Source organism: Streptomyces hebeiensis (genome assembly GCF_052983195.1).
Genome location: NZ_CM129812.1, coordinates 1322311 through 1552025 on the forward strand (window position 1 = coordinate 1322311; position 229715 = coordinate 1552025).

Below are 229715 nucleotides of genomic sequence, written 5' to 3' on the forward strand. Positions count from 1 at the left end.
TAGACGGTGACGGTCGTGCACAGCTCGTACACCTCCTGGAGGTGGTGGGAGATGAACAGGAACGCCACCCCCTGCTCGCGCAGTTCGCGGAGCTTGTCGAACAGCCGCTGGATCCCGCGCGCGTCGAGCTGTGCCGTGGGCTCGTCCAGGACGATCAGCCGGGCACCGAAGGACAGCGCCCGCGCGATCTCCATGAACTGCCGGTGTTCGACGGGCAGGTCCTTCGCGCGGGTGTCCGGGTCGACCTCGACGCCGTACTCCGCGAGCAGGTCCCGCGCGCGCCGGCGCAGCCCCCGCCAGTTGATCAGGCGGCGGCCGCGGTCGAGCCCGTAGTCCCCCAGGAAGAGGTTCTCGGCGACGGTCAGGTCGGGGACCGCCATGGACTTCTGGTGGACGCAGGCGATCCGGGAGCGCCAGGCCCCGGTGTCACCGAAGGCGGGGGCGGGATCGCCGTCGAAGGTGACCTCACCCGCGTCCGGCCGGTGCAGTCCGGTGACCACTCCGACCAGGGTCGACTTGCCCGCGCCGTTGCGGCCCACGAGCGCGTGGGACTCGCCGGGCCGGACCGTGAGCCGTACCTCGTCGAGGGCCAGGGTGGGGCCGAAGCGTTTGACGATGCCCTCCGCCCGGAGCGCTGCCGGGGCCGACGCGTGCCGGTCCCGGTGCCCGGCCCGCCCGGCGGCTGCGTGCGCGGGCGGGTGTGCGGGTGCCTCGTCGTGCGCGTGCGCGTGCGCGTCGGCTCGTGCGGCATCCATGATCTGATCAGCTCTTCTTTTGCATCTGATTGGCCCAGAGCCCCGGATCGTCCACGTTGTCCTTGGTCACCAGGGGTGCGGGCAGCTGGTCCTCGAAGCCGCCCGGGATCTTGATGACGGTGGAGTCGTGGTCGGTCGGCCCGGTCTTCGGCGTCTCGCCCGCCAGCGCCCGCTTCGCGTAGTACAGCGCGTACTTGGCGTAGAGGTCGGCCGGCTGGGAGACGGTGGCGTCGATCTTGCCCGCCCGGATGGCGTCCAGTTCCTCGGGGATGCCGTCGTTGGAGACGATCGTGATGTGGCCCGGGGTGCCGGGTGCCTTGAGCAGTTTCTTCTGCTCCAGCAGTGCCAGGGTGGGCTGCAGGAAGACCCCGCCGGCCTGCATGTAGATCCCGCCCAGGTCGGGGTGGGCGGCGAGCGTCGACTGGAGCTTGGCCGAGGCGACGTCGCCCTTCCAGTCGGTGGCCAGCTCGAAGACCGTGATGCCGGGGAACTCGCGCCGCATGCAGGACGTGAACGCCTCGGAACGGTCCCGGCCGTTGATGGAGGACAGGTCGCCCTGGAACTCGGCGACCTTGCCCTTGCCCTTGAGCCGCTCGCCCAGGTACTCGCACGCCTTCTCGCCGTACGCGCGGTTGTCGGCCCGTACGACCATGTAGACATCGCCCTGGTCGGGGCGGGTGTCCACGGAGACGACCGGGATCTTCCGCTCCTTCAGCGTGCGGAGCGTCTCGGTGATGGCACCGGTGTCCTGCGGGGCCATGACGACGGCCTTGGCCCCCTGGTCGGTGAAGACCTGGACGTTGGAGACGAGCTTGCCGATGTCGTTCTGCGAGTTGGTCAGTGGAAGGGCCCCGACCTCGCCGTCCTCGACGCCCTTCTCGATGTAGTTCTGGTACGAGTTCCAGAAGTCGCTGTCGCTGCGGGGCAGGTCGATGCCGACCTTGCCGCCACCGGCCGCGCCGGCGCCCTGGTCCCGGTTACAGCCTGCCAGGGCCATGACAGCGAGGAGCGCCGCACACGCCGCGACGCTCGTCGTGCGGACCCTCGTCGTGCGGGCCCTCGTCGTGCGGACCCTCGTCGTGCGGGCCCTCGTCGTGCGGACCCTTCGCCGCCCGAAGTGGTGTGCCGTGGAGGTGCCGTGCATGGATGTCCCGTCCTTTGCGTCCCTGGGGAGTGAGTGCGGGCCGGGGTCCTGGCCCGGGGCCCGGGCGGCGGCCCGGGAGTGCGATCAGGTGGCGGGGCGCAGGCGCAGGCCCTGCATCCCGCCGTCGACGGCGAGCGACGTGCCCGTGACGGCGGCAGCGGCCGGGCCGGCGAGGTAGACGACGGCGGCGGCGACCTCGTCCGCGCCGACCAGCCGTCCGGTGGGCTGGCGCGCTTCGAGGGCGGCGCGTTCGGCCGCCGGGTCCTGGGCCTGGTCGAGCAGTCGTCCGACCCAGGGCGTGTCGGCGGTACCGGGGTTGACGCAGTTGACGCGGATCCCCTCCCGGACGTGGTCGGCGGCCATGGCCAGGGTCAGCGACAGGACCGCGCCCTTGCTGGCGCTGTAGAGCGCGCGCTGCGGCAGTCCGGCGGTGGCCGCGATGGAGCAGGTCTGGGTGATCGAGACGCGGCCGGGCCGCTCCGGGGCCGCGCGGCGCAGATGGGGCAGGGCGTGCCGGGCGGTGCGGGCCATGCCGAGGACGTTGATGTCGAGGACCCGCCGCCACTCGTCGTCGGGGTTGTCCTCGACCGTGCCGACGGCGCCGACACCGGCGTTGGAGACGACGGTGTGCAGCCCCCCGAACTCGGCCGCCGCCGCGTCCACCGCCTCCCGTACCGCCGCGTCGTCCGTCACGTCTGCCGTCAGGGCCAGCGTCCCGGCGGGCGCGCCCGCGGTGTCGCGGTCCAGCACGGCGACGCGGGCGCCCCGCCGGAGCAGCAGGGCGGCGACGGCCGCGCCGATGCCGGACGCGCCGCCGGTCACCAGGGCGCCGAGCCCCTCGAAGTCCCGTATGTCCGTCATCGGCTGCTCCTCTCCGCCGTCTCGTCGACGGTCATCCCGGCCGTCTCCCCGGCGGCCTTCTCTGCGGTCTTCCCGGTGGCTTTCCCGGTGGCTTTCCCGGTGCTCTCGTCCGCGGACCTCCCGGCCGCGCGGCGGGCCCGCCAGACGGGCCCCTCCGGGTAGCGGTGGGCGGCGATCGAAGCAGGGTGCATCCGGGCCGAGAAGCCCGGCGCGGTGGGCACCCGGTAGCGGCCGGAGGCGATCACCACGGGGTCGGCGAAGTGCTCGTGGAGGTGGTCGACGTACTCGATGACGCGTCCTTCCCGGCTGCCGGAGACGGCGATGTAGTCGAACATCGAGAGGTGCTGGACGAGTTCGCACAGTCCGACGCCGCCCGCGTGCGGGCAGACGGGCACACCGTACTTCGCCGCGAGCAGCAGGACGGCCAGATTCTCGTTGACGCCGGCGACCCGTGCCGCGTCGATCTGGAGGTAGTCCACGGCTCCGGCCTGGAGCAGTTGTTTGAAGACGACGCGGTTGGCGACGTGTTCCCCGGTGGCGACCTTGACGGGCTGCCCGGCCCGTACGGCGGCATGGCCGAGGATGTCGTCGGGGCTGGTCGGCTCCTCGATCCAGTGCGGGGCGTACGGGGCGAGGGCGGCCATCCAGCGCAGCGCGTCGGAGACGTCCCAGCGCTGGTTGGCGTCGACCGCGATCCGTACGTCGGGACCGACGGCGTCGCGCGCCAGCTTCATCCTGCGGATGTCGTCCGAGAGATCGCCACCGACCTTGAGCTTGATCTGGGTGAAGCCGTCCGCGACCGCCTGCCGGGCGAGCGTGACCAGCTTGGAGTCGGAGTAGCCGAGCCAGCCCGGCGAGGTGGTGTACGCGGGATACCCCTCGGCCCGCAGCCGCGCGGTCCGCTCGGCGCGCCCCGGCTCGGCCGCGCGCAGCAGGGCGAGCGCCTCGTCCGGTGTGAGGGCGTCCGTCAGGTAGCGGAAGTCGACCAGCGAGACGAGTTCCTCGGGCGTCATGGTGGCCAGGAACTCCCAGACGGGCTTGGACGCCCTCTTGGCCGCCAGGTCCCAGGCCGCGTTGATCACGGCGCCGGCGGCCATGTGCGTCACCCCCTTCTCGGGGCCGAGCCAGCGCAGCTGCGAGTCGTGGGTGAGCGCGAGGGAGAGCGCGGCCAGCCCGGCCGCGTCGCTCGGCGCGGGGGACCCCAGGACGTACGGCCGCAGGGCCTCGATGGCCGCGGCCGTCACGTCGTTGCCCCGGCCGATGGTGAAGCAGAACCCGTGCCCCTCGCGGCCGTCGGCGGTACGCAGGACGACGTACGCGGCCGAGTAGTCGGGGTCGGGATTCATGGCGTCGGAGCCGTCGAGCTGTTCCGAGGTGGGGAAGCGGATGTCATGGACCTCGAAGCCCGTGACGGTCTGGCTCATGGACGCCCCCTGGAGAAGTACATCGGACCTCTGTCGGTCATCCGATGTATAGCGTCGGACGACCTCGATCGTCCAGAGCGAGAACGATATTTACCCCCATTGCTCAGATGCCTCTGGAAACACAGCTCGGATGAATCGGTTGAGCAACGCACTAATTCCTCGGGCTTATACGCGACTACCGCGAAGTTCACCCGCGCGTGCACGGGGCTGCGGGCGGGCACTGTTCAAGCCGTAAGGTTGGTCCGTACGGCAGAAAACTTCGGAAGGAGGCACTGGGTGATCGAGCTCGACGGTGTTCCCGAGCTGATCGACCCGGTCATGGTGGCCGCGTTCGAGGGCTGGAACGACGCGGGCGACGCAGCCTCCAGCGCGGTCGCGCATCTGAACCGGGAGTGGAAGGGCGAGGTGTTCGCGGCGCTCGACGCCGAGGACTACTACGACTTCCAGGTCAACCGGCCCACGGTCTTCCTGGAGGGCGGTGTGCGGAAGATCACCTGGCCGACCACCCGGCTGTCCGTGGTGCGGGTCGGCGGGGAGACCCCGCGTGACCTGGTGCTGGTCCGCGGCATCGAGCCGTCCATGCGCTGGCGCTCGTTCTGCAACGAGCTGCTGGGCTTCGCCCATGAGCTGGGCGTGGAGATGGTGGTGATCCTGGGCGCGCTGCTCGGGGACACCCCGCACACCCGTCCGGTACCGGTCAGCGGGGTCACCTCGGACACGGACCTGGCCCGGACGATGGACCTGGAGGAGACCCGGTACGAGGGTCCGACCGGAATCGTCGGCATCCTCCAGGAGGCGTGCACGCACGCGGGCGTACCGGCAGTGAGCCTCTGGGCCGCCGTGCCGCACTACGTGTCCCAGCCGCCCAACCCCAAGGCGACGCTGGCGCTCCTGAACCGGCTGGAGGACCTGATCGGCCTGCGGATCCCGCTGGGCGAGCTGACGGAGGACGCGCGCGCCTGGCAACTGGGCGTGGACCAGTTGGCCGCCGAGGACAGCGAGGTCGCGGAGTACGTGCAGTCCCTGGAGGAGGCACGGGACACGGCGGAGCTGCCGGAGGCCTCCGGCGAGGCCATCGCCCGGGAGTTCGAGCGGTATTTGCGGCGCCGCGACGGCGGCCCCGGACCGACGGCGTCCGGCGGGCACGCGACGGAGACGGGTGACGGCACGTCATTCCTGCGCGACGCGCCGGGCGGCCGGGGCAGGCCGCGGGGGCCCGCTCGCGGCGGCCCGGACGCGGCGGGCGGCCCGGAGCCCGGGCCGGCACCGGGCGCGGGCCCCGGCTCCGGTACGGACATGGGCACGGGCACGGGGAAGGACGACGGGGCAGGCAAGGGCTCGGGGAAGGAATCCGGGCCGGACGGCGCGGACGGGCCTTCCCCTGACGGCCCCTCCCCGGACGGTCCTTCCTCTGACGGCCCCTCCCCGGACGGTCCGTCAAGACCTTCGGAGGACTGAGCGAGGGCGCCCCGGCCGCCCCGAGAGGCCGGCAGAAGGCGGCGGAGGGCGGCGCAGCAGCCGCACCGGGTTCGGGTTTGGCCGAATCGCACAGCACGGCACGGCCGGTAAGGGACGCTTCGGTCCCTTACCGGCCGTGCCGTCAGCGCAATGGGTGAGTGGGCGGACGAGGGACGACCCGCGCCGATCCCCCTTACATCGGCACCGCGTCCACGGGCACGGGCCTCCCGCTCGTCCGCGTCCGGTTCACTCGCCTTGGCGTCACAGTGCCACGCCCAGGAGCGCGTCGACCGTGCGCGACACCACGCCGGGCGCCCCCTCGTCCGTGCCGCCCGCCTCCTGCTGGAGCGCGGCCCAGCGGTCGACGGCCGCCAGCGCGGACGGCGCGTCCAGGTCGTCCGCCAGCGCCTCGCGGACCTCCTCGACGAGCGCCTCGGCCGGCGGGCCGTCCGGCCGGGAGACCGCCGCGCGCCAGCGCGCCAACCGGGCCTCGGCGTCCGGAAGCACCTGCTCCGTCCATTCCCAGTCGGCGCGGTAGTGGTGCGCGAGGAGGGCGAGCCGGATCGCCGCCGGGTCCACGCCCTGCCTGCGCAACGCGGAGACGAAGACGAGGTTTCCCTTGGACTTGGACATCTTCTCGCCGTCGAGGGCGACCATTCCGGCGTGCACGTACGCCCGCGCGAACGGATGCCGGCCGGTCAGCGCCTGCGCGTGCGAGGCGCCCATCTCGTGGTGCGGGAAGGCCAGGTCGCTGCCGCCGCCCTGGACGTCGAAGCCCATGCCCAGGTGGTCGAGGGCGATGGCCACGCACTCGATGTGCCAGCCGGGCCGGCCGCGGCCGAGGCTGCCGCCGTCCCAGCTCGGCTCGCCGGGACGCGCGGCCAGCCAGAGCAGCGGGTCGAGCGGGTTCTTCTTGCCGGGGCGCTCCGGGTCGCCGCCGCGCTCGGCGGACAGGACCCGCATCGCCTCGGCGTCCAGCCGGGAGACCTCCCCGAAGTGCGGGTCGGCCGCCACGGAGAAGTAGACGTCGCCCTCCAGTTCGTAGGCGGCGCCCGCCTCCAGCAGCCGTTCCACCAGCGGGACGATGCCCGGTATGGCCTCCACCGCCCCGATGTAGTGCTGGGGCGGCAGCATCCGCAGCGCCGTCATGTCCTCCCGGAAGAGGGCCGTCTCGCGCTCCGCGAGCCCGGTCCAGTCCTCGCCGTCGCGCTGCGCCCGCTCCAGCAGCGGATCGTCGACGTCGGTGACGTTCTGGACGTAGTGGACCTGCCGCTTCGTGTCGAGCCACACGCGCTGCACGAGGTCGAACGCGTTGTAGGTCGCCGCGTGTCCCATGTGGGTGGCGTCGTACGGCGTGATGCCGCAGACGTAGATACGGGCGACGGGACCGGGGTCGAGGGTCACTCGTCCGCCGGTCGACGTGTCGTGTATCCGGAGGTCGCGGCCCTTGCCAGGCAGGGCGGGGACCTCGGATGCGGGCCAGGCATGCATGTCATGAGCCTAACCGGACGGAACTTCCGGATACGAACCGGAGGTGCCGTCATGGCCGGTTGGGCCCTCTTGTGCACTCGGCTGGGACCTGCTTCGCGCGCGGGAGGGCGTCGGCCGATGCCACGCACGCCCGGCTCGACGGGGTCGCGCTCAGGGGTTCGGACGCCTCGGACCTGCCCGGGCCCGACCGGACCCGCCCGGCCGGTCGGCCGAGCGGGGTCTGGACACACGGCCGGGCGGGGCCCGGTCACCCGGGCGGGCGGGGCCAGGTCACACGGGCGGCCAGGGTATCGGCGGCCACTGACCGGAGGGTTCCGGATGCCGTCCGGTCCGGCGCAGCTCGCGGATCCGGGACCGTACGGCCTCGGTCTCGGCGGCCGTGAGCAGTTCCGCCAGCCGGGTGGCGAGGGCCCCCGCCCCGGCCAGGCGTTCCTCCAGCCTCGCCAGCACCTGGAGGGTCTCCTCGGTCAACGGCTCGCCCGCCCAGCCCCACAGCAGGGTGCGCAGCTTGTCGTCCACGTTGAAGGTCACACCGTGGTCGATGGCGTACAGCCGTCCTTCGGGCGCGGGCAGCAGGTGGCCGCCCTTGCGGTCGCCGTTGTTGATCACCGCGTCGAGCACGGCGAGGCGTCGCAGCCGCTCGTCGTCGGCGTGCACGAGCAGGGCCGTGCGGCCCTCCCCCACCTCGGCGAGGCCGATCGCCTTCCAGCCCTCGCCGGGCTCCTCGTCCTCGACCAGGGCCAGCAGCGGGTCCGTCGCGTCGTCGGTGCCCGGCTCGATCCACAGCTGGCACATGCCCTCGCCGTACGGGCCCTGCCTGAGCACGGTCGGCGGTACGAGGGACCAGCCGGTGGCCTCGGAGACCTCGTATGCCGCCACCTCCCGCCGGGCGAGCGTACCGTCGGGGAAATCCCACAGCGGCCGCTCACCGGCGACGGGCTTGTAGACGCAGTGGGCCTGCCTGCCCCGGTAGGTGACGGAGCAGTACAGCGCCGCGTTCGACGCCTCCTCGATCCGGCCGAGGACCGTCAGCTCGCCCTCGGCGAGCAGATCGAGGACGGTCACGCCCCCGGCCCCGGCGTCGGCCCCGCCTGCCGCCTCGGCCGCCACGACAGTCCCGGAGACCTCGGCGACCTCGGCGGTCCCGGCCGTCTCGGCCGTCTCGGCGATGTCGCTCGTACCGGCCGCGCCGCCGGGCGGCGCGGCGTCCCGCGACGACGCTCCGTCCACCTGGGACGGTACCCGCGTGTTCTCCGACGAGGTCATGCTCCCCGCCGGTATCCGTTCTGGCGCGGGCACACATGCCCTTCCGGGTCGAGCGGCAGACTGCACAGCGGGCACGGCGGGCGGCCCGCGTTGACCACGTCCAGCGCGCGCTTGGCGAACGCCCTGGCCTGCGCGCCGGTGAGCCGTACGCGGAGCATCGGCGGGCCGTTCTCCTCGTCCTGGAGCAACCGTTCCTCGGCCTCGGCCAAGTCCTCGTCGGTCTCGGCGTCCAGCTCGACCAGTGCCTGCGCCTCGACGATCATGCGCTGTTCGTCACCGTCCCACGCCAGCGCCATCGTGCCGACCCGGAACTCCTCCTCGACCGGGGAGTCCAGCGGCGCGGAGTCGGCGATCTCGGCGGGCGCCACGGCCGGTACGGGCGCGTTGCCGCCGGTCCGGCGCACGACCTCGTCCAGCAGTTCGTCGATCCGCTCGGCGAGCGCGGCCACCTGCGTCTTCTCCAGGGCGACGCTGGTCACGCGCCCCGCGGCGGAAGCCTGGAGGAAGAACGTACGGCGGCCAGGCAGCCCGACCGTACCGGCGACGAATCGGTCCGGTGGGTCGTAGAGGAACACCTGACGGGACACGTCCTGCTCCCTTGGAAGTCGTGGAAGTCGTGGAAACCGGTACGGAACGGCGCCGCCGGCGGGCCCGGCACTTCCCGGCCCGTACGGACGGCGCGTCCACCCTACTGCGCTGAGCGATCACGGTGCTCCCGCGCCGCCTCCTACGACACCGTCACCACTTCCCTGGCCGTTGCCGCTGTTCCCCCGGGGTGCGAGACCGCCGAGGTCGCCCGTTTCGCCGAGCCGCAGCAGAAAGGGCCGCAAGCGGGTGTAGCGGACGGCCGTCACGGAGCAGGGGTCCACGTGGATCCGCTGGAAGAGGTCGAGGTGCATGCCGAGGGCGTCCGCCACGAGCGCCTTGATGATGTCCCCGTGGGAGCACATCAGGAAGACGGCCTCCTCGCCGTGCTCCTCCTCGATCCGCGCGTTCCAGTCCCGCACCGCCTCCACGGCGCGTGCCTGCATCGCGCGCATCGACTCGCCGCCGGGGAAGGCCGCGGCGGACGGGTGCTGCTGCACGACCGTCATCAGCGGCTCGTCGGCGAGCTCGGCCAGCTTGCGGCCCGACCACTCGCCGTAGTGGCACTCGCCGATCCGTTCGTCGCTGTGGGACGGGAGGCCGGGGCGGGCGTCCAGCAGTGGCCGGACGGTCTCCTGACAGCGCTGGAGCGGGCTGGTGACGACGGCGGCGAGCGGCACGTCGGCGAGGCGCCCGGGCAGGGCGGCGGCCTGGGCGGCGCCGCGCTCGTCCAGGGCGACGCCCGGGGTCCAGCCGGCGAGCAGCCCGGCGGTGTTGGCGGTGGAGCGTCCATGACGTACGAGGAGCAAGGTGGCCATGCCCGCCAGCGTAAGAGGTCGCGCGGACAGGCGGGGCGGCGTCGCCCCCACCTGTGCACTCTGACCGCGCGACCTCCAAGCCGTGGATTGGCCGCCCCGGAAGCGGGCAGAATGCCCGCCGTGATCGTGGATTGCGCCATTTACCGCGACGGACACCGCACGGACGGTCCCGCCGATTTCTCCGACGCCCTGGACCAGGCGCGCGCGGTGGGGGACGCGTTCTTGTGGATCGGGCTCCATGAGCCGACCGAGCACGAGTTCTCCCTGGTGAGCAGCGAGTTCGGGCTGCATCCGCTGGCGGTGGAGGACGCCCTCACCGCGCACCAGCGGCCGAAGCTGGAGGTGTACGACGACTCGCTGTTCGTGGTGCTGAAGCCGGTGGAGTACGCGCCGGAGAGCGACGAGGTCACCACCGGCGAGCTGATGGTCTTCATCGGCGACTCCTTCGTGGTGACCGTGCGGCACGGCGAGGGCGCCCCGCTCGCCGCCGTACGGAGGCGGCTCGAGGCGGAGCCCGAGGTGCTGGCCCACGGCCCCACCGCCGTGCTGTACGCGGTCGGCGACGCGATCGTGGACCACTACATAGACGTCGCCGCCGAGCTCCAGGTCGACCTGGAGGAGCTGGAGGCGGAGGTCTTCGCGCCGGACGGGCCGGCACGGTCGTCCCCTTCGGGGACCCCGACCGCCGCGCGGATCTACGACTTCAAGCGGCAGGTGCTGGAGTTCCGCCGGGCGAGCGGGCCGCTGGCCGCGCCGATGACCCGGCTGGCCGGGGCGGGTGTGCCCTTCGTGCAGGAGCGCTCCCGGCCGTTCTTCCGGGACGTCAACGACCATCTGACGCACGCGAACGAGCAGGTGGAGTCGTTGGACCGGCTGCTCTCCGACATCCTCTCGGCCCACCTCGCGCAGATGGGGGTGCGGCAGAACGACGACATGCGCAAGATCTCGGCGTGGGCGGCCATGGCCGCCGTCCCCACGATGGTGGCGGGGATCTACGGGATGAATTTCCGGCACATGCCCGAGCTGGCCTACGTCTGGGCGTATCCGGCGGTGCTGGTCCTCATGGCGCTCGTCGTCTTCAGCCTGCACCGGATGTTCAAGCACCGCGGCTGGCTCTGAGGCGTCCGGGAACAGGGCGCCCAGGAGGCTCCGAGCGCGGTTCGTACGGCCCTGAGCGGCGTCCTCGGCTCACGACGCGGGGCTCACGACGCGGGGGCCGGGGTGGCCGGGCCGCCGAGCGCGTCGCGCCGTTCGGGCATCGTGAGGTTCACCATCCGGCGCCAGCCGATGAGCCGCTCGTAGGCGTACAGGGCGTTGATGCCCAGCGCCAGCACCATGGCCTTGGGCGTGGACCAGCCGAGGAGGCGCCCCATCCGGCTCATCACCGCGAGGCTCACCTGCCGGTAGACGCGGATCTCGACCCGGACGCACTGGCGCAGGACGCGATGGATCAGCCGGCCGTGGCCCGCCCGGGCCAGCCGCAGCAGTTCCTCGTGGCAGTAGGCGAGGTGGTTCTCCTCGTCGTTGCTGATCATCTTGATGGCCTTGCCGACCTCGGGGTGGTCGCCGAAGTACGTGACCAGCATCACCATCTGGTCGGCCGCCCGCTGCTCGGTGATCCGGCTGTGCGACAGGTAGACGACGATGTCCCGCTCGGTCAGCGGCTCGTCGCGGCGCAGCTTGCTGTGGGCGAGGCCGATGCCGCGGCGCTCCAACAGCATCGTGTAGTCGGTGTCGGCCGGGACGGGCACGGGCGTGAGACCGCGCTTCCTCAGGAGGGCGTTGAAGATCCGGCCGTGCTTGTCCTCGTCGGCGCCGTGCCGGGCGATCTTCGGGGCGAGGTCCCGCATGCTTTCGGGGACGAGGGCGGCGATCCGGCCGTTCTCCCAGCCGCCCTGGGCCTCGCCGCTGGCCGCGACGGAACAGAAGAGCCGGAAGGTCCGGTCGTCGTCCAGGATCTCCTGGAACAGGCTTCGGGCCGAGAACATCACTGTCACCTCCATACGCGGACATCCGCAGAAACCGAGTCAAATCGGATGCGGGATGTCGGGCAACAGGTGCGCCGCCGCACTGCGCCGAACGAAGGATCGCGGCGGGGCGCGGCGTGCGGCGCGTGAGCGGGCGCGGATGGGCATGTCGCGGTACCCGTTCGTGACGGGCCGGCACCGGGGCCTCCGCCACGGCCGCGGTGCCGGCACCGGACGCCTCGCCCTCCTGGGCGGCCGGGCCCGGAGTCCGGAGCCGCTGTCCGGCCCGGACGCACGCCCGTGGAACCGGGCGGGACGCCGCGTCCGCGTCGGGGGCCGGACGCCGCCCCGGACGCGGGCCTCGGACGGCGTTCCGGAGGTCCGGGCCTCGTTCCGCCAGGTCTGTCCCGGCCGCACCGTCGACGACCCGTCGGAGACAGGCCGGCCGGCCCACCGGCCCGGGGGCGCGGCAGGGGCCCGGGACCGCGGGCCGGGGCCCGGGGCACCGGTCAGGGACGGCGGCCGGTCATCACGCCAGTCCCGCGCGTTCCAGCGCCTCGCTGCCCGCGCGCAGCGCCGCGATCCGCTCGTCCAGCGTGAATCCGGACGGCGACAGGGTCAGCGTGGTCACCCCCGCGGCGGCGTACGCCGCCATCCGGTCGGCGATGCGCTCCACGGTGCCGAGCAGCGTGGTCGAGTCGATCAGCTGGTGCGGGACCGCCGCCGCGGCGCCGTCCTTGTCGCCGGAGAGGTAGGCGTCCTGGATCTCGGCGGCCTCCTTCTCGTACCCCATCCGCCGGGCGAGCTGGTTGTAGAAGTTCTGCTCGCGACTGCCCATACCGCCCACGTACAGCGCGGTGTACGGCCGGAAGGTGTCGGCCAGGGCGTGCACGTCGTCGCCGACCGCCAGCGGCACGGTGGGGCAGACGTCGAAGCCGTCCATGGTGAGCCCGGCCTTCTCCCGGCCCGCCCGCAGGTGGCTGATCGCCGTCTCCTCCAGGTGGTCGGCGGAGGGGAAGATCAGCAGGGCGCCGTCGGCGATCTCGCCGGTCTGCTCCAGGTTCCTGGGACCGATGGCGGCGATGTAGAGCGGGATGTGCTCGCGCTGCGGGTGGACGGTGAGCTTGATCGGCTTCCCGGGTCCTCCCGGCAGCGGCAGCGTCCAGTGCTCGCCCTCGTACGACAGGCGCTCCCGGGACATGGCCTTGCGGACGATCTCGACGTACTCCCGGGTGCGGGCCAGCGGCTTGTCGAACTTGACGCCGTACCAGCCCTCCGAGACCTGCGGGCCCGAGACCCCGAGGCCGAGCCGGAACCGGCCGCCGGAGAGGGAGTCGAGCGTGGCCGCGGTCATCGCGGTCATGGCGGGCTGCCGCGCCGGGATCTGGAGGATGGCGGACCCGACGTCGATGCGCTCGGTCTGCGCGGCGACCCAGCTGAGCACGGTCGGGACGTCGGAACCGTACGCCTCGGCCGCCCAGCAGACGTCGTAGCCGAGCCGGTCGGCCTCGCGCGCGACCTCGAGGTTGTCGCCGTCCATCCCCGCGCCCCAGTACCCGAGATTGATGCCGAGCCGCATAACCACTCCCTTACTGATCAGTAACGTCCGTGTGCCGGGACTCTAGCGCGCCGCACCGCCATCCGTCAGGGGCACGTTGTCCACAGCCTCTCCGCCCGCGCCGTCCCGGCCAGTAACCTCAGGCGGCATGGAGCAGAGGCATCTCGGCCGTACCGGCCTGCGTGTGTCCCGGATCGGGCTCGGCACCCTGACCTGGGGCCGGGACACCGACGAACACGATGCCGCGGACCAGTTGAAGACGTTCTGGGAAGCGGGCGGCACTCTGATCGACACGGCCGACGTGTACGGCGGCGGGGAGGCCGAATACCTGCTCGGGCAGCTCGTGGAGCGGCTGATCCCGCGCCGGGACCTGGTCATCGCCACGAAGGCCGGCAGCGTGCCGGATCCCTACCGGCGCTTCGACGGTTCCCGGGGCCATCTGCTCGCCGCGCTCGACGCCTCGCTGGAACGGCTCCGCACGGACCACGTGGACCTGTGGCAGATACACGCCTTCGACACCGGCACCCCGCTGGAGGAGACGCTCCACGCGCTGGACATCGCGGTCTCCAGCGGCCGGGTCCGGTACGCGGGGGTGTCGAACTACAGCGGCTGGCAGCTCGCCAAGGCCGCCACCTGGCAGCTGGCGGCGCCGGGCGTGCGGACCCGGCTGGCCAGCACCCAGATGGAGTACTCGCTGGTGCAGCGCGGGGTGGAGCGGGAGGTGCTGCCGGCCGCGCTCGACCTGGGCGTCGGGCTGCTGCCGTCGTCACCGCTGGGCCGGGGCGTGCTGACGGGCAAGTACCGCCACGGCACGCCGTCCGACTCACGGGGCGCCTCCGACCACATGGCGCCCTTCGTGGAGCCGTATCTGGACGATCCGACGCGCCGGATCGTGGACGCGGTCGCGACGGCGGCGGACGGGCTCGCCACGACACCGCTGGAGGTGGCGCTGGCGTGGGTCAGGGACCGCCCCGGGGTGGTGGCGCCGATCGTCGGCGCGCGCAACGCGCAGCAGCTCACCGCGGCACTGTCAGTGGAGAGCCTTAGTCTTCCTGACGAGATCTGCCGGGCGCTGGACGATGTGTCCGCGCCCGTGCACCGCTACCCCGACCAGGACTGGAGCACGCTGTGAGCACGGACCGCGAGGCCGCCAGGGAGGAGGCCGGGCCGGCCGCCGACACGGGCCGGGTCGCCGCGGACCCGGCGCCGGAGCCCGGGACGGCGGCGGCCCCGGAGACCGCCGGGGCCGCCGCCGCCACTTCCAGGGCCCCTTCCGAGGCCGCTCCGGAGGAGGGGCCGTCCGAGGCCGGCGACGGCTCCGGTGACGCGGACGGCAGCGGGGACACCGACAGTGCCGAGGAGGCCGCGGGCGCCGGGGAGCTGTCCGAGACCGAGGCCGAGCTGGCCGCGCAGCGGGCGGTGCGGGAGCGGATCGAGCAGCGGAAGGCGGAGAAGGCGGGGCCCATCGACGCCGGGGGAAAGCTGAGCGGCCGGGCCGCCGATCTGCTCGCGGCCGTACGGGCCGTGGAGAGCGGCGAGCGGGTCGAGCCGGGTCTGCTGGGCCCGTCACCGGCCGCGCGGCCGCCGGCCGCCGCCCCGGGCGGTGACGGGCGGCCGACGGAGGGACGGGCCCGCTCGCGCCCCCAGCGGCCGCCGGGTCCGGCCGGTCCCGCGGCCCCCCGGCGCCCGGAGCCCCGCCGGCTCCCGCGGGGGCGACCGGCGCCTCGCCGCACGTACCGCCGGAGGCGGTCGCCGCCGTCCGGGAGGTGCTGGCGCGGGGCGGTGCGCCGGACGCGCTGGCGGGGCGGGTCACGGCCGTGCTCGGGGAGCGGGCGGCCGACGCGCTGCGTGCGGACCCCTGGCGGCTGCTGGCCGTGGCGGGGATCCGGCCCGAGCAGGCCGACGGCTTCGCGCGGGCGCTGCTCGGCGCGGAGTGCGGGCCCGGAGACGCACGGCGGGCCGTCGCCCTGGTGGGATGGCTGCTGGAGCGGGCCGCGCTCCAGGGGCACACGGCGCTGGAGGCGTCGGCGGTACGGAAAGCGCTGGCAGGACACGCGGTTCCGGACCCGGACGAGGCGGTGCGGCACGCCGTCGCCGAGGGCGCGGTGCTGGTGTTCCGGGAGGGCGACGAGGACGGTCTCGAAGGCGGCGAAGAAGGCGGAGAGTTCGAGGAGGCCGCGGCCGGGGACGCCGAGAGCACGTCCGAGACGGTCGCCCCAGGAGCAGGAGCAGCCGACGGCGCCGGCGCCCCGGAGGTCCCGGTCCTGCTGGGTCTCGACCGGTACGCGCTGGCGGAGGAGAGCCTCGCCGACGGCCTCGCCCGGCTGGTCAGGACCGGTTCCGAGGCTCCCTGGCCGGAAGCGGTGGAGGCGGCGCCCCCGGTGGCCGCCGACCTGGCGCGTGCGGCCACCGGTCACGGGCTCGTGCTCCACACGGGCGGTGAGGCGGCGCGCGCGGAGCCGGTCGCGCTGGCGGAATCCGTCCGCACGCACGGGCTGCGCGCCATCGTCGCGGTCCACAGCGAGAACGGCCGGGACCGGCTGCGGACGGCCGGCGGGCCGGAGCCCGCCGAGGTGGTCACCGTGGCCGGGCTGCTCGCCGGGGCGGAGGGCCCGGGCCGGGACGCGGACGGGACGTTCGCGCTGGACCTCCTCGTCGTCCTGGACGCCCCGCAGCTGGACGTGGAGACGGCGGCCATGCTCGTGGAGTCGCTGCCCGACGGGGCCCGGCTGGTGCTCAGCGGCGACCCCGGTGTGCTGTGGTCGGCGGGCGCGGGCCGGGTCTTCGCCGATCTGCTGGCCGCCCGGGTGTGCCCGCGCGTCGCGTCCCGCACCCCCGATCCCGGTCCGATCGGCGAGCTGGTCTCCGGAATCGGGGCCGGCGAGCTGAACGAGGTGGCGGCGCCGGGCAAGGAGGTCGTGATCGTGCCCGTACGGGATGCGGGCGAGGCGGTGCACCGGACGGTGCAGTTGGTCGCCGACTCCGTCCCGCGCGCGTTCGGTACGGAGCCGGGGCGGACGCGGGTGATCACCGTCGGGCACGGCGGATCGGCGGGCACGCGCGCGCTGAACGCGGCGCTCAAGGAACGGCTCAACCCGGGGCCCGGCCGGTTCGGCGGTTTCGATCCGGGCGACCGGGTCGCGTACGTACCGGAACCGGGCCGGACGCTCGAGGGCTCGGTGGTCTCGGCGGACGCCGAGGGGCTGCGGCTCGACTGCGGGGGCGCGGCGGTCGTCGTGCCGAGGGGTCGTGTCGAGTCGGCCGTACGCCACGGGTGGGCGCTCACCGCGCACCAGGCGGCGGGGATGCGGTGGCCCGCGGCGGTCGTGGTCCTGCCGGGCGACGCGGCGAAGGGGCTGAGCCGGCCCTGGGTCTACACGGCGTTCGGCCGGGGTGAGCGCCATCTGTCCGTGGTGCACGGCGTCGACCGGGCTCTGCCGCGCGCGGTGGCCGAGATCCCGGCTCAGGAGCGCACGACGCGGCTGCTGCCGCTGGTGCGGGCCCTGCTGGCGCCGCCGGACCACACGGCGGAGCGGCAGGGCTGACGGCTCCCCCGGGGCCGGCCCGAGCCCGGCCCGGGGCCGCTCCGCCGTTCCCCCGCGCCCTCCCCGTCGCCCTCACCCGGCCCGGCGGCGGGGAGAACGGCCGCAGGGGTGCCGATGGACACACGGGGCGGGACACGCGGGAGCGAACGCGTGGGGAGGGGCACGGAACGGGACGGTTGAGGACGGCGCGTGAGGACGGGCCCCGCCTCCCGCGGTCGGCCGGGACCGATGACGGGGGGCGGGAGGGCCGGCCAGGAGTACGGCGCCGGGGCGCGCCGGGGTCAGGCGTCCTGCTCCTCCAAGTCGTCCAGGTCCTGGTCGAGGTCGTCCTCGTCGAAGACCGCGCTGACGTCGAAGCGGCAGACCACCTGCTGGGGGTCGGCCTGGTCGAAGGGGGCGCTGAGCCACTCCCCCGGTTCGGGAAGGTCGTCGGCCGCCGCCACCCACAGGGTGGAATCACCCTCTTCGAGGCCGAACTCCTTGTGCCGGGAGGCGATCTCGTCCGGTTCGTACTCGCCGAAGAGCACGCCGAGGGCGGCGTGCACACTGCTGCCCACGACCGCGCCCGAATCGTCGTCGTCCCCGTCCGCGTCGGCGATGCGCTGCGCCTGCGCGAGCAGCCGCTGCGGCTCCACCACCGCGTAGTCGCGCCGGATCAGCACGCTGAGGGCGTTCGGCTCCTCCGGGCCGTTGTAGGGCGGCAGGGAATCGTCGGGGTCCGGGATCTCGAAGGGGGTGACTTCGTCGTACCTGTTGTAGAGCCGCTCGTCGTAGACCTCGGCCGCGACGGCGAGGGCATTGAACGCTTCGGAGACGGCCGGGTCGTCCTCACCCGTGCGGTGTTCGACCGCCGCGAGATGGCGGTCCAGGGCTACCTTGACCGCCTCGGCGGCAGCACGTACCTCGGCAGCGGTGGGCTGCGCAGCATCAGACATAGTGCAGACGCTATCCGTACCGGGGCTCTGCCCGCACAATAGATGCGATGCCGGAATACGAATTTGTCGACGTGTACGTGCCGCGCGGGGTCTCCCGCAAGGAAGCGGCCCGTCTCCTGACCGACCACGCCGAGTACGGGCACTGGGAACTGGACCGCCTGAGCCTGCGCCGGGACGGCAGCCGTCGGGTACGGCTGCGGCGGCGCATCATCCGTCAGGTGCGCGCCACCTGGTGAGGGCGGCGGAGCGGGCCCCACTGCTGCGGGGCCCGCCCTCGGCCGTCCGGGTGCCCGGCTACGCTCCGGCGCGGGCGCGGCGGTAGAGGACGCTGCCCGCGAGCAGCATGCCGGCGCCCAGGGGGAGCGCCAGCGCGAGTGATCCCGCGCCCGTCCGGGCGAGTTCCCCGGTGCCCTCGGCCTGCCGGCCGGGGGCACGCTCGGACGAGACGCCGCGCGCACCCGGGGTGTGCGTGCCGGGGGCCGGCGGGGGTGTCACCGCGCGCTCGGGCGGGGTGTGGGGGGTGCCGGGCGCACCGGGGTGACCGGGGTTGCCCGGATGCCCCGGGGTGCCGGGCTGACCGGGATTGCCCGGCGTACCGGGATGACCGGGTTCCCCCGGAGTGCCGGGGTTACCGGGCTGACCCGGCGTACCCGGGTTACCGGGATTGCCGGGCTGCTGCGGCTTCCCCGGCGGCGTCGCCGGAGAGCCGTTCCCGCACTCGTTGCCGAAGGCCGGGTTGCCGAGGCCGCCGACACTGACGCTGTTGCCGCAGACGTTCACGGGAGCGTCGATCGGCACCTGGACCGTGTTGCCGGAGCCGACGCCCGGCGAGTGATGGGCGCCGCCGCCCGCGTGAGCGCCGCCGCGGCCCGCCCCCTGCCCGGTCTGCCCGGTCTTCTTCCCGTGCGACGCGTTGCCGCAGCGGTTGCCGAAGGCCGGGTTCAGCACCCCGACCACGTTGACGGTGTTGCCGCACGCGTTGACCGGCACGTGCACCGGAACCTGGACGCTGTTGCCGGACAGCACGCCCGGTGAATGCGTCGCGAGACTCCCTCCCGTCGCGTCCGCGTGCGCGGGAGCCCCGCCCAGCGCGAGTACGCCGCCCGCCGCCGCCACGGTGATCAAGCCCTTGCGGGTGACCTGCCTCATTGTTCGATCCCTGCCTTCCGACCGCCGGACTGCCCCTGGCGTCGGTGCCGGGGGCAGGGTGCCCGACGGCCCCGGAGTGCATGGCGCGCACTCCGGGGCCGCACAGGCTCGGCCCGCTCGCGGGCCGGGGTGACGACGTCACACGGTGACGCCGTACGACGTCACTTGTTGAGGCAGACGTTGCCGAACGCGGGGTTCAGCAGACCGACCACGGAGATCGTGTTGCCGCAGACGTTCACCGGCACGTGGACCGGAACCTGGACGACGTTGCCCGAGACCACGCCGGGGGAGTTCACAGCCGCACCCTGGGCCCCCGCGTCGGCGGCGGCCATACCCGCGCCCGCGAGCACCAGACCACCGGTGACAGCAGCGGTGGCGACGACCTTCTTGAGCATTTTTCCTCCTTGTAGTCACGTGCGGTCCCAGCCGCGGACCGCACCACGTGTAACGAGGAGGGAGTAATGGAGCTACGAGCCTATGGTCGGATTCACCCTTCTCAGTCGGATGCGCACGCCCTGTCGATTCCGGCCCCCCGTAAGGCCGTTGGGCCGTTTCCCGGAGGGCGTGCCGCGTCGCCGCGTCAGCTGTGGTCGATGAGCCGGTCCAGCACGCGAACGCCGAACTTCAGTCCGTCCACCGGCACCCGCTCGTCGACGCCGTGGAACATCCCCGCGAAGTCCAGCTCGGGGGGCAGCTTGAGCGGGGCGAACCCGAAGCCCCGGATGCCGAGGTCGTCGAAGGACTTGGCGTCCGTACCGCCGGAGAGCATGTACGGCACGGCCCGCGCGATCGGGTCCTCGGCCGCCAGCGCCGTCTGCATGGCGTCCACCAGCTTGCCGTCGAAGCTCGTCTCCAGCGCCTTGTCGCCGTGCACGTCCTCGCGCCTGACGCGCGGGCCGAGGATGCGGTCGAGGTCGGCCAGGAACTCCTCCTCGTACCCGGGCAGGAAACGGCCGTCGACATGCGCGGTCGCCTGGCCGGGGATCACGTTCACCTTGTAGCCGGCGCCGAGCATGGTGGGGGCGGCGGAGTTGCGCAGCGTGGCGCCGATCATCTTGGCGATGCCGCCGAGCTTGACGAGCGTGGCGTCCATGTCCTCGGGGTCGAGCGGGGTGCCGAGCGCGTCGGACAGCTCGTCCAGGAACGACCGTACGGTCTTGGTCACCCGCACCGGCCACTGGTGCCGGCCGAGCCGCCCGACGGCCTCGCACAGCTCCGTGATGGCGTTGTCGGTATTGGTCATCGAGCCGTGCCCGGCGGTGCCGTCGACGGTCAGGCGCATCCAGTGCATGCCCTTCTGTGCCGTCTCGACGAGGTACAGCCGCAGGTTCTCGTTGACGGTGAAGGAGAAGCCGCCCACCTCGCTGATCGCCTCCGTGACGCCTTCGAAGAGCTCGGGGTGGTGGTCGACCAGGTACCGCGCGCCGTACGTACCACCCGCCTCCTCGTCCGCCAGGAACGCCAGGACGATGTCGCGCGGGGGCTTGCGGCCGGTGCGCATCCGGTCCCGTACGACGGCGAGGGTCATCGCGTCCATGTCCTTCATGTCCACGGCGCCGCGACCCCATACACAGCCGTCCGCGATCTCCCCGGAGAACGGGTCGTGCCGCCAGTCCTCGGCGTTGGCCGGGACGACGTCGGTGTGGCCGTGGATGAGCAGGGCGGGCTTGGAGGGGTCCTCGCCCTCGATCCGCGCGACCGTCGAGGCCCGGCCCTTGTGGGATTCGAAGATCTTGGGCTCGAGGCCGACCTCGGCGAGCTTCTCCGCGACATACTCGGCCGCGAGGCGTTCGCCGGGGCCTGAGTGGTCGCCGTAGTTGCTGGTGTCGATCCGGATCAGGTCCCGGCAGAGGTCCACGACCTCGTCCTGGCCGGACAGGGCCCGGCCCTCGTTCGGTTCGCTCACGCTGCTCACTCCCAGGTCGTTGCTGCTGTTTCCGGTGTTTCCGCGCTGGTGGGTCCCCCATATCCTCGCGCGTTCCGCCCCCGCCGCCCAAGGGCGGGATCCGCACCTCGGACGCCTGTCATACGGCTGTCACACAGGACCGGCCGTGATCGGGCACCCCTGAATGTTTGCTATGGTTTTCCACGTCGGAACGGCCCAGGGCCCTACGGCGGACACCTTGTCCGGGTGGCGGAATGGCAGACGCGCTAGCTTGAGGTGCTAGTGCCCTTTATCGGGCGTGGGGGTTCAAGTCCCCCCTCGGACACCAGCAGAGACCCCACTTGACGTGGGGTTTTTCTGTTTCTTCGGCTGTGGCGTGACCAACCACGTGACCAACAGCCGAGTTGGAGGGGCTGGACACAGCGGCCCGCAAGGGCAACCACGGTGGACGCCCCTCCGTCGTGGACGACGACAAGCTAGTGCCAGGCACGCCAAGGGAGAGAGTGCCACGGCCATCGCCAAGGCTCTGGGGATCTCTCGGGCACCTTGTACCGGCACATCGGTGAGAGCGCCTGAGACAGGCGCACAGGGGCACGGTCAGGCGCTCACCTCGGAGTGCACAGGGACGGGCGGGCGAACTCCGGTGAGCGCCTCTGCGCGGGCCACGAGGCGGGGCGCAAGGTCGGGATACCAGCCACGAGCTACGGCTTGCAGCATCTCGGCCAGGGCCGCGAGCTCCCCGATTCGGCCGGCCGGGGTGTCGAGGATCGATGCGAACTCCTTGCGGATGCGGGCGGCAACGTCGGGCACGAGCAAGCTGTTCGCGTGGAGGAGCCCCGCGTCATAGCCGAAGGGCACGCGGCCCCACCGCTCCCAGTCCAGCAGGCACAGGGGCGCTGCCGTGAGGTTGCCCCAGTGCAGGTCACCGTGACCGGTTACCCGCTCCACCTTGGCAGGGGCAGGGATGCCGAGGAACTGAGGGAAGGCTCCTTCGATCCACCCGTCCCGCACGGTTGCCTTCACTCCCTCCGCTTCAGCGAGGAGGGCAAGGGCTTGGCGAAGGTCCGCCCACCACTCGTCAGGCAACCCCGGGTCGTGGTCGATGTCGGCCCGGTCGGGGGACACGATGGGTTGCGTGAGGTAGTCCAGGACTTCCGACTCGAAGGCCCACTCGCCGTCAGTCCAGTCATGCACCGCGTGCAGGCGGGGGCGGGGCACGCCGTCAGACACCAGCTCCGAGGCGCCGACGATGCCTTCCCCCGCCTTCCTGCCCGCGTTCCTCTTCGCCGTCCGGCTGACCCGTAGCCACCGGTCCCCTGCTCGGCGTCCGAGAGTGACACCGAGGAAGCCCCACGCCAGCGGCCCCGTGCAGGTGAGGCCCAGTGCCTTGGCCACCCGGTCGTGGGCGGCCTCCATCAGGGCCTGCACCTCCTCATTCACCGGCGAGTTCATCCGTCACCCTCCTGAGTTCCTTGGCCGTCAGCGGCGCAGCCAGAGCCTTGGCCGCATCGTCCCAGTGCTCGCGGGTGCTCGCGGAGGTGAGGACGACATCGAGGCTGGGGCACGAGCCAACGGCCAGCAGGGCAGCGGCTGCGGCCGACAGGCCGGGGCGGATGAGGTTCACCAGTTCGGGTGTCATGGCGTCGAGGAGTTCGCCCCCGTGCAGGGGAGCGGAGCCGAAGGTGATCAGCCCCGCGTCCTTCGCCTGTACCAGTGGTCCGGCGCCGTTCAGAGCCTGTGTGATGGGGGCATCCATGATCAGGCTGACGGGCATCTGCAAGCCCGTGAAGTGATGCTCGGCGGAACCGGCCCCCTGCCGGGCGAGCGTGAGCAACTCGGGCACGCTGAGCGCTCCGGAGGTCAGGCCCGACCAGGTGGCAACGCCGTACCCGCCGATCCTGCCCGCATGGGCGAACTCTTCCAGCGCCGTGAAGGCTTCCCGTACACTCCCGTGCAGAGCGGCACGGTCAAGGCGGTGCCCGTGATGCTCAGGGTTGTGCACGAACACAAGGTCCACGCGCCCGAGCGCGGCCAAGGACCGCTCCGTCTGCCAGCGGACGAAGCCCCGTTCAAGGCTGTGCCTACCGGCCGCCTCTTCCCGGGTGAGCGCGCCCTCAGCCAGGGCGGTACGCCCTTGTTCCGCCGTGAAGAACCCCGCCTTCGTGGCTACCCGCACGGTCGGGTACTCCCCGAGAACCGGGCGGAGTTCCTCATGCGCCAGACCACGGGCGTAGTTCGGGGCCGTGTCCACCCAGGGGCTACCGGCGGCCAGGGCGGTGCGTGCCGCCTGACTGACGGCACGCACGTGGTAGGTACCCAGGCAGAGCGCGGCGGTCACAGCGCTGTCCCCACTACTGCGACGGCGTGGCCGTCGATGAGGACGGAGACCAGTTCGGCCACCTCCTTGACCTCCAGTCCGGCGGAGTCGGCGAGTTCGCCCAGTGTGGTCGGCTGGTTGGTCAGCAGTGTGCCCAGCGCGGGCGCTGCGGCCTCGGCGAAGTCCCACGCGGTACCGGCCGCCGACAAGGTGACCGTGCCCTGTTCGCGGTTCGCCGTCAGACGCCCCCTCGGAGTGGTGAGCTTGACCGTGATCTCCCCTCGTGCGGGGAGTCCGTTTACGTAGGGCAGGGACGAAATCGCGTGGCCCAGGTCCGTCGTGTCGATCGACTCTGCCCACCGCTCCACGAGACGGGGGTCCGCCATCATGTCGGCCACCTCACGGCGCACGGCGTCGATGAAGTCCGACTGTTCCGCCAACGAGCCGAAGCGCGGGATGTCCCTGCGCAGCGCGAGGGATGCCCGGAGCTGATCGACGACCCACAGAATCAGGTCAGCGCCCGTGTGCGGGACCATCCCGAACGTGAGGTGAAGGGATTCTGTCCCTTGGTCAGCGGTGACCGAGTGCCACCAGCCGCGCGGCAGGTAGAGCACGTCACCCGGGGACAGAACGAGGTCCGCCACCGGGTCGCCCTCCGGCTCCTCCGGCGACTCCACGTCCCGGAAGGTGGGCGCCTCACGGGTCATCCCCCACAGGCGCCACCGCTTCGAGCCGTGCAGTCGGACCACCACCACATCGTGGTCATCCCAGTGCCGGCCGAAGCCCTCCCGCTCGGTCCACGAGGCGTACACGTTGGCCTGCACAGGAGTCCCGAGGAAGCGTTCCAGCCCCTCAGCAGCCGCCCCCACAGCGGGGTGGATCTTCTCCACCGCGTCCAGGACCAGCGACGCCCCGTCCCTGAGCTGGGCGTGGAAGTCGGACGGTTGGATACGGGACCAGGTGACCGCTCGGCGGTTCGTGGTCGGGATCGCGTAGCGGTGGAGCGGGACCATCTCGCCGTCGACCGACAGGCGCAGCCGGGGCGGCTCCAGCCGCTGAGTGGCAATGATCCGGTTCAGGTCGTCCCAGGAGAACATCCCCGCCGTGTCGGCGGCTCCGGGGAAGTGCGCGTAAGAGCGGTGGTACGTCCGGGCGAGGAACGTGTCCCCGCCCAGACGCCCCGCCCACGAGGCTGCATCAAGCACCGTGGGCGCTCCCGTCAGTCGTTGCCGTCGGAACGGCCACTGCTGACGTCAGACTCCTGCTCGGCACGGGTGCGTGCGGCAACGATCTTCCGCTTCGCGACGAGCAGGCCACCCCCCTCGGGGGTCACCGAAGTGGTGTTCTCTTCCACCATCGGGCTACCTCTCTTCTCGGGAACTCCCACCGGGAATTCGGCGGGAAGCATCAGGGACAGCGGCCCATGCGATTACCAAAGAGCCGCGGCGAGAACCAGGGCACAGCCGCCAAGGATCGCGGCCAGGTGGAGCGGCCCCGCGTACCGGCCAAAGTGGCGCAGCGCCCAGTGGCCCAAGCCACGCATCACGTCGCCTTCGGCTCCACCGCCACGGGGCGGAGAGCACTGGCAGGCAACGAACTGCGGCCCGTGCACCGAGGGCACCCGCACGGCGGGTACTTGGTCGGCGAACCCAGGATCACCGCATTGCGCGGCTCCACCTGCACCTCACGCACCGGGCCGTACGTCCGGCCGCCGTCGTACGACACCCGCAGAGAGTCATACGCCCGGCCACAAGCGCCCACCGCCATCGGGGCCGAACGCCCGCCGGTAATCCATCCCCCGACCTACGCCGTAACGCACTCGCTCTTCGTTTCGCTCGGTCGCTGTCATGGGGGAAATCATTGACCCAGAAAGCGACGACTGTGTAGTTCTTTCCCGTCATGGACTAAAGATCATGAACGGCAGACGGCAGCCCACTCCGTCAACAAGGCTCGGGCTTCAGCCCCGAATAGCGCGTACCCCTCCAGCGTCGAGAACAGTTCCAAATGCATTTCGATGTCGCGTGGATCTCTCAGGATCACGACTCCGGCGGTGTTCTCCACAGTGGCCAGGGTGCGGTCGTAGACAGTGAAGGTGTCCATCGGGGCCATGAGCTTGTATCCCGCGATTGGGATGACACCGATCTTCACATTCGGCAGGTGGGTCAATGAGGCCAGCCGGTCAATCTGCATGGCCATCGCGACCGGAGGCAGGAGCGGCCACCTCACGGCCTGTTCGGTGAGGATGAAGGTGAACCGCTTCTGAGTGTCGTAAAGAACCTCCTGCCGCTCCAGCTTCCTTGCGATCGTCTTAGCGACATCAGCCGGTGAATGGGCGAGGCTGGCCCGGATGTACTCAGGGGTGGACAGCAGCCCCGTAATCATCGAGAGCAGGAAGAAACGGAACTCGGTAGAGGAGGATTCGAGCGCGGCAAGTTCGGTCTGCTTCTTTTCCAGTCCTCTGCGGCGCAACGAACGAAGGTCTTGCCACTCGGTATTGGCCAGCCTCGCGAGGGTAATAACCTCCTCAATGACCTCGGGCGGGGCGACGACGGCCCGGAGGATTCTTTCCAGGTCGAGCAGGCTCGGTTGCGCTTTCCCGTTTTCGATCCGACTGATCTTAGATTGAGACATGTTGCAACGCCGAGCGAGCCGGTCCCCAGTGAGGCCGGCTCGCTTGCGTAGTTCTTTCAGCAGGGCGGCCAACTCTTGCTTCGGCTGCCCCAACTGTTCAGGGTCGAACGTCACCCGCTCACGTACTCCAGGAATGGAACCGACTCGGCAACAGCAATCTGCTTCCACTGACGATACGGCTCAGGATCACTCTCGTACAGTTCCCGGCTTATCTGCGTCCCGTCCGCCCGGTAGTTCATCAGGACCACCTTGGAATCATCGAACATCCAGAAATCCTGATCCGGAAGCCCCGGGTTCTCCCGCTCGGTGAGGTCGAGAATGCGGATATCCTCGCCCGCCTTCACGTGGTGCCGGTAATAATACTCGAACTCGAACCGAAGGTAGTCCGAGAGTGGGCGGGTCACTACGTGCACCCTGCCGACGCTCTTCCCTTCCGAGGTCCATTGCTGAACCTCGTCCATCCAGGCCGACGTGTAATCATCCGGCGATTTCTCCCCGGCGAGGAAGCGCTTCAACTTCTCCGCTTCCTGGGGCATGGTGTAGAAGGGCAGCGTCTCCAGCCGCCACGCCTCACGCTCCATGGAATCGAAGCAGTCATTCCACGCGTCACCATCCAAGTGCACGGAATGCCTCCCTGAGAACCGCCTCCGGGATTTCCACGAGCCCTTCACCAGCGGGCGGGGGGAAGGCGGCGGACACGTCGCCCTGCACCACGAACGATCCGGTCGCCGTGCGATACACGTTCGGGCAGTCCTTCTCTCCGCACTCGCCGTTGCCGTTGCCCGTGAGCCGGGTGAGTGCCGAACGTTCGGACATGCCAAACCCTCTTGCTCTGACCTCGTTTGGGCCGCCTGCCCACCGACAGTAGAGGGGGCGGCGCAACGCGTCTATGCGTGAACGCGACTATGCGTGTCCTTGCATAAACAGGTCCCCGACCGCCCCAGCCGCCCCCGGTACGTGGTCACGTACGCGCCCGTGCAGACTGGGCGTAGCCCCGTGGCGCGGTCCGGGAAGCCTGACCAGGGACGGACGCCCCGGAGGAGGGTTGGTCACGTGACCAACGCATGACCAACAGGGGCCCGAGAGGGCCTGAAACAGCAGGAAAGAACAGGAGAAGCATCCGCTGAAATGAAGGCTGTCGACGGGCGTTTTCCCAGGTAAGATCCGTTGTGGGCTGGTGCCCGAGAGGAGAGTTCAAGTCCCCCCTCGGACACCAATCAGCGAAAACCCCAGTTGATCTGGGGTTTTTCTGCTTCTCGGCAGCGCCCGGAGCGGCACTCCCGGAACGTGCCGCCGCTCTCTCGCCGACGTCCGCCGGTACGTGTGGCACATCGGGCGGAGACGACGACTCCGGTTCGCACGCACGAGTTCGACGCGGCGGCCCTACGCATGATGATGGACGTGGGCCTCGGCTTCGGCTCCGCCATCGTTCACTGGGCGGGACCGCGCCACCTCGGAGAGAACACGAACACCCGGAGCGGACCATGGTGATCGCCCACCCCGTCACGGTCGTCGGAGTCGGCAACGAATTCCGACGGGACGACGGTGCGGGGCCCTCGGTCGTCGCCCGGCTGCGCGAGCGCGTGGCCCACGGCGCCCTTCCGGTCGGAATCCGGCTGGTGTGCTGCGACGGGGAACCGGGACGGCTGATCGAGCTGTGGACGGATGTCGCGCTGGCAGTGGTCGTGGACGCCGCCCGCGCGCTGCCAGGCCATCCGGGCCGGATCCACCGGCTGGAGTCGTGCGCGTACACGGTCGGGCAGGGCGGCGCGGCGAGCAGCCACGGGCTCGGCGTGGGCGCGGCGGTCGAACTGGCACGCGCGCTCGACAGGATGCCCAGGCGTCTCATCGTCTACGCGGTCGAAGGAGCGGACGGTTCTCCGGGCACGGGCCTGACCCCTGTGGTCGCGGCGTCGGTCGGCCCGCTCGCGGAACGGATCGAGGAGGAGATCATCCAGTACATCGCCCGAACCCAGGGCGAGTCGTGATCGCGGGGCGGACAGAAGTGAACGCGCGACGGCGCTTCGTCCCCACCGCCCCCATGGCGCCGGACGCTCGGGTGCGACCCGAGCCTCGTCAGGCGCACGACCCGTATCCGCGGCGTCCGCGCTGAGCCGCGGCATCCGGACGGCTCGCCCTCCTCCCGCCGCGCTCGGAGTGCGGACCCACTGCGGTGTGGTCAGGCTGAGTAGGCAGCACCGCCCTCGAGCGAGAGCAGGAGAGGCCATGACCGCTGTGACAGTACTGCCGGACGCCGACAGCACCCCCTGCGTGCTGGACCGCGACGGCGTCGGGGCGCTCGTACGCGAGCTGCGCGCCCGGGGACGTACGGTGGTCGGCCCCACCGTACGCGACGGCGCCGTCGTACTGGCCGAACTCGAATCCGCCGACGAACTGCCCTACGGCTGGGGAGTGGAGCTGGAGGCGGGCCATTACCGGATCAGGCGGCGGTCCGACACCGCGGCCTTCGCCCATAGCGCCGGGCCGCAGTCCTGGAAGAACTTCCTGCACCCCGAGCGGGTACGGCAGTGGAGCGCGGACCGTGGACCGGACGGTGGGATGACGGTCCATGCCGAGCGCCCCGAGCCCACCTCGTTCGCCTTCCTGGGCGTACGGCCCTGCGACCTGAGGGCGATTCAGATCCAGGACCGGGTCATGACGGGTGGCCGGCACCGGGACGACGCCTACGAGGAGCGCCGCTCCGGTGCTTTCCTGGTGCTGGTCGAGTGCACCGAGCCGGGCGCCACCTGCTTCTGCGTCTCCATGGGCACCGGTCCCGCCGCCCAGCCCGGCTACGACCTGGCTCTGACCGAGGTCCTGGACGACGCCGGGCACCGCTTCCTGGCCCGGGCCGGCACCGCTCGAGGCGCGGAAGTCCTGCGGAGCCTGCCACGGCGGCCCGCCGACGACGTCACGCGCACGCGGGCCCGCGAGGACGTCGAGGCCGCCGCCGGAAGGATGGGGCGCACCATGCCACCGGTGGACCTGCGCGGCCTGATGGCGGACAGCCTGACGGCCGAACGCTGGGACGACGTCGCCGCCCGCTGCCTGACCTGCGGCAACTGCACCATGGCCTGCCCGACGTGCTTCTGCACCACCACCGAGGACGTCAGCGATCTGACCGGAGACCACGCCGAGCGCTGGCGGCGCTGGGAATCGTGCTACGACCTCGACTTCACCCACCTGCCCGGGGGCTCCGTCCGTACGTCCCCGCGCAGCCGCTACCGGCAGTGGCTCACCCACAAACTGGGCACCTGGTGGGACCAGTTCGACAGCTCCGGCTGCGTGGGATGCGGTCGCTGCCTCGTGTGGTGTCCGGTCGCGATCGACATCACCGAGGAGGCACACGCCCTGCACCAGGAAGCCCTCGACCGGCGGGCCGAGGGAAAGGACGGAGCGCCGTGAAGCGCGTCGGTCTCCTCGCCGCCATCCCCGAAGGGTCCCGCGAACGGCTCATGGAGCTGGGCCGTGAGGTCTCGTTCCCCGTCGGCGTGAGGATCTTCGAGGAGGGCAGCCGGGCCGACCGGTTCTGGTTGATCCGCACCGGCACCGTCAATCTCGACGTCCATGTCCCGGGGCGCCGGGCCGCCGTCGTCGAGACCCTCGGCGAAGGCCGGTTGCTCGGGTGGTCCTGGCTGTGCCCGCCACACCAGTGGCACCTGGGCGCGGAGGCGGCGAGTCCGGTACGCGCCTGGGAATTCAGCGCGGCCGAGGTCCTCGCCCTGTGCGACCGCGATCACGAACTCGACCACGCGCTGCTCAGCTATGTCGTGGGGGTCATCGGCCGCCGCCTGCGAGCCGCCCGCACCCGGCTGCTGGACCTCTACGGACCGTACGGAAGCGGGTCGGACCAGTGACCGCGGTCCCCCTCCCCTACCGAGTGGCCGACAACCGGGCCGAGACCGCCGACACCCGCACGGTCGAACTGCGGCCGGTCGGCGATGGAGCGCTGCCGGCCTTCCGCCCGGGGCAGTTCGCCATGCTGTACGCCTTCGGGGTCGGTGAGATCCCGGTGTCCGTCGCCGGCCTCCGGGACGGTGTCCTGACCCACACCATCCGCGGGGTGGGAGCGGTGTCGCGCGCTCTGTGCGCCGTCCGCCCGGGGGCGCACGTAGGGGTACGGGGCCCGTTCGGCGCCGGCTGGGACCTGGCGACCGCCGCCGGACGCGATCTGCTCGTGGTCGCGGGTGGCATCGGTCTCGCGCCGCTGAGGCCGCTCGTGCAGGCGGTGGTGTCGACGTCCCACCGTCACGGCCGGCTGAACGTCCTCATCGGCGCGCGCACACCCGAGGACCTGCTGTACCGGGAGGAACTGGACGGCTGGGCACGTCCGTACTGCGGTGTGACGGTGGACCGCGCGGGGGCGGAATGGCGCGGTCAGGTCGGGGTGGTGACCACCCTGCTGGATCAGGCGACGTTCACACCGCACGACACCACCGCCTTCGTCTGCGGCCCCGAAGTGATGATCCGTGCCACCGCCCGCGAGTTGCTGCACCGTGGTGTACCGGCGCGGCACATCCGTGTCTCTCTGGAACGCAACATGCACTGCGCCACCGGGCACTGCGGTCACTGCCAACTCGGCCCTCTGCTCCTGTGCCGGGACGGTCCCGTCGTCGGCTACGACCGCGCGGGGCCCCTGCTCGCGGTCCGGGAGCTGTGACATGAGCGGGACCCAGCGTCTCCGCCCGCGGCTCGGCGTGTTCAAGTTCGCCTCCTGCGACGGTTGCCAGCTGACCCTGCTGGACTGCGAGGACGAGTTGTTGCCACTGGCCGCCGAGATCGAGATCGCCCATTTCGTCGAGGCGTCGAGTGACATCGGGCCGGGCCCGTACGACCTGTCGCTCGTCGAGGGCTCGGTCTCCACCCCGGAACACCTCGAACGTGTCCGGCGCATCCGTGCCGAATCCCGTCATCTCGTCACCATCGGCGCCTGCGCGACGGCGGGCGGTGTCCAGGCCCTGCGCGACTTCGCCGACGTCGCCGAGTTCCGCGCGACCGTGTACGCGAGACCCGAATACATCGAGACTCTCGCCACCTCCACACCCATCTCGGCCCATGTCCCCGTCGACTTCGAGTTGCGTGGCTGTCCCATCGACCGTGGACAACTGCTCGAAGTCATCACCGCTTTCCTCGCCGGTCGCCGGCCCGACATCCCGAACCACAGTGTGTGCTTCGCCTGCAAACGCCGCGGCATCACCTGCCTCCCCGTCGCACGCGGCATTCCGTGCCTGGGACCGGTGACGCACGCGGGATGCGGAGCGCTGTGCCCGGCTTACGATCGGGGGTGCTACGGCTGCTTCGGCCCGTCGGCCTCGACGAACATGCCCGCCATGATTCCGCTGCTCCGCGGCGACGGCATGAGCGACGAGGACATTCTCCGTTTTCTGCACACCTTCAACACCCGCGACTTCGCGGCGATCGAGCCACCCGGCGAACTCGACGACGGAGAAGAGGGGGTGTCCACGTGACGCGCCGCGGCTCACGCGTCCTTCGCGTCGGCGCTCTCGCCCGAGTGGAGGGCGAGGCGGCACTACGGCTGATGATCAGCGACGGCACCGTCGGCGAAGCCAGGCTGAACATCTACGAGCCCCCACGCTTCTTCGAGGCGTTCCTGCGCGGCCGCCGGCACACGGAGCCGCCGGACCTGACTTCGCGTGTGTGCGGCATCTGCCCCGTCGCCTACCAGACCAGCGCCTGCCACGCGGTCGAGGACGCCTGCGGCGTCACCGTCGACGCGCGGCTGGCCGCGCTGAGGCGACTGCTGTACTGCGGCGAGTGGATCGAGAGCCACACCCTGCACATCTACCTGCTCCACGCGCCCGACTTCCTCGGCTGCGACGACGCGATCGCGCTCTCCCGCACCCACCGCACCGACGTCGAAAGGGGGCTGCGGCTCAAGCAGGCCGGCAACGCCGTCGTCGAGTTCCTCGGAGGCCGGGCCATCCACCCCGTCAACATGCGCGTCGGCGGCTTCCACCGCGTTCCCGCGCGTACCGAACTGCGACGATTGGTCGAACGCCTGCGGCAGGCGCTCGACGACGCCCTCGAGACCGTCGCCTGGGTGGCCGGCTTCGACTTCCCCGACGCCGAGTGCGACGCCGACCTGCTCGCCCTCAGCGAGCCGGGCACGTACGCCATCGAGAGGGGCACGCCCACCGTGCTGCCCCACGACGGCGGAGGCCGCACGTGGGCGTTCCCCCTCCCGGACTTCACCACCCACGTGATCGAGGAGCAGGTACGCCACTCCACCGCGCTCCAGGCCCGCCTGGACGGCCGACGGCACCTCACCGGCGCACTGGCCCGGTACGCCATCAGCGGCCACCAGCTCCCGCCCACCGTCCGGGAAGCGGCCCGAGCGGCCGGACTGGCCGACCCCTCCTCCGGAACGATCTGCCGCAATCCCTTCCGGAGCATCGTCGTCCGCGCCGTCGAAGTCCTCTACGCCGTGGAAGAGGCGCTGCGCCTGATCGACGCCTACGCCCCTCCGCCCCGGCCCGCCGAGGACGTACCCCCGCGAACCGGAGTCGGCCACGGCGCCACCGAGGCACCGCGCGGCACCCTCTATCACCGCTACACCCTGGACGCCGACGGGCTCGTCACCGAAGCCTGCCTCGTCCCGCCCACGTCCCAGAACCAGGGCGCCATCGAGGAAGACCTCCGCCGGGTGGTGCAGGACCGGCTGCGGCACGGCGACGCCACCGACGCCGAACTGACCCGCTTGTGCGAGCGGGCCATCCGCAATCACGACCCGTGCGTCTCCTGCTCCGCCCACTTCCTCGACCTGGATGTCGACCGGTCCCGAGGCGGGGGGCGCCGGTGAGGCACCTCGGGATTCGGCATGGACACCGGCGGTCCGCGATCCGCCCGCCGCCCCGGGACCGCTCCCCCGGCGTGCGGCGGCCGGACCGCTGCACCACCATGAGTGGCAGGTCCGGAAGTACGCGCGCCGGGATCACGGCTCGTCACGAGCGTTCCGGCCCAGGGCGATCGAGGTGAGGGCATGGCACCGGCGACTTCCCCGGATCCGGCGCACGCGTTCGCCCGGCCGCCCGATACGGGCGGCCGGGTCCCCTCGGAGGCGGAGGCCGCCCGCGCGGGGCTGGCTGAGACGCACACCGCGGTGGTGGTGTTCGTGGGGAACAGGGCCTACAAGGTCAAGAAACCCGTCGATCTCGGGTTTCTCGACTTCCGGACGGTCGAGGCCCGGCGTGCCGCGTGTGACCGTGAGATCGCCCTGAACCGGCGGTTCTCACCGGACGTGTACGAGGGGCTCGGGGAGTTCGGTCCTCCGCGTGGCGGGCCGCCGGAACCCGTCGTGGTCATGCGCCGCATGCCCACCGCCCGCCGGCTGGCCCATCTGGTGAGCGTGGGCGCGCCGGTGGGAGACGCCCTGCGCGGGGTGGCCAGGCTGCTGGCGGCCTGCCACGCCCGTTCACCGCGATCTGCCACGATCGACCGTGAGGGGACCCGTGACGCGTTGCTCGCCCGGTGGGAGGCGAGTTTCGAACAGGTGCGCGGACTGGGCGAGCGGCCGCTGAGCGGGTTCTCCGAGATCGAGCACCTCGTCCGGCGCTATCTACGAGGCAGGAAGGACGTGTTCGACGTCCGCATCCGGGAAGGCCGGGTGGTGGACGGGCACGGCGACCTGATGGCGCAGGACATCTTCTGTCTCGACGACGGTCCCCGTGTCCTGGACTGCCTGGAGTTCGACGATCGCCTGCGCTACGTCGACGGACTCGACGACGCCGCCTTCCTCACCATGGATCTGGAGCGGCTCGGGGCCCCCGACGCGGCCGCCGCCTTCCTCGCGGCCTACAGCGAGTACTCCGGTGATTTCGCACCCGTCTCGCTGCGCCACCACTACGTCGCCTACCGCGCGTTCGTCCGCGCCAAGGTCTCCCTCTTCCAGGCCCACCAAGGTCTGGACGTCCCACACTCCGACGCGGAACGGCTGGCCGACCTCACGACGCGTCACCTGCGCACGTCGGCGGTGCGACTCGTCCTGGTCGGCGGTCTTCCCGCCAGCGGCAAGTCCACCCTCGCCGGCGCGCTCGCCGACCGGTTCGGCTTCACCCTGCTGAGCAGCGACCGGCTGCGCAAGGAACTGGCCGGGATCCCGCCGGACCGGGCCGCGCCGGCCGCGTACGGAGAGGGCATCTACACAGCCGAGTGGACACGGCGCACCTACGACACGCTCGTCGGCCGTACCTCGGCGCTGCTGTCCGCCGGGGAGTCGGTGGTCCTCGACGCCACGTGGACGGACGGGGCGCACCGGGCCGCCGCCGCCCGGGCGGCCGAGCGATGCGGCGCCGATGTGATCGCGTTTCGCTGCGAGGTGCCGTCCGATCTGACGGCCCGACGGCTGAGGGAACGTCCGCCTGGACCGTCCGACGCCGGGCCCGCCGTCGTCGACGCCCTGGCGACGACAGCCGATCCGTGGCCGGAAGCGACCGTGGTGAACACCAGTGGTGCTCTGGAGGCCGCGGTCGCCCGGGCCTCCGGCCTGATCCGGCCCGACGGCCTCGACCACACCAGGATCTTCCGGCGTTCCTACATGGAACCCGGCTGAGTCCCGGGGCCCTGAGCGCCGGGCGCCGTTCACCGCGCCCTTCGGGTGACACCGGGGCCGTCTGCCCGGCGCGGTCCGGTCGGGACCAGTCGGAGGCCTCTACGGTGAGGACGGCCGTGGCCGGCGGCCGGGCGCCCGTCACCCGGGCGCCGGCCGCGAAACGGATGCCTTGTCGGGAGGAAGACGCCCGGTGGACGCGACCTACTCGGTTGTGCTGGCCCTCCTCTTCGGGTGGGGATTGTGCTCCCGGCGGGTGGCGAAGACCGAACTCACCGCGCCCGTGGTCTTCGTCCTCGTCGGATTCCTGATGCACCAGGGCTTCGGCGAGGTGGGCCTGGCCCCGTCCCGCGAGGCGGTCAAGGCGCTGGCGGAGACCACGCTCACCTGGGTGCTGTTCACCGATGCCGCACGCTTGTCCTTCCCGTCCCTGCGCCCGGACGCCGCTTTGTACCTGCGGCTCCTGGGAATCGGGCTGCCCCTGTGCATCGGGCTCGGCACGCTGGTCGCCGTCGGTCTCCTTCCGGGGGTGACGGGCTGGGCGGCGCTTTACGTGGGCGCCGCACTGGCGCCCACCGACGCCGCACTCGGAGCCTCGATGATGACCAATCCGGTGGTGCCCGCGAGAATCCGCCGGGCCGTCAATGTCGAGAGCGGCCTCAACGACGGAATCGCCACTCCTTTCGTCGCCCTCGCCCTGGCCGGAGTCGCCGCCGCGGAGGCGGGCACCGGCCATCACTCGGATTCGGGCGGTGCGCTCCTGGAACTGCTGATCGGGATCGGCTACGGCACCTCTCTCGGGCTGGCCGCCGGTCGGCTGCTGCGCCGCGCGCTGCGCCGCGGATGGGCGGCCGAGGAGTTCGCGGTCACGGCCGTGCTCGCGCTCGCGCTGCTGAGCTACACATCCAGCATCGCGCTCGGCGGCAACGGTTTCGTGGCCGCTTTCGTGGCCGGGCTGGGCTTCGGCACCGCGTACGGGGAAGGCGCCCCGGAATGGCAGCTGCGGTTCACCGAGCAGTCGGCGTCGGCGCTCTCCCTGCTCGTCTGGCTGGCGTTCGGAGCGGTTCTTCTCCCGGCGGCCATTCCCCATCTGACGTGGCAGGCCCTGGTCTACGCGGTACTGAGCCTGACGGTGCTGCGCATGGTGCCGGTGGCCCTGGCCCTGCTCGGCAGCGGCCTCGACCGGGGCACGGTGCTCTTCATCGGCTGGTTCGGCCCCCGCGGGCTGGCCTCCGTCATCTTCGGCCTGCTGGCCGTCGAGGAACTCGACGCCTCCGCGGCGCGCGCTGTCGTGCCGGTGGTGGTCTGCACGGTGCTGCTCAGCGTCCTGGCCCACGGGGCCACGTCCGGGCCCCTGGCCCGCCGCTACGGCGCGGCGGCGTCCGCGCACGCCCCGGACCGGCATCGGACCGTGGACGAACTGCCGGTACGGAGCCTGGCCGCCGGACACCACCGCCGGAAATGAGACGGACGAGACGAGGAGCCGATGAGTCAGGCGGAGGAACCGGGCGGGGAACGGGCACTGCACCAGGTGCTCCGTGACCCGGGATACGGGAAACTGCTGCTCCTCGCCGCCCTGCTCGGCGTGCCGGTCTCCCTGGTCGCCTTCGGTTTCCTCGCCCTGGAGCACGCCGTACAGCACTGGCTCTGGACCGATCTGCCGCGTCACTGGGGATGGTCCCGGACGCCGTGGTGGTGGCCGCTTCCCCTGCTGGCCGTTGCCGGTTCGGTGGTGGCCGGTGTCGTCGCCCGGCTCCCGGGGCGTGGCGGGCACGTCCCCGCCCACGGCACCGTCGGTGAACCCGCTTCCGCGGCGGCCCTGCCAGGGGTGGTACTGGCCGGACTGGTGAGCCTGTCCTTCGGAGCGGTGCTCGGGCCCGAGGCCCCGTTGCTGGCGATCGGTGGCGGGCTGGCCCTGCTGGCCGCCCGAGCCCGGCGACGGGACAGTGCCCCGGGCCTGGACGCCGTGGTGAGCGCGACCGGAGGAGCCGCCGCGATCTCCACGGTCTTCGGTAATCCGCTGATCGCGGTGGTGCTGATCCTCGAGGCCGCCGGGCTCGGCGGGCCGCGGCTCATCGCACTCGTCCTGCCCTGCCTGCTGGCGAGCGGGATCGGGGCCCTCGTCGTCACCGGCTTCCGCGACTGGTCCGGTCTCGACACCGGGACGCTGGCCCTCCCCTCGGTGCCACCGGCCGGGACGCTGGGAGCGGGTGACTTCCTGTGGGGAGTGCTCCTCTCCGCGGCCATCGCCTGCGGGGTGGTGGCGGCGACCCGGGGCGGTCGCGGGACGGCCGCCTGGACACTGCGACGCCCGGCCCCGCGGACCGTACTGTGCGCGCTCGCCGTGGGAGTACTCCTGGCGGCCTACGCCCTGTGCACCGGCCGTTCGCCGGAGGAGGCGGCGCTCTCGGGCCAGGCGGCGCTCGCGGACCTGGCTGCCCGCCCCGGGGCCTGGCCCGTTCCGGTACTGGCCTGGCTCCTGCTGTTCAAGGGCCTCGCCTGGACGGTCTCGCTCGGAGCCCTCCGCGGCGGAGCCGTCTTCCCGGCGCTGACGCTCGGCTCGGCGCTGACGACGATCTGTGCGGATCTGCCCGGTTTCGGGGTGACGTCGGGGCTGGCGGTGGGGCTGGCCGCCGCCGGCGCGGCGGTCACCCGGCTCCCCGTCACCGCGTCGATCCTGGCGACACTGTTGCTGGGGCCGGACGCACCGGGGCAGATGCCGCTCGTCATCGTCGCCTCCGTCGTGGCCTTCGTCGTGGGGGAACTCCTCCGCTCCCGACGGCGATCGCGGGGCACCTCCGCGGAGCCGCCCGCCGACGCCGCTCCCGCACGTGGTTCTCCGCCGGTCGGCTGACCCCGCCGGAAGCGGGCGGACCGGCAGGGCCTGTCGGGACCCCGGCCTGGGCCGTTCAGCCCTAGGGGTGCCGTATCGGCGGTGTTTGCATGGAAGGTGACCCGAAGAGCCGCGGACGTGGCGCGGCGGAGCGTGTCCAGGTCGGAGAACGGGATGCACCATGCACAACCACACACACAGTGACCGTGGCGGGGGCGTGGCCTCCCACGGAGGCAGCGATCTCGGGCGGCGCGTCAGTGCCCGCCGCGCCGAGCTGGGACTCTCCGTCGAAGAGGTCGCGCGGCGGGCCGGGTCGGCTCCCGGATACATCACCTACATGGAGGATCAGCAGGCGGTACCGGGAGTCGGGTTCCTGCTCAGACTGGCCGACGCGCTGGAGACCACCGTGCCCGAACTGGCCGGCGGCGGCATGGATCTTCCGCCTGGGCTGGGAGAGGCGTCGCCCCGTGCGGAACTGGTGGTGTTGAAGCCCCATGAGTGCCGTGCGCTGCTGTCCACCCACGGCGTCGGACGCGTGGCCGTCTCCACACACCGCGGGCCCGCTGTCATTCCCGTCAATTACGTCGTCATCGGCGGAGGGATCGCGTACCGGACGGCGCCGCGCACGGCGGCTGCCGCTGCCGCCGGGCAGAAGGTCGCCTTCGAGGTCGATCACTTCGACGAAGCGCTGAGCCGAGGATGGAGTGTCAACGTCGTCGGTATGGCTCACGCGGTGACGGGGGACGCGGCCGCACGGGGGTTTGACGAGCAGGCGTTCACCGAACCCTGGGCGGGTGGTGAACGGCATCTCTGGTTCGAGATCTTTCCCGACTACATCACCGGGCGCCGCATCGACGTGGCGCCGCAGGGCGACCGGCAGCCCTGACGGCCCTCGTCGGCGGCCTCGACGCAGGAGGCACCATGTCCCGCAGCCCGCATCGTGTGAGTGATGTGATGACGCACCGTGTCGTGGCCGTCGACCGGCAGGCCGGGTTCAAGGAAATCGTCGAGACGATGGACGGCTGGAGGGTGAGCGCCCTGCCGGTGCTGGAGGGAGACGGGCGCGTGGTCGGCGTGGTCTCGGAGGCGGATCTGCTGCCCAAGGAGGAGTACCGGGACGCGGATCCGAGCCGCCGTGAACAGATGAACCGTCTCGACGACCTGCGCAAGGCGGGTTCGGTGACGGCCGAGCAGCTCATGAGCGCCCCCGCCCTGACCGTGCGGACCGACGCGACGCTCGCCCAGGCCGCGCGGACCTTGGCGCGCGGGGCGGTGAAGCGGCTGCCCGTGGTCGACGGCGCGGGCCGACTGGAGGGGATCGTCAGCCGGTCCGACCTGCTGAAGGTCTTCCTGCGCACGGACGAGGACATCGCGGAGGAGGTCCGCGATGACGTCGTCGGCCGCCTGTTCCCGGTTTCCCGCGCGGGGATCACCGTGACGGTGACGGACGGAGTGGTCACCCTTCGCGGCGGAATTCCGGACACGGCGCTCGTTCCGGTGGTGGCACGGCTGACACGGGCCGTCGAGGGGGTCGTGGACGTCGAGTGCGAGCTGATCGGACCGCTCGCCCGGAAGGCGGACCGGCCCGCCGCGGGACCTCGGCTCTGAGCCGCAGGGGCGCCTCACGCTCGCGGTACGGGCGTGCGAGTTCAGTCCGGTCCCGTCGGAACGACGCCGGGAAAGCCCCGCGTCCACCAGGACCGGCCGTCAGGCAGCACGCCCATTCCCTCATGGCCCTCGAGGGTCTCCAGCCAGTTCCTCGCGGCCGGGCCCATGGCGAAGGCCGCGGTGGCGTACGCGTCGGCTGTCGTCAGCCACCGACCGGTGACCGTGACCGAGGCGAGGGCGACGGCCGGTGAGCCGGTGCGGGGGTCGAGGACGTGTGCGCCCCGTTCGGCGACGCCCGAGGTGGCGACGGCCAGATCCCGACCGGCGACGACCGCGCGCAGCGCGGCGGCACCCAGCGGATCGGCGATACCGAGGCGCCAGGGCACGCCCGGGGCCGCCTCCCCGCGCAGCTGGATGTCGCCCCCGCCGTTGACGCAGGTGTTGTGGGCACCGGCGTCGTACAGAATGTGCGAGGCACGCTCGACGGCCCATCCCTTGACCAGGCCCGAGGGGTCGAGGACGCCCCCGGCCGTGTGGCTGAACCAGCCGCCGGTGTCCCGCTCCGCCCGATCGCACAGCGACAGGACCGAACGGACCTCGGCCGGACACTGGCCGGTTCCGATCTCCCCCCGCGCGAGGCGGCTGATGACGCTCGCGGGCCGGTAGGTGGAATACACCTCGTCGACGTGGTGCAGCCATGCCACGGCCTCGCGCAGGGCCACCACCACCGCGCCGGTGGGCCTGTCACGGATGTCGAAGGAGAACACCGTGCCCATGACGTGTTCGACGTGTCGCAGAGCGGCTCCGGGCCGCGCACCGAGTTCAGGCACCGGCCCGGTCCAGCGCGCTCTGGAGGGACCGGATGTAGCCCTGGCTCGTGTAGCTGGCCCCCGAGACGGCGTCGATGTGCGCGTTGCCGGCGCTGAGCGCCTCCCGGGTCAACGCCGGCACGGCCGTGGCGGCGATCTGTTGGTCGCGCCCGCTCCCGGACGGCACCTGAAGCACTCGGACGCCGGTCAGTCGGCCGGCCCGGACGGTGGCCTCGACCTGCACCGGGCCGTACGGCGTCCCGATGGTGTCCCCGGTGTACGTGCCGCCCGTGGAACCGCCGGACGGGGCGGTGCCGCCGACCGGCGGAGGCGTGGCCGGAACGGGCCGGGGCGCGGCGCCGACCGGGCCGGAGTGGTGGGGTTTGAACGCGAGCAGCAGGACGATCAGGGCGCTGGTCGCTGTGGTGGTGAGAACGGCTCGGCGCACGGGGTGGGCTCCTCAGAACTCGAACGACTCGTGGTGGATACGGCGGCTCGGGACCCCGGCGCCCCGCAGGGCTCGCTTGGCGGCATCGGCCATACCGGGCGGGCCGCAGAGGTAGACCTCGTGAGCGGCGAGGTCGGGCACGAGCCCGCGCAACGCGCGTGGGGTCAGGGGCGAGGAGTAGGCGGCGGGTTCGCTGACGACGTAGTGGACGGTGGCTCCGCGGTCGGCCGCGATCGCGTCGATTTCGGCGCGCAGCGCCAGGTCCTCGGGCCGCCGGGCGCGGTAGACCAAGGTGACCTGGCCGGGCAGCGTCTCGAAGAGCGCCCGCAGCGGCGTGATACCTGCGCCCCCCGCGAGGAGCAGCACCTTGCGCGGGCCGTTCGTGGGCGCCGTGAAGGCGCCGTACGGCCCCTCCGCCCACACGCGCGTACCGGGCCGTAGCCGAGCCAGGGCCGCGCTGTGCCCGCCCGCCTCCTTCACGGTGATCCGCAGCAGGTTCGGCAGCGCCGGCGCGGACAGGGAATACGGGTTCGCCGTCCACCACAGGCCCGGCGCGAGGAAACGCCAGCGGAAGAACTGCCCCGGCCGGGCGCCGAGCTCGTCGAGCCGCTCCCCGGCGAGATGGACGGAGACCACACCGGGTCCCTCGTGGCGGATACCCGCGACCCGCAGGCGGTGCCTCAGGGCCCCGCGGACGGGGACGAGGAATCGGTACCAGCCGACCAGACCGGCGACGCCCAGGTACAGGGCGTACCACGCCGTCCGGGCCAAGGGCTCGGAAACGAAGTCGGCACCGTTCGACAGCTGGTGTCCGAAAGCGAGGAAGACGGCGAGATAGGTCGCGAAGTGCAGGTAGTGCCAGGTTTCGTAGCGCAGCCTGCGGCGCGCCGCCCGGGCCGAGACGATCCCCGTACCGGCCAGCAGGAGAGAAGCCGCGGTGGCCTTGAGCATGTCCGGGTACCGCAGGACGAGCGTGCCGGTCTGGTCCACCACCGGGGTGTGCGAGGCGAGCGCGTACCCCCAGATGGTCAGCAGCACGTGGGCCAGCACCAGACAGATCGTGTACCGGCCGCCCGCGGCGTGCCAGCGGGCCAGCCGGTCGGTCCCGACGGTGTGGTCCAGCAGCGGCAGGCGCGCCATCAGCGCCACCAGTACGGCACAGCCGTATCCGGCCAGCAGTCCGGTGATCCGGCCCGCGCCGGTCAGCAAGTCCCCGGCCCCGACGACCGAGGCCGTGTCGTGCCACCACAGACCGAGAACGCCCGCGGCACCCGCCCAGATCAGCGCCTGGGCGAGCGGGGGGACGAATGAGCGGGCCGCGTACGAACGCGGACCGGGAGGTGCGCCGTGGCGCGCGGGGGCTGCGGTGCTCATGTGTCCTCTTCCTCCGGTGGGGGCGCCCAGCGTGCCAGCGCCACCTCTGAGGAGCCTCTGAGGCCGCTTCCGCCATGTCCGCCAGGACGAGACTCAGAGGAACCTCAGAGGGAACGCGAGAGCCGTCCGCTCCCGCCACGAGGGATGCTGGAGGGACCATGGCCACACACACCACCCCGCCCCGCCCGCTCGACCACGACGGCGGCGCCGTGCGCGTACTCGTCGTCGACGACGAGCCCGATCTCACCGAGGTACTCGCCGGAGCCTTGTCGAGTGAGGGCTTCGAGGTCCGTACGGCGGGCGACGGCAGAGCCGCCCTCGCGACGGCCCGGGGCTTTTGCCCCGACGCTGTCGTGCTCGACTGGATGCTCCCCGACATGGACGGACCGCGCGTGCTGCGGGAGCTGCGCACCGAGCAGCGGAGTGTGTGCGTGCTCTTCCTCACCGCCCGCGACGCCGTCGAGGACCGCATCGCCGGGATCACCGCGGGCGGCGACGACTACGTGACGAAACCGTTCAGTCTGGAAGAGGTCCTGGCCCGGCTGCGCGGCCTGCTGCGCCGGGCGGGCATGGCCCGCGAGCCGGACGGCGACCGGCTGGTGGTCGGCGACCTGACGATGGACGAGGGCGCCCGGGAGGTCTTCCGGGGCGGCGACCCCGTCGAGCTGTCCCGGACGGAGTTCGAACTGCTGAGGTTCCTCATGCGCAATCCGCGGCGGGTGCTGTCCAAGGCCCAGATCCTGGACCGGGTCTGGTCGTACGACTTCGGCGGCCGCGCGCATGTCGTGGAGCTCTACATCAGTTACCTGCGCAAGAAGATCGACGCGGGGCGGCCCGCCATGATCCACACCGTGCGGGGCGTGGGATACGTCCTCAAGCCGGCGACCCCGTGAAACCGCGGCTGCCCCGCACGCTGAGCGGCCAGATCACGACCGGCGTGGTGCTGCTGCTCGGCGTCGCCTGCTTGACGGTCGCGTTGGTGACGGCGCTGGCCCTGCGGGGATTCCTGATCGAGCGGCTGGATCAGCAGCTGGTCAGCACCGAGGGACGGTTCGCGGCGAGCCTGGAACATGAGCGACGGCAGGACGCCGACAACGGGGATACACGGGGCCAGTCGGAGGGCACCTTCGGAGCCCGGCTCCTGGACGGCACACCCACGCGCACCGCCGTCGTCCGTGACCGGGGCGACACCCCGGTCACGCTCAGCGCCGCCGACCGCCGCGCGCTGGGCGGTCTGCCCGACAACGCGAGCGGGCACACCGTACGGCTGTCCGCGCTGGGCCCGTACCGTCTCACCGCGATCCCGGGGGACGACGGCGACGTGCTGGTCACCGGGCTCCCGCTGCGCCCCGTCGAACAGACGGTGCACCGGCTGGCGGCGGTGGAGGCCGTCGTCTTCGGTGGGGCCCTGGTCGTCACGGGTGTCCTGGGAGTGCTCTGGGTCCGCCTCTCGCTCCGTCCGCTGCACCGCGTCACCGCGACCGCCGCGCGCGTGGCCGAACTGCCGCTCGCCGGCGGTGAGGTCGCCATGCCCGCCCCGGTGCCGGTCACGGATCCGCGTTCAGAGGTCGGCCGGGTCGGTACCGCGCTCAACCGGATGCTCGGCCATGTGGGCCGGTCGCTGGAGCGCAGGCAGGCGAGCGAGGAACGTCTGCGCCACTTCGCCGCGGACGCCAGCCACGAGCTGCGCACACCCGTGGCGAATGTGCGGGGCCACGCCGAACTGGCACTCCGCCATCAGGGGCCCGTGCCGGCGGAGGTGCGCCGCGCGCTGGACCGCATCCAGTCGGAATCGGTCCGCATGAGCGGACTGGTCGACGATCTGCTGCTCCTCGCACGGATCGACGCCGGGCGCGCCCTGAGCCGCGACCCGGTCGACCTGACCCGCCTCGTCCTCGACGCGACGGACGACGCGCGGGCGGCCGGGCCCGGCCATGTGTGGCTGCTCGATCTGCCGGAGGAGTCCGTGACGGTGGCCGGGGACGAGCACCGTCTCCACCAGGTGGTGGGAAACCTCCTCGCCAACGCCCGCACGCACACCCCCGCCGGCACGCGGGTCGTTGTACGCCTCCGGCCCGGCGGGGGGGCCGCCCGGCTGACGGTGGCGGACGACGGTCCCGGCATTCCGGGGGACCTCGTGCCCGAGGTCTTCGGCCGTTTCGTACGGGCCGACCGGAGCCGGTCACGCGGCTCGGGCGGCACCGGGCTCGGACTGTCCATCGTGCTCGCCGTCGTCACGGCGCACGGGGGTACGGCCGAGGTGACGAGCCGCTCCGGGCACACGGCATTCACGCTGGACTTTCCCGTCCTACGGCCGGACGGTCCCGACGCCGACGGGTGAGCGGGCAGGGCCGCCCCCGCCGTTCACGGCCCGGGCAGATCGAGCCAACGGACGGTTCCGGGGGCGACGAGGGATTCCCGGCCCATGAGTACGATCCGCACCGGCCGCTCGTCCGAGGCGGGTACGGCGACCCGGATCCGCTGGGCCCTGATCCGCAGGTCCACATTCCGGTGGTTCCGGTAGCGCACACCGAGCCGGAACTTCGACAGTTGGGGCAGTGGCGCCGGATCGAGCCACAACGCGCCGTCCCGGGCCTCCAACCCGGTCAGACCTCGTTGCACGAGGTCCAGGGTCCCGGCCATGGCACCGAGATGGATGCCCTCCGCGGTGGTGCCGCCCTGCACGTCGGCCACGTCCCCGAGCAGGGCCTCCTCGGCGTACCGCCACGCGTCGGGACCCCGCGCACGGACCAGTACCCAGGCGTGGACCAGCGAACTGAGCGTCGACCCGTGGCTGGTACGGCGCAGGTAGTAGTCGACCGTCGCCCGCCAGCGGTCGTCGTCGAGCCGGTGGCCGAGTTGTCGGAAGAGGCCCGCGAGCTCCAGGGGGGAGAAGAGGTAGCCGAGCATCAGCACGTCGGCCTGCTTCGAGGCCCGGTAGGCGTTGACGGTGTCCCCCTCGGCCTCGAGGATCCGGTCCAGTCGGCGGATGTCACCGTAGCGCCTCCGATAGCCCTCCCAGTCGAGTTCGGCGAGGTCCTCGTATCCCGCGAACTGGCTCAGGACCCCGGAGTGGTACGGCACGTGGAGGCGGTGGGCGACGTCGTCCCAGCGTTCCGGTTCACCGGTGTCGATCCCCAGCCGTTCCAAGAGCCTGCCGATCCGGTCGCGGGGCAGCGAGCGGTACAGGTCGAGAGCCCTGCTCAGTACCCACGCGGCGGTGACGTTCGTGTAGGTGTTGTCGTCCAGACCCGGTTCACGGGCTCCGGGATAGGCGTCGTGGTACTCGTCCGGTCCGACGACCCCTCGGATGCGGTAGCGGGCCAGGCCGGGGTCCCAGACCGCGCGCCCCGACCAGAACCGGGCGATCAGCAGGAGCATCTCCGCGCCCTCGGCGTGCAGGAACGCCGTGTCGGCGGTGGCCTCGCAGTACCGCCAGACGTTGTAGGCGACCGCCGAGCCGACATGCTGCTGCAACCGGGAGTGGTCGGGCAGCCAACGGCCGGAGAGCGGGTTGAGGTGGAGTCGTTGCGTCTCCTCCCTCCCCCCGCTGCCGCTCTGCCACGGGTACAGAGCACCGCTCCGGCCGGTCTCCCGGGCGGCCTGGCAGGCGGCCGGCAGCCGCCGGTGGCGGTAGGCGAGCAGTCCCCGGGAGATCTCCGGGAAGTGCAGGTTCAAGAAGGGCAGGACGAACAGTTCGTCCCAGAAGACGTGTCCCCGGTACGCCTCACCGTGCAGCCCCCTGGCGGGCACCCCGACGTCCAGGCCGGCGGTGTGCGGGGACAGGGTCTGCAGGACGTGGAAGAGGTGGAGCCGCAGGATCCGGCCCGCCTCGCCCGGCACGTCGAGTTCGGCCTGACGCCACAGGTGGTCCCAGGCACGGTGGTGTGACGCCAGCAGTTCCGGGAAGCCCGGCGCACGGCCGACGCCGCCGACCGCCGCGTCCCGGGGGCCGGTGGGTACCGGATCGCGGGACGTGTACAGCGCGACCGTCTTGTCGACGGACACGGTTTCCCCTCGGCCGAGGGGAAACCTGAGGGTCTGGACGGCCTGCCGGGCGGTGAGCCGGGTGCGGACGACGGCCCGCGGGTGACGGTCCAGGCGCGTGCGCGCCGCCAGGGCGATCCGGATGCCGGAGCGCACGGTGCGGCAGCGCAGCCACACCGTGTCCTCACTCTCGGCGCCGGTGCGGTGACGGCACAGATGCCGGCTCGCGAGATCGCGGTAGCGCTCGACGCCGGCGTTGCGCACGTCCCCGTCGAGCCCGGACTCCACCTCCACTTCCCCTGCCCATCCCGTCGTGGTGAACGTGGTGCGCTGCGCGGCCAGATGAGGATCACCCATGTGGACGAGCCGGACCTGCGCGACACCGAGGCCCCGGCCGGCGGCGTCCTCGTACACGGAGCGGCGGGTGAGCGTCCCGCCTCGCAGGTCCAGTGTCTGCCGGTGCCGGACGAGCTGGGGACCGTCCGGGGACAGCCACGGACCCGGCTCCCCGTCCTCGGGGCGCATGCGGTAGCGCAGGGGCAGCCAGTTGGGCAGGTTGACGAGGTCCTCGTTCTCGACCTGCCGCCCGGCCACGGCGGACACCAGCCGGTTGTAACAGCCGGCCGCGTAGGTGCCCGGGTAGTGCGCCGGCCCGGGGGGCGCCTCGGAGGCGGCACCACGGGTGGCGAAGTAGCCGTTGCCCAGCGTGCACAGGGCTTCCCGCAACCGCTCCGACTCCGGGTCGTAGCCTTCGTACGTCCAGCTCCAGGCCGTCATCTCACTCGCTCCCCGAACCGAGCAACTCGCCCGGGTCGGCGACCACCAGATCGGCGCCGTGCCGGAGCAGGCCGGGCGCGCCGCTCCCGTCGGCCGTGCGGTCCACACCGATCACCAGCCCGAAGCCGCCCCGCCGCCCCGCTTCGGCACCGGCCCACGCGTCCTCCAGGACGGCCGTGTCCCCAACCGGGACGCCCAGCCGCCTGGCCGCCTCCGTGAAGAGCGCCGGGTCGGGCTTCCCCGGCAGCCGCAGCCGACGTGCCTCCTCGCCGTCCACGACGGCGTCGAAGAGATCCAGTACACCTGCGTTCGCCAGCAGTCCCCTGGCATGGCGGGAGGCGGACACCGCGGCCCGTGGCACGCGCTCGCGCCGGAGTGCGCGCAGCAGCCGCACGGTCCCGGGCCAGGCGTCGGCACCGTGTGCGCGCAGGGCCTCGGTGAACAGCTCCTCCTTCCGCGCGGCGACGGCCGCCACGGTCGTCGTGCCCGGCGCGTCGTCGGGTTCGCCCGGGGGAAGGGACAGGCCGCGGGCGGCCAGGAACGACGCGGCGCCGTCCAGGCGCGCTTTGCCGTCGACGTGGCGACGGTAGTCGGCGAGCGGGTCGAATCCACGGTCCTGCCCCGCGGCCGCCAGACACGCGTCGAAGGCTCCCCTCCACGCCTCCGCGTGCAGACCGGCCGAATCGATGACGACCCCGTCGGTGTCGAACACCACGGCCCGCACGGTACGCAGGCACGGCGCCAGGGGCGACGTGGTGGTCATGGCCGCTCCCTCCCGTGAGGGGTTCGCTTCCCCATGGCATCACAGTGGGCTGCCGACTGCGCGCCGTGCACCTCTCCGAGCCCGGTGAGACCCGCGCGTATCCTCCGCAGGCGACCCGACCCGCGTACCGGTGCCGTACGGGGCGCCCGGCCGGGACCTCCGGTCACGGGGCCGGGGCCGGTCGGCCCACGCGGTGGCACGCCTGGACGTTCGAAGCTGGGAGAGAGGGCCGGGGCGGCGTACCGGACGAGGTGCACGAGGATGACCCTGACGCGGAACCTGTTCGACGAGATGCCCCCTGACGGCCGCGAGCGGCTGCGGGAAATCGCCCGGGAGGTCACGTTCCCGGCCGGTGCCGGCATCTTCGAGGAGGGCGCGTGGGCGGACCACTTCTGGATTGTGCGCTCCGGACAGGTCGCGCTGCACGCGCGCGTCCCCGGACGGCGGACGACCGTGGTCGACTTCCTGGGCCCCGGGGCGCTTCTGGGCTGGTCCTGGCTCTTCCCTCCTTACACCTGGCACCTGGGTGCGGAGGCCGTCCGTCGGGTCGAGGCAGAGGAGTACGACGCGACCGTCGTCCGCGCGCTCACCGAGGCCGACCCCGTGTTCGGGCGTGCGATGTACCGGTGCGTCGGGGACGTGGTGACGCGTCGACTGCTCCTGAGCCGGATGCGCCTGCTCGACCTGTGAGCCCACCGGCGGAGCGGCTGCGCCCGTCCCGGGCTCGCCCGCCGGAAGGGGGTCACCGTCGTCCGGCACACCCACGTCCCCGTGCCGTCCCCGCCCCCGCTTCCCTCACCTTCGGCCGCCGCGGTGCAACGGCACCGTCCACACGACACGGGTCCCTCCGCCCTCGGGCACCTCGGTGGTCAGGGTGCCGCCGAGGCTCTCCGCCCGCCGCGCGAGGTTGTCCAGTCCGCTCCGGCGGCTGTCGGGCGGTATCCCGGTCCCGTTGTCCGAGACGGTCAGCGTGAGCCGGCCGGAACGGTCCGTGAGGGACACCCGCGCGGCCGACGCCCGGGCGTGCCGGGCCACGTTGCTCAGAGCCTCCTGGAGCACGGCCAGGACGTTTTCCGCGACATCCGGCGGTACGTCCGTGTCGATCAACCCCTCCATACGCAGGGCCGGGATGAAGCCGAGCGGGCTCGCCGCCTGTTCGACCGCCACGGTGGCCCGGGCACGCAGGCCCCGGTCCGTCCGGCTCGTCCGGAGGGTGCGCAGACCGAAGATCGCCGACCGGATGATCTTGATCGTCTCGTCCAGATCGTCCACCGCGCGCAGCAGCCGTTCGCGTGCGGCGGGGTGTTCGGTGAACCTCACGATGCTCTGCAGGGTCATCCCCGTGGCGAACAGTCGCTGGATGGCAAGGTCGTGGAGATCGCGGGCGATGCGCTCGTGGTCTTCCAGGAGGGTGAGCTTCTCCGTGGTGCGTCTGCGCTCGCCGAGCTCCAGGGCGAGCGCCACGTGCCCGGCGAACGACAGCAGTGGCGCCGTCTCGGCCTCGGTGAACGGATCCCCACCGTGGGCCCGGGCCAGCAACAGGACGCCTCGTACCTCGTTCTCGGCCGTCATCGGCATCGCGACGGCCGGCCCCAGCCCGGCCCACCGCGGAGGACCGACGGTGATCCTCGGATCATGCTCGACATCCAGGCTGATGAGCGGTTCGCCGACGCGGAGGGCCGCTCCGGCGAACGAACCGTCCCGGGGGATCACCAGCCCCTGGTGGCGCTCGGCGTCCACTCCGGTCGCCAGGGCGACCCGGAGGGTGCCGCACTCCTGGGGGAACGCCAGTGCGCCCAGATCCGCGGAGAGGATCTCCCGCGCGCTGTCGACGATCCGGCGCAGCACCGACGTACCGTCGGCGCCCGAGAGCAACAGGGCGACGATCTCCGCGTCGGCCTCCCGCCAGCGCCGGCCGTCCCGCGCCTCCTGATACAGCCGCGCGTGCTCGATCGCCGTACCGGCCGCCGCCGCGAGGGCGGACAGGACTGTCTCGTCCTGCTCGTCGAAGTCCTTCCCACCCCGCTTCCCGGTGAGACGGAGAGTGCCGAACGCCGTGCCGCGCACCGTGATCGGCACTTCGAGGAAGGAGTGCTCGGGCGTGCGCTCGGGCTGAAGGCGGCACGAGGCCGGGTGACCGGCCGGACGAGCCGACCGGGCGGCCGGCTCGTCCGGCCCGGTCGGCCGCAACGGCTCGGCAGGGCGGACCGGTCCGCCCGGGGTTGCGAGGCCGTCCGGGAGGCGTGCCACGGCATCCGTCCGCAACGTACCGCTGCGCAGGACGCGAGCGAGCCCGCCGTCCTCGCCGAGGATGCCGAGTACCCCGAACTCCGCGTCCACCAGCCGCACGGCGGCGTCCACGATCCGCCGCGGCACGTGGGACAGATCCAGGTCCCGCCCGATCACGAGAACGGATTCGAGCAATTGCCGGGCCGACTCCGGGGCGTCGCGCGCCACGACGTCCAGATGGCACCGCAACTCGTCCGACAGCACGGACGGGCGACGCGCGACGTCCTGGCGACGGTTCTTCCTGTCCTCGGCCACCGGTTCCTCCACCGGGACGAGCCCGGGCCTGGCGTTCGGCCCCGCCGTATCTCCACCGTAGCGTCCCGGGGCGTGAGCGCATGCCGAGTCCGCCGGAGGCCGGTCGGCCCCGGCCGGGGCATCATGGAAGAGGGCCTCAAGCACCTCTGCGCGGAGGAGCGCCATGAACGAGCGACCCGCTCCCCTTCCGTCCCTGTCCCGGATCCGGGTGTTCCTGCTCGACGACCACGAGATCGTCCGGCGCGGCGTGCGGGACCTGCTGGACGCCGAGCCCGACATCGAGGTCGTCGGCGAGGCGGGCACGATGGATCAGGCCCTGGCCCGGGGACCGGCGGTACGGCCGGACGTCGCCCTGCTCGACGTCCGCCTGCCCGACGGCGACGGGATCACCGTCTGCCGCGAGCTGCGCTCCCTGATGCCTGGTCTGGCGTGCCTGGTCCTCACCTCGTTCGACGACGACGACGCGCTGCTCGACGCGATCATGGCCGGCGCCGCGGGCTACGTCCTGAAGGATCTCAAAGGCGCGGATCTCGTCGCCGCCGTGCGCACCGTGGCGTCCGGCCGGTCCATACTCGACCCGGCGACCACGACGCGGCTGATGAGCAGTCTGCGCGGTGATGAGAACGCGGGTGCGGAGCCGGGCTCGCTCTTGGAGCTGTCGCCTAGGGAACACGAGATTCTCGGTCTGATCGGGGAAGGGCTGACGAACCGCGAGATCGGCGGACGTCTCTACCTCTCGGAGAAGACGGTCAAGAACCACATCTCCCGGCTGCTGGCCAAGCTCGGGGTCGAACGGCGGGTCCAGGCCGCCGTACTGGCCACGCAGGCGGCAGGCCCCGAGGCCGGTCACTTCCACGCGTCTCCCCCTGGGGCGTCTCCTCGTGGGCCGGGCCCACGCCGGTCGTGACAGACCGGAGGCCGGACGTCCCGGCGGATGTCGTCGTTCCCGGGCGCCCCGGCCGGCCGCGCACGTCAATCGTGGGGTACGACGGCGACGGGACAAGCGGCGTGGTGCATGGCCGCTTGGAGGACGTGCCCGACGGGAGGTGACAGCGCGGGACGGCGCCGTCGCCTTCCCAGGACGAGCAGCCCGGCGTCGGCGGCCGTACGGAGGACCGCGCGCGCCGGTCCATCAGCCGTGACGGCGGTGGTCATGGGAAGGTCGGGGAATCTCTCCCGCCAAGGACGCAGAAACGCGGTGAGCTCGGTCCGCGCGTCCTCGGCGACCGCTGCCGACATGGCGGGGTCGACACCGCCACGGGTGTACGCGGGGGCCGGCAGGCTCCTGCCGTGCACCACGCGAAGAGCCACTCGCCACCGCGTCGCGGTCCCGCAGGCGAACGAGACAAGGCCGTCGCACGGTCCGTGCAGGCTCAGGCCCAGCACCACGTCGCCCTGGTCATGGGCCGGCCGGCCACCGTCGTCGGGGCGCACGAGCACCAGCGGGGCCTGGACACGGGTGACGACTCGCAGGCCGATGTCACCGAGCAAGTAGCTCGCGACGGGAGCCATGTCCCGGGACCCGAGCACCAGCAGGTCCGATTCCCAGGCGGCGCGCAGCAGAGCGGCAGCGGGCTCCTCCGGGACCAGTTCCTCGCTGACCGACAGGTCCGGGTACCGGTCCAGGACCCTCTCGGACGCCCGGTCCACGATCCACCGGGCCCAGTAGTTCTGGTCCTCGGCACGGAGCGGGGCCCCTTCCGGCTCCGAGGCCAACAGAATCCAGGCGTGCATCAGGTGCAAGGTGGCGTTCCGCAGCTGCGCTTCCCTGGCCCCCCACAGGGCAGCGGCGAGGGCTTCCTCGGAGGCGTCCAGCCCCACCGTGATCACTTCGGACGTCATGACGGAGCACCGTGTGCCGTGCTCGCCGGCCCGACGGGAGCGGTCCGTGACGTCAGCCGCTCGGACACGGAGACGACACCGTCGACGCCGGTGCACAGCCGCACCAGCACGGGAATCAGGCGGCCGTCGTCCACGGTTCCGTGCAGCGACACCTCGCCGCCCTTGACGTCGGCGGTGACCGCGCCCGGTGCCAGACCCAACGTCCCGACGAGGATGTCGTGCGAGATCTCATCCTCAATGGCCTGGTCACGCCGCAGGAACACCCTCAGCAGATCGCTGCGGCTGACGATGCCCAGCAGCTCGTCCGTCTCGTTCACCACGGGAAGCTGCTTGACGTTCTGCACCTCCATGAGACGGGCGGCTTCCACCACGGTCCATTCCGGGTGCGCGCAGACGGCCGGCGCGGACATGATCTCCCCGGCGGTGCGCCCTTCGGACTTCGCGCGTTCCCACGCCTCCAGATGCGGCACGGGCGTCCGACCGGTCAGATCGGACCGGTTGGCCGCCTTGCGCAGCAGATCCCCCTCGGACACCACGCCGGCCGGCCGGCCCGCTCCGTCGACGACCGGTACGGCGCTGATGTCGTGGTCCGCCAGGAGTCTGGCGATGTCCTTGAACACCGTGTCGAGCGACACGCTCACGACATTGCGGGTCATCAGTTCCCCGATCGTGCGGTGCTTCATGGTCACGCTCCCTCCGTCCCGGCACCGTGCCGGCCCACCGGGTCACGGTCACCTCTCCAGGGTCTTCGCACAGCGGGACGGACGGCATGAGCCACATGGCCCCATCGCCCGGCGGACGGCCCAGGCGGACGGCCGACACGCCCCGCCGGAGGGACCGGTAGGACCAAGAGCCGGGGCCCGACCGGCACTGTCGTCGGGCCCCCGGCGTCACGAGGCTGGAGGGTGGACGCCGAACATGCGCCGTCCAAAGGCGAACGAGGAGGTCAGGCGGTGTCCGCACGCACGATCGGATGAGAAGGTGGTGAACCACATGGCATTTCCCGTGGTCGTAGGAGTGGACGGATCACGAGGCAGCCTCCAGGCCATCGACTGGGCGGCGGCCGAGGCGGAGCGTTCCGAGCTGCCCCTCCGGCTCGTCCACGCCTCCCTGTGGGAACACTACGAGGGGGTACGTCCGTCGATCGGCACGGACCGGCCCTCGCAGCAGGTGTACGCGGAGAACCTCGTCGCAACGGCGGAGCAGCGTGTGCGGCGGCTCGCCCCGGACGTGAAGGCCACCACCGCGGTCCAGCCGGAAGATCCCGTGACCGCGCTCCTGAGAGAGGCGGACGAGGCATCTTTGCTGGTGCTCGGGGTGCGAGGGCACGGGCCGGTCCTGAGCATGCTCCTCGGGTCGGTCAGCCTGGCCGTCGCCGGACGGGCCCGCTGCCCGGTGGTCGTCGTCCGCGGCGCGGAACCCAACCGCAGGGGCGCGTTCGACCGGGTCGTCCTCGGCGTGGGGGAGTCGACGGGCAGCACGGCGGCCGCTCGCTTCGCCCTGGCCCAGGCAGGCTCGCGCGAGTGCGAACTCCTCGCCGTACGGGCCTGGCGCTGCCCGGCTCACGAAAGCATGCCGTACCCCCTCCTCGGAGGTGAACAGGAACGCGCGTACCGGCAAGAGGCCGACGAGTGCGTGGACCGGGTCATCGCCGTGGTCCGGAACGACTACCCCCGGGTGGCGGTCAGGCGGAAGGCCGTGCAGGGCACGGCACACCAGACACTCATCGAGGAGTCGGACGGCGCCGATCTGCTGGTCGTCGGCGCACGGCGCCGGCACGGCGCCACCGGTCTGCAACTCGGCCGTGTCAACCACGCGGTACTGCACCACGCCGGCTGCCCCGTGGCGGTGGTGCCGGAGCGCTGACTCCGCGGTGGAATCCACCTCGGACCGGGCCATCGCGCGCGCCGCGGGCCGCGGGTAGCGGCCGGCGGCTCACGCCCTCCTACGCCTTCTCCTCAGGAGTGGCGGCCCGCAGGTCCGCCAGCAGTTCGGCCTGCCCCGCCAGCACCCCGGACAGGATGGTGCGAGCGACGCGCAGCAGCTCCGCGACGTGCGGGCTGGTCAGCGAGTAGATGACGGTCGAGCCCTCCTTGCGGGTCACGACCAGGTTCGCGCGGCGCAGCACGGCCAGTTGCTGGGACAGGTGCGAAGGCTCCACCCCCACCTGGGGCAGCATGTCGGCGACCGCGTGCTCGCGCTCGCTCAGCAGCTCCAGCACCCGGATGCGTACGGGGTGACCGAGCGTTTTGAAGAATTCCGCCTTGAGCTGGTACAGCGGCACGCTCACCGAACCGGTCCTCCGCCGTCCGTGCCCCTCGCCGGTCGTGAACACCGCGTCCGCGCGCATCGCGCCCATCCCGTCCTGTCCGCCATGCGGCCATCCTCACCCATGCCGTTCAGCGTAATGACCTCCACCCGTCGCGGACCGGGCGAGAGTCGGCCCGTGAGCAGTCGCATCGTACGGAACACCGCCCGGCCGTCACCGCTGGAGGGGAAGGCTGACGCAGATGCTCTTGCCCCCGCCGTCCCCGTCCCCGTGGACGACCACGGTGCCGTCCAGACTCCTGGTGAGTTCCATGACGGTGGCCAGACCGCCGTTCCCGTTCGCGGTCCCGGTCCCGACAGTGGGCCCCGCGTCGGTGCCGAGGCCGTCCAGGACGGGCTGGTAGGGGTGCCGGTCGTGCACCGCGAAGACGAACGTGCCGCGGCCGGCCGCGTACATGACGGTCAGGTTCGGGGAGACCGGGGCGGCGTGCCGGACGCTGTTGGTGACCAGCTCGCTCAGGATCAGCAGCGCCGGGTCCACGGCGGGGTGCCGCGGGCTGATGCCCCACTCGGCCAGCACCTGTTCCGTCGCCTCGCGCACCATCCGCACGGCCGAGGGCACGGTGGGCAGGGTCAGGACGTGCCGGTGCGGCAAGGGAGCGATACGGCTGGTCACCCGGGCTCCTCCCGGACGGGTGCGACGGGCCTGCGGACCCGGGCGGGCGGCCGGGACCGGACGCGCGACGACGGGTACATCAGGACGGGTACATCATGTGGGCAATTGCATAAGTTGGCAATTCCTCAACTCTGATGGGCCGCCGACGCGGACGTCGCCTCAAACCGCCTGTGCGGTCCGGCCCTTGGGGCCGCGTGCGCGTGCCGGCCCCGACGAGCGGCCTCCTCCCCGCGACTTCCGCAGGTCAGCGCACGCGTGGTGGCGGAGGTGCGGCGCCACCCGCCAGGGGCGAGCGGGCCAGTGTCACGCAGCCGACCGTGATCAACACCACGGCGATCAGCTCGGGCAGCAGCCACCAGCCGACGCGGACGCTCTCGCCGAAGAGGGTCACCCCGTAGGCGATGCTGATCAGCGCGTCCCCGAGGGTGAGCATGGGCTGCGAGGCGGCCAGCGAACCCGCCTGGAGAGCGTTCTGCAGCAGGAACAGCGCCCCCACCCCGGCGACGGCGGTGGCGTACAACTGCCAGGAGGTGAAGAGCGCCGCCGCGCCGCCGTCCTCCAGGCGTGCCATCGCGTCCTTCATCAGCGCGGCGGTCAGGGCGTAGCCCGTCGCGGCGGCGAGGCCGAGGGCGGCGGCCCGCGCGTTGCCGCGCAACCGGGTCGACCAGACGAGGAGCAGGCCCTCGAAGACGCCGGTCAGGAGGAGGGCGGAGATCCAGGCGGCGCCGGGCACGCTCTCGCCGCCGCCGCCCGGCGCCGCCGACGCCATCCCGAGAGCGAGCCCGCAGGTGACCGCCGCCACTCCGGCCCAGACCTCGCGCGGCAGCCGGGCCCGGAAGACGTAGCCGGCGATCAGCAGCGTCGCGGGCAGTTCGACGACGAAGATCGGCTGCACCACGGCGATGGGCCCGGTGGCCAGGGCGACCGCCTGGCAGACGGCCGCGACGATCACCAGGCCGATCCCCGCCAGCCAGACCTTCTGCCGCAGCAGGTGCCGGATCAGTTCGAGGCGCATGGCCTTGGTGTCCGGCACCGTGGCCGCGGCCCTGCGCTGGAGCACGGCACCGGAGCCGTTGCTGACCGCGGTCAGGATGGCGAACAGGACGCTGATCACCGCACCATCATGCGGTCCGCCGGCGCCGGATCCGTTCCCTAGTCAGGACCGGACCGCCGGGCCGGGACCGAATGGGGGACCCGGCGGCCCGGAGTTCAGGGGGAACCCGCCGTTGAGGAGGAACCCGCCGTTCAGCGGGAACCCGTCGGCCCCCCTCAGTACGTGCCGCCCGCGCTCGCGGGTGAGCCGTGGCGCGGCCCGTACGGCGCGCGCTCAAGCCACGCGCCGCACCGGGGAACCACGGGCGCCAGCGCCGCCGCCACCCGCTGCTTCGCCCGTACGGTCCGCCGCGGCCGCAGGTGTTCCAGGGCCTCGCCGGCCGCGGCGCTGTTGAACAGCGCCGCCTCCCGCCGGGTCACGGCGAACGCCTCGACCGCCTCCGGCGTCCCCGCCGCGACCGCCTCGGCGGCCGCGGCCGCGTCCGCGACGCCGCTGTTCATGCCCCTGGCGCCGAACGGCGGGAACAGGTGGGCCGCCTCGCCGACGAGCAGCACGCGGCGCGCGGGATCGGTGAAGGAGGCGGCCACCTTGCGCAGGAAGCGGTACGTCGACACCCACAGCACGCGGTCGGCATGGCCGTCGCCCACCAGACGGGGCAGCCAGTCCCGGACGGCCTCCTCCGTCCCGTACGACTCGGGCGCGTCGTCGTCCCGGCACTGGAGGTCGAGCTGGAAACCGCCCGTGAACGGCACCCGCATCACGCTGCGTCCGCCCACGCCGGGGTGCTCGTAGTGGAAGACCCGTTCGACCGGCAGTTCCGCCCCCGGGGTCTCGGCGACGTCCACGACGACGTGGAAACCCGGCGCGTGGCCGCCCTCCATGGGGATGCCCAGCTCGCGCCGGACCGCCGACCGCGCGCCGTCGGCCGCGACGACCCGGTCACCGCTCCAGTCGCGGCCGTCCTCGGCGGTCACGGCGACACCGGCCGCCGAGACCCGTACCCCGGCCACCCGCGCGCCCCATTCGATCCGTACGCCCGCGGCCTCGCAGGCGGCGAGCAGGAACCGTTCGGTGTCCACCTGCCGCAGGCTGGTGAACGGTGGCAGGCCGGGCCGGTCCCCCGCCTGCCGGACGGACGGCGGGAAGGTCCGCGCGTACACCTCGCGCCCCCGGTACAACGTGCGGCTGGTGCGCCAGGTCTGCCCGAACGAGCTGATCTCGGCGGCGAGGCCCGGCCGCATCCCGTCCAGCAACCGGAGTGTCTCCCGGTGTACGAACAGCGCGCGGCCGCCTTCTCGTCGTCGGCCCTCCGGAGCGGCCTCCAGCAGCGTCACGGGGAGACCGCGCGCCCGGAGTCCGAGGGCCGCCGTCAGGCCGACGGGCCCGGCGCCGACCACCAGGACGGGCGTCCGGCCGACGCCGGGGGCCCGGTCGCCGCCGGGTGAGCGGACCTCGGCGGGTGAGTGATCCCCTCCGGGTGAACGGTTCTCGGCGGGTGTCCGGTCCACGGCCGCCATCTCAGCCTCCGAACCGGACGGCCGGGAAGACACCCTCGGTGAGCATCCGTGTGATCTCGACGCGTTTGACCTTCCAGGTGGAGGTCCGGGGCAGGTCCTCGAACCGCCACTGCATCGGCGTCGACATCCGCGGCAGGTCCTCGGTCGCCTCTCGCCACCGCCTGCCGTCGAGCGGCCGGTCGCCCCGTACGCACACCACGGGCACCGGTTCGCGCTCCGCGCCCGGGACGATGACCACCTCGCGCAGTTCGTCGAGGCGGGACATCAGGACGTCCTCCACCTCCAGGTTGCTGTCCACCTCCTCGATCCGGTCGATCTCCCGGTCGATCAGGTACAGCCCGCCCCAGCGGTCCCGGTAGCCCATGTCCCCCATCTGCCACCAGCCGTGATCGAGCTGGCGGTTGTACTGCTCCTGGGCGCCGAGGTAGGTGAGGATGCGGCCCCGGGTGCGGGCCTCTATGCGGCCGGTCACCCCCGGCCGTGCGGCGGTTCCCCGGCCGTCGGCGACCCGGATCCGGGTGAAACCGGGAAACGCGGTCCCGACCCGCCGGCCGTCCGTACGACCCGCGCCCCGGCGCGTGTACCACTGGAACGCGACCGGGCCGGTCTCGCTCTGCCCGTACAGCTGCACGAGCCAGGGCGAGCGCCGGCGCGAGGCGCCCAGCAGCCGGCGCACGGTACGGGGGTGGATGGCGTCGAAGGTGCTGCCGTACGCGCGGACCCCGGCCAGCGGGCGGCCGGGCGCGTCGGCCAGCTCCTCCCACAGGACGAAGGTGTTGGGGTGGGTCTCCACGATGCCCGGCCGGTGGCGGGCGAGCAGCGGGCCCACGGCGGCCGGGTCCGGGTCGACCATGAGCACCAGGGGGCTGCCGTAGTGCAGCAGCACACCCAGCAGGTGGTAGAAGCGGGAGTGGACGAAGGACAGGTGCAGGGCCGCCGTCTCGCCGCGGGTCGGCCGGCCGAGCGCCTTCTGGGGGAGCAGCCGGTTCCACATCGTGTGGGCGCTGTGCACCGCCAGCTTCGGTATTCCGGTGGTGCCCGAGCTGTGGGTGATCAGCGCGGGCTCGCCGGGGTGCAGCCGCACCGGTCCGCGCGGCGGTGCGCCGGCGTACGTGTCGAGGGACACGGCGTCGGTTCCGGGTGGTGCCTCACCGACCGTGAGCACCCTCCGTACGAGACCGGCGAGGGCGGGGCCGCCGTCCTGCCCGTCGATCCCCCCGGCGGCCCGGTCGACGGCCCGACCGTCGGCCTGCCCGGTGTCCGACGTCGCCGCGACGCCCGGTGGGCCCTCCAGGGTGGCCCGGTCCGTGATCAGCCAGGGCTGTTCCAGCCGGCCGAGCAGCTCGCGGGCGACCGGCCCGTCCAGACCGGGCGAGAGCAGTGCCGGTACCGCGCCGATGCGGGAGATCGCGCAGGCCAGCAGCGCGATGTCGACGTTGTCCGCCTTGTGGACGGCCACCCGTTCGGTCGGCCGTACGCCGGCCTGCCAGAGCCGTGCGGACAGGTCGTCGACGAGGGCCGCCAGGTGCGGATAGCCGACCGAGAGCCCCGCCTGGGGACACACGTCCAAGGGCCGGTCCAGGGTGACCTCGACGGCGCCGTGCCGGGCCGCGGCCTGCTGGAACATCAGGCCGAGGTAGAACCCGCGCGCGGAGAACAGGGGCTGTCGCATGACGGCCGTTCCTTCCTGAGATCTTGGGTAGGGGTGGTCACCAGGAGCCCTGGCGCAGCAGGTGACGGCGGAGCTTGCCGGTGGCCGTGCGCGGGAGCGCCGTCACCACGCGTACGGTCCTGGGGACCTTGAAGGCGGCCAGGTGCCGGCGCGCCAGCGACAGAAGCGCCTCCTCCAGGCCGTCGGCCGTCGCCTCCGGCCGCCCGGGCTCGGCACGCTGCTCGCCGTGGTCCGTCCGCACGCCCTGGCCGGCCCGCGCGGCACGCTCGGTCGCGTCGACCGCCCCGGACGGATCGGCCGGCGCGGACGGATCGGCCGGCGCGGACGGATCGGCCGGCGCCGACGGTTCTGCCGACGCGGACATGACGACGTAGGCCCGCAGCCCGGTGACTCCCCGGTCGTCGGGGACCGCCGCCACCGCGACCTCGCGCACCGCGGGATGGGCCCCCAGGACCGTCTCGACCTCCTGCGGCGCGACGGTGATACCGCCGACCATCTCCATGTCGTCCGCCCGGCCCAGGTGACGGTACGTGCCGTCCGGCTCACGGCGGGCCCGGTCCCGGGTCGCCAGCCAGCCGCCGGACAGGGCGCGCGCGGTCTCCTCGGGCAGGTTCAGGTACCCGGGGGTCAGCGACGGCCCCCGCACCCACAACTCGCCCGTCCCGCCCGGCGCCACCGGCTGTCCGGCGTCGTCCCGCAGCTCCACCTCGTACCCGGGCACCGGACGCCCGACGGTGCCCGGGGTGTTGTGGGCGAGGCTGTTGGCGCAGAAGGCGTGGCCGACCTCGGTGGAGCCGATCTGTTCCAGTACGGGCGCGCCGAGCAGTTCGGTCACCCGTTCCCCGAGGCCGGCCGGCATCCTCTCGCCCGCCGACACGGCGGCGCGCACGGAGGCGAAGCAGGCCGCGTGGCCCACGGCCCGGTCGGCCAGCAGGGCGGCGTAGGCCGACGGCACCGAGTACAGCAGCGTCACCCGGTGCCGGGCGACCAGTTCGTCGACGGCGGCGGGGCCGGGGCGGCGGGCGGCGAGGACCGCGGCGGAGCCGGAGAAGAGCGGGAAGACGAACGCGTTGCCGAAGCCGTAGGCGAAGTAGAGCTTGGACACCGAGAGGGTGACGTCGTCGGGGCCGATCCGCAGCAGCCGGCGGCCGACGAATTCGTAGTACGCCTCGGGGTCGCCGTGGCAGTGGACCACGCCCTTGGGACGGCCGGTGGTACCGGAGGTGTACTGGATGTACAGCGGGGTGTCCGAGGCGGCCGGGCAGGGCTCGGCCGGGGCTGCGGTACGGGCGAGCGCCAGCAACTGGTCCGCGTACAGGCGGCGGTCCGTGCCGAACCGGTCCTCCGCTCCTGGGCCGGTGACACACACGGCGGCCTCGCTGTCGTCCGCCATGAAGGCGCGGTCGGCCGCCGGCAGCTCGGGGTTGACGAGCACCGCGACCGCTCCGAGCCGGGCGATGGCCAGGAAGGCCACCGCCCACGCCGGGGAGTCGGGGAGAGCGAGCAGCACCCGGTCGCCGGGCCGCACCCCGTGGTCGGCCAGGACGGTCGCGGCGCGCGCGGCGAGGTCGTGCACCTCACCGTGCGTCCACACCTGGTGGTCCTGGTAGAAGGCGGCGCGCGCGGTCCAGCCGTGCCGCTCGGCCAGTCCGGCGAGGTCGGCGGCCAGGTTGCCCGGGCGGTGCGCCGCGGTGGCGGCGTGCCCGCGCCGGGGTGCGGGGCGCGCGGCGGCCGTGCGGGGAAGGGGCGGTTCGCCCGGTGCGGGGAGGGACAGGGGCGGTTCGGCCGGTACGGGCCCGGGTACGAGGGCCTCGGCCGGTACGGGAGCGGGCGCGGGGAGTCCGACCCGCACGGGCGCGGGATGTTCCGTTCGTACGGGAGCGGGCCCGGGGGCCGGTTCGGGTACGGGCACGGGGCGCTCGGCGGATTCCGGGGCCGTACGAGCGGTCGCGGTGGCGGACCCGACCGGGTGGACCGGGTGGACCGGGTGGGTCAGGGTGGACCGGGGTGTCATAGGGTCGGCTCCTCCACCAGGCGGGCCGACCGGCCGGCGGACTCGGCCGCCATGGTCTCCCGGTACGCGCGCATCGGGGCCGCGGTCTTCAGCAGCATCTCGTCGTACTCGGCGGCCGGGTCGGAGCCGAGCACGATGGCTCCGCCCGCCCCCAGCCGCATCCGGCCGCCGCTGAAGACGGCCGTACGGATGACGATGTTGAGATCCGCGCCGCCGTTGCAGCCGAAGTAGCCGATGGCACCGGAGTAGACGCCGCGGGCCTCGGTCTCCAGCGAGTCGATGATCTCCAGGGTGCGCAGTTTGGGCGCCCCCGTCATCGAGCCGCCCGGGAAGCAGGCGCGTACGCAGTCGACCGCGTCCTTGTCCTCCCTCAGCCGGCCCTCGATGGTGGAGACCAGTTGGTGGACGGTCGCGTAGGTCTCGGTCGCCATGAGCCGGGGCACCCGTACCGTCCCCGTGGCGCAGACCCGGCCGAGATCGTTGCGGAGCAGATCGACGATCATCAGGTTCTCGGCCCGGGTCTTGTCGTCGGCCGCCAGCGAATCCCGCAGCAGGTCGTCCTCCTCGGGCCCGGCTCCCCGTGGCGCGGTCCCCTTGATGGGCCTGGCCTCGACCGTGCCGTCCGGAGTGATCCGCAGGAACCGTTCGGGGGACGAGCACGCGACGTCGACCTCGCCGAACTTGAGGTAGGCCGCGTACGGGGCCGGGTTGTGGCGGCGCAGCGACCGGTAGAAGCCGTACGGGTCCTCCGGCGCGGGGAGCCGGGCGGCGTCGGTGAGGCAGATCTCGTAGCTCACACCGGCGTTCAGCTCGCGCCGGCACGCCTCGATGTCGGCGAGGTATCCCTTGCGGTCGCGGGCCAGCCACGGTTCCGCGGCGGTGAGGTCGACCACGGCCGACGGCGGTGCGGCGGGCTCCGAGGACGCCCGCACCCGGCTCAGGCGGGCCGTCGTCGCGTCGAGCCAGTCGGTGGCGGACCGCAGTCCGGCCGGGGTGTCCTCGGCCAGGCAGACGGTGTAGGTGGTGCCTTCCTGGTGGTCCACGGCCACCAGCCGGTCGGCGAAGAGCCAGCAGGCGTCGGGGGTTTCGGCGCGGTGCCGGTTCGGGGAGCCGCAGTCGGCCTTCAGCTCGAAGCCGAAGTAGCCGACGTAGCCGCCTGCGAAGTCGAAGGGCAGCCCGGGGGCGTCCACGGCGCGCAGCGCCAACTGACCCTTCAGATAGTCGAAGACATTGCCGGGCACGCGGACCGGTGGCCGCCCGGGCCCCTCCACCTGGCAGGCGCCGGAGCCGACCTCGTACCGTACGAACTCGGCCAGCGGGCCCCTGCCGTCGCCGAAGAAGGAGAACCGGGAGCGTCCCGCCTCGACCTGGGCGCTGTCCAGCCAGAAGGCGCGGGGCGCGTCGGCGCACAGTTCGGTGAAGGCCGCTTCGGCGTCCACGGCGGTGCCGATCTTCCTGGTGTGCAGCCGGTAGCCGGCGGCCGGCGGCCCGGGGGGCGAGCCGACCAGGCTCTCCGCCGAGCTACGGGAGTTCGGGAAGACCCGGCGTTTCACCTCGCGGCGGCGGACCGGGGCGGGGGGACGGGCCGGTACGGACACGTGGACCGGGGCGGACGCCGAAGCCGGGACCGCGGCCGACGCCGGAGCCGGGACCGTGACCGCGACCGCGACCGACGACGGAATCGACGAGGGCCCGGAGAGCGACGCCGAGACCGGCACCGGGGCCGGCCACAGGGTGGGCACCGGGGCCGGGGCCGGGACATGGACCTTGACCGCCGCCGGGGCGGAGGCGGGGACGGCCTTGACCGCCGCGGGGGCCGAGGCGGGGAAGCGGACCGGGACCTTGGCGGTGACGGTCACCTTGGGCGGAGTCCGCGGCCCGACCGGTACCGGCGTCGCCGCCGACGTCGGGGTGCCGGCCGCGGCCGGCCCGCGGGTGGGCTCCGGTGTTCCCGACGGTGTGCGGTCCTGGTGGGAGAGCTCCTCCGTCAGGTCCCGGAAGTTCGCGAGCATGCGGTGGCCGAACTCGGTGAGGACCGACTCCGGGTGGAACTGCACGCCCCACAGCGGGCGCGTCCGGTGCCGCAGCCCCATCAGCACACCGTCCTCGGCCCACGCGGTGGCCTCCAGGGTCAGCGGCAGCGGCTCCCGTACGGACAGCGAGTGGTAGCGGACCGCGGCGAAGTTCTGCGGCAGCCCCCGGAACAGCCCCCGGCCGTTGTGCCGGATCGTCGACACGTGACCGTGCCGGGGCCGGGGCGCCGGGGCCAGGAGGGCCTGCTCACCGATCGCGATGCCCTGGTGCCCGAGGCAGACCCCGAGGACGGGGATACGGGCGCGGGCCAGCAGCGTCGTACCGATACCGAAGTCCCGGGGCTTTCCGGGATGACCGGGCCCCGGTGAGACGACGATGTTGTCGAAGGCTCCCAGGTCCAGCTCCGCGCCGTCCGGCGCGTCGTTGAGCACGACAACCGGCTCCTCGCCATTGACCTCGGCGATCAACTGGAACAGGTTGTACGTGTACGAGTCGTAGTTGTCGATGAGCAGGGTTTTCACCGGGCCCACCTCCTTTTCGTCTTTCTGCGCCTTGAACCGGGAACCGGTTCCACGGGGCTTTGAGCTGCACTACGCGGCCCGTCGCCGGTGCCGCCCGCGCAGCGCCTGGAGCGGCGGGTACAGCCATTTCTTGAGGAAACGCTGGAGGCGCGGCATGAGCACCCAGGTGACAATCGCCGTCACGGACAGGCAGAGGACCAGCGTCCGGACGAGTGCGTTGAGTCCGCCGAGATACGGAATCACCGTCACATTGAAGACGAGCACCGGCGGAAAGACCGCACCCATATTCACGAACCACAATTTCCATTTGGGCGGCGGTGTCGGGGGCGGCGGTGCCGGCGGCGCCTCCGGCCCGTTGAACCAGGCCCGCAGACCTCGTGTTCTACGGCACCCGGTCTCCCGGGCCACCCGCTCTCCGTGCGCCGACCACTGCCGGCCGGCGGCCGACTCCTCCCAGTCCCGTGCCGCATTCTCGCCCGCGAACCGGTGCACGACATGCCATTCCGAGCCGGGCTCCCCGGGAGAGAGAACACCGCCTCCCAGATAACCCCGGACACGGGACATCGCCGCCAGTCCTGCCATGGCCCATATACGAAAGTCGCTTTCTCGCCCCGGCGCTACGTGATACGCGACCGTGATAGTGATCGGTTCCTCATGCACTCCGGCTGCGCCTTCCTTACCGCGCCCTCCTCCAGGCATCGCGATACCCGGTGACTCCATTCCGGAAGCCGGACGTCGTTGAATACGTGAATACTGCCCCAGCCGTTCAACGCGCGCGGCCGAATCCTGTGAATCCGTCCCTCCGGTCTTCCCCACCGCGCCTCCCACCTGCGAAAGTCGCGGCGAAGAACTCTCCGCGCGGAGGCGGTCACGCCACCCCGGTCCCGACCCGCCCCGTGCCGACGGCGAATGCTGACGGCGAATGCCGGACGCAATTGCCGACCGGGCTCGCCGCCTCGCCGCGGGGCGGTCGTCGTAGGATCACGGACACCGGTACACCGGCCGGCGCACCGCGAAAGCGCGGCAACGCACGCGAGAAGCCCGCGGGAACGCAAGAAGACAGAAGCGCAGGAGCGCAGGAGCGCAGGAAACCGTGGCCCGCAGACACCGCCGCCCCCCGCCGCCGTCTCCCCTCCCCCAGCGGGACGGGATCGACCCGGTGCGCCTGCGGCTGCCCCTCGACGCCGAGGGGCGGTGGGCGACCGTACGGGACCATCTCGTCAGCCGGTTCGGCGGGGCGGTCGGGACAGGCCGCGTCGAGGAGATGCTGCGGGAGGGGCGGTTCGTCGGGACGGACGGGCCGCTGTCCGGCGGGGAGCCGTACGCCGTCGGCCGGTACGTGTGGTTCCACCGCGACTTCGCCGCCGAGGAACGGGTGCCGTTCGAGATCGGGATCGTCCACCGCGACGAGCGGATCGTCGTGGCGGACAAGCCGCACTTCCTGGCCACCACACCACGGGGGCGCCATGTCACCGAGACGGCGCTGGCACGCCTGCGGCGGGAGCTGGACGAGCCCGCCTTGCAGCCGGCGCACCGGCTCGACCGGCTGACGGCCGGGCTCACGCTGTTCGTCGTACGGCCGGAGGACCGTGGCGCCTACCAGACGCTCTTCCGCGACCGGCGGGTGCGCAAGGAGTACGAGGCGGTGGCGCGCCACGACCCGTCGGTGGAGCTGCCGGTGACGGTGCGCAGCCGGATCGAGAAGGAGCCGGGCGTGCCGGCCGCCCGGGAGGTGCCGGGCGAGCCGAACAGCGAGAGCCGGATCGAGCTGCTGGCGCACCGGGGCGGGTACGGCCGGTACCGGCTGCTGCCGGCCACCGGCCGCACCCACCAACTGCGGGTCCACATGGACGCGCTGGGACTGCCGATCCTCGGCGATCCCCTGTATCCGGTCGTCCTGCCGGACAGACCCGAGGGTTCGGATGCCTACGCGCGCCCCCTGCAACTGCTGGCCCGCCTGCTGGAGTTCACCGATCCGCTGACCGGGGAGCCGTACCGTTTCGAGAGCGGGCTGCGGCTCGCTCAGTGGCCCCGCTCTCCATGGCCCAGCTCTCAGTGGCCCCGCTGAATCCACTCCTCCAGGTGCGGCGCCTCCGCGCCGATGGTCGTCGGGTCGCCGTGGCCCGTCCGTACGACGGTCTCCGGCGGCAGGCCGAGCAGCCGGTCACGGATCGAGTCGATGATCGTCGGGAAGTGGGAGAAGGACCGGCCGGTGGCCCCCGGGCCGCCCTGGAAGAGCGTGTCACCGGTGAAGACGGTGGCCAGACCGGGCGCGTACAGGCAGACCGCGCCCGGCGCGTGTCCGGGGGTGTGCAGAACGGTCAGGGACGTGCCGGCGACGGTGAGCACGGCGTTGTCGGCCAGTTCGCCGTCGGGGAGCCGGTTCGGGTGGGTCAGCTTCCACAGCGGCAGGTCGTCGGGGTGCAGCAGGACGGGAGCGCCGGTCGCGGCGGCGAGGGCCGGGGCGGCGTCGATGTGGTCGTCGTGGGCGTGGGTGCAGATCACCGCGCGCAGCGCCCGGCCGCCCAGCGCGGCGAGGATGGCGTCGGCGTCGTGGGCGGCGTCGATGACGACCGCCTCGGTGTCGTCGCCGACGATCCAGACGTTGTTGTCGACGTCCCAGGTGCCGCCGTCGAGCGAGAACGTGCCGGAGGTGACGAGGTGGTCGATGCGGGCGGCCATCAGAACACCACCACCGAGCGAAGGACGTCGCCCTGATGCATCCGGTCGAACGCCGCCTCCACGTCGCCGAGGCCGATGGTCTCGGTGACGAAGGCGGCGAGGTCGATACGGCCCTGCTGGTGCAGGTCGACCAGCATGGGGAAGTCGCGGGACGGCAGGCAGTCGCCGTACCACGAGGACTTCAGGGCGCCGCCGCGGCCGAAAACGTCCAGCAGGGGCAGTTCGAGCTTCATCTCGGGCGTGGGCACACCGACCAGGACCACCGTGCCGGCCAGGTCCCGGGCGTAGAACGCCTGCCGGTAGGTCTCGGGCCTGCCGACCGCCTCGATGACGACGTCCGCGCCGAAGCCGCCGGTCAGTTCACGGATCGCCTCGACGGGGTCGGTGGTGCGGGAGTTGACGGTGTGGGTCGCGCCCATCGACTTCGCCGTCTCCAGCTTCCGGTCGTCGATGTCGACGGCGATGATCCGTGCCGCGCCCGCGAGGCGCGCGCCGACGACGGCCGCGTCGCCGACACCGCCGCAGCCGATGACCGCGACGGAGTCGCCGCGGCCCACCTGGCCGGTGTTGATCGCGGCGCCGATGCCCGCCATCACACCGCAGCCGAGGAGGCCCGCGACGGCGGGCGCGACGGCGGGGTCGACCTTGGTGCACTGTCCGGCGGCGACGAGGGTCTTCTCGGCGAAGGCACCGATGCCGAGGGCCGGGGAGAGTTCCGTGCCGTCCGTCAGGGTCATCTTCTGCCGGGCGTTGTGGGTGTCGAAGCAGTACTGGGGACGGCCCCGCAGACAGGCCCGACAGTTCCCGCACACCGCACGCCAGTTGAGGATGACGAAGTCACCGGGGGCGACCTCCGTGACGCCGTCGCCCACCGACTCCACCACGCCGGCGGCCTCGTGGCCGAGGAGGAAGGGGAACTCGTCGTTGATGCCGCCCTGCTTGTAGTGCAGGTCGGTGTGGCAGACACCGCACGCCTGGACCGTCACCACGGCCTCGCCGGGGCCGGGGTCCGGTACGACGATCGTCTCCACCCGTACCGGCTCGTTCTTGCCGGGGGCGATGACCCCTTGCACCTGCTGTGCCATGCCAGGACCTGCCTTTCCTCACACTCGGATCACACTGGATTCACCGTCAGTATGTTCAGTACGTTCGCACCCCGCCGGGGCGGGTGGCCGCGCGGACGCGGGGCCACCGGCGCCGCGCGCTCAGGGCGCCAGCACGTCCAGTTCCTGGAGCGCCCCGACCGCGATCTCCCGCGTCAGTTCCTCCGCCCGGGCCGCGTCGCCCTCCCGTACCGCCTCGGCCACCTGGACGTGCAGGGTCACGGCGGCCGGGTCGGGGTCGTCGAACATGACCTGGTGATGGGTCCGTCCGGCGAGTATCTCCGCGACCACGTCGCCGAGGCGCGCGAACATCTCGTTGCCCGACGCGTTCAGCACGACGCGGTGGAAGGCGATGTCGTGCACCAGGTACTCCTCCAGCCGGCCGCCCCGCGAGGTGGCGACCATCCCGAGGGCCTGTTCCGTAAGCGCGGCGCACTGCTCGGGGGTGGCGAGCCGGGCCGCGAGCCCGGCCGCGACGGGTTCGATCGCGGACCGCAGGACGGTCAGCGAACGCAGTTGGCGGGGCCGGTCGGCGCCGGCCAGGCGCCAGCGGATGACGCGCGGATCATAGACGTTCCACTCCTCGGTGGGGCGTACGGTCACCCCGACCCGGCGGCGCGAGACCACCAGGTGCATCGACTCCAGTACGCGGACCACCTCGCGCACGACGGTGCGTGAGACGTCGAAGCGCCGGGCCACCTCGTCGGTACGTACGACACCGCCCTCGGGGTACTCGCCCGCCGTGATCGCGAGGCCGAGGGCGTCCAGCACCCGGGTATGCAGGCCCTGGCCTTCTGTCGTCATGGCGTAAGCCTACGGCGCGCGACTCGGCGAGAAAAAGTACGACGTTTACATCACAACCTCTTGAATATGTCGTACCTAATGGGTTTCAGTTACGCGACGGATCCATGTCGACGAAGACAGCAGACAGCGAGGCACCACCCATGAGCACCCCCCACGTCGTCGTCGTGATGGGCGTGGCAGGCACCGGCAAGACGACGGTCGGTCCCCTGCTCGCCGGCACGCTGGGCGTCCCCTACGCCGAGGGCGACGAGTTCCACTCGCCGGAGAACGTCGCCAAGATGGCCTCCGGTGTCCCCCTGGAGGACGCGGACCGGTGGCCATGGCTGGACTCGATCGGGGAATGGGCGCACGGCCGGGCCGGGCGGGGCGGGGTGGTCAGCTGCTCCGCGCTCAAGCGTGCCTACCGGGACCGGCTGCGGGCCGCCGCACCTGACGTGCTCTTCCTCCACCTCACCGGCGACCGGGGGCTCATCGAGCGGCGGATGGCCGCGCGCAAGGGCCACTACATGCCGACCGCGCTGCTGGACTCGCAGTTCGCGACGCTCCAGGACCTGGGCGAGGACGAGGCCGGTGTCGCCGTCGACGTGTCCGGAACCCCCGAAGAAATAACCGAACGGGCCGTCGCCGCGCTGCGCCGGTTCGAGAACTGAAGGAACCCCCGTGAGCAGTCTCAGTGTCGAGACGCTGGCCGCGGACGCAGCGGAACCGATCACCTCTGCGGGCAACGCGCAGCTGGGGATAGCGGTCCTCGCCGGTATCGCCGTCATCGTCCTCCTCATCACCACGTTCAAACTGCACGCCTTCCTGGCGCTGACCATCGGCTCGCTGGCGCTCGGCGCCTTCGCGGGCGCCCCGCTGGACAAGGTGATAGCCAGCTTCACCACCGGGCTGGGCTCCACCGTCGCGGGCGTGGGCGTGCTGATCGCCCTGGGCGCGATACTCGGCAAGCTGCTCGCGGACTCCGGCGGCGCCGACCAGATCGTGGACACCATCCTGGCGAAGGCGGGCGGACGTGCCATGCCCTGGGCGATGGTCCTCATCGCCTCGGTTATCGGGCTGCCGCTCTTCTTCGAGGTCGGGATCGTGCTGCTGATCCCGGTCGTGCTGCTGGTCGCCAAGCGCGGCAACTACTCCCTGATGCGGATCGGCATCCCGGCGCTCGCCGGACTCTCCGTGATGCACGGTCTGATCCCGCCGCACCCCGGCCCGCTGGTCGCGATCGACGCGCTGGGCGCCGACCTGGGCGTCACCCTGGCGCTCGGGGTGGTCGTGGCCATTCCCACCGTGATCGTCGCCGGTCCCCTCTTCTCCCGGTACGCGGCCCGCTGGGTGGAGGCCCCGGACAAGATGATCCCGCAGCGTGCCTCCGAGGACCTGTCGAAGCGTCCGAGCTTCGGCGCCACCGTCACGACCGTGCTGCTGCCGGTCGTCATGATGCTGGCCAAGGCGCTCGTGGACATCGTCGTGGACGACCCCGAGAACAGCGTGCAGCGGGCGGCCGACGTCATCGGCTCACCGCTGATCGCGCTGCTGACCTCCGTGCTGGTGGGCCTGTTCACGCTGGGCCGGGCGGCCGGGTTCACCAAGGACCGGCTCTCCTCCACGGTCGAGAAGTCGCTGGCGCCGATCGCGGGCGTGCTGCTGATCGTCGGCGCGGGCGGTGGCTTCAAGCAGACGCTGGTGGACTCCGGCGTGGGCCAGATGATCCTGGACTTCTCCAAGGACTGGTCGATCCCCGCGCTGCTGCTGGGCTGGCTGATCGCCGTCGCGATCCGGCTGGCCACCGGCTCCGCGACGGTGGCGACGATCTCCGCGGCCGGTCTGGTGGCGCCGCTGGCGGCGGACATGTCCACGACGCACGCGGCGCTGATGGTGCTGGCGATCGGCGCGGGTTCGGTCTTCTTCAGCCATGTGAACGACGCCGGGTTCTGGCTGGTGAAGGAGTACTTCGGCATGAACGTCGGCCAGACGATCAAGACCTGGTCGGTGATGGAGACCATCATCTCGGTGGTCGGCATCGGGTGCGTGCTGCTCCTGTCACTGGTGTTGTGACGGAGGTGCTGTGACGGACGACCCGGCCGTGCGCCCGCTCGGCCGGGTCCCCGCGTGGGCGGGGCGGGTTCACTCCGGTTTCCACCGGGGGTGCTCCCGCTCCGCCCACGCGCGTTCCACCGAACCGGTGCGCATGCCGCGCCGCGCGCCGGGATCCCCGTACGCCTTCGCGACATGCCCGACGACCACCACGCCGACGGCGAGTGCCAGCCAGTCGTGGACGAAGGTGGCGCTCGTACGCCAGACGACCGGGCCGACCCCCGGGAACCACATCAGCAGTCCGGTGCCCAGCATCACGAGCACGGCGCCGGCGATCCAGGCCGCGTAGAGCTTCTGCCCCGCGTTGAACTTGCCCGCCGGCCGGGCGCCGGGCCGTACGTCGCGCCGCCGGGCCGCGCGCAGCCACTCCTTGTCGTACGGCGCGAAGCGGTTCAGCCGGCCCAGGTCGGCGCGCAGGGCGCGGGAGCCGAGACCGAGGAGCAGGGGCACCGGCAGGAGGACCCCGGACCACTCGTGGACGGCGACGACGAGGGCGCGGCGGCCCACGATCTCGGCGAGCGGCGGCAGATACAGACAGGCGGCGGTGGCCAGGCACACCAGCATCAGGGCGGCGGTGGCCCGGTGCACCTGGCGCTCGGCGCGGCTGAAGCGGGGTATCAGGTCCGGGCGTCCGTACTCGGGGTGGCGGATGCCCGCGTGCGGGGTGTCCGCGTGGGCGGTGCCACGGCCGATGGCGGGGAAGCCACCGCCCTCGGCCGCCTCCGGTTCAGACGGTGGGGGCGTCGTCCCGGCCGTTGGACCGGCCGACCCAGGCGTCGATGTCATAGCCGCGCTCCTCCCAGTATCCGGGCCGGACCTCGGAGGTGACGGTGATCCCGGAGAGCCATTTCGCCGACTTGTAGAAGTACATCGGCGCCACGTACAGCCGGGCCGGGCCGCCGTGCGCGTGCCCGATCGGCTCGTCGTTCATGCCCAGGGCGACCATCACATCCCCACGGCGGGCCTGTTCGAGCGTGAGGCTCTCGCTGTACTCCCCGTCGAAGCAGGTGAAGCGGACCGCCGCGGCCCCGGGCCGCACCCCGGCGGCGCTCAGCAGCCGCGAGAGCGTCACGCCCGTGAACGCCGTGTGCGGCACCCGCCATCCGGTGACGCACTGCACATCGCGCACGATCCGCGTCCGCGGCATGCGCCGGAGATCCGCGAGGGTGTACGAGCCGGGCCGGTCGACCAGGCCGTCCACGGTCAGCCGGTAGTCGTCCGGGCCCTTGCGCGGAACGGAGGCGGCCACCGAGTAGTACCGGAAACCGCCGCCGTTGGGCAGCAGTCCGGTGAGCCCGGTCGGATCCCGGTCGGCGGCCGCGCCCAGGAAGGATTCCGTGCCGCGCTGAAGGGCGGGCGCCGCGACCAGGCCGGCGGCGCCGAGGCCGAGCATGGAGAGCACGAGACGCCGCCCGACGGGCGTGCCCGCCGAATCGTCCGGCGACTCCGCCGGCTGGTCCTGCGGCGCGTCCGACGGCCCGTCCGGCAGCGCGTCCGCCGGTCCGGACGGGCCCGGCGGGCCCGCGGTCGGCTCCGGTTGGTGTGGTTGAAGAGTCACACACCGATTCGACCACCCGCGCCGCGTCGGTACCAGCCCCTGCCGGTAACAGGCGGGCTCCCGCCGGGGACGCGTGTCGGGGACGCGCGGGCCGGACCCCTGTCGGCCGGCCGACCGGGGGTCAGCAGGCCGCGAGCTTCGGCGAGTGCGGCCGATTCGGCGAGCTCGGCGGGTTCGGCCGGTTCAGCCGCATGGGCCGCATGGGCCGCATCAGCTCACCGCCCGCGCCGCCGCCCTGCCCGCCGTACGGCCCGAGAAGACGCAGCCGCCCAGGAACGTCCCCTCCAGGGAGCGGTAGCCGTGCACCCCGCCGCCCCCGAAGCCGGCCGCCTCGCCCGCCGCGTACACGCCGGACAGCGGCGTACCCGACGCGGTGAGGACGCGGGAGGACAGGTCGGTCTCCAGGCCGCCGAGCGACTTGCGCGTGAGGATGTGCAGCCGTACGGCGATCAGCGGGCCCGCCGCGGGGTCCAGGACGCGGTGCGGCGCGGCCGTACGGACGATCCTGTCGCCCAGGTAGCCACGCGCCCCGCGGATGGCGGTGATCTGGAGGTCCTTGGTGAAGGGGTTGGCGATCTCCCGGTCGCGGGCGACGATCTCCCGGCGCAGTTCGGCCTCGTCGATCAGCGGCTCGTCGGTGAGCGCGTTCATGCCCCGCACCAGCGAGCCGAGGTCCTTCTCCACGACGAAGTCCGCGCCGTTCTCCATGAACGCCCGCACCGGGCCCGGCACACCGGCGCGCGCACGGCCCAGTACGTCACGGATTGAACGGCCCGTCAGGTCGGGGTTCTGCTCGGACCCGGAGAGCGCGAACTCCTTGCCGATGACACGCTCGTTCAGGACGAACCAGGTGTGGTCGTGGCCGGAGCGCATGATGTGTTCGAGCGTGCCGAGCGTGTCGAAGCCGGGGAAGAGCGGCACGGGCAGCCGCCGGCCGCGCGCGTCCAGCCAGAGCGGGGACGGTCCCGGCAGGATGCGGATGCCGTGGGCGGGCCAGACGGGGTTCCAGTTGTCGATACCCTCGGTGTAGTGCCACATCCGGTCGCGGTTGATGTGGCGGGCGCCCGCCGCCTCCGCGATCCCGAGCATCAGCCCGTCGACGTGCGCGGGCACTCCGGAGAGCATCGAGCGGGGCGGCGTGCCGAGCCGCTCGGGCCACTGGGCGCGCACCAGCTCGTGGTTGCCGCCGATACCACCGGACGTGATGATCACGGCCTGCGCCCGCAGTTCGAACGCGCCCGCGACCTCGCGGCTGCTGGACGTGCCGCGCGCGGCGTCGCTCGGCTCCAGGATCTCCCCGGTCACCGTGTCGACCGCACCCGCCGAGGATCCCAGGCCCGTCACCCGGTGCCGGAACTTGAAGGTCACGAGTCCCCGCGCGACGCCTTCGCGCACCTGGCGCTCGAAGGGCGCCACGACGCCCGGCCCGGTGCCCCAGGTGATGTGGAAGCGCGGCACGGAGTTGCCGTGCCCCCGCGCGTCGTACCCGCCGCGCTCCGCCCAGCCCACCACGGGGAAGAACCGCACGCCGCGCCGTCGCAGCCAGGAGCGCTTCTCACCGGCCGCGAAATCCACGTACGCCTCGGCCCACCGGCGCGGCCAGTGGTCCTCGGGACGGTCGAAACCCGCCGTTCCGAGCCAGTCCTGGAGGGCCAGCTCATGGCTGTCCTTGATCCGCAGCCGGCGCTGCTCGGGGGAGTCCACGAGGAACAGGCCGCCGAAGGACCAGTGCGCCTGGCCGCCGAGCGACTGCTCGGGCTCCTGGTCGAGGAGGATCACGGACCGGCCCGCGTCGACCAGTTCCGCCGTGGCCACCAGGCCGGCGAGGCCCGCCCCGATCACGATCACGTCAGCGTCGTACGCCATGGGCTGCCATCCTTCGGGAACGGGGGATCTTCCGGCCGAACTTCGCATGTACGGACGTACGCCACGCATGACGGGCGCACACCGCGCAGGTACGCAACGCCCGTACCTCCGTGCGCTCCCCGTACGCATGAGATCTTCCGTACGCGTGAGTAACGAGTCAACCGGCAGACGTCCGGGGCGACGCTCCGGCACCCCGGCGGCCTGGTTGGATGGACGACATGAACGCACCGGCAGACGAGATCCTGGACATCGTCGACGAGAACGACCGTGTCGTCGGGCAGGCGCCGCGCGGTGAGGTCTACGCCAGGGGCCTGCGGCACCGCTGCGCCTTCGTGCTCGCCCGGGACGCGGAGGACCGGATCTTCGTCCACCGCAGGACGGCCACGAAGCTGGTCTTCCCGTCCCGGTACGACATGTTCGTGGGCGGTGTCCTCGGTACCGGCGAGAGCTATGACGCGGCGGCGCTGCGGGAGGCGGAGGAGGAACTGGGCGTGTCGGGGCTGCCGGCGCCCGTACCGCTGTTCTCGTTCCTGTACGAGCCCGAGGACGGCAAGGGCGGTTGGTGGTCGCGGGTGTACGAGGTCCGGTGCACGCTGCCGGTGCGTCCCCAGGTGGAGGAGGTCGCCTGGCACGGCTTCCTGACCGAGGAGGAGCTGGTACGGCGGCTGGACACCTGGGAGTGGGTGCCGGACGGGCTGGAGGCGTACGAGCGGCTGAAGGCGTTTCGCGCGTGAGCGGCCCGCACGGAGGCACCGGTGCGGGCGGCGGCCGGGACGGGGACCGGGACCGGTGGCCGCGCGGCCTGCGGCTGTGGTTCGCGCCCCAGCGCGTCGGCGAGGAGGGCGAGACCCCGGACTACCGCTTCTCGCTGGCCAACGAGCGGACGTTCCTGGCCTGGATCCGTACGGCGCTGGCACTGGTCGGCGGGGGCTTCGCCGTCGACCAGTTCCTGCCCGGCCTGCGGTGGGGCGTGCGGGTGGGGCTCGCGGTGGCCCTGCTGGCCGCCGGTGCGCTGTGCGCGCTGCGCGCGGTCAACCACTGGGTGCGCTGCGAGCGGGCCATGCGGCGCGGGGAGGACCTGCCGGTGACCCGGTTCCCGACGCTGCTCGGTCTGGCGGTGGGGCTGGTCGCCGTGGTGATGCTGGTGATCGTGGTGCTGGGGCGGGCGGGCTGATGGCCCCGGCGGGCGGCGGCCACGGCGACGACAGCGACGGCTGTCCAGAGGCACGGGCGGCGTCGGCGGGGCCGGGGCCCGGGCCGGAACCGGCTCCGCTCCGCGATCCGGGCCTCCAGCCGGAGCGTACGCGGCTGGCCTGGCGGCGCACGACCCTCGCGTGCACGGTGGCGACCGTACTCGCGGTCCGGCAGACGATCCACGACGGGGGGACGGCGACCGGACTGACCGCCGCCGCGCTGAGCGCCCTGATCTGGCTGGCCTTCCTGGGCGTGGCACACCGCAGGCTGCTGGCGCTGGGCACGCCACGGCCGGACCGGCTCCCCGTCCGGACGGCGGCCACCGCGACGGCGTGCGCCATCGTACTGGCGGCGGTCGCGGTGACCGTCATGTTCTGATCCGGAGCGTACGGAGCCGGCCCCGCCGCCCCGAGTCCGGCACCGCATGCGGCCCGGCCCCGCCCCCGGCTCCGTCGCCGCCCCGACCAACACCGACCCCAACACCAAGCGGCTCCGCTCTGGACGCCATACCGACCGGTCGGCATCATGGGCCGGACGGAACGGAAAGGACGGTGCCGAACCCCGGCACCCGGCACCCGGCCCCGGCGCCGGACGCGCCGCCGAACCCGCGACCGGCGCGGACGGACGGATCCCCGGACCGGGCGGATCGTACGCCCGGTCACGCCCGACGGCCCTCACGGAGGTATGAGGTATGCCCACGAGCCACGTCACCCCACCGGGCCTGGACCCCGACCGGCTGCGCGGCCATCTCGACCGCGCCCTCCCCGGGCTGGTCGGCGGGCCGCTCGACGCACGGCTTGTGGAGGGCGGCCGGTCCAACCTGACGTACACGGTGACGGACGGCACCGGCAGCTGGGTGGTCCGCAGGCCGCCGCTCGGCCATGTCCTGGCCACCGCCCATGACATGAGGCGCGAGTACCGGGTGATCAAGGCACTGCACCCGACGGCCGTCCCGGTGCCCGAACCGCTGCTGCTGTGCGAGGACGAGTCCGTGCTCGGCGCACCCTTCTACGTCATGGAGCGGGTGCCGGGCACCCCGTACCGCACGGCCGAACAGCTCGCCCCCATCGGTCCCGAGCGCACCCGCGCCGCCGTCCTCGGCCTGGTCGACACGCTGGTCGAACTGCACGCCGTCGACCCGGCGGCGGTCGGGCTCGGCGACTTCGGCCGCCCCGACGGCTTCCTCGAGCGGCAACTGCGCCGCTGGGGCAAGCAGCTCGACGCCTCCCGCACCCGCGACCTGGCGGGCATCGACGAACTGCACGCGGCCCTCGGCCGGACCCTGCCCGTCTCCCCCGCGCCCACCGTGGTCCACGGCGACTACCGGCTCGACAACGTCCTGCTCGGCGCCGACGACCGGATCAGGGCGGTCCTCGACTGGGAGATGTCCACGCTCGGCGATCCGCTGACCGACCTGGGACTGCTCGCCATGTACAGCGTGCCCCTGGAACTCGCGGACTCCCCCATCAGCACCACGGCGGGCGCGACCGGGCATCCGCGGCCGGCCGAACTGATCGAGCGGTACGCGGCGGGCTCGGGCCGGGACACCTCGTCGGTCTCCTGGTACACGGCGTTCGCCTGGTTCAAACTCGCCGTGATCCTGGAGGGCATCCACTTCCGCCACACCGCCGGACAGACCGTCGGGCCCGGTTTCGACCGGATCGGCGCCCTCGTCCCCGTCTTCATCGAGAACGGCCTCACCACGCTCCGGACCCGTCAGGAAGGCTGAGCGGACCCATGGACTTCGCATTCGACGCCCGCACCGAGGAACTGAGGACCCGGCTGCTCGCCTTCATGGACGAGTACGTCCACCCGGCCGAGGCGGTCGCGCACGAACAGCGCTCCCATCTGGCCGACCCCTGGGCCACCCCGGACATCGTCCACGAGCTGAAGGCGGAGGCGCGCCGACAGGGCCTGTGGAACCTCTTCCTGCCCGACGACGAGTACGGCGCCGGGCTGACCAACCTCCAGTACGCGCCGCTCGCCGAGATCACCGGCCACTCCCCGCAACTGGCCCCCACGGCACTCAACTGCGCGGCGCCGGACACCGGGAACATGGAGGTGCTCGCCCAGTTCGGCTCCGACGAGCAGCGCGAACGGTGGCTGGAGCCGCTGCTGACCGGGGAGATCCGGTCGGCGTTCGCGATGACCGAGCCCGATGTGGCGTCGTCGGACGCGACGAACATCCGGACGGTGATCCGGCGGGACGGCGACGACTACGTCATCGACGGCCGCAAGTGGTACATCTCCGGGGCCATGAACCCGGACTGCGCGGTCTTCATCGTGATGGGAAAGACCGACCCGGACGGCACGGACGTCCGCCGCCAGCAGTCCATGGTCCTGGTCCCCCGCGACACGCCCGGGGTCGAGGTGCGGCGCGCGATGCGGGTGTTCGGGTACGAGGACCACTACCACGGCGGACACGCGGAGATCGTCTTCGACGGGGTACGGGTGCCGGCGTCGAACCTGGTCGGCGAGGAGGGCGGCGGCTTCGCCATCGCCCAGGCGCGGCTGGGGCCCGGCCGCATCCACCACTGCATGCGGCTCATCGGCATGGCGGAGCGGGCGATCGAGCTGACGTGCCGGCGGGCCGTGTCCCGTACGGCGTTCGGGAAGCCGATCGCCGAGCAGGGTGTCGTACGGAACTGGATCGCCGACGCCCGGGTGACGGTGGAACAGCTGCGGCTGCTGGTGCTGAAGACCGCCTGGCTGATGGACACGGTCGGCAACCGCGGGGCGCACACGGAGATCCAGGCCATCAAGATCGCCACGCCTCGCGCGGTGGTCGACATCATCGACCGGGCCGTGCAGTCGCACGGCGCGGGCGGGGTGAGCCAGGACTTCCCGCTGGCCGAACTGTGGGCGGCGGCCCGGACCCTGCGCCTGGCGGACGGGCCGGACGAGGTGCACCAGCGGTCGCTGGCCCGGCGGGAGCTGAAGAAGTACCAGTGAGTACCCGAGTACCAGTGAGTACCCGAGCACCAGTGAGTGCCCGAGCACCGGGTGAGTACCAGCGAGCACCGGTGACTTGTACGAGCGGCGGCCGGGATATGCACGACGGCACCAGTTCGCCACTTATTTCATCCTTTACGGTGAGAATCACCCATCGGGCCATAACCGGGGCGGTTCCCTCGCTAGCTTCAGGAGTGCACTCCTGACCGCGCACTTCCAAGGGGACCTCCCATGCGCACACGCCCCACCGCCCTTCTCGCCGTGTCGGTCGCTTTCGCCGGCGTCATCGCCACGGCACCCGTCGCCGCCGCGGCGCCCGCACCGGAGCCCGCGCCGCCCGGCTGCGCGAAGGGCTACGTCTGCGCGTACTCCGGCGAGAGGCAGACCGGCCGGCTCCTGCTCATGGCCCGGGGAGACTGGTCGGGCGCCGTGTCCGGGGTGCGCTCGATCGTGAACAACGGCGACAAGCGCACGGGCGCCGGCCATGTCCAGCTCACCTGGAGGTACGACGGCGGAACGTGGACGGACTGCTTCACTCCGCGCCCGGGACCCGGCATGTACAAGGCGGACGTCGACAGCATCACCGTGACCAGGGCGGTCTGGCGCGGCACCTGCTGAGCCGGGCGGTACGCGGATGCCGGACGCCGGGCCGTTCACCGGACGATTCGCTGAGCCGATTCCCCCATGAGCCGTCCCCAGGGCCTGTACGGCGCGCAGGCCCTGGGGACGTCGGCGCCCATGACCGTGCGCCACCGGCCCGCGCCTCCACTGCCCGCACGCGTCTCCGTCGCCCGTTCCTCGCGCTTACGGGCGCTTACGGGCGCAGGGCTCGCAGCAGCAGGTCCGCGAGGTGGTCGGCCACCTGCTGCGGGGTGAGCGGGCCGTCCGGCCGGTACCAGGTCGACAGGTGGTGGACCGAGCCGAAGTGGTAGTCCACCACCAGGTCCGACGGCGTGGCCGTGGAGAACACCCCGCCGCGCTGGCCCTCCTCGATCAGCGCACGGAACCTCTCGTGGTAGCGCCGCCTCTCCGCCCGCACCTGCTTGTTCTTCTCCGGGCTCAGGTGGTGCATCGAACGGAAGAAGATCGCGGCGTCGTCCAGGTTGTCGATCGTCGTGACGACCACGTCCGCGGCGGCGTCCCGCAGCCGTCGCTCGACCGGCGCGTCCGCGTCCGCGAAGGCGTCGAGACGTTCCTGCTGGAGGCGGAGCACCCGCGCGTAGACCTCCTGGAGAAGGTCCTCCTTGGAGCCGAAGTAGTGGTAGAGCGCGCCCTTGGTGACACCCGCCGCCTCGACGATGTCCTGGACCGAGGTGCGGTCGTAGCCGTGCTCGGCGAACAGCCGGGTGGCGGCGGCGAGCAGCCGCTGGGGAACGGGCGCGCCGCCCCCGCCTGTCGTTCTGGCCATTGCCGCCACCCGCCTCTCGTTCCGTATCGCCCACATCGCCGGTACCGCTAGGTCCCGGCGATACCGGTTGCACCGGCCGTTTCGTCCATGCGGTCCACCAGACGCCTGAAGGGGTGAGCGCAGTTCCCGCCTCAGCATCTTCCCACTCGCGATTCCGTGCGGCTCGGCCAGGAGCCGCACGTCAGGTGGGTACGGGTACGCCGCCGAACGCTGTCGACCGGGCCACCCGGTCATCCGGTCACCCGGCGGTTCCCTCCCACGTGCGCTGGATGTGGTTCATGACCCCCAGCCAGTGGTCGGGGTCGCCCGCACGGGACTGGTAGAAGCCGGCCACCTCCGGGTGCGGCAACACGAGGAAGCGGTCCTCCGCCATGGCGGCGAAGAGCGCGTCCGCGACGGCGTCCGGCTCGATGGCCGTGGGGACGAGGACCAGTTCGCCGGCGGTCCCGGCGGCGGTGAGCATGTCCGTACGGACGCCCTGCGGACAGATCGCGTGGACCTTGAGACCGCGGTGACGGTAGGTCAGCGAGAGCCATTCCGCGTAGGCGAGGGCGCCGTGCTTGGTCACGCTGTATGGGGCCGCGCCGATCATGGTGAGCAGTCCCGCGGCGGACACGGTGGAGACGAACCGGCCGCTGCCGCGCTCCAGCCAGTCGGGCAGCAGGAGCCGGGTCGCCCGGACATGCGCCATGACGTTGACGTCCCAGGCCGCCGACCAGACGTCGTCCTCGCTCAGCGCGTCACCGGCCGCGCCGATCCCCGCGTTGGCGCAGTAGATGTCGACCGTACCGCCGAGCGCGTCACGGGCGTCGGCCACGATCAGGGAGGCGTCGCCGGGTACGGCCACGGCGCCGATCTCGGCGGCCACGGCCCCGGCCTTCTCGGCGTCGAGGTCGTTGACCACCACCCGGGCGCCCTCGGCGGCGAATCTGCGGGCGAGCGCGGCACCGATGCCGCCTCCCGCGCCGGTGACCACAACGGCCGCGTCCCGCACCGTACTCATCGGACCTGCCTTTCCGGGCATCCGGTCAGCTGTTGACGACTTCACAGACTAACCAGTCGGTATGTTGACGGGGAAGGGGACCTCCGATGTCCGACGCCCGACGTCCGGCCCGCGAGGAGGGCGGCGGCGGTCAGCGGGCCGCACGGGCTCGCCTCGTTCCACAGGACACCGTCCCGCGCTAACGTGCGTGAGCATGACAGTCGGACGGGGCGAGCGGGTCGGCCGAGGTGCGGAGGTAGCGCGATGAGCCTGTCCAGAAGGAATCTACTGGCCGTCGGCGGCGCGGTCGGCGCCGCGGGAGCGCTGGCCCCGGGCGCCGCTGCGAGCGCCGCGGTGCCGGGCGGCCCGGTGACGGACGGCCCGGTGACGGACGGCGCACCCCACGCGAGCCGCCCTCGCGTCCGCACCGGCTTCGACCGGCTGGCCGCCGACGGTTACGACCTGCTCGCCGGACGCACGGTGGGGGTCGTCACCAACCCGACCGGCATCACCTCGGACGCACGCCACATCGTGGACGTCATGCACGCCGACGACCGGGTGAACCTCACCGCCGTCTTCGGCCCCGAGCACGGCTTCCGCGGCACAGCTCAGGCGGGCGGCTCGGAGGGCCGCTACGACGACCCGGCCACCGGACTGCCCGTGTACGACACGTACCTGAAGAGCGGCAAGCCGCTCGCGGACATCTTCACCGCCTCCGGCGTCGACACGATCGTCTTCGACATCCAGGACGTCGGGGCCCGCTTCTACACGTACATCTGGACGCTGTACGACTGCATGGAGGCGGCGGCGCTCGCGGGCAAGCGACTGGTGGTGCTGGACCGGCCCAACCCGGTCACCGGCCGACAGGCCCACGGACCGGTCCTGGACCCCGCGTTCGCCAGCTTCGTGGGCCGGAAGCCGATCGCCCAGGCGCACGGCATGACGGTCGCGGAACTGGCGCGCCTGTTCAACGGCGAGTTCCTGAGGGCGAACCCGGTGGCGCTGGAGGTGGTCCCCATGTCGGGCTGGCGTCGCGGCGACTTCTTCGACGCGACGGGCCTGCCGTGGGTACCGCCGAGCCCCAACATGCCCACGGCGGACACCGCGTTGGTGTACTCGGGCACCTGCCTCTTCGAAGGCACGAACCTGTCCGAGGGCCGCGGCACGACCCGCCCCTTCGAACTGCTCGGCGCGGAGGGCATCACCGCGTCCTGGGCGGAGGCGGCCACCGCGCAGCGACTTCCGGGGGTGCGCTTCCGCGAGGCGTATTTCGCCCCGACGTTCTCGAAGTTCCAGGGGAGGACGATCGGCGGCGTCCAACTGCACGTCCACGACCGCGCGTCGTTCGACCCCGTACGCACCGGAATCGCGCTGCTGATCACGGCGAAGCGGGTGTGGAACGGCTTCGCCTGGCGCCCGGACAACGGGATCGACAGGCTGACGGGGTCGGCGACGGTCCGCACGATGATCGACGCGGGCGCGACCACGGACGAGGTGGTCGGCGCCTGGCGCGCCGGCCTGGCCGCCTTCCGATCCGTACGACGCCGGTACCTGCGCTACCGCTGAGGCGGAGCAGACGCCCACCACCCGGCCGATAACAACCGGTAGGACGTCAATAACGGCAAGCGATCAGCACCCGTCGTTTGACCGTCACATTCCGCGGTCGCGAGAGTGCCTGTCGTGATCGACGACACGCTCTCCTCCGCGGAGCCCGGCTCCCCCGGTCTCGAGAGTTCCGCGCCCCCGCACACTCCGCCGCACCCGCGCGACCCTGTCAGCCCCTCGGTCCAGGAGCGCCCGGGCGTCCCCGAGGCCTCCGGGCCGTCCGCCGCTGCCGTGAACCCACGGCGGGTGGCCCTCGCCAGCTTCATCGGCAACGCCGTCGAGCTCTACGACTTCTTCCTCTACGGCATGGCCGCCGCGCTCGTGTTCGGCGAGGTCTTCTTCCCCAACCTCTCCCCCCTCAACGCCACACTCGCGGCCTTCTCCACGCACGCCGTCGCCTTTCTGGCTCGCCCGATCGGCTCAATCCTCTTCGGCCATTTCGGCGACCGCGTCGGCCGCAAGTCCGTCCTCGTCGCCTCGCTCCTGCTGATGGGACTGTCCACGGCCGTGGTCGGGCTGCTGCCCGGGTACGCGACCCTCGGCGACTGGGCGCCCGTCCTGCTCGTGCTGCTCCGTCTCCTCCAGGGCCTCGGCATCGGCGGCGAGTGGGGCGGGGCGGTGCTGCTCGCCGTGGAACACGCGCCGCGCGGGCGCCGGGGGCTGTACGCCGCCTTCCCCCAACTCGGGCCGCCCGTCGGCTTCGCCGCCGCCACCGGCGTCTTCTGGCTGCTGTCCTCGTCGCTCGACGACGCGGCCTTCACGAGCTGGGGGTGGCGCGTTCCGTTCCTGCTGTCGTTCCTGCTGGTCGCCGTCGGACTGGCCGTACGGCTCAAGATCAGCGAGACGCCCGTCTTCGCGCGGGCCGTCGCGCGGCGGGAGGCGAGCAAGGCGCCCGTCACGGAGCTCGTCCGGCGCCATCCGCGTGAACTGCTGCTCGGCGCTGGGGCGATGGCCGTCGTGTACGGCCTCTTCTACACCTCGATGACGTACGGCCTGTCGTACACGACGACAACGCTCGGCGTGGAGCGCGACACGATGCTCGCCCTCTCCCTGGTCGCCTGTCTCTTCCTCGCGGCGGGAATCTGGGTCGCCGCCACCCGCTCCGACCGGCTGGGCCGGCGGAGGAGGCTGATCCTCGCCGGGTGCGGACTTGCCACCGTATGGGGCCTGTTGCTGTTCCCGCTGCTCGACACCGAGCGGCCCGCGCTCATCGCGCTGGCGCTGGGCGGCGCGCTCTTCTGCGTGGGCGTGGCGTCCGGGCCGATGGGGGCGTTCCTCCCCGAACTGTTCCCCGCCCGCGTGCGCTACTCCGGCGCCGCGCTCTCGTACAACCTGGGCGGCGTGCTGGGCGGCGGGCTCTCTCCCTTGGTCATCCCGCGCCTCCAGGCGGGCCTGGGTTCCGTGTCGATCGGCTGGTATCTCAGCGCTCTGGCGGTGCTTTCGCTGAGTTGCGTCCTCGCGCTGCCGGAAACGCGGGAACGCGAGCTCGTGTGACCGGCCGGGACACCGTGAGCGCGATGGTGACAGCCCGTCGCGTCTCAGTATCCGGGAGTATCCGTACCGACTATTGACTGTATGCCGCACGGACCGCGAGAGTTTCTCGTCGTGATCGACGAGACGCCCTCCGTGGCAGCGAAGAGCGCGGTCCCCTCCGACGCCGGTACGGCCTCCGGCAGTGTCGATGCGCCCTCCGGCGGCGACAGCCCGGAGAGCCTGCGGCGGGTGGCCGTGGCCAGCTTCATCGGCACCGCCATCGAGTTCTACGACTTCTACATCTACGGCACGGCGGCGGCGCTCGTCCTGAACGAGGCGTTCTTCCCCAACCTCACACCGCTCAACGCCACCCTCGCCTCCTTCTCCACCTACGCGGTCGCCTTCGCCGCCCGCCCCATCGGGTCGGTCGTCTTCGGCCACTTCGGCGACCGCGTGGGCCGCAAGTCGGTCCTCGTCGCCTCACTGCTGCTGATGGGGCTGTCCACCGCGCTCGTCGGGCTGCTGCCCGGATACGGCACCTGGGGCGTCTGGGCCCCGCTGCTGCTGGTGCTGTTGCGCTTCCTCCAGGGCATCGGCCTCGGTGGCGAGTGGGGCGGCGCGGCGCTCCTGGCCGTGGAGCACGCCCCGCGCGGGCGCCGGGGGCTGTACGCCGCCTTCCCCCAACTCGGCCCGTCCGTCGGGTTCTTCGCCGCCACCGGCATCTTCTGGCTGCTGTCCGCCACCCTCGACGACGACGCGTTCCGCAGCTGGGGCTGGCGGGTGCCGTTCCTGCTGTCGTTCCTGCTGGTGGCCGTCGGACTGTTCGTACGGTTGAAGATAAGCGAGACGCCGGTCTTCGCGCGGGTCATGGCACGGCAGGAGGCCCGCAAGGTCCCGGCCCTCGACGTCCTCCGGCGGCACCCGCGCGAACTGCTGCTGGGCGCGGGCGGGATGGTCGTCGCGTACGGCCTCTTCTACACGGCGACGACCTACTGCCTGTCGTACGCCACCACCTCGCTCGGCGTCCCCCGCGCCACCATGCTGGCCCTGTCGCTGGTCGCCTGCCTCTTCCTGGCCGTCGGCACCTGGCTGGCCGCGACCCGTTCGGACGCGGGCGGCAGGCGCCGGCTGGTGCTGTTGGGTACGGGGCTCGCGGTGGTGTGGGGGCTGGTGCTGTTCCCGCTCCTGGACACGGAGCAGCCGGTGCTGATGGCGCTGGCGCTGGGCGGGGCGCTGTTCTGCATGGGCGTGGTGTACGGCCCGATGGGCGCGTACCTGCCCGAGCTGTTCTCCACCCGGGTCCGCTACTCGGGCGCCTCCCTGGCCTACAACCTGGGCGGCGTCCTGGGCGGCGCGGTGTCCCCCTTGGTGGCCACGCGCCTCCAGTCCGGCTTCGGCTCGGCGTCGGTCGGCTGGTACGTGAGCGCGATGGCGGTGGTCTCGCTGCTGTGCGTGCTGGCGCTGCCGGAGACGCGGGAACGCGAACTGACGTGAGGCGGCGGGTGGACCGCGGGAAGCGTCGTCACCGCACGCGCGGCTTTGATCCGCGCACGTACGCGCCCTGTTGCCCGCTGAGTCGCCGTTACCGCAACCTGCGACGCAAAAGGAGAAGGGGAGGCCCCGGCGGGCCACGACCCACGCGTCCGTTGCTCCTGTGTGCGGCACGCGGGAGATCAGAGGGCCGGGCAGGCGTATTCCGTTCGGATGCGGTGGGGGCAGGCGATCAGGTTCACCGACAGGAACCGGCCGCCGACGACCCACCAGCCGCCCACGACGTCCTCACCGGCCGTCAGCCGCCGGACGATCTCTGCTCGGCCGGGAGCCTCCCCGTAGGTGCCGGCGAATGTGGGGGCGTGCTCCGCGACCGTCTCCGTGTACCAGTCCGCCGCCTCCTTGGGCTCGGCGAACGTGGCGTCGATCCGGGAGGCGGCCCTGAGTAACCGGTCCGCGCTTTCGAGGGGCGTCACCTGTGCGGTGCGGAACTCGTCGTTCGTCGGGCGCCGGGTGCGTCTCCGGGCTTCACGAGTACGTCACCGTGGCCGGTCCACACGTACGCGTGGTGGTGGTGAGGGGCCATTGGTTCTCCTTGCGGTCGGCCGTGCGGCCCCGACGCGAGCGGGGCCGCACGGTTCAACGAGGTGCCGCGCCGTTACTGACGGCCGCAGCCGTCACCGTCACCGCAGCCGCCGGACGGGTTACCGTCCTGGCCGTCGTCTTCTCCGTCCGCGGCTCGGTGGTGGGAGCCGTCACCACGACGAGTGTGCCGCCGAGCGCCACCACTTCCTCCGCGAACGACCGCTTGGTGGAGTCCGCCGCTGATGTTCTCGTCATGCCGCACGAGACTGCCGACCGGCAGGCGTACGAGTCCGCGACTGCCGTCCTGTTGGAGCGCGCGGACCGGCTCGTCGCGGTCTGGAACGGTGAGCCGCCCTCCGGGAAGGGCGGGGGCACGGCGGACGTGGTGATCGGGGCACGCGAGGCCGGCCTGCCCGTGGATGTGATCTGGCCGGACGGGGCGGCACGCCGGGGGTAGGACTGCTCGGGCCTGGCTTCCGGTCGCGGCGGCCCCGCACCCGCAGGGATGTTCCGTGCCCCCGGCCGCCCGACGCGAGCGTGACGGTCTGCCCCTCGTGCGGGGGCTGCCCCTGGACCCGCCTCCGCCCGCGAAGGCCGCCCCCGTACCCGCGAAAACTCAGTGCGCCGCGTCCAGCCGAGCCCTCTGCCCCGGGGTCAGTTCCAGATCCACGGCCGCGAGGTTCTCCTCCAGTTGGGCCACCGACGACGCGCCCGCCAGCGGGATGATCGGCAACGGGCCGCCCAGCTGCCAGGCCAGGACCACCTGGTTGACGGTGGCCCCGGTCTCCCGTGCGACGTCTCGCAGCGCGGCGAGGCGGGCCGGGGTGCCCGGGTGGTCGTAGTCGGGCGGCAGCGGCTTGTCCGTACGGGTGTAGGCGCCGGTCAGGAGCGGTGAGTAGGCGACCAGGGTCAGGTCCGGCTCCGCCTTGAGGTAGCTGATCAGCTGGGCGTCCGTCCCACCGAGGCTGCCGTCCGGGAAGAGGTCGCTGGGGATGTCGGTGCGCGGCCGCAGGTAGCTGTGCTGGTACTGGAGCACCTCGTAGCCGGGCAGGCCGGACGCCGACGCCAGGGCGCGGGCCCGGTCGACCCGCCACACGGACTGGTTGCTCACGCCGAGCAGGCCGACGGTGCCCTCCGCTACCAGGGCGGCGAAGCCCTCGACCGTCTCGCTCTGGGGAACGGTGGGGTCGTCGATGTGGGCGTACAGCAGGTCCAGCTTGGCCACGCCGAGCCGTTCCCGGCTGCGTTCGGCCGATTCGCGGATCACCTTGGCCGACAGGCCCTCCGGGTTGTCGGTGTAGCTCGTGCCGGGAGCGAGGGGCCGCGCCCCGAGCTTGGTGGCGATGACGATCTCGTCACCGACCCCGCGGCTGCGCCGCCACCGGCCGAGCAGTTCCTCGCTCTGACCGCCCTGCCCGCCGTCCTCCCAGAAGGCGTAGTTGTCGGACGTGTCGATGAAGTTCCCGCCCGCCTCGACGTAGCGGTCGAGGACGGCGAACGACGTCTCCTCGTCCGTCCGGGATCCGAAGAGCATCGCGCCCAGCGCGAGCACGCTCACGTCGCGGCGGCTGCCGTCCGTGCTGCCGATCGTGCGGTACTTCATGGGGCTCCTCCCGTAGGCCCGCGGTCGGTGCGGGCGAACGGAAGTCTTCAGCTTGAAGCGCGCTCCAAGTCAAGTGCCGCGGACGTCGGGGCCTGCCTGACACGGCCGTACGGGCGGCGGGCCCCACGCCCACCGCCCGTACGACCGCGTTCGGCTATCGGTGGCTCGGGAACTCCACCACCTGCTGGTACGTCGGCCTGTTCTGCCAGCTGATCTTGGGGTGCGTGAGCCCGCCCATCGGCCGCTGGATGACCGAGTCCGTGCACCACTGGTCCCCCGCCGAGCAGTTGTCGTCCCCGGGGTAGACCTCGCTCGCGGGCTTCACGGACGCCGCCTTGAGCGTGGCGAGCAGGGTGTCCCGGCAGGCGTCCAGGCCCTCGCCCGCGCCGCAGTACGTCCGGGCCGTCGGGGACTGGACCGGGTCGCCCAGTACCTGGCGGAGGTCCTTGTCGACATATCCCCACCAGCCGTACTGGAACGCTGAGCCGCTGTGACCGCCGGTCGGGCCCTGGGTCGCCGCCGGTGACTCGTCGACCTGGAGCGAGGCGACGAGCCCCTCGTACAGGTCGTCACCCAGGACCGGTGCGTAGAGCCGCTCCACCAGCCGCGGCCACCAGGCGTCCATGACGCGGATGGCGGTGGCGTGGCCGTACGTGTGCGAGCCCTGGGCCGTCTCCTTGCGCAGGGCGCGGGCGGAGCGCCACGCCTCCAGTTGCTGGACGGTGGTGTTCAGCGCGGGATCGGTGACGGGCGCCGAGCGGATCACACGCAGCAGTTCGGGCAGCACCTGTTCCCCGCGCAGGTCGGCGAGCGCCGCGTCGGCCATCGCGCGGGTGAGGGAGGCACGGGTGACGCCGCCGGCCGCGACGAGCTTCTTGACCCGGTCGTCGAGCAGGTTGCCGCGGTGGACGGCGCCGAAGCCGAAGCCGGCCGCGTCGTAGTCCTTGGCCAGCTTGTTGTTCCAGGAGATGTAGTAGTCCTGCCCGACGGACCGCGGGTGTTCGGCGAAGGGCGTGTACGCGGCCTTGTAGGTGGCCGGGTCGAAGCCCTGCCACTCGTATGCCCGTTCCGCCGCGACCGGCAGCGAGGCGTCGACGCCGGCGGCGCGCACGGGGTTCATGCCGCTGTTGAAGTAGGCGGTGGTGCGCGAATCCGCGTAGAACCAGTTGAAGCAGTAGCCGATGCGGTGCGCCGCCTGCTGGAAGGAGGCCGCGTCCGTCACGTACGACGGGTCGTTGAGCATCTGGAAGCCGATGATCGAGTCGGCCTCGTGCCCGTAGGTGGACCGCAGCGAGGTGTACGCGACGGGCTTGCCGCCGATGGTCGCGCGGTGCGTGACCATGCCGTACGCCGTGCGCCAGACCTGGAGCCGGTAGGAGCCGGCGGCGGTGGAGTCGGCGACGGTGGGCTTCCAGGAGTTGGTGCGCTCCAGCTTCTCCATCGGTGTGCACACGGAGCGGTAGCGGTAGTGCGTGGAGGCCGATGTCGGCGCCGAGCCATCGGGTTCGCACAGTTCGACCGCGTAGGAGTCGGTGATGTCCTGTTGCGACGATGTGGCGCTCCACGCGTAGTCCTGGCCCCGGCCCATCTGTACGTACATCCCGACGCCCGCGAAGGAGGCGCCCCGCGCGCTGATTCCGGGGCCCTGGAGCTCCTGGAGCATCAGCAGCTGTGGCGCGAAATAGCCGGTTTGCGGCCCGAAGACGGCGATGGGGTGGCCGCTGACGGTGTACCGGCCGGAGACGAGCAGGGCGTTGGACATGCCCTTCTCCGGGTTGAGGGAACCGGCCGGGAGGACTCCGTCGTCGAAGATCCCCTGGGCGGGCTTCAGTCGCTCGGGGGCGTCGACCGGGGCCTTGGCGTGGGTGACCGCCGAGCCGGTCCGGTCGTACACGAGCTGCTCGGCCCGTACGGAGCCCTCGTCGGGCAGGGCCGTGCCGCGCGGGTTGTCGGGCTTCCGCGCGTACGGGAACCTGCTGCCGTCGTGCAGGGTCAGGACGGCCTCGGGGTCGTCGCGCTGGCGGAACGACTCCCAGACCTCGGTACCCGCGACCACGCCGAACTTCTTCTGCGCGGCGAGCAGCGAGAGCGCGGCCTTCACCTCGCCGCCGCCCCCGCCGCCGAACTGGCCGCCGACGACGGACGCGATGGCGATCAGGTCGGTGATCTTGAAGGGCTGGATCTCACCGACGTTGGTGATCGCGTCGATCTTGCCGGTCAGGACGTACTCGCCGGGGAAGTTACGGGCGTCCTTGGACTTCTGGCGGTAGGCGTTGATGCCGTCGACGTACGCCTGCGCGTCGGCCATCGCCAGCTCGCCGCGCTCGCCGTTGGCCGTCCTGATCCGCTCCACCTGGGCCTCGTACTCGGCCTCGGTGTACGGGGCGGCGGGCCAGAACTGCTGCTCCAGGCCCTGGTTGGCGAGGGCGCCGCCGGCGAAGGAGGTGAGCTGACCGCGGCCTATGTGACGGAAGAGGTCCATCATCCACAGCCGGTCCTGCGCGGCCGCGTAGCCGGCGCCGAATTCGGTTCCGTAGCGGGTGGTGCCCTTGATGTGCGGGACGCCGGTCTTCTTGTCGCGGGTGATCGTGACATCGGCGCGCGGGGAGACGGCGGACTCGACCTGGTCGGCGGGGACACCGAACGAGGAGTCGTTGAAGAAGTCGGTGAGTTTGGCGTCGGTGAGTCCGTCCTGGCCCGCCACGAGTGCGTCGTAGCGGGCCAGCTGGTCGGAGGCGTGGGCGGGGAAGGTGCCGAATCCGCGATTGCCGAGGATGTCGACGAGAGTGGCGTTGCCGTTCTGGCCGGGCGGCAGGATGTCCGAGCACTGGCCCTGGCAGTGGTCGGTGACGAGGTCGGCGGCGGAAACGGCGGTGGCGCTCGTCGTCCCGGCGCGGGCGGCGGGGTCGGCGGCGGCCGGCGACGGCGGTGCCAGCAGGGCGGCGCCCAGCGCGACCGCGGCGGCCGCGGCCACGGTGGCGGTGGCGGTGGCGGCGCGGGTATGGCGCGCGGTGCGGACGCCGGTGTCGGCGCGAACACCGGTGCGGGAGGGTTTTTCGGTTCCGATGAGTCTTGCGATACGTCGGCGCATGGGGGCTCCCATGGGTCTCCTCGGGGAGGACGGTGCGCCGGAGGTTACCGCCGGTATGACTCGTCAGTAAGATGAACATCAGTCAGCTTTTCCGAATCGTGAACTACGAATGGCGAACACCGGGCGCCTTCCTGAGAATCGCCTTCGAATTCTGGTCACTATGCCCCAAATGCCCGCCTCTCGGAAGCAATCTGCTTTTTGATGGATCCGAATGGGGCAGACGTACGTCCATTCCTCAACGCCGAAGTACCGACGGAGGTGGCATGCGATGGCCGGATTCCGGAGCCTTGCGAGACAGGTGCGTGACCCGCGGTGCGATCTGGCCTTGCGACGGTATTCACTGCGCAAGTGCCTGGAGCGATTCGCCCCCTACGGGCATCGGGCGACCTGGGACCATCTGTGCGCGCGGCACGGCATCGAGCCCGAGGACAGGGCCCCCGAGCCCGCGCGACTGGTCGCCGCGCTGGAGGAGTTGGAGGAGGCGCGGGCCGTCTGGCTCGCGTACGAAGGGGAGTTCGCCGAGCGGCGCAGGCGTGAGAAGCACGACGGGCTCCGGCGGCCCGGGAGTTTCGACGACTGGCACCGCCGGACCTGGGGCGGGAACGGTGTCGCCCGGTGCGCCGACCCGGCGGTCCATCCGTCGGCGTCGCTCGCCGTGGTGCTGCGCCGGCTGATCGCGGGTCTGGAGAAGGGTCCCGGCGCGACCTGCCCGGTGTGCGCGGCACCGGGGATCGTCTGGCGGCCGGACCTGTCGTGCGAGCCGTGGTCAGGACCGGTCTGCACGGGCTGCGGCATCGTGGTGCCACAGCCCATTCTCACGTCCGAGGCGCTGAATCGGGCGAAGCGGGTCCGGTCGAGGGAACTGGCGTCGGTGGCATGAGATCTGCGGGGGCCGACGCCGGCGACGGTGCGCCCCCGCGGTGTCAGCGGTCCGACGTACGTGCGCGCGCCGGGCGTTCCGGGTACAGGCGCGAGCCCGTCATACGCTCACCGAAGACGTCGTCCGGGTTGGACAGGACACAGGTGTCCAAGGAAAGGCAGCCACAGCCGATGCAGTCGGTGAGGTGGTCCCGGAGACGACCGAGCTGCCGAATGCGCTCGTCCAGCTCGGACCGCCAGGCGCGGGAGAGCCGGGCCCAGTCGTCGCGGTTGGGCGTACGCTCCTCGGGCAGCTCGGCCAGCGCGTCCCGGATCGTGGCGAGCGGTATGCCGACGCGCTGCGCGGCCCGTACGAACGCCACGCGGCGCAACGCGTCGCGGCTGTAGCGGCGCTGGTTGCCACTCGTCCTGCGGCTGCTGATCAAGCCCTTCGCCTCGTAGAAGTGCAGGGCGGACACGGCGGCGCCGCTACGCGCGGAGAGCTGGCCGACGGTGAGCTCATGGACCTTTTCGGGAATCTGTGGCACCCCTCTGAGCCTACTGTCCGCCTCCCACGAACGCGCACACCGCTCTCGTTGACAGCGGCACGAGCACCCCGCATGCTGAGCAGGCGCTCAGCGAGCAGCGGATACCGAGTCGCGGGTGGCGAGTGCCTCTCAGCGCGCCGATCGACACAAGAGACAGCGAGAGACAGCGGGATCCGGGGCGTCACGGGCTGGGAAGGGCAGGGACCGGGAACATGGCCGAGCCGAAAGTCTTCACCTCCGCCGAGGAGCTGTGCGCGGGGGCCGGCGCACGGCTCGGACACAGTGACTGGCTGGAGATCGACCAGAAGCGGATCGACCTCTTCGCCGAGGCCACCGGTGATCACCAGTGGATCCACGTGGATCCGGAGGCGGCGGCGGCCGGCCCGTTCGGCACGACCATCGCGCACGGCTATCTGACGCTGTCGCTGCTGCCGGTGCTCGTCCCGCAGATCCTGCGCGTGGAGAACGTGAAGATGGCCATCAACTACGGCACCAACAAGGTGCGTTTCCCCTCCCCCGTCCCCGTCGGCTCACGGCTGCGCGCCTCCGGCGTCCTGGCGGAGGTCACGGACGGGGGCGAGGGCGGAGTCCAGGTGGTCGCGCGGATCACGGTCGAGCGCGAGGGCGGCGACAAGCCGGTGTGCGTGGCGGAGTCCGTCTCGCGCTTCTACTTCTGACGCGCCCGCCGCTTCTGACACGCCCGCCGTACGCGCCCGCCTCTCCTCACCTGCCTGCCGGTGGCCTACCTGTCGGCGGCCTGCCTGTCGGCGGCCGACACCATGCGCAGTACGAGGCCGGCGTAGAGCGCGCCGACCTCGTCGGGCGTACGCGCCCCCGCGGCGCTGAACCAGCGCGCCACGTCGACGCAGAGCGACAGCACCGCCAGCGTCGTCCCCGGCACGTCGGGCACGTCGAACTCCCCGTCCCGCACGCCGTCCGCGATGATCCGCCGTACCGCCGCGTCGATACCGCGCCGCAGTTCCATGATCTCCGCCCGGTGCTCCGGGCCGAGGGCGTCCAGCTCGTACTGGACCACCCGCGCCGTCGTGTGCTGCTCCGCGTGCCAGCGGACGAAGGAGCGGACGGCGGACGCGAGCCGGTCGGCCGCCGTGCCGCCGCCGTCGGCCGCCGCCATGAGGATCTCCAGCGCCTTGTCGTGGCCCACCCGGCTGATCCGGTGGAGGAGTTCCTCCTTGGTCCTGTAATGGATGTAGAGAGCCGCCGGGCTCATCCCCGCGCGCCCCGCGATATCGCGGGTGGTGGTGGCGTGGTACCCGCGCTCGGCGAACGCCTCGACGGCGGCGACCAGCAGTTTCCTGGCCGCCTCGGGTGCGACCTCGCCCCACGGCGCACCCTCGCCGTCCGCCGCGCGCTCCACCGTTCGCATCGCTCGCCCTCGTCCCCGCCGCTCGTACCCCGGCCGTACCGTCCGTACGACCACTCGTACACCCGCTCGCACCATGACCAGGTCGAACACCATACCGCGCGGGTGAGCAAGCGCTTAGGGCGCGCTTCCTCCCGGGCCGCCATACGTGCTCGGAGCACCTCGGACGGGCGGGCACCGTCCCGGTGCGAACCTGCACCGTCCCGGTGCGGACCGACACCGTACGGTCCCCGCCGAAACGTCCCTGGCGCATTCTGGACGCATGGCCCCTGACACCGACCCCACAGGACCCCGGCTCGCGGCCCTCGCCACGCTCCTCGCCGACGAGACCCGCGCGGCCTTCTGCCTGGCGCTCCTCGACGGCCGGGCCTGGACGGCGGGCGAGCTGGCCCGGCACGCCCGTGTCGCGCCCTCCACAGCCAGCGAGCACCTGGGCAGACTCGTCGCGGGCGGGCTGCTCACCGAGGAGCGCCAGGGCCGCCATCGCTACCTCAGAATCGCGGGACCGGCGGTCGCCCACCTGGTGGAGGACCTGGCCGCGCACGCCGAACCGTCCGGCGAGCCGCCCCGTACGCTGCGGGCCGCGGGCGCGAGCCACGCGCTCGCCCGGGGCCGCACCTGCTACGACCATCTCGCGGGGCGTCTCGGCCTCGCGCTCACGGACGCGCTGACCGACCGGGGACTGCTCAGCCAGGACACCGGGTTCGCGCTGACCGACGGGGGGCTCGGCTGGTTCCGGGAGCAGGGCATCGGCCTGGAGCGTACGGGCCGCAGGCCCCTGGCCCGTCCGTGCCTGGACTGGACCGAGCGCAAGCCGCATCTGGCGGGGGTGGCGGGCGCGGCGCTCTGCCGCCATCTGCTGGCGTCCGGCTGGTGCGTGCGGATCGGCTCCGGCCGGGCGGTGAAGGTGACCGCCGAAGGCGAGCTCGCGCTGCGCGAGCGACTCGGGATCGACCCCGGGATATTGCGGTGAGGCCGAAGGCCCGGCGACGTACGGTCACACCATGACAGGTGCGATACGCGGGACCGGTACGGGCACAGGCGAGGGTGCGCGTACGGGCACAGCCGCGGACACGGGTACGGGCACAGCCGCGGATGCGGGTTCCGGAACCGGTACGGGTACGGGAAGCGGTACGGGTACGGCAGCTCGTACGCCGACGGCCGACACCCCGCAGGGCCCGGCCGCGGCCCATGGCCCCGAGGCTCCCCCGCCGCCGGTGTCCGGCCCCGCTCCCAAGGCGTGGCTGCCGGTCGCCGCCGCCGGGGTGACGGTCCTCCTCTGGGCGTCGGCATTCGTCTCGATCCGCAGCGCGGGTGCGGCCTACTCCCCGGGCGCGCTGGCGCTCGGCAGGCTGCTGACCGGGGCGCTCGTGCTGGGCGTGTTCTGCCTGGTACGGCGCGAGGGAGTGCCGCCCCGGGCGGCATGGCCCGGGATCGTCGTCTCGGGCGTCCTGTGGTTCGGCGTGTACATGGTGGTGCTCAACTGGGGCGAGCAGGAGGTCGACGCGGGCACCGCGGCGATGGTCGTGAACATCGGCCCGCTCCTGATCGCCCTGCTCGGTGGCCGGTTGCTGCGCGAGAGCCTGCCGCCCCGGCTGCTGGCGGGCATGGCCGTGTCGTTCGCGGGCGCGGTCGTGGTCGGTCTGTCGATGTCGGGCGGAGGCGGCGACGCCTCGGTCCTCGGCGTGCTGCTCTGCCTGCTGGCGGCGGTGGCGTACGCGGGCGGGGTGGTCGCGCAGAAGCCGGCTCTGGCGCGGGCGAGCGCGCTCCAGGTGACGACGTTCGGCTGTGCGATCGGCGCGGTGGCCTGTCTGCCGTTCGCGGGCCGGCTGGTGGACCAGGCGGGCGGGGCGCCGGTGTCGGCGACGCTCAACATGGTGTACCTGGGCGTCTTCCCGACCGCGCTGGCCTTCACGACCTGGGCGTACGCCCTGGCCCGTACGACGGCGGGCCGGATGGGGGCGACCACGTACGCCGTGCCCGCGCTGGTGGTCCTGATGTCCTGGCTGGCCCTCGGTGAACTCCCGGCCCCGCTCACCCTCGTCGGCGGGGCGCTGTGCCTGGCCGGCGTGGCGGTGTCGCGCTCGCGCTCCCGCGTGTGCCCGCGCCGACCGGCCTGACACGTTCCGGCGACCGTACGGATTCCCTCAGGCGTACGGATCGCACCGGCCGTACCGATCGCGCCCGCCGTACGGCCGTGCCGCCGCGTCTCCCGTCCCGTTCCGCGTCATGCCAGGCCCAGCCACGCGTCGGCCCCGAACGTGCCCTTCACGTCGGAGGCGAGGGTGGTGGCGTCCACCTTGGCCTGGAGGGCGTAGACGGTGGTCTTGCGCGCACCGCGCACGCGCAGGTGGACCGGGTGGTCGCCGGGGTGGGCGGCGAGGATCCTCCTCAGTTCGCCCACCGACCGCCCGGTGATCCGGTGGGCGGGGATCGCGAGGCGGACGGGGGGCCTGCCGCCGTGCTCGGCCGAGGACACGTCCAGCACGCCGAGTTCCCTGCCGAAGATGTTCAGAGTGCCGTCGCGGTCCTCGATCCTGCCCTTGACCGAGATCACGTTGTCCTCGGCGAGGGCCTGCTCGACCAGCCGGTAGGAGGCGGGGAAGAACAGGACTTCGACGCCGGCGTCGCGGTCGGCGAGGTTCACGACGGCCCACGCGTTGCCCTGCTTGGTCACCTTGCGCTGGACGCCGGCGATCAGTCCCGCCAGCCGTACCTCCCCGGTGGTACGGCCGGAGGCGAGGAGTTCGGCGATCGTGCAGTCCCGGGCGCCGGCGAGGATGTGCTCGGCGCCGTCCAGGGGGTGGGCGGAGACGTAGAGGCCGAGCATCTCCCGCTCGGTCGCGAGCAGCCGGCGGCGCGGCCACTCCTCCTCGTCCACGGGGAAGTCCAGGCCGAAGGCCGTTCCCGGGCCACCGCCGTCGGGATCGTCCGAGCCGCCCAGGCCGGCGAAGAGGTCGTCCTGGCCGAAGCCGGCGGCCTTCTTGACGGGGATGATCGCGTCGATCGCGTCCTCGTGGACGGCGGTCAGGCCCTTGCGCGTCTGCCCCAGGGAGTCGAATGCTCCGGCCTTGATCAGGGATTCCACGGCCCGTTTGTTGAGCGCGGGCAGATCGGCCTTGTCGAGGAAGTCGGCGAAGGACGTGAACTTCCCCTTGCCGCGGCGCGCTTCGGCGATGGCCTCGATGACGCCGTCGCCGACGTTGCGTACGGACCGCAGCCCGAAGCGCACGGTGTCACCGACCGCGGTGAACTCCGCGACGGACTCGTTCACATCGGGTTGCAGCACGCGGACGCCGTTCGCGCGGGCGTCGGCGAGGTAGATCGCGGCCTTGTCCTTGTCGTCACCGACCGAGGTGAGCAGGGCGGCCATGTATTCGGCGGGGTAGTTGGCCTTCAGATAGGCGGTCCAGTAGGAGACCAGGCCGTAACCGGCGGTGTGGGACTTGTTGAAGGCATAACCGGAGAACGGCAGCATCACGTCCCAGAGGGCCTGGACGGCCTCGTCCGAGAAGCCGTTCGCCCTCATCCCGCCGTGGAACTTCTCCCACTCCGCGGCCAGGACCTCCGGCTTCTTCTTGCCCATCGCGCGGCGCAGCATGTCCGCGCCGCCCAGGGTGTAGCCGGCCAGCTGCCGGGCGATGGCCATGATCTGTTCCTGGTAGATCAGCAGGTGGTGGGTGGAGCCGAGGATCGGGTCCAGGGCCTCCTTCAGCTCGGGGTGGATGGGGGCGGGCGCCTGCCTGCCGTTCTGGCGCAGCGCGTAGTTGGTGTGGGCGTTGGCGGCCATGGGGCCGGGCCGGTAGAGGGCGTTGGCGGCGGCGATGTCCTCGAAGCGGGTGGGTTCCATCAGCTTCAGCAGGGCGCGCATGCCGCCGCCGTCGAGCTGGAAGACGCCGAGGGTGTTGCCCTCGGCCAGCATCCGGTAGGTCTTGGCGTCGTCCAGCGGAATCACGACGGTGGCGGTGTTCCCGCCGGTGTGCCCGGCGGTGTGCCCGGCGGGAACACCGGCGTGGCTTCCACCGGAGTCGCCGTCGAAACCGTTCCGGCTCCCGCCGGAGTCGCCGTCCATCGGGTCCACGGTGGCCAGCCTGATGCCCCGGTTCTCCCGGATGTTCTCGAGGGCCTGGTCGATGACGCCCAGGTTCCGCAGCCCCAGGAAGTCCATCTTGATCAGGCCCATCGCCTCGCACGACGGGTAGTCGAAGCCGGTGATCTTCGCGCCGTCCGCGGCCCGCATGTGCAGCGGGATGCGGTTGGTCAGCCGGGTCTTGGAGAGGATCACCGCGGCGGCGTGCACACCGGTGCCCCGGGTCAGGCCCTCCACCCCGCGGGCGGTGTCGAGCACCCGCTTGACATCCGGCTCGTTGTCGTACATCTGCCGGAGCTCGCCGGCCTCCGCGTACCGCTCGTGGGAGGGGTCGAAGACGGCGTCGAGCGGGGCGGACTTGCCGTTCTGGTCCGGCGGGAGCGCCTTGGTGATCCGCTCGCCGTGGGAGAACGGGTAGCCCAGGATGCGCGAGGAGTCCTTGATCGCGTTCTTGGCCTTGATCTTGCCGAAGGTGTTCACCAGGGCCGTGTAATCCTGGCCGTACTTCTCGGTGACGTAGCGGACCATCCGGTCGCGCCGGCGGTCGTCGAAGTCGAGGTCGACGTCCGGCGGGTTGATGCGCTCGGGGTTGAGGAACCGTTCGAAGAGCAGGCCGTGCTCCAGGGGGCACAGCTCGGTGATGCGCGTGGCGTACGCCACGATGGAGCCGGTGGCCGAGCCCCGGCCCGGGCCGAGCGGGATCCCGTTGGCGCGGGCGTACCGGCAGATGTCCGCCACGACGAGGAAGTAGGAGCTGAAGCCCATGGGGCCGATGACCGCCATCTCGGTCTCGAAGCGGTCCATGACGTGCGGGGGAAGAGGATCGCCGTAGCGCGCCGCCAGGCCCCGGAGGACTTCCCCGCGCAGCCAGGACTCCTGGGTCTCGCCCTCGGGCACGTCCGGGTAGCGCGGCATCTCGTCGACCTGGTCGAAGACCTCGTCGTAGGACTCGACCCGCTCGGCGATCAGCAGCGTGTTGTCGCACGCCTCGGGCAGTTCGCGGAACAGGTCCCGCATCTGTTCGGCGGTCTTGAGGTAGTAGCCGCTGCCCTGGAAACGGAACCTCTTGGGGTCGTCCTTGTTCTTGCCGACCCCGACGCACAGCAGGTTGTCGTGCGCGTCGGCCTGGTCCTCGCGGACGTAGTGCGCGTCGTTGGTGGCGAGCAGCGGCAGGCCGAGTTCCCTCGCCAGCCGCAGCAGCCCGTCGCGGACCTGGCGCTCGATGGCCAGGCCGTGGTCCATCAGTTCCAGGAAGTAGTTCTCCTTGCCGAAGACGTCCCGGTAGTCCGCGGCGACCCGTTTGGCCTCGTCGTACTGTCCGAGCCGCAGCCGGGTCTGGACCGCGCCCGAGGGGCATCCGGTCGTCGCGATGATGCCCTCGGGGTGTTCGCTGATCAGCTCCATGTCCATCCGCGGCTTGCCCGCGGGGAACTGGCCCGTGTACGACGCCTCGGTGGACAGGAGGAAGAGGTTGCGCAGGCCGCGGACGTTCCGCGCCCACATGGTCATGTGGGTGAAGCGGCCGCCGCCCGAGACGTCCTTCGACCCCTCGCCGTCGTCCGACACGGCGCGCTGACCGCCGGGCCCCCAGAATTCCTGCTTGCGGTTGCGCCGCGAGGACGGCGCGACGTACGCCTCGATCCCGACGATCGGCCTGACGCTCTCGAAGTCCTTGGCCACCTGCTGGAACTCGTACGCGCCGAACATGTTGCCGTGGTCGCTCATGGCGATGGCCGGCATGCCCTGGCGCTCGACCTCGGCGAACATCGGCCTGAGCTTCTGCGCGCCGTCCAGCATCGAGTACTCGGTGTGGTTGTGCAGATGGACGAAGGAGTCCGGCACGTGTCAGTCACCTCTCAGGCACCTCGGGGCATGTGGGCGGCCGTCTCGGCCGCCTCGGCACCTCCCACGGGACGACGCGGGCGGGGACGGCCCCGGAGCGGCTCCGGCGGGGCGACCACTGGTTGACCGAAGCCATCAAAGCGGGCCGCGCGTAACGGAATCAAACAACCAATTCACCCCCGCCGGACAACCACTCGTTGTGCGTATCTACGATGCCGACGTGGATCTCACCGCCGTACGCACCTTTGTCGCCGCCGTTGACGCGGGACAGTTCCAGCTCGCCGCCGCCGAGCTGGCGATCACCCAGCAAGCCGTCTCCAAGCGCGTCGCCGCGCTGGAGAAGGACCTCGGCGTCCGGCTGTTCGCCCGCGCCGCGCGCGGGGTGCACCTCACCATCGACGGGCAGGCGTTCCTGCCCCATGCCCGCGCGCTCCTCGACGCCGCGGACCGGGCGTCCGATTCCGTACGCCCCGGCCGGCGCCCCCTGCGTGTCGACGTGATCCGCCGACGGGTCGCGGTCGCCGGCGTGCTACGGGACTTCCACCGCGCCCACCCCGAATTCGACCTCGACGTCATCACCCTCTTCGCGTCGGAGGAGGCGATCGCGGCCGTCCGGGCCGGCACGATCGACGCGACCTTCCGCGCCGTCGTCGCGCCCGGACGGCCCCTGCCCGACGGCATCGAGGCCGTACCGGTGCTGAACGAGCCGCTCCAGCTGTGCGTCGGGCCGGGCCACCCGTTCGCCTCGGCCCGCTCGGTCACGCCCGGCCAACTGGCCGGTCACCGCGTCTGGATGCCCGGCAACGAGCCGGGGACCGAGTGGACCGCCTACTATGACGCCCTCGCCGCCGAGTTCGGGTTCACCATCGACACGATCGGCCCCAACTTCGGCGTCGACGCCCTCATCGACACCATCGCCGACTCCTCGACCCTGGCGACGTTCCTCAGCGACCGGACCCCCCTCGTCTGGCCCGTGGGCCACGACCTGCGGCGCGTTCCGCTGCGCGACCCGACCCCCGTCTACCCGCACTCGCTGCTGTGGCGCGTCGACAACCCGCACCCGGCGCTCGCCGCGCTGCGCGAGTACCTCGAGTCCCCGCGCCCGGACGATCCCGGCACGGACATCTGGATACCGGACTGGGCCCGGAGCGTTCACCGGGAGTCGTGACCGAGCCTCTGCCACGTCCCGAGGGGCGCCGTGCGCGGTCGTCGGCCCGGACACCTGGCCCCTCGGCTTCCTCGCCCACGTCACCTCGTGACGGACGAGATCCCCCCGGACTCGGCGGCCGGCTCGCCGGAGACGGGTGCCGCGCCGGAGGCGGGTGCCGCGCTTTCCGCCGGGTCCCGGTAGCCGAGACGGCCACGGGTCGCGACCAGGATGACGAGGGCCGCGGCACCGGAGGAGACCAGCAGGACCGTGTGGGCGCCGTGCTGCCAGTCGTACGACGGGAACATGTCCGCCGCGGCGACCGAGACGTAGGTGTTGATGCTCACGTGCAGCAGCATGGCCAGCGGCAGACTCTCCCCGGTCCGGTTGAACACCCAGGTCATGACGATGCTGACGGTGACGGCACCGGCGACGAACACGACGGGGGTCACCCAGTCGATGTCCGGCCAGCCGCCCCACTCCGTGAAGAACAGCGGAAGGTGCCACATGCCCCACAGCGGCCCGAGGATGAGCGTGCCCTTGAGCGGCCCGTACTTCGGCTGGAGGCGCGGCAGCGCGAAGTCCCGCCAGCCGGGCTCCTCCGCGAGCCCGGTGGTGATCATCTGGAAGGCCAGCATCGGCAGGTAGGCGGCCAGCACTGCGACGGACGGCATCCGGACGTCTCCGCCTGCCAGCGGCAGTGTGGTGATGATGAGGACGAGCGGAACGCTGACGACGACCGCCACGTACCAGCGCGGGCCGACCCGCCACTTCGTCAGCCTCCCGGCCCACTTCCGCAGCCCGGCGCGACCGTCGGTGGCGGCCGTCACGAGGAACGCCGCCGTGATCGGCCCGAGGTACGCGCCGGGCAGCACCCCGACCAGCTGAGTGCTGCCGAGCAGCACCGGGATGTTCAGCTCCACCAGCCCGAGCCCGGTCTCGGCCACGACGTACGGCGTCCACGCGGCCCAGCTCAGTGCCGTCGCCATGACGAAGAACCAGATCAGTGGCGCCCGGCTGATGACCCCGCGCAGCCCGCCACGGGCGGGGCGGTGCACGGTGGGCGGGCTCGTACGAGTGTGGACTGACACCACATGCTCCTAGGGAAGACGGCGTGCTCTCGGCGCACTTTCGGTGTGATCAGCACACCAGCCGCCGGGCAGCCGATCACTACGGCGCGGTCCCGAATGAGGGGTGTAGCGGAGTACACCACCGGGGGCCGGACTTGGGCTGTTCACCCCTTCGTGTGCGACCGAGCCGGGCAACCGGCCTGTTCGGGACACACGTGATTGATTGAGCGATGTGGACAGTACGACGCGCCGGCGTGCCTCTGTCGTCCCCAGCCTCTCGAAAGACCCCGGACTCACCGGCGGTCAACCCTTGGAGCACGGACGAGGAGGGCCTGCCGGTCGTGGGGAACACCGCCCTGACGGCGGCGCTGCCGTCCCTGGTCCCGGACGAGTTGGAGTGGAACACCTCCCCCGCCCAGGACCCCTACTGCACAGCGGTGTACGACTTCACCCACTGGTGACCCCGAACGGCTCCGGAACGGGCGCCGACCGGTGCCGGGCGGCCCGGCGGGCGGACCGGCCGTCCGCCCGCACGGCCTGCTCATCCACCGCGCGTACGGCAGGTATGGCGCGTGCGGTACCGCTTGACGCAACGCCTCACGCGAGAGGCGTCAGATCACCGGTCGCCCCGGCGGCCCGACAGTTCCGGACTCCTCCGCACCGGACCCCTCCGTACCGGCGCCCTCCGCGTCGCGCCTCTCCGTACCGGCGTCCGCCGTTTCTTCCGTCCCCGTACGGCCCGGTCCTCGCGCTCCCAGGACTCCCGCCAGCAGCAACAGCACCCCCAGCATCACGAAGGGCGCGGCCGTGCCCACCAGGCCGGCGACCAGTCCGGCCGAGGCGGGGGCCGCCACCTGGCCCAGGCGGTTGCCGGTCAGGCGGAGGGCCAGGGCTGTGGAGCGGGCGCCGTCGGGGGCGGCCCGTACGACCGTCGTCATCGACAGCGGCTGGCCCACCCCGAGGCAGAACCCCAGCGCCGCCAGCATCACGGCCAGCGCCCACACGGGCACCGGCAGGGCGATACCCGCGCACAGCAGCCCGCCGGTCAGGCACGTGACGGTGAGCAGGACCGTACGGCCGAGCAGGCGGAGCATCGGGGTCATCACCAGGCGGCAGGCGATGGTGGCCGCCGCGCGCAGGCTCAGCAGCAGGCCGACCACGCCCGGGGCGATACCGCGCTCCTCGCCGATCACCGGCAGGTACGCGGTGAGGACATCCGTCGCGGAGAGCACGGCCAGGCTGATGAAGATGCCCGCGCCCACGCCCCGGGTGCGCAGGATGCCCAGGACGGGGGCCTTGCCGGACGGTTCGGAAGCGGCTCCCCGCACCGCCGTACGGTCCTCGATCCGCCAGAGCGAGGTGCAGGCCACGGCACCCGTCGCGGCGGCGGCCAGCAGGGCGAGGGCGCTCGTGCGGGCCATCTCGTCGCCCTGTCCGGAGACGAACAGCCCGGCCGCGACCGGGCCCATGAGCTGTCCCAGCGAGACGCCGATGGTGAAGTGACCGAAGTTGCGGTCCTGGTCCTCCGGTGCGCTGCGGCGGGCGACGATCGACTGGCCGCCGATGACGAAGCAGAGGTGACCGAGCCCCATCACACCGCTCCAGAAGGCGAGGGAGGCGAGCGAGCCCGCCAGGCCGCTGAGGGCGCACCCCGCCGATATCAGGACGACACCGACGACCAGCAGCGGGGCGCACCGGCCCCGGTCGGTCCTGCGGCCGAGCGGCACGGCGGCGATGAGCGGCAGCAGCGCGTACGCGCCGGCGATCACACCGACGGCACGTTCGTCCGCTCCCACGCCGAGGGCCCGGTAGGCGGTCGCGGGCCGCGCCATCGACACCGCGCACTGGGCGAACGCGAAGGCGATGACCAGGCGGAGGAGCCAGCCTCTTCCCGGCTTCCTCCCCGGTCCTCTCCCTCTCGTCACGCCGCCGCTCGACCCCGCACCCGACCTCGCGCCCGACTCCGCACTCGCCCCATCGGGCACTTGTTTCCCATCGCGCTTCATCACATCGTCAGATGATGCCGAACAACAGTCCGGCACCGAGCACCACCAGCGAGGTGAGCGCCGCCCACTTCACGGTGAACTTGGTGTGGTCGCCGAACTCGACCTTGGCCATGCCGACGAGGACGTACACGGCGGGCACGAGCGGGCTCGACATGTGCAGCGGCTGGCCGACCAGGGAGGCGCGCGCGATCTCCAGCGGGGAGACGCCGTGGGCCGCGCCGGCCTCGGCGAGGACGGGCACGACTCCGAAGTAGAAGCCGTCGTTGGACATGAAGTACGTGAGCGGGATGCTCAGCACACCGGTGACGAGGGCCATGTGCGGGCCCATGCCCTCGGGGATGGCGCCGACGAGCCAGTCCGCCATGTGCTGGACCATGCCGGTGCCGGTGAGGACGCCGGTGAAGACGGCGGCGGCGAAGACCATGCCGGAGACGTTGAGGACGTTGTCGGCGTGGGAGGCGATCCGGGCCTTCTGGTCCGCCATGTTCGGGAAGTTGACGGTGAGCGCGAGCGCCGCGCCGAGGAGGAAGAGAACCGGGATCGGCAGCAGCTCCATGATCATCGCGGTGAGCAGGGCGATGGTCAGGGCCGCGTTGAACCAGTAGAGACGGGGGCGCAGGGTGGGCCGGTTGGGGTCGAGCCCCTGGAAGCCCGAATCGCCCGTGCCACCCGGGCCGCTCGCCCCGTCAGCGCCGTGAGCACTGCCCGCACCGTCGGCGCCGGTCGTACCGTCCGCGTCACCGGAGCCGCCGGCCGTACCGGCACCCGAGCCGCCGCCCTTGCCCGTGCTCTTGCCCGTGCCCGTTCCGCCGCCCGCCGTCGTGGCGCTGCCCGCCTTGACCAGCACCTGCTCCGTGCGCTCCGTCGCGGACCCGACGCCGCCGGCCCCGCCGACCGTCCCGGCCTCGGTCTCCAGTGCCTCGTCGAGCGTCAGCACGCCCAGGCGCTTGCGCTCCCGGAGGCCGAGGACGTACGCGAGCAGGAAGACGGCGAGCAGGCCCACGGCGAGCGCCGGGATCATCGGGACGAACACATCACCGGCGTCGACCTTGAGCGCGGTGGCCGCGCGGGCCGTCGGGCCGCCCCACGGGAGTGTGTTCATCACGCCGTTCGCCGTGGCGGCGACACCGGTCATCACGACCCGGCTCATGCCGAGCCGCTTGTAGAGCGGGTACATCGCGGAGACCGTGATCATGAACGTCGTGGAGCCGTCACCGTCCAGCGAGACGATCGCGGCGAGCACGGCCGTGCCGACCACGATCCGCATGGGGTCGGCCTTGCAGAAGCGCAGGATGCCCCGGACGATCGGGTCGAACAGGCCGACGTCGATCATCACACCGAAGTAGACGATGGCGAACATCAGCATCGCCGCCGTGGGGGCGAGGTCGCCGACCCCCTTGAGGACGTAGTCGCCCAGTTGCCCGCCCTGTCCCACGATTACGCAGAAGAGTGCCGGTATCAGCACGAGCGCCGCGATCGGCGACATCTTCTTCATCATGATCAACACCAAGAAGGTGGCGATCATGACAAAGCCGAGGATTGTCAGCATGGGGCCCCTCACGTTCACCCTTGAACTTCCGCCTGGCACGGCGGTCCGGATGACGTTAGGGCCGGTTTCCACGCGTTAACAAGATGTTGACACGTGAGCAATACGAGCAAAACCCCAGGTCACGACGGGGCCAGAGGCGGCGGCCCGGCGGCCGCGAGGGTCGGGGACCGCGCGTGGACCGTTGACGCGCCGGACCAGCAATCCTACGGTTCACCATAGGATTCATTGACTCTCGATCAGGAGCGGACGAACCCATGAGCGGCATCGACAAAGGCGTCGTGACCGACCGCGACGCGACCGACAGCCATGCGACGGCCGGGCACGCGACGGGTGTCGAACAGGCGCGGAAGGCGGCCGAGGGCCTGGCGCACTCACCCGGCTTCGGCAACGAGCACAGCTCCGAGGCCGTCCCGGGCGCGCTGCCGCTCGGCCGCAACTCCCCCCAGCGCGCACCGCTCGGGCTGTACGCAGAACAGCTGAGCGGCACCGCCTTCACCGAGCCCCGCGCCCACAACCGGCGGTCGTGGCTCTACCGCATCCGCCCGTCGGCCGCGCACCCGCCGTTCGTACGGATCGACAACGGCGCACTGCGCGGCGCGCCCTTCACGGAGACGGTCCCCGACCCCAACCGGCTGCGCTGGGACCCGCTGCCGGAGCCGGCGCCCGGCACCGACTTCCTGGCCGGGCTGTGGACACTGGGCGGCAACGGGGACGCGACGCGCCGGGAGGGCATGGCGGTGCACCTCTACCACGCCAACTCCCCCATGACCGACCGGGTGTTCAGCGACGCCGACGGCGAGCTGCTGATCGTCCCCGAGCACGGCGGTCTGCTGCTCCGCACCGAACTGGGCCTGCTCGCCGCGCGCCCCGGCGAGATCGCGCTGATCCCGCGCGGGCTGCGCTTCCGGGTGGAGCCGCTGGACGGGACCGCGCGGGGCTATGTGTGCGAGAACTACGGCAGACCGTTCGCCCTGCCCGACCTCGGCCCGATCGGGGCCAACGGCCTGGCCGCCGCCCGGGACTTCCTCGCGCCCGTCGCCGCGTACGAGGACGTCGAGCGGCCGACGGAGGTCGTGAACAAGTTCTGCGGGAACCTGTGGGCCGCCACGTACGACCACTCCCCGCTCGACGTCGTGGCCTGGCACGGCAACCACGTGCCGTACGTCTACGACCTGCGCCGCTTCAATGTCATCGGGTCGATCAGCTACGACCATCCGGACCCGTCGGTCTTCACCGTGCTGACCTCGCCGTCCGACACGCCCGGCCTGGCGGGCGTGGACTTCGTCGTCTTCGCGCCGCGCTGGCTGGTCGGGGAGGACACGTTCCGGCCGCCGTATTTCCACCGCAACGTGATGAGCGAGTACATGGGGCTGATCGTGGGCGCGTACGACGCGAAGGCGGAGGGGTTCGTGCCGGGCGGCGGGTCGCTGCACAACATGATGTCGGCGCACGGGCCGGACCGGGAGACCTACCGGCGGGCGAGCACGGCCGAACTGCGACCGCAGAAGATCGACGACGGGCTGGCCTTCATGTTCGAGACGCGCTGGCCGGTGACGGTGACGGAGCAGGCGGCCGGGGCGGAGCACCGGCAGCGTGCGTACGACACCGTCTGGGAGGGGATCGAGCGGAATTTCGAGGCCCCCCGGTGACCGCCTTCGCCCCCGACTCGCTGCTCCTGAACCGCAAACTGCCGCTCTGGTACCAGGTATCGCAGTCGCTGCGCGCCTCCATACTCGGCCGGCGGCCGGAGGACCCCCTGCGGCTGCCGACGGAGGAACGGCTCGCCGAGCACTACGGCGTCAGCGTGCTGACGATGCGTCAGGCGCTGAAGGAGCTGGAGGAGGAAGGTCTGATCAGCCGGCACCGGCGGCGCGGCACGTTCATCGAACCGGGCGCGCGGCGCGGCGCCCCGCGCCGGCTGCTGGGCTCGATCGACGCGGTGGTGGCCCAGCAGTCGGGCGAGCGGACGACGGTCCTCGGCCATGGCCCGGCCCCGGTGCCCGGTGAACTGGCCGAGCACTTCCCGGGGTACGACGAGGTCGTCACCTACCGGCGGCTGCGCCGTGACGGCGAGAGCGACGAGCCGGTCAACTGGGCGGAGAACGCCGTCCGTCCGGACGTGGCGGCGGGCCTCGACGTGACGGATCTGGAGCGCTGGCCGATGACGAAGGTGCTGCGCGACGCGGTGGGCATACGGATCAGCCGCATCACGGACACGGTGGAGGCGCGGCTGGCGGACCCGGTGACGGCGGAGCTGCTGGGGGTCCCGCTGCTGAGCCCGATCCTGCACTACACGGGGGTGACGTACGACGGGGGCGGCCGGGTGGTGGATGTGGCGCGGATCCGCTACCGAGGGGACCGGTTCTCGTTCTCGGTGACGGTCGAGGCGGATCCCGGCGGCTCGGTCGGGGCCTGAGCGACGACTCGGACGCCACGGTCCGGGCACACGCGAAGGCTCGGTGGCGACGGCCCGGGCACGCGAAGGCCCGGGCATGAAGGCACGGGCGGCGGCCCGCACAGGTGAACCGAGCGGCGGCCCGCACGGGTGAAGCCCGGCCGCCCCGGCCCCGGCCGGGACCCCTATGGTTACGATGCGCCGGACGAGCCCGGGCGGCGGAGGCCACCGGGCAAAGAGACAGAGGGGCAAGAGGGGCAGAAAGTGACGGGGAGGACCGTCCGCATGACAGGAGGACCGTCCGTATGACGGAAGGGCCGCTCTCGGACGCTCCCCTGCTGGGCGATCTGATGCCGTGGTCGGTCGCTCCGCTGCGCTTCGGACGGAGCTGGGTGCTCGCGCCGGACGCCGGTTCCCTCACCGCCCGGTGGGACCGGCTCGTACGCGCGCGCGGCGACGAACGCGACGTTCTGTTCGAGCCGAGCCGGCACCGTACGCAGCACACCGCGGTCGCCGCACTGCCGGGTCACGCCACCGGGACCGGACGGTTCGTACGGGAGGAGGGACGGTGCCCGAGGCCCGTTCGGGTGCGGCACGGGCCGTTCGACGAGCAGTGGCTGATCCCCGACCACCGGCTCATCGACGCCGCGCGCCCCGAGCTGTGGCGTGTCGGCGACGACCACCAGCTGTTCGCCGTCGAGCAGGGGTACGTGCCCCAGGCCGTGGGCCCCGCCCTGCTGGTGAGCGCGCCGCTGCCGGACGGCCGCTCCCCCGCCGGCCGGCCCGGCCGGATCCGCCCCCTCTACCGCCGCCCCGGTGGCGTCGAGCCGAACCTGGCCCCCGGACTGACCGGCGTCCTGTCCGGGCGGTACGGCCACGAGGTCACCGCCGACGCGGTGCTCGCGTGGGCCGTGGCCGCCGCCGTCGCCTCCCCGGCGGGCTGTGTGGTGCCCCTGCCCGCCGACCCCGGCCTCTGGGCGACCGGCGTCGAACTGGGGCGCCGGATGACCGGGATCCAGCTTCGCGGGGCGCGCGGCGGCGAGCGCCCCCGGCTGCCCGGCGGCCGACGGCCGTACGTACGTGCTGCCGTTCCGGCCCGCCCGGAGACGATCACGTACGACCCCGCCGACGAGGCCCTGTGTCTCGGAGCCGGCCGCGTCTCGCCCGTGCCGGCCGGGGCCTGGGACTTCCGGGTGGGCGGGGTACGGGTGCTTAAGCTGTGGTTCGAGCGCCGTACGGCTCCGGCCCGGCCGGGGTCCCTGGCCGGGATCCGACCCTCGGCGTGGCCGCAGGAGTGGACCTCCGACCTGCTCGAACTGATCACTGTGCTGGCCCTGCTCGCGGAGTCGCGCGCGGAACTCGGCTCCCTCAGGCGCCGGTTGCGCCCGGAAGGCGCCGGCCCCGGCGACGGCGCGTCCGGGGACCGGATCACGAGCGCCGAGCTGCGCGCGGCGGGTGTCCTGCCGGTTCCGGCCTCGGCCCGGCGGCCCGCGTCCGTGCTCGACCACCACGAGGAGGGCCCGGACGGCCAGTTCGCCCTCTTGTAGCACCGTCGGGGCGGCCGGGCCCGGCGGCCCGAGCGCGGCGGGTCCCGCCGCTGTCGCCGCGCCGCGTGCGCGGACCGCCCGGCCCGGCCCCGCCCCGTGAGGAGAGCCCCTCCCCCGGGGTCACGGCCACGGTCGGGTCGTACGGCCGCTCAGGCCCCGGCCCCGCCCGAGCCGTCCGAGCCGCCCGTTGCCTCCGAGCGGCCCGAGCCGCCCGTACCCTCCGAGCCGCCGGGCCCGTCCGTGCCTCCCAACGTCTTCTCGAACGAGTTCAGCAGCCGCTCCAGCGCCCGGTCGAAGGCCCCGTCCAGATCGATCGGGCCCGCGTTCTCCACGAGGGACGCGGCCAGGCGCGGATAGCGGCCCGACGCGAGTGCGCGCCCCAAGTAGGCCGAGCGCACGGCGTGTTCGCGCTCCGGCGGCCAGGGCAGCGAGCGGTCGCGCTCGGCGGTGGCGAGTTCGTTGGCCACATAGGCGGTGACCAGGCCGTTGACCATCGCCAGCAGCTCCAGCTTCGCGCCGTACGTCCCCTCCAGGCCGTCCAGGCAGCTCAGCCCGTACTCCAGGTACGCCAGCGCGTTGGGGCTGAATCCGTAGACCGGTGACATCAGCCTGGGCACCCAGGGATGTCGGTGCATCATCGCCCGCGCCTGGCGGGCGAGGTCGGTCAGGTCCGCGCGCCAGTGTCCCGACGGCTTGTCCGGCAGCACGTACTCCCCGCCGACCAGGTCGACCATCAGCTCGTGCAGGTCCTCCTTGCGCGGCACGTAGTTGTACAGCGACATCGTGGCGCAGCCCAGCTCGGCGGCGACGCGCCGCATCGTGACGGCGTCGAGGCCGCCCTCGTCCGCGATCCGGACGGCCGCGGCCGCGATGTCGGCACGCGTGTACGCGGGCCGCGGGCCGCGGGTCGCGCGCTGCGGCCGGTCCCAGATCACCTCGGGTTCGGCGGGTCGCCGTGCCATGGATCATCACCTCGCCCACCATCCTAGTTACGTACGCCGTACGGAGTGCGCTACCGTGGGCCGCATGATAACTACGTACGCCGTACACAGTGAAGGCCTGGCAAAGAGATTCGGTGAGGTCCATGCCCTGCGCGGGCCGGCTCGCCGAGGAGCGGACGGAGGCCGCCACCCGGGCGGCCCTGGTCGCGGCGGCGGGCGTGCTCGACCACCTCACCGGAGCGGAGCCCGTGCTCCACCGGGAGAACAGGACCGTGGGCGCGGTGGCGACGGACCCGGCGCTCACCCTGCCCCGGATCGTGCGGGAGCTGGACGCGGCGGGCGTGCCCGTGGTCGACGTGAGTCCGCGTCCGCCGACGCTGGACGAGGTGTTCCTGCGGCTGACGAACCGGAAGGGGCTCGCGGCATGAGCACGGTGGCGTACGACAGCGGAGCCGTCCTCGGCCGGCACCTGAGGCGGATCAGGCACGCGCCGGGCGTGGTGCTCCTGACCCAGACCATGCCGATCACCATGCTGCTGTTCTTCGGCTATGCCTTCGGCAGCGCGCCGGCGATGCCGGGCACCGAGTACCGCGCCTATCTCGTACCCGGTCTGCTCGCCTCGACGGCCGCCGGGGGGGGATCATGACCGGGATGTTCCAGGCATCGCACGACGCCCAGCGCGGGATCATGGACAGGTTCAGGACAATGCCGATGAGCAGGGCGGCGGTGCCCCTCGGACAGACCCTGGCGGACATGATCACGACCGCCGTCGGGCTGGTTCCGCTGCTTCTCGTGGGACTCGCGGTGGGGTGGCGGATCGAGGGCGGAGCGCTCGACACCCTTGGCGCCATTGGGCTGTTGATGATCTTCCGGTTCGCCGCCAACTGGGTCGGCACCTATCTGGGACTGCTCGTCGCCAACGAGGAAGCCGCTGGTCAACTGGGTGCCGCGACCTTGATCCTGCCCCTGCTGCCCAACGCCTACATCCCCACGGAGGGGATGACGGGATGGCTCAGGACGGTCGCCGAGTGGAACCCGATCTCCGCCGTCTCCATGGGCGTACGGGCCCTCTTCGGCAACGCGGCGCCGGCCGCGGACGCCGCCTGGCCCGTGGCCCACCCGGTGGCCGGATCCGTCCTCTGGTCGCTGCTACTCCTCGTACTGTTCGTACCACTGGCCGTGCGACGGTACGCCAACGGCGCGAAGTGAGGTCGGCGGCGTCACATGCGTCAGAGGCGCCACGGGCATGGACGAGGACGGACCGAGAACGAGTGAAAGCGGTGGCCGAGGCCGGTGTCGGGGAGTGGGATCAACCGGCCGGGGCCACCGCCCTACGAGGAATTACCGCGCTCGGGAGTCACACCGGCGCACCGCCGCGGGCCGTGGGGACGTGTGCGGTGCGGCACTGCGCCGGACGATGTGACCACCCGAGCGCGTTCGAACGACGTAGTGCGTTCGAGCGTCAGTACGTGGATGACATGGACGGAGTACGACGACTACGCCCTTCCGCGTACGGACGGCCGTACAGGGTCAGCCGCGGCTGCCGAACAGCGAGCGGCGCAGACGGCGCAACGGCGCGAAGAGCGAGACACGCGCGCTCCTGCTCCGGTGACCGCCCACCCTGTCCTGCGTGGTCAGTTCACGCATCAGCAGCGTCGCCTCGACCGTCTCCCGCTGCGGGACGGCGGGACCGCCGAGCACCGCGAGATGACGGTCGAGGCGCGTACTGGTCGCGCTGTTACCGCAGGTGATCGCAGGGATTCGCGCCCTGCTGTGCACTGTTATCCGTTCCATTTCACTCCCCACCCGTAACGAGGCACCCGGCCCGGGCAGATTAACCCTATCTCCCCCGCGCGACACTCGTGTATCCCGCCTCCGGGGCCAAGCACACCCGTACGGGGAACCTTGATCGTATTCGGATCCATGCTTTTTCAGGGCGAGTTGGACACTTCGGGAGAGTCGGGGACCACCCGCGCCGGACGCCCGGGAGCCGGCCGGTACGCCCCCGTCGGACGGGGCCGCCGAGCCCGGCTCACGCGGCCGAGGTGAAGACCGGCAGATAGCCACCGGACTGGCCGGCGGCGGTGGGGTGGTACGACTCGCCGATGTCGAGCCAGTTCACGCTGTGCAACCAGGCCGAGCTGGAGCAGATCTCGTGACCGGTGAAGGCCCCGGCCACCCCGGCGAAGGTGAAGCCGTGGTCGGCGGCCCGCTTGGCGGTCGCCGTGTTGAGGTGGTCGGCCGCGTCGTTGATCGCCGTGCGCTTCCGTTCGCTCAGCCCGACGGAGCAGGTACCGGGGACCTGATAGAAGCGCGGGTAGCCGAGGACGACGACTCTGGCCGACGGGGCCTTGGATCTGATGGCGGAGTACACGGCGTCGAGGTTGCCGGGCAGGGTGCTGTCGACGTACGAGCGGGCCTGGTCGATCCGGGCGAGACAGGCGGCCTCGGACTGGAGCACACAGGTCGTCATGACGTCGGAGAACCCGGCGTCGTTGCCCCCGATCGTGATGCTGACCAGGTCGGTGGCGGCGCCGAGCGGTGCGAGCTGACCGGCGGTCACATCGCCTGTACGGGCGCCGCCGCACGCGGTGAAGGCGAACGTCGCGGGTGAATGCGCCGCCGCCCACAGCGCCGGGTACGCGCGGGGCGTGCGCTTGCACGCACCGCTCGCGCTGTCGTAGGCGCCCGCACCGACGCCCGAGGAGTACGAGTCCCCCAGGGCCACGTAGTCGACGGCCGCCGCCGAGTCGACGGACGGTGCCGCGTGCGCCGAGGCCGCTCCGGTGAGAGCGAGCACGGCGCCGAGGAGGAGCGAGGACGAGAAGACCGTGAAGCGGGACAGTTTCATGGAACCGAACCTCTCCTTCGGCAGGATCTCTGCCTCAACTTTGGTAGCAGCGGGGCGCGTTCACCGGAACGGAACGCGTCGGGTCCGTTTCGGGGAGACATGAGGCAGGAGTGCGGAGAAACAGTGAAGGAGGGGCAGGGTGGGGGAGCGAACAGAGAGACGACGCGCCCCGTCACGGACACGGCGTCACACCCGCACGCGCGCCGCGAGGTTCCGGGGAGGACCGTAGAAGTACGGCCAAAGGCGCGAAAAGCGGGGTGATGCACCAAGCCTTGCCATACAGTCCTAATCATCAATACCGTCGTACATCCACCCGCATCGGAACATCATGCGCGGCGGCTCTTGGGGAGAGCCGGGTTACGTGCGGATGACTTCCGGGGCGGGGCGCGGTAGGGGGGTGCCGTGCTCGGTGACCGCACGATGCGCACACAGTGCCGAGTCGCGTGCCGCGCGGCCAGTTCTTCAGCTCACCACCTGTCCGGTACGGAGTTCCATGCCGTCATGACCGGGGTGAGGACCCCCCTTTCGAACCGGAAACATCATCGGACCGCCCGGGGGCGGGCGGTCCACCGGACGAGAGGGAACCAGACTCGTGAGCGCTTCCGTGCGCCCGGCGGTGCCGGGCGAAGATCCGTTGACCGTACCGACCGGGGCGGGCGGCGCCGGCGTCGCCGAGCGGTTACCCGTGCGGTACCGGCCCATTTCCTCGCACCTCGCGATCGCCCCGCCGGTGAGCGTGGTGATCCCCGCGATGAACGAGGCGCGGAACCTTCCGTACGTCTTCAGAACGCTGCCCGACTGGATCCACGAAGTCGTCCTGGTGGACGGGCGGTCCAGTGACGACACCGTCCAGGTCGCCCGTGACCTGTGGCCGGGCATCAAGGTCGTCGGCCAGCGCGGCAAGGGCAAGGGGGATGCCCTGATCAGCGGGTTCGCCGCCTGCACCGGTGACATCATCGTCATGATCGACGCTGATGGCTCGGCGGACGGCCGGGAGATCGTCAGTTATGTCTCCGCGCTGGTCTCGGGCGCGGACTTCGCCAAGGGCTCGCGCTTCGCCAACGGCGGCGGTACGGACGACATGACGGCGATCCGCAAGCTCGGCAACCGGGTGCTGTGCGCCGTCGTCAACGCGAAATTCGGCGCCCGTTACACCGATCTCTGCTACGGCTACAACGCCTTCTGGCGGCACTGCCTGGACAAGATCACCCTGGACTGCACCGGGTTCGAGGTCGAGACGCTGATGAACATACGTGTGGTCAAGGCGGGCCTGAAGGTGCAGGAGATACCGAGCCACGAGTACGACCGGATCCACGGGGTCAGCAACCTCAGGGCGGTCCGGGACGGTCTGCGGGTGCTCAGGGTGATCCTCAAGGAGAGGGGTGTTCCCCGGTCGGCGCGCCGTCGGCCGGTGGGACCGGCGCTCCGGATCTCGGTGCCGGGAGGCGGGGCGTCATGAACGCGCCGAACCCGCGGAGGCACCACCGGCCCTTCTCGGTGGTGATCTGCGTCTACACGGAGGAACGCTGGGACGCCATCCGCGCGGCGGTCGAGTCCGTGGCGCGGCAGTCGCTGCCGGCACTGGAGATCCTGCTCGTGGTGGACCACAACGCCGCGCTGCTGGCGCGGCTCCGCCGGGAGTACCGGCGGCTCACGGCGCGCGGGGAGGTGCGGGTCCTCGCCAACGCGGGGCCCCGCGGCCTCTCCGCGGGCCGCAACACCGGGATCGCCGCGGCACGCGGCGAACTGGTGGCGTTCCTGGACGACGACGCTGTGGCGGAACCCGACTGGCTGCGGTACTTCGACGAGGCGTACGAGGACCCCCGGGTGCTCGCGGTCGGCGGCCGGACGGTACCGGCCTGGTCGTCGGGGCACCGGCCCGGCTGGTTCCCGGAGGAGTTCGACTGGGTCGTCGGCTGTACGTACCGGGGCCTGCCCGCGGGCCGGGTGCGCGTCCGCAACGTCCTCGGCGGGAACGCCTCGTTCCGGCGCTCGGCGTTCGTCACGGCCGGGGGGTTCGCCACGGGCATCGGCCGGCGGGAGGGCGACGGACGTCCGCTGGGCTGCGAGGAGACGGAGCTGTGCATCCGGCTCACCGCGGCCGTGCCGGACGCGGTGCTGCTGATCGACGACCGGGCGGTGATCCACCACGCGGTGTCCGCCGACCGTGAACGCTTCCGCTACCTACGGGCTCGCAGCTACGCCGAGGGCCTGTCCAAGGCGCTGGTCGCCCGGAGCGTGGGAGCGGCCAAGGGCCTGGAGTCCGAGCGTCGTTACACCACCCGCGTGCTCCCGGCGGGCATCGCGCGCGGCGTGCGCGACGCGCTGCGCGGGAGCGCGGACGGACTGGGCCGCGCCGGTGCGATCGTCACGGGGGTGATGGCGGCGGCCGCGGGATACGCGGTGGGGCGCTTCCGCACACGTGGCGGGGGCGTGACGTTCTCGTCGGGCCCGATCGAGTGGTCGGTACCGGAAGGAGCGGGCCCACGGGGCGGAGGCTCACGGGACGAGAGCTCACGGAACGGGCGGGAGGCGGTGGTGTGAGCCGGGACCGAACGCCGGGACCGGGGGCGCGGTCAGGGCCGGGGCCGGGGCCCGGGTCGGGGGGCTCAGGGATCTCAGGGGCTCTGGGAGCCTCGGCGGGGGCGAGGGCCGTGCCGGTCCTCATGTACCACGCCGTCGGAGACCGGCCGACGGCCTCGACGTACGGGCTGTCCGTGACACCCGGCGCCTTCGCCGAGCAGTTGGGGGTCCTGCACGAGCGGGGGTTCACTCCACTGACGACCCGGGCGCTGGCCGACGCCTGGCGGACGGGGGGCGGACTGCCGGTGCGGCCGGTGCTGATCACCTTCGACGACGGGTACGAGGGCGTGCACCGGCACGCCCTTCCGTTGCTCGCCTCGTACGGCTTCCCGGCCACGGTCTTCGTCTCGACGGCGTGGCTGCGGGGGCGGTACGACCAGGGCCGGGCGCCGGACGCGATGCTCGACTGGGGCCAGGTGCGTGAACTGGCCTCGGCCGGCGTCGAGATCGGCGGTCACAGCCATACGCATCCCCAACTGGACCAGCTCGACGGCCTGCGGCTCGGCTTCGAGGTCCGCCGCTGCCGGGAGATCGTCGCGGCAGAGGTGGGCACGCCGCCCGTCTCGTTCGCGTACCCGTACGGCTACTCCAGCCGACGGGTGCGCGACGCGGTCCGGGCGGCGGGCTTCACCCAGTCCGTGGCGGTGGGCAACGACCTGGCACGCCACCGGCAGGGTCCGCACGCCCTGCGCCGGATGACGGTCCGCCGTACGACGGGCATCGGGGAGTTCGCCCACCTGGTGGAGGGACGCGCCCTGGCCCGCCACTTCGTCACCGACCGGGCCCTGACCAAGGGCTACGCGGTCGTACGCCGCACACGCAGGGCCACCGCGCTGGCCGGCTCGCTGTTCCGGGGCACGCGGCCGTGACGCCGCGGGCGGGGTCCGGGGCCGCGCGGGCCACGGGCCCCGCACCGACGGGTGCGGCGGTCGCCCGACGGTCCGTGGCGCGTCCGGGCCTCCGCCGTGCGGGCCATGAGCCGCCGTCGCCCGCGCGCCACACGGGTACGGCGGGCCCGGCAGGTCCAGTGGGGCCGGCAGGTCCGGCGTCGAGCCGGGTGGGGAAGGCGGTGCGCGAGCGCACGGGCCGCCGCGGCCGCCGCCCCCACCGTGCGCCCCGTCCCTCGTCGCCACAGGGCAAAACACCGTGCATCGGCCGTCCCCGTGCCGGATCATGGGCGACATGTCTGCCAACCCACAGGACGCACTGCCGATCCGGCTCAACGTCGACGACAGCGACTCACCGTCGGATGTGGTCGACGCGCTGTTCCTCGGCCGCTTCGCGACGGGCGAGCAGCCGTACAGCCACAGCTCCACCATCGACCGCGTCAGGTCGGGCGCGACCCTGCTGCCGTCCGGCGCCACCGTGCTGCGTTCCGCGCGGGACGACGACCGCAGCGCGACGCTCGCCGAGGGCGACGGCTGGACGCTGCTGATCTCCCGCTGGAACCGGGGCGCGGACGTCACCGTCACCGCCGTCAGCCCCGAGCTCGCCGAGAAGGTCCACCAGCAGGCGACCGACGGCGCGCAGGACGAGCCGGAACCGCAGCCGGACAACGTGACCATGGGGTTCTGGTACGTCTCGCCCCGGCGTGGCCCGCACCGCACCACCCGGCAGATCACCGCCGGCGCGTGGGACGAGGTCAGGCCGAACTACACCGCGCCGGTGGCCGACGCGATGGACCGGCTGATGAAGGTGACACCCGACGACATCGCGGGCCGGCTGCTCCTGCTGCACGGTCCGCCCGGCACGGGCAAGACCTCCGCGCTGCGCACGCTGGCCCGCTCGTGGCGCGACTGGTGCCAGGTCGACTGCGTACTGGACCCGGAGCGGCTGTTCAACGACGTCGGCTACCTGATGGACATCGCGATCGGTGAGGACGAGGGCTCCGCCAAGGGCCGGTGGCGGCTCCTGCTGCTGGAGGACTGCGACGAGCTGATCCGCGGCGAGGCCAAGCACACGGCGGGACAGGCGCTGTCGCGGCTGTTGAATCTCACCGACGGCCTGCTCGGACAGGGCAGGAACGTCCTGGTGGGTGTGACGACCAACGAGGACCTGGAGCGGCTGCACCCCGCGGTGGTCCGGCCCGGCCGTTGCCTGGCCAGGATCGAGGTCGGCTCACTGACCCGCGCGGAGGCGCTGAGCTGGCTGAACGGCACCGGGGAGAACGGCGAGTGGGAGGAGTCGGTCGGCCGCGAGGGCGCCACGCTGGCCGAGTTGTACGCGCTGCGGCGCGGCACCGGCCCGGCGTCGGTCCCGGCCCAGTACCCGGGGGCGGACGCGGGTCTGTACCTCTGACACGGGTCGGCGTCTCCGGCCCCGGTCGTCTCACTTCGCGTAGACCGCCCGCACCGCGTCCTCCACGGCGGCCAGCGCGGCGGCCCTGCCCAGGCCCAGGCGTCGCGCGCGTTCCGCGTACGCCCGCGCGGCGGCCGCGGCCTCCCGGTCGGCGGCCTCCCCGGCGGCGGCGATGAACGTGCCGTTCCGGCCCCGCGTCTCGATCACACCGTCCGTCTCCAGCGCGCGGTACGCCTTGGCGACGGTGTTGGCGGCCAGGCCCAGTTCCTCGGCCAGGCCCCGGACGGTGGGGAGTTTGTACCCCACCGGAAGGGCTCCCTTGCGGGCCTGGGTGGAGATCTGGCTGCGCAGCTGCTCGTACGGAGCGGTCGGGACAGCCGGGTCGATCACGATCTTCAGGGTCACGCCCCGATTCTCCCTCACGGCCCGCCCGCCCCGGGCGATCCCCGCCTCGGGTGGCCGGATCACGACAGGTCGAGCGGGCTCCGCGACCGCCGGTCCGACCGCCGGTCCGAGGCCAGCCGCCGCGGGGTGAGGGACCGGTCGGTGGCCGTGGCCGGGCAGGTCAGGGACCCTGCCCGGCCACGGCGGATGTCAGGCCGTCACCTCACGGCGGTCACCGTCACGGTCACCGCCGCCGTCGCCCTCGTTCCCGCCGTCACCGTTACCGTCGCCGCGCCCGCGGCCACGTCCGCGTGCGATCAGCTTCCGTACGCCCGGCCAGGCGAGCAGCAGCACGATCACGGCGTACACCGTCACCGAGAACGGCGTGTTCACCAGCCCGGTGACGCTGCCGTCGCTGATCTGGAGGGCGCGCCGCAGCTGTTGCTCCGCGGCCGGGCCCAGGATGACGCCGATCACGGCCGGCAGCACCGGCAGCCCGTACCGCCGCATCCCGAACCCGATCAGGCCGATGATCAGCAGGATGACCAGGTCCAGCGCCTCCCCGCCGACCGCGTACGCGCCGACGGCCGCGAAGAAGAGGATCCCCGCGTAGAGGTACGGGCGCGGGATGCGCAGCAGCTTGGCCCAGACCGGCGCGAGCGGCAGGTTGAGCGCGAGCAGCAGCGCCAGGCCGATGAAGAGCGACGCGATCAGGCCCCAGACCAGCTCGGATTCGCGTTCGAAGAGCAGCGGGCCCGGCTGGATCCCGTACTGCTGGAAGGCGGCGAGCATCACGGCGGCGATGGCGGTCGTCGGCAGGCCGAGGGTCAGCATGGAGACCAGCGTTCCGGCCGCCGAGGCGGTGGCCGCCGATTCCGGCCCGGCGACACCTTCGATGGCGCCCTTGCCGAACTCGTCCTTGTGCTTGGAGAGCCGTTTCTCGGTGACGTACGAGAGGAACGTGGTCATGTCCGCGCCACCGGCCGGGATCGCGCCGAACGGGAACCCGATGAGGGGTCCGCGCAGCCACGGCCGCCAGGTGCGGCGCAGGTCGTCCTTGCCGAGCCAGGGGCGGCCGACCGGGATCGCCTCGCCGGAGGTGCGGCGGAGATGGGCGGCGACCCAGAGGGCCTCGCCGATCGCGAAGAGGCCGACGGCGACGATCACGACGTCGATGCCGTCCGCGAGTTGGAGCGAACCGAAGGTCAGCCGCTGCTGACCGGTCATCTGGTCGAGGCCGACCAGGCCGACGGTGAGCCCGATGAGCAGCGAGGCGAGCCCCCGGATCCGGGACGAGCCGAGTACGGAGGTGACGGCGATGAACGCCAGCACCATGATCGCGAAGTAGTCGGGGGCTCCGATGTCGACGGCGAGCGCGGCGACGGCCGGGGCGAGGAGGACCAGCAGGGTCGTGCCGATCATGCCGCCGGCGAAGTGACCGCCGGCCGCCGCCGCGAGGGCCTGGGCACCGCGCCCGCTCTTGGCCATCGGGTTGCCCTCGATCGCGGCCACGACGGCGGCGCTCTCGCCGGGGGTGTTGAGCAGGATGGAGGTGGTGGAGCCGCCGAACATCGCGCCGTAGTAGATGCCGGCGAACATGATGAAAGCGCCGGTCGGCTCGAGTCCGTACGTCACGGGGAGGAGCAGGGCCACGGCCATGGCGGGGCCGATGCCGGGCAGGACGCCGATCGCGGTGCCGAGCAGCACGCCGACCGCGGCCCAGAGCAGGTTCATCGGCGTGAGCGCCGTACCGAAGCCGTCGATGAGGGAGTTGAGGGAGTCCATCGGGTTACAGCACCCCCATCAGCGGGCCACCGGGCAGGGGGACACCGAGCAGGTTGTTGAAGACGACGAAGGTGACGACCGAGAGGGCGGCCGCGATCAGCGGGTCACGGTGGTAGTGGCGGCTGCCGAGCGCGTAGGCGGAGCCCCAGAAGAGCAGGGCGCCGGAGATCGGGAAGCCGAGCGGGCCGATGAGGACCGCGTTGCCGAGGAAGACGCCGATGAGCAGGAGGACCGTCCGCCAGTCGCTGGGTTCGGTCAGGTCGATGTCCTCACCGCCCTCCGCCTCGCCCCGGCCGCCGCGCAGGACATCGAGGGCGAGCAGGACGGCGACGACCAGCAGGCCTATGCCGACGACGACCGGGACGGTCTTGGGGCCGACGGGGCCGCGCTGGGAGATGTCCACGTTCATGGTGAGGGCGTCGGTGAGGACCAGGACGCCGAGGGCGAGCAGGAGGAGTCCGACGCCGAGTTCGGAGTGCTCGCGCAGCCAGGCGCGGGCCCCCGCCCCGCCGCGGGACGCGCCGGACATCTGGTCCGTCGGCTGGTCCGCCGACTGCTCCGGCTTCCGCTCCGGCTCCTGTTCCGGCGTCTTCCCCGGAGTCCGTTCCGGCTTCTGTTCCGCGGTCCGCTCCCGCGTCCGCTCCGCCGTCTTCCCCGGAGTCGGTTCTGGCGTCGTCACAGTCCCAGCTCCTTCAGGACGGAGTCCACGCGCCGGTCTTCCTCGGCGAGGAAGTCGCCGAACTTCTCCCCGGTCAGGAAGGCGTCGTCCCAGTTGTTCTTCTTCAGCGAGTCCTGCCACTGCGGCGAGTCGTGCAGCTTCTCGACGAGGGCGAGCAGCTTGGCGCGCTCGGCGTCGGACAGGCCGGGCGGGGCGACGAGGCCGCGCCAGTTGGTGAAGTCGACGTCGAGGCCGGATTCACGCAGCGTGGGGGCGTCCACGCCGGGCACCCGCTCGGGTCCGGTGACCGCGAGGACCCGCAGGTCGCCGGATTCGATCTGGTCGAGGTACTCGCCGATGCCGGAGACCCCGAAGGAGACCTTGTTGCCGAGGATGGAGGCGAGGAGTTCGCCACCGCCGTCGAACGGTACGTAGTTGACGGACTTCGGCGTGACACCGGCGGCCTTCGCCATCAGCATCGGGGCGAGGTGGTCGGGCCCGCCCGGCGAGGAGCCACCGCCGACGGGCACCTTGGCCGGATTGGCCTTCCACGCGGTGAGCAGGTCGTCGAGGGTCTTGTACGGGGAGTCCTTGCCGACGACGACGATGTCCGGTTCCTCGGTGATCCGGGCGATCGGGGTGGCGTCGGCGAGCGTCTTGGGCAGCTTGTTGGTGCGTACGGCGCCGACGACACCGAGCCCCATGGACATCACGAGCTTGCCGTTGCCGTGCTCGCCGACGAGCCGGGTGAGACCGACGGTGCCACCCGCGCCGGGCAGGTTGAACACCTCGATGTTGTGGGTGACTTCGGCGTCCTCGGCGTTCTTGGCCAGGGTGCGCGCGGTGATGTCGTAACCGCCGCCGGGTGTGTTGGGGACCATGAAGCGCAGACCGGGAATCTGCGTACCGGTGTCGGCACCGCTGCGCGGCGTGAGCAGCGGCGGCCCCACCAGCACGAGCAGCGCCGACCCGAGCAGGGCCAGAGGGGTGCGCAATCGCACGTCTGCCGCCTTTCGGAGAGTGAGCTGGATGAGTCGGAAGCCGTGGGGGGTGAGGCCAGGGCGGCTCCGGGTCCTGTCCGGCCGGTGTTCACGGGTCCGTGAACACCGGCCGGACAGGACTCGCACCATGGCCGGAAACATCTGTGAAGTGGGCCACATGTTGCCTTCGCGTTAACAAGCTGTCTCTCTTCCGGAACCAACGGACGTTGTGGTCGTTGTGGTCGCGGCCTAGCGTGTCGGCGTGACGAAGGTGCTGGTGGTGGACGACGACTTCATGGTCGCCAAGCTGCACAGCCGCTATGTGTCCGCGACGGACGGCTTCACGGTCGTCGGTGTGGCGCACAGCGGCGGCGAGGCGCTGCGCGCGGCCGAGCGGCTCCGTCCCGATCTGGTGCTGCTCGACATCTACCTGCCCGACATGGACGGGATAGCCGTCCTGCGCGAACTGCGGGCGGCGGAGGAGCGGGACGGCGGCCGGGCGGGCGTGGACGCGCTGTTCATCACGGCGGCGCGGGACGCGGGCGTGGTCCGGGCGGCGCTGCGCGCCGGTGCGCTGCACTATCTGATCAAACCGTTCAGCCGGGCGGCGCTCCAGGAGCAGCTGCGCCATGTCGCGTCGCTGCGCTCGCGCCTGGCCGTGCTCGACGAGGCGCGGCAGGAGGACGTGGACCAGATCTTCGGCACCCGCCCGCCCGGCGCCAGGAGCCTGCCCAAGGGCCTGGCGCCGCATACGGCCGACCTGGTCGCCGGCATCCTGCGCGCCCATCCGGCCGGTCTGTCGGCCACGGAGTGCGCGGAGGCCGGCGTCCTGTCCCGGGTGAGCGCCCGCCGCTACCTGGAACACTTCGCGGAGACGGGCCGCGCGGAGGTCACCCTTCGGTACGGGGGAACGGGGCGGCCGGAGCGCCGGTACCGCTGGCTCTGAGAATGACGGCTCGAGGCGACCGGCCAGGGCTCGGTTCGGCCACTCGGTTCGGCCACTCGGTACGACCGCTCGCGCAACGGCTCGATCCGGTGGCTCGATCCGATCGCCCGCTCGGGTGGCTCGACCCGGCGGCCCGGCCCGGCGGGCGGGTCACTCCCCGTTGACGGGGTGGTCCCGCCGGTCCGTACCCGGCCTGGTTCCGATGACGACTGTCGCGTCCAGTTCGTCGCAGACCGCCACGCGCGGGACCAGGCCGTCGCCCGCGACCACGTCGAGGGCCGACGGCGTCTGGTGGTCGCTCGTCTCGAACAGCAGATGACCGCCCGGCGCCAGCCACCGCGCCGCCCTCGCGGTCACCCGGCGCACCACGTCGAGACCGTCCGCTCCCCCGTCGAGCGCCACCCGTGCCTCGTGGATCCGGGCCTCCGGGGGCAGCAGCCCGATCTCGCCGGTGGGCACGTACGGCACGTTGGCGAGCAGGACATCGACGCGCCCCCGCAGCCCGGCCGGCAGTGGGTCGTACAGATCGCCCGCGTACACGCGGCCCCCGGCCGCGGCGACATTGCGGCGGGCGCAGCGCACCGCCACCGGGTCGATGTCGGCCGCGTGCAGTTCCGCCCGGCCCAATGCCGCGGCCAGCGCCGCCCCGAGCGCACCGGAGCCGCAGCACAGGTCGACGACGACGGCACCGGGCCGGGCGAGCGAGGCGGCCCGGTCGACCAGGAACTCGGTACGGCGGCGCGGCACGAAGACCCCGGCGTCCACGGTGAACCGCAGCCCGTGGAACTCCGCCCAGCCGAGGACATGCTCCAACGGCAGCCCGGCGGCACGCCGTTCCACCATGGCGGCGAGTTCGGCGGGGCTCCGGGCCGCCGAGACGAGCAACCGCGCCTCGTCCTCGGCGAAGACGCAGCCGGCGGCGCGGAGTTCGTGGACCACCGCGGGCGGAGGAGAAGGGAGCGGAGAAGAAGAAGAGAACGGGAAAGGGAGCGGTGAAGGGGACGGCGACGGTGAAGACGGCATGGAAGCCACTGGCCTTTCGGGATGCCCAGGGGCGCTCCCGCGGTCACCTATGCCTGACGGACCGCACGGTCGTGGAAGGGGAGCGCCCGACCTGCTGCAGCGGTAATCGGTCCCACCTCCTGAAGATCACGTTCCTTGTCCAGCGGAATCCACCCTACCCGAGGCGGATCGATCCGAACCGTCGTCAGTTCCCCCGCCCGGCGAGGGGCTTTTCTCAGGGGCTTCTTAGCCCTGCCCTAAGAGCAGCAACGGGGCACGCGTCGCCCGCACCACAGGTCAGACGACGCGTGCCCCCTCGCACCGCAAGGCTCCACGTCGCTGGGGAGCCAAAAGGGGGGCCACGGAAGGCAGAAGCGCGCTCGGCAGCCCTACGCCTCAGCCGGAGGACCATCATCGAAGATCTCATCCATCGCTTCGGCCCCCTCCGTGAGTACAGGCCGGATCTGCTTACGGTAGACCTTCTCTGTGGTGCCCGTACCGGCATGACCAACCACCCGTGCGATGACCTCCAACGGGATCCCGTGATCCGAGAGGATTGAGACGAAGCTGTGCCTCAGTTCTCGCGGGGTCCACTCTTTCGGATCAGAGAATCCCGCATCGGCCAGCATCGCCCTGAAGTTCTGCCGAACGGTGTAAGCACTGCGCTCTTCCCCCATGTCTGTGCCGAACACGAATCCGCTGTCGCTCCACGGGACACCCAAAGCCTTCCGCTGCCGTTGCTGCGCAGCTTTGTGCGCCTCAAGAACAACGACCAGTTGACGAGGAATACCGAGCGTCCGCCGACTACTCGTCGTCTTGGTTTCTCCGCGCTTACGCACCGAGCGCCAAACCTCGATATACGGCACGGAGTCGCTCGGATGCAGATGTACGCGATCCCAGGTGAGCGGTCGCACTTCCTCCGTCCGGATGCCTACAAGCAGCGACAGAACCACGTACGCGTGAATCCACGTTCCCTGACGGGCGGAGAGCACCGTTTTCGCCTGCTCCAACGTGAGTGACTTACTCGGACGTCCGGGCCGTCCTTCGGGGACCTCCACCAGCTCAGCCACGTTACGCATCACCTTGTCCCGCCGCTGCGCATGGGAGATCGAGCGACGCAGGATCGAGAGCGTCATTTCCAGGGAACTTGTCGCAAGAACCATGGACTTCTCATCCAGCCAGCAATCCAAGGCATCCGCCGTAAGATCTCGCAATCTCGCCTTACCGAGATCGGCCACTACGTGGTTTTTGGCGAGACTCTTGTACGTGTCGATACTGCCTTTGTCCCTCCCTTTCAGCCCGTGCGCCAGCCAGTCGGTAATCGCCTGCTCGACCGAGTACGTGGCTGAAGTCTTGACTCCTGCCTCCAACTCCTTCTTGAGATCTTTGAGCTTGCGACGGACTTCCGTTTTGGTCTTTCCAGAGACCTTGGGTCGGTTTCGTTTGCCGTTGGAGTTGTAGCCGAGCGATACGGCGCCGATATAGCGGTTCTTGGACTTGTCCCAGTAGATCGAGTCTTCCCCGTTTCCCGCCTTGCGGTTCCTGTCTGACGCCTCAGTCATACGTGTCTTCCTTGTCGAGTGAAACGAGCGGGGCCGCGCCCGGTCAGGCGCGGCCCCGTGGCGGAGCGGTGATGGATCAGCGCGCGGCGGCGGCCTCGCGCTTGAGGAGTTCGACGTATTCGTCGATGTACTCGCTCGGCACGAGACGGCGCCGGCCGACGCGGACCGTGCGGAGCCGTCCCAACCGGATCTCCTCATAGGCGGTGGAGCGCTTGACTCCCAGGACGTCAGCAGCGACTTCGACACGATGAAGGCGGCGCTGCGGCGTGGATGCGGCGGGGGCCGTGTCCATGGGTGGACTCTCCTTCGTCTCATGGCAGGCGCGCGGACAGGGGGCGTGGCTGTCCGAGGTTCGGATTTCTGCGTCATTGCGTCATCAGCGTCATGCTGGGGCTTTGAGCTGGGGTTTTGCATGACGCAGCAGTCAGGGTGTGCGTCATGAGTTCGTCATGGGGTGCGTCATTGCATGACGCACATGACGCAGGGATGACGCAGGGGCGGCCGTCTGCGTCATGGTCGTTCCCGCATGTCGGGGGGCCGGTTGGCCGTCCGCATGACGCACATGACGCAGCGTTCCCCCTCTTAGGACAAAGGAGGGGGTGTCTGTAGTAGTGGTGCGGGCCCCTCAGAACGTGAAGAAGGGGCCGCTGCGCGGCGCGTCCTTGGGGCGGCGCAAGCGCCGGACAAGCAAAAGGAGCACCAGTCGGCGGCGGCGCGGTGCTCCTCTTGCTTGTCCGCGCGCGCCGGTCCGGGCGGCCGGTCAGAACATCGGCTGAGGCGGTGCCGGGGACGGTGCGGCCGTGCGGGCCATTTCGAGGTAACGGCCTTCGTAGGTGCGGCCGGTGTCGATGAGCACCCCGCGCGCGGCGAGGGTGGGTTGAAGGCGCTTGAGGCGGTCTGAGAGGACCTTACCCGTCGTCGGCCACCCTTTAGGAAGGGAGCGCAGTTCCTCACCGCTGTAGAGGCCGCTGAGGCAGTGCAGCCACTCCGTCGATGTCATCCGCTGCGCTGTGCCCGGTTCGAGGGTGTCGGCATGTCGCAGGACAGTCTGCGCCAACAGGTCGCCCTCAATGACGTCGTCGTTGAGGTCGTCCAGACTCGCCCGGTACGCGGCCAGCGCCCCGAACCCGGTCGCGGTGTCGAGCTGCGCGCAGAGGTGAGCGAAGTCGGCCATGCGCAGGTCTGTGGGCGTCTCCGCTTCCACGGCCCGGACCTTGACCGTGAGATCCAGGAGCGAGCCGAGGACAACCGGGAGGACGTCCGCGTACTCCGCCCACAGCTCTGCTTCCGTGCGCCGGACGGTGGGCCGTTCCAGCCGTAGGGGTAGGAGGCGTTCGGCAAGGTCGGGGCGGATGACGCCGACATCGATGCCGGTGAGGAGCAGAGGGCGGCGGTAGCCGACGCGGAATACGTCCCCGTCCGTGAACAGGGCCCGCTTCACGCTTTCGGCTCCGGTGACGATGCAGCACATGGCGTCGGACAGGTCCGGGGTCATGTGGGAGAGGTTGTCGAGCGCGGTGACCCAGCCGGCCGCCACGGCCGCGATCAGGTTCTCCTCATCTTTCGGGGCGCGGCGTAGGTCCCCGCTCATGCCCTCGATGATCCGCACGAGCATCCGCCCACCGGTCGACTTCCCCGCACCTTGGGGGCCGGTGAGGAAGGGGGCAGGGACGGGGACGGACGGTCCGAGACAGCCGATCAGCCACGCGATGGCCAGACACTCCGTCTCCGCGCCGGCGAAGTTGCACAGCCTCAGCAGCAGATCGATGCCTTTGCCGTTGGTGTCCTTGGCGGGCAGGGGGAGTTCCCCGGTGAGCTGGGTGCGCCGCCAGCACACCTCACGCGGATCAGGGGTGGTGATCTCCCATCCCGAAGGATGGATGCGCACGGAGAGGCCATCGTCGCGGCCGAGGTCGAGCCACGTCGCCCCGTCGAAACCGGGCGCCACCCGGATGTTCACGGGCTGCACGTCCTCGGACAGGGCGAGCGCTTCGATCAGGTCCAACGCCTCCTTGAGCGCGGTCCCGTTGAACACGCCCACTCCGTCCCTGAACAACCCGACCATGAGTTCTTGCCGGTGACTGCCCGTCGTTCCCTGGGAGCGGATCGGGCGGGCTACGGGGTGGCCGTTGCGCTGGGCGTAGACAGTGCCGTCGGCGGTGCGGAAGTACCGGAAGTGCGTGTGCGCGTAGTTGGCGATGACCTCGCGGGCGGGGTTCTTCTCGTCGTCGGACATGGTCACAGTCCCAACCGGGTGCGGGCGTTGGTCCACGCGTCCGCGCAGTGCCGGGGCGATTCGCCCTTGGCCTGAGCGGCGGCGAAGAGCCGGTTCGTGTGGTCGTCGGTGAGGCAGCCACACCGGCCGTGCGTGGACAACACGGCGAGGAACGCTCCGAACACCGTGGCGTGTACGGCCGTGGTGGCGGCGGTGATCCGCTGTACGGCCATGGCGATCCCCCGTTCGAGGTAGACGGGGGTGCGGTGCGGGCACCGGCCGCCCCCGGTAGGCACGGCGACGGCGCGCACCGGCCGGACCGGGGCGGGTTTCTTCACGATCAGCGCGCGTACCACGTCCGGAAGCGCTGTCACGGTGCCGGAGCCGGGGCCGAGCCACCGGGCGTAGGACATGGACGACTTCACATCCACTCCGGGCCGGACGTCGTTGGCTGATGGCATGGCGCCCTGGTAGATCCAGTGCTCTCCGCGCGTCGTCGGCACGGTGCGGGTGGCGGGCAGGGTGTCCCGGGCCCATGCGACGGCCGCCGCGTTGTCCAGGTCCACGACGGTCAGGCCGGCGCCGCCGGGGTGGTAAGCGACGGCGCCAGCCTGCCTCCACGCGCGTGCCCAGGGGCGGGAGGTGAGCACGGCCGGATCGGTGGTGGCGGCGGCCCATGCGTGGCAGGGGGCCGGGCACTGGCAGGGTCCGGCTTCGCGCATGTTCGGTCGTCCGCCACAGGCGACGGCCGCGCACGACCGGCAGTTGCCCACGGGCAGCTTCCCCGCCCGCAGCGGCAGAACCGGGACATCGGCAGAGGCCAGGTTCAGGGCGGTGTTCAGTAAGGGCGAGTCAGCGCGTACTCGCCGGATCGGGGCAGGTTGGGTCATGCTGGATGCCTCCAGTTCCTCTGTTGAGTTGTGCTGGTTGAGGGCGGCCCCGGTCTTTGGCGAGAGGGGGCCGCCCTGGTCGTTGCTATGCGGTGAGTTCGGGTTGCTGCCATGAAGGCAGCGCGCTCAGGACGCGGGTGCGCCACTGGAGTGCGTAGTCGATGCAGTTAGCGCAGTTCTTGTGGGTGTGGCCGAGCAGGGGTGGGCGGCGGCGTGCGTGGGAGCTCCACGCGAGGGAATCGGCGGTGGCCATGAGGTGGCCGACCTTTTCCAGGCCCAGGGTTTTGAAGCCGAACCCGTGGAGCCGCAGACCGTGTCTGGCGAGCATCGTGACGATGGCGGCACCCTCCCGGGTGGACTGCCGGCGGCAGACCGAGCCCAGTCCCACCAGAGGTTCGGCGGTGAGGTCGACCCCGGCGCGCTCGTACAGCGCCACGCAGTGCTCGTAGTCCCGCATCTCCCAGCCTTGGAGTACCGGGATGATGGGCAGGTCAGGTGCCAGTTCCCGCAGTTCCAGGTAGTTGGCCACGGTGCGCCGCTGGTGCTCGGCCACGCTGAGGTGCGTGCCGGCGAAGGTGAGGGGCCCGGCTTGACCGCCGTGGATGATGAGCGGTTCACACATCCAGTCCTGTGGGGCCGCCCAGTCGAACGGACCGACCCCTTCCCAGATGCGGTACAGGTCATCGATGTACTGCCGGGGGGGGCGGGTCCAGCGGCCGTGTTCCTGGAGCTCCGAGAATCCGCCGGAGTCGACCGCGTACCGGCCGATCGCGACCGGCAGGGTACGGGCCGCGGCGAAGTGCTCGGACTTCAGGAACAGCGGCACGTCCGTGAGCTTGACCCAGTGCCGTTTGTGGGTCGTCAGGTAGAAGCGCACGACTCTCCTTCAAGGCTGATTTCGCGGCTTGAGAGGGGGTGGCCGGGGGATGCCCAGACCCCCTCTAGGGCCCTCTACTTCGCAGGTCAGACCCCTCTATGGGGGGTCTCTACCGGTGTAGAGGGCCCCCGCTACTTCGGGGGTCGGGGTAGCGGGGGTGGGGAGGGGGTTCAGGCGGTGGCGTTGGTAGAGGGGGAGGGGTCTACCGCCCGCGCGGCCAAGAGCAGTTCTTCGGGCACGGCCGCCTCCAGGTCGGCGCGGCGGTAGCCGGCGAGGTTCTTGCCCTTGATGTTGATCTGCTTGGTGGTCCGCTTGACGCCGGCCGCGTCGAGTTCGGCGGCGAGCTTGTCAAGGTCCCAGTCCCCGTAGCGGTCTTCGTCGGCGTTGACGAGACGGTTGAGGAGATCGACGGAGTGCATCCGGTCGGAGTGCCGCATGACGTCGAGGACGTCGGAGAGGACCGGGGCGATGGTGACACCGGCCCGTCCGGCGCCGGCCGCGATGTCCCCTGCCGCGTCTCCGCTGATCTGCCCGACCGCTTCGCGCAGCGCCCGGCCTTTGAGCGCGAGCGCGTTGAACTCGCTGGTGGTGAGCAGATCGTTCTTCACGGTGGCGTAGGAGGCCGGGCCGGTCACCAGGACGGTCACGCCCTTGTGCTCCTCCGACAGCAGCGAGGCGTCCGCGCCCATGGCGGCCTTCCCCGACCCGAGCACCATGTCACTGCTGGTCTTGTCGGTGACCTGAGTGCAGCACCGGATGGTGATGATCTCCCGGAGCTTGGTCGGCACGCTCTTGGCGTCGGGACGCTGGGAGGCGTAGTTGGAGATGAACCCGGCCGCCGGGCCGCGCCGGGCGATGCGTCCGAGGTCGTCCACGACCGCTTCACGGTCCTTGTCGTCCATCGCCAGGAATGCCTCTTGCAGCTCATCAACGGTCAGGAAGATGAACGGCATCCGGTACTTCTCGATGATCTGCGGGGTGAGCTTGCCTTCCGGGCAGATCGACGTGGGCAGGCCCCGGAACAGGGCGAAGCGCCGTTCCATCTCTTCGAGGAGTTCGGCGAGCATGTTCTTGAACGCCTCGATCGCGTCCTCTTCCGCTCCGAGGACGAGGCGGTGGGCGACGTGGCGCATGCCCATCCAGTCTTGCCCGCCCTTGAAGTCGGCCACGTAGTGCCGCACCCACGGATCCAGCAGGCCGGCCGCTGTCATCAGCCGCTGCGTGAACGTCTTGCCCCGCCGGGGCAGCCCGCCGAAGAACATCGACTGCCAGACCACGGGCACGCTCACGCGGTTACCGCGCGCGTCCTGCCCGAAGGGGACCGCGTCCCAGATCGAGAACTTCTCCAACGACGCGAGCGGCGACGGAGTGGGGTCGGCCAGGTAGGGGTCATCGTCCGCGACCCACATGGACACCCGGCCGGCGTTACCGCCCTTGGCCGCGCGGACGCGGGACATGATGACCTGGATCTCATCCACGCCCAGCTCTTGCGCGATGACCTCGCGTTTGGCGAGCACGTCGGAGGCGGTCTTGCCGCCGCCCCGGGGCATGTCGAAGATGACGGCCCAGCCACGGCCGTCCCGGACCGGGCCCATCGTGCACGACACGCGCGGCGCGTCCTTGTCCCCGTCCTTGCCGCTCACCGTTTTCAGGAGCCCGGCGGCGCGAAGCGCGTCGTTGAGCTGGGCGGCGGACATGTCCACCCGGATCGGCGGGGCGCCCTGGTCGAGGAGGTGGGTTTCCTTGCCGCGTCCGAGGTAGGCGAGCGGGACGGTTACCGCGGTTGCCATCCCGGTCTGCATGAGCGGGTCGGCCAGCGCGAATCCGACGCCGGCGGCGGCGACCGCGACGGCTGCCGCACCGAACCGCCACCGGCGCGAGCGGGTGCGTTCCGCGTGCGCGGCCTGGAGACGGGTCGCCAGCTCGACATCCTCGGGGCGCAGCTTGGACTGTGCGGCCAGCGCGCGGACGGCCGCTGTGTGGTCGGCGGCCGACAGGGCCGGCCACAGGCCGGCACCGGCCCGGTAGAAGCCACGCGCGGCCAGCAACACGGTCTTGAACAGGTACTTCGGGGTGCGGAAGGCGTGGAACCGGGCGTGCCACCACGTGAGGCGGCACAGCGCGCCCGCGTTCGCCTTGACCGAGGTGGTGGAGCGGGCCCACGCGGGCAGGACCGGCGCGTCCGGGACGGTCAGCCAGTCCGCAAGCGGGTTGTCGGGCCGGTCGACCGCCTCCACCACCGCCCCGCCGTCCGGCGCGGCCTCGGAGTCGTCGGGGGCGACGTCCGGCTTGTTCAGGGTTACCGGCTCACCCGTCCGGGCGGCACGGTGTTCGTCCAGGTCGTGAACGCTGCCCATCGCGGGAGCGTCCGCCGTCGAATCGGTCATGATGGGTGTCTCCTGTCCCGCCCATGTGGGCGGTCGGGTTGGGCCCGGGGCGGCCGGTCGCTTGGCCGTGGACGGCCGCCCCGGGGCATGGTCACTTGCCGCGCTTCGCGGTCTTCTCGGCGCGCTTGGCGTCCTCGCGCTTCGTGGCCTTCTCCGCGATCCGGTCGAGCTTGCGCATCTGGCGCGTGGTCAGCTCCCCGCCCCGCAACGCGGCGACCAGGGAGATGCCGAGCACGCGGGCGGCCTCGGTGTGGTTGATGTCGTCGTAGTCGCTGATCCGCACGGCGTTGTCTCCGTCCCGGGCCGGACTGTCCGGCTCCCCTCACCGCCCGTACGGGACGGGCGGATCGGGCAACCGTCAGCGCCGACGGGCCTTGGAGAGTGCCTTGGCGGCGTTCTTGCCGTCCGCGCCGCCGACCGTGCGGACGACGGTGACGAGTCCCCACGCGGTCGCGACGACGACGAGGGCGACCACAGCGAGCGAGACGGCCATGGACGTGATCGCAGCAACGAGCATCGGGCCGAAGTACACGGACGCGCCGACCGCTCCGGCGCCGACACCGGCACCGAGCGCGACGCGCTGCGTCGTCCGGTCCGGCGGGGCCTGATGGATGTGCTGATGAACGATCTGCGGTTGCTGCTGAATGGCGGGCAGGTGCGCGGGGTCGACGTAGACATGCCGCCCGTCCGGGAGTTGCACCACAGCCTGTGTCTGGGCAGGGTCCATCGTGGTCCTTCCTGGGTGGGAGAGGTGCGGGCCGTGCCCCGGCCGGGAGTCGAACCCGGCCTGCGACCATCGGGGCGGTATGCGGGCTTACCGGGGGTCGTACGTCGTGGTCTCGGTCCGCCCGTCGGACCAGGTGGTGGTCTCGGTGACCGTGCCGTCACCGTTTCGGGTGATGGTGGTGGTGCTCTCGGGGACGATGCCGTGGTCCCGCAGGTCCTGCGCGGTGGTCATACGGCCGTTGTTGAAACCGAAGATCAGGCCCATGATTTGTCCTTTTCGGAGATGAAAGGGTTGTTGGTGCGTGCCCCGGGCCGGAGTCGATCCGGCGCCCTCACGGCAGGTGGCCGGGGCGGGTGAACGCTCAGGCGGCGCGCTGGTCTGCCGCTTCGTGGCAGGCCACGCACATGCCGAGCGAGGTGGGGATGACGTATCCGGCGTCGCGCCCGCAGTGCGGGCAGGTGCGCCGTGCGGCCATGGCCCGGCCGAGTGCCGCCGCGCGGCGCGCGGTCATCGGGCGGACGGGCAGGGCCCGGTCGATCCGGTACAGGTACGCGTACCGGACCGGCGGCCGGCCGGGCCGCTGGTAGCGGCGCGAGTGCCACAGGAGTTGCGCGGCGATGGGCTGGCCGCCGGGCCGGAGCCCGGCGGCACGGAGCTGCCGGCGCGTCGCGTAGCCGTCCGGCGCCATGCGGAACGGGAACGTGGGCAGACCAAATCGGGACCCGTCCGGGTCGTAGAACCGGCCGCTCATGCCACGCGCTTCCATGCGGCCCGCAGGCGGACCTCGGATGCGGAGTGCCCGGCGGCGCGGAACCGGCCGGCCATCTCCCGGTAGGACAGGGCGGGGGTACGGCTGTGACGGATCTGGTCGACCAGCGCGTCAAGCTCAGCATCGCTGAGGGCGGGGGCCGTCTCCAGCGCGAGCGCGGGAACGGGGTCGACCGGGCCCCAGAGGGGGAGTTCCCAGCGAGGTGTGACGCCGGGTGTGACGGGGGTCGTCACGCTGGTCAGAGCCCTGCCGGTCTCCCTTCCCTCCCGTGCCGCTTCCAGTGTCGACCACGCCCCGGAGAGCGTTTCGGCGGTGGCGGCCTGTACGCGTGCGACGCGCGCTCCGGCCTGCGTCACGGCCGTCAACCGGGTCTCCTCCGTGGCGGCTTCCGCCCTCAGCCGGGCCCGCGCCACGGCCGCCTCGTCCCGCGCCTCCTGCTGAATGGACTGGATCGATTCCAGGGCCTCATCCGTGAGCGCGGTCCGCTCCCACAGCCCGTGGACCAGCCACAGAGCCTTGGCCGCGACGGGCAGCCACGCGACGGCCAGCCACGCGCCCGCGTTCGTCTCGGCGGTGAGCGCGTGCGCCACCAGGACGCCTGTCGCCACCATGCCGAATCCCCAGCCGACGGCGGTCACCGCGCGGCTGTGGTCGCCCTGTGCGGCGAGACGACGTTCGTAGGCCAGCGTGGCCAGCCATCCCCCATCGATCCCCAGACCAACCACCACGGCCACCGGCCGAGGCATCGCCGTGCCCAGCCACATGACGACCACGGCCAGCGTGAGCACCATCGACACGACGGTCATCGCGACGGCCGGCAGCACCGTCTTCACGCTGCGGTTCACCGCTCGCCCCCCTCCACCGTGACGATCAGGCTCGCGATGACGACTTGCGCACGGCCCACCAGGAAGGCCAGGTCGTGCTCCGTCACAGTGGCCCAGTCGATGCCCTTCATGTCGGAGAGCAGCCGACGGGCACCCTCCACACAGTGCAGGTCCGTGCTGGTCAGCGGGCGGGTACTCATACCGCACCCCCCACCGCGATCACAGCGGCCACGATCAGCAGCACACCGGCAGCCCGGGTCAGGTCGACCGCCCGACGCAGCGCGACGTACTTGGTGACAGCGAGGCGGGACAGGCCCGCGATGTCCTGTGCGCGGGTGTCCTCGGTCAGGGCGGCGGTGATTTCCTCGGCACTCTGCGTGGCCCACAGCGGGAACCCGAACGGCCGCCGGCCGCCCAGGTTCGGGCGGACCGCCCGCAGCAGCAGACCCGCCGAAGCCAGCAACAGCACCACGCCGAGCCCGCCGACCACGTACGCGGCCACCGGCAGACGCACGTCAGAGGCGACCGACCAGATACCGGCCAGCAGCGCACCGACGAACGCCAGCAGCAGGGCCGTTTTGTTGTCGGTCCGGGCAAGCTCGGCTTTCACCTCTGCATGAGCCGATGCGAGGTTCTTGTCGAGGGCGCTCACGCGGCACCCCCGGGCACGGCCGTCGTGGCGGCGGCGCGGTTCGAGAGCTCCCGGCGCGCGGCCAGCACCCGGCGGCGGGCCCGGCGGATCCGCCGCGCGTCCAACTCCGTCGGCGTGCGGTCCATGACCGTGATCTGCGCGTCCAGCAGGTCGACATCCGCCAGAATGACGGGCATCTCCACCTCGATCGCGTCCAGCTCCGCATCCGTCGGCTCACGCCACGGAGCGAACGCCGTAACAGCGTCCTGAACAGTAACGATGTGTTCCATGAGTCGTGTACTCCCTAGAAGGTGGAACGGCTCGAACAGCGGCCCCGGTGGTGATGCACCGGGGCCGCGCGCCGTTCGTAGGTGGTGGTGCCGGGGACGGGGTAGGACGTGCGCCAGGCTGGTGGTCAGTCGTCCAGGTCGATGCCGGTCGACAGGAAGCTCCACTCACGGCCGCGCTTCTCGACGGCTTTCCGGATCTCCTTGCGCTCAGCCTCGCCGCGCGCCTCGATCTCACGAAGGCGGCGCTGGAAGGTCGCATCGTCGAGAGGGGTGGCGCTCGTGGTGTTTCCCTTGCGGTTGAACAGGCCCATAGCGGGCCTCCCTTCCTGGATGGGTGAAGCCGACGCGACTCCCTGCGCTCCCGTCCGTACGTCCACACGCGGAGCGCGGAACGGACGGGCGGGAGAGGCAGCCGGCCGCAGCATCAGCGCTGCGGAACCGAAGAAGGACCGGGAGGGTTGCCCAGCGCCGCCGGCCGGTCGTCGCGGCGGCGCTCAAAGTCTTCGTCGGTGCACTGGGGTCCCTCTCGGGTGAGATCAACAGGGGTGAAGCACTGCAAGGGGGACCTTGTCCCCACTCTCCGGCCGTTGCTCGCGGTCGCCGGGCCACCTCGCCAGTCGGGCCGAAGCCCATTGCGTCCTACCTGGCCTTTAGCGGGATTGCAGCGTCCCCGCCCTCTGCTTATGAGCAGCCCAAAGAAGGGCCCCCTCAAGACATAGCTACGTACATGACACCCCGTACGGCTTGTCTGGAGGAGTGCCTTGGCAAGAGGATGCCCGGGTGCGGGTTGGAGAGTCAAGCCCCCTGGACTACCTTGTCTGGAGGAGTTCAATCGGGAGGCAGGAGGGCGCCATGCGACGCGGCATGACGAAGGCTCAGGAAATCGCGGCTGATCTGCGAGAACAGATCGAGTCGGGCGACCTGGAGGGAGGCGCGGCTCTACCGAGTGAGGCAGAGATGATGCGCTCCTATGGGTACAGCCGAGAGACCATCCGCGCCGGCGTGCGCATGCTGGTTGATGAGGGGCTCGTCGTCACCGGTCAGGGGCAAGGCAAATACGTCCGGCAGGACTTCGAGCGCGTCGTCTGGAACTGGTCGACGCTGGAAAGTCGCAGTCGTCACGCGACCGCAGTTGAGGGGAAGACCGCCGGTGACCAGTGGGCCAGCGCGGTTGCCGGTGACGGGAAGGCGCCCCGGCAGGAGATCAGTGTCTCCATCGTTGAGCCCCCGCAGCACGTACGAGAGTCGCTTGACCTGCCGGAAGGTGGCCTAGCTGTCATGCGTCAGCGCGTGCGGTACGTCGACAGTCGGCCGTACGCACTGGCCGACTCGTACTTTCCGCCGGACCTGGTCAACGGCACTCCTCTGATGGAGCCGCGCGACGTATCCGCGCCCGGAGGGGTGCTCGCCTCGGTCGGGCTCATCCAGGTCAAGTATCGAGACGAGATCACGGTACGCATGCCAACGCATACGGAGGCGCAGCGTCTCGCCCTGCCGGCGGCCACACCCGTCGCGGAGCACACCCGGACTGGTTACGACGCGGACGGGAAACCGTTGCGTTGTATGGTCACGATCCTCCCCGGAGATAGGCACAAGATTCTTTATGAGGTCGACAGTGACTGAGTTCCTGCGTCCAGCGGCAGGTGATGACGTCCCCGCGTTGATGAAGCTGCGGACCGAAGCTGAGCAGTGGCTCCACTCCAAGGGAACCGATCAGTGGAGTGATCCTGAAACCGGCGCACGCGCCATCGGTAAGTGGCATCAAGCGATCGATGAAGGGCGTGCATGGGTGGTTGAGGACTCCGCGCGATCGATCCTCGCGACAGTGAGTCGGGGCCCTGTCGATCGCGACTTCTGGACGGATGAGGACCGGCCCGAATCCGCGCTCTACCTGTACAAGCTGATCGTTTCGCGAGCGGCGGCGGGCCGGAAGCTCGGAGCGCGGATCGTTGACTGGACGTCCCGGGTGGCGGCCGTCGAGGGGCGAACCTGGGTGCGCATCGACACGTGGCGCTCCAACACCGACCTACACGCCTATTACGAGCGCATCGGCTTCAAGCACGTACGGACCGAGAGCCCGGATCACCGGCGGTCCGGGTGGCTCGCCCAACGGCCGGTCGACGCGCTCGCGCACCCCGATGACCTACTGCGGGTCGGCTCCCCAGAGGTAGGGCGGTAGTCGCCCCGGGGCCGTCTCTGGGCCGTCCAAGGGTGGCCCGAGAGGACTGACAACGACCAACAACGACCGGCACGGCGCCCGCGCGGGAAAGCGCGGGCGCCGTCGTATTCGCTGCTGAACTGTGGAACCGCACGGGGAGCCAGCAGAGGCCCGGGGGAGAGCCAATCAGGGGGCCACCGCCAGCGACACAAGGCGTACGCCCCCGGACGGTCACGGACGGTCGGGCCCTCGGCACGCAGGTCGCGCGGGCCCTCTCCGCACCTCTTCCTGAGGCCCCTCTTAGCCCTGCCTTAAACGCGCCATAAGGATCGCCTCCACCCCCTCCCAACAGGCGATTCACACGGTCCGGACGGGCTAGGTTGCTGACGCCGGGGCGGCCCGGCGGCGGGGAGGTCGCCTGCCGCTCCGGCGGATTCGTCGATGCCGCCTCGCGCCGCTCACCCCCCACACCCTCACATCCCCCCACACCGCTCCCGAAGGAGAAACCGTTCCATGACCGCTCGCCGCACGGCCGCCGGGATTCTCGCCCTCGGCCTCGCTCCGGTCGCGCTGACCGGGCTCGCCGCCACACCCGCCGCCGCTCATGGGTCGATGACGGACCCGGTCAGCCGGGTCGCCGCCTGTTTCGCCGAGGGTCCGGAGAGCCCGAAGTCGGACGCCTGCAAGGCCGCCGTCGCGGCCAGTGGTACCCAGGCGTTCTACGACTGGAACGAGGTCAACATCCCCAACGCCGCAGGCAACCACCGGCAGTTGATCCCGGACGGCAAGCTGTGCAGCGCGGGCCGGGACAAGTACAAGGGCCTCGACCTGGCCCGCGCCGACTGGCCGTCGTCCCCGATGTCCCCGGGCAACCGCACCTTCCGCTACAAGGCCACCGCCCCGCACAAGGGCTCCTTCGAGTTGTACGTCACCAAGGACGGCTACGACCCGGCCAAGCCGCTGAAGTGGTCGGACCTGGAGGAGAAGCCCTTCCTCAAGGTCACCGATCCCACACTGGAGAACGGCGCCTACGTGTTCACCGGCGCCGTACCGAACAAGTCCGGCCGCCATCTCATCTACTCCGTCTGGCAGCGTTCCGACAGCCCGGAAGCCTTCTACACCTGCTCCGACGTCGTGTTCGGCCAGGACAACGGCGGTACGGCGGGCAGCGGCGGCACGGCGGGTGCGGGCGGTGCGGCGGACGGCGCGGCGGAGGCGGAAGCTCCGGCCGCGGCAGCGCCCACGGACCGGGAGATCGCCGACGGGGCCGGCAAGTCCACCGTCGAACACAACGGCCAGGGCGATCTCGGGCACGCCGGGTCGCACGGAGCCGACGGGGCCGAGTCCGACGAGAACGCGAAGAAGGCGGAGGACGCCTCCCCCGCGCGGGCCGAGGCCGGGACGGAGCCGAGGTCCGAGGCGAAGACCGACGCGCCGGAGACGTCCTCGGACGATCCCTCCGCCAACGCACCCGCCCCGCAACAGGCCGCCGGCTCCGCGGAGAACCTCGCCGAGACCGGTGCCACAGGCACCACTCCCTACCTGGCGATCGGTGGCGCCGCCGCCCTCGCCCTCGGCGCCGCCGTGACGTTCGGGACCGTACGCCGCAAGACGGCCGTCACCGGCCGGCACGGTCGCTGACCCTCGTCCGGGCCGCGCGGGAGGACCTGATGCGGCTGCCGCCGGGGGGCGGCAGCCGCATCGTCCATTCATTTCGTCTCGCCTCGCCCCGTCTCAGCCGATCACCGACCCGCACGTGGTCGGCGTCGCCCGCGCCGGGTCCAGCGCGTTGGCCACCTCGTGGAACGCGATCCTGTCGAGCAGCCCGATCGCCGCGTGCTCCGACACGTCCGCCGGGCACAGGTCCTGGATCAGGACGTTGCGCACGTCGGGCCCGGTCAGGAACTGCGACCGGTACGGGGTCACCACCTCGTCGTACCGTGTGGCGATGACGGTGTAGCGCACCCCGGGGACCGTGTCACCGCCCGCGTTGAGCTTGGTCAGGAAGGGCGAGCCGACCACCTGATCGGTGAGCGCGGGCGTCTTCTCGTTCAGCAGGTCCGCCACGCCGGGGAAGTACCTCAACAGCTTCGTCAGCCCGAGCAGGGTGGTGCCGTGGTTGCTCGGGGCGATGCCGACCAGCGCGTTCACCTTCGCCGCACCGCCCAGGAATTTCAGGTAGTAACGCGGCATCATGCCGCCCTGGGAGTGGCCGACGAGATCGGCCTTGGCGGCACCGGTGGCCGCGAGCACCTTGTCGACGAACGTGGCGAGCTGGGCCGCCGAGGCGTCGATGGGGCCGAGGCCGTACGTCAGCGGTACGCCCGGGAGTTGGCCGTGGTCGAGCGAGAAGACGCAGTAACCGCGGTTCACCAGGTACGGGGCGAGGCCGAGCCAGTTGTCGACGGAGTTGGCGAACGTGCCGTGGACGAGGACGACGGGCCGCGGATGGGCGGCGGAGGGCTTGCAGGAGTAGTCGTTCCAACCGCTGTCGGGCGCCGCCGCGGAAGCGGTGGCCGAAGCAGCGGTGACCGAAGCGGGGAGGGGGACAGAGGCGGGGGCGGAGACAGAGGCGGGGGCGGGGGTGGCGGGAGTGGGGGGCGCGGCCACGGCTGGGGTGACCGTCACCGTGAGGGTCAGCAGCAGCGCGGCCATGGGTCCGAGCGCGCGTTTCCAGGGCAGCATTCAGCGATCTCCTTGCGGCTCAAGGGAAATGGCGATGTCTGTCAGCCCTGTGGCCCGGACCACATCTCAGCTGTGCTCTTGTCGAGTTACGCACGAGTAAGGTCGGAAAGGAAGTTACGCGTCAGTAAAAACAGGCGTCCGCGCTCAGTGGTCGCCGCGGTCGCCCCGGTCGCCCTCCGGCCGGGGCAGCGACCCCGGCATGACCGCCCGGGGCCCGAACCGCGCCCGCGCCCGGTCCGCCACCGCCTCGATCCGGCGCGCCCGGTCGTCCACCGGGTCGAACGTCAGCTGCCGCGTGGCGCGTTCGGCCGGCATCAGCCCCTCCGCCCGTACGGACAGCCCACGTACCCGGGCCCGTTGCAGCCCGAGCTCCCCGTGGATCCGGCGGACGGCGTCCGCGAGCGCCGCCGAGTGCGCGGTCGGCTCGCGCAGCACCCGGGTACGGACGGTCGTGGTCCGGTCCGCGTACCGCACGGTGAGCGTCAGGGACCGGCACACCTGCCCCGTACCGCGCATCCGCACGCCCAGTTCCCCGGCGATCGAGAGCAGTGCCCGCCCCTGGACGTCCTGGTCCAGTTCGTCGCGGCGGAAGGAGCGTTCGGCGGTGTACGAGCGGGTCGCCACCGTGTCGGCGGCCACCGCCGTACGGTCGATGCCGTGCGCCTTCTCGTACAGTTCGCGCCCCACGCGCACGCCGGTGATCCGCTGGAGCGTCGACAGTGGTACGGCGGCGGTCTTGCCGACGGTGTCGATCCCGTACGAGCGCAGCACGCGGGCCGTCGCCGCGCCGATGCCGGGCAGGGCGGCGACCGGCCGGGGGCCGAGGAATCCGCGTACCTCGCGCTCGTCGTCACCGACCACGAGCGTCGTCCCCGGCGCGGCCTGCCGCGCGGCCATCCGGGCCAGCATGGGGGTGGCGGCCACCCCGATCGTGCAGCCGGCGCCGAGGTGCGCGAGCACGCGTACCCGCAGCACGGCGGCGAGCCCGGCGGCGTCCTGCCCGAAGTACCGTTCCGCGCCGCGCACGTCGACGATCGCGGTGTCCGGTGGCAGTTCCTGGACGGCCGGGCTGATGTCCTGGGCCAGCGCGAGCAGATCGGACAGCCGGGCCCGCCCGGACCCGCCGCCGGCCGGCGTTTCCCCGGTGTGCAGCCGTACGCACAGGATCATCCCGCGCTCCCCGGGCTGGAGTGCCACAGCTTCCGGCCGGTCGGTACGCCCTCACCCGCCGGTCGGAGGTCGGCCCACGGGTTCATCTCGTAGCCCGTGGGCAGGTGGATGCGCCGTCCGTCGGCTCCCCGCGCCGGGCCCCGGGACCCCTCGGCATCAGGACCACCGGAACCACCGGAACCGCCGGGGTCACCGGGGCCGTCGGCGGCCGCGGTCCCGGCGTCGCCGGGCTCCGTGTCCAGCGCCGCCGCGACCGCGTCCAGGCCGCCCCTCTCCCGCAGTTCCACCAGCTCCGCCAGGTTCCAGACCGCCTCGCCCACCACGCTCAGGCTCCGCGGTCCCCGTCGCTGCACCACGCCGCGCACCAGCAGCAGCCAGGAGTGGAAGACGGTGTGCGCGCACCGCTCGTGGCTGTCGTCGAAGAAGGCGAGGTCGACCAGGCCCGTACCGTCGTCCAGCGTGGTGAAGACGACCCGTCTGCCGGAGCGGATCGGTGGCGTCTGGGTCGCCGCCTTGGCGCCCGCCACCAGGACGGTCCTGCCGTGCGGCACCTCCCGCAGCCGTCTGGCCGACGTCACCCCGAGCTCCTTCAGGAACGTCTCGTGATCGTCCATCAGATGGCGTGAGGCGTCCATGCCGAGCACGCCCAGCTCCGCGCTGAGCCGTTCGGCGTCCCCCAGGTCGGGCAGCCCGGCGGGGGCGGTGCGCCCGCCCCCGACCAGCGGGAGCTGGTCCCCGTACGCGCCCGCCCGCCGCTGCGCTCCGTGCAGCTCGGACAGGTGCAGCAGCAGATCGCGCCGGTTGGCGCCGAACCGGTCCAACGCGCCCACCTGCGCCAGCCGTTCGGCGACCGGCCGGGAGGGCCGGGCCCGCTGCCAGAAGTCCAGCAGCGAGGAGTAGGGCTGCCCGGCCTCGATCCGCGCGGCCTCCGCCTCGCTGATGCCGTGGACGTCGGCGAGCGCCAGCCGCAGCCCCCACACGCCGTCACCGGACGCCCCGTCACCGGACACACCACTGTCACCAGACATCAGTTCGATTCTATGGGCGACCGCCGACCGGTTCACGTCCAGCGGCAGCACCGGCACCCCCCGCCGCCGCGCGTCCGCCAACAGCAACCGCTTCGGGTACATCCCCGGATCATGGGTGAGCAGCCCGGCGTAGAAGGCCGCCGGGTAATGGGCCTTGAGCCAGGCCGACTGGTAGGTCGGCACGGCGAACGCGACCGCGTGCGCCTTGCAGAAGCCGTACGAGCCGAACGCCTCGATGATCTCCCAGGTACGGGCGGTGACCTCGGCCGTGTATCCCCTCTGCCGCGTCCGCTGTTCGAACCAGGCCCGGATCCGGGCCTGCGACTCCGGCTCGGACAGCCCGCGGCGCACCGTGTCCGCCTCCTCCCGGCCGCAGCCGGTCATGATGTCCAGCATCTGGATGACCTGCTCGTGGAAGACGACCACGCCGTAGGTCTCGCGCAGCGGTTCAGCCAGGTCGGGGTGGGGGTAGCGGACGGCCGCCCGGCCGTGCCTGGCCGCGATGAACGGCCGCACCATGTCGGCCGCGACCGGCCCGGGGCGGAACAGCGAGATGTCGACCACCAGGTCGTGGAACGTGGCGGGCTGGAGCCTGCCGACCAGGTCGCGCTGGCCCGGCGACTCGATCTGGAAGCAGCCCAGGGTCTCGGCGGAGCGGATCAGCCCGTACGTCGCCGGGTCGCCCTCCGGCACCCGCCGCGGGTCGTCGATGTCCACCCGCTCCCCCGTGGTCCGCGCGATCTCCCCGACGGCGTGCGCCATCGCCGACTGCATCCGGACGCCCAGCACATCGAGTTTGAGCAGCCCCAGGTCCTCGACGTCCTCCTTGTCGAACTGCGCCATGGGGAAGCTCTCGCCGCTGGTCGGCACCACCGGGGTCCGGCGCAGCAGCGAGTCGTCCGAGAGCAGCACCCCGCACGGATGCATGGCGATCCCGCGCGGCAGCGCGTCCAGCGCCTCCACCAGATCCCACAGCCGGCCGTGTCTCTCCTGCTGTCCGGCCACCTCGCGCAGTTCCGGCAGCTCCGCCATCGCGGCCCGGGCGTCCCGGGCGCGGATGTGCGGGAAGGACTTGGCGATCCGGTCGATCTCGGCCGGGTCCATGGACAGGGCCGCGCCCACGTCCCGTACGGCGTGGCGCACCCGGTAGGTCTCGGGCATGGCGACCGCCGCGACCCGCTCGGGGCCGAAGCGGCCGAGGATCGCGCGGTAGACCTCCAGCCGGCGCGCGGACTCGACGTCGATGTCGATGTCGGGGAGCCCGGGGCGGCGGGTGGAGAGGAACCGTTCCATCAGCAGCCCGTGGGCGACCGGGTCGGCGTGGGTGATCCCCAGCAGGTGGTTGACCAGGGAGCCGGCGCCGGAGCCGCGCGCGGCGACCCGGATGCCCATCCCCTTGATGTCGTCGACGACCTGGGCGACGGTGAGGAAGTACGAGGCGAAGCCGAGCCGGTCGATCGTGCGCAGCTCGTCGTCCATCCGCGCCCAGTAGTCCCGGCTGTCCGGCCGCCGGTCGTAGCCGCGCAGCACCATCCCGGCGGCGCAGCGCGAGCGCAGCACCCGCTCGGCGCCCCGGCGGTCCGCGCCGACCAGACGGGGCTCGGGGAAGTGGACGGTGCCCAGCCCGAGGTCGTCCTCGGGGTCGACCAGACAGCTCGCGGCGGTCTCCTCGGTCAGGGCCAGCAGCCGGTGCGCCGTGTCCCGGCGGAACCCGGCGGCCTCGGCGACCAGCTCCGCCGCACGGGCCATCGAGGCCGGGTCCTTCAGCCAGCGCTCCCCGCTGTCCAGGCCCCTGCGCGGGTCGACGGGGACCAGCCGGCGGGCGGCGTCGAGGACATCGGCGACCGGGCCCTGGCCGGGGTCGGCGTAGCGCACGGCGTTGCTGAGCACGGCCCGGACGCCCTGGTCCAGGGCGAAGCCGAGGGTGCGGGCGGCCTGGCGCAGCGAGCCGGGACCCGTGCCCGTACGCCCGTGGTGCACGACCTCCAGGCGCAGCGCGTCACCGTGGATCTCGCGCCAGGGGACGAGCAGCCGGGCGGCCCGGTCGGGGCGGCCGGCCGCGAGGGCCCGGCCGATCTCGGAGTCGGGGCCGAGCAGGACGAGAAGTCCGGGGCCGTGGTTGTCGCGCCAGGGCAGCAGGGGGGTGGTGGGCCGGTGGGCGGCGTGGTGGCCGGTGGGATGGGCGGCCGGGTGGGCTCCGGCGCCGTCCGCGCCTTCGCGGCCGCCCGGGGCGCCCGCTCCCGTTTCCCGCACCGCGCCGCCCGCACCGTGTGCCGCGCCGCCCAGGTCGTACGCGCCCGCCGGACCGGGCGCGCCCATCGGGTCATGCGCGCCCGCCGCGTGCGCGGTGGAGACGAGCCTGCACAGCTGTGCCCAGCCCGCCGCGCCGTCCTGGGCGAGGAAGACCGCGCGGGGAGCGGACTCGTCGAGGAACGCCCCACCGCGCACGGGCGTGCGGCGGCGCTGGTTCGGCCGTTCCGTACGTGCCCGTTCGCCCACCGCCAGCTCCACCCCGAAGAGCGGTCGCACCCCGGCCCCGGCACATGCCTTGGCGAAGCGGACCGCGCCGGCGAGGGTGTCGCGGTCGGTCAGAGCGAGGGCGTCCATGCCCCGCTCGGCGGCGCGCTCGGCCAGCCGCTCCGGGTGGGAGGCCCCGTAGCGCAGGGAGAATCCGGAGACGGTGCGCAGATGCGTGAATCCGGACATCCGCACCTCCTGACCTGATCAGCCTTGTCCCACCTCCCCGCTTCTCCACCATAAACCAATCTTCGAACGTTCGTACGAAAGGCAAGGGGCGCCGGAATCGGCCTCCGATGTGTAAGGGCGGGAGCTGAACGGGATCAGAGCGGGATCGCTCCCGTGAGCAGCGCGGTGGCGGTCATCACGAGCGTCGTCCCGAACGCCCAGCGGAAGATGAACCTCTGGTGCTCGCCGAGCTGCACCCCGGTCATCCCCACGAGGATGAAGGTGGCGGCGGTGAGCGGGCTCAGCGGGAACCCCGTGGTCATCTGCCCGAGGACGGCCGCGCGGGCGACCTCGGCGTGCTCGGTGCCGAAGGCGTTGGCCGTCTCGGAGAGGACGGGCAGGATGCCGAAGTAGTAGGCGTCCGGGGTGAAGACGAGGCTCAGCGGCATACCGGTCACCGCGACGACGGCCGGGAGGTGCCCGCCGAGGGAGTCGGGGATGACGCCCACCATCGCCTCGGCCATCTCCCCGATCATCCCGGTCCCGGTGAGGACACCGGTGAACACGCCCGCCGCGAAGATCATGGTGGTGACGAGCACGACGTTGTTGCCGTGCCTCTCCAGCAGGGCCTGCTGGTCCTCCCAGCGGGGACGGTTGACGAGCAGCGCGACGACGAAGGCGACCACGAAGAGCACGGGCAGCGGCATGGCCTCCAGCACCAGGCAGGTCAGCAGGGTGAGGGTGAGCAGCAGGTTGAAGACGGTCAGCGCGGTGCGGGGGCGCGCGATGACCAGGGGCGTACCGGGACCGTTGCCGGGGGCCGCCCCGTTCCGGACGGTCACCCCGTGCTCGGCCGCCGTACCGCCCTTGACCGCCGTACGGGCCTCTGCCGCCGAACCGTCCCCGACCGCCGTCGCATCCCCGGCCGCCGAACCGTCCCCGACCGCCGTCGCATCCCCGGCCGCCGTACCGTCCCGGGCCGCCGAACCGTCGCCTCCGCCCGGCACCTCGAGGGCGCCGAGCCGGCGGCGCTCCCGGAGCCCGATGAGGTACGAGGCGAGCAGCACCCACGCGATCCCGGCGGCTATCGAGGGCAGCAGCGGAGTGATGATGTCCGACGTCTCCAGCTTGAGCGCGGCGGCCGCCCGCGCGGTCGGCCCGCCCCAGGGCACCAGGTTCATCACGCCCGCGCCGAGGCAGATGATCCCGGCGAGCACGAGCCTGCTCATCCCGATGCGACGGTAGACGGGGAGCAGCGCGGAGACGGTGATGAGGAAGGTGGAGGCACCGTCGCCGTCGAGCGCGACACACATGGTGAGCACGGCCGTGCCGACCGCGATCCGTACCGGATCCCCCTTGGCGACCCGCAGGATCGCCCGGATCAGCGGTTCGAACAGCCCCGCCTCGATCATCAGACTGAAGTAGAGCACCGCGAAGGCGATCATGATGCCGGTGGGAGCGACCTTGGTCAGCCCCTCCAGCGCCATCGGGCCTGTCTCGGCCGCGTGTCCGCCGACCAGCGCGGCGATCACCGGCGTCAGGACGAGCGCCACCAGCACGGACGCCCGCCTGGTCATGGTGAGCAGCAGGAAGCCGCCGATCGTGCAGAACCCCAGTGCCGCCAGCATCGTCGCCCGCTTCCTCGTCCCATCGGGTGTTGCCGACGAGTGTCAGAGCCGTGAAAGATCCGCGTCCAGCATCGAACACGGATCTGTCCATGCGTTTCGCGCAACAGTTCCGCCCGGGCGCGTTCGCCCCTACGCTCGCCGTCCATGGACGTCACCCTGCGCCAGCTCGCCGCGTACTCCGCGGTCGCCCGCGCCGCGAGCTTCACGGCCGCCGCCACCGAACTGCATGTCTCCCAGTCCTCGCTGAGCCGCGCGGTCGCCGATCTGGAACGCAACCTCGGCCTGCGGCTGCTGGAACGCGACACCCGGAACGTCCAGCTCACCCCGGCCGGTACGGAAGCGCTGCGGATAGCCGATCAGATCCTGGCCGCGCACCGCACGGGGCTCGCCCAGCTCGGGCGCTACGCGGCGGGCGAGCGGGGCTCGATCGCGCTGGCGACGCTGCCCTCGGTGGCGGCCGTGCTGCTGCCGCCGGTGATCTCCGCCTTCCGCGCGGGGCGGCCCGAGGTGAGCGTGCGCATCCTGGACGGGCTGGAACGCGCCGTGCTGGCACGGGTGGTGGACGGGGACGCCGACTTCGCGGTGAGCACGGCGGTCCGCCGCACCCCGGGAACGACGCTGCGGCCACTGGTCCGGGACCGTTTCGACGCCGTGCTCCCGGAGGGCCATCCCCTCGCCGAGCGGTCCGAGGTGTCCTGGCGGGAGATGGGGCAGGAGCCTTTCCTGGCGGTGGGTACGGACTCCAGCGTGCGCCGGCTGACCGACGCCGCCTTCGACCGGGCGGGCGTGGCGGCGGCTCCGGCGGCGGAGGCGGGCAGTGTGGCCACGGTCGGTGGGCTGGTGGCCGCGGGCCTGGGAGTGTCCGCGATGCCGGCCCTGGTCCACCCTCTGGTGGCGCCGGGGAAGCTGGTACGGCGCCCCCTGGTGAATCCGGTGGTGGAGCGGCGACTGTACGTGGTCCTGCCGACCCGGCGCGCGATACCGCCCGGCGCCCAGCGGTTCCTGGAACGGTTGGAGGAGTTCCGGGACGCGGGTCACGCTCTTCCGGAAGGGGCGGTGTGGGAGGACGGGGGCAGCGACTGAGGCAAGTCCGACGACACCGGCGACTGTTGCGGAATTCGCATGAATTGATCCCTCTTCATTGCTGGCCCCGCATACGGATCGGCCGTCAGCCTGAACCGTATGGACGGTAACGACGGCACGGACGACGTGGGCGGGGCGTACGGCATGAACGGCTTCAGCGGCACGGGCGGCACGGGCCATGCGCCTGGCAGGGGCGGTGCGGGCGATCGTGGTGACGCGCGGCAGGGACAGCTGACAGGTCTGAAGGTGGTGGAGTTCGCCCACGTCGTGGCCGGCCCGCTCGCCGGATCGATGCTCGCCGACCAGGGGGCCGACGTCGTGCACGTGGAGCCGCCGGGCGCGGGGGACGCCGCCCGTGCCATGGGCCCCCGGCGGGACGGAATCCCGCTCTGGTTCAAGGTGGCGGGCCGCAACAAGCGCTCCGTCACGCTCGACCTGCACCACGAGGAGGGCCGGGAGATCGCCCGTTCCCTGATCGCCTGGGCGGATGTGGTGATCGTGACGCTGCGGGCCGGGCGGCTGCGCGCGTGGGGCCTGGACTGGGAATCCGTGCACGCCGTCAATCCGAAAGCGGTCCTGCTGCAGATATCCGGCTTCGGCGCCACCTCCTCGCGCGCGGACGCGCCCGGGTTCGGGAAGATGGGCGAGGCCCGCAGCGGGGTGGTCCATCTGACGGGCTTCCCGGACGGGCCGCCCGTGCACACCGGCTTCTCCCACGGCGACGCGGTCACCGGCCTGATGGGCGCGTACGCGATCCTCGCCGCGCTGCACCGGCGTTCCACCGACCCCGACTTCGACGGCGAGTGGATCGACCTGGCCCTGTTCGAGCCACTGTTCCGGCTGGTGGAGTGGCAGGTCATCGCGTACGACCAGCTCGGCACGGCACCCGGGCGGGCCGGCAACCAGCTGGCCGTGGCGCCGGCGGCCGTCATCAACACCTACCGCAGCAAGGACGGCGACTGGCTGACAGTCACCTCGGCCACGCTCAGGTCCGTGACGAACGTGGTCCGGCTGCTGGGCCTGCCCGAGGAGGAGTTCGCGACCACCGAGCAGCAGCACCGGGGCCGGGACCAGCTCGACGAGGGGCTGCGCGCCTGGGTCGCGGAACGCACGGCGGAGGCGTGTCTGGCGGAGTTCGAACGCGCGGAGGTCGTGGCCTCCCGGGTCTTCACGGCCGCGGACATCGCGGCCGACCCGGTCTACGCCGAACGCGAGGACATCGTCACCGTCGACGACCCGGACCTCGGCCCGGTGCGGATGCAGGCCGTGATCCCGCACTTCCGCCGTGCCCCGGGTGCTGTGTGGCGGACCGGCCCCGCGCTGGGCGCGGACAACGACCTGGTCTACGGGCAGTGGCTCGGCATCGACGACGAGCGGCGCACGGAACTGGAGGAGCGGGGTGTCATCTGAGCGCGAGGCCGCGGGGGTGCGGTCGGAGCGGGGCCGAGGATCCTCCGGGCCCGGCCGGGTCCCGCTCCGGTCCCTGCTCTTCGTCCCCGGGAACCGTACCGGCTGGCTGCCCAAGGCCGAGGCGGCCGGCGCCGACGCGGCCATCCTCGACCTGGAGGACGCGGTGCCCGACACCGGCAAGGCGGCGGCACGCGACGCCGTGGCCCGGGCCGTCGACGAGGCCGCCGCCGCGCGCGGTCCCATGCGCTTGTTCGTACGCATCAACCCGTTCGACCCCACGGCGGGCTGGGCGAGCGCGGACGAACTGCGTGCCGTGGCCCGCCCGGGGCTCCACGGCGTGGTGCTGCCCAAGGTGTGCTCCGCCGACGACATACGTCTCGCGGACCGGCTGCTGAGCTGGTGCGAGCGCGAACACGGACTGCCGGACGGGCACTTCGTCCTCGTACCGCTCCTGGAGACGGCCCGGGGGCTGCGCGAGGCCTACGCCATCGGCCGGGCCGCCGCCCGGGTCGCCCACCTGGGCGCGCTGACCGCCCCGGGCGGGGACGTCGAACGGGCGATCGGCTATCGCTGGAGCCCCGAGGGCACCGAAACCCGTGAGCTGCGCGCCCGCGTGCTGCTGGACGCCCGCGCGGCGGGCTGCCCCCACCCGGTGGCCGGACTGTGGGCGGACGTCGCCGACCTCGCGGGACTGCGCCGCTTCGCCGGACAGAACCGCGACATGGGCTACGAGGGCATGGCGGTGATCCACCCCTCTCACGTACCGGTGGTCAACGAGGTGTTCACCCCCGGCGACGACGAACTCGCGCGGTACGAACGCCTGATCACGGCGGTGGACGAGGCGCAGGCCCGGGGCGAGGGCGCGGTGCTCTTCGAGGGGCGCATGGTCGACGAGGCGATGGCGGCGACGGCACGCCGCGTCCTCGCGCGGTCCGGCCGGGGCCCCACGGGCCGGGACGCCGGCCCGGGGACGGGGACGGACACGGGCGCGGGCACAGGGTCGGGCGCGGGCGCGGAAGCCCCGCGGCCCTGAGACCCGTACGGCCGACGGCCACCGGACGGCGAGAGTCCCGGCCCACCACCAGGTGGGCCGGGACTCTCCTTTCCGCTTTCCCTTTTCCTTGACTCAGCGGGTCGTCAGCGGGGCGTCAGCCGATCTCGGCCCCGACCGCGTCGAGCGCCGCCGGCACCGGCTGGAAGAACGTCTCACCGCCCGACGAGCAGTCACCGCTGCCGCCCGAGGTCAGCCCGAGCGCGGTGTCGCCGTCGAACAGCGAGCCGCCGCTGTCGCCCGGCTCGGCGCAGACCGTGGTCTGGATGAGCCCGTCGACGACGTCACCGCCGCCGTAGTTGACGGTGGCGTCGAGTCCGGTGACCTCGCCGTCGTGGACCTGCGTGGTGGAACCGCTACGGGTCACCTGCTGGCCGACCGTCGCCTCACCGGCCTGGGCGATCTCCTGGGTGGTGCCGTCGTAGAGGTTGACCTCGCTCGGGTGGTCGACCCCGGAGGCGTACTTGACCAGACCGTAGTCGGTACCCGGGAAGGCGGACTCCTCCGTGGTGCCGATCGTCCCGCCCTGCGCGTCGGACCAGGACTGGATGGACTCCGTGCAGTGTCCGGCGGTCAGGAAGTACGGCTCGCCGCCCTTGACCACGTTGAAGCCGAGGGAGCAGCGACCGCCGCCGCCCGTGATGGCGTCACCGCCGGCGGCGAAGCGCTTGAACTCACCGGCGGTCTTCTTGAGTTCGGCCCGGTCGCCGAGTCCGTCGACCACACCGCTGAGCTTCGTCCACGCCGCGCCCTTGACCGTACGGTCGGCCGTGACGACGACCTTGTTGGTCACCGGGTCGACGGACCACGCGGTGCCCGGGATGGTCGCCTTGTCGGTGAGGGTCTGCCGGGCGTTCTTCAGGTCGGCGAGGGAGTTCGCGACGATTCTGGCCTTGCCGCCCGACTCGCGCACGGTCTGAGCCGCCTGCTCGGTGAGGACGTTCACCACGAGCGCCTTGGACTCGGCGTCATAGTACGAACCGCCCGTGTCGCCGCCGAGCTTCTTGTCGAGGGTGGATGCGAGGTTTCCGGCCGCCGACGCCGTGAGGGACTTCACCTCGAACTGAGGCTGCCCCTCACTCGCGTTCGCAGTCTGGAAGGTGACGCCCGCGGCGACGAGCGCCACCACGGCGCCGCCCGCTATCGTCACGCGCTTCGTGGACACTTTCCGGTGCTGCAAGGTTCGAACCTCCTGTGGGGGGAGCCGTTCCGGGCCATGTGGGGTGGTCCGGAACGGTGATGGAGCCGCCCACTTTTCCTTGACCCGCCAGTAACACACAAGGTCGACTTCAAGACGAGTGAGTGACAGGCACATGACAGGTCTGAACAGCGAGCTCACGGCACCATATCGGAAAAGTTCCGCTTCGCGAACACCTCGTGCGACTGCGATCCCGGCAGTGAGTAAGGACTAGACCTGTCTTGAAACAATCTGTCGAGATTTCAGCGAAGAGAAGATTCCACCCCCTCCGCCGTCGCCCCAGATACAGGACAATCGACGTGAACCGGGCGGTTATGCCGGTGATTCCAGCCGGTGCCGGACGCTGACGGGTTATCGGTGCCCTGGCAGGGAATGCACGGACACGGTGCCGGTACGGGAATCGGACGGGGACCACCACACGCACGGCAGGGCGGACGAAAGGGGCTGGGGGGTGCGACGTCGGGTGCGCGCGGCGGACGGGCGGCATCTGATGGTGGAGCGGCTGGGGGACCCACGCGGCAGACCCGTCTTCCTGATGCACGGCACGCCGGGCAGCAGGCTGGGCCCCGCCCCGCGGGGGATGGTGCTGTACCAACGGGGAATGCAGCTGATCGCCTACGACCGGCCGGGGTACGGCGGTTCGGACCGGCTGCCGGGCCGCAGTGTGGGCGACGTGGTCCAGGACGTCACGACGATCGCCGACGCGCTCGGCCTGGAGCGCTTCGCCGTAGCGGGCCGCTCCGGCGGCGCCCCGCACGCCCTGGCCTGCGCCGCGCTGCTGCCGGACCGGGTGACCCGGACGGCCGCGCTGGTCACACTGGCGCCCCGGGACGCGGCGGGCCTGGACTGGTTCGAGGGCATGGCCGCCTCCAACGTCCGCGAGTACACCACCGCCTCCCGCGACCCGGACGGCGTGGCGGCCCGCCTCATCCCCCGTGCGGACGCGATCAGGAAGGACCCCGTACGCCTCCTGGACGACCTGCGCAGAGAACTGACCGACTCCGACCGCATGGTGGTCGCGGACGCGGGCGTACGGACGATGCTCCTGCGCAACTACCAGGAGGCGTTACGCGCGTCGGCGTACGGCTGGATCGACGACGCCCTGGCCTTCTGCAGCCCCTGGGGCTTCGACCCCGCCGACATCAAGGGCCCGGTCCTGCTGTGGCACGGCGAGAAGGACGTCTTCTCCCCGGTGGGCCACTCCCGCTGGCTGGCCGAACGCATCCCCCACGCGACAGCGGTCCTGGAACCGACGGCGGCCCACTTCGACGCGCTGCACGCGCTGCCGCGGATTCTGACGTGGCTGCTGGAGGACTGACGGAACCGGCTCCCTGTTCGTCGTGCCAGGTGTCGGGCGGTCGTCTGGTTTCGCATAATACGTAAACTCGCCTGAACGAGTGCTTTATTCGCCGCCAGCTGGTCGCACTTGTGTCGACGGTCCTACTTTCGGGCCATGGTCACTTCACACCACGAGGCCGCACACCGGATCTTTCAGGACCGGCCTGAATTACTCGTGCCTGTCTTCCGCGTCCTCGGCGTGCCGTTTGCCTCGAAGGCGGTGGTCGAGGTGCTCACCGCGGACGCCACGGAGATCCGGCCGCTGGAGCGCCGCGTGGACAGCGTCCTGCGGGTCGAGCCGTCCGACGGCAGCGGCAGCTTCCTGCTGGCCATCGAAGCACAAGGGCGCCGCGACCAGGCGAAAGAGGCGAGCTGGGCGTACTACCTGTCGTTCTTGACAGCGAAGTACGAGTGCCCGGCGCTCCTCCTCGTCGTCTGCCAGGACAAGGCCACCGCGCGCTGGGCGTCCGGGCCTTTCCTCATCGGTACGGAGGGGTGGACGGCCCTGTCCGTGCATCCGCTGGTCCTGGGGCCGGAGAACGTCCCCGTGATCACCGACCCCGAGGAGGCGGCCCGAAACCTGTCGATGGCGGCCTTCTCGGCCATGACGCATGGGCGCAGCGGGGAGGCTCCGGCCATACTGGAGGCATTGGCTCGTGCCCTCGGGACAGCCGACGCGGAGTCCGTCGCGTACTACTCGGAAATGCTGGAAATCGGCCTGGGAAAGACCCCGGCGAGAGAGATGTGGAGGAAAATCATGGGCGTTGGCTCCTACTTCCCCGGGCGCGGCACCCTCGTCGAGGAGAAATACCTGGAAGGCAAGGAAGACGGCAAGGCAGAAGGCAAGGCCGAGGGCAAGGCCGAGGGGGTGGTGCGCGTACTGGAGCACCGCGAGATCCCGGTACCCCCGAGCGTCCGCGACCGCGTCATGGGCTGCACCGACCTGAGCACTCTCGATCGCTGGCTGGACAGGGCCTTCTCCGTCACCGACGCCGAGCACCTCTTCCAGGGAGAGAAGGCGGAGGCGGACGGGACAAGCCACTGACGCGGTCCACAGCCGCCTGGCTCAGCCGCCCGAGGCCCAGCGAACCGCGGCGACCGCCATGAGGATCAGCGGTGGCGCGAGCCACCACCGCCCCATCGCGCGCCGCACCGTGGGCGGGCCGGCCGTGATCAGCAGGGCGACCGCGCTGATGGCGATGGTGAGGAAACACGCCAAGGAGATGGCGCCGTACGCGTCCTTGTCCCAGGTCCCCGACGGGCGAATGGTCAGCGCGTAATAGCAGCACGCGCCGGCGAGCGCGTAAAGGATCATGAGAGGTACGGCCACGACCCACCGCAGACAGCCCTGGTCTTCGGCGGGGTCGTGGTACGTGGCCGTACGAGTGTTCTCAGGGCGGTCGGTCATCAGCGCAGCGCATCCCTGGCGTCGTCGAGGTCGTTGTTGAATCCCGCGCCGTACGCCTGGGCGTCGCCCCCCTGCCAGTACGGCCCGCCGTTGTACCGCGCGGCGAGTTCCTGGTACTGCTCGGGCGTCATCTCCTCCGGCGGGACATCGGCGAACTCGCTCTCCGCTTTAAGTTGTGCCAGATACTCGGAGGCGATGAAGATGTTCTGTCCCGGGTCCTGAAGCGACTCCTCGACGGCCGATCGTTGCTGTTCGGTGAGGTTTTCCGGGTCGTAGCCGAGCACTTCGGCGCCGCGCCGCACCTGGATCGCGATGGGGCCGAACGACGTTTCGTCCGGACTTCCGCCGAGGCGTCCCGGCAGATTCTCCGGCGCGAGAGGGCTGAAGGGAACGTCGAACTGCTCACGGATCGTGTCGACGACATCGTCCGAGATCCCCGGCTGACCGCCGATCTCCTGCCAGGCGATGCCGGCGACCATGTCCGCGGGCAGCCCCGCGTTCGCCGCCGCGGCCCGGATGATCTCCCTGTTCGCGGAGATCCATTCTCGTCGGTCCGCGTCCGAGGACGGCACGTCCCAGTAGCTGTCCCTCGCTTCGGGCAGTTCGGCGAGGCGCGTCCGGATGTCCCGGAGCGTCGGCGAGATGTGGCTGTCCCCGGCCCACGGGATGTAGTCCGGCTTGGGGCCGCTCCCGGGAAGACGGGTGAGCGGGTTGTCGCGGGCCTCCCGGGCCTCGCGCCGCATGTCGGCCATGGCCGAGAAGATGTCCACCCGCTCGACGAGCCCCATGCGGAATTCGGGCAGCAGGTCGTACGCCGCCCTCATCCCGTGTACGCAGATGTCACGGGCCTCCCGCTCCGTGGTCTTGGCGCGGTGGAAATCGCTTCCGGCCGCGTCGTGCAGCCCGTTCGCCTCGTCCTTGATGTCGTCGATGTCCATGGTGAGTTCCGCGAGGAAGTCCAGGACCCCCGTGGTGCCCCGCATGTCCTCCCACTGCCGCATGGGTTCCGCCTCCTGCGCCTCGCGAGTGATCGCGGTGCCCTTGGTGGCGATCAGATCGGCGAGTGCCTGCTCGTTCGCCTTGCCGTTGGCATAGTGCCGCTTGGCCGTGGCCAGCGCGTCCGCGTAGCCGCGCAGGGCGCCGGCGGCCTTGCCGTATCCCTCCGCGAGCTCGGTCAGCAGCCTGCGCGCCTCGGAGACGCGCAACTCGTACTCCTGGCTTCCCTCGCTGCGCCAGTGGGTTCGTTTCTCGGCTCGCTCGGCGGGACCGTCGACCTCCACCAGCATGTCACGCAGCCGCTTGTACTCATCGGCGTTCCGCTCGACGAGAGCGGGATTGCAGCCTTCCAGGAACTCGACGTCCGCGCGGTAGCTCAGTCCCTCGCTCACCGCGCCCCCGGTGATATGTACTGCCCCCGCAGGACCTCGTCGAGAAAGCGCCGGACGTTGTCGTCCTCCACCGTCGCGAAGTCGGTCCCCGTGGTCTTGAGGCGTGTGGCGAGAGCCGCGAACAGTGCGACAGTGTCCTGGAATTGATCAGCGGCGAACCTGGCGAAGCGGTCGACCTGGGCCGCGACATCGCCGTGTGCCCTGGGTTCTCTGGCCATGCTGCACAGGTCGGCGTCCGGCCTGCCCTCGTGGAGGAAACCCGCGATTTCGATCAGCAGATTCGCGTTCCCGTTGATGGAGTCCGTGTTGTAGTCGAGGGTTTCGCCCGCACCGGCGCTTCCCGTTCCGCCGCCACCGTCTGCCGGCAACTGATTGAGCCGCGTGCCGGTGGCGCCACGCGCCGCCGCCTCCGCCTTCAGACCGGCCCATTCCTCGTCGAACGACACACATCCCCCTGGTGATCGCCGATCCGGGTCATGCGAGTGCTCACAAGCGAAACTACCTCAGCGCGTCCGGCGGCACGAGGGGCGGCGCCCATGCGGCTTCCCGCGTCCTCCCCCACCGCCGCCGGTTCCCCCTCTCCCGCCGCCGGGTCATCCCCTGCCACCGCCGCCGGGCTCCGCACCTCACACCGCCAGCGGTTCCAGGTCCCGGTAGACCCTCCGGTCGTCCCGCGCGAAGCGCGTCAGCGCGTGTTCCTCGCCCAGCAGGCGCGTCAGCTCCTCGACCGTCTCCGCGCGCAGCAGCGCCGCCTCGTCCTTGCGGGCCAGCGCGCCCAGGGTCACGCACATGTTGGAGGTGACGGCCAGCGTTTCCGGGTGGTGGGCGCCCAGGGAGACGCGCAGGCCCGCCACCGCGCGGCGTTCGATGACCAGCGCCTCGTCCAGTTCGCCCAGGTCCGCCTTGGCGTTGGCGAGGCTCACCGTGCAGAAGAGCGTGTGCGGGTGTTCGTCGCCGAGGACCTCCCGCATCGTGCGCAGCGTGCTCTGGTGCAGTTGTTCCGCCAGTTCCGGGGCGCCGCAGCCCCAGTGGTAGATCCCGAGGTTGTTGAGCGCCGCGAGGGTGTACGGGTGGCGCGCGCCCGGGACCCGCATGTACTGGTCGACGACCTCCTGCGACAGGTCCCGGGCCGCCACCGGCTCCCCCGCGGCGAAGTGGTCCGCCGCCAGGTTCAGGTCGCAGGCCAGCGAGTCCGGGTTGGCCTCGGAGCCGTACTTGGCGCGGTAGCGGTTGCGGGTCGCGGTGGTCAGCCGGCGCGCGTCCTCCAGCCGGCCCGCCCGCCGCAGTGACACCGCGAGGCTCTTGGCCGCCGCGAGGGTGCCGGGGAAGGCGCGGCCCATCTGTTCCTTGTACAGGTCGTACGTCCTGCTGAGCAGGGTCACCGAGTCCTCGTACCGGCCGATCTCCCGCAGGTCGCGCGCCAGGCTGGTGGCCGAGGACAGGGTGTAGGGGTGTTCCGCGCCGAGCACCTCGGTCCGCCGGTCGAAGACGTCCTGGTCCATCTCGCGGGCCTGGGCGTAGCGGCCGACCATGCGCAGGTTCAGCGCGCGGTTGTTGGCCGCCGCGAGGGTCCTCGGGTGGGAGTCGTGGAAGATCGAGCTGAAGCCCTCGTGCGCCTCCTTCGCCAGTTCCAGCGCCCTGGCGTACTCACCGAGCGTGCCGAGGTCCATGGCGAGGCCGCTGGTGGTCATGTACGTGTGCGGGTGGGTGGGCCCGAGCACCCGGCGCTGGCGCTCCAGGGTCTCGGCGTCGAGCTCGCGGGCCTCCACGTAACGCCCCTGCGAGCGCAGCAGGTTGGAGATGTGGAAGCGCAGGTAGAGGTACTGCGGGTCGTCGTTGCCGAGCATCTCCCGCCACTCCTCGCGCACCTCGTCGGCGACCTGGGCCGCGGCCGGCCAGTCACCGCGCTTCCACAGGTAGCGCACCCGGTCGATCATCAGCCGGCGGGTCTCCGGCTTCCGGCACAGGGCCGCCTCGGAGGGGGCGAGGTGGGGCCAGATGGTGTTGAACCGCTCCCAGGTGCCGGGGTTGTCGATCGGCTCGTCGCCGTCGGGCCGGGCGCCCGCGAGGATCCGGTGCACGGCGTGCCGGGCGTCCCGCTGCTCCTCCTCGCTGAGCTGGGCCCGGATGATCGCCTGGACCAGCCGGTGCACCTGGATGCTGTTGCCGACCTGGTCGACCTTGGCCAGCGCGAACCGGCCGATCTCCCGGATGACCCGGCCGAGGACGAGCGTCTCCTGGAGCGAGACGTCGTACGGCTTGAGGGCCTCGATCATCTCCTTGCTGTAGAGGAGGTTCGCGGAGATGGGCTCGGGGGCGAAGAAGGCGCAGAGCTGGAGCAGCCGCACCGCGGCCGGGGACCGCTCCTTGAGCCGTTCGATGGAGATGTTCCAGGTCGCGGCGACCGGTTCCGGGTAGCCCACGGGCTGGTTGAGCGCCAGCACACTGGGCGCCTGCTGGGCGAGCTGGTCCAGGTACTCGCCGACGGGCGTCGCGGTCTCCGCGATCCAGGCCGCGGCCTGCTCGACGGCCAGCGGCAGGTCCCCGACGGCCGTGGCGACCTTGTCGGCGTCGGCAGCGGTCAGTCCCGGCGCCCGCCGCTGGAGGTGTTCGACGGACTCCTCGCGCTGGAAGACGTCGACGGGCAGCGAGTCGCCGTAGCTCGACCAGCTCTGGTTGCGGGAGGTGACCAGGATGTGCCCCGGGCCGCCGGGCGGGAAGAAGCGCTGGAGCTGCTCGGGGTCGTCCGCGTTGTCGAAGACCAGCAGCCAGCGCGTGGACGGCACCCCCCGCCGCAGCAGGTCGACCGCCTCCTGCGAGGCCGCGGCCATGTCCTCGCCGCCCTGCGCGCCGAGCCGTACGGCCAGCTCCGCGAGGCCCGCCACCACGTCGGCGGTCTGTTCCGAGGAGATCCACCACACCAGGTCGTAGTCGGCCATGAAGCGGTGCACGTACTCCAGCGCGACCTGGGTCTTGCCGATTCCGCCGAGCCCGTAGAGGGTCTGCGGCTGCGGCAGTACCACGGCCAGGCCGCCGCCGAGCTGGTCGCGCATCCGTTCCAGGATCTGGGAGCGGCCGGTGAAGCCGGGGTTGCGGGCGGGTGCGTTCCAGATCTTCGGTACGGTGCCGGGGAAGCGCGGCCCCGGCGAGACCGCGTCGGTGAGCTGTACGGGCCGGTCCAGCGCGCGCAGCAGGGCGGCGGTGGCGTGCGCCTCGTCGAGGCGGAACAGGTCCACCGGGTTGCGGTCGATGTACGGCGTGGTGAGCCTGACATCGCCGACGCGCAGCGGCACCAGCCGGCGCCTGGCCCCGCCCGGGTCGTCGGACGTGGCGCGTTTCCACACGTCGACCGCCCGTGCCGACTTCAGGTAGGCGCTGGACAGCAGCACGACCGTACGGGTCGCGTTCTCACCGGCCAGGGAGGTGCCGGAGCCGAACGTGCCGCCGTCGGGGCCGGCCGAGACGTCGCGCGGCACCACCCGGAAGCCGGCGCGGGTGAGCACGGACTCGATCCAGTCGGCCCACATCCGGTTCTCGGCCACGTAGCTGAGGAAGAGGTCGGCGGGCATGGCCGGCCTGCGCCGGGTGAAGGCGTCCCTGATCCGCAGCCTGGCCTCCTCGCCGACCGCCGGCATGGCGGTGACGGCCCCGTCGGTGACGTAGGTCGTCAGCCGCTCGAAGGCGGAGAGCAGGGAGTTGCTGAGTCCTGCCTCGTCACCGAAGGTCGCCAGGGTCTCCTCGTACGCGTAGTAGGGGCGGTACGGGATCTCCACCGCGCCCCAGTACGCGGTGAGTTCCTCGGCGGTGAGCCCGCCCGGGAAGCGGTCGAACTTCAGTCGCGCGAGCGCCCGCCCGGCGTCCGCCTTCTCCTTCTCCCCCTCGTCGATGCGCATCGGTACGGGCAGGATCCGGATGCCCCTGCCCCCGTACCGTTCGTCGATCTGGCGGGCCACGGCGGCGGCGCCGTCGATGGACTGGTCGCTGAGCGTGAAGCAGTCGACCAGGATGTCGGGCAGGTGGACGGTGCAGATGTCGGCGATGTCGCTCAGGCCGGTCCGCGAGTCGATCAGGACGTAGTCGTAGTGGGCCTTCATGTCGTCGCGCAGCGCGTCGAAGAAGTGCCCGCCGCCCAGCCGGTCGTAGAAGTTGTCCCAGTCGAACGTGGAGACGGTCGCGGAGTACTCGCGGTTCTGCTTGCCGGCGGAGACGAAGTCGAGGGTGCCGCCCGCGGGGAACTCCCAGCCCAGCGCCTCGGGGGTGAGGGAGACGGCGTGCGGCTGGATCCGCGCGTAGTCGCGGTGCCAGTCGTCGGAGCGCTCGACGGGGCTGGTGGCGGCCCACGCGTACTCGGTGATCAGGTCGATGACACCGGTGGTGGCGCCGAGGGTGGCCGGGTCGAGGAACGGGTGGAAGAAGCGGTGCAGGCCGGGCGCCTCGAGGTCCCAGTCGACGGCGAGGACCCGTTTGCCGTTGGCGGCCAGGATCCAGGCCGTGTTGGCCAGGGCCATGGTGCGGCCGGTACCGCCTTTGTACGAGTAGAAGGTGACGATGCGTCCGTCACGACGTTCTGTCATCCGTGTCCTCCGCATCGGGCGCCAGGTCGTGCGTCTCGGGAAGGTGGTGCGTCGTCGTGTACTCGGCGGCCATCGGCCCGCGCAGCCGGGGCCGCCCGGTGCGACCGCCGCCGGCCGGCGGATAGACCGCCGCGTGTCTGAGGTACTGCTGGGCCGCCGCCTCGACGACCTGGGGCAGTATCTGGCCGAACGCCTCCATGCTGGGCACGCCCCTGGCGGCGGCCCGGCAGGCGGCCCGGCCCTGGCCCATCTTCCTGGGCATGGTGCGCTCCAGCTGGTCGGTGAGTTCGGCCTCGGCGGCCCGGCTCTGCTGGTCGTCGCGGTTCCACGGCACGACGACGCTCACCCAGGGCCGGTGTTCGGCGTCGAACGCGGCCAGCCGCCTGCGCTGTTCCTCGTCGTGCAGGGCCCACCGGTCGACCAGCAGGATCTCCGGCCGGGTGGGCGCCCCCTTCCCCTCGGCCGGTATGGGCACCTCGTCGAAGGAGATGATGTCGGCCTGGTAGTTGAGGGACCGTACGAGATCCCGGGCCACGTAGGCCAGGGGGCGTACCGACTCCGGGTGGTAGGGGTTCCAGTCCTGCGCCATGCTGCCGTAGTAGCGGGTCGCGCGGCCCTCCGGCAGGTCGTGGCGGGTCGGCGCGGCAACGGTGACCTGCATGGGGCGCGGTCCGCCGCTGGTGCCGAAGGCGCTGGGGGCCTGCCGGTAGTCCACGGGGCGGCCGGGCCCGATCGCGGCGGTGTCCGCGACGCTGACGATGCGTTTGGCGAGTTCGTAGACCGCGCGCTCGTACTCCTCGGCGAAGATCCGGAGCTTGATCAGCCCGTAGAGCCCGTCGGTGACGTAGCGGTCGCCGAAGTCCCGGTGGTTGAACTGCAACCGCTCGGCAGGCCCCGGCAGTTGGGCGGGCGGCACCGGCACCCATAAGGCCGGGACGATCGCGTCCGCGGTGCTGTTTCCCTTGGCCTGTTCGTAGATGACGCGCTGGGCGAAGGCGTACCACTCCTTGCCGCACATCTCACTGGCGAAATACCGTGGGGAGAACAACGGTACGAATACCCGGCAGGTCGCCAGCACTTCGGCCAGCCGCTCGGACCAGCCCTCGCCGGAGCGCATCTCCCGGTCGATGAAACCGGCCTGCGCCCCGGCCGGCAGGTCGGTCATGGCCATCACATGGCCGGACAGATCCCGGAAGAGGCGCTCGACCCACATGTCCGGATCGGGCCCCCCGGCGACATCCCTCGGTGTGTGCGCGTAACTGAGAAAGAAGTACGGCCGATGGTCAGCAGCCCGCTGCTGCGGTGACGCGTGCACACGACCCCCGTCCTGTGTCGAACACTCACTTCCATGAACGAAGAGGACGTGAGCGAATTCATCATTCCGGAACCGCGCCCGCTTTCTCCCCATGCGGTTCGGTCAATCAACGCCGCTTTTCGGTCATCCACGCCTCGGCATGGTCGACAGCGTCCTTGACGGAGAACAATCGCGCGGTCGTTCCTCCCAGCTGTCCCTTCTGCTCCAGACCCCAGGGGAATGAGGCACCGATCGCCTCGAAATCGCTGTCGTCGAGACGGACATCCTCATATTCCACCCAGCGGGGGCTGTTGTCCGCCGCTTTGACCACACAGTGGTAGGAGCGCAGGGGGGCACCGATCCGGTATTCGGCGAGATGGAACGCCGTGCAGGCGGCGAACCCCACGTTGATCAGCAGCTCGTGCGCACCGGATCCGGCCAGCTTGCCGAGCGGGGACTCCTCGCCGAGGTGGCTCTCCAGCGGATGGTCCGCCATCAGCTCCGCAGCCCGGTGTCCGAGCGCCGCGAAGGACGACTGCGGGTGCGCGCTGCGGACGGCGCCGGGGGCGGTACGGACCGACTCGGCCAGGACGCCCATGCGCGGGCACGGGGTGGTCGCCGCGTCGAAGGCGGGCATCCTGGCCCGGAAGGCGGCGGCCTCCCGGCGGGTCAGGCCCTTGATGGCGGCGCGGTGGGCGAGCGAGGAGTCGGAGTTCTCCTCCGTGAAGGCGGGGACGACGAGGGTGCCCGTCTCCCCCAGCGCCGTCACGAGGGCGGTCCGCAGGACGTCGGGGTCGAGGCCGGTACCGCTGAGGGAGGCGTGGACGAGCAGGGTCATGCCCTCGGTGACGCCCAGGGCCGCGAGTTGGTCCACCAGGCGTGGATCGGTGTGCGCCCCGGTCGCGGTTCCGGTCACGGCGTTCGCCTCCGGTCCGGTTCCGGCGTCCGTTCCGGTGCCCGTCACGGCTGGGGCGTCCGCGCCCGTTCCGGTTCCGGTTCCCGTCCCGTCGTCAGCCACGTTCGGTCTCTTTCCGTAGAGCTGCCAGCAGGCTCTTCCCGCTGACGGTGAGTTCGGGCGCGTCCTCCAAGGTGTCCAGCGCCCGGCGGGCCTGGTCCAGCCGGATGCCGCGCGCCATGGCGGTGGGGCCCCCGTAGACGGCGAGCCCCACCCGTTCGTACGCCCCGGCAAGCAGCTCGGAGAGCGGGACCGGGGCCTCCTGCCAGGGTGCGGGTCTGAGCCACTCGCCGTCGTACGCGTAGAGGTCGGTCACCTCGGTCAGCGCCCGGAACCGGGCCCGGCGCAGCCCGCGCAGCAGCGCGAGCGCCAGCTCCGCCACCCCGGCGGCGAAGGGCAGACCCAGCGCGCCGAGGCCGTGCGCGCCGGTGGCGGCCACGGGCTGATGGCCCGTCAGAGGTGCGGCGAGCAGGGGTGTCACGGTCGACAGCGCACCGGCCGCCGCTTCGGCCCGCTCGGGCAGGGCGGGGTGCAGCAGTTCCCAGGCCGCCGTCAGCCGGCCGGCCCAGGCAGCGGTCTCCGCGGGCCGGAGCCCTGGGTGGACGGGGACGCCGAAGCAGTCGCGGTACGGATCGAGGTCGTCCAGGGCGAGAACGGGCCCCCCGGTCAGACCGAGCCGGCGCACGGGGCGCCAGTGTTCGGTGGCCTCCCCTGGTCGGCCGATCCGCAGCTCGGCGGTGGCGGTGCGGACCAGGAAGCCCTCCTCGACGGGCCGCACCTCCGCCTCGAACGCCCCGCCCTCGCCGAGCGGGCCGACCGTCCCCAACTCCTCGGCCGCCCCGGCCGCCTCGGTTCCGTGTGCTGTCGAGGCTCCGGTCCCGTCCGGCCGCGGAATCCGCAGGGTGCCGAGGGTGGGCAGGTGGAGCACCCCGCCGGTGCCTCTGACCCGTACGGGCAGGTCCAGGCCGCCCCGGACGACCGCGGCCGCCACGTACGCCGACAGGGCGAGCGCACCGTCGACGGCCCCGGGCCGCTCGGCGCGCAGCGCGGCCACGCGGTCCACCAGCCAGCTACGGGTGTAGGGGTGGGTGAGGACGGCGTCGAGCCCGTCGCCGCGCTCTTCGACGACGCTCGCCAGTTCCCATGCCTCCTGCCAGTCCGCCCCGCCCCGGCCGGCGAGTTCCACGTGCAGCTCGGCGAGCAGGGAGCGGGTCAGCTCCTGCTGGGCCGCGACCAGTTCACCGGTGTCGGTGAGGACGGGGGGTACGGACGCGGCGGCCGTACGGGACTCGATGCCGCGGATCAGCGCCTCGAGGTCGGCGCAGTAGACGGAGGGATTGTCGAAGCCTCCGGCGTGTCCCCCGGTTCGCTCCGCGCGCGCGTCAGCGTCGGAACGGTCACTGTTCCCGGGGCTGTCGGGGCGCGTGCCGGTGTCCGGCGTGGAGCGGTAGCGGTGGGTGTAGAGACCGCCGCCGCAGGAGCGCACGACCGGACACCGCCGGCAGGTCTCGCCCAGCCCGGCCACGCCCAGCTGCCTGGCCCGTACGCCCGGGTGGGCGGCGACCTCGTCCAGGGTGTGCGAGAAGACGTCGAAACCGGTGGCGGCGGCTCCCTCGTAGGCGCTCTTGAGCGAGTCGACCTGCTCCAGCGTCCCGTCCGTCTCCACCACGATCAGATCGGTCGGGACGAGCCCCAGCGACTCGGTCAGGCTCGGGCCGCCGTGCAGGGTGGAGAACACCGATTCGAAGAGGCGTACGGGCATGGGCCGGCCGTCGGCGTCCCAGCGGTCGAAGACGGCGAGCAGCCAGTCGGCGTACGCGGTGGTCGCCCCCTCGGCGCGCGGCGGCGGTTCGTCCCAGGTCGCGTGCGGCAACAGGAAGTCGATCCGGGGCGGTTCGAGCGCGCTCAGCGCGTCGTAGACCGTGACCGGGTCGTTGGCGATGTCGATGGTGCACAACAGGCCGAGGTCGAGAGCGCGGTAGCGGTCCTGGCGGAGCAGTTCGACGGCCTTGAGGACCAGGGGGTGGCTGCTGCGGCCGTCCGCGAAGCGGCGGTGCCGGTCGTTGGCGGCCCGGTCGCCGTCGAGGGAGATGCCGACCTTGACGCCGTACTCGGCGAAGAGGTCGAGGTAGCGGGGGCCGAGCTGGAGCCCGTTGGTGTGGATCCGCAGATCGAGGGCGGCGACCCCGGCGAGGGCGCGGGTCAGTTCCTCGCACACCCGGCGCAGCCGGGCGGGCCCCGCCAGCAGGGGCTCCCCTCCGTGCAGGATCACTGACACGGAGGGCAGGTCATGGGTCTTGGCGTGCTCGGCCAGTCGCAGAGCCGTCCAGGACATCGCGTCGTCAGAGATCGCCTTGGGGCGGGTGCGCCAGCTCTGATCGGCGTGTTCGTAGATGTAGCAGTGGTCACACGCAAGATCACACCTGCTGTGGACCTTCAGAACGATCTCGCGAAAAGGGACCAGTGGTCCTGTCATCAGGCCATTCTAGAGGGCGGAGTTGAAGCTCGAAACGCGCACGACGCGGCCGGTGGGCACGGGCAGCACACGGTTGAGCTTCTTCGCGACGCCGGAATCGCGTACGTCGATCTCTGCGAGGGGGACACGGTTCTTCTTCGCGGTGGCGAAGGCGACAGAGGTGTGAGTGGTCACGACGGCCGTCCTTGATCATCTTGCCCTGAGGGGGAGACACCGCACCGTTGCGGTGCCAGCGTCACGACTTTACTCTCATGAACTCGCCCGGCAACTCGACTCGTGCCGCCGCGACGCAAGCGTCGCCGGGCGTTCACGAGGCGATACGGAACACACCATTCCGCCGCATGGGTGACGACACGACCGCACGCGGAGGGCACGCATGGACGGTGTACGCGGACCGCTGCACAGCCGGGTCTTCCGGAATGCCGACCTGCCCGTTCTCTTCCACCACGCCGACGCCGCCGCCATCGCCCGGCAGCGCGAGGCGGTCGGCTCCACGCGCACCCGGCTCCTGCTGCTCGTCGTCGGCGCCGCGCTCGCGGCGTCGCCGTGGCGGGCGGGCGTGGGTGATTCGTTCCAACTCGTGGGCGCCCTCACGGCCTTGGCCTACGCCGGTGTGCTTCTGATCACGTTCCGCTCGGCGCGCCGGCGGGCGGGGGCACGCTGGCAGCTCAACCGCTCGGCGGCCGAGTTCATCAAGTCGATGTCCTGGCGCTACGCGGTGCACGGCGCTCCCTTCGACTCGGCGGCCGGCGACGCGACGGCGTTGTACCTCGCCCGCCTCGAGGCGGGGCTCGCCGAGTTGAAGAAGGTGGGCTGGGAGGACCCGCGGGACGGCGGACCCGGCGGCCGGGGCGAGGGGAACGGCCGGGACGGCGGGGCCGCCGGCGAGACCGGGAACGGCCCGGACCACGTGGCCGACGGGGAACTGATCACGGAGCCCATGCGGTCGCTGCGCGGGCAGCCGTTCACCGTACGCAAGGAGACCTACGTCAGGGACCGGCTGATCGAGCAGCGCGACTGGTACGACCGCAGAACGGCCGTCTCCCGCCGGGCCACCACCCTCTGGTCGGTCACCATCGCCCTGCTGACCCTGCTGGCCCTCCTGCTGGCCGTGGCGCGGAGCTTCTCCCTCACCCAGTCCTCCGCCGTGCTGGGCCTGTTGTCGGCCTCGGCCGCGGCGTGTCTCGCGTGGAGCGAGATCCGCAGGCACCAACCCCTCATATCCGCTCACTCGTTGGTGGCGGAGGACCTGGCGGCGATGCACACGGCGATGGAGACGACGGTCACCGAGCGGCAGTGGGCCGCGGCGGTGTACGAGACCGAGCGCGTCGTCTCGCCCCAGCACACGGACTGGCTGGTACGGCACCGGGGCTGACCGACGAGCGGCCTCGGGTGCGGACCGCCGCCCAGCCGCGCCACCGCGCCCCGCGTACCGGCTTCACGCGCGCTCGACGCCCTCGCGCCAGATCACCGTGACCGGCTTCCCGCGCTCCCGCGCGTAGCTGACGATGTCCCCGGTGCCGCCGAGTCCCCGGGCCGGCCGGCCGTCCCACACCGCGAGCAACTGGTCGCAGTGGTCGGCGATGTACGTCCCCGCCGCGTAGTACGCCTCGTCGGTGGAGTGCGGAAAGGCCATCCGGACCCTTCGCGTCGCCCGGTCGCGCAGCCGCCGGTAGCCGGCCAGTTCGTCCGGGTCCGCGAAGTCGTTCTCGTAGTCACCGCTGGGGATGACTGCGGTCAGGGCGGCGCCGCGCTCCAGGGCCAGCGCGGCGAACAGCTGGTCCGCGCCGACCGCCAGGCTGGAGAGCGCCTCCAGCGCCCCCGTGTGACCGCGCAGCACGTCCTGGATGCCCGCGGTGACGTGCGCGTACGCCTCCGCCGGAATGCTTCTGTGGCCGGTCACTCCGATGCGTTCCACTGCTCCGCGGCTCCCCGGTCCTCGCAACACGCGCTGGCCCCACCGTCCTGCCATCTTCCCAGAAAAGGAGGGAGGCGAGCCCCCGTCCCGGAATCGGACGAGGACTCGCCTGCTGTCGGCCGGAGAACACCGGTCGGTGGACGCTCACCGGACACCGGTCACGGAATGCCGGTCACGGGCGCCCGGTCACAGAATGCTGACCCCGTAGGCACTCAGCGCCTCGGTCACCGGCTGGAAGTACGTCGTACCCCCGGAGGAGCAGTTGCCGCTGCCGCCGGAGGTCAGTCCGACGGCCAGGCTGCCGGAGTACAGCGGGCCGCCGCTGTCGCCCGGCTCGGCGCAGACGTTGGTGCGGATCAGTCCGGAGACGATGTCACCGCCGCCGTAGTTGACCGTGGCGTTCAGGCCGGTCACGGAGCCGCTGTGGGTGCCGGTGGTCGAACCGCGGCGGGTGACGGACATCCCGACGCTGGCGTTGGCCGCGCCCGTGATGTCGATGCTGCCGACCGTGCCCGGGTGGGCGATGGAGGTGTTCGAGTAGCGCACGATGCCGTAGTCGTTGCCGGGGAAGCTGGTACCGGCCGTGGGACCGATGCTCGTGCCGCCCGAGGAGCTGGTGTACCAGGCGGGGTTGCCCTCGGTGCAGTGGCCGGCGGTCAGGAAGTAGTACGTGCTGCCGCTGACCACGTTGAACCCGGCCGAGCAGCGCCAGCTGCTCGTGTAGACGGCGTCACCGCCGGATATGAGCTTGGAGAGCTTGCCGGGGGTGCGCTCGACCCGCAGGGCACCCGCGTTGGCCCCCGCGGCCTGCTTGATCCTGGCGATCTCAGCCTGGGAGACGGTGCTGTCGGCCGACACGACGACGTCGTTGCTCGCCTTGTCGATGTACCAGGCGGTGCCGGCCACATCGGCGTCCAGCACGGCGTCGCTCGCCGCGCTCAGCCGGCTCTCGCTGAACGTTCCGGCGGAGTCGGCGTTCGCGGTGGGGACCGCGATCGCCGCCGCCGCCGCGAGTCCGGCGGTGACGGCGAGCAGACGGGTGCGTCTGGCCGTGCCCGTGCGTGGGGTGGTGCGCTTGATCCTCACTTCTCGTTCCTCCCGAGGGGAATCGGGGGCCCGCTGTGGGGTGTGGGGCCCGTGAGGCGCGGCCGAGGCCGTACTGTCCGGATTCCGGACGGTACGGCGCCCCGACCGGCGCGCTGTCTCGGGAGTATTGGGAACCTCAACTGGACGCGCAAGGGCGGTATTTGGCCGAGGGTGGCCAGTGGTGCGCGCGGTACGGGCGGACTCCGCGGGGCGTCAGGCGTACGGCTGTGACAGCGGTGCCGTCAGCGGTGTCCGTTCCGGCGGTCACGCGCGAGCGGCCTTTCCGTGCGGGTTCGGAAGGCCCAAGTGGGAGCGCAGGGTGGCACCCTCGTACTCCGTACGGAAGGCCCGCCGCTCCTGGAGGAGAGGTACGACCCGGTCGACGAAGTCGTCCAGGCCGCCCGGGGTGAGATGCGGGACGAGGATGAAGCCGTCCGCCGCCCGCTCGGTCACGAAGGTGTGCATCTCCTCCGCCACGGTCCCGGGGGAGCCGACGAAGGACTGCCGTGCCGTGGTCTCGACGACGGTCTGCCGGATGGAGAGCCCCTTGGCCTCCGACAGCGCCCGCCACCGGGCGGCGACCTCGAACGGATCACCGATCCGCACCCGGCCCTGCGCGAGCGCGGCATCCGGGTCGGGGTCGACGTCCGGCAGCGGCCCGTCCGGGTCGTACGCGGACAGGTCCCGGCCCCAGACCTGTTCCAGCGCGAGGATCGCGTTCTGCGGGGAGACCTGCTGTTCGCGGATCGCGGCGGCCCGCTCCCGCGCGTCGGCGTCGGTGTCGCCGAGTACGACGGTCGCCCCCGGCATGATCTTGAGGTCGCCGGGCTGCCTGCCGTACGCCGCCAGCCGCGCCTTGACGTCGTCGTAGAAGGCCCGGCCCGCCTCCAGGGTGCCGTGCCGGGTGAAGACGACATCGGCGGCCGAGGCGGCGAACTCCCGTCCCTCGTCGGAGTCCCCGGCCTGGATCACCACCGGGTGGCCCTGCGGGGAGCGGGGGACGGTGAACTCGCCCTCGATGGCGAACTCCGCGCCCGCGTGCGCGAAGCGCCGGGGCTCGCCGTACGGGGCGTCCGGTCCCGGCGGGGTCCAGGAGTCCCACAGTTCCCGGGCGGTGGCGACGAACTCGGCCGCCCGCGTGTAGCGGTCGGCGCGGTCGAGGTAGCCGCCGCGCCGGAAGTTCTCGCCGGTGAAGGCGTCGGAGGAGGTCACCACGTTCCAGGCGGCCCGGCCCGCGCTGAGGTGGTCGAGCGTCGCCAGCCTGCGGGCCAGTTCGTACGGCTCGTTGAAGGTCGCGTTCACGGTGGCGGCGAGGCCGAGCCGGTCGGTGACGGCCGCGAGCGCGCTCAGCACGGTGAGGGACTCGGGCCTGCCGACCACGTCCAGGTCGTGGATCAGCCCCTTGTGCTCCCGCAGCCGGAGCCCCTCGGCGAGGAAGAAGAAGTCGAACTTGCCGCGCTCGGCGGTGCGGGCCAGGTGTTCGAAGGAGGAGAAGTCGATCTGGGACCGGGAGCGGGGATCCGCCCAGACGGTGGTGCTGTTGACGCCGGGGAAGTGAGCGGCGAGGTGGATCAGCCGGGTACGAGGCGCGCCCGAGGCGGCTCGACGCGTGCCCGGAGCGGTACGGGGTGTGCGCGTGGTCATGAGGTCTCCCCGGCGGGCGCGTACTGGTTGGCCGGGCGGGCGAGGCCCAGGTGTTCGCGGAGCGTGCCGCCCGGATGGAAGGTGCGGAAGAGACCGCGGTGCTGGAGCAGCGCCACCGTCCCGTTGACGAGCCGTTCGAGGTCGCGCTCCGGGAACAGCGGCGTCAGGTGGAAGCCGTCCACGGCCCCGTGGGTGTGCCAGCGGGTGATCAGTTCGGCGAGGTCGACGGGGCCTCCGCTGTGGTGCAGGCCCTCGGCGTCGGACGGGGCGCTGTCGAAACCCGGTTCCCGGTATCGTTCGCCGACCCCGAGGTCGACGGTGAGCGCCACCAGGATCCGGAGGCTGCCCGGATCGCGGCCGTGGCGCGCGGCGCGCGCCCGCAGCCGCTCCGCGACCGCCGACGCCTCCTCGGGCCGGCCGGCCCGGACGAGGACGACGTCCGCGTGGCGCGCGGCGATCCGCTCGCTGTGGCCGCCGGCCACCGCGTCGACCACGGTGACGGGGTGGCCCTGGGGCGGCCTCGGCACGATCGACGGGCCGCGCACGGTGAAGTCCGTGCCCTCGAAGTCGACGTGGTGCAGCTTGGCGCGGTCGACGAAGCGCCCCGTCGACGTGTCCCGGATCTCCGCGTCGTCCTCCCAGCTGTCCCAGAGCCGGGCGGCCACGTCCACGACCTCGCCGGCCTCCCGCCACAGGGCGGGCGCGGGGGCGGCGGACTTGCGTCCGAAGAGCTTCGCCTCGGCCTCGGTCGCCGACACCTCGACCAGCCAGCCCGCCCGGCCGCGGCTCACCCAGTCCAGGGTCGCCACGGCGGTGGAGACGTGGAACGGTTCGGTGTGGGTGGTGGTGACCGTCGGCACGAGACCGATCCGCTCGGTGGCGGGCGCGACCCGCGCCAGGACCTCGAGCGCGTCGGGGCCCGGCCGGGCGAAGGAGTCCCGGAGGGTGACGAAGTCCAGGGCGCCGCGCTCGGCGAGCCGGACGAGTCCGACGTGGTGGGCGGCGTCGTAGCGCGGCGGACCGCCGATCTCCGCGGCGAGCACCAGGGGTGGGATGGGGGGCATCGGGTGCCTTTCAGTCATGGGTCGACAGGGGGGACCGCGCAGGCGCGCCGACGCGCGGACGACCGCGCGGACCGGCGGAGTCCGGCCGGTCGGGCGGGCCCGCGGAGTCCGGGCCGGCGGAGTCCTGGTCGGCGGGGCCGGGGCCGGTGGGGTCCGAGCCGGGCCTTCGGCCGGCGCCGGCCGCGCACACCGCCTCGCGCAGGAATGTCAGTACCGCGCGGGCCGTGGCGTCGTTCTGGCGGAACGCCGGGCCGCCGGTGCCCGGCCGGGTGAACGCGCCGCTCGAGCGCGCGGTGGTGTACGGGCCGAGCGCGAAGCGGCGCGGGTGGGGGCGGCCGTCGTGGCCGACGAGACGGCCGTCGCCGGGATCGACCCGGACCAGGCCCGCCGCCGAGGTCGCGGCGCCCTCCTCGTACAGGGCGCGCAGCAGCGGGCTGCGGGTGCGCTCGGGGTCCGGGTCGGGAAGCCGGGCCTCGACCAGGGCGCGCGCCTCGACGTACTCCCCCGGTACGGAGGCGCTCCCGGCCCGGAACACACCACCGCGCTCGTCCGCCTCGACCGTCATCCCGGCCCCCAGGAAGCGCACGGTCCCGGCCCGGGAGAGCGCGAGGAGCCGGCGCAGCCGGGGCCCCGGCGGGCCCGAGGCGAGACAACTGAAGAAACCGTGCCACCCGCCGCCGCCCGCGCCGAGGTCGCCGAGGCGCACCAACTGGCCGTAGACGGAGAGCAGTCCGAGGAAGACCGCGAGGTCGGCGCTGTGCGCGGGGTCGTGTCTGCGGGTGAGGTCCGCGCTCACGTACGCGCGCAGCCGCTCCTGGAGCGCCTCGTAGGAGGCGAACTTCTCCCCCTCCAGCGGCCGGTCCAGCGCGGCCAGGTCGAGCCGGTCGGCCGGGTCGGGCACGGCCGCGGCGACCAGGGCGGCGAGTTCCGGGCTGCCGGGTCCCGCCGCCGCGTACTTCTCCTCGAAGCGGGTCCACCCCATGCGGACGCGCTCGGGGTGGGCGGTGAACAGCCGGTGGTAGTGGGCGAAGCCGAGTTCCTTGTCGATCAGCGGCCGGACGTCGCGCGTGAAGTCGCGCGGACCGGGCCGGGCCAGCAGTTCGTCGATCTGCTCGGGGCCGAGGAACCGCGGCAGCGGCGGTCGTTCGCCGTCCAGCGGATAGCCGATTTTGGAGTGGTACGGGACGCCGCGTCGCGATCCGACGTACAGGACGGGCTCGTTCCCGGAGGGGTGGTAGACCAACTCGCCCTCGGATCCGCCGGACCCGTCCGCGTCGGCGTTCGCGCCGGCGGCGGCGTCGGCATCGGGTTCCGAGTAGCGTCCGCCGCGCCCCTCCGTGAGCAGCACCATCAGGTCCACGAAGGCGAGTCCGAGGCCGCGCACCAGGACGGGCTCGCCCGCGCGCAGCGCGGACAGGTCGCTGTCGGCGGTGAAGTCGGGCGGCAGGTGAACCAGCCCGTGCCGCCGCGCGAAGCGGCCCAACTCCACCTGCTCGGCGTCCGGTTCGCCGTCGAGGTGGCCGATGGTGAGCACGACCAGGTCGGCGGTCAGGGGTTCACCGCGGCCGGCCAGCCACACCCGCTGCCGTCCGTCGCGCGGACCGCTCACGCGCACCGCGCTGGTGCGGTGCGGGTGGACGGTGACGCCGGGCGGCAGAGCGGCGACGGTCTGTTCGTAGACCCAGCCCAGATAGGCGCTCTGCGCCTGGCGGCTGGGGAAACTCGGGCCCGTGAGCGCGCCCAGCTCGTCGCCCAGGCCGGCCGGTGCCCGCTCCGCCCCGATGTCCCGCGCCCACTCGTGCAGCGCGGGCCCCTCCCGTACCGGACCGGCCAGCGGGACCGACGCGTCGGTGAACATGGTGACGTCCTGGGCCATGGAGTTCATCCACAGCAGCGGCGACTGGTCACGCCGCCAGATCCGCCCGCCGCCCGGCGGGTACGGGTCCACCAGATGGATGTCCAGGGGCAGACCGTCGTACAGCGAGCGCGCGTTGGCCGCGATCCGCTCCAGGAATCCCGTACCGCGTGGGCCCGCGCCGATCACGACGACGGTCGGTGGTGCCGCCTCGTGCGCGGGAGACGTGCGGACGGTGTCCGATGACACAGGCATGCGAAGGCTCCGTGGATACAGCGATCGAACACGGTGGTGCCTTCACGGGACATCGCGCGCGGGGCGCGGACGGCCCGAGCCCCTCAGCACGGTCCGCCTGTCGGAGACAGAGGGTAAGTGCCGCTCAGGGCCCGGTGTCAAGACCGTCCGCACTGTGAACCCGCCGTCTCATGCGGTTGACGCGGAACCGGATGCCTGTTCCACTTGGCCCATGCATCCACAGCAGCGGCTGGTCACGCGCTCCCACATCGACTTCGGTCGAGTGTGGTCCTCGTCCTGTTGAGCTGACGCCCTGCTCGGCCCGCCCCAGGGCCGCTCTCACGCACCACCGGCGTTCCGGCGCCGTGTCCCGCGTGCCTTCACACGCCATCACCGCGGCACTGCGCGCCTCCCCTCGTACCGTCCGTGGCCGCTGGTTCGCTCAGCAGTCACAGCCGCAGTCGCAGCAGTCACACCCATCGCAGTCACAGCAGTCGCAGTCACGGCAGCAGCCCTCGCGCTTCTTCCGGGACCACGGGCCCTCGTACTCCTTGGCACAGCACAGCTTGCAGGTGCAGCAGAGTCCGACGAAGACGGCGCAGCCGGCGAGGAAGCCGCGCGGCTTCCTGGGCTCCTCGCCGAAGCGCGGCGGCGGACCGCCCGGGCCCCCCGGGCCGCTCGGCACGCCAGGATTCCCGTCGCCCTGGCCGTTGTTCGGTCCGTACGGCCCGCCGCCGCCCTGGCCGGCGTACGGATTGCCGCCCCGCGGATCGCCGCCGTACGGGTTCCCCGGCGGAGGCGAACCGCCCTGACCGGCCTGCCCACGGACGTCATGCGCACCGGCGTCATGCCCGTGTGCCGCGTGCCCGTGGTGCGTCGTGCCGTGGGCACCGAAGGCGCGGTCCACCGAGACACGCAGTTCGTGCGCGAGCAGCACATGCGCCAGCCTGGCGTCGGTGAACTCCGCCTCGCGCAGCGCCCGCCGTATCCCGCGCACCGCGTCGTCCGCGAGCCGCCGGGTCTCGGCGCGGGAGGTGCCGGTCGCCGTCAGCGGGTTCCACGCACCGGACTCCGCGTCCGCCCGCTGGTCCTCCACCGCGTCCAGCAGGTGCGCGAGCCTGCCGAACAGCCGCCCCGCCTCGGCCAGCGGCTCCCGGTTGCCCGGCCGGCCCGCGAGGACCGCGGTGTGCGCGAAGGCGGCGGCGGTGGCCGTCTCGGTCGGTTCCGTGACGGTGAGCAGCGAGGTGCCGGGGCCGGCCAGGGCCTCGATCCCGGGCTGCCGGTCGACGGCGTCGACGAGTACGGAGGTGTCGAAACCGAGCACCGCGCCGGTCCGCGCGCCCGCCCTGTCCCAGCCGACGGCGACCCGGCGCGCGGCGGCCGCCAGGGGACGGCGCCCCAACAGCCCGTCCCCGTCGGTGACGTGGTCCCTGACCTTCGCCGCGGCCAGCACCAGCGACACCGACGCCGCGAGGCGCGCGCCCTCCCCGCGCGCGACGGGAGCGGTGCGCATACCACGCAGCGGACACGGGCCCGCGGTGCGCCGTTGTCCGGCGGTGCGTTCGACCTGAGCCTCCGTCAGGACCGAGACGATCAGTCCGTCGTAGTTCGTGACGACCCGCGAGAGCTGCCCGTGGTCGGCCCGCAAGGCCAGACACAGGCCGCACAGATGGGCCGTCCACTCGGTCTTGAGGCCGTCGGTCAGCCGATGCGCGCATGGCCTGACGATTCCGAACACAGCAGTTCCCCCGAACGTTCTCCGCGCTGCTTTTCTCCGTGCCCGGCGATCGTAACGATCGTGTCATTCACCCGTACGTGGACGTCCATCACCCTCGCGGCCGGAACGTCATATTTTGTACTGTGTCAGGCGCACCAAGGTGGAAGAACCTTGACGAACCACCACATCATCTGCACCAGTACCGTCACGAATCGCCTGCGCGCCGACTATCTACTTGGCGCGTAATCCGCATCATGGACGACGATGGGGATAGGGAACGACATGTGACCGCGGTGAAAGGAGGCGTCCATGGGATCGGTGCGCAAGGCGAGTGCCTGGCTGGGCCTCGTCGAGGACAACGACGAGCGTTACTACGACGACGAGTACGCCGAGGAAGCGGAGGGCGGCGACGCCTGGAAGACCGACCCCCGGGTGCGGGTCGCCGCCGAGCCCGGCCGGGGGGCCGGCCGCAGAATCGCCACGGTCACCCCGGACAGTTTCCGGGACGCCCGGACGATCGGCGAGCTCTTCCGCTCCGGTGTCCCGGTCATCATGAACCTCACCGCCATGGATCCCTCCGACGCCAAGCGTGTGGTGGACTTCGCCGCCGGTCTCATCTTCGGCCTGCGCGGCTCGATCGACCGGGTCGCCACCCGGGTCTTCCTGCTGACCCCCGCCGACACCGAGATCGTCACCGGTGACCACGCGGGCCGGGCCGAGGACGGCTTCTTCAACCAGAGCTGAGCAAGGCCGCTCACCGGTTCGCCGCCGGGCCACCGGGGCGCCGCACACGGCGGCCACCGGGGCGCCGCACACGGCGGTCACCGGAAGGCGTCGAGGCCGGTGAGCGCCTTGCCCAGTACGAGCTGGTGCATTTCGACGGTGCCCTCGTAGGTGAGCACCGACTCCAGGTTCGTGGCGTGGCGCATCACGGGGTACTCCAGCGAGATGCCGTTGGCCCCGAGGACGGTCCTGGCCGTCCGGCAGATCTCGATCGCCTCCCGCACGTTGTTGAGCTTGCCGAAGCTGACCTGCTCGGCCAGGAGCCGGCCGGCGTCCATCCGCCGCCCCAGGTGGAGCGCGAGCAGGATGCCCTTGTGCAGTTCCAGCGCCATGTCCGCGAGTTTGGCCTGGGTGAGCTGGAACCCCCCGATCGGCCGGCCGAACTGCTCCCGGGTCCCCGCGTACCGCAGCGCCGTCTCGAAGCAGGTGCGCGCGGCGCCCATCGCGCCCCAGACGATCCCGTAGCGCGCGTGGCTCAGACAGCTCAGCGGTCCCCGCAGCCCCCTGGCCTCCGGCAGGACGGCGTCGGCCGGCAACCGTACGTCGTCGAGGACCAGTTCGCTGGTGACCGAGGCGCGCAGGGACCACTTGTGGGTGATCTCCGGAGCAGAGAAGCCCGGCGTCCCGGCCGGTACGAGAAACCCCCGGACGCCCTCGTCCGTCCGGGCCCAGACCACGGCGACGCCCGCCACCGAGCCATTGGTGATCCACATCTTGCGGCCGGTGAGCAGCCAGTCGGAGCCGTCCCGTCGCGCGTGGGCGCGCATCCCGGCCGGGTCGGAACCGTGGTCGGGCTCGGTGAGGCCGAAGCAGCCGATGATCTCGCCCGCGGCCATGGCGGGCAGCCACCGCCGCTTCTGCTCCTCGGAGCCGTAGCGGTGGATCGCGTACATGGCGAGAGAACCCTGTACGGAGACGAGGGAGCGGATACCTGAGTCGGCGGCCTCCAGCTCCAGGCACGCGAGCCCGTAACTCACGGCGCTCGCCCCGGCGCAGCCGTAGCCCTCCAGGGACATGCCCAGCGCGCCGAGCGCGCCGAGTTCCCGGGCCAGCTCGCGCACGCCGGGCAGCTCGCCCCGCTCGTACCACTCGGCGATGTGGGGCAGCACCCGGTCGGCGGCCCAGGCGCGCACGGTGTCCCGCACGGCCAGGTCCTCCGGGTCGAGACAGTCGTCGATGCCGAGCGGATCACGGGGGTCGAAGGGCGGCGTGGCGGCGGACGGTGCGGGCATGGCGGCCTCCGGCGGCCCTGACCGGTCGGTGCTCCCGCCGGTACAGGCCCGTGACGAGCGACGGTGGTGACGGACCGGCGCCGAGGTTACGGGGCGGTCCGTCACCCGTCCAGACCCGGCCGCTCCCGGAGCGTGTCCGGCGGCCCCGGGGACACCGCGGCTCCCGGCGTCCCTGCCCGCCTCGTCGGGACGGGAGGGACCCGGTGCGGGCCGGTCAGCGGGTTCCGGCCTCGGTCGCGGCGCGGGCGGCGGACGGCTCCACGGGCTCCCGGGCCTGGCGCGGAGTCCGCGCCGGGGCGGGCCGGGGGGTGTGCCGGGCGGCGCCGCGCTGCTCCGGCGGGCGCGTCTCCCGCGGGTCCCGCGCGCCCGGCAGGTGCCGGACCTCGCGCGCGCCGTCATCGTCCCGGCCGTTCCCGCCGCCCTGGGCGTCCTGGCCCTTCCCCACGGCGTCCCCGCGGTCGGCGCCGTCGGCTCGGTCCGCCGCGCCCGGCGTGGCCGGGCACTCCGTGACCTTCGGCAGCCGCAGCGCCCACACCGCGCCGAGCAGCAGCAGCCCCGCGCTGACGAGCAGCGTCACATGCAGACCGTGCACGAAGGAGTGGCGCGCGGCGGTCCGCAGGGCGGCCCCGGCGGGCCCGTCCAGCCGGGCCGCCACCGCGTACGCCTCGCCGAGCGAGGAGGCCGCCGCCGTCCCCGCGGACCCCGGCACGCCCTTGACGGAGGCGAGCGCGGGGGCGTAGGTCGCGTTCATCACGCTGCCGAGCAGGGCGATGCCCATGCCCGCGCCGAGCTGGTACGAGGTCTCGCCGACGGCCGCCGCGCCGCCCGCCTGCTCCGCCGGGGCCTCGCTCAGCATCGACTCGTACGCACCGAAGAGCGTGGTCTGGAGCCCCCAGCCGAGCAGCACGAATCCGACGGTCAGCAGCGCGGGCCGGTCGTGCTGGCCCATTTGGACCAGCAGCAGGACGGCGGCGGCGGTCAGCACGAAGCCCCAGGCCACCATGCGGCGCGGGCCCAGCCGGGCCAGCATGACCGAGCCGGTGACGCCCGCGGCCATGGCGGCGAAGGTGAGCGGCAGCAGCCGCAGCCCGGTCTGCAGCGGGCTGAGTCCCAGCACCAGCTGGAGGTACTGGACGGCTATCAGCTCCAGTCCGACCAGGGCCAGCATGGCGAGCACGATGCAGCCGACGGAGGTGGAGAACGTGCGCCTGGCGAACATCCGCAGGTCGATCAGCGGATGCTCGCGGTGCCGCTGCCGACGGACGAAGAGGACCAGCAGGGCGACACCGGCGCACAGCGGCACCAGCGTGAGCGGGCTGAGCGGCCCCTCTCCGGCCCCGACGCGCTTGACCCCGCAGACGAGCCCGAGCACGCCCGCCGCGGCCATCAGGGCCCCGAGCACGTCCCAGGGCCCGTCGGTGCCGCCCTTCGACTCGGGCAGCACCAGCCGGCCGACCGGCAGCAGCACCGCCAGCAGCGGAATGTTGATCAGGAAGACGGAGCCCCACCAGAAGTGCTCCACGAGGAAGCCGCCGAGCACCGGTCCGACCGCCGCGCCGACGGCGGCCACGGCGGTCCAGATACCGATGGCCAGGGCCCGCTCACGCCGGTCGGGGAAGACGGCGCGCAGGACGGACAGCGTCGCGGGCATGATCATCGCGCCGCCGACGCCCAGCAGCGCGCGGGCCCCGATCAGCACCTCGGGGGTGTGCGCCAGGGTCGCCGCGGCCGACGCGGCGGCGAAGATCGCGTATCCGAGGAGCAGCACCCGCCGTCTGCCGACGCGGTCGCCGAGGGTGCCGAAGAGGATCAGCAGCGAGGCGCAGACGAGCGGATAGGCGTCCACGATCCACAGCAGTTCCACGCCGCTGGGGCCGAGGTCGGCGGTGACGGCGGGGACGGCGACGTGCAGCACGGTCGCGTCCAGCGCGACGAGCAGGAGACTCACGCACAGGACGAACAGGACCACCCAGCGGTTGGCACCGGGCCGGACGGCACCCGGGCGTGCTCCGGTCGTGCTGGTCCCGGACATCTGCGTACCTCCCAGTGCGTCACTCGCGCTCGGCGGACCGGCGGGGACACCGGTCCCTCGGAGCGGCCCGGCGCCGATGGGCGAGTGAGCCGACAGCGTACGCGAGTCGTCGCGTGTGTCGCATGGTGCATCTCTCACCCCTGTGACCAGGGAGTGTGTCGTACGCCACTCCACCGGGCACGGGCCGGGCGCCCCGGGCGTGCGCGAGCGGACGGGAAATTCCGCGCGACGCCCTGGTGAACTAATTCTTTTCCGCACAAAGACGCTTCCTGAAGCGCTGCGCAGACGAATAGGGTCGAAGGTCACTTCGATTTCGGGAACTGTCCCGGAAAAAGAGTGACCTGAGACATAGTCCACATCACATCGTCATCACAAAGAGACCTGACCGACCAGTTCCCTCACTCACTCGCTGTAACGTCCATTGCGTGCGTACCGACATCTTTGCCCGTCTGGACCGGGAGCCGGAACCGCCGAAGATAGAGATCCCGCGGATGAGCCGCACACGGGCCGCTCTGTTCGGCGGCACGCTCGCGTTCTATCTCGCCATCGTCGTGGCCGTGCTCGTCTCGTCCTGGCTGGTGACCCTCGACTGGAAGATCATGCTGTTCCGGCCTTACCAGCAGTGGCCGACGCTCCACCCGTACCTCGACTACTTCGTCGTGCTCGGGCAGCGCGGTCCCACCGCGGTGATGATCGCGGCCTGGCTGGGCTGGCGCTCGTGGCGCCAGCACACGCTGCGGCCGCTGCTGACCCTCGGGACCGCCCTGCTGTTGCTGAACGTGACCGTCGGGGCGGTGAAGCTCGGGCTCGGGCGGCTCGGCCCGCATTACGCGACGCGGATCGGCTCGCCCGAGCTGTTCGCGGGCGGCGATATATTTCCTTCCGGTCATACCGCGAACGCCGTGGTGACCTGGGGGATCCTGGCCTATCTGGCCACCACGCCCCGGGCCAGGCGCTATCTGTCGATCCTGTCGTCGCTCGTGGCGCTGGGGGTCGGCGCGACGACCGTCTACCTGGGTACGCACTGGCTGAGCGACGTGCTGCTCGGCTGGGCCGCCGGCCTGCTGATCCTGCTGGGCCTGCCCTGGTTCGAGCCGCTGATCGGCTGGGCGGAGCTGACGCTCTTCGCGCTGCGCGAGCGGTGGCGCGCCCGCCGGGGCGCGCGGCCGGCCCCGGCCGTGCCGCCGACCGCGGTGGTGGCCACGGCACCGGCCACCGCCGACGGACCGGAGCAGGAACCCGCGCAGGAGCCCGTGCCGCAGGCGGCTCCGGCGCACAGCGCCGCGGCGCCGGGCTCCGTACCGGCCGACGATCCGTCCCGCGAGGCCGTCGGCGCGGGTCACAGCGGTCTGACGGCGGCGAATCCGGCGGCGGGGGCGGGCACCGCGCCCGGCACGACGGCGAACGCCGCCAACGCGGCGAGCGCGGCTCCCAAAGCGGTGGCCAACCGCGGTACCGGCCGGTTCACGCCGGCACGGCCGCACGCGCTGCGCTCCGAGCGGACCCCGATGACCGCGGCGGGCAGCCGGCGCCCCCCGCGCGGCCGGCCCGTGGCAGGCGGCTGAGGGCCCCACCGAGGGCGTCTGCCGGGCGGCCCGGGGACAACCACATACGCACGGCCAGGGCCCCGGCGGCGCCGGGGCCCTGGTGCGTTCGGTGAGTGGCGGGCGGCGAGCGGCGCGACACCGTTCGGCCGGACCGGCCGACGCGTCGTACAGCCGTGTCGTACAGACCTGTTCCGGCCGCTTCGTGACGGCTCGTTCAACCGAGCCAGCAGCGGACGACCCTGCCCCCGTCCACCTCGAAGTTCAGCCGGCCCACCACGAACTCCATGGTGATGATCGTGCCCGGCGCCAGTGCCCGGACCGTGGTCCAGCCCCGCTCCCGGGCGCGGCGCTCGGCGCGCTCGGCGTCGAGACCGACATAGGAATCGGGGTCGTCGGCGGGCTGTGCGGGCGGGGTCGGTATCGGTGCCATACCACTCACCGTAGGCGCCCGGATCCGGAGAAGGAAGCGGAACGGATACCGGGAACGGCGTTCACCGCCGCCCACCGTCACACTTCTGTCACAGGGTCAGGGCCGCCGCCGGACGTCGGCGAGTTCACTCATTCGGCCCTCCCCCACCCCTCAACGGAGTAATTCCACGATTTTAAAGACCGCATGAATTCAGCCGGTCCGAATTTCTCCGTCACAAGGTGGGCGACCGGCCTCCCGCGGCCTTCGCGGCATTTGAACGACCGGACGCCATTTCACGTTTTCCCCGCACGATCCGTCGACGGTTGACACGGGGTTCCGGCAGGGGAGGAGGTGTTCCGGCCGATGCCGGTGTCCGGATCCGAGTCCGGGCCGACTGCCGTGCGGGGCCGATCCGGGGCCGGGGCCGGGGCCGGGGCCGGGGCCGGACGGACCGGTCCCCGTCCGTCAGCCCTTGTATCTCCTCCGGACGGTGTCGGCCGCCCGGTCGCGGACGGCGTAGTAGCCGCCCAACGCCACGCTGCCGCCGCGGTTCAGCGCGTCGCGCAGCGTGCGGCCGGAGCCGGAGCCGCGGGCCCCGGCGAGCAGTTCGGTGAAGAGCTTCTCGTGCCGCGCCGTGATGCGCGAGGGATCGAACCGGGACGAGGCGTCCAGGGCGGCCCGGCCCATGCGCCGCCGGCCCTCGTCGTCCTGTATCAGGTCGATCAGCGCCGCCGCGATCGCGTCCACGTCGCCGTTCGGCACCAGCCGCCCGTCCACTCCGTCCGCGATGATCTCGGCGGGCCCGTGCGGGCAGTCCGTGGCCACGACGGGCAGGCCGCAGCGCATCGCCTCGACGATGGTCATGCCGAAGGGCTCCCGGCTGGAGGTGACGGCCGCGATCGATCCCTTCACCCACTCCGGCTCCATGGGACTCGTGGGCCCCATCAGGAACACGGAGTCGGACAGGCCGAGCTCGGTCACGAGCGCGTTCAGGTTCGCCTTCTCGTTGCCCGTCGCCTCGCCCCCGCCGTAGATCCGCAGCCGCCAGTCCGGGCGTACGGCCGCCACCTGTGCGAACGCCCGTATCAGCAGGTCGAACCGTTTGACACGGGTGAGCCGGCCGGCCGCGACGACGTACTTGCCGGTGGAGTCCGAGGGGGCGACGGCGGGCGCGGGCACGGCGTTGTGCACGGCCTCTATGCGTACGCCGGGCAGCCGCAGCCGGCCGCGGTAGGAACGCGCGTCGGTCTCGGTGACGGTGGTGACGGCGTCCAGCAGCCGGTAGCGGTGCGCCAGTTCGCGGCGCAGCCGGGCACTGTGGCCCTCCAGGGTGAGGTGCTCCTGCCCGACCCTCACCAGGTGGCGCGGGGCCTGCAGGGCGATGTGCACGTTGAGGCCGGGGCGGGTGCCGACCACCACGTCCGCCTCCAGCGAGCGCAGGTGGTCGCCGATCCTGGCGTCGGTGAGGCGGCTGTACTGGCGGTGCCGGCCGTCCCCGCGCGGGAAGACCCGGGCCGGGCGGGCGTGCTCCGGGTGGTCGCCCTCGTAGCCGGGGGTGTTGCGGCGCAGGTCGACCAGGTGGCGTATGCGAACCCCCGCGGGAGCGCCCAGGGCCGGCGCGTCGCGGTGGCGGAAGACCGAGACGATCTCCACGTCATGGTCTGCGGCGGCCAGGGTCCCGGCGGTGGTGAACGTCGTACGGATCGTGCCCCCGATGCCGTAGGCGTTGTGCAGCAGAAACGATATGCGCATGTCTTGCCGGGTCCTCCTGGTTCTCACGGCTCCGTCCGCCGTGGACGAGTGCGGCCTGCCGCGTCGGCCGACCCGTTAGACGCGGACCGGCGCCGGGGGTTGCCCGCCCGGAGTGGATCTTTGCGATCCCGTGCCATGACGGGAACCCGGACGAGACCGGAACGAGACGTGAACGGCGCGGGAACGAACCGCTCCCCGCCGGGGCCCACCCGATGCGGCGGATGGTTCGATTTCCGTACCCCTTTGTGCGTGACCCGGGCCATGACTCGCCCGTTGTGCCTTTACGAGCCGGGAACAGCCCGGTTTACGAGCCGGGAACGGCCCGGCCCACACACCGAGTTCGAGGAGCCACCCCGTGCCGCGCATGCTCGACGTCAGCGAGGACGTACGCGCCGAGATCGGCGACGAAGAAGCCGACCGGCTGCTCGCCGGGGAGAACTCCCCGGGAAGCTACGACTGCACCTCCTGCCGGACGCCCGGCGACTGCGAGCAGGAGCGGACCAGCACCGTCCTGTTCGTGGGCGACGAGACGGCCGTGCTCGCCTTCGCCCATGCCACCTGCATCCCCTCCCAGGTCGTCCAGGTCGCCGAGGAGCAGCTCCAGGGCGCGGTCCGCAGCATCACCGGTGGCGAGCAGCGGACGCCGGAAGTGCCCGACGCCGCCCCCGGCCAGGCGGTCCTGGGCGTCACCAGCGGCCTGGTGCTGATCGAGGACGAGCTGCACCCCGCGCTGGTCGTCGAGCCGACCGCGCCGATCGCCCGGCCCGGCTCGGGCGGGACCACCGACGAGTTCCTCCAGCTGCTGATCGAGCAGGGCTTCCGACCGGTCGCCGATCTGAACCGGACACCGTCACCGCTGCCCGGCTGGTCGGTCCTGCTCGCCATGGGCCAGCTGCACGCCGTGCTCCAGCCCGGCACCGGCGGCGGCAGTCCGGTCGCCTGGTGGCAGGCGCACCAGCCGCTCCAGGTCACCGAGGGCTGGCGGACCGCCGCCAACAAGTCACACACGGTCCTGGTCTTCGCCGCGCCCGTCGGCTCCATCGGCCAGCAGCCCAGGGAGGACCTGCTGCGTGACGCACTGGAGAAGGCCGCGGTCAACGGCCGGCTGGTCGCCGCGGCCATGCCGCTGGCGGGTACGTGACATGACGAGGGCCGCCCGCACCGTCGGCCGTGCGGCGGCGCCCGGCACGACTCCCACGGCCGCGCCCCTCGGGAGCCGTACGGGCGCGCACATCCCCGTCCGCGGCGGCGCCACCGACGCCGTCCCGCCCGGCCGGGGCCCGGCCGGCGGGACGCCGGCGGCCGCTGCTCCAACCGGGTCCCATTCCGCTGCCCTCCCGCATCCGGCGGGCGGTGGATTCGTTGGCACGTACGTGCACTCATACGACCCCACGCGCCAGCCGTACCAGAGCCACATCCCCGCCATGCGCCCCGCCCAGGACATGCGGAGCGGCTTCTCGGAGACGCCGATCTACGACGCGCTGTACTCCGAATGGCGGCGGTCCTTCCGGGCGCTCCCCGGCGACCGGAGCAACGAGGAGAACCTCGGCTTCACGGCGTTCGGCACCGGTCTGCACGCCGCGCACAGCGGGTACGGCGGGTACGGGAACCACGGCGACCACGGGCACACCGCGTACCTGGGCTCCTGGCAGCGGGACACCCGCCAGCCCACCGGGCGTCACCTGCCGGCACTGCCGCCGGGGCCGCGCCGCGGCATCTGACGCACGGGAACGGCGCTGAGAGGCCGCGCGGACAGGTGGACGCCACCCGCCTGTCCGCGCGGCACCGGAAAGCCGTGGGGCCCGGCAGGGACGTGTGAAAGCGTCCCTGCCGGGCCCCACGGCTTTCCGGTGTCATCCGGTGTCACTTCTTGCGGCCACGCTTCTCCCGCACCCGTACGGAGATGTGGATCGGCGTGCCCTCGAAGCCGAACTCCTCGCGCAGCCGCCGCTCCACGAAGCGCCGGTACCCGTGCTCGATGAAGCCCGAGGCGAAGAGCACGAAGCGCGGCGGCTTCGTCCCCGCCTGCGTACCGAACAGGATCCGGGGCTGCTTGCCGCCCCGGATCGGGTGCGGGTGGGCTGCGACGAGTTCGCCGAGGAAGGCGTTCAGCCGGCCCGTCGGGACCCGGGTCTCCCAGCCCGCCAGGGCGGTCTCGATCGCCGGCACCAGCTTCTCCATGTGGCGGCCGGTGCGGGCCGAGACATTGACCCGGGGCGCCCAGGCGATCTGTCCGAGCTCCGTCTCGATCTCGCGCTCCAGGTAGTAGCGGCGCTCCTCGTCCAGCGTGTCCCACTTGTTGTACGCGATGACCAGCGCGCGGCCCGCCTCCACGGCCATCGTGATGATCCGCTGGTCCTGGACGCTGATGGACTCGCTGGTGTCGATCAGTACGACGGCGACCTCCGCCTTCTCGACGGCGGCGGCGGTGCGCAACGACGCGTAGTAGTCGGCGCCGGCCTGGAGGTGGACCCGGCGGCGGATGCCGGCGGTGTCCACGAACTTCCACACCTTGCCGCCGAGTTCGATCAGTTCGTCGACCGGGTCGCGCGTGGTGCCCGCCAGTGCGTCGACGACCACCCGGTCCTCGCCTGCGACCTTGTTGAGCAGCGAGGACTTGCCGACGTTGGGCCGCCCGATGAGCGCGACGCGGCGCGGGCCGCCGACGGTGTTGCCGAAGGTCTGCGCGGGCGCGTCGGGCAGGGCCTCCAGCACCGCGTCCAGCATGTCGCCCGTGCCCCGGCCGTGCAGCGCGGAGACCGGGTGCGGCTCGCCGAGCCCCAGCGACCAGAGCATCGCGGCGTCCGCCTCGCCGCTCTGTCCGTCGACCTTGTTGGCGCACAGCACGACGGGCTTGCCGGCCCGGCGCAGCAGTTTGACCACGGCCTCGTCGGTGTCGGTCGCGCCGACCGTGGCATCCACGACGAAGACGACCGCGTCGGCGGCCTCGATCGCGTACTCGGCCTGTGCGGCGACGGAGGCGTCGATGCCCAGGACGTCCTGCTCCCAGCCGCCGGTGTCGACCACCTTGAAGCGGCGGCCGGCCCACTCGGCCTCGTAGGTGACGCGGTCCCGGGTGACGCCCGGCTTGTCCTCGACGACCGCTTCGCGGCGCCCGATGATCCGGTTTACGAGCGTCGACTTGCCGACGTTGGGGCGGCCGACGACGGCGAGGACGGGCAGCGGGCCGTGGCCGGCCTCGCCGATGGCGCCCTCGACCTCCTCGGCCTCGAAACCCTCCTGCGCGGCAAGCTCCATGAACTCCGCGAACTCGGCGTCGCCAAGCTCTCCGTGCTCGTCGCCGGAGTCGATCTGGTCGTTCATGAAGTCCGTACCTCGTTCATCGTGATCGGTGCCCCGCCGTACGCGGGAGCACTACTCGGTCGTGCTGGTGGAACCTGCCGCATGCACCATGCCTCAGCGCCCGGTGAAGCGCCTGGCGTTTTCCAGGTGGGCGGTCAGCCGCTGCTGGATCCGTTCGGTGGCCTCGTCCAGCGCCTTGCGGGTGCGCCGGCCGCCGGGGGCCCCGGCCTGGAACGGGTCGCCGAAGACCACGTCCACGCGGCTGCGCAGCGCGGGCAGTGCCTTGACCAACCGTCCGGGCCGGTCCGTGCTTCCCAGGACGGCGACCGGCACGATCGGCGCGCCCGAGCGTACGGCGAAGTACGCGAGGCCGGCGCGCAGCGAGGCGAAGTCCCCCTCGCCCCGGGTGCCCTCGGGGAAGATCCCCAGTACCCCGCCGCCGCGGAGCACCGCGAGGGCGTCGGTGATCGCGGTGCGGTCGGTGACCTCGCGGTCGACCTTCAGCTGCCCGATGCCCCGCAGGAACGGGTCGAGCGGGCCGACGAAGGCTTCCTTCTTGATCAGGAAGTGCACCGGCCTGGGCGCGGTGCCCATCAGCATCGGGCCGTCCAGGTTGTGCGCGTGGTTGACGGCGAGGATGACGGGGCCGGCCGAGGGGACCCGCCAGGAGCCGAGGACACGCGGCTTCCACAGACCGTACATCAGCCCGATGCCGATGCCGCGCCCGACGGCCGCGCCCCTCGAGGAGGGCCCGCCGCCCGTCACCGGCGCCGTCGTGGCCGTGCTCACTTGGCGGCCCGCTTCTCCTCGACCAGGGTGACGACGCACTCGACGACCTGCTGGAGCGTGAGGTCGGTGGTGTCCACCTCGACCGCGTCGGCGGCCTTGGCGAGCGGCGAGGTCTTGCGGCCGGCGTCGGCCGCGTCCCGCTTGATCAGCGCCTCGCGGGTGGTGGCGACGTCGGCCGCCTCCTTGCCCTTCAGCTCGCCGCTGCGGCGGGCGGCGCGCGCCTCGGGCGAGGCGGTGAGGAAGATCTTGAGGTCGGCGTCCGGCAGTACGGTCGTCCCGATGTCGCGGCCCTCGACCACGATGCCGCCCGCCGCGGCGGCGGCGATGGAGCGCTGGAGCTCCGTGATCACGGTCCGTACCTCGGGCACGGCGCTCACCGCGCTGACGTGGGAGGTGACCTCCCGGGTACGGATCGGCCCCGAGGCGTCCGCGCCGTCCACGGTGATGGTGGGGGCGGCCGGGTCGGTCCCGGAGACCAGGACGGGCTTGTCGGCGGCGGTCGCGATGGCCGCGGGGTCCCCGACGTCGACGCCGTTGCTGATCATCCACCAGGTCATCGCGCGGTACTGGGCACCGGTGTCCAGATAGCTCAGCCCGAGCTGGGCGGCCACGGCCTTCGAGGTGCTCGACTTGCCCGTGCCCGAGGGCCCGTCGATGGCGACGATCACGGCGGCCGGGGCGGTCCGGGCGGGGGTTGCTCCTGTTTCCACGGGGGGCGAGCACCTTCCTGGTTCACGGGGTGGCGGAGTGGGGACGTCGATGTGCCCCCGGCACAAGGTTACCGAGTGCACGCCCCGGCCCACGCACCCGTTCGGGGCGCCCGGGTCGCGGGAGCCCAGGGACGTCGGGCGCGGGCCCGGGGACGCGCCTCCGGTGCGGGACGGGCCTGTGCCCCGCCCCGCACCGGAGGTGTTTCGTATGCCCGGGAACCGTGCCGGGGCGGGCGGTCCGCTACTGGCGGATCGACCAGCCCCGCTCCCGCAGCGCCGCCGCCAGCACCGGTGCCGCCGCCGGGTCCACCATCACCTGGACCAGGCCCGCCTGCTGTCCCGTCGCGTGCTCGATGCGGACGTCCTCGACGTTGACGCCCGCGCGCCCCGCGTCGGCGAAGATCCGGGCCAGCTCGCCCGGCTGGTCGCTGACCAGGACCGCGACGACCTCGTACGCCGCCGGGGCGGCCCCGTGCTTGCCCGGTATCCGCGACCGGCCCGCGTTGCCGCGCCGCAGGACGTCCGCCACACCGGCGGTGCCCCCGTCCCGCTTGGCCGCGTCGGCGGACTGGAGCGCGCGCAGGGACTCCACCGTCGCCTCGAGGTCGGCGGCGACACCGGCCAGCACGTCGGCGACCGGGCCCGCGTTCGCGGACAGGATCTCGACCCACATCGCGGGCTCGGAGGCCGCGATCCGGGTGACGTCCCGGATGCCCTGGCCGCACAGCCGGACCGCGGTGTCGTCCGCCCCCTCCAGCCGCGCGGCCACCATCGAGGACAGCAGCTGCGGAGTGTGCGAGACGAGCGCGACCGCGCGGTCATGGGCGTCGGCGTCCATCACGACCGGGACGGCGCGGCAGAGCGCCACCAGCTCCAGGGCGAGGTTGAGCACCTCCGTGTCGGTGTCGGACGTCGGTGTCAGCACCCAGGGGCGGCCCTCGAAGAGGTCCGCGGTCGCCGCCAGCGGCCCCGAGCGTTCCTTGCCCGCCATCGGGTGCGTGCCGATGTACGAGGAGAGGTCGAGGCCCAGCGCGGCCAGCTCCCGCTGGGGACCGCCCTTGACACTGGCGACGTCCAGGTAGCCGTGGGCGGCACCGGCGCGCATGGCCTCGGCGAGCGTGCCCGCGACATGCGTGGGCGGTACGGCGATCAGCGCGAGGTCCACGGGGCCCTCGGGCGCCTCGTCGGTGCCCGCGCCCAGCGCGGCGGCCGTACGGGCCCGGGTGGTGTCGTGGTCACGGAGGTGGACGGTGACCCCGCGGCCGGCGAGCGCCAGCGCCGCCGAGGTGCCGATCAGGCCGGTGCCGATGACGAGGGCCGTTCTCATTGGGCGATGTCCCTCCGCAGCGCTGCCGCGGCGCCGAGGTAGACGTGTGCGATGTCGGCCTTGGGAAGGCCGGACTCGACATGGGCGAGGACGCGCACGACCCGGGGCATGGCGCCCGCGATGTCCAGTTCCTGCGCGCAGATCAGGGGAACGTCGACGATCCCGAGGCCGCGCGCGGCGGCGGCCGGGAAGTCGGAGTGCAGATCGGGCGTGGCCGTGAACCAGATGCTGATCAGGTCGTCGGACGTGAGCCGGTTGCGTTCCAGGATCGCCGTGAGCAGCGCTCTGACCTGTTCGTCCATATGCTCGGGCGCGTCCCGCTCCAGCTGGACGGCTCCACGGACCGCTCGTACCGCCACCGCGTCCTCCTCGATGATCTCGAATCCTCGATTCAGCGTAAGGGGTGACGACGGCGGCCCTCGCCCGGTAAGACGGCTGTTCGGGAGGCATACGGGGCATGCGCGGGCCCCCCGCCGTCCGTCGCGCGGGCCCCGGGAGGGGAAGCCGTACAGGGCGAGCCGTACAGAGGTCCCCGGGGACGGTGGCGAACGGCAGGGGGCCGGTTCTCGGTGGGGTCGTACGCGGGTCGGTGGTGGCGCGGGGCCCGTGGTGGCGTGGGTCCGACGGGGAACGACGGGGGACGGGCGGAGGACATGGATCAGGAGTCCCAGAGGGCTCCCAGCGACATCAGGTCACTGCGGTACTCGATGCGGTCCGTCCACTCCTTGGGCCAGGCCCCCGCCCCCAGGTGCGCGCCCGCGAAGGCGCCCGCCAGGCAGGCGATGGAGTCCGAGTCGCCGCGGGTGCAGGCGGCCCTGCGCACGGCCATGACGGGGTCCTCAGGAAAGAGCAGGAAGCTGAGCAGTCCCGTGGCCAGGGCCTCCTCGGCGATCCAGCCGTCCCCGGTGGCCAGGCACGGGTCGTCCTCCGGGGAGGCGGTCCGGGTGGCGTGCTGGAGGCGTTCGAGGATCTCCAGGCACTCGTCCCAGCCCCGTGCGATGAACGCCTCCGGCGTCGGGTCGTGGGAGAACGTCCACAGGTCGCCGAGCCAGCGGTGGTGGTAGCGGTCCCGGTTCTCGTACGCGTAACTGCGCAGGTGGCCCGCGAGGCCCATCGGCTCGCCGCCCCGCGCCAGCAGGTAGACGGCCCGCGCCGTGAGATCGGAGGCGGCGAGCGCCGTCGGGTGGCCGTGGGTGAGCGCGGCCTGCAACTGGGCGGCGCCCGCGCGCTGTTCGTCGCTCAGGCCGGGGACGAGCCCGATCGGTGCCACGCGCATGTTGGCGCCGCAGCCCTTGGAGCCGATCTGGCTGGCCCGCTGCCACGGCCGCTCGCTGTCGAGGAGCATGCACGCGGTCATGCAGGTACGGCCCGGGGCGCGGTTGTTGTCCGGCGAGTGGTACCAGGCGACGAACTCCTCGCGGAGCGGCCCCTCCAGGTGCTGCGGGCCGAGCACACCCCGGTCCATCGCGGTCCTGATGGCCCGGGCGAAGGCGAGCGTCATCTGGGTGTCGTCCGTGACGAAGGCGGGCTTCGGCAGCGACATCCGCCGCCAGGGCCCGCACTTGGTGAGGATCGACGGTACGTCGTCGAACTCGGTGGGGAAGCCGAGGGCGTCGCCGAGGGCGAGCCCGAGCAGCGTCCCGGTGGCGGCCTGTTTCGTGAGAGTCCTCGCGAGGATCATGCGGTCCGTCCTTCCGGTCGCAGAAGTGGTGGATGCAGCGTGGTGGCCCGGCCCGCGCGGTACAGCGCGGCGGGCTTGCCCCGGCCGCCCGTCCGGCGCGGGGCCTTCTCCACCGCCTGGACGAATCCGGGCGTGGTGAGGACCTTGCGCCGGAAGTTGGGACGGTCCAGCTCCACGCCCCAGACGGTCTCGTACACCTGCCGCAGCTCGCCGAGGGTGAACTCGGGCGGGCAGAAGGCCGTGGCGAGACAGGTGTACTCCAGCTTGGCGCCGACGCGGTCGTAGGCGTCGGCGAGGATCAGTTCGTGGTCGAAGGCGAGCGGGCCGCGCGCGTCGTAGGGCGTCCACCGGGCGCGGGCCGCGTCCCCGCCGCCGCGCGGCTCGGGCAGGTCGGGCACCAGCGCGGCGTACGCGACCGACACGACCCTCATCCTGGGGTCGCGGTCCGGGTCGCTGTAGGTGCGCACCTGCTCCAGGTGGAGCGCGCCCGCGGTCTCCTCCGACAGGCCGGTCTCCTCGGCGAGTTCGCGGCGGGCCGCCCGTTCCGCGGACTCCCGGGGCAGGACGAACCCGCCGGGCAGCGCCCAGCTCCCCAGGTACGGCTCCGCCCCGCGTTCGACCAGCAGAACGTGCAGCAGGCCCTCGCGCACGGTGAACACGGCGAGGTCGACGGTGACCGCGAACGGCTCGAAGGCGCCGGGGTCGTAGCCCTCGGGGACGCGCGGTCCGCGGCCGGGCGCCGGGGCGGAACCGGAGTCCCCGGAAGGCGCGGGGCGGCACGGCGGCAGCGGGCCGGGACGGCCGGCCGGGTCACCGGCGGCCGGCGCGGGGCCGATGTGGAACTCAGCGCGACGCACACCCAACTCCTTAATAGTCACTCTGACTATAAAAGTGAAAAGCGCCTGCCGACAAGAGCGAAGCCCGCGTCCGTGCGGACGCGGGCTCTTTCTTCCCCACCACCGGTCAGCGTGCGCACCAACGGCAACAGCGGTGCACACGACGGGTGTTCTACAGACCCACTTCCTTCATCAGCATCCCGACCTCGGTGTTGGTCAGGCGGCGCAGCCAGCCCGACTTCTGGTCGCCCAGCGGGATCGGCCCGAAGGAGGTCCTGACGAGCCTGTCCACCGGGAAGCCCGCCTCCGCGAGCATCCGGCGGACGATGTGCTTGCGGCCCTCGTGGAGGGTCACCTCGACCAGGTAGTTCTTGCCGGTGTTCTCCACCACACGGAAGTGGTCGGCCTTCGCGTAGCCGTCGTCCAGCTGGATGCCGTCCTTCAGCCGCTTGCCCAGGTCGCGCGGCAGCGGGCCCTGGATGGCGGCGAGGTAGGTCTTCTTGACGCCGTAGCGGGGGTGGGTGAGGCGGTGTGCCAGCTCGCCGTGGTTGGTCAGCAGGATGATGCCCTCGGTCTCCGTGTCGAGCCGGCCCACGTGGAAGAGCCGGGTCTCGCGGTTGTTGACGTAGTCGCCGAGGTTCTGCCGGCCGTCCGGGTCCTCCATGGTGGAGACGACACCGGCCGGCTTGTTGAGCGCGAAGAAGAGGTACGACTGGGTGGCGACGGTCAGCCCGTCAACCTTGATCTCGTCCTTCGCCGGGTCGACGCGCATGCCCTGTTCGCGCACGATCGCGCCGTTGACCTCGACCCGGGCCTGTTCGATCAGCTCCTCGCAGGCGCGGCGGGAGCCCATGCCCGCGCGGGCGAGGACCTTCTGCAGCCGCTCGCCCTCCTGCTCGGCACCGGGGAAGGTCTTGGGCGTGCTGACCCGCGGCCGCTCCGCGTAGCGGTCCCGGTTGCGCTGCTCGATCCTGGCGTCCAGCTCGCGGGGGCGGGCGGCGGCGCCACGGCGCGGCCCGCCGGTGTCCCGCGGGGCACGGGGGCCGCCCTTGGCGCCGCCACGGGCCGCGTCGCCGCGGGCGCCGGAACCCTTGCGGGCACCGTCGGACGAAGCGCCGGAGCGGCCCGCGCCACTGCCCGCGCCCGTACGGCCGGAGCCGGATCCCGGCCGGCCCGAACCGGCGCCCGGACGGCCGGAGCCACCGGGCCCGCCCGTGCCGCCCACGTCGTACCGGCGCTCCTCCGGGCGGGGGCGGGAGGGCCGCTTCTGCTGGTCGTCGCGCCCGTTGCCCGCGCCCCGGTAGTCGCGGCTGCTCGCGCCGGAGCGGCCCGCGCCGCCCCGGCCCGCACCGCCCCGGCCCGCACCGCCGCGGCCGGCGCCGCCCCGGTCGCCGCCGCTGCCGCTCCCGCCGCTCCGGTTGCCGCTTCCGCTGTTCCTGCCGCTGCTTCGCATCACATGTCCGTCGTCTTGTCGTCTGCGTCGATGTCCGGTGCGTCCGGATCGAACGACGGAACACCCTCCAGGGTCTCGGACTCGATCGCGTCCGCCTCGGGGAGGAAGGGCGCGAGCTCCGGGAGCTCGTCCAGACCGCGCAGGCCCATCCGCTCCAGAAAGTAGTTCGTCGTCCCGTACAGGATCGCACCTGTTTCGGGTTCCGCGCCCGCCTCCTCGATCAGCCCGCGCTGGAGGAGGGTGCGCATGACGCCGTCACAGTTCACGCCGCGTACGGCGGAGACCCGGGACCGGCTCACCGGCTGCCGGTACGCGACGACCGCGAGCGTCTCCAGGGCGGCCTGGGTGAGCCGGGCCTGCTGTCCGTCGAGGACGAAGCCCTCGACGGCGGCAGCGTATTCGGGTCGGGTGGAGAACCGCCAGCCGCCCGCGACCAGCCGCAGTTCGAAGCCGCGGCGCTGCACGGTGTACTCGTCGGCCAGTTCCCGCAGCGCGTCCGCGACGGCGCGCCGGGGGCGGTCGAGGACCTTGGCGAGGTGCTCCTCGGTGGCGGGCTCGTCGACGACCATGAGAACCGCTTCCAGGGCGGGTTTGAGAGCGAGTTCCGCCACCGGGCCGGCGTCCGGCTCCACACGCGCTTCGCTCCGCTGCTGCTCACTCACACCCGCACACCTTCTCCGTCTGCTCGTCCTCGCGGATCGCTCCCGCCCGCCGTGCCGGTGTGGCGGTTCTCACCGCGCCCGCCGGTCCTGCCGCCCTCATGCCCTTCGCCGTCCTCGCGGTCCTCGCGGTCCTCGCGGTCCTCCTGACCGGGTTGATCGAGTTGATCCAGTTGATCGAATTCGTCCGTGACGGCCGGTTCCGCGCCGTCGTCCCCGCCCGTCCAGCGGATCACGAGCGCTCCGAGCGCCTCGTCCTGGTCGAGCACGACGGCACGCTCGCGGTAGAGCTCCAGCAGCGCGAGGAAGCGCGCCACGACGGTGAGGGTGTCGGCGGCGTCCTCGGTGAGTTCCTGGAAGCTGCTCTCCCCCCGCTCCCGCAGCCGGGCGACGACGATCCCCGCCTGCTCGCGCACGGAGACGAGCGGCGCGTGGATGTGGTCGACGTACACCTGCGGGGGCGGCTTGGGCCGCATCGCCTTCACCGCGAGCCGGGCGAAGCCCTCCGGCCCGATGCTGATGACGACCTCGGGGAGCAGTTCGGCGTGGTGGGGTTCGAGTCCGACGGTACGGGGGTGGCGCCTGGCCTCGGCGTCGAGGCGGTCCTGGAAGATCTCGGCGATCCGCTTGTACGCGCGGTACTGGAGCAGCCGGGCGAAGAGCAGGTCCCGCGCCTCCAGCAGGGCGAGGTCGGCCTCGTCCTCCACCTCGGCGGCGGGCAGCAGCCGGGCGGCCTTGAGATCCAGCAGGGTGGCGGCGACGACGAGGAACTCGGTGGTCTGGTCGAGGTCCCAGTCCGGTCCCATGCCCCGGATATGGGCCATGAACTCGTCGGTCACCTTGGAGAGCGCGACTTCGGTCACATCCAGTTTGTGCTTGGAGATCAGCTGGAGGAGGAGGTCGAAGGGCCCTTCGAAATTGACGAGCCGCACGGTGAACCGCCGCGGGTCGCCTTCGGCGGATCCGTCGACGGCCCGGGCGGCGTCGCCCTCGCCGCCGTCGCGGTCCGGGCCGCCGACGGGCCCGGCCTGCCCGGTGGCCGCGGTGTCGTCCCCGGCGCGGGTGATGCCGCCTTCGGCGCGGGCCGCGTCGTCCCTTGCGCGGACGGCGGTGTCCCCGGCCTCGCGGCCGCCGTCCGGGGCCGATCCGGGACCGACGGGGGCGGACGGACCGGCCTCGGGAGCCGTGCCGGGGCCGTCGGCCGGGGCGGGCGGGCCGGTCGCCCGGTCCCCGCGGTCGGGGTTCGCGGCGTCAACGGGCCGCGGCGCGCGCTCGGGGTCCGCGTCCCGGCCCGGGGATTCCGGGCCGGGGGCCGCCGGCCGTGCCAGGCCCGGGCCACGGCCCAGCGGGCGGCGGGGCCGGCGGAACGGAAGGGGAGGCGGAGGCATCGGGGTCCTGGGGGCGGGAGCTTCAGGGGCGGCCCGCGCAGGCTACCTTCAGCGCCCGCGCAGGCGCCGTACGAGGATGCTCGCGTCGCCGCGTGATTCCAGGTCGGCCAGGACCACGGCGACCGCTTCGCGGACGATCCGTCCCCGGTCGACGGCCAGCCCGTGCTCCCCGCGCAGCACCAGCCGGGCGTGCTCCAGGTCCATCAGTTCCTCGGCCGAGACATAGACCGTGATCTTCTCGTCGTGCCGCTCACGGCCGCTGGGCCGGCGGTTCGCGCCACGTCCCCGGCGGCGCTGCTGACCGCCCTGCGCCCCGGCGGCCGCCGCCGCGCCGCCCGCACCCGCGGAGGTCCCCGAGGCGTCCCGGGACGGCCTGCGGCCCCTCATCGCCGCCGCGGCCTGCTCCGGGCCCGCCGTACCCGCGGTGCCGCCCGCCGCGCCCGTGCCGCCGGCCGCACCCCGGTTCCGGGACGGCTCGCCGGGCTCCGGTTCGGCGGCCGGGCCGTGCTCCTCCTCGGCCGGCTCCGCCGCCTGGTCGGCACCCGCCTCGTCGCCCGCCCCCGTCGGCGCGGGCACCCGCGGCTCGCCGCCCGCGTTCCTGCGACGGTCCACGGGGGTGGACGACTGGAGCGCCGTCCCCCCGGTCGTACGGAAGAGCTCGTCGGCCCCGGGCAGACTCACTCGGCGTGACACCGGGCGAGCACCTCCCTGGCGAGCTGGCGATACGCGGCGGCGCCGACGGAGTTCGAGGCGTACGTCGTGATCGGCTCACCGGCGACCGTGGTCTCCGGGAAACGCACGGTGCGCCCGATCACCGTGTGGTAGACGTGGTCGTCAAACGCCTCGACGACGCGTGCGAGGACCTCTCGGCTGTGCACCGTACGGGAGTCGTACATCGTGGCGAGGATGCCGTCCAGCTCCAGCTCCGGGTTGAGCCTCTCCTGGACCTTCTCGATCGTCTCCGTCAGCAGCGCCACCCCGCGCAGCGCGAAGAACTCGCACTCCAGCGGCACGATCACCTTGTGCGCGGCCGTCAGCGCGTTCACGGTCAGCAGACCCAGCGACGGCTGACAGTCGATCACGATGTAGTCGTAGTCCTGGAGCAGCGGCTTGAGGGCGCGCTGGAGGGTGGACTCGCGCGCGACCTCGCTGACCAGCTGCACCTCGGCGGCCGAGAGGTCGATGTTGCTCGGCAGCAGGTCCATGTTGGGCACGGCGGTCTTCAGCAGCACCTCGTCCGCCGACATGCCCCGCTCCATGAGCAGGTTGTAGACGGTGAGGTCGAGCTCCATCGGGTTCACCCCGAGCCCGACCGACAGCGCGCCCTGCGGGTCGAAGTCGACGAGCAGCACGCGGCGGCCGTACTCGGCGAGCGCGGCGCCCAGGTTGATGGTCGACGTGGTCTTGCCCACGCCGCCCTTCTGGTTGCACATCGCGATGATCTTCGCGGGGCCGTGGTCGGTGAGCGGGCCCGGGATCGGGAAGTACGGCAGCGGACGCCCCGTGGGCCCGATCCGCTCACGGCGCTGGCGGGCGGCGTCGGGCGCGAGGGTGGCCGCGTATTCGGGGTCGGGTTCGTACTCGGCGTCGGGATCGTAGAAGTGCCCCTCGGGCACCTCGTCGTAGTCGGCGAATGGAGTGGACTCTCGGCCACCCTCGTTGCCGGCCCTGGCGTTCACGTGTTGGCCGTCCATCATCTGGTGGGCTGTCGTCATGTGCTGGTGGGTGGCGAAGGTGCGGACAGCTACGGAGCCGACAGCCTCCACGAGCCCGGTCGGCGGGCTCTGGACCGTCGTGGGCATTCCTGGTTGACCACCCCCGGGAGTAAATGTCGACTCATTCACAAGTCGCTTACCTCCTTGGACGGGACCAGGAAACTTATCGATAGGTCAGCGTGGCACCATGCCGACGATTGGCGACTCTATGGCGTGTCACCGGTCCGCAGCAACACAATCCGCCGGACCCGGCCCGATGTGTCGGTGACCGAACGCCTCCCTGTCAAGGGCGCACACGCCTCTCACCAAGGCATGGTCCACATGTCGCACGGGCGCGCGAAACGGTGGAAAGTGTTGCGCCCAAGGCCCCTTGGAAGGACCCGCGGAAGCCCCGCGGAACGATTCGGCGCCGCCCGGGCACACCGACGGCCGGCCCTCGCTCGGCAAGGTCCGGCCGCTGGCGTGAGATTGACGACAAGGATGACGAATCAGCCCAGAAGAGCACCCAATTCGACGTGCGCCAGGCCGTGCGCCTCGGCGACCTCGCGGTAAACCACCTGACCGTCATGGGTGTTGAGGCCCCGGGCCAGCGCCGGGTCGCGGCGCAGCGCCCCGATCCAGCCGTGGTTCGCGAGTTGCAGGACGTACGGCAGTGTGGCGTTGGTCAGCGCGTAGGTGGAGGTGTTCGGCACGGCACCGGGCATGTTGGCGACGCAGTAGAAGACGGAGTCGTGCACCCGGAAGGTCGGCTCCGCGTGGGTGGTGGGACGCGAGTCCTCGAAGCATCCGCCCTGGTCGATCGCGATGTCGACAAGTACACTCCCGGGCTTCATCCGGGCGACCAGTTCGTTGGTGACCAGCTTCGGCGCCTTCGCCCCGGGGATGAGGACGGCCCCGATGACGAGGTCGGCCTCGGTGACCGCCTTCTCCAGCTCGAAGGCGTTGGAGACGAGCGTCCGCACCTTCGTGCCGAAGATCCGGTCCGCCTCGCGCAGCTTGGCGATGTCCCGGTCGAGCAGCGTGACGTGGAAGCCCATGCCGACCGCGATCTGTGTGGCGTTCCAGCCCGAGACCCCGCCGCCGATGACGACGGCCCGGCCCGGCGCCGTACCGGGAACCCCGGCCGGCAGCACCCCCCGGCCGCCCGCCGAGCGCATCAGGTGGTACGCGCCGACCTGCGGCGCGAGCCTCCCCGCGACCTCGGACATCGGGGCGAGCAGCGGCAGCGCGCGGTTCGCGGTCTCGACCGTCTCGTAGGCGATGGCGGTGGTGCCCGAGTCCAGCAGCGCGTCGGTGCACGCGCGGGACGCGGCGAGGTGGAGGTAGGTGAAGAGCGTCTGGTCCTTGCGCAGCCGGTGGTACTCCTCGGCGACCGGCTCCTTGACCTTCAGCAGCAGGTCGGCCGCGGCCCAGACCGCGTCGGCGGTGGGCAGGACGCGCGCGCCGGCGGCGGCGAACTCGTCGTCCGGGATCGAGGAACCGGTCCCCGCGTCGCGCTCCACGACGACCCCGTGACCGTGGCGCACCAGCTCGTGCACACCGGCCGGGGTGATCGCCACCCGGTATTCGTTGTTCTTCACCTCGCGGGGGATGCCTACCAACACGGCGGATCACAGTCCTCGGCTCTGGGGATGTCTCGGGCGTTCCACACGAACCCAGGCGGGTGCGGGCGTACGGGAAGACACCGCACGAATGTACGGCGGAGCCAGTCTAATGAAGGATTTCCCGCTGTCTAGCCTTGTAAACCATCAATCACAATCGGAACCGCCACGGGTTTCACAGGTCGAACCCGGGGTTCCCCTGTTTCCCGCAGGCCGGGGCCGGCAGCCCGCGGGGCAGGCCTCACGTCCGTCGCGTCCCGCTCTCCGCCGTCGCCCCCTCCAGCAGCCGCTCGGCCGCGCTGCGGTGGAGGCGGGCGGCCGTCGAGTCGCCGAGCCGGTCCAGGGTGTCCGCGGCCCGGAGCCGGAGCGCAGCCTGGAGCCGGTCGTCCCCGGCCTGCCGGGCCCAGCCGATCGCCTCCTCACAGGTGCGCAGCGACTCGTGCGGCCGGCCCGCGTACTCCTGCACCCGGGCCACCTCGCTCAGGGCGCGCGCCTGGCCCGGCAGGTCGTGGATCCTGCGGTACTCGGCGGTGGCGGCCCGCCAGTCGCGCAGGGCCTCCCCGTACCGGCCGGCGTAGGTGTGCACGGTGCCGAGCCGGCCGTAGAGGCGGGCCGCGTCGGCCCGCTCGCCCCTGCTCAGCCGCTGGGAGAGCGCCCTGCCGTACCAGTCGGCGGCCCGCTGCCAGTCCTGGAGGTCCTGGTGGGCGCCGCCCACGGATTCCATGGCCCGGCCGGTGGCGTAGAGGTCGTTCGCGGCCCGGCCCGCGTCCAGCGCGGCACGGTAGCGCGCGAGCGCGTCACGGGTCCGGCCGGTCCGCGCGTCGAGGTCGCCGAGGTTCAGCAGTGCGGCGGCGCGTTCGCGGTGCAGCTCGCGGCGCTCGGCGATGTCGAGGACGAGCCTGTGCAGCCCGTACAGCTCGGGCGCCGCGGCCTCGGCGCCGTGGTGCGCGGTCAGGGCCCGGACCAGCGCCGCGATCAGCCTGCGGGCCAGGGTGTCCAGCTCGCCGTCGGCGACCGCGAGCCGTGCGGAGGCCAGCAGGGCGGGCAGGTGCGCGCCGAGCCATGCCTCGGCGGCGGCGGCGTGCGGGAAGCGCAGCGTACGCGGCAGTGTGGCCAGTTTCGCCCGGGCCGGAGAGCCCTCGGGTTCGGTGACCGACCGGCAGGACTGGAGCAGCCGTACGGTCCGCTCCAGCATCCGCGCCCGCGCCAGCTGCACCTCGGCCGGGCGGTCCTTCTCCTCCAGCAGGGCGCGCAGCGGCGGCACGAGAGCGCCCGGCACCAGGTACTGGTCGTCGTGCGCGCCGTGGTGCGCCGCGGCCCGGTCACCGCTCGCCCGGAGCAGCCCCAGGGCGGCGAGGTCCTTCAGCAGGACCGTGGCGTCGGACACCGAACAGCCGGCCAGCGCGGAGGCGGTGTGGGCGTCGACACGACCGGCGGGCGCGAGCACGAGCAGCCGCAGGAACCGGGCGGACGACGACGGCAGCGACTCGTACACGAGCCGGAACGCGCGGGCGAGGGGACGGTCGCCGACGGGGCTCTCCCGGCTCTGCGGCTGTGCGCGCAGGCGCTTGGCCGCATCGGCGACGGACGTGGTGGGCCGGGCCGCGAGCCAGCCCCCGGCCAGGACGAGCGCGGCGGGCTGCCCCGCGCACTCCTCGGCGAGGGACTCGGCGGCCTGCGGATCGACCGTGATCCTGACCTCGCCGGCGAACCGCTCCAGCAGGGCGATGGCGGCCTTGGTGTCCATCCCCCCGATGGTGCAGGGGCGGACGTCGGGAATGCCGGTGAGAGGGCCGGTGGCGACCGCGACCACCAGGCAGTCGGGGTTGTCGGGTACCAGCGGGTCGACCTGGCCCGCGTCGCCGGCGTCGTCGAGGAGCAGCAGGACGCGCCGGGCGGACAGCGCGGCGCGCACCCTCTCGCACAGCTCGTCCTCACCGGCTCCGGGAGGTGTGGGCAGCGCGAAGAACGTGAGGATCTCGCGGGCGGTGCGCTCGGTGGGGACGGCCTCTCCCCCGGCCTCGGTGAGCCGGGCCCGTACGACGCCGTCCGGATAGGCGGGTGCGAGCCGCGCGGCGAGTTCGTCGGCGAGCGCGGTCCGCCCGGAACCGGGCCGCCCGGCGATCAGCAGCACCCGCGCGCGGGGTTCCTTGCGTCCGGACAGGGTGTTGAGTCCCGCGCGCTCGATGTCCCCGTGCAGGGCCTTGAGCTCGCGCTCGCGCCCGAAGAACGGCCGGCTCCCCGCGGGCGGCCGCCGCCGGGGCCGCCCGGACTCGCCGTCGGCCGCGCGCCTCCGGCCACCGGCCGGACCCTCGCCGGCCGTACGCTCCGAGGGCCCGGCATCCGCCGCGGCCCTCGCGGAACCGTCTGCGGACGCCTCGGCCGGGATGCCGTCACCGGCGGGAGCCCCCTCGTCGGCCGTGGCCCCGGCCGCCTCGGCGGAGTCGGGGCCGGGGCCGCGATCCCCGGACTCGGCTCCGGCGTGGCCCGCGAAGTCGGGGGCGCGCCCCGGCCCGCCACTCGCGGACGGCATATCCGCCCCGGCCGAACCGAGCCCGCCCGGGGCCGGTTCCGAGGGGTCAGGATCACGATCCGTCCCGTCGCTCCCGGTCCGGCCGCCGGTCCCGGCCGGACCGGGCCCGTCTGCGGGTGCTGTCCGCCCGTCGCCGTGCCCGGCGGAGTCGGTCACCGGCTCCCGGCCGTCGAGGGCCGTACCCACGGGACCGGTGCTCGCCGCGACGCCGCCAGGGCGGCCCCCGGTGCCGTCGTCGGGCTCGTCGTCGGACGCGGGAGCGGGAGCGTCGGCCCCCGGTCGCTCGCCCCGCGCAGCCGGCTCCCCGCTGCCGGGGCGAGCGCCGACGGGTTCCGGCCCGGGCGCGCTCACGCCCTCGGCCGCGTCGCCGGACGCCGGCTCCGGCCCCCCGAGCCGGCCTTCCGGGCCGCCCGGCTCGGTGTCGTCCCGCTCGGTGCCGTCCGGTACCGGCTCCGTGCCGGCGTCGCCGGGGGCCGTAGGACGACGGCGGCGGACCTCGGCCAAGCCGAGGTCCGCCGCCGTCATGTCACTGCCGCGGTCGCCGTCGACCGCGTCCGCGGGCTCATCCGGGACGTTCACCCGGGCCGTACCTTTCGTCTCGGACGTCGTGGAACGCGCCGCCGAACGCCTCGTCCCGAACGACGGCCCATCAGATTCTGCCACTCCCGCGGTGGCCCGCCCCGCGTCCCGCCGGGAGCCGGCCGCCTCCACCGTCCGATCGGTCGCCTGATCCGTCACGGCCACGCTCCGTCCGCCTGCGCACGAGCCGAGCCCGCCGGGTCCCCGCACGGGCGGTCCGAGCCTAGTTCACGCTCTGCGACCGGACCGTCGCAGCGGGGCCGGGGCGTCCCCCGACCGGGTCAGTCATATCGTCGTACCGGTACGGCGATATGACCAACCTGGTCGGCACCATCGATCCGGCCGCGCCGACGCCCCGAAAGCCGCCCGGCGACGAGAGACGTCCGCTGGGTCCGGTCGCTCAGCGCGCGCGAGCCCTGCCGCTCAGGACTCGAACGGCCGGGCGGGCCACGGCGCCTCCGCCGGCCTCAGCGCCTCGAACCCGTCCCCCGCCCGCGCCGCCGTCAGCGCCAGCACCCCCACCGCCAGGCAGTTGTTGTGCAGCTCACCCGCGAGCACGCCCCGGACCAGGTCGGCCAGGTCCACCCGGGCGAGTTCCATGTCCGCCTCTTCCTCCGCGACCGCGAAGCGCTCCCCCTCCGCCTCGGACAGGTCCCGGGCGAGGAAGACGCGTACCGCCTCGTCACAGCCGCCGGGCGTCGTGTAGACGTCCACCAGCACCCGCCAGTCCTCGGCCTTGACGTGAGCCTCCTCGTACAGCTCGCGCTGCGCCGCGTGCAGCGGGTTCTCGCCCGGTACGTCGAGCAGCCCGGCCGGGATCTCCCAGAGCTTCTGCCGCACCGGGTGCCGGTACTGGCGCAGCACGATGACCCGGTCCGCGTCGTCCAGCGCGAGGATCGCCACGGAACCGGGGTGGACCTGGTAGTCCCGCGCGTGGACCGAGCCGTCGGGCATGACCACGTCGTCCGTGCGGACACTCGTCTTGTTTCCGCGGAAGGGTGTCGAGGTGGCGGTGACCCGCCATTCCTCGGGGGCGTCCTCGATGGTCATGAAACCGTCCTCCCACACAGCGGCACACAAGCGGAATCCGGGGTACCGGTCGTGGATGCCCGTACCCCGGCTCCACCGTATCGCCTGCACCGGGCGCCCAGGCCCGGGGCGGCCGAGCCCGGCACGGCAGGCCCGGTGGCCGGAACGCGAGCCGCGGGCCCCGGAAGCCGGGCCCCCTGGCACGGGCCCCGGGCACATGACGGGAGCGAAGCCCTCGGTGCGGGCGGCCGGTGCGGGTGGCAGGGTGCGCGGGCCGGCCGGCCCCGGGGAGCCCGGCGTCCGGCCCGGCCGTCAGACCTGACCCGCGCCGCCCTCCTTGCGTTCCACCGCCGCCTTCACCAGCCCCGCGAACAGCGGGTGCGGACGCGTCGGCCGGGAGCGCAGCTCCGGGTGGGCCTGGGTGGCGACCAGGTACGGGTGGGTCGCGCGCGGGTACTCGACGTACTCGACCAGCTTGTTGTCCGGGGAGGTGCCAGAGAAGACCAGCCCGGCCTTCTTCTCCAGTTCCGCCCGGTAGGTGTTGTTGACCTCGTAGCGGTGGCGGTGGCGCTCCTCCACGTACGGCTGGTCCTCGTACACCTCGCGCACGATGGAGCCCTCCGCGAGCTTCGCCGGATAGAGCCCGAGCCGCATCGTGCCGCCCAGGTCGCCCGCGCCCTCCACGTACGCCAGCTGCTCCTCCATCGTGGAGATCACCGGGTGCGAGGTGCCGGAGTCGAACTCCGTCGAGTTCGCCTCGGGGATCTCCACCAGGTTGCGCGCGGCCTCGATCACGATGCACTGGAGGCCCAGGCAGATGCCCAGCAGCGGGATCCGCTGCTCGCGGGCGAATTGGATGGCGCCCACCTTGCCGGTCACCCCGCGCTCACCGAAACCGCCCGGGATCAGCACGCCGTCGACGTCGCCCAGCTGCTTCGCGGCGCCCGCCGGCGTCTTGCAGTCGTCCGAGGTGACCCACTTCACCTTGACCCGCGCCCGGTTGGCGAAGCCGCCCGCGCGGAGGGCCTCGGTCACCGACAGGTAGGCGTCCGGCAGGTCGATGTACTTGCCGACCAGGGCGACGGTCACCTCGTGGTCGGGGTTGTGGACGCGGTCGAGCAGGTCGTCCCAGACCGTCCAGTCGACATCGCGGAAGGGAAGGTCGAGCTTCCGGACGACATAGGCGTCCAGGCCCTCGGTGTGCAGGACCTTCGGGATGTCGTAGATCGACTTGGCGTCCACGCACGCCACGACCGCGTTGTCGTCCACGTCGCACATCAGCGAGATCTTGCGCTTGATGGACAGCGGCACGTCGCGGTCGGCGCGGAGCACGATGGCGTCCGGCTGGATGCCGATGTTGCGCAGGGCCGCGACCGAGTGCTGGGTCGGCTTGGTCTTCAGCTCGCCGGAGGGACCGATGTACGGGAGCAGGGAGATGTGCACGACGAAGACGTTGTCGCGGCCCACCTCGTGGCGCACCTGGCGGACGGTCTCCAGGAACGGCAGCGACTCGATGTCGCCGACCGTCCCGCCGACCTCGGTGATCACGACGTCGACGTCACCGGTCGCCATCCGCCGGATGCGGTGCTTGATCTCGTTGGTGATGTGCGGAATGACCTGGACGGTGTCACCCAGGTACTCGCCGCGCCGTTCCTTGGCGATGACCTGCGAGTAGACCTGACCGGTGGTGACGTTGGCCGAGCCGTCGAGGTCGACGTCGAGGAAACGCTCGTAGTGACCGATGTCCAGATCGGTCTCCGCCCCGTCGTTGGTGACGAACACCTCACCGTGCTGGAACGGGTTCATCGTGCCGGGGTCGACGTTCAGGTACGGGTCCAGCTTCTGCATGGTCACCCGCAGTCCGCGCGCCTTGAGCAGCGCGCCCAGGCTGGAGGCGGTCAGGCCCTTGCCGAGGGATGATGCGACACCCCCGGTGACGAAGATGTGCTTGGTCGTCGAGGACGAGGATCGATTCGGCATGGCCAAGGCGGTGCTCCCGTGGTCGCGGTTCGAGGTGCGTACCGGACGCCCCTGTCGGTTCCGGACCGGATCCGCAGACGGCTGTGCCTCTGACGATCCGGTCCGACGGAGTCCGAGGGTTCCAAGGGTTCCGAGGGTTCCGAGGAGGAACGTCCGTCGCTGCGGGTTCGGGGCCCCAGTCGCGTCGCAGGAGTCCACCGGTCCACGGGCTACCAGGGTATCAGCGCCGCGGGGGGCTGGTTCCGGTACGGCCCGCTCCGGTGCGGGCCGGCCGCGGGCCGGGCACGGTCCGGCACGGCGCGCGGCGAGTGGTTTCCGGCCCGGCTTGCACAGGAGCGCTCACACGAGTCACCCTGTTCCCCGCACGGCCCCCGGGCCCACCCGTTCGGCGGGCCGGCGTTGTCGAGAGCGTGCCGGCCGACGCGCTTGCCGCGTCGTATCCTGCTCGGACATTCGCTGCCGAGCCGGGACGGCACAGGACAATCAGGACCGGCGCCGAGCACCGTCCGCCCTCCCGGAATTTCCCGGAACAGAAGCTCGTCAACGACCCTTGACCGCAGAAAGAGCCCTCCGGGGCCACCATGGCCGTTCGACTGGAGACACACGTGGCCGGGCGCATCGAGGATTACGCACTCATCGGAGACATGCAGACCGCGGCACTGGTCTGCCGGGACGGCACGGTCGACTGGCTGTGCCTGCCCCGCTTCGACTCGCACGCCGTGTTCGCGGCGCTGCTCGGGACCGAGGAGCACGGGTTCTGGCGGCTGGGGCCCGTGCACGCCGCGGACGACACGGCACCGACCGCCACGCGGCGCCGCTACCGCGGGGACTCCCTGATCCTGGAGTCGGAGTGGGACACCCCGCGCGGCACGGTACGGGTGACCGATTTCATGCCGCCGCGCGACGGCGCCCCGCAGCTGATCCGGATCGTGGAGGGCATCAGCGGCCGGGTCCCGGTGCGGTCCGCGTTGCGCATGCGCTTCAGCTACGGCCGGATCGTCCCCTGGGTCCACAGGGTGGACGACACCCGCACGGTGGCCGTGGCCGGGCCGGACTCCATCTGGCTGGACACCGAGGCGGAGACGTACGGCGAGGAGCTGACGACGTACTCCGACTTCACGGTGTCGCCGGGCGAGCGGGTCGCCTTCACCATGAGCTGGGAGCCCTCGCACAAGCAGCCGCCCGCGCTGCCCGACCCGGAGGGTTCGCTGGAGGCGACCGCCGACTTCTGGCGCGAGTGGGTCGAGCACTGCACGTACCACGGCCCCTACCGGGAGGCCGTGATCCGCTCGCTGATCACGCTCAAGGCGCTCACCTACGCCCCGACGGGCGGCATCGTCGCCGCGCCCACCACCTCCCTGCCGGAGGAGATCGGCGGCGTACGGAACTGGGACTACCGCTACACCTGGTTGCGCGACGCCGCGATCACCCTCTCCTCGCTGCTGCGCACCGGCTACCGCGAGGAGGCGCGCGCCTGGCGCGAATGGCTGCTGCGCGCGGTCGCGGGCGACCCGGAGAGCCTCCAGATCATGTACGGCATCGCGGGCGAGCGCGAACTGGGCGAGGCGGAGCTGGACTGGCTGCCGGGCTACGAGAACTCGTCCCCGGTCCGGGTCGGCAACGGCGCGGCGCACCAGCTCCAGCTGGACGTGTACGGCGAGGTCACCGAGGCGCTGCACCTGGCGCACATGACGGGCCTGTCCCGTAACGACTACGCCTCCGTCCTCCAGCTCAAGCTGATCCACTACCTGGAGGACCACTGGGACGAGCCGGACGAGGGCATCTGGGAGGTGCGCGGGCCGCGGCGGCACTTCGTGCACTCCAAGGTGATGGCCTGGGTGGCGGTCGACCGCACGATCAAGCTGATCGAGTCGGGTGACGCCGACGGGCCGCTGGAGCGCTGGCGCGAGCTGCGCGACGACATCCACCGCGACGTCTGCGAGAAGGGCTACGACAAGGAGCGGAACACCTTCACGCAGTCCTACGGCTCCCCGGAGCTGGACGCGTCGCTGCTGCTCATCCCACAGATGGGTTTCCTGCCGCCGGACGACAAGCGGGTCATCGGCACGATCGAGGCGGTCCAGCGGGAGCTGTCCACGCCGGACGGGTTCGTGCTGCGCTACCCGACCTCGAACGGGGACGGCTGCGTGGACGGTCTGGCGGGCGAGGAGGGCGCGTTCCTGGCCTGCTCGTTCTGGCTCGCGGACGATCTGGCGATGATCGGCCGGGTGGACGAGGCACGGAAGCTCTTCGAGAAGCTGCTGGCGTTGCGGAACGACCTGGGACTGCTGGCGGAGGAGTGGGACTCCGCCGCCCAGCGGCAGGTCGGGAACTTCCCGCAGGCGTTCAGCCATGTGCCGCTGATCGACACCGCGCTGCGCCTGACGGCGTCCGGAGCGTACGGCGGCTGACGCGCCTGCAGGTTCCCGTTTCCGTGTCGTATTTCCATGCGGCGATGTCGTCGCCATGTCGGATACGAGAGCTTCCGTTCAATGGCGCACCGCGCGCTCGGGCGGGATCCCTGGCCGGTCCTTCGGCAGCAGCACACGCAGGGCACCCGGCCGGATTCCGCACAGGACGGGGAGAGGAAGCCGCACCGCTTCGCCGTCGATGCCCGCGTCCAGATACTGCACATCACCGTGCAGTGTGATGCCAGGAGCGGACCAGGTGACGGCTCCTTCATCCGCCGGGCCGGCACCGCGCTCGTGCTGTCGCAGTTCGCCGCGCAGGTGCCGCAGGAGATCCGGGGGCGCCTGAGTCGGGCGCTTGAGGACGATGGCGCCCAGCTGTCCCGTGGTGAGTGAGAAGCGGCGGCCCAGCCAGCGCGGTGTGGCCAGGTGGTAGGGGTTGTTGGAGATCAGCACCACTTGCGGGAACTCGACGGTCCCCCATGGTGTGTCCACGCGGGCGTCGACCCACTGCTTGCCCTTGACGTAGTCGGGCGCCACCGCGGCGAAGGCGCGTGGCTTGTCCTCCCGGTACCCGGGCGCCAGCAGGGCGTCGGCGTACATACCGAAAGAGACGTTGTTGACGAAGACACGCGAGCCGAGCACCCCCAGGTCCACCCGCGTGGGCTCACCGTCGACCAGAGCGCCCAGCGCCCGGCCCGGATCGCGCAGATCGAGGCCCAGGTCCCGGGCGAAGTGGTTGCGGGTGCCCGCCGGGACCACGACCAGCGACCGGTCCGTGTCGGCGGCCACCGCTGCGACCACCGACACGGTGCCGTCGCCGCCCGCGACCCCCAGCACCCGCGCACCCTCCTCGACGGCCGTCCTCGCGAGCGACGCCGCGTCCCCTTCCGCACTGGTCGTCCAGACCTGGGCTCCCATGTCCTCGGCCCGCTGCACCAGGCCGTAACGAGCTGTCTTGCCGCCGCCCGAGCGTGGATTCGCCACGATCACAACCCGAAAGCGTGTCCGAGTGCCGGCCATTACCGCGCCCGCTCGCGGCGTTCAGGCCGGCCTTCGGCGGCCCCGTTGACGTAAGACATCGGTCGCCTCCCGGCGGCGTGACTGCGGCATCGGTCGTCAGTGCCGGTTGGCGGCACACCCGTGCGCTGCGGCAGCCGGGCAGATGGACGGCCACAGACGCCCGGTACGGCGCGCGCCGCACGAGCGGGGCGCCGGAGTCTGCGCCGCGATCAGTGCTGAGGGTGCGAGCGGTGGAACAGAGGCCGCCGCTCGGCGGCAGTGCCGCCAGGAGCGAGGCGACCGACTTCGACGCGCATCCTGACGGCCTGGAACACCTCGACCACCCCCAGTAGCACGGCCATGATGCCCACCACCAGGGTGAGTGCGGCGATCGAGGTGAACGGCGAGACGATCAGCACAATTCCCGCCACCGTGCTGATGATCCCGTAGAACAACTGCCAGCCGCGTGCCGGCATGTCTGCGGCGGAGGCCGCCGCAGCCGTCACCGTGATGCCGCGCAGCAGCCAGCTGAAGCCGATCCACAGGGCGAGCAGGAAGATCGACTGCAGGGTGCCCCGGAAGCAGATCAGCCCCAGCAGGACGAAGAGCGCACCCGTGAGGAAGTGCAGCACCCGAAGATGCCGGGGGACGTGCGTGCCGAAAGCGGCGGCCAGCTGGAAGACGCCGGTGGCCAGCAGGTAGATGCCGAAGAGTACGCCGACGACCCGCAGCGTCTCGTTCGGCCAGGCGAAGATCACGACACCCAGGGCGATCGTGGCCAGGCCCGTGGTGAGCAGGATCTGCCAGCCCATGTTCGCCAAGGCGCCCATGCCTTCGCTCGAGGGGGCGTCTTGTGACGCGGTGCCGCGCGGAGGGCCGGTGCCCGGGGAATCGGAGGGATACGTCATGCCGCTGCCTCCTCCTGGAAGAGCACGGTCGGGTCGTACAGCTCCATCGTCACCCAAGCGGGCCTGTTTCACCTGCCGGAGGTCTTCGCAAGCCCGGTCAGGTACGGCCGCGGCGGCGCGGCAGTCCGCGCAGCCGCGCCCGCGGCGACGGGCGATCACGGAGCCGAAGGCCACCGCTGGATGGATGTCCACGGTTTTGGACGTGAGTTTCGGCTGGATCAGGTGGTTCTCGAACTGCTGGTAGGCCACCACTACGAAGACCAGCACCACCACCGCGTACCAGGGGTCGACGGCGAACGCGGTCAGGAGCGCGTCATGGGGACTCCAGCCGCTGCCGCCCCGGCCTGGGCACCACATGCTCCGATCAGTGAAGGCCGCATGGTCGGATGGTGAAGAGTTGTCAAATTCGACTGTTAATCTGACAGTCGCGGGCGCGGCACTGCTTGTGGTTCCTGCGACCGGCCCCCTGCCGCGCGTCTGTTCTGCGGTTTTCATTCTTCCTGCCACGAGAAGGTGGAGTGTGTTGAGCGGTGTGCCGGAGACGGCTGTTCCTGACGTCACTGTGATAGTCGGGGCGTACAACGCGATGCCTTACATGACCCGGTGCGTGATGTCCGTGGTCGAGCAGACCATCGGCGACGGCCGGGTCGAGCTGGTCGCCGTCGACGACGGGTCGACGGACGGAACGGGCGCCGAACTGGACCGGCTGGCCGAGAAGTTCCCCGAGGTGGTGCGGGTCGTGCACCAGGCCAACTCCGGCGGTCCCTCGGCACCGCGCAACGCCGGTCTCGACCTGGCCCGCGGGCGGTACGTCTTCTTCCTGGACGCCGACGACCACCTCGGCCCCGAGGCCCTGGAACGCATGGTGGCCATGGCCGACGCCCAGGGGTCCGACGTGGTGCTCGGCAAGATGGTGGGAATCGGCGGGCGCAACGCACCCCGCTCGATGTTCCGGCGCAACCAGCCGAAGGCGGACCTGTTCGCCTCGCGCGTGTACTGGACGCTCAGCCCGCTCAAGCTGTTCCGGCGAGAGATGATCGAGCGCCTGGGACTGCGCTTCCGTACCGACCTGCGGGTCGGTGAGGACCAGCCGTTCGTCGCCATGGCCTATCTGCGCGCCGCCGTTATCTCAGTGGTGGCCGACTACGACTGCTACTACTGGGTCGAGCGCGAGGACGGCAACAACGTCACGCTGACCACGCGGGGAACGCACCCGCGGCTGCGCTTCCTCTCGCTGATGTTCGACCTGCTGTCCCGGGAGGTGGTGGCCGGGCCGAACCGTGATCTGCTGGTGCGCCGCCACCTCGAGGTGGACCTCAACGGTGTGCTGCACCACCTGGTGCGCGAGACCGATCCCGAGAGACGGGAGTCCGCGGCCACCGAGATAAGACGCATGCTCGACCAGTGGTACACCGATGAAATCGCCGCGCGGCTCGCCCCGGTGACCCGGCTGCGCCTCCACCTGGCCGGTCGCGGCATGCTGGAGGAATTGCGGGAGGTCATCGCCTTCGACCGGTCCGGCGCGAAGGAACGGGTCGTCGTCGACGGGGGCCGGGCCTTCGGCGCGTATCCCTATTTCCGCGACCCCTCGCGGGCCGTTCCGGACAGTTGCTACGACATCACCGACCGGCTGCCCGTGCGCCACCGGCTGGACACCGCGGCCCTGGCCGGAACCTGTCTGCGGCTGAGCGGACACGCCTACATCGACCGGATCGACACCCGCGAGGCGGCCGTCGACGTCGTCCTGCGCGAGCGGGGAAGCCGTACCGAGTACCGCTTCCCCGCCGACCCCGACCCCGCCCACGCCCCGGAGCCGGCCGAGCCGGTCCGCACCGACGGGGAGAACCCGACCGCCGGGGAGCACCCGTACGACTACGGACTGGCCGGGTTCAGCGCACGGATCGACATCGCCACGGCGGCGGACGGCCGACATCTGCCCCGCGGACTCTGGGACGTCCACCTGCGGGTGCGCGGCCAGGGCATCGCGAAGGAGGCACGCGTGGGCAACCGGCGTGCCGAGGGCGTCGACACCCGGCCGCTGCCCCGTCTCACCCGCACCGCCGACGGAACGACCCGGACCGTCACGCCCTACTACACCACGCCCCAGGGCGATCTGACGCTCGACGTGGGTCAGCTGCGGCACCCCCTGCGCCCGCGGGTGCGGGTGCGCGGGACCGCGTGGGCGGCGGACGTCCCCGGGGTCCTGGTGCTCACGGGCCACGCCGACATCGCCGGGCTCACCGCGGCCGACCTCGTCGTCCGGGCCGGCCGCGCCGGTCACACGGTCGACCTCGGGGCCTTCCAGAACGGAGTCCTCACCGCCCCGGGTCCGTTCGAACTCCGCGTCGACCTCGCCCGGGCCGTCGCCTCCCGCTCCCTGGAGACGGGCGAGTGGGAGCTCTCCCTGGCCCTGCTCCTGACGGACGCACCCCTGACGTTTCCCGTACCGGCCGGGCCCGGCCTGCCCCCGGCGCGCTTCCGGCAGCGCGCCCTGCCCGCCTACGCCAAACCGCTCCCGGGCCGGGACTCGCTCACACTCCGCTTCGGTGTCCTGGACCCTGTCGCCGGCGTACGACGCCGACTGCGCATACCGAGGAGCCGCACGCTTCCCCCGCGCGGAAGCAGGCTCTAGTGCCCCTCCCGGCAACGTTTGCCCCGTCGCGACGCCCGGCACGCGCGCTCGCCGCGTTGGCCACAAGCCCAGGTAGCTCCGCTACATGGACTTCTGCCCGCCTTGCGATCACACGCACCGGACGCCGCTCCTTGACGGGCAAACCTTGCCGGTCGCGGCACTAGCGGGAGCCGGGGAAACGGCGGTCCTACCGAAGGCACCAGGGCTGGGTGAGTTCGTCGTACAGGCTCAGTACGTGCGCGATCGTCTCGTCCTCCGTGGGCCAGGTCGCCGCCTGCGCGCGGCCGGCCGCGGTCAGGCGGCGGCGCGCGGCCGGGTCGGCCAGGAGCCGCAGGACGGCGTGCGAGAGGGCCGGCGCGTCCCCGTACGGTACGAGTACGGCCGCGTCCCCGACCAGGTCGGGAGTGCCGCCCACCGCCGTGGCGACCAGGGGCACCCCGAGGCGCAGTGCCTCCCGCGCGAGGACGGAGCGGGCCTCCCAGCGGCTCGGCAGGACCGCGAGGTCGGCGGCGGCGAGGAGTTCGGGGACGTCGTCGCGGCGGCCGAGCAGCCGCACGGGCAGGTCGGCGGCGTCGATGCGACGCTGGAGCCCGGCGCGTTCCCTGCCGTCCCCCGCGACGACGACCAGCGGCGCCGGGTCGAGGCCGCGCCAGGTGCCGGCAGCGTCCAGCAGCGTGTCGTACCCCTGGCCCTGCTCGAGGCCGCCGGCGGCCATCAATAACGGACGTTCGACGGCGCCGAGTTCGGCCCGCGCCTTGTTCTCCGGACCGGGGGCCGGGAAACGGGCGCCGGGCAGGGCGACGGGGGCGAGCCTGGCGTCCCGGGCGCCCGCGCGGCGGGCCCGGTCGACCAGTTCCGACGACGTACCGAGCACCACCGTCGCCGCCCGTACGGCCCGGCGCTCCAGCAGCCGCGGCAGTCCGCCGCGCACGCCGGTCGCCCGGGAACGGGTGTGGAGCGTGACGACCAGCGGAACCGGCCGGCCGCCGAGCGCCACCACGGCCCGTACGGCGGCGTTCAGGCCGTGCGCGTGCACCACGTCCGCACCGGCGCACGCCGCGCGCAGCGCCGCGACCGGCGCCGGAGCCGCGCGCCGGGGCACGGTGACGTACTGGGCCCCGCAACCGCCGAAGTCGTGGGCGTGTTCCAGTTCTTCCGGGGCACAGACCGTCACGCGCACTCCCCGGGCGACCAGACCCGCCGCCAGCGAGCGGACGTGCGCGCTGCTGCCCGCACTGCCACCGCCCAGCACCTGGACCGTACGCAGTTGTGTCACGTGGGCAAGGCTCCTGGACTCGGGTGGGGGCGTGGACGGGGGGACTGCGCCAAGGATGCCAGCCCGCACGCACGTTCCGGCACTGTCGGGGCGTCGTTCTCGCGTCGAACGCCGCGACCCCGCCGCGACTCCGCACCCGCGATCACTCACGCGGGTGAGTGTGGATGACTCCGCGAGGCGGTGGCCGGGCCGGTCGCCGACCGGCTGGTCCTGTCACCGTACGCCGTCGCCGCGATGACTCCCAGTGCGTGAACGGCCAACCCGGCCCGGCCGTTCCCCACCACCGCCGCCACCCCCAGCGCGGCGCCGAGCGCGTGCGCGCCGGCGTCACCGAGCATGGTGCGCTCGCCGAGGTCGTCCAGGACGACGGCGGCGGCCGCGCCCACGGGAACGGCGGCGAACGCCCCGGCCGGGCCGCGGCGCAGCAGCCCGGGCGCGGCCAGGGCCAGCACCCCGAGACCGGCCCGGCCCGGCCGTACGTCCAGCAGGTTCACGCAGTGCGCGGCGCCCGCGACCACGACCGCGGCCAGCAGCCGGTCGGCGGGCCGTTCCTTGAGCAGCGCGGCGGCCCCGAGCGAGGCCGCGCCGATACCGAGGAGTCCGACCGCGCCACCGGTCACCTCGCCGCGCCGCAGCGCCCCGAGGTGTGCCCGGAAGCCCCGTCGCGGGTCGTCGGCCCCGACCGCGTCGTCGTACGCCCCGCACGCTCCCGCGGCGAGCACGACGAGGGCCACGGCGGGCGCGGTGCGCGCGGCGGACGAGCTCCCGGCGAGGACCGTCCCGGCGGCGGCACCGAGCGCGGTCGCCGGTCCGGCGTAGAGGTCGACCGTACGTCCGGCGTAGTTGCTCCGCCGCCAACGCGCGGACGTACCTGGCGCGCGGGTACGGAGCGCCTGGTACACGGCGCGGGTGGTGGCGAGAGCGGTGACGCAGACGGCGGTTCTGCCGCGGCTGACGGTCATGCGCCCAGCGTAGGCGCGCCGGGCGCGGTGCCTGCACCGGGCGCCCCCTCGGTCGCCGTCCCCGGGCCGGGGGGCGACTCCCGTGCGCACCGACCGCACCAGTGGTACGGAACACGTTCCGGCGAACGCGACGGGCTCCGCCCCGAGCGGAGCCGGCGTGCGGAGCCGCGAAGGCACGGGCGCGGGCATCGGCCGGCCCCGGGCTCGGTCCGCTTTACGCGGGGAACCGGGGCGCAGCCGGTTACGGGAGGCGGGCGCCGGAGGCGCGAACCACACCCCCACCGAATGGCCAACCGCACCCCCGCCGGAGGCGCGGATCGCATCCCCGCAGGACGGCCAACCGTGCCCCGCCGGACGGCGACCCCGCTCAGCCCGCCGCGCCCCGCGCCGTCGCCAGCAGTTCCTCCGCGTGTGCCCGGGCCGTCTCCGAGTCCTCCTGGCCCGCCAGCATCCGTGACAGTTCCCGTACCCGGTCCTCCCCCTCCAGCACCGTCACTCCCGACCGCGTCACCGAGCCGTCGTTCGTCTTCTCGACCAGCAGCTGACGGTCCGCGAACGCCGCGACCTGCGGAAGGTGGGTCACCACGACGACCTGCGCGGAGCGGGCCAGCTCCGCGAGCCGGCGGCCGACCTCGACCGCCGCCTTGCCACCGACACCCGCGTCGACCTCGTCGAAGAGATACGTGGGCACCGGGTCGGACCCCGCGAAGACGACCTCCACCGCGAGCATCACCCGCGACAGCTCACCCCCGGACGCGCCCTTGGCGATCGGTCGCGGCTGGGCGCCCGGGTGGGGGGCGAGCAGCAGCTCGACCTCGTCCACGCCATGCGGCCCGTACCCGACCCACCGGCCGCCGACCTCGACACCGGACGCCTCGTCCGCCGCCTCGGTCTGCCGGATGTCGAACGAGACGCGCGCGTGCGGCATCGCCAGCGAGGCCAGCTCCGCCGTGACCGCGTCGGCGAAGCGCGCCGCCGCCTCCGTGCGGGCGTCCGTCAGTGCCCGGGCCAGCTGGGAGAGTTCGGACCGGAGCCGGTCCCGCTCCGCCGTCAGCTCCTCGATGCGGTCGTCGTCGCTCTCCAGCTCCGTCAGCCGCGCCGCACCGCGCTCCGCCCAGGCCAGGACGGCCGTGATGTCCTCGCCGTACTTGCGGGTGAGTGCGGTGAGCGCGGCCCGCCGCTCCTCCACCGCGGCCAGGCGCAGCGGGTCGGCGTCCAGGTTGTCCGCGTATCCGGCGAGTTCGCCCGCCACGTCCGCCAGCAGGATGGAGATCTCCCCCATCCGGTCCGCGAGGCCGGCGAGCGCCGCGTCGTGGGCCCGCACGGCCGCCAGCGCGCGGCCCGCGCCCGCGACGAGCGTCGTCGCGTCGACGCCCTCCGGGTCCTCCGGGTCGCCCGCGAGGGCAGCGTGCGCCAGGGCGGCGGCGGACGCCAGGGCTTCGGCGTGGCCGAGCCGCTCGGCCTCGGCGGCGAGCTCGGCGTCCTCCCCGGCCCGTGGCTCGACCGCCGCGATCTCGTTCAGCCCGAAGCGCAGCAGATCGGCCTCCTGCGCCCGCTCGCGCGCCCGCGTGGTCAGCTCCTCCAGCTCGGTGGCGACGGCCCGCAGCCGAACGTAGGCGGCCGTGTACGCCGCCTGCGGCCCGGCCACCGCCTCACCCGCGTACCGGTCGAGGGCGCCCCGCTGCCGGGCGGGGCGCAGCAGCCCCTGCTGGTCGGTCTGTCCGTGCACCGCGACCAGGTCGTCGGCCAGTTCCGCGAGCACGCCCACCGGTACCGAGCGCCCGCCGAGATGAGCGCGCGAACGCCCCTCGGCCGAGATGGTCCTGCTGATGAGCAGCGCCCCCTCGTCCAGCTCCGCGCCGGCCTCCTCCGCCCGTACGGCAGCGGGGTCGCCGGCGGACAGGGCCAGCCGCCCCTCCACCACCGCCGACTTGGCGCCGATCCGCACGAGGGCCGGATCGGCCCGCCCGCCGAGCAGCAGCCCGAGGCTGGTGACGACCATGGTCTTGCCCGCGCCTGTCTCACCGGTCACCGCGGTGAAGCCGGGTGAAAGCTCGACGACAGCGTCGTCGATGACCCCGAGCGACCGTATCCGCATCTCCTCCAACACGGTCATGACCATACGAGGTCCGGAGCCCGTCGTGCGACGGCCCCCACCCCGGGTTCCCCCGGACGGGCAGTGCGGCGGCACTTCCGTGACCGGGTTCCGCGCGGTGTACGTGGCGGTGCTCCCGGCCCGGTGCGCCCCTCGACACGTGCCCGGGTACGCGGCGCGACGTGCGCCCGGGCACCTGGCCCGGCAGGTGACCGGGTGCCCGGGAGACGGGTGCGAACGACGTCCCGGGCCACGCGGTCTCGGCACCCGCCCACGGCGTGGCCGCTCAGTGCGGTGCCCCGCGCCACCCCGACACCGGCAGCGCGAACTTGGCCACCAGCCGGTCCGTGAACGACGCGTGGTGCAGCCGCGCCAGCCGTACGGGCACGGCACCACGGCGCACCTCGACCCGCGCGTTCTGCGGCAGTTCGACCATCCGGCGCCCGTCGCACCACAGCACACCGGTCGGCGTCTGTGACTGCACCTCCACCGCCAGCACCGTGGTCGGCGATGTCACCAGCGGCTTGGCGAACAGGGCGTGGGCGCTGATGGGCACCATCAGCAGCGCCTCCACCTCGGGCCAGACGACCGGCCCGCCGGCCGAGAAGGCGTACGCCGTCGAGCCGGTGGGGGTCGCGCACACGATCCCGTCGCAGCCGAACCCGGTGACCGGGCGGCCGTCGATCTCCAGGACCACTTCCAGCATCCGCTCGGCCGAGTCCTTCTGCACGGCCGCCTCGTTCAGCGCCCAGTCCGTGTGGACCACGTCGCCGTTGCGGTGCACGACGACGTCAATCGTCATCCGCTCCTCGACCTCATACGCACGAGTGACGACCCGTTGGACGACCTTGTCCAGATCGTCCCGTTCCGCCTCCGCGAGGAAGCCGACCCGGCCCAGGTTGACCCCGAGCATGGGGACCCCGGACGCCCGCGCGAACGCGGCGCCGCGCAGCAGCGTCCCGTCGCCGCCGAGCACGATCAGCAGTTCGCAACCGTCGAGCACGCCGGGGTCGTCCTCGGCGACCGTCTTGACGGACGGCGGCAGCGGCAGATCGACGGCCTCCGTGGCCAGCACCCGTACGCCCAGACCGCTGCGCACCAGGCCGTTCACGACCAGTTCGGCGCTGCGGACCGCGGCGGGCCGGCCGGTGTGGGCCAGCAGGAAGACCGTGCGCTCCTCGTGCGCCGTGCCCTCGGGGGCGGCGTGCGTCCCACGCGCGGAGCACTCGGTGCAGGCCTCGTCCGCGTTGTCCACGTTCGCCGTGTCCCCCGCGTTCGCCATTGTGTCCGCGCTCGCCCTGGTGTCCGTGTTCTCCGTGGCGCCCGCGACGCGCTCGGCGCCGGTGGCAGCTGCGTTCTTCGTGGTCAACGGGGTCCCTCCGCCACTGCGCGGTCGACATCGGCCGGATCCAGCTCGGGCGCTCCGGAGCGGAGCCACAGAAAGTACTCGACGTTCCCGGCGGGACCGGGCAGCGGACTGGCGGTGACGCCCCGTACGCCGAGACCGAGTTCACCCGCCTGTCCCGCCACGGTCCGTACGGCCTCCGCGCGCAGCTCGGGGCTGCGCACGACTCCCCCACTGCCCAGGCGTTCCTTGCCGACCTCGAACTGCGGCTTGACCATCAGCAAGAGATCGGCGTCGGGCGCGGCACAGCGCGCCAGCGCGGGCAGTACGAGGCCCAGCGGAATGAACGACAGATCTCCCACAATGAGATCCACTGGCTCACCTTCGATCGCGTCGAGCGTCAACTCACGTACGTTCGTACGGTCCTTGACGGTGACGCGTTCATCGCTGCGCAAAGACCAGGCGAGTTGGCCGTACCCCACGTCCACGGCGACGACGTGCGCGGCCCCCGCCCTCAGCAGCACATCGGTGAACCCGCCGGTGGACGCCCCCGCGTCGAGCGCCCGCCGGCCGGCGACGCCGAGGCCCAGCGGGGTGAAGACCGCCAGCGCGCCCGCGAGCTTGTGCCCGCCGCGCGAGACGTAGTCGGGGTCGGCGTCGTCCTCGGTGACGACGACGGCCGCGCTGGTCTCGACCTGGGTGGCGGCCTTGGTCGCGGTGGCGCCGCCGACGGTCACCCGGCCCGCGGCGATCAGCTGGCTCGCGTGCTCGCGCGAGCGCGCGAGGTTGCGGCGTACCAGCTCGGCATCGAGACGGCGGCGTGCCAGTCCAGCCACGTTCGGTTCAGCTCCTGTGGTCGTACGCGAGAGAGGTCACCGGGGCCCGTCAACCGGCCCGGCGCGCGCCCGGCGCCCCCGGGGCCGGTGGTGCCGGTGGTGCCGGTGGTCCTGGCGGCCCCGGGCGTGCGTCGAGCGCGGTCAGCGCGTCGCGCAGCCCCTGGTGTACATCCTCGTACACCTCGGCATGGCCCTGAACAGGGAGGTGGTCGGCGTCGGCCAGCCTGGCCAGCCGCTCGTCGACCTCGGAGTGGCCGGTCGGGGCGCGCTCCACACCGAGCGGCGCGGGCGCCGCCGGTTCGTACTCCGAGGAACCAGGCGCCCCCGGCCCCCGCCCCGGCTCCTCGCCGGGCCCTTCGCCCCGCTGCTCGCCGGGTGCCCGCGCCGGTGCCCGGCCAGGGGCCTCCTCCGGTGAGCGGCCCGGCGCCCGCCCGGCCGGTCCCGTCATCGAGTCGTCCATGCCAAGACGCTACCTCGAAGCCGTGCGGTACCGTCGGCTCCGATGGCGACCATGGAGGAGTGCCGCAGCGCACTCGACAAGCTCTCGGACAACCTGGCCCAGGCGGACGGCAAGGTCCGCACCGCGGCCGGGCTGGACCGTTCCCTCAGCTGCCACATCACGGATCTAGACGTGACGTTCAAGGGCCGTCTCACGGCGGGCCGGATCGAGGTGGCGGACACCGTGGCCGGCCCGCCACCGGAGAAGGCGCAGATCCGGCTGGCGATGACCGGTGACGACCTGGTCGCGATGGTGGACGGCGAACTGCACTTCGCCCGCGCCTGGGGCGCGGGCCGGGTGCGGCTGGAGGCCGGGATCCTCGACCTGGTGCGCCTCAAGTCGCTGCTCTGACGGGCGCGGCACCTCGTAGCGGTGTCCTTCCGACGGCGCACTCGTGGCGGCGCCTCGTGACGAGGTCCCAGGGGCGGGCGCCGCGGCCGGCGCCCGGGTCATTTCTCCGGCACGGCGCCGGCCGGCGGTGCGAGGGAGGCCGGGGCGGGCTCGGTGTACGTGGCCGCCCCGCGTCCGCCACCGGCCGAGGCATCCGCGCCCGAGGCCGCCCGCCGGGCCCGGCGGGCGGCCGGGACCACCAGCGGAGTGCCCGTCTCCGGGTCGTCGATGACCTGGCAGCGCAGCCCGAACACCTCCTCCACCCGCTCCGCCGTCACGACCTCCGCCGGCGCGCCCTCGGCGACGACACGGCCGTCGCGCATGGCGATCAGGTGGGTCGCGTACCGGGCGGCGTGATTGAGGTCGTGCAGGACGGCCACCAGTGTGCGGCCCTGCGTCTCGTGCAGTTCGGCGCACAGGTCGAGTACGTCGATCTGGTGCTGGATGTCGAGGTACGTGGTGGGCTCGTCCAGCAGCAGCAGCGGTGTCTGCTGGGCGAGGGCCATCGCGATCCACACGCGCTGGCGCTGGCCGCCGGACAGTTCGTCGACATGGCGGTCGGCGAGCTCGCCCACCCCGGTCGAGGCCATCGACTCCTCGACGATCCGCTCGTCGAGCGGCGACCACTGGCGCAGGAGCCCCTGGTGCGGGTACCGCCCGCGCGCGACCAGGTCGGCGACCGTGATGCCGTCGGGCGCCGTGGAGGACTGCGGCAGCAGGCCGAGGGTCCTTGCCACCTTCTTCGCGGGCATGGTGTGGATGGCCGCGCCGTCCAGCAGGACCTGCCCCCGTGAGGGCTTCAGCATCCGGGAGAGAGCGCGCAGCACGGTCGACTTGCCGCAGGCGTTGGGACCGACGATCACCGTGAACGAGTGGTCGGGGATCTCCACGGACAGATCGCGGGCGATGACCCGCTGGTCATAACCGAGGGTCACCGATTCCGCGGTGAGGCGCTGCATGGTCGTACTCCTGGGGACTGTCGAGCGACGCGAGGTTAGGTTAGCCTATCCTCGCATGAGGAATGACGCCCCCTTCCAGTTCTTCTCCGTCGAGGTGCTCCGCACGGAGCGTGTCACGCCGGCCATGGCCCGGATCACCCTGGGGGGTGAAGACGTGGCACGCATGGCGACGGCGGGACGCGACCAACGAGTGAAGCTGTTCTTCCCGCACCCGGGCCAGGACGCCCCGGTCATGCCGGACTCGGACCGGTCCGACTGGTACGACGCCTACCGCGAGCTTGATCCGGCGGTACGCGGCATCATGCGGACGTTCACGGCGCGCGAACTGCGCCGCGATCCCGACGAACTGGTCATCGACTTCGCCCTGCACGGACCGTCCGCCCCACACGGACCGTCCGCCCCGCACGGTCCTTCCGCCCCACACAGTCCTTCCGCGCCACACGGACCGGACGAGGGCGGCGGTGGTCCCGGAAACGACAGGGGCGGCACGGCCCTGGCCGGCGCCCCGCCCGGCGGGGAGGACGCCGCGCCCGTTCCTACGGCCGCCGCCCACGCCGCGTCGGGCCCGGCCTCGCGCTGGGCCAGGTCCGCCCGCCCCGGCGACCGCATCAGTGTCCTGGCCCCCGTGTACGAGGAGAACGCGGGCTACGACTTCCGGCCGCCGGACGGCACCGACTGGATCCTGCTGGCCGCCGACGCCTGCGCGCTCCCCGCCGTCGCGGGCATCCTCGAAACGCTGCCCCCGGGCGTCCCCGCCCGCGTCTGGGTCGAGGTCCCCGACCGGGCCGACCGCCAGGACCTCCCGACCAAGGCCGACGCCGAGATCACGTGGCTCACCCCGCACGCGCACCCGTCCCCGGCCACCGCGGCGGCGATCAGCGCCGCGGTCCTGCCGGACGGTACGCCGTACGCGTGGGTCGCCGGCGAATCGGCCACGGTGAAGGCGGTACGGCGCCACCTCGTCCGGGACCGCGGCTTCGACCGGGGAAGGGTGAAGTTCAGCGGCTACTGGCGCCGGGGCGCCTCGGAGGACAACCTGACGGCCGTCGGGGACGACGCGTAACGGCGCGGGCCGGAACGGTGCGTGGTGGGCGCGGGCGCGCCGGGAGACGAGGGACCGAGTGGGAGCGGGGCGGGGCGCCGGGTCGGAGCGGGGAGCAGGGGCCGGGTCGGAGCGGAGCGGAGCGCCGCTCACAGTCCCAGTCGCGCCAGCGCCTTCCCCGCGTCCAGCTCGCAGACGCCGTCCTCCGCCTCCGTCCAGGCCGCCGCGCACAGTGCCCGCAGCCCGTCGGGCGCCCGGCCGTCCCCGTCGAGCACCAGGGCGCCCCCGGCGGCCGACGCCGTCCACCCGCCGCACGCGAAACCACCGCCGGCCTCCGTCACCTCCGGCTGACCGGTCAGCAGACCGCGCAGGTCCTCGTCCACGTACGTGGGCCGGTGCCAGGGCTCGGCGGCGAGCAGCGCCGCCGCGTCGGTCACGCCGGTCAGCACGAGCAGCGAGTCCACACCGCCGTTGAACGCGCCCTCGATGTCCGTGTCCAGCCGGTCACCGACGACCAGCGCCCGCTCGGCGCCCGTGCGCAGAATCGTCTCCCGGTGCATCGGGGGCAGCGGCTTGCCCGCGACCCGCGGCTCGGCGCCGGTGGCGATCCGTACCACCTCGACCGCCGCGCCGTTGCCCGGCACGATCCCCCGCGCGCTCGGAATGGTCAGATCCGTGTTGGAGGCGAACCACGGGACACCGCGGTTGACCGCGTGGCACGCCTCGGCGAACCGCCCCCACGTGATGTCCGGGCCGCCGTAGCCCTGCACCACGGCCGCCGGGTCGTCGTCCGCGGAGTCCACGGGCTCCAGACCGCGCTCGCGCAGGGCGACCCGCAGCCCCTCGCCCCCGATGACCAGCACCCGGGACCCCGGCGGGACCGACTCCGCGATCAGCCGGGCCACCGCCTGCGCCGAGGTGATCACATCGCCGGGCGCGGTCGGCACGCCCAGTTCCGTCAGGTGTTCCGCGACGACGTCGGGCGTGCGCAGCGCGTTGTTGGTGACGTACGCCAGCCTCATCCCGGCGTCCCGCGCCTCCCGGAGCGACTCGACCGCGTGCGGGACGGCCTCCCCACCCGCGTACACGACGCCGTCGAGGTCGAGCAGAGCCGTGTCGTACGCCTCATGCAGCGCGCTCGCGCTCCCGCTCGGGCTGGTCCTGCTCCGCTGGCTCATTCGTCGTCCGTTCCTCGGCTCGGTCGGTCTCCTCCGATCATCGCGCATCTCCACGGGCGCACATACGATGCGTCAATGTCCACAAAGACGGCAGGTCCCACGGGCCCGGGTCCGGCGGGTCCGGATCCGGAAGCCGAAGGCAAAGGGCTGCGGCTGGCACCGTTCCGCGGGCTGCGCTACGTCCCCGAACGGGTCGGCAGCCTGTCGGCGGTGACCTCGCCGCCGTACGACGTCGTGGTCAGGCCCGACGGACTGCACCACCTGGAGTCGGCGGACCCGTACAACATCGTCCGGCTGATCCTCCCACAGGCCGCCACCGCGGCCGAGCGACACCGCCAGGCGGCGCGCACCCTGGGCCGGTGGCTGACCGAGGGGGTACTCGCCCCCGATCCGGAACCGGCGTTGTACGTGTACGAGCAGCGCAAGGGCGACCTGCTCCAGCGCGGGGTCATCGGCGCGCTGGCGCTCTCCCCGCCCGAGGACGGGATCGTGCTGCCGCACGAGGACGTGATGGCGGAGGTGGTGGCGGACCGGGCGGCGCTGATGCGCACGACGTCGGCGAACCTGGAGCCCCTGCTGCTGACGTACCGCGGCGAGGACGGCGCGGACCACGCCGCGGACGCGCTCCTCACGCACCGGCCCGCACACGACACGGCGGCCGGCTCCGCCGCGACCGCCGACGGCCCCCGGGTGGGCGGAGGCTCCGGTACGAACGCCGTGATCGAGCGCACCGTACGGCGTCCCCCGCTCCTCGCCACCACCACCGAGGACGGCTTCGGCCACCGGCTGTGGTCGGTCACGGACCCCGGCGACCTGGCGGACATCACCTGCGACCTCGCCGACCACCAGGCGCTCATCGCCGACGGCCACCACCGCTGGGCGACCTACCTGCGGCTGCGCGGCGAGCACTCCGCCACCGGCCCCTGGGCCTACGGGCTGGTCCTGCTGGTCGACACGGCCCGCTACCCGCTCCAGGTCCGTGCCATCCACCGGCTGCTGCGCGCGCTGCCGGTCGACCGGGCGCTCGCGGCCGTCCACGGCGCGTTCCGCGTGCGTACGGTCCCCGGTCCACTGCCCACGGCACTCGAAGCCCTGGCGGAGGCCGCCGCGACGGGCAACGCGTTCCTGCTCGCGGGCGACGGCGGCTTCCACCTCCTCGACCGCCCGGACGACGGCCTGCTGAGCCGTACGGTCCCGGCCGATCCGCCGGCCGCCTGGCGGCAACTCGACGCGACCGTGCTGCACTCCACCCTCCTGGATCACATCTGGCGGATTCCGGACGACCCCGGCCACATCGCGTACATCCATGACGCCGAGGCGGTCGTCACCCAGGCGGAACGTCACGGCGGTACGGCGGTCCTGATGCATCCGGTGCGCGAGGAGGTCGTACGGGAACTGGCGCGTCAGGGCGTCACCATGCCGCGCAAGTCCACGTCGTTCGGGCCGAAGCCGGCGACGGGACTGGTGCTGCGCAGCCTCACCCAGGGCTGAGGGGCGAGCGGACATACGCGTGGGCGGGCGGGAAACGCCGGTTCCGGTGTTCCCGCCCGCCCACGGACATCATGGCGGCATGGCCGCGTACCGCCCCATGCCGCCGTACGAGGTCAGGACGTGCCGTTTCCGTCCCTGTCCTCGTCCTCGTTGTCCTCGCCCTTCTCGTCCTTCTCGTCCTTCTCGCGCTCTTCCTGCTTGTCCGCGGGGTTCTCGATGGCGGCCGAGGAGGAGGGGACGCCCTCGTCATCCACCTCGTCGTCAGCGGCCAAGGCGTCGACGAACTCGACCCCGTCCAGCTCGGCGAGCCGGTCCGAGGCGTCCGTGGCCCCGTCCTTGTCCGACTCGACCGTCTTGGCGAACCACTCCCGTGCCTCGTCCTCACGGCCGATCGCCAGCAGGGCGTCGGCGTACGCGTACCGCAGCCGTGCGGTCCAGGGCTGCACGGAGTTCGACGCCAGCTCGGAGCTCTGCAGGGTCACGATCGCGGCGTCGAGCTGTCCCATGTCGCGCCGCGCGCCGGCCGCCACGAGACGCATCTCGACCTGCCCGGCCTTGTCGAGCTTCTGCACCTCGGGCTCACCGGCCATCGCCAGCGCCCGCTCGGGACGACCGAGGCCCCGCTCGCAGTCCGCCATGACGGGCCACAGATCGACATTGCCGGTCATCCGCCGGGCGGCACGGAATTCGGCCAGCGCCTCGGTGTACTTCTGCGTCGCGTACGCGGCGAAGCCGGCGGCTTCCCGTACGGCCGCGACGCGCGAGGCCAGCCGGAGCGCCACCCGTGAGTACCCGTAGGCCTTCTCGGGCTCCTCGTCGATCAGCTTGGCGACCATGACGAGGTTGCGGGCGACATCGTCGGCGAGCGTCTTCGGCAGGCTCATCAGCTCCTGCCGCACGTCCTTGTCGATCTCGTCACCGGTGACGTCCTCGGGGATCGGCAGCCGCTTGATGGGCTCGCGGTCACGATCGCGGTCACGGTCGTCGCGCCGCTGGTAACCGCCGCCGCGGTGGTCGTCACGGCCACGGAAGCCGCCGCGTCCGCCACGGTCCCGGTCGTCGCGGCGCCCGTACCCGCCGCCACCGCCGGGACGTCCGCCGCGGTCGTCGCGGCGTCCGTATCCGGCGCGGTCGTCGTCACGACGGGGCCTTCCGGCGGGCCGGTCGTGGCGGCGGAAACCGGGACGGTCATCGCTTCGCTCGTCGCGCCGGTCGTCACGGCGCTCGTCCCTGCGGAACCCGCCGGGCCGGTCGTCACGGCGCCCGAAGCCTCCGCCCCGGCTGTCCTCGCGGCGGAAACCACCGCGTTCACCGTCACGGCGGGGCGCGCTCGGGCGCTCGTCGCGGCGGAAGCCGGGACGGTCGTCACGACGGTGGTCCTCACGACGGTGCTCGTCGCGCGGCCGGTCGTCGCGGCGGAACCCGCCGGGCCGGTCGTCGCGGCGCCCGTAACCGCCACCGCCGCCGGCCGAGGGCCGCGCACCGCGGTCGTCGTAACGGCGCGGCCCACCGGAGCGGTCACTCCGGCGGTCGTCGCGGTGGTCGTCGCGCCGGAAGGCCGGGCGCTCGTCGCGCCGGTCATCACGCCGGTCGTCACGCCGGAAGGCCGGGCGCTCGTCGCGCCGGTCATCACGCCGGTCGTCACGCCGGAAGGCCGGGCGCTCGTCGCGCCGGTCGTCGTGGCGGAAACCCCCGCGGTCGTCGTAACGACGGGGCGCGCTCGGCCGGTCGTCCCTGCGCGGACCACGGTCCCTGTCCCGGTCGTCGCGCCGCCCGTACGCACCCCCACCGGACGGGCCACCGGACGGCCGGGCCCCCCGGTCACCGCGCGGGGTCCGCTCGTCATCACGCCGGAAGCCACCGGGCCGGGAGTCGCGCCCGCCACGGTAGCCGCCACCGCCACCGCCACCGCTGCCGGTGCCACCGCTACCGTTACCGCGGTAGCCATCCCGGCGGTTGTTGTCGTCTCGCCGGAAGCCGCCACGGTCCCGGTCGTCGCGCCGCGGTCCGCGCGCGCGATCGTCACGGCCCCCGCGGAAGCCGCCCCGGTCGCCACCGCTGTCCCTGCGACGCTCTTCGCGCTCAGGACGGTCGTCTGAGGAGTTGGGGGACATCGGTGGGGCTCCTGTCTTCGGGTACCGCAGTCATTCTCGCGCAGTCGGCCTTCCGCTGCGCTCCAGGAAAAAACTCAAAAACAAAAAGGACCTTTGGTCCAGCATGAACGCTGGACCAAAGGTCCTTGAAAGATTGTTCGGCGGCGTCCTACTCTCCCACAGGGTCCCCCCTGCAGTACCATCGGCGCTGTAAGGCTTAGCTTCCGGGTTCGGAATGTGACCGGGCGTTTCCCTCACGCTATAACCACCGAAACCCTATCGGGCTTCGTCCCGTGAAAAACCGGGACATCGGCACTAGCGAACAAGCACACTCTTCAATTGATGTACTGAAGTAATACTGGTTCAACCGGTGCGACTGTTCGCAACCCGGGAACCACACAGTGGACGCGAGCAACTGAGGACAAGCCCTCGGCCTATTAGTACCGGTCAACTCCACCAGTCACCTGGCTTCCATATCCGGCCTATCAACCCAGTCGTCTACTGGGAGCCTTACCCCCTCAAGGAGGTGGGAGTCCTCATCTCGAAGCAGGCTTCCCGCTTAGATGCTTTCAGCGGTTATCCCTCCCGAACGTAGCCAACCAGCCATGCCCTTGGCAGAACAACTGGCACACCAGAGGTTCGTCCGTCCCGGTCCTCTCGTACTAGGGACAGCCCTTCTCAAGACTCCTACGCGCACAGCGGATAGGGACCGAACTGTCTCACGACGTTCTAAACCCAGCTCGCGTACCGCTTTAATGGGCGAACAGCCCAACCCTTGGGACCGACTCCAGCCCCAGGATGCGACGAGCCGACATCGAGGTGCCAAACCATCCCGTCGATATGGACTCTTGGGGAAGATCAGCCTGTTATCCCCGGGGTACCTTTTATCCGTTGAGCGACGGCGCTTCCACAAGCCACCGCCGGATCACTAGTCCCGACTTTCGTCCCTGCTCGACCCGTCAGTCTCACAGTCAAGCTCCCTTGTGCACTTACACTCAACACCTGATTACCAACCAGGCTGAGGGAACCTTTGGGCGCCTCCGTTACCCTTTAGGAGGCAACCGCCCCAGTTAAACTACCCATCAGACACTGTCCCTGATCCGGATCACGGACCCAGGTTAGACATCCAGCACGACCAGAGTGGTATTTCAACAACGACTCCACCCATACTGGCGTACGGGCTTCACAGTCTCCCACCTATCCTACACAAGCCGAACCGAACACCAATATCAAACTGTAGTAAAGGTCCCGGGGTCTTTCCGTCCTGCTGCGCGAAACGAGCATCTTTACTCGTACTGCAATTTCACCGGGCCTATGGTTGAGACAGCCGAGAAGTCGTTACGCCATTCGTGCAGGTCGGAACTTACCCGACAAGGAATTTCGCTACCTTAGGATGGTTATAGTTACCACCGCCGTTTACTGGCGCTTAAGTTCTCAGCTTCGCCAACCCGAAAGTCAGCTAACCGGTCCCCTTAACGTTCCAGCACCGGGCAGGCGTCAGTCCGTATACATCGCCTTACGGCTTCGCACGGACCTGTGTTTTTAGTAAACAGTCGCTTCTCGCTGGTCTCTGCGGCCACCCCAAGCTCACACCGTAAAGATGATCACCCAGAATGGCCCCCCTTCTCCCGAAGTTACGGGGGCATTTTGCCGAGTTCCTTAACCATAGTTCACCCGAACGCCTCGGTATTCTCTACCAGACCACCTGAGTCGGTTTCGGGTACGGGCCGCCATGAAACTCGCTAGAGGCTTTTCTCGACAGCATAGGATCATCCACTTCACCACAATCGGCTCGGCATCAGGTCTCAGACACAAGTTGCACGGATTTACCTGCACAACGTCCTACACCCTTACCCCGGGACAACCACCGCCCGGGCTGGACTACCTTCCTGCGTCACCCCATCACTTACCTACTACCACCTTGGTTCGACGGCTCCACCACTCCCCTCAACTCCGAAGAGATCAGGGCGGCTTCACGGCCTTAGCATTAATGGATTCGATACTGGGCGCTTCAAAGCGGGTACCGGAATATCAACCGGTTATCCATCGACTACGCCTGTCGGCCTCGCCTTAGGTCCCGACTTACCCTGGGCAGATCAGCTTGACCCAGGAACCCTTAGTCAATCGGCGCACACGTTTCCCACGTGTGAATCGCTACTCATGCCTGCATTCTCACTCGTGAACCATCCACCACTACCTTCCAGCATGGCTTCACCCGGCACACGACGCTCCCCTACCCATCACAGTCCCCGTTAGGAGTATGTACTGCAATGACACGACTTCGGCGGTACGCTTGAGCCCCGCTACATTGTCGGCGCGGAATCACTTGACCAGTGAGCTATTACGCACTCTTTCAAGGATGGCTGCTTCTAAGCCAACCTCCTGGTTGTCTCTGCGACTCCACATCCTTTCCCACTTAGCGTACGCTTAGGGGCCTTAGTCGATGCTCTGGGCTGTTTCCCTCTCGACCATGGAGCTTATCCCCCACAGTCTCACTGCCGCGCTCTCACTTACCGGCATTCGGAGTTTGGCTAAGGTCAGTAACCCGGTAGGGCCCATCGCCTATCCAGTGCTCTACCTCCGGCAAGAAACACACGACGCTGCACCTAAATGCATTTCGGGGAGAACCAGCTATCACGGAGTTTGATTGGCCTTTCACCCCTAACCACAGGTCATCCCCCAGGTTTTCAACCCTGGTGGGTTCGGTCCTCCACGAAGTCTTACCTCCGCTTCAACCTGCCCATGGCTAGATCACTCCGCTTCGGGTCTTGAGCGCGCTACTAAAATCGCCCTATTCGGACTCGCTTTCGCTACGGCTCCCCCACACGGGTTAACCTCGCAACACACCGCAAACTCGCAGGCTCATTCTTCAAAAGGCACGCAGTCACGACTGCATGTGCAAGCACACACAGCGACGCTCCCACGGCTTGTAGGCACACGGTTTCAGGTACTATTTCACTCCGCTCCCGCGGTACTTTTCACCATTCCCTCACGGTACTATCCGCTATCGGTCACCAGGGAATATTTAGGCTTAGCGGGTGGTCCCGCCAGATTCACACAGGATTTCTCGGGCCCTATGCTACTTGGGAAACGCACAAGCAAGCCGTACAGATTTCAGCTACGGGGGTCTTACCCTCTACGCCGGGCCTTTCGCATGCCCTTCGCCTACCCATACGGTTTCTGACTCACCGACCGGCCGGCAGACCGATCAAGCACGCTCCCACAACCCCACATACGCAACCCCTGCCGGGTCTCACACGTATACGGTTTAGCCTCATCCAGTTTCGCTCGCCACTACTCCCGGAATCACGGTTGTTTTCTCTTCCTGAGGGTACTGAGATGTTTCACTTCCCCTCGTTCCCTCCACACTGCCTATGAGTTCAGCAGCGGGTGACAGCCCATGACGACTGCCGGGTTTCCCCATTCGGACACCCCCGGATCACAGCTCGGTTGACAGCTCCCCGGGGCCTATCGCGGCCTCCCACGTCCTTCATCGGTTCCTGGTGCCAAGGCATCCACCGTGCGCCCTTAAAAACTTGGCCACAGATGCTCGCGTCCACTGTGCAGTTCTCAAACAACGACCAGCCACCCGTCACACACCACCCACAAGCGATGCTTCACCGGGACCGGCAAACTGAAGGACAACCACAACGGCCGCACCCTCAGACACCCAACAGCGCGCCCGACCCGACCCCTCCCAACCCTGCGTTCCACGCCGAAGCAGTACTAGCAAAACCAAGAGAAACCGTGCCGAATAGTCAACGTTCCACCCATGAGCAACCAGCATCAGACACTCGCTGATGTACTGGCCCCTGGACCCCCGCCCCGAAGAGCAAGAGCCAAGATGCTCCTTAGAAAGGAGGTGATCCAGCCGCACCTTCCGGTACGGCTACCTTGTTACGACTTCGTCCCAATCGCCAGTCCCACCTTCGACAGCTCCCTCCCCACAAGGAGGTTGGGCCACCGGCTTCGGGTGTTACCGACTTTCGTGACGTGACGGGCGGTGTGTACAAGGCCCGGGAACGTATTCACCGCAGCAATGCTGATCTGCGATTACTAGCGACTCCGACTTCATGGGGTCGAGTTGCAGACCCCAATCCGAACTGAGACCGGCTTTTTGAGATTCGCTCCACCTCACGGCATCGCAGCTCATTGTACCGGCCATTGTAGCACGTGTGCAGCCCAAGACATAAGGGGCATGATGACTTGACGTCGTCCCCACCTTCCTCCGAGTTGACCCCGGCGGTCTCCCGTGAGTCCCCAGCACCACAAGGGCCTGCTGGCAACACGGGACAAGGGTTGCGCTCGTTGCGGGACTTAACCCAACATCTCACGACACGAGCTGACGACAGCCATGCACCACCTGTACACCGACCACAAGGGGGACCCTGTCTCCAGGGTTTTCCGGCGTATGTCAAGCCTTGGTAAGGTTCTTCGCGTTGCGTCGAATTAAGCCACATGCTCCGCCGCTTGTGCGGGCCCCCGTCAATTCCTTTGAGTTTTAGCCTTGCGGCCGTACTCCCCAGGCGGGGAACTTAATGCGTTAGCTGCGGCACGGACGACGTGGAATGTCGCCCACACCTAGTTCCCAACGTTTACGGCGTGGACTACCAGGGTATCTAATCCTGTTCGCTCCCCACGCTTTCGCTCCTCAGCGTCAGTATCGGCCCAGAGATCCGCCTTCGCCACCGGTGTTCCTCCTGATATCTGCGCATTTCACCGCTACACCAGGAATTCCGATCTCCCCTACCGAACTCTAGCCTGCCCGTATCGACTGCAGACCCGGGGTTAAGCCCCGGGCTTTCACAACCGACGCGACAAGCCGCCTACGAGCTCTTTACGCCCAATAATTCCGGACAACGCTTGCGCCCTACGTATTACCGCGGCTGCTGGCACGTAGTTAGCCGGCGCTTCTTCTGCAGGTACCGTCACTCACGCTTCTTCCCTGCTGAAAGAGGTTTACAACCCGAAGGCCGTCATCCCTCACGCGGCGTCGCTGCATCAGGCTTCCGCCCATTGTGCAATATTCCCCACTGCTGCCTCCCGTAGGAGTCTGGGCCGTGTCTCAGTCCCAGTGTGGCCGGTCGCCCTCTCAGGCCGGCTACCCGTCGTCGCCTTGGTAGGCCATCACCCCACCAACAAGCTGATAGGCCGCGGGCTCATCCTGCACCGCCGGAGCTTTCAACCCTCCCCCATGCGAGGAAAAGTGATATCCGGTATTAGACCCCGTTTCCAGGGCTTGTCCCAGAGTGCAGGGCAGATTGCCCACGTGTTACTCACCCGTTCGCCACTAATCCACCCCGAAAGGCTTCATCGTTCGACTTGCATGTGTTAAGCACGCCGCCAGCGTTCGTCCTGAGCCAGGATCAAACTCTCCGTGAATGCTTCACCGGTCATCCGGTTCACACACACGAGAGCGGAACCGTCGGCCGGAATAAGACCGGACGGTCCACAGCATCCTCGCTGTGTTGTGTTTCAAAGAAACCTCAACCCAACCCCAAAGCTGGGGGAAGGTCGGGGTATCAACATATCTGGCGTTGACTTTTGGCACGCTGTTGAGTTCTCAAGGAACGGACGCTTCCTTCGTACTCACCCTCTCGGGCTTTCCTCCGGGCGCTTCCCTTCGGTATTTCGTGTCTCCGACTCTATCAGACTCTTTCGGCGGTGTTTCTCCCGCTTCCAGATATCCAATGGCCTTCGGAAGGGCCTTTTGCCTTTCGGCTGACCACTACGTTAACCGAGTCCCCGCTCAATTCATAATCGAGTCGCCCGGTCCGCATTTTCGGCATGCCGAAAACACGCACCCTTGGGGTGAGGTCTTAGTAGTGGATGGCCGCTCCGGGCGCTGCTCAGCGGCAGGACCCGTCAAGTGCGGCTCGGGCTACGTTAGGGCAGGGACCTGGCCGCGTCAAGTTCGGCGGCTCGTACGGCGACGCGGTGCATGGGCTCGGTACGGGCTCACCGACGGGTCGCCGTCGATCCAGAAGCGCCAGGGGTGGCTCGCCCCGTCGCCCCCGACTCCGGTGCGGGGACCGCTGCGTAGCTGGTCGTCCGTGATCGGGGTGCCCGCCTGGATCGACAGAGGGGCACCCGGGCCCGCGCACACGTCGGCTCCGTTGAGCGACCGGTCGACGTCCAGGGCAGTGGCCAGGCGCGCCGGGCCCTTGGCCAGTTCTCTGTCGTGGCGGGCCGAGAGCCTGCGCTTCCGTGTCAGCTCGGCGCCGTGCAGGATCTCGCCGGCCCGCAGCAGGACTCCGCTCGCTTCCCCTTCGGGACCGCACACCAGGTTGAGGCAGTGCCACATTCCGTAGGTGAAGTAGACGTACGCGTGACCGGGCGGGCCGAACATCACGGCGTTGCGGGCGGTACGGCCGCGGAAGGCGTGCGATCCCGGGTCGACCGCACCGGCATACGCCTCGACCTCGGTCAGGCGGAGTTCGATGGAGCCCTCGTCCGTGCTCCGTACCAGGACCCTGCCCAACAGGTCGGTCGCGACCTCGAGGACCGGGCGGTCGAAGAACTCCCGGGGCAGCGGGATGCGGTCGGGGCTCTCCATCATGGCGTCCGAGCGTACAGGGGGCCCGGCCGGACGCC

Annotated in this window: 193 protein-coding genes, 1 tRNA gene, 3 rRNA genes and 4 pseudogenes (1 of these 201 running past the window's edge); 69 read left to right on the top strand and 132 right to left on the bottom strand. The window is 71.9% G+C overall.

Annotated features, from left to right (window positions below; translation table 11 throughout):
- From ACU6P3_RS05680 to ACU6P3_RS05695, 4 genes are all read right to left on the bottom strand, one after another.
- A protein-coding gene (locus tag ACU6P3_RS05680; protein WP_447196174.1) for a sugar ABC transporter ATP-binding protein crosses the window boundary here: on the bottom strand, positions 1-755 show its start. 973 nt of this gene lie to the left of the window's left edge; 755 of the gene's 1728 nt are visible here — the first part of the coding sequence; the start codon lies at positions 753-755; its stop codon lies beyond the left edge, outside the window.
- A 7-nt stretch (positions 756-762) separates the two neighbouring features.
- Entirely contained in the window at positions 763-1752 is a 990-nt protein-coding gene (locus ACU6P3_RS05685; RefSeq protein ID WP_447197776.1) for a sugar ABC transporter substrate-binding protein, read from the bottom strand.
- A gap of 231 nt (positions 1753-1983) precedes the next feature.
- Positions 1984-2760, bottom strand: coding sequence for an SDR family NAD(P)-dependent oxidoreductase (locus ACU6P3_RS05690; RefSeq protein ID WP_447196175.1), 777 nt, complete (start codon positions 2758-2760; stop codon positions 1984-1986).
- Positions 2757-4184: an enolase C-terminal domain-like protein gene (locus ACU6P3_RS05695; protein ID WP_447196176.1), complete on the bottom strand. Its 1428-nt coding sequence runs from the start codon at positions 4182-4184 to the stop codon at positions 2757-2759. Before ACU6P3_RS05695 ends, ACU6P3_RS05690 begins: the two co-directional genes overlap by 4 nt.
- Positions 4185-4460: 276 nt before the next feature.
- Here ACU6P3_RS05695 and ACU6P3_RS05700 point away from each other — a divergent pair, with 276 nt between their 5' ends.
- A complete protein-coding gene (locus tag ACU6P3_RS05700) occupies positions 4461-5642 on the top strand; it encodes a PAC2 family protein (protein WP_447196177.1) in 1182 nt (393 codons plus the stop codon).
- A gap of 261 nt (positions 5643-5903) precedes the next feature.
- On the opposite strand, the gene mshC is transcribed toward ACU6P3_RS05700, so the two are convergent.
- From mshC to ACU6P3_RS05720, 4 genes are all read right to left on the bottom strand, one after another.
- Positions 5904-7133 (bottom strand): cysteine--1-D-myo-inosityl 2-amino-2-deoxy-alpha-D-glucopyranoside ligase, encoded by a 1230-nt coding sequence (mshC, locus tag ACU6P3_RS05705; protein WP_352085078.1) that lies wholly within the window; start codon positions 7131-7133, stop codon positions 5904-5906.
- 270 nt (positions 7134-7403) lie between these two features.
- On the bottom strand, positions 7404-8399 hold the full coding sequence (locus ACU6P3_RS05710; protein WP_447196178.1) for an Rv2133c family protein: 996 nt from the start codon (positions 8397-8399) through the stop codon (positions 7404-7406).
- Positions 8396-8986, bottom strand: a complete 591-nt coding sequence (locus tag ACU6P3_RS05715) for an Rv2134c family protein (RefSeq protein ID WP_078854923.1) — start codon at positions 8984-8986, stop codon at positions 8396-8398. Before ACU6P3_RS05715 ends, ACU6P3_RS05710 begins: the two co-directional genes overlap by 4 nt.
- Before the next feature lie 117 nt (positions 8987-9103).
- Complete coding sequence (locus ACU6P3_RS05720) at positions 9104-9802, bottom strand: histidine phosphatase family protein (protein ID WP_352085077.1); 699 nt, start codon at positions 9800-9802, stop codon at positions 9104-9106.
- 111 nt (positions 9803-9913) lie between these two features.
- Here ACU6P3_RS05720 and ACU6P3_RS05725 point away from each other — a divergent pair, with 111 nt between their 5' ends.
- Positions 9914-10921: a magnesium and cobalt transport protein CorA gene (locus ACU6P3_RS05725; RefSeq protein ID WP_447196179.1), complete on the top strand. Its 1008-nt coding sequence runs from the start codon at positions 9914-9916 to the stop codon at positions 10919-10921.
- 83 nt (positions 10922-11004) lie between these two features.
- Here the strand turns inward: ACU6P3_RS05725 and ACU6P3_RS05730 are convergent, their stop codons facing one another.
- The gene (locus ACU6P3_RS05730; protein WP_447196180.1) at positions 11005-11790 is read right to left on the bottom strand and encodes a ferritin-like domain-containing protein; all 786 of its coding nucleotides are present in this window, start codon (positions 11788-11790) and stop codon (positions 11005-11007) included.
- 508 nt (positions 11791-12298) lie between these two features.
- Complete coding sequence (locus ACU6P3_RS05735; RefSeq protein WP_447196181.1) at positions 12299-13348, bottom strand: LLM class F420-dependent oxidoreductase; 1050 nt, start codon at positions 13346-13348, stop codon at positions 12299-12301.
- 127 nt (positions 13349-13475) lie between these two features.
- On the opposite strand from ACU6P3_RS05735, the gene ACU6P3_RS05740 reads away from it, so the two are divergent.
- Complete coding sequence (locus tag ACU6P3_RS05740; RefSeq protein WP_447196182.1) at positions 13476-14459, top strand: aldo/keto reductase; 984 nt, start codon at positions 13476-13478, stop codon at positions 14457-14459.
- Positions 14444-16872: pseudogene (locus ACU6P3_RS05745) on the top strand (helix-hairpin-helix domain-containing protein). Before ACU6P3_RS05740 ends, ACU6P3_RS05745 begins: the two are co-directional and overlap by 16 nt.
- Positions 16873-17153: 281 nt before the next feature.
- On the opposite strand, the gene ACU6P3_RS05750 reads toward ACU6P3_RS05745, so the two are convergent.
- Positions 17154-17807 (bottom strand): hypothetical protein, encoded by a 654-nt coding sequence (locus ACU6P3_RS05750; RefSeq protein ID WP_030754595.1) that lies wholly within the window; start codon positions 17805-17807, stop codon positions 17154-17156.
- A gap of 47 nt (positions 17808-17854) precedes the next feature.
- On the opposite strand from ACU6P3_RS05750, the gene ACU6P3_RS05755 reads away from it, so the two are divergent.
- Positions 17855-18043, top strand: coding sequence for a DUF5703 family protein (locus ACU6P3_RS05755; RefSeq protein WP_030754597.1), 189 nt, complete (start codon positions 17855-17857; stop codon positions 18041-18043).
- 58 nt (positions 18044-18101) lie between these two features.
- Here ACU6P3_RS05755 and ACU6P3_RS05760 read toward each other — a convergent pair whose 3' ends face one another.
- The 3 genes from ACU6P3_RS05760 to ACU6P3_RS05770 form a co-directional block, all read right to left on the bottom strand.
- Positions 18102-18956 (bottom strand): chaplin family protein, encoded by an 855-nt coding sequence (locus tag ACU6P3_RS05760; protein ID WP_447196183.1) that lies wholly within the window; start codon positions 18954-18956, stop codon positions 18102-18104.
- Positions 18957-19117: 161 nt separating this feature from the next.
- Complete coding sequence (gene chpH, locus ACU6P3_RS05765) at positions 19118-19351, bottom strand: chaplin ChpH (protein WP_030754601.1); 234 nt, start codon at positions 19349-19351, stop codon at positions 19118-19120.
- 185 nt (positions 19352-19536) lie between these two features.
- Positions 19537-20862: a M20/M25/M40 family metallo-hydrolase gene (locus ACU6P3_RS05770; protein ID WP_030754603.1), complete on the bottom strand. Its 1326-nt coding sequence runs from the start codon at positions 20860-20862 to the stop codon at positions 19537-19539.
- A gap of 219 nt (positions 20863-21081) precedes the next feature.
- Between ACU6P3_RS05770 and ACU6P3_RS05775 the strand changes: the two genes are divergently transcribed.
- Positions 21082-21169: transfer RNA gene (locus tag ACU6P3_RS05775), tRNA-Leu, on the top strand.
- A gap of 269 nt (positions 21170-21438) precedes the next feature.
- Here the strand turns inward: ACU6P3_RS05775 and ACU6P3_RS05780 are convergent.
- The 7 genes from ACU6P3_RS05780 to ACU6P3_RS05810 all read right to left on the bottom strand — a co-directional run bounded on the left by ACU6P3_RS05780 (position 21439) and on the right by ACU6P3_RS05810 (position 26605).
- A complete protein-coding gene (locus ACU6P3_RS05780; protein ID WP_447196184.1) occupies positions 21439-22293 on the bottom strand; it encodes a hypothetical protein in 855 nt (284 codons plus the stop codon).
- Positions 22274-23179: an aldo/keto reductase gene (locus tag ACU6P3_RS05785; RefSeq protein WP_447196185.1), complete on the bottom strand. Its 906-nt coding sequence runs from the start codon at positions 23177-23179 to the stop codon at positions 22274-22276. Before ACU6P3_RS05785 ends, ACU6P3_RS05780 begins: the two co-directional genes overlap by 20 nt.
- The gene (locus ACU6P3_RS05790; RefSeq protein ID WP_447196186.1) at positions 23176-24363 is read right to left on the bottom strand and encodes a cupin domain-containing protein; all 1188 of its coding nucleotides are present in this window, start codon (positions 24361-24363) and stop codon (positions 23176-23178) included. The genes ACU6P3_RS05785 and ACU6P3_RS05790 overlap by 4 nt, the downstream gene beginning before the upstream one ends.
- A 14-nt stretch (positions 24364-24377) precedes the next feature.
- Positions 24378-24515, bottom strand: coding sequence for a hypothetical protein (locus ACU6P3_RS05795; RefSeq protein ID WP_164543625.1), 138 nt, complete (start codon positions 24513-24515; stop codon positions 24378-24380).
- A gap of 554 nt (positions 24516-25069) precedes the next feature.
- Positions 25070-25903: a type II toxin-antitoxin system RelB family anti-toxin gene (gene relB / locus ACU6P3_RS05800; RefSeq protein ID WP_447196187.1), complete on the bottom strand. Its 834-nt coding sequence runs from the start codon at positions 25901-25903 to the stop codon at positions 25070-25072.
- Positions 25900-26412 (bottom strand): DUF6879 family protein, encoded by a 513-nt coding sequence (locus ACU6P3_RS05805; RefSeq protein ID WP_447196188.1) that lies wholly within the window; start codon positions 26410-26412, stop codon positions 25900-25902. Before ACU6P3_RS05805 ends, relB begins: the two co-directional genes overlap by 4 nt.
- A complete protein-coding gene (locus ACU6P3_RS05810; RefSeq protein ID WP_447196189.1) occupies positions 26396-26605 on the bottom strand; it encodes a hypothetical protein in 210 nt (69 codons plus the stop codon). The genes ACU6P3_RS05805 and ACU6P3_RS05810 overlap by 17 nt, the downstream gene beginning before the upstream one ends.
- Positions 26606-27273: 668 nt before the next feature.
- On the opposite strand from ACU6P3_RS05810, the gene ACU6P3_RS05815 reads away from it, so the two are divergent.
- The 11 genes from ACU6P3_RS05815 to ACU6P3_RS05865 all read left to right on the top strand — a co-directional run bounded on the left by ACU6P3_RS05815 (position 27274) and on the right by ACU6P3_RS05865 (position 38796).
- Entirely contained in the window at positions 27274-27777 is a 504-nt protein-coding gene (locus tag ACU6P3_RS05815; protein ID WP_447196190.1) for a hydrogenase maturation protease, read from the top strand.
- A gap of 238 nt (positions 27778-28015) precedes the next feature.
- The gene (locus ACU6P3_RS05820) at positions 28016-29194 is read left to right on the top strand and encodes a 4Fe-4S dicluster domain-containing protein (protein WP_447196191.1); all 1179 of its coding nucleotides are present in this window, start codon (positions 28016-28018) and stop codon (positions 29192-29194) included.
- Positions 29191-29646, top strand: coding sequence for a Crp/Fnr family transcriptional regulator (locus ACU6P3_RS05825; protein WP_447196192.1), 456 nt, complete (start codon positions 29191-29193; stop codon positions 29644-29646). The genes ACU6P3_RS05820 and ACU6P3_RS05825 overlap by 4 nt, the downstream gene beginning before the upstream one ends.
- A complete protein-coding gene (locus tag ACU6P3_RS05830; protein WP_447196193.1) occupies positions 29643-30449 on the top strand; it encodes an FAD/NAD(P)-binding protein in 807 nt (268 codons plus the stop codon). Before ACU6P3_RS05825 ends, ACU6P3_RS05830 begins: the two co-directional genes overlap by 4 nt.
- A gap of 1 nt (position 30450) precedes the next feature.
- Entirely contained in the window at positions 30451-31257 is an 807-nt protein-coding gene (locus tag ACU6P3_RS05835; RefSeq protein ID WP_447196194.1) for an NADH-quinone oxidoreductase subunit B family protein, read from the top strand.
- Entirely contained in the window at positions 31254-32609 is a 1356-nt protein-coding gene (locus ACU6P3_RS05840; protein ID WP_447196195.1) for a Ni/Fe hydrogenase subunit alpha, read from the top strand. Before ACU6P3_RS05835 ends, ACU6P3_RS05840 begins: the two co-directional genes overlap by 4 nt.
- Positions 32610-32888: 279 nt before the next feature.
- Complete coding sequence (locus ACU6P3_RS05845) at positions 32889-34358, top strand: bifunctional aminoglycoside phosphotransferase/ATP-binding protein (RefSeq protein ID WP_447197777.1); 1470 nt, start codon at positions 32889-32891, stop codon at positions 34356-34358.
- A 190-nt stretch (positions 34359-34548) separates the two neighbouring features.
- Positions 34549-35820, top strand: coding sequence for a cation:proton antiporter (locus ACU6P3_RS05850; protein ID WP_447196196.1), 1272 nt, complete (start codon positions 34549-34551; stop codon positions 35818-35820).
- 21 nt (positions 35821-35841) lie between these two features.
- Positions 35842-37209, top strand: a complete 1368-nt coding sequence (locus tag ACU6P3_RS05855; protein ID WP_447196197.1) for a chloride channel protein — start codon at positions 35842-35844, stop codon at positions 37207-37209.
- Between the two features lie 160 nt (positions 37210-37369).
- Positions 37370-38074 carry a helix-turn-helix domain-containing protein gene (locus ACU6P3_RS05860; RefSeq protein WP_447196198.1) on the top strand — a complete coding sequence of 235 codons (705 nt, stop codon included), beginning with the start codon at positions 37370-37372 and terminating at the stop codon, positions 38072-38074.
- A 35-nt stretch (positions 38075-38109) separates the two neighbouring features.
- Positions 38110-38796, top strand: a complete 687-nt coding sequence (locus ACU6P3_RS05865; protein WP_447196199.1) for a CBS domain-containing protein — start codon at positions 38110-38112, stop codon at positions 38794-38796.
- A 41-nt stretch (positions 38797-38837) separates the two neighbouring features.
- On the opposite strand, the gene ACU6P3_RS05870 is transcribed toward ACU6P3_RS05865, so the two are convergent.
- From ACU6P3_RS05870 to ACU6P3_RS05880, 3 genes are read right to left on the bottom strand one after another with little or no spacing between them, the layout of a single operon-like run.
- Positions 38838-39572: an FAD:protein FMN transferase gene (locus ACU6P3_RS05870; protein ID WP_447197778.1), complete on the bottom strand. Its 735-nt coding sequence runs from the start codon at positions 39570-39572 to the stop codon at positions 38838-38840.
- Positions 39573-39618: 46 nt separating this feature from the next.
- On the bottom strand, positions 39619-40053 hold the full coding sequence (locus tag ACU6P3_RS05875) for an FMN-binding protein (RefSeq protein ID WP_447196200.1): 435 nt from the start codon (positions 40051-40053) through the stop codon (positions 39619-39621).
- 12 nt (positions 40054-40065) lie between these two features.
- A complete protein-coding gene (locus tag ACU6P3_RS05880; RefSeq protein ID WP_447196201.1) occupies positions 40066-41427 on the bottom strand; it encodes a ferredoxin reductase family protein in 1362 nt (453 codons plus the stop codon).
- Between the two features lie 158 nt (positions 41428-41585).
- Here ACU6P3_RS05880 and ACU6P3_RS05885 point away from each other — a divergent pair, with 158 nt between their 5' ends.
- Together ACU6P3_RS05885 and ACU6P3_RS05890 are read left to right on the top strand one after the other, a co-directional pair.
- Entirely contained in the window at positions 41586-42320 is a 735-nt protein-coding gene (locus ACU6P3_RS05885) for a response regulator transcription factor (RefSeq protein ID WP_447196202.1), read from the top strand.
- A complete protein-coding gene (locus tag ACU6P3_RS05890) occupies positions 42317-43768 on the top strand; it encodes a HAMP domain-containing sensor histidine kinase (RefSeq protein ID WP_447196203.1) in 1452 nt (483 codons plus the stop codon). The genes ACU6P3_RS05885 and ACU6P3_RS05890 overlap by 4 nt, the downstream gene beginning before the upstream one ends.
- A 23-nt stretch (positions 43769-43791) precedes the next feature.
- Here the strand turns inward: ACU6P3_RS05890 and ACU6P3_RS05895 are convergent, their stop codons facing one another.
- Positions 43792-46191 (bottom strand): glycoside hydrolase family 65 protein, encoded by a 2400-nt coding sequence (locus ACU6P3_RS05895; protein ID WP_447196204.1) that lies wholly within the window; start codon positions 46189-46191, stop codon positions 43792-43794.
- Between the two features lies 1 nt (position 46192).
- Positions 46193-46954 carry an HAD family hydrolase gene (locus ACU6P3_RS05900; protein WP_447196205.1) on the bottom strand — a complete coding sequence of 254 codons (762 nt, stop codon included), beginning with the start codon at positions 46952-46954 and terminating at the stop codon, positions 46193-46195.
- 261 nt (positions 46955-47215) lie between these two features.
- Here ACU6P3_RS05900 and ACU6P3_RS05905 point away from each other — a divergent pair, with 261 nt between their 5' ends.
- Positions 47216-47644: a cyclic nucleotide-binding domain-containing protein gene (locus ACU6P3_RS05905; RefSeq protein WP_344270691.1), complete on the top strand. Its 429-nt coding sequence runs from the start codon at positions 47216-47218 to the stop codon at positions 47642-47644.
- A gap of 105 nt (positions 47645-47749) precedes the next feature.
- Here ACU6P3_RS05905 and ACU6P3_RS05910 read toward each other — a convergent pair whose 3' ends face one another.
- On the bottom strand, positions 47750-49498 hold the full coding sequence (locus ACU6P3_RS05910; RefSeq protein ID WP_447196206.1) for a sensor histidine kinase: 1749 nt from the start codon (positions 49496-49498) through the stop codon (positions 47750-47752).
- A gap of 163 nt (positions 49499-49661) precedes the next feature.
- Between ACU6P3_RS05910 and ACU6P3_RS05915 the strand changes: the two genes are divergently transcribed.
- Positions 49662-50405: a response regulator gene (locus ACU6P3_RS05915; protein WP_447196207.1), complete on the top strand. Its 744-nt coding sequence runs from the start codon at positions 49662-49664 to the stop codon at positions 50403-50405.
- Between the two features lie 65 nt (positions 50406-50470).
- Here ACU6P3_RS05915 and ACU6P3_RS05920 read toward each other — a convergent pair whose 3' ends face one another.
- Positions 50471-51340 (bottom strand): universal stress protein, encoded by an 870-nt coding sequence (locus ACU6P3_RS05920; RefSeq protein WP_447196208.1) that lies wholly within the window; start codon positions 51338-51340, stop codon positions 50471-50473.
- Positions 51337-52023 carry a CBS domain-containing protein gene (locus ACU6P3_RS05925; protein ID WP_447196209.1) on the bottom strand — a complete coding sequence of 229 codons (687 nt, stop codon included), beginning with the start codon at positions 52021-52023 and terminating at the stop codon, positions 51337-51339. Before ACU6P3_RS05925 ends, ACU6P3_RS05920 begins: the two co-directional genes overlap by 4 nt.
- Positions 52024-52333: 310 nt before the next feature.
- On the opposite strand from ACU6P3_RS05925, the gene ACU6P3_RS05930 reads away from it, so the two are divergent.
- Positions 52334-53206: a universal stress protein gene (locus ACU6P3_RS05930; RefSeq protein ID WP_447196210.1), complete on the top strand. Its 873-nt coding sequence runs from the start codon at positions 52334-52336 to the stop codon at positions 53204-53206.
- 79 nt (positions 53207-53285) lie between these two features.
- On the opposite strand, the gene ACU6P3_RS05935 is transcribed toward ACU6P3_RS05930, so the two are convergent.
- The 8 genes from ACU6P3_RS05935 to ACU6P3_RS33590 form a co-directional block, all read right to left on the bottom strand.
- Positions 53286-53630: an ArsR/SmtB family transcription factor gene (locus ACU6P3_RS05935; RefSeq protein ID WP_030752999.1), complete on the bottom strand. Its 345-nt coding sequence runs from the start codon at positions 53628-53630 to the stop codon at positions 53286-53288.
- Positions 53631-53822: 192 nt separating this feature from the next.
- Positions 53823-54284, bottom strand: a complete 462-nt coding sequence (locus tag ACU6P3_RS05940) for an ATP-binding protein (RefSeq protein WP_447196211.1) — start codon at positions 54282-54284, stop codon at positions 53823-53825.
- 244 nt (positions 54285-54528) lie between these two features.
- Complete coding sequence (locus tag ACU6P3_RS05945; protein ID WP_447196212.1) at positions 54529-55398, bottom strand: DMT family transporter; 870 nt, start codon at positions 55396-55398, stop codon at positions 54529-54531.
- Positions 55399-55553: 155 nt separating this feature from the next.
- The gene (locus tag ACU6P3_RS05950; protein ID WP_447197779.1) at positions 55554-56738 is read right to left on the bottom strand and encodes an FAD-dependent monooxygenase; all 1185 of its coding nucleotides are present in this window, start codon (positions 56736-56738) and stop codon (positions 55554-55556) included.
- Between the two features lie 118 nt (positions 56739-56856).
- Positions 56857-58527, bottom strand: a complete 1671-nt coding sequence (locus ACU6P3_RS05955; protein ID WP_447196213.1) for a class I adenylate-forming enzyme family protein — start codon at positions 58525-58527, stop codon at positions 56857-56859.
- Positions 58528-58564: 37 nt separating this feature from the next.
- Positions 58565-60541 carry an AMP-binding protein gene (locus tag ACU6P3_RS05960; protein WP_447196214.1) on the bottom strand — a complete coding sequence of 659 codons (1977 nt, stop codon included), beginning with the start codon at positions 60539-60541 and terminating at the stop codon, positions 58565-58567.
- A complete protein-coding gene (gene pabB / locus ACU6P3_RS05965) occupies positions 60538-63096 on the bottom strand; it encodes an aminodeoxychorismate synthase component I (RefSeq protein ID WP_447196215.1) in 2559 nt (852 codons plus the stop codon). The genes ACU6P3_RS05960 and pabB overlap by 4 nt, the downstream gene beginning before the upstream one ends.
- A gap of 69 nt (positions 63097-63165) precedes the next feature.
- Positions 63166-63816 carry a hypothetical protein gene (locus tag ACU6P3_RS33590; RefSeq protein ID WP_514414744.1) on the bottom strand — a complete coding sequence of 217 codons (651 nt, stop codon included), beginning with the start codon at positions 63814-63816 and terminating at the stop codon, positions 63166-63168.
- A gap of 373 nt (positions 63817-64189) precedes the next feature.
- Between ACU6P3_RS33590 and ACU6P3_RS05975 the strand changes: the two genes are divergently transcribed.
- Entirely contained in the window at positions 64190-65164 is a 975-nt protein-coding gene (locus tag ACU6P3_RS05975; protein ID WP_447196217.1) for a pseudouridine synthase, read from the top strand.
- On the opposite strand, the gene ACU6P3_RS05980 is transcribed toward ACU6P3_RS05975, so the two are convergent.
- From ACU6P3_RS05980 to ACU6P3_RS05990, 3 genes are all read right to left on the bottom strand, one after another.
- Positions 65149-65778 (bottom strand): MBL fold metallo-hydrolase, encoded by a 630-nt coding sequence (locus tag ACU6P3_RS05980; protein ID WP_447196218.1) that lies wholly within the window; start codon positions 65776-65778, stop codon positions 65149-65151. The genes ACU6P3_RS05975 and ACU6P3_RS05980 overlap by 16 nt on opposite strands.
- Entirely contained in the window at positions 65778-66863 is a 1086-nt protein-coding gene (locus ACU6P3_RS05985; protein WP_447196219.1) for an S-(hydroxymethyl)mycothiol dehydrogenase, read from the bottom strand. The genes ACU6P3_RS05980 and ACU6P3_RS05985 overlap by 1 nt, the downstream gene beginning before the upstream one ends.
- Before the next feature lie 120 nt (positions 66864-66983).
- Positions 66984-67685: a FadR/GntR family transcriptional regulator gene (locus tag ACU6P3_RS05990; protein WP_030752973.1), complete on the bottom strand. Its 702-nt coding sequence runs from the start codon at positions 67683-67685 to the stop codon at positions 66984-66986.
- A 140-nt stretch (positions 67686-67825) separates the two neighbouring features.
- Between ACU6P3_RS05990 and ACU6P3_RS05995 the strand changes: the two genes are divergently transcribed.
- Together ACU6P3_RS05995 and ACU6P3_RS06000 are read left to right on the top strand one after the other, a co-directional pair.
- Positions 67826-68335: a gluconokinase gene (locus tag ACU6P3_RS05995; protein ID WP_447196220.1), complete on the top strand. Its 510-nt coding sequence runs from the start codon at positions 67826-67828 to the stop codon at positions 68333-68335.
- A 10-nt stretch (positions 68336-68345) separates the two neighbouring features.
- Positions 68346-69737, top strand: a complete 1392-nt coding sequence (locus ACU6P3_RS06000) for a GntT/GntP/DsdX family permease (protein WP_447196221.1) — start codon at positions 68346-68348, stop codon at positions 69735-69737.
- 69 nt (positions 69738-69806) lie between these two features.
- Here ACU6P3_RS06000 and ACU6P3_RS06005 read toward each other — a convergent pair whose 3' ends face one another.
- The 3 genes from ACU6P3_RS06005 to ACU6P3_RS06015 form a co-directional block, all read right to left on the bottom strand.
- Positions 69807-70340: a cytochrome b/b6 domain-containing protein gene (locus ACU6P3_RS06005; protein ID WP_447197780.1), complete on the bottom strand. Its 534-nt coding sequence runs from the start codon at positions 70338-70340 to the stop codon at positions 69807-69809.
- Positions 70341-70503: 163 nt separating this feature from the next.
- Positions 70504-71169, bottom strand: coding sequence for a molybdopterin-dependent oxidoreductase (locus ACU6P3_RS06010; RefSeq protein WP_447197781.1), 666 nt, complete (start codon positions 71167-71169; stop codon positions 70504-70506).
- 375 nt (positions 71170-71544) lie between these two features.
- On the bottom strand, positions 71545-73200 hold the full coding sequence (locus ACU6P3_RS06015; protein ID WP_447196222.1) for an FAD-binding dehydrogenase: 1656 nt from the start codon (positions 73198-73200) through the stop codon (positions 71545-71547).
- Positions 73201-73409: 209 nt separating this feature from the next.
- Here ACU6P3_RS06015 and ACU6P3_RS06020 point away from each other — a divergent pair, with 209 nt between their 5' ends.
- The 6 genes from ACU6P3_RS06020 to ACU6P3_RS06045 all read left to right on the top strand — a co-directional run bounded on the left by ACU6P3_RS06020 (position 73410) and on the right by ACU6P3_RS06045 (position 77964).
- Positions 73410-73934 carry an NUDIX hydrolase gene (locus ACU6P3_RS06020; protein WP_447196223.1) on the top strand — a complete coding sequence of 175 codons (525 nt, stop codon included), beginning with the start codon at positions 73410-73412 and terminating at the stop codon, positions 73932-73934.
- A gap of 68 nt (positions 73935-74002) precedes the next feature.
- A complete protein-coding gene (locus ACU6P3_RS06025) occupies positions 74003-74374 on the top strand; it encodes a YidH family protein (protein WP_030752952.1) in 372 nt (123 codons plus the stop codon).
- Complete coding sequence (locus ACU6P3_RS06030) at positions 74374-74772, top strand: DUF202 domain-containing protein (protein WP_447196224.1); 399 nt, start codon at positions 74374-74376, stop codon at positions 74770-74772. Before ACU6P3_RS06025 ends, ACU6P3_RS06030 begins: the two co-directional genes overlap by 1 nt.
- Positions 74773-75085: 313 nt before the next feature.
- Positions 75086-76123, top strand: a complete 1038-nt coding sequence (locus tag ACU6P3_RS06035) for a phosphotransferase family protein (RefSeq protein ID WP_447196225.1) — start codon at positions 75086-75088, stop codon at positions 76121-76123.
- Between the two features lie 8 nt (positions 76124-76131).
- Positions 76132-77346 carry an acyl-CoA dehydrogenase family protein gene (locus ACU6P3_RS06040; protein WP_447196226.1) on the top strand — a complete coding sequence of 405 codons (1215 nt, stop codon included), beginning with the start codon at positions 76132-76134 and terminating at the stop codon, positions 77344-77346.
- Between the two features lie 231 nt (positions 77347-77577).
- Positions 77578-77964 carry a hypothetical protein gene (locus ACU6P3_RS06045; RefSeq protein ID WP_447196227.1) on the top strand — a complete coding sequence of 129 codons (387 nt, stop codon included), beginning with the start codon at positions 77578-77580 and terminating at the stop codon, positions 77962-77964.
- 196 nt (positions 77965-78160) lie between these two features.
- Here ACU6P3_RS06045 and ACU6P3_RS06050 read toward each other — a convergent pair whose 3' ends face one another.
- Complete coding sequence (locus ACU6P3_RS06050; RefSeq protein WP_344270619.1) at positions 78161-78754, bottom strand: TetR/AcrR family transcriptional regulator; 594 nt, start codon at positions 78752-78754, stop codon at positions 78161-78163.
- A gap of 238 nt (positions 78755-78992) precedes the next feature.
- Positions 78993-79757 carry an SDR family oxidoreductase gene (locus ACU6P3_RS06055; protein ID WP_447196228.1) on the bottom strand — a complete coding sequence of 255 codons (765 nt, stop codon included), beginning with the start codon at positions 79755-79757 and terminating at the stop codon, positions 78993-78995.
- Positions 79758-80000: 243 nt separating this feature from the next.
- Between ACU6P3_RS06055 and ACU6P3_RS06060 the strand changes: the two genes are divergently transcribed.
- The 3 genes from ACU6P3_RS06060 to ACU6P3_RS06070 all read left to right on the top strand — a co-directional run bounded on the left by ACU6P3_RS06060 (position 80001) and on the right by ACU6P3_RS06070 (position 84308).
- Complete coding sequence (locus tag ACU6P3_RS06060) at positions 80001-81302, top strand: exo-beta-N-acetylmuramidase NamZ family protein (RefSeq protein ID WP_447196229.1); 1302 nt, start codon at positions 80001-80003, stop codon at positions 81300-81302.
- Positions 81303-81572: 270 nt separating this feature from the next.
- Positions 81573-82835, top strand: coding sequence for an MFS transporter (locus tag ACU6P3_RS06065; RefSeq protein ID WP_447197782.1), 1263 nt, complete (start codon positions 81573-81575; stop codon positions 82833-82835).
- 81 nt (positions 82836-82916) lie between these two features.
- A complete protein-coding gene (locus ACU6P3_RS06070; protein ID WP_447196230.1) occupies positions 82917-84308 on the top strand; it encodes an MFS transporter in 1392 nt (463 codons plus the stop codon).
- A gap of 179 nt (positions 84309-84487) precedes the next feature.
- Here ACU6P3_RS06070 and ACU6P3_RS06075 read toward each other — a convergent pair whose 3' ends face one another.
- The gene (locus tag ACU6P3_RS06075; RefSeq protein ID WP_447196231.1) at positions 84488-84781 is read right to left on the bottom strand and encodes a hypothetical protein; all 294 of its coding nucleotides are present in this window, start codon (positions 84779-84781) and stop codon (positions 84488-84490) included.
- A gap of 185 nt (positions 84782-84966) precedes the next feature.
- On the opposite strand from ACU6P3_RS06075, the gene ACU6P3_RS06080 reads away from it, so the two are divergent.
- Positions 84967-85347: a hypothetical protein gene (locus ACU6P3_RS06080; protein ID WP_447197783.1), complete on the top strand. Its 381-nt coding sequence runs from the start codon at positions 84967-84969 to the stop codon at positions 85345-85347.
- 159 nt (positions 85348-85506) lie between these two features.
- Here the strand turns inward: ACU6P3_RS06080 and ACU6P3_RS06085 are convergent, their stop codons facing one another.
- Complete coding sequence (locus tag ACU6P3_RS06085; protein WP_447196232.1) at positions 85507-86493, bottom strand: aldo/keto reductase; 987 nt, start codon at positions 86491-86493, stop codon at positions 85507-85509.
- A gap of 154 nt (positions 86494-86647) precedes the next feature.
- On the bottom strand, positions 86648-89584 hold the full coding sequence (locus ACU6P3_RS06090; RefSeq protein WP_447196233.1) for a penicillin acylase family protein: 2937 nt from the start codon (positions 89582-89584) through the stop codon (positions 86648-86650).
- Positions 89585-89852: 268 nt separating this feature from the next.
- On the opposite strand from ACU6P3_RS06090, the gene ACU6P3_RS06095 reads away from it, so the two are divergent.
- Positions 89853-90464: a hypothetical protein gene (locus tag ACU6P3_RS06095; RefSeq protein ID WP_030752857.1), complete on the top strand. Its 612-nt coding sequence runs from the start codon at positions 89853-89855 to the stop codon at positions 90462-90464.
- Between the two features lie 43 nt (positions 90465-90507).
- Here ACU6P3_RS06095 and soxR read toward each other — a convergent pair whose 3' ends face one another.
- Complete coding sequence (gene soxR, locus ACU6P3_RS06100; protein ID WP_447196234.1) at positions 90508-90990, bottom strand: redox-sensitive transcriptional activator SoxR; 483 nt, start codon at positions 90988-90990, stop codon at positions 90508-90510.
- Between the two features lie 212 nt (positions 90991-91202).
- On the opposite strand from soxR, the gene ACU6P3_RS06105 reads away from it, so the two are divergent.
- The gene (locus ACU6P3_RS06105; protein WP_447196235.1) at positions 91203-91667 is read left to right on the top strand and encodes a MaoC family dehydratase; all 465 of its coding nucleotides are present in this window, start codon (positions 91203-91205) and stop codon (positions 91665-91667) included.
- A gap of 65 nt (positions 91668-91732) precedes the next feature.
- Here ACU6P3_RS06105 and ACU6P3_RS06110 read toward each other — a convergent pair whose 3' ends face one another.
- A complete protein-coding gene (locus tag ACU6P3_RS06110; RefSeq protein ID WP_447196236.1) occupies positions 91733-92377 on the bottom strand; it encodes a TetR/AcrR family transcriptional regulator in 645 nt (214 codons plus the stop codon).
- Between the two features lie 259 nt (positions 92378-92636).
- Between ACU6P3_RS06110 and ACU6P3_RS06115 the strand changes: the two genes are divergently transcribed.
- Positions 92637-93347, top strand: coding sequence for an ArsR/SmtB family transcription factor (locus ACU6P3_RS06115; RefSeq protein WP_447196237.1), 711 nt, complete (start codon positions 92637-92639; stop codon positions 93345-93347).
- Positions 93348-93378: 31 nt separating this feature from the next.
- Entirely contained in the window at positions 93379-94494 is a 1116-nt protein-coding gene (locus ACU6P3_RS06120; RefSeq protein ID WP_447196238.1) for a DMT family transporter, read from the top strand.
- 107 nt (positions 94495-94601) lie between these two features.
- Here ACU6P3_RS06120 and dnaE read toward each other — a convergent pair whose 3' ends face one another.
- Complete coding sequence (dnaE, locus tag ACU6P3_RS06125) at positions 94602-98306, bottom strand: DNA polymerase III subunit alpha (RefSeq protein WP_447196239.1); 3705 nt, start codon at positions 98304-98306, stop codon at positions 94602-94604.
- Between the two features lie 220 nt (positions 98307-98526).
- Between dnaE and ACU6P3_RS06130 the strand changes: the two genes are divergently transcribed.
- Positions 98527-99474: a LysR family transcriptional regulator gene (locus ACU6P3_RS06130; RefSeq protein WP_447196240.1), complete on the top strand. Its 948-nt coding sequence runs from the start codon at positions 98527-98529 to the stop codon at positions 99472-99474.
- An 80-nt stretch (positions 99475-99554) separates the two neighbouring features.
- Here ACU6P3_RS06130 and ACU6P3_RS06135 read toward each other — a convergent pair whose 3' ends face one another.
- The 3 genes from ACU6P3_RS06135 to ACU6P3_RS06145 form a co-directional block, all read right to left on the bottom strand.
- Positions 99555-100544 (bottom strand): CPBP family intramembrane glutamic endopeptidase, encoded by a 990-nt coding sequence (locus ACU6P3_RS06135; protein ID WP_447196241.1) that lies wholly within the window; start codon positions 100542-100544, stop codon positions 99555-99557.
- Positions 100545-101134: 590 nt separating this feature from the next.
- Complete coding sequence (locus ACU6P3_RS06140; RefSeq protein ID WP_447197784.1) at positions 101135-102355, bottom strand: MFS transporter; 1221 nt, start codon at positions 102353-102355, stop codon at positions 101135-101137.
- A gap of 181 nt (positions 102356-102536) precedes the next feature.
- Positions 102537-104078, bottom strand: a complete 1542-nt coding sequence (locus ACU6P3_RS06145) for a CitMHS family transporter (RefSeq protein ID WP_447196242.1) — start codon at positions 104076-104078, stop codon at positions 102537-102539.
- A gap of 254 nt (positions 104079-104332) precedes the next feature.
- Between ACU6P3_RS06145 and hmgA the strand changes: the two genes are divergently transcribed.
- From hmgA to ACU6P3_RS06160, 3 genes are all read left to right on the top strand, one after another.
- Complete coding sequence (gene hmgA / locus ACU6P3_RS06150) at positions 104333-105727, top strand: homogentisate 1,2-dioxygenase (protein WP_447196243.1); 1395 nt, start codon at positions 104333-104335, stop codon at positions 105725-105727.
- Positions 105724-106494 (top strand): GntR family transcriptional regulator, encoded by a 771-nt coding sequence (locus tag ACU6P3_RS06155; protein WP_447196244.1) that lies wholly within the window; start codon positions 105724-105726, stop codon positions 106492-106494. The genes hmgA and ACU6P3_RS06155 overlap by 4 nt, the downstream gene beginning before the upstream one ends.
- A gap of 284 nt (positions 106495-106778) precedes the next feature.
- Positions 106779-108020 carry a type ISP restriction/modification enzyme gene (locus tag ACU6P3_RS06160; protein ID WP_447196245.1) on the top strand — a complete coding sequence of 414 codons (1242 nt, stop codon included), beginning with the start codon at positions 106779-106781 and terminating at the stop codon, positions 108018-108020.
- A gap of 149 nt (positions 108021-108169) precedes the next feature.
- Here the strand turns inward: ACU6P3_RS06160 and ACU6P3_RS06165 are convergent, their stop codons facing one another.
- Complete coding sequence (locus ACU6P3_RS06165; RefSeq protein ID WP_447196246.1) at positions 108170-108982, bottom strand: TetR/AcrR family transcriptional regulator; 813 nt, start codon at positions 108980-108982, stop codon at positions 108170-108172.
- A gap of 176 nt (positions 108983-109158) precedes the next feature.
- Between ACU6P3_RS06165 and ACU6P3_RS06170 the strand changes: the two are divergent.
- Together ACU6P3_RS06170 and ACU6P3_RS06175 are read left to right on the top strand one after the other, a co-directional pair.
- Positions 109159-109389, top strand: a pseudogene (locus tag ACU6P3_RS06170) (daunorubicin/doxorubicin resistance ABC transporter ATP-binding protein DrrA); the annotation flags it as partial.
- Positions 109386-110170 (top strand): annotated as a pseudogene (locus ACU6P3_RS06175) (ABC transporter permease). The pseudogenes ACU6P3_RS06170 and ACU6P3_RS06175, both read left to right, overlap by 4 nt.
- Before the next feature lie 321 nt (positions 110171-110491).
- Here the strand turns inward: ACU6P3_RS06175 and ACU6P3_RS06180 are convergent.
- On the bottom strand, positions 110492-110755 hold the full coding sequence (locus tag ACU6P3_RS06180; protein WP_344270516.1) for a hypothetical protein: 264 nt from the start codon (positions 110753-110755) through the stop codon (positions 110492-110494).
- A gap of 238 nt (positions 110756-110993) precedes the next feature.
- Positions 110994-111812, bottom strand: a complete 819-nt coding sequence (locus ACU6P3_RS06185) for an SGNH/GDSL hydrolase family protein (protein WP_447196247.1) — start codon at positions 111810-111812, stop codon at positions 110994-110996.
- A gap of 592 nt (positions 111813-112404) precedes the next feature.
- Between ACU6P3_RS06185 and ACU6P3_RS06190 the strand changes: the two genes are divergently transcribed.
- From ACU6P3_RS06190 to ACU6P3_RS06205, 4 genes are all read left to right on the top strand, one after another.
- Positions 112405-113271: a glycosyltransferase family 2 protein gene (locus tag ACU6P3_RS06190; RefSeq protein ID WP_447196248.1), complete on the top strand. Its 867-nt coding sequence runs from the start codon at positions 112405-112407 to the stop codon at positions 113269-113271.
- On the top strand, positions 113268-114356 hold the full coding sequence (locus ACU6P3_RS06195) for a glycosyltransferase family 2 protein (RefSeq protein WP_447196249.1): 1089 nt from the start codon (positions 113268-113270) through the stop codon (positions 114354-114356). The genes ACU6P3_RS06190 and ACU6P3_RS06195 overlap by 4 nt, the downstream gene beginning before the upstream one ends.
- A gap of 122 nt (positions 114357-114478) precedes the next feature.
- On the top strand, positions 114479-115264 hold the full coding sequence (locus ACU6P3_RS06200; RefSeq protein ID WP_447197785.1) for a polysaccharide deacetylase family protein: 786 nt from the start codon (positions 114479-114481) through the stop codon (positions 115262-115264).
- Positions 115265-115577: 313 nt separating this feature from the next.
- Positions 115578-116693, top strand: coding sequence for a DUF5925 domain-containing protein (locus tag ACU6P3_RS06205; protein ID WP_447196250.1), 1116 nt, complete (start codon positions 115578-115580; stop codon positions 116691-116693).
- Between the two features lie 30 nt (positions 116694-116723).
- Here the strand turns inward: ACU6P3_RS06205 and ACU6P3_RS06210 are convergent, their stop codons facing one another.
- The 4 genes from ACU6P3_RS06210 to ACU6P3_RS06225 all read right to left on the bottom strand — a co-directional run bounded on the left by ACU6P3_RS06210 (position 116724) and on the right by ACU6P3_RS06225 (position 120521).
- Positions 116724-117098, bottom strand: coding sequence for a GntR family transcriptional regulator (locus ACU6P3_RS06210; RefSeq protein ID WP_030752796.1), 375 nt, complete (start codon positions 117096-117098; stop codon positions 116724-116726).
- A 189-nt stretch (positions 117099-117287) separates the two neighbouring features.
- Positions 117288-118862 (bottom strand): tripartite tricarboxylate transporter permease, encoded by a 1575-nt coding sequence (locus tag ACU6P3_RS06215; RefSeq protein ID WP_447196251.1) that lies wholly within the window; start codon positions 118860-118862, stop codon positions 117288-117290.
- A gap of 4 nt (positions 118863-118866) precedes the next feature.
- Positions 118867-119391 carry a tripartite tricarboxylate transporter TctB family protein gene (locus tag ACU6P3_RS06220; protein ID WP_447197786.1) on the bottom strand — a complete coding sequence of 175 codons (525 nt, stop codon included), beginning with the start codon at positions 119389-119391 and terminating at the stop codon, positions 118867-118869.
- A gap of 146 nt (positions 119392-119537) precedes the next feature.
- Positions 119538-120521: a Bug family tripartite tricarboxylate transporter substrate binding protein gene (locus ACU6P3_RS06225; protein WP_447196252.1), complete on the bottom strand. Its 984-nt coding sequence runs from the start codon at positions 120519-120521 to the stop codon at positions 119538-119540.
- A 250-nt stretch (positions 120522-120771) separates the two neighbouring features.
- On the opposite strand from ACU6P3_RS06225, the gene ACU6P3_RS06230 reads away from it, so the two are divergent.
- Complete coding sequence (locus ACU6P3_RS06230; protein ID WP_344270751.1) at positions 120772-121446, top strand: response regulator; 675 nt, start codon at positions 120772-120774, stop codon at positions 121444-121446.
- A 150-nt stretch (positions 121447-121596) separates the two neighbouring features.
- On the opposite strand, the gene ACU6P3_RS06235 is transcribed toward ACU6P3_RS06230, so the two are convergent.
- The 16 genes from ACU6P3_RS06235 to ACU6P3_RS06310 form a co-directional block, all read right to left on the bottom strand.
- A complete protein-coding gene (locus ACU6P3_RS06235; protein WP_447196253.1) occupies positions 121597-122469 on the bottom strand; it encodes a putative protein N(5)-glutamine methyltransferase in 873 nt (290 codons plus the stop codon).
- A gap of 368 nt (positions 122470-122837) precedes the next feature.
- Positions 122838-124010 carry a site-specific integrase gene (locus ACU6P3_RS06240; RefSeq protein WP_447196254.1) on the bottom strand — a complete coding sequence of 391 codons (1173 nt, stop codon included), beginning with the start codon at positions 124008-124010 and terminating at the stop codon, positions 122838-122840.
- Positions 124011-124086: 76 nt separating this feature from the next.
- Positions 124087-124302: an excisionase family DNA-binding protein gene (locus ACU6P3_RS06245; protein ID WP_447196255.1), complete on the bottom strand. Its 216-nt coding sequence runs from the start codon at positions 124300-124302 to the stop codon at positions 124087-124089.
- 468 nt (positions 124303-124770) lie between these two features.
- Positions 124771-126246 (bottom strand): AICE element replication initiation protein, encoded by a 1476-nt coding sequence (locus ACU6P3_RS06250; protein WP_447196256.1) that lies wholly within the window; start codon positions 126244-126246, stop codon positions 124771-124773.
- Between the two features lie 2 nt (positions 126247-126248).
- A complete protein-coding gene (locus ACU6P3_RS06255) occupies positions 126249-127115 on the bottom strand; it encodes a bifunctional DNA primase/polymerase (protein WP_447196257.1) in 867 nt (288 codons plus the stop codon).
- 85 nt (positions 127116-127200) lie between these two features.
- A complete protein-coding gene (locus ACU6P3_RS06260) occupies positions 127201-127992 on the bottom strand; it encodes a deazapurine DNA modification protein DpdA family protein (RefSeq protein ID WP_447196258.1) in 792 nt (263 codons plus the stop codon).
- 170 nt (positions 127993-128162) lie between these two features.
- Positions 128163-130379, bottom strand: coding sequence for a P-loop NTPase family protein (locus ACU6P3_RS06265; protein WP_447196259.1), 2217 nt, complete (start codon positions 130377-130379; stop codon positions 128163-128165).
- Between the two features lie 91 nt (positions 130380-130470).
- A complete protein-coding gene (locus ACU6P3_RS06270; protein ID WP_447196260.1) occupies positions 130471-130662 on the bottom strand; it encodes a hypothetical protein in 192 nt (63 codons plus the stop codon).
- 75 nt (positions 130663-130737) lie between these two features.
- Positions 130738-131106, bottom strand: a complete 369-nt coding sequence (locus ACU6P3_RS06275; protein WP_447196261.1) for a DUF6251 family protein — start codon at positions 131104-131106, stop codon at positions 130738-130740.
- A gap of 87 nt (positions 131107-131193) precedes the next feature.
- Complete coding sequence (locus ACU6P3_RS06280; RefSeq protein ID WP_447196262.1) at positions 131194-131370, bottom strand: hypothetical protein; 177 nt, start codon at positions 131368-131370, stop codon at positions 131194-131196.
- A gap of 97 nt (positions 131371-131467) precedes the next feature.
- A complete protein-coding gene (locus tag ACU6P3_RS06285; protein ID WP_447196263.1) occupies positions 131468-131857 on the bottom strand; it encodes an RRQRL motif-containing zinc-binding protein in 390 nt (129 codons plus the stop codon).
- Positions 131854-132720 (bottom strand): protein spdB, encoded by an 867-nt coding sequence (locus tag ACU6P3_RS06290; protein ID WP_514414740.1) that lies wholly within the window; start codon positions 132718-132720, stop codon positions 131854-131856. The genes ACU6P3_RS06285 and ACU6P3_RS06290 overlap by 4 nt, the downstream gene beginning before the upstream one ends.
- Positions 132717-132899, bottom strand: coding sequence for a hypothetical protein (locus ACU6P3_RS06295; RefSeq protein ID WP_447196264.1), 183 nt, complete (start codon positions 132897-132899; stop codon positions 132717-132719). Before ACU6P3_RS06295 ends, ACU6P3_RS06290 begins: the two co-directional genes overlap by 4 nt.
- Entirely contained in the window at positions 132896-133351 is a 456-nt protein-coding gene (locus ACU6P3_RS06300) for a Pycsar system effector family protein (RefSeq protein ID WP_447196265.1), read from the bottom strand. The genes ACU6P3_RS06295 and ACU6P3_RS06300 overlap by 4 nt, the downstream gene beginning before the upstream one ends.
- Positions 133348-133620: a DUF6284 family protein gene (locus ACU6P3_RS06305; RefSeq protein WP_447196266.1), complete on the bottom strand. Its 273-nt coding sequence runs from the start codon at positions 133618-133620 to the stop codon at positions 133348-133350. Before ACU6P3_RS06305 ends, ACU6P3_RS06300 begins: the two co-directional genes overlap by 4 nt.
- A gap of 125 nt (positions 133621-133745) precedes the next feature.
- Positions 133746-133931 carry a hypothetical protein gene (locus ACU6P3_RS06310; protein WP_447196267.1) on the bottom strand — a complete coding sequence of 62 codons (186 nt, stop codon included), beginning with the start codon at positions 133929-133931 and terminating at the stop codon, positions 133746-133748.
- 541 nt (positions 133932-134472) lie between these two features.
- Between ACU6P3_RS06310 and ACU6P3_RS06315 the strand changes: the two genes are divergently transcribed.
- The 3 genes from ACU6P3_RS06315 to ACU6P3_RS06325 all read left to right on the top strand — a co-directional run bounded on the left by ACU6P3_RS06315 (position 134473) and on the right by ACU6P3_RS06325 (position 137419).
- A complete protein-coding gene (locus ACU6P3_RS06315; protein WP_447196268.1) occupies positions 134473-135243 on the top strand; it encodes a GntR family transcriptional regulator in 771 nt (256 codons plus the stop codon).
- Entirely contained in the window at positions 135236-135799 is a 564-nt protein-coding gene (locus ACU6P3_RS06320; protein WP_447196269.1) for a GNAT family N-acetyltransferase, read from the top strand. The genes ACU6P3_RS06315 and ACU6P3_RS06320 overlap by 8 nt, the downstream gene beginning before the upstream one ends.
- Positions 135800-136291: 492 nt before the next feature.
- Positions 136292-137419 carry a lytic polysaccharide monooxygenase auxiliary activity family 9 protein gene (locus ACU6P3_RS06325; RefSeq protein WP_447196270.1) on the top strand — a complete coding sequence of 376 codons (1128 nt, stop codon included), beginning with the start codon at positions 136292-136294 and terminating at the stop codon, positions 137417-137419.
- Between the two features lie 93 nt (positions 137420-137512).
- Here ACU6P3_RS06325 and ACU6P3_RS06330 read toward each other — a convergent pair whose 3' ends face one another.
- The 4 genes from ACU6P3_RS06330 to ACU6P3_RS06345 all read right to left on the bottom strand — a co-directional run bounded on the left by ACU6P3_RS06330 (position 137513) and on the right by ACU6P3_RS06345 (position 144974).
- A complete protein-coding gene (locus ACU6P3_RS06330) occupies positions 137513-138463 on the bottom strand; it encodes an esterase/lipase family protein (protein ID WP_447196271.1) in 951 nt (316 codons plus the stop codon).
- Between the two features lie 144 nt (positions 138464-138607).
- On the bottom strand, positions 138608-139633 hold the full coding sequence (locus tag ACU6P3_RS06335; RefSeq protein WP_447197788.1) for a DNA polymerase Y family protein: 1026 nt from the start codon (positions 139631-139633) through the stop codon (positions 138608-138610).
- Positions 139630-143367: a DNA polymerase III subunit alpha gene (locus ACU6P3_RS06340; protein WP_447196272.1), complete on the bottom strand. Its 3738-nt coding sequence runs from the start codon at positions 143365-143367 to the stop codon at positions 139630-139632. The genes ACU6P3_RS06335 and ACU6P3_RS06340 overlap by 4 nt, the downstream gene beginning before the upstream one ends.
- Positions 143368-143501: 134 nt before the next feature.
- Positions 143502-144974 (bottom strand): CitMHS family transporter, encoded by a 1473-nt coding sequence (locus ACU6P3_RS06345; RefSeq protein ID WP_447196273.1) that lies wholly within the window; start codon positions 144972-144974, stop codon positions 143502-143504.
- Between the two features lie 144 nt (positions 144975-145118).
- Between ACU6P3_RS06345 and ACU6P3_RS06350 the strand changes: the two genes are divergently transcribed.
- The 3 genes from ACU6P3_RS06350 (at position 145119) to ACU6P3_RS06360 (ending at position 148500) form a co-directional block, all read left to right on the top strand.
- Positions 145119-146057 carry a LysR family transcriptional regulator gene (locus tag ACU6P3_RS06350; RefSeq protein WP_447196274.1) on the top strand — a complete coding sequence of 313 codons (939 nt, stop codon included), beginning with the start codon at positions 145119-145121 and terminating at the stop codon, positions 146055-146057.
- A 99-nt stretch (positions 146058-146156) separates the two neighbouring features.
- The gene (locus tag ACU6P3_RS06355; protein ID WP_447196275.1) at positions 146157-147467 is read left to right on the top strand and encodes a CaiB/BaiF CoA transferase family protein; all 1311 of its coding nucleotides are present in this window, start codon (positions 146157-146159) and stop codon (positions 147465-147467) included.
- Positions 147457-148500: an HpcH/HpaI aldolase/citrate lyase family protein gene (locus tag ACU6P3_RS06360; protein WP_447196276.1), complete on the top strand. Its 1044-nt coding sequence runs from the start codon at positions 147457-147459 to the stop codon at positions 148498-148500. The genes ACU6P3_RS06355 and ACU6P3_RS06360 overlap by 11 nt, the downstream gene beginning before the upstream one ends.
- 115 nt (positions 148501-148615) lie before the next feature.
- Here the strand turns inward: ACU6P3_RS06360 and ACU6P3_RS06365 are convergent, their stop codons facing one another.
- Entirely contained in the window at positions 148616-149698 is a 1083-nt protein-coding gene (locus ACU6P3_RS06365) for a S1 family peptidase (RefSeq protein ID WP_447196277.1), read from the bottom strand.
- 469 nt (positions 149699-150167) lie between these two features.
- Between ACU6P3_RS06365 and ACU6P3_RS06370 the strand changes: the two genes are divergently transcribed.
- Together ACU6P3_RS06370 and ACU6P3_RS06375 are read left to right on the top strand one after the other, a co-directional pair.
- A complete protein-coding gene (locus tag ACU6P3_RS06370; protein WP_447196278.1) occupies positions 150168-151034 on the top strand; it encodes an alpha/beta fold hydrolase in 867 nt (288 codons plus the stop codon).
- Positions 151035-151169: 135 nt separating this feature from the next.
- Complete coding sequence (locus ACU6P3_RS06375; RefSeq protein WP_447196279.1) at positions 151170-152099, top strand: hypothetical protein; 930 nt, start codon at positions 151170-151172, stop codon at positions 152097-152099.
- Between the two features lie 21 nt (positions 152100-152120).
- Here ACU6P3_RS06375 and ACU6P3_RS06380 read toward each other — a convergent pair whose 3' ends face one another.
- From ACU6P3_RS06380 to fxsA, 8 genes are all read right to left on the bottom strand, one after another.
- A complete protein-coding gene (locus tag ACU6P3_RS06380; RefSeq protein WP_447196280.1) occupies positions 152121-152462 on the bottom strand; it encodes a hypothetical protein in 342 nt (113 codons plus the stop codon).
- Complete coding sequence (locus ACU6P3_RS06385; RefSeq protein ID WP_447196281.1) at positions 152462-153850, bottom strand: hypothetical protein; 1389 nt, start codon at positions 153848-153850, stop codon at positions 152462-152464. The genes ACU6P3_RS06380 and ACU6P3_RS06385 overlap by 1 nt, the downstream gene beginning before the upstream one ends.
- Positions 153847-154296, bottom strand: coding sequence for a hypothetical protein (locus ACU6P3_RS06390; protein WP_447196282.1), 450 nt, complete (start codon positions 154294-154296; stop codon positions 153847-153849). The genes ACU6P3_RS06385 and ACU6P3_RS06390 overlap by 4 nt, the downstream gene beginning before the upstream one ends.
- Positions 154297-154476: 180 nt before the next feature.
- Positions 154477-158424 (bottom strand): FxSxx-COOH system tetratricopeptide repeat protein, encoded by a 3948-nt coding sequence (gene fxsT / locus ACU6P3_RS06395; protein WP_447196283.1) that lies wholly within the window; start codon positions 158422-158424, stop codon positions 154477-154479.
- Entirely contained in the window at positions 158408-159739 is a 1332-nt protein-coding gene (gene fsxC, locus ACU6P3_RS06400) for an FxsC protein (protein WP_447196284.1), read from the bottom strand. The genes fxsT and fsxC overlap by 17 nt, the downstream gene beginning before the upstream one ends.
- Positions 159740-159845: 106 nt before the next feature.
- Positions 159846-160736: an AAC(3) family N-acetyltransferase gene (locus ACU6P3_RS06405; RefSeq protein WP_447196285.1), complete on the bottom strand. Its 891-nt coding sequence runs from the start codon at positions 160734-160736 to the stop codon at positions 159846-159848.
- Entirely contained in the window at positions 160729-163149 is a 2421-nt protein-coding gene (fxsBH, locus tag ACU6P3_RS06410; protein WP_447196286.1) for a radical SAM/SPASM protein FxsBH, inactivated beta-hydroxylase extension form, read from the bottom strand. The genes ACU6P3_RS06405 and fxsBH overlap by 8 nt, the downstream gene beginning before the upstream one ends.
- A gap of 9 nt (positions 163150-163158) precedes the next feature.
- Positions 163159-163323 (bottom strand): FxSxx-COOH cyclophane-containing RiPP peptide, encoded by a 165-nt coding sequence (gene fxsA, locus ACU6P3_RS06415; RefSeq protein ID WP_447196287.1) that lies wholly within the window; start codon positions 163321-163323, stop codon positions 163159-163161.
- 202 nt (positions 163324-163525) lie between these two features.
- Between fxsA and ACU6P3_RS06420 the strand changes: the two genes are divergently transcribed.
- On the top strand, positions 163526-164524 hold the full coding sequence (locus ACU6P3_RS06420; RefSeq protein WP_447196288.1) for a DUF4231 domain-containing protein: 999 nt from the start codon (positions 163526-163528) through the stop codon (positions 164522-164524).
- A 63-nt stretch (positions 164525-164587) separates the two neighbouring features.
- On the opposite strand, the gene ACU6P3_RS06425 is transcribed toward ACU6P3_RS06420, so the two are convergent.
- The 6 genes from ACU6P3_RS06425 to ACU6P3_RS06450 form a co-directional block, all read right to left on the bottom strand.
- Entirely contained in the window at positions 164588-165067 is a 480-nt protein-coding gene (locus ACU6P3_RS06425) for a hypothetical protein (RefSeq protein ID WP_447196289.1), read from the bottom strand.
- Positions 165068-165253: 186 nt separating this feature from the next.
- The gene (locus tag ACU6P3_RS06430; RefSeq protein WP_344270433.1) at positions 165254-166153 is read right to left on the bottom strand and encodes a S1 family peptidase; all 900 of its coding nucleotides are present in this window, start codon (positions 166151-166153) and stop codon (positions 165254-165256) included.
- A 264-nt stretch (positions 166154-166417) separates the two neighbouring features.
- Positions 166418-167725 carry an NtaA/DmoA family FMN-dependent monooxygenase gene (locus ACU6P3_RS06435; RefSeq protein WP_447197789.1) on the bottom strand — a complete coding sequence of 436 codons (1308 nt, stop codon included), beginning with the start codon at positions 167723-167725 and terminating at the stop codon, positions 166418-166420.
- A 68-nt stretch (positions 167726-167793) separates the two neighbouring features.
- Complete coding sequence (locus ACU6P3_RS06440) at positions 167794-168861, bottom strand: LLM class flavin-dependent oxidoreductase (protein WP_447196290.1); 1068 nt, start codon at positions 168859-168861, stop codon at positions 167794-167796.
- A 10-nt stretch (positions 168862-168871) separates the two neighbouring features.
- Positions 168872-170971 (bottom strand): FAD/NAD(P)-binding protein, encoded by a 2100-nt coding sequence (locus ACU6P3_RS06445; protein WP_447196291.1) that lies wholly within the window; start codon positions 170969-170971, stop codon positions 168872-168874.
- 421 nt (positions 170972-171392) lie between these two features.
- A complete protein-coding gene (locus ACU6P3_RS06450; protein ID WP_447196292.1) occupies positions 171393-172688 on the bottom strand; it encodes a DUF5685 family protein in 1296 nt (431 codons plus the stop codon).
- A 288-nt stretch (positions 172689-172976) separates the two neighbouring features.
- On the opposite strand from ACU6P3_RS06450, the gene ACU6P3_RS06455 reads away from it, so the two are divergent.
- Positions 172977-173411 (top strand): cell division protein SepF, encoded by a 435-nt coding sequence (locus ACU6P3_RS06455; RefSeq protein WP_447196293.1) that lies wholly within the window; start codon positions 172977-172979, stop codon positions 173409-173411.
- 77 nt (positions 173412-173488) lie between these two features.
- Here the strand turns inward: ACU6P3_RS06455 and ACU6P3_RS06460 are convergent, their stop codons facing one another.
- Both ACU6P3_RS06460 and ACU6P3_RS06465 read right to left on the bottom strand, forming a co-directional pair.
- The gene (locus ACU6P3_RS06460) at positions 173489-174682 is read right to left on the bottom strand and encodes an acyl-CoA dehydrogenase family protein (RefSeq protein ID WP_447196294.1); all 1194 of its coding nucleotides are present in this window, start codon (positions 174680-174682) and stop codon (positions 173489-173491) included.
- Positions 174683-174896: 214 nt separating this feature from the next.
- Complete coding sequence (locus tag ACU6P3_RS06465) at positions 174897-176714, bottom strand: MFS transporter (RefSeq protein ID WP_447196295.1); 1818 nt, start codon at positions 176712-176714, stop codon at positions 174897-174899.
- 425 nt (positions 176715-177139) lie between these two features.
- Here ACU6P3_RS06465 and ACU6P3_RS06470 point away from each other — a divergent pair, with 425 nt between their 5' ends.
- The gene (locus tag ACU6P3_RS06470; RefSeq protein ID WP_447196296.1) at positions 177140-178279 is read left to right on the top strand and encodes a phosphatase PAP2 family protein; all 1140 of its coding nucleotides are present in this window, start codon (positions 177140-177142) and stop codon (positions 178277-178279) included.
- A 196-nt stretch (positions 178280-178475) separates the two neighbouring features.
- Here the strand turns inward: ACU6P3_RS06470 and ACU6P3_RS06475 are convergent, their stop codons facing one another.
- The gene (locus tag ACU6P3_RS06475) at positions 178476-178691 is read right to left on the bottom strand and encodes an I78 family peptidase inhibitor (protein WP_447196297.1); all 216 of its coding nucleotides are present in this window, start codon (positions 178689-178691) and stop codon (positions 178476-178478) included.
- 444 nt (positions 178692-179135) lie between these two features.
- Complete coding sequence (locus tag ACU6P3_RS06480; RefSeq protein ID WP_447196298.1) at positions 179136-180422, bottom strand: glycosyltransferase family 4 protein; 1287 nt, start codon at positions 180420-180422, stop codon at positions 179136-179138.
- 355 nt (positions 180423-180777) lie between these two features.
- On the opposite strand from ACU6P3_RS06480, the gene ACU6P3_RS06485 reads away from it, so the two are divergent.
- Positions 180778-181563 (top strand): DUF8842 C-terminal domain-containing protein, encoded by a 786-nt coding sequence (locus ACU6P3_RS06485; protein ID WP_447196299.1) that lies wholly within the window; start codon positions 180778-180780, stop codon positions 181561-181563.
- 232 nt (positions 181564-181795) lie between these two features.
- A complete protein-coding gene (locus ACU6P3_RS06490; RefSeq protein WP_030752692.1) occupies positions 181796-182143 on the top strand; it encodes a hypothetical protein in 348 nt (115 codons plus the stop codon).
- A gap of 142 nt (positions 182144-182285) precedes the next feature.
- Here the strand turns inward: ACU6P3_RS06490 and der are convergent, their stop codons facing one another.
- The 16 genes from der to pyrG form a co-directional block, all read right to left on the bottom strand.
- Positions 182286-183746 (bottom strand): ribosome biogenesis GTPase Der, encoded by a 1461-nt coding sequence (gene der / locus ACU6P3_RS06495; RefSeq protein WP_030752688.1) that lies wholly within the window; start codon positions 183744-183746, stop codon positions 182286-182288.
- A 93-nt stretch (positions 183747-183839) separates the two neighbouring features.
- Positions 183840-184514 (bottom strand): lysophospholipid acyltransferase family protein, encoded by a 675-nt coding sequence (locus ACU6P3_RS06500; RefSeq protein ID WP_447196300.1) that lies wholly within the window; start codon positions 184512-184514, stop codon positions 183840-183842.
- Positions 184511-185224 (bottom strand): (d)CMP kinase, encoded by a 714-nt coding sequence (cmk, locus tag ACU6P3_RS06505; protein ID WP_051765733.1) that lies wholly within the window; start codon positions 185222-185224, stop codon positions 184511-184513. The genes ACU6P3_RS06500 and cmk overlap by 4 nt, the downstream gene beginning before the upstream one ends.
- Positions 185225-185465: 241 nt before the next feature.
- Positions 185466-186551, bottom strand: a complete 1086-nt coding sequence (locus ACU6P3_RS06510) for a prephenate dehydrogenase (protein ID WP_447196301.1) — start codon at positions 186549-186551, stop codon at positions 185466-185468.
- Positions 186548-186910: a chorismate mutase gene (gene aroH / locus ACU6P3_RS06515; protein WP_030752674.1), complete on the bottom strand. Its 363-nt coding sequence runs from the start codon at positions 186908-186910 to the stop codon at positions 186548-186550. The genes ACU6P3_RS06510 and aroH overlap by 4 nt, the downstream gene beginning before the upstream one ends.
- Before the next feature lie 299 nt (positions 186911-187209).
- On the bottom strand, positions 187210-188232 hold the full coding sequence (locus tag ACU6P3_RS06520; protein WP_447196302.1) for an ADP-ribosylglycohydrolase family protein: 1023 nt from the start codon (positions 188230-188232) through the stop codon (positions 187210-187212).
- Positions 188229-189089, bottom strand: a complete 861-nt coding sequence (locus ACU6P3_RS06525; RefSeq protein ID WP_447196303.1) for an NUDIX hydrolase — start codon at positions 189087-189089, stop codon at positions 188229-188231. The genes ACU6P3_RS06520 and ACU6P3_RS06525 overlap by 4 nt, the downstream gene beginning before the upstream one ends.
- 151 nt (positions 189090-189240) lie before the next feature.
- The gene (locus tag ACU6P3_RS06530) at positions 189241-190521 is read right to left on the bottom strand and encodes a pseudouridine synthase (protein ID WP_447196304.1); all 1281 of its coding nucleotides are present in this window, start codon (positions 190519-190521) and stop codon (positions 189241-189243) included.
- Complete coding sequence (gene scpB, locus ACU6P3_RS06535) at positions 190521-191153, bottom strand: SMC-Scp complex subunit ScpB (RefSeq protein ID WP_447197790.1); 633 nt, start codon at positions 191151-191153, stop codon at positions 190521-190523. Before scpB ends, ACU6P3_RS06530 begins: the two co-directional genes overlap by 1 nt.
- Positions 191154-191179: 26 nt before the next feature.
- Entirely contained in the window at positions 191180-192568 is a 1389-nt protein-coding gene (locus ACU6P3_RS06540; RefSeq protein ID WP_447196305.1) for a segregation and condensation protein A, read from the bottom strand.
- A gap of 48 nt (positions 192569-192616) precedes the next feature.
- Positions 192617-193261, bottom strand: coding sequence for a hypothetical protein (locus ACU6P3_RS06545; protein WP_447196306.1), 645 nt, complete (start codon positions 193259-193261; stop codon positions 192617-192619).
- A complete protein-coding gene (locus ACU6P3_RS06550; protein WP_030752657.1) occupies positions 193246-194370 on the bottom strand; it encodes a ParA family protein in 1125 nt (374 codons plus the stop codon). The genes ACU6P3_RS06545 and ACU6P3_RS06550 overlap by 16 nt, the downstream gene beginning before the upstream one ends.
- A 401-nt stretch (positions 194371-194771) precedes the next feature.
- On the bottom strand, positions 194772-195887 hold the full coding sequence (gene ald, locus ACU6P3_RS06555) for an alanine dehydrogenase (protein ID WP_447196307.1): 1116 nt from the start codon (positions 195885-195887) through the stop codon (positions 194772-194774).
- A 238-nt stretch (positions 195888-196125) separates the two neighbouring features.
- Positions 196126-198417: a tetratricopeptide repeat protein gene (locus tag ACU6P3_RS06560; protein WP_447197791.1), complete on the bottom strand. Its 2292-nt coding sequence runs from the start codon at positions 198415-198417 to the stop codon at positions 196126-196128.
- A gap of 1002 nt (positions 198418-199419) precedes the next feature.
- A complete protein-coding gene (locus tag ACU6P3_RS06565; RefSeq protein ID WP_447196308.1) occupies positions 199420-200046 on the bottom strand; it encodes an NUDIX domain-containing protein in 627 nt (208 codons plus the stop codon).
- Positions 200047-200337: 291 nt separating this feature from the next.
- Positions 200338-202005, bottom strand: coding sequence for a CTP synthase (pyrG, locus tag ACU6P3_RS06570; protein ID WP_447196309.1), 1668 nt, complete (start codon positions 202003-202005; stop codon positions 200338-200340).
- A 581-nt stretch (positions 202006-202586) separates the two neighbouring features.
- On the opposite strand from pyrG, the gene ACU6P3_RS06575 reads away from it, so the two are divergent.
- The gene (locus ACU6P3_RS06575; RefSeq protein WP_447196310.1) at positions 202587-204416 is read left to right on the top strand and encodes a glycoside hydrolase family 15 protein; all 1830 of its coding nucleotides are present in this window, start codon (positions 202587-202589) and stop codon (positions 204414-204416) included.
- A 78-nt stretch (positions 204417-204494) separates the two neighbouring features.
- On the opposite strand, the gene ACU6P3_RS06580 is transcribed toward ACU6P3_RS06575, so the two are convergent.
- The 3 genes and pseudogenes from ACU6P3_RS06580 to ACU6P3_RS06590 form a co-directional block, all read right to left on the bottom strand.
- Complete coding sequence (locus ACU6P3_RS06580; protein WP_447196311.1) at positions 204495-205400, bottom strand: diacylglycerol/lipid kinase family protein; 906 nt, start codon at positions 205398-205400, stop codon at positions 204495-204497.
- Positions 205401-205645: 245 nt separating this feature from the next.
- Positions 205646-206323 carry an HdeD family acid-resistance protein gene (locus tag ACU6P3_RS06585; protein ID WP_447197792.1) on the bottom strand — a complete coding sequence of 226 codons (678 nt, stop codon included), beginning with the start codon at positions 206321-206323 and terminating at the stop codon, positions 205646-205648.
- A 162-nt stretch (positions 206324-206485) separates the two neighbouring features.
- Positions 206486-206680 (bottom strand): annotated as a pseudogene (locus ACU6P3_RS06590) (AI-2E family transporter); the annotation flags it as partial.
- Between ACU6P3_RS06590 and ACU6P3_RS06595 the strand changes: the two are divergent.
- Complete coding sequence (locus ACU6P3_RS06595; RefSeq protein ID WP_447196312.1) at positions 206679-208955, top strand: glycosyltransferase; 2277 nt, start codon at positions 206679-206681, stop codon at positions 208953-208955. The pseudogene ACU6P3_RS06590 and the gene ACU6P3_RS06595 sit on opposite strands and share 2 nt — an antisense overlap.
- A gap of 187 nt (positions 208956-209142) precedes the next feature.
- Here ACU6P3_RS06595 and ACU6P3_RS06600 read toward each other — a convergent pair whose 3' ends face one another.
- From ACU6P3_RS06600 to ACU6P3_RS06625, 6 genes are all read right to left on the bottom strand, one after another.
- Positions 209143-210231 (bottom strand): glycosyltransferase family 4 protein, encoded by a 1089-nt coding sequence (locus ACU6P3_RS06600; protein WP_447196313.1) that lies wholly within the window; start codon positions 210229-210231, stop codon positions 209143-209145.
- Positions 210232-210377: 146 nt separating this feature from the next.
- Positions 210378-211193: a hypothetical protein gene (locus tag ACU6P3_RS06605; protein ID WP_447196314.1), complete on the bottom strand. Its 816-nt coding sequence runs from the start codon at positions 211191-211193 to the stop codon at positions 210378-210380.
- Between the two features lie 367 nt (positions 211194-211560).
- Entirely contained in the window at positions 211561-213309 is a 1749-nt protein-coding gene (recN, locus tag ACU6P3_RS06610) for a DNA repair protein RecN (protein ID WP_447196315.1), read from the bottom strand.
- Positions 213310-213574: 265 nt separating this feature from the next.
- Positions 213575-214657, bottom strand: a complete 1083-nt coding sequence (locus tag ACU6P3_RS06615; RefSeq protein WP_447196316.1) for an NAD kinase — start codon at positions 214655-214657, stop codon at positions 213575-213577.
- A complete protein-coding gene (locus ACU6P3_RS06620) occupies positions 214654-215469 on the bottom strand; it encodes a TlyA family RNA methyltransferase (protein WP_344285167.1) in 816 nt (271 codons plus the stop codon). Before ACU6P3_RS06620 ends, ACU6P3_RS06615 begins: the two co-directional genes overlap by 4 nt.
- A gap of 49 nt (positions 215470-215518) precedes the next feature.
- A complete protein-coding gene (locus ACU6P3_RS06625; RefSeq protein ID WP_447196317.1) occupies positions 215519-215929 on the bottom strand; it encodes a hypothetical protein in 411 nt (136 codons plus the stop codon).
- Positions 215930-215971: 42 nt separating this feature from the next.
- On the opposite strand from ACU6P3_RS06625, the gene ACU6P3_RS06630 reads away from it, so the two are divergent.
- Entirely contained in the window at positions 215972-216319 is a 348-nt protein-coding gene (locus ACU6P3_RS06630) for a sterol-binding protein (RefSeq protein WP_447196318.1), read from the top strand.
- Positions 216320-216417: 98 nt separating this feature from the next.
- Here the strand turns inward: ACU6P3_RS06630 and ACU6P3_RS06635 are convergent, their stop codons facing one another.
- Positions 216418-217317 carry an ABC transporter ATP-binding protein gene (locus tag ACU6P3_RS06635; RefSeq protein ID WP_447196319.1) on the bottom strand — a complete coding sequence of 300 codons (900 nt, stop codon included), beginning with the start codon at positions 217315-217317 and terminating at the stop codon, positions 216418-216420.
- Between the two features lie 55 nt (positions 217318-217372).
- On the opposite strand from ACU6P3_RS06635, the gene ACU6P3_RS06640 reads away from it, so the two are divergent.
- Positions 217373-218380 carry a siderophore-interacting protein gene (locus ACU6P3_RS06640; protein ID WP_447196320.1) on the top strand — a complete coding sequence of 336 codons (1008 nt, stop codon included), beginning with the start codon at positions 217373-217375 and terminating at the stop codon, positions 218378-218380.
- Between the two features lie 128 nt (positions 218381-218508).
- Here the strand turns inward: ACU6P3_RS06640 and ACU6P3_RS06645 are convergent, their stop codons facing one another.
- Complete coding sequence (locus tag ACU6P3_RS06645) at positions 218509-219537, bottom strand: HAD-IIA family hydrolase (protein ID WP_447196321.1); 1029 nt, start codon at positions 219535-219537, stop codon at positions 218509-218511.
- Between the two features lie 75 nt (positions 219538-219612).
- Here ACU6P3_RS06645 and ACU6P3_RS06650 point away from each other — a divergent pair, with 75 nt between their 5' ends.
- Entirely contained in the window at positions 219613-221028 is a 1416-nt protein-coding gene (locus ACU6P3_RS06650) for a DUF1015 family protein (protein WP_447196322.1), read from the top strand.
- Positions 221029-221141: 113 nt separating this feature from the next.
- On the opposite strand, the gene ACU6P3_RS06655 is transcribed toward ACU6P3_RS06650, so the two are convergent.
- The gene (locus ACU6P3_RS06655) at positions 221142-221927 is read right to left on the bottom strand and encodes a tetratricopeptide repeat protein (RefSeq protein ID WP_447196323.1); all 786 of its coding nucleotides are present in this window, start codon (positions 221925-221927) and stop codon (positions 221142-221144) included.
- A gap of 111 nt (positions 221928-222038) precedes the next feature.
- Between ACU6P3_RS06655 and ACU6P3_RS06660 the strand changes: the two genes are divergently transcribed.
- Positions 222039-223127, top strand: a complete 1089-nt coding sequence (locus tag ACU6P3_RS06660) for a hypothetical protein (RefSeq protein WP_447196324.1) — start codon at positions 222039-222041, stop codon at positions 223125-223127.
- 150 nt (positions 223128-223277) lie between these two features.
- Here ACU6P3_RS06660 and rrf read toward each other — a convergent pair.
- The 4 genes from rrf to ACU6P3_RS06680 all read right to left on the bottom strand — a co-directional run bounded on the left by rrf (position 223278) and on the right by ACU6P3_RS06680 (position 229680).
- Positions 223278-223394, bottom strand: a 5S ribosomal RNA gene (gene rrf / locus ACU6P3_RS06665).
- Positions 223395-223538: 144 nt separating this feature from the next.
- A 23S ribosomal RNA gene (locus ACU6P3_RS06670) occupies positions 223539-226663 on the bottom strand.
- 313 nt (positions 226664-226976) lie between these two features.
- A 16S ribosomal RNA gene (locus ACU6P3_RS06675) occupies positions 226977-228503 on the bottom strand.
- The 16S, 23S and 5S rRNA genes sit together here, the layout of an rRNA operon.
- A gap of 526 nt (positions 228504-229029) precedes the next feature.
- A complete protein-coding gene (locus tag ACU6P3_RS06680; protein WP_447196325.1) occupies positions 229030-229680 on the bottom strand; it encodes a DNA-3-methyladenine glycosylase in 651 nt (216 codons plus the stop codon).
- Positions 229681-229715: the final 35 nt, after the last annotated feature.

Bases quoted from the DNA above. Each gene is read 5' to 3' on its own strand.
- ACU6P3_RS06110 (WP_447196236.1), bottom strand. From the start codon at position 92,377: ATGCGAACGGTGGAGCGCGCGGCGGACGGCGAGGGTGCGCCGTGGGGC.
- ACU6P3_RS06215 (WP_447196251.1), bottom strand. From the start codon at position 118,862: ATGGACTCCCTCAACTCCCTCATCGACGGCTTCGGTACGGCGCTCACG.
- ACU6P3_RS06680 (WP_447196325.1), bottom strand. From the start codon at position 229,680: ATGATGGAGAGCCCCGACCGCATCCCGCTGCCCCGGGAGTTCTTCGAC.
- ACU6P3_RS05980 (WP_447196218.1), bottom strand. From the start codon at position 65,778: ATGGCCGCCCGCATCGACCACCTCGTCACCTCCGGCACGTTCTCGCTC.
- ACU6P3_RS06015 (WP_447196222.1), bottom strand. From the start codon at position 73,200: ATGGCGTACGACGCTGACGTGATCGTGATCGGGGCGGGCCTCGCCGGC.
- ACU6P3_RS05750 (WP_030754595.1), bottom strand. From the start codon at position 17,807: ATGTCTGATGCTGCGCAGCCCACCGCTGCCGAGGTACGTGCTGCCGCC.
- ACU6P3_RS06095 (WP_030752857.1), top strand. From the start codon at position 89,853: ATGGCCGGATTCCGGAGCCTTGCGAGACAGGTGCGTGACCCGCGGTGC.
- ACU6P3_RS05905 (WP_344270691.1), top strand. From the start codon at position 47,216: ATGACCCTGACGCGGAACCTGTTCGACGAGATGCCCCCTGACGGCCGC.
- chpH (WP_030754601.1), bottom strand. From the start codon at position 19,351: ATGCTCAAGAAGGTCGTCGCCACCGCTGCTGTCACCGGTGGTCTGGTG.
- recN (WP_447196315.1), bottom strand. From the start codon at position 213,309: ATGACCGTGTTGGAGGAGATGCGGATACGGTCGCTCGGGGTCATCGAC.
- ACU6P3_RS05835 (WP_447196194.1), top strand. From the start codon at position 30,451: ATGAGCGGGACCCAGCGTCTCCGCCCGCGGCTCGGCGTGTTCAAGTTC.
- ACU6P3_RS06200 (WP_447197785.1), top strand. From the start codon at position 114,479: ATGTACCACGCCGTCGGAGACCGGCCGACGGCCTCGACGTACGGGCTG.
- ACU6P3_RS05810 (WP_447196189.1), bottom strand. From the start codon at position 26,605: ATGTCCGAACGTTCGGCACTCACCCGGCTCACGGGCAACGGCAACGGC.
- ACU6P3_RS05685 (WP_447197776.1), bottom strand. From the start codon at position 1,752: ATGGCCCTGGCAGGCTGTAACCGGGACCAGGGCGCCGGCGCGGCCGGT.
- ACU6P3_RS06325 (WP_447196270.1), top strand. From the start codon at position 136,292: ATGACCGCTCGCCGCACGGCCGCCGGGATTCTCGCCCTCGGCCTCGCT.
- ACU6P3_RS06625 (WP_447196317.1), bottom strand. From the start codon at position 215,929: ATGGACGACTCGATGACGGGACCGGCCGGGCGGGCGCCGGGCCGCTCA.
- ACU6P3_RS33590 (WP_514414744.1), bottom strand. From the start codon at position 63,816: ATGGAGTCACCGGGTATCGCGATGCCTGGAGGAGGGCGCGGTAAGGAA.
- der (WP_030752688.1), bottom strand. From the start codon at position 183,746: ATGAACGACCAGATCGACTCCGGCGACGAGCACGGAGAGCTTGGCGAC.
- ACU6P3_RS05955 (WP_447196213.1), bottom strand. From the start codon at position 58,527: ATGCGACAGCCCCTGTTCTCCGCGCGCGGGTTCTACCTCGGCCTGATG.
- ACU6P3_RS05960 (WP_447196214.1), bottom strand. From the start codon at position 60,541: ATGACACCCCGGTCCACCCTGACCCACCCGGTCCACCCGGTCCACCCG.
- ACU6P3_RS06640 (WP_447196320.1), top strand. From the start codon at position 217,373: ATGAGGAATGACGCCCCCTTCCAGTTCTTCTCCGTCGAGGTGCTCCGC.
- ACU6P3_RS05880 (WP_447196201.1), bottom strand. From the start codon at position 41,427: ATGAGCACCGCAGCCCCCGCGCGCCACGGCGCACCTCCCGGTCCGCGT.
- ACU6P3_RS06340 (WP_447196272.1), bottom strand. From the start codon at position 143,367: ATGTCCGGATTCACGCATCTGCGCACCGTCTCCGGATTCTCCCTGCGC.
- ACU6P3_RS05795 (WP_164543625.1), bottom strand. From the start codon at position 24,515: ATGGTGGAAGAGAACACCACTTCGGTGACCCCCGAGGGGGGTGGCCTG.
- ACU6P3_RS06045 (WP_447196227.1), top strand. From the start codon at position 77,578: ATGCGCACACGCCCCACCGCCCTTCTCGCCGTGTCGGTCGCTTTCGCC.
- ACU6P3_RS06085 (WP_447196232.1), bottom strand. From the start codon at position 86,493: ATGAAGTACCGCACGATCGGCAGCACGGACGGCAGCCGCCGCGACGTG.
- ACU6P3_RS05780 (WP_447196184.1), bottom strand. From the start codon at position 22,293: ATGAACTCGCCGGTGAATGAGGAGGTGCAGGCCCTGATGGAGGCCGCC.
- ACU6P3_RS06255 (WP_447196257.1), bottom strand. From the start codon at position 127,115: ATGACCCAACCTGCCCCGATCCGGCGAGTACGCGCTGACTCGCCCTTA.
- ACU6P3_RS06280 (WP_447196262.1), bottom strand. From the start codon at position 131,370: ATGGGCCTGATCTTCGGTTTCAACAACGGCCGTATGACCACCGCGCAG.
- ACU6P3_RS06040 (WP_447196226.1), top strand. From the start codon at position 76,132: ATGGACTTCGCATTCGACGCCCGCACCGAGGAACTGAGGACCCGGCTG.
- ACU6P3_RS06245 (WP_447196255.1), bottom strand. From the start codon at position 124,302: ATGGACACGGCCCCCGCCGCATCCACGCCGCAGCGCCGCCTTCATCGT.
- ACU6P3_RS06010 (WP_447197781.1), bottom strand. From the start codon at position 71,169: ATGCTCGGCCTCGGCGCCGCCGGCCTGGTCGCGGCGCCCGCCCTTCAG.
- ACU6P3_RS06195 (WP_447196249.1), top strand. From the start codon at position 113,268: ATGAACGCGCCGAACCCGCGGAGGCACCACCGGCCCTTCTCGGTGGTG.
- ACU6P3_RS06305 (WP_447196266.1), bottom strand. From the start codon at position 133,620: ATGGAACACATCGTTACTGTTCAGGACGCTGTTACGGCGTTCGCTCCG.
- ACU6P3_RS06105 (WP_447196235.1), top strand. From the start codon at position 91,203: ATGGCCGAGCCGAAAGTCTTCACCTCCGCCGAGGAGCTGTGCGCGGGG.
- ACU6P3_RS05755 (WP_030754597.1), top strand. From the start codon at position 17,855: ATGCCGGAATACGAATTTGTCGACGTGTACGTGCCGCGCGGGGTCTCC.
- ACU6P3_RS06050 (WP_344270619.1), bottom strand. From the start codon at position 78,754: ATGGCCAGAACGACAGGCGGGGGCGGCGCGCCCGTTCCCCAGCGGCTG.
- ACU6P3_RS05920 (WP_447196208.1), bottom strand. From the start codon at position 51,340: ATGACGTCCGAAGTGATCACGGTGGGGCTGGACGCCTCCGAGGAAGCC.
- ACU6P3_RS06565 (WP_447196308.1), bottom strand. From the start codon at position 200,046: ATGACCATCGAGGACGCCCCCGAGGAATGGCGGGTCACCGCCACCTCG.
- ACU6P3_RS06475 (WP_447196297.1), bottom strand. From the start codon at position 178,691: ATGGCACCGATACCGACCCCGCCCGCACAGCCCGCCGACGACCCCGAT.
- hmgA (WP_447196243.1), top strand. From the start codon at position 104,333: ATGAGCGGCATCGACAAAGGCGTCGTGACCGACCGCGACGCGACCGAC.
- ACU6P3_RS06185 (WP_447196247.1), bottom strand. From the start codon at position 111,812: ATGAAACTGTCCCGCTTCACGGTCTTCTCGTCCTCGCTCCTCCTCGGC.
- ACU6P3_RS06440 (WP_447196290.1), bottom strand. From the start codon at position 168,861: ATGCCCCCCATCCCACCCCTGGTGCTCGCCGCGGAGATCGGCGGTCCG.
- ACU6P3_RS05925 (WP_447196209.1), bottom strand. From the start codon at position 52,023: ATGAAGCACCGCACGATCGGGGAACTGATGACCCGCAATGTCGTGAGC.
- ACU6P3_RS06220 (WP_447197786.1), bottom strand. From the start codon at position 119,391: ATGTCCGGCGCGTCCCGCGGCGGGGCGGGGGCCCGCGCCTGGCTGCGC.
- ACU6P3_RS05870 (WP_447197778.1), bottom strand. From the start codon at position 39,572: ATGGGCACGGTGTTCTCCTTCGACATCCGTGACAGGCCCACCGGCGCG.
- ACU6P3_RS06060 (WP_447196229.1), top strand. From the start codon at position 80,001: ATGAGCCTGTCCAGAAGGAATCTACTGGCCGTCGGCGGCGCGGTCGGC.
- ACU6P3_RS05760 (WP_447196183.1), bottom strand. From the start codon at position 18,956: ATGAGGCAGGTCACCCGCAAGGGCTTGATCACCGTGGCGGCGGCGGGC.
- ACU6P3_RS06465 (WP_447196295.1), bottom strand. From the start codon at position 176,714: ATGTCCGGGACCAGCACGACCGGAGCACGCCCGGGTGCCGTCCGGCCC.
- ACU6P3_RS06285 (WP_447196263.1), bottom strand. From the start codon at position 131,857: ATGAGCGGCCGGTTCTACGACCCGGACGGGTCCCGATTTGGTCTGCCC.
- ACU6P3_RS05740 (WP_447196182.1), top strand. From the start codon at position 13,476: ATGGAGCAGAGGCATCTCGGCCGTACCGGCCTGCGTGTGTCCCGGATC.
- ACU6P3_RS06030 (WP_447196224.1), top strand. From the start codon at position 74,374: ATGGCCCCGGCGGGCGGCGGCCACGGCGACGACAGCGACGGCTGTCCA.
- ACU6P3_RS06455 (WP_447196293.1), top strand. From the start codon at position 172,977: ATGGGATCGGTGCGCAAGGCGAGTGCCTGGCTGGGCCTCGTCGAGGAC.
- ACU6P3_RS05725 (WP_447196179.1), top strand. From the start codon at position 9,914: ATGCCCGCCGTGATCGTGGATTGCGCCATTTACCGCGACGGACACCGC.
- ACU6P3_RS05995 (WP_447196220.1), top strand. From the start codon at position 67,826: ATGAGCACCCCCCACGTCGTCGTCGTGATGGGCGTGGCAGGCACCGGC.
- ACU6P3_RS06375 (WP_447196279.1), top strand. From the start codon at position 151,170: ATGGTCACTTCACACCACGAGGCCGCACACCGGATCTTTCAGGACCGG.
- ACU6P3_RS06310 (WP_447196267.1), bottom strand. From the start codon at position 133,931: ATGGGCCTGTTCAACCGCAAGGGAAACACCACGAGCGCCACCCCTCTC.
- ACU6P3_RS06330 (WP_447196271.1), bottom strand. From the start codon at position 138,463: ATGCTGCCCTGGAAACGCGCGCTCGGACCCATGGCCGCGCTGCTGCTG.
- ACU6P3_RS06265 (WP_447196259.1), bottom strand. From the start codon at position 130,379: ATGACCGATTCGACGGCGGACGCTCCCGCGATGGGCAGCGTTCACGAC.
- ACU6P3_RS06235 (WP_447196253.1), bottom strand. From the start codon at position 122,469: ATGCCGTCTTCACCGTCGCCGTCCCCTTCACCGCTCCCTTTCCCGTTC.
- ACU6P3_RS06630 (WP_447196318.1), top strand. From the start codon at position 215,972: ATGGCGACCATGGAGGAGTGCCGCAGCGCACTCGACAAGCTCTCGGAC.
- ACU6P3_RS06650 (WP_447196322.1), top strand. From the start codon at position 219,613: ATGTCCACAAAGACGGCAGGTCCCACGGGCCCGGGTCCGGCGGGTCCG.
- ACU6P3_RS05720 (WP_352085077.1), bottom strand. From the start codon at position 9,802: ATGGCCACCTTGCTCCTCGTACGTCATGGACGCTCCACCGCCAACACC.
- ACU6P3_RS05815 (WP_447196190.1), top strand. From the start codon at position 27,274: ATGGTGATCGCCCACCCCGTCACGGTCGTCGGAGTCGGCAACGAATTC.
- ACU6P3_RS06510 (WP_447196301.1), bottom strand. From the start codon at position 186,551: ATGAGAACGGCCCTCGTCATCGGCACCGGCCTGATCGGCACCTCGGCG.
- ACU6P3_RS06350 (WP_447196274.1), top strand. From the start codon at position 145,119: ATGGACGTCACCCTGCGCCAGCTCGCCGCGTACTCCGCGGTCGCCCGC.
- ACU6P3_RS06635 (WP_447196319.1), bottom strand. From the start codon at position 217,317: ATGCAGCGCCTCACCGCGGAATCGGTGACCCTCGGTTATGACCAGCGG.
- ACU6P3_RS06345 (WP_447196273.1), bottom strand. From the start codon at position 144,974: ATGCTGGCGGCACTGGGGTTCTGCACGATCGGCGGCTTCCTGCTGCTC.
- ACU6P3_RS05990 (WP_030752973.1), bottom strand. From the start codon at position 67,685: ATGACGACAGAAGGCCAGGGCCTGCATACCCGGGTGCTGGACGCCCTC.
- ACU6P3_RS06380 (WP_447196280.1), bottom strand. From the start codon at position 152,462: ATGACCGACCGCCCTGAGAACACTCGTACGGCCACGTACCACGACCCC.
- pyrG (WP_447196309.1), bottom strand. From the start codon at position 202,005: ATGCCGAATCGATCCTCGTCCTCGACGACCAAGCACATCTTCGTCACC.
- ACU6P3_RS06605 (WP_447196314.1), bottom strand. From the start codon at position 211,193: ATGACCGTCAGCCGCGGCAGAACCGCCGTCTGCGTCACCGCTCTCGCC.
- ACU6P3_RS06090 (WP_447196233.1), bottom strand. From the start codon at position 89,584: ATGCGCCGACGTATCGCAAGACTCATCGGAACCGAAAAACCCTCCCGC.
- ACU6P3_RS05855 (WP_447196197.1), top strand. From the start codon at position 35,842: ATGAGTCAGGCGGAGGAACCGGGCGGGGAACGGGCACTGCACCAGGTG.
- ACU6P3_RS05885 (WP_447196202.1), top strand. From the start codon at position 41,586: ATGGCCACACACACCACCCCGCCCCGCCCGCTCGACCACGACGGCGGC.
- ACU6P3_RS06165 (WP_447196246.1), bottom strand. From the start codon at position 108,982: ATGGCACGGCGACCCGCCGAACCCGAGGTGATCTGGGACCGGCCGCAG.
- ACU6P3_RS05735 (WP_447196181.1), bottom strand. From the start codon at position 13,348: ATGCGGCTCGGCATCAATCTCGGGTACTGGGGCGCGGGGATGGACGGC.
- ACU6P3_RS06595 (WP_447196312.1), top strand. From the start codon at position 206,679: ATGCTCCGATCAGTGAAGGCCGCATGGTCGGATGGTGAAGAGTTGTCA.
- ACU6P3_RS06480 (WP_447196298.1), bottom strand. From the start codon at position 180,422: ATGCGCATATCGTTTCTGCTGCACAACGCCTACGGCATCGGGGGCACG.
- ACU6P3_RS06020 (WP_447196223.1), top strand. From the start codon at position 73,410: ATGGACGACATGAACGCACCGGCAGACGAGATCCTGGACATCGTCGAC.
- ACU6P3_RS05930 (WP_447196210.1), top strand. From the start codon at position 52,334: ATGGCATTTCCCGTGGTCGTAGGAGTGGACGGATCACGAGGCAGCCTC.
- ACU6P3_RS05900 (WP_447196205.1), bottom strand. From the start codon at position 46,954: ATGACCACCACGTCGCCCCTGGCGCCGTGCCTGCGTACCGTGCGGGCC.
- ACU6P3_RS05985 (WP_447196219.1), bottom strand. From the start codon at position 66,863: ATGGCACAGCAGGTGCAAGGGGTCATCGCCCCCGGCAAGAACGAGCCG.
- ACU6P3_RS06445 (WP_447196291.1), bottom strand. From the start codon at position 170,971: ATGCCTGTGTCATCGGACACCGTCCGCACGTCTCCCGCGCACGAGGCG.
- ACU6P3_RS06250 (WP_447196256.1), bottom strand. From the start codon at position 126,246: ATGTCCGACGACGAGAAGAACCCCGCCCGCGAGGTCATCGCCAACTAC.
- ACU6P3_RS06005 (WP_447197780.1), bottom strand. From the start codon at position 70,340: ATGCTGGTGTGCCTGGCCACCGCCGCCTGTCTGTATCTGCCGCCGCTC.
- ACU6P3_RS06120 (WP_447196238.1), top strand. From the start codon at position 93,379: ATGACAGGTGCGATACGCGGGACCGGTACGGGCACAGGCGAGGGTGCG.
- ACU6P3_RS06355 (WP_447196275.1), top strand. From the start codon at position 146,157: ATGGACGGTAACGACGGCACGGACGACGTGGGCGGGGCGTACGGCATG.
- ACU6P3_RS06055 (WP_447196228.1), bottom strand. From the start codon at position 79,757: ATGAGTACGGTGCGGGACGCGGCCGTTGTGGTCACCGGCGCGGGAGGC.
- ACU6P3_RS06585 (WP_447197792.1), bottom strand. From the start codon at position 206,323: ATGACGTATCCCTCCGATTCCCCGGGCACCGGCCCTCCGCGCGGCACC.
- ACU6P3_RS06145 (WP_447196242.1), bottom strand. From the start codon at position 104,078: ATGCTGACAATCCTCGGCTTTGTCATGATCGCCACCTTCTTGGTGTTG.
- ACU6P3_RS06335 (WP_447197788.1), bottom strand. From the start codon at position 139,633: ATGATCCTGTGCGTACGGCTGCACACCGGGGAAACGCCGGCCGGCGGC.
- ACU6P3_RS05730 (WP_447196180.1), bottom strand. From the start codon at position 11,790: ATGTTCTCGGCCCGAAGCCTGTTCCAGGAGATCCTGGACGACGACCGG.
- ACU6P3_RS06295 (WP_447196264.1), bottom strand. From the start codon at position 132,899: ATGAGTACCCGCCCGCTGACCAGCACGGACCTGCACTGTGTGGAGGGT.
- ACU6P3_RS06530 (WP_447196304.1), bottom strand. From the start codon at position 190,521: ATGCGAAGCAGCGGCAGGAACAGCGGAAGCGGCAACCGGAGCGGCGGG.
- ACU6P3_RS05820 (WP_447196191.1), top strand. From the start codon at position 28,016: ATGACCGCTGTGACAGTACTGCCGGACGCCGACAGCACCCCCTGCGTG.
- ACU6P3_RS06460 (WP_447196294.1), bottom strand. From the start codon at position 174,682: ATGCCCGCACCGTCCGCCGCCACGCCGCCCTTCGACCCCCGTGATCCG.
- ACU6P3_RS06520 (WP_447196302.1), bottom strand. From the start codon at position 188,232: ATGATCCTCGCGAGGACTCTCACGAAACAGGCCGCCACCGGGACGCTG.
- ACU6P3_RS06180 (WP_344270516.1), bottom strand. From the start codon at position 110,755: ATGGAACGGATAACAGTGCACAGCAGGGCGCGAATCCCTGCGATCACC.
- fxsBH (WP_447196286.1), bottom strand. From the start codon at position 163,149: ATGACAGGACCACTGGTCCCTTTTCGCGAGATCGTTCTGAAGGTCCAC.
- fxsT (WP_447196283.1), bottom strand. From the start codon at position 158,424: ATGACAGAACGTCGTGACGGACGCATCGTCACCTTCTACTCGTACAAA.
- mshC (WP_352085078.1), bottom strand. From the start codon at position 7,133: ATGCATGCCTGGCCCGCATCCGAGGTCCCCGCCCTGCCTGGCAAGGGC.
- ACU6P3_RS06315 (WP_447196268.1), top strand. From the start codon at position 134,473: ATGCGACGCGGCATGACGAAGGCTCAGGAAATCGCGGCTGATCTGCGA.
- ACU6P3_RS05865 (WP_447196199.1), top strand. From the start codon at position 38,110: ATGTCCCGCAGCCCGCATCGTGTGAGTGATGTGATGACGCACCGTGTC.
- ACU6P3_RS06240 (WP_447196254.1), bottom strand. From the start codon at position 124,010: ATGACTGAGGCGTCAGACAGGAACCGCAAGGCGGGAAACGGGGAAGAC.
- ACU6P3_RS05690 (WP_447196175.1), bottom strand. From the start codon at position 2,760: ATGACGGACATACGGGACTTCGAGGGGCTCGGCGCCCTGGTGACCGGC.
- ACU6P3_RS06540 (WP_447196305.1), bottom strand. From the start codon at position 192,568: ATGCCTCCGCCTCCCCTTCCGTTCCGCCGGCCCCGCCGCCCGCTGGGC.
- ACU6P3_RS06070 (WP_447196230.1), top strand. From the start codon at position 82,917: ATGCCGCACGGACCGCGAGAGTTTCTCGTCGTGATCGACGAGACGCCC.
- ACU6P3_RS06160 (WP_447196245.1), top strand. From the start codon at position 106,779: ATGACGGAAGGGCCGCTCTCGGACGCTCCCCTGCTGGGCGATCTGATG.
- ACU6P3_RS06035 (WP_447196225.1), top strand. From the start codon at position 75,086: ATGCCCACGAGCCACGTCACCCCACCGGGCCTGGACCCCGACCGGCTG.
- ACU6P3_RS06275 (WP_447196261.1), bottom strand. From the start codon at position 131,106: ATGGACCCTGCCCAGACACAGGCTGTGGTGCAACTCCCGGACGGGCGG.
- ACU6P3_RS06560 (WP_447197791.1), bottom strand. From the start codon at position 198,417: ATGCCGTCCGCGAGTGGCGGGCCGGGGCGCGCCCCCGACTTCGCGGGC.
- ACU6P3_RS06575 (WP_447196310.1), top strand. From the start codon at position 202,587: ATGGCCGTTCGACTGGAGACACACGTGGCCGGGCGCATCGAGGATTAC.
- ACU6P3_RS05860 (WP_447196198.1), top strand. From the start codon at position 37,370: ATGCACAACCACACACACAGTGACCGTGGCGGGGGCGTGGCCTCCCAC.
- ACU6P3_RS05895 (WP_447196204.1), bottom strand. From the start codon at position 46,191: ATGACGGCCTGGAGCTGGACGTACGAAGGCTACGACCCGGAGTCGGAG.
- ACU6P3_RS06420 (WP_447196288.1), top strand. From the start codon at position 163,526: ATGGACGGTGTACGCGGACCGCTGCACAGCCGGGTCTTCCGGAATGCC.
- ACU6P3_RS06140 (WP_447197784.1), bottom strand. From the start codon at position 102,355: ATGGCGCGGCCCGCGACCGCCTACCGGGCCCTCGGCGTGGGAGCGGAC.
- ACU6P3_RS05915 (WP_447196207.1), top strand. From the start codon at position 49,662: ATGAACGAGCGACCCGCTCCCCTTCCGTCCCTGTCCCGGATCCGGGTG.
- ACU6P3_RS06205 (WP_447196250.1), top strand. From the start codon at position 115,578: ATGTCTGCCAACCCACAGGACGCACTGCCGATCCGGCTCAACGTCGAC.
- ACU6P3_RS05710 (WP_447196178.1), bottom strand. From the start codon at position 8,399: ATGACCTCGTCGGAGAACACGCGGGTACCGTCCCAGGTGGACGGAGCG.
- ACU6P3_RS06550 (WP_030752657.1), bottom strand. From the start codon at position 194,370: ATGCCCACGACGGTCCAGAGCCCGCCGACCGGGCTCGTGGAGGCTGTC.
- ACU6P3_RS06115 (WP_447196237.1), top strand. From the start codon at position 92,637: ATGGCCCCTGACACCGACCCCACAGGACCCCGGCTCGCGGCCCTCGCC.
- ACU6P3_RS06645 (WP_447196321.1), bottom strand. From the start codon at position 219,537: ATGAGCCAGCGGAGCAGGACCAGCCCGAGCGGGAGCGCGAGCGCGCTG.
- ACU6P3_RS05695 (WP_447196176.1), bottom strand. From the start codon at position 4,184: ATGAGCCAGACCGTCACGGGCTTCGAGGTCCATGACATCCGCTTCCCC.